Genomic DNA, 230,686 nt, shown 5'->3' with positions numbered 1-230,686 from the left:
TTCAGCTAATTCTATGCATGCCTTCATTTGGTCTAAAGTAAACTCGTTATGTAAACCGTGTAAAATAACCGATGTCTTCATCGTTCCTCCTAAAATCTAGCATGCTTATTCATCATCATCCTATTTATACTAACATATTAGATTTTGAGAAACTGTGAGAAATTACTCACGAATAAATTGACTAAATACATAGTTACCATGCTTAGCCCCTTCAGGAGTTAAATGATAACTACCATTTTCATACTCTAATAAGCCTTTAGTAACTAAATCTTCTAATATGTTACCAAATAAATTATGAACAGATACGCCAAATCTATCCTCAAATGTTTGTTCATCAAGGCCCCACTTAGTGCGAAGTGCTAAGAAACAAAAATCCTCTTGCGCTCGCTCTACAGTTATAGTCTCCGTATCGATAGTAGGCATAGTATATCGATCTACCGCTTGTATATAAGGCATCACATTTCGGTTGTTGCTACGGCGAATACCATTATAGAAGGAATGAGCACCAGCGCCAAAGCCTAAATAGTCTACATAGTGCCAATATTTTAAATTATGACGACTGTAAGAACTATCTTTAGCGAAATTAGAAATTTCATATCGTTCAAAACCTAGATTTTTCAAGCCTTCCATCATCGTATCATACATGGATTCATCAATGCTTTCACTAGGGATAGAAATCAAGTTCTTTTGAACTAAATGATATAAATATGTTCCTACCTCTACTTGTAAGCCATACGTAGAAATATGATTAATCGGTAAGTCTTTTAAGATATCTAAATTATGCTGAATATCCTCTAAGGTTTGTCGTGGTAAACCATATATCAAATCAATATTGATATCTGTAAAACCTGCCTCTTTAGCATCATAAATAGCCTGTTTAGCCTTTTCCCCATTATGACTGCGATGGAGCATGGTAAGCGCCTTATTATCAAAAGTTTGAACACCAAAACTAATGCGATTAAAACCTAGTTTAACTAACTGAGTTAGATACTGTAGATCTACTTCACCAGGATTAGACTCTATAGTCATATGACAATCGTCAGTAATAGTAAAAGTACTTTTGATTTTATCAACAATCATCTGTAACTGTTGAATTGATAATTCAGTAGGTGTACCACCACCAAAATAAATAGTGTCAATAGGCTTAGATTTGGACTCTGGGTGTTCTGACATCCACAAATCCATTTCTTGTACCAATGCATAGACATAGGTTTCGTAATAATCTTGTAAATTTTGATAGGCTGGAAAATCACAATATATACATTTCTGTTTACAAAAAGGGATATGGACATACAAGCCCATATCCCCAAAAGTAGACAGATTCAGGATATTAGAATCTGTTTTCATTATATTAGTCCTCAACCTTGAGAATAGCCATAAATGCTTCTTGTGGAATCTCTACAGAGCCCACAGACTTCATACGTTTCTTACCAGCTTTTTGCTTTTCTAGCAATTTACGTTTACGAGAAATATCACCACCGTAACATTTCGCCAAAACGTCTTTACGCCAAGCTTTTACAGTCTCACGAGCCACAATTTTTGTGCCTACCGCCGCTTGAATAGGAATTTCAAACATTTGACGAGGAATGAGTTCTTTTAATTTTTCTGCTAATGCACGACCACGCGTAGCGGCACGGTCCTTGTGTACAATAATGGACAATGCATCCACAGGATCACCATTTAGAAGAATATCCATCTTAACCATTGGTGATTGTTTATAGCCAATCAATTCATAGTCAAGAGAAGCATAACCTTTTGTAGCAGATTTTAATTTATCAAAGTAATCGTAAATAATTTCACTCAATGGTAAGTGATATACAACGGATACTCGAGTTTCATCTAAGTACTCCATGGATTGGTATTCACCACGTTTATCTTGAGATAGTTCCATGATAGTACCTACGAAATCCTTGGGTACGATTGTAGTAGCTTTTACATAAGGTTCTTCAATGTAGTCAATCTCCGTTGGAGGTGGCAATTTAGCCGGATTGTCTACTTCTAGCATTTCTCCATTTGTTTTGTATACCTTGTAGTTTACAGATGGAGCAGTTGTAATGAGCGTTAAATTGTATTCTCGCTCTAACCGTTCTTGAATTACATCCATATGTAAAAGTCCAAGGAATCCACAACGGAAGCCGAAGCCTAGGGCCAAGGATGTTTCTGCTTCATATTCTAAGGCAGCATCATTAAGCTGTAATTTTTCTAAAGCGTCACGAAGATTTTCGTAGTCTTTAGATTCTGTCGGATAAAGACCACAATATACCATAGATACAGCTTTGCGATAACCAGGCAATGGTTCTGGTGCAGGATTGTTAGCCAAGGTTACCGTATCGCCTACGTGGCAATCTTTTACATTTTTGATACTAGCTGCAATACAACCAACTGAGCCACATGGTAATTCTTGAACAGGAACAAGATTTGGTGTAAAGATACCAAGTTCAGTTACATCAAAATCTTTTTTATCATGCATCATACGAATTGTATCTTTCGCTTTAATAGTGCCTTCTTTTACCCGTACATACGCAATAGCACCTTTATACGAATCAAAGCGACTATCAAAAATCAATGCTCTCGTAGGTTCATCAGATTTATCTGGTGGCGCAGGAACCTTATTTACAATAGCTTCTAAAATATCAGGGATACCGATACCAGACTTAGCAGAACATAATACTGCTTCTGATGCATCTAAACCAATGATATCTTCAATTTCATGTTTAACTCGATCAGGATCTGCAGAAGGTAAATCAATTTTGTTAATAACAGGAATGATTTCAAGATCATGTTCTAAAGCGAGATACACATTTGCCAACGTTTGAGCTTCTACACCTTGTGCCGCATCTACTACAAGCAATGCACCTTCACAAGCTGCAAGAGAGCGAGATACTTCATAGCTGAAATCCACATGGCCCGGAGTATCGATAAGATTCAAGATATACTCTTCCCCATCTTGTGCTTTATACAAAATACGAACAGATTGCGCTTTAATAGTAATACCCCGTTCTCGTTCTAAATCCATGGAGTCCAATACTTGAGCCTCCATTTCACGCTTTTGTAATGTGCCAGTATATTCAATTAATCTATCGGCAATGGTAGATTTACCATGGTCGATATGAGCTATAATACAGAAGTTTCGTATCTTTTTCGTTGACATACTATGTAAACAAGTTCAAAGAACTTGTATTCTCCTTTCTAACATACGCGATCGATAACAGCACCTCCTAATAATTGAGTGCCATTATAAAAGGCTACGGACTGACCTGGTGTAATAGCCCGTTGTGGTTCTTCAAAGATAACCTCCATCGTATCATCATCCAAGATACGAGCAGTACAAGGAGAAGGATTTGCAGCATAGCGAATCTTACCTTCTGCCTTTAATTCTTTATGAATAGTGTCATCTAAAAAGTTATAAAACTTACAAATCATACGATTTGTAAAGAGTCGTTCATTAGGACCTACGATGACCTCATTGCGTTCCCCATTAAAACCAATAACATATAATGGGTGCTTATAAGCAATACCAAGGCCTTTACGTTGACCAATAGTGTAATTAAATAAGCCATTGTGCTTACCTAACACTTCCCCATATTCGGTAACGATATTACCAAACTCTGGCTTTCCCTTCATTTCTTCTGCCACCAGCTTTTGATAGTTTCCATGAGGCAAGAAACAAATATCTACACTATCTGGTTTCTTAGCTACTGGTAAATCATATTCAGCAGCTAATTTACGTGTTTCAGTCTTACATTGACCACCTAATGGAAACATGAGATGACTCAAAATACGTTGGTTCATATTGTACATAACATAGCTTTGATCTTTTGTAGAATCAACACCTTTATGTAACTCATATAAACCTGTTTCTACATTGAAGTTAACTTGTGCATAATGACCAGTAACCATATGTGTGGCCCCCAGTTCAAGAGCACGATTGAGCATCAAATCGAATTTGATATTCTTGTTACAAAATACACAAGGATTTGGTGTACGACCATAGGCATATTCTTTTACGAAGTAATCTACTACATTCTCGTAAAACACATCGCGAGCATCGATAACATGATGCTCAATACCAAGAAAATCACACATCTTCTTAGCATCGGTTACAGCAAGAGGAACCTCATCATAAGGCGTGCCACTCACCCACAGCCACAGGGTAATACCAAATACTTTATAGCCTTGTTTTAATAGCATTGCAGCAGTTAAAGAACTGTCTACGCCGCCACTCATAGCTACAGCGATAACTTTTTCCATACTTTCTCCTTTAAATGATCTCTTGATCATAAAACTAATCAGGGTGAAAGCCTGACGTGTAAAAACACTAGTTCGGTGTAAAAGTCCGAGTAGTATTGCTATAAAATTATAGCAACTTATATTATAGCCTAGAATTAGGTACATTGAAAAGATTTGAAATAAAAAGAATCCCTTTCTTATACCAAAAGAGATTCAAAGAATTATCTATGTTTTAAAAGCTCTTCTGCAGCTCCTAGAATACCGAGCATAGAATGCTCAAATACTAAGCCACCTTGCATGAAAATCGTATATGGAGGACGAACTGGACCATCTGCACTTAATTCAATAGATGAACCTTGTACAAAGGTACCACCAGCCATGATGATTTTATCTTCGTAGCCTGGCATATCGCCAGGAATTGGATGCACGTGAGCATCTACTGGAGAATAGGCTTGCATACCTACACAGAAGTGCTCCATTTCTTCTCCATTATTTAGATTGATAGCTTGAATTAAATCATAGCGATCAGCGTTTACCTTAGGGAATACATCATATCCTAACAGTTCACCTACGGCAGCCGTATATACAGCCCCTTTAAGAGCTTGTAATACTACGTGAGGAGCCATAAATAAGCCTTGGAAGAATAATCGGTAACCAGGTGCGTAAGAGCCCATATGATCACCAAGTCCTGGAGCAGTCAATTGGTACGCTGCATCTTCAACTAAGTCTTCACGACCTACGATATAGCCACCAGTTGGTGCTAAACCGCCCCCTGCATTCTTAATAAGAGAGCCAGCCATAATATCAGCACCAGCTTCTAAAGGCTCTTGAAGCTCTGTAAATTCGCCATAACAATTATCTACGAAACAAATGGTATTTGAATTTTTAGCTTTTACAGCATCTACAATAATCTTAATATCTGCAATAGATAATGGTTCACGTGTACTATAACCACGAGAACGTTGAATAACTACTACCCGTGTATTATCATTAACGGCATTAGCAATGGCTTCAACATCATAGGTATTATCTTTCAAAGGGACCTCAGTATAAGTAAAACCTTTTTCGACTAAGGAACCTCGTACTTCACGAGCGGCACCAATAACGGATTGCATCGTATCATAAGGAGCCCCTACTGCATAGATAAACTCTGTCCCTTTAGACCCATTCCCCATCAAAGAAATCAATGTAGTTGCTAGCGCGTGTGTTCCAGATACAAAGTGAGGGCGAACGATCGCTTTTTCACCTTTAAATACATAGGCGAATACTTCGTCTAATTTCTCACGGCCCACATCGTTATAACCATAACCAGTTGTGCCAGTAAAATGATAATCAGATACTTGGCATTCTTTAAAGGCTTCTAATACTTTTTTTGTATTGGCCAATGCAATAGGTTCAAATTTTTTAAATTCTGGTTCAGCCATCTCAAGGGCTTTACTACGTATTTCTTCTAATGTCATACTAATCCTTCTCTACGAATTAAATCCATAGCTTTATTAAATATAAAATCTTTAGATGTATTATTGTCAATATGAATCCATTCAATATATGGCATCCGCTTATACCAAGTGATTTGGCGCTTCGCGAAATGACGAGTGTTTTTTTTGATCAAATCTCTACATTCATCAAGATTGATACTGCCATTTATATAGTCTACAACCTCTTTATACCCAATCCCCTTAAAGGCTTGGCAATCAGGATTTATACCAGACTGAACAAGTTGCTCAACCTCTTCAATTAAACCTGCGTCAAACATCATATCAACCCGTAAATTAATGCGTTCGTATAACGTATCACGATCTCTCATAAGGCCAATAACAGGTCCTTTATAAGATACACCATCTTTAGTCTGATTGCGTAACGAATCTACATCACCATGATGCAATATTTCAATAGCTCGATATAAACGATGCTTATCACTATATTGAATTTCTATATTATGTTCTTTTCCTAAGGTGAAAGCATATTCTCGTAAACCATCAATACCTTTAGTATTAAATAGCTCATCTAGTTCTAATCGTAAACTCTCATCAGGCTTAACGTCATTAAAGTTATAATTCTCTAATAACGATTGAACATATAAGCCTGTACCACCAGACAGAATAGGTAGAATATTTTTATCTTTTAATCTACCAATTATCTCTTTAGCTTGGTTTTGGAAAATAGATACTGAATATGAATCATTGGGAGCTAATATATCGATAAGATGATGTTTCACTCGGTTAAGTTCATCCACCGATGGTTTAGCAGTACCAATATTGAGTTGTTTATATACTTGGTAAGCATCACCAGAAATAACCTCAGCATGTAACTGTTCTGCTAAGTCTAAGGTGAGATCTGTTTTGCCTACCGCCGTTGGTCCAACGATGGTAATTAAGGGATTCACATTAACTCCTTCATATATACACCATAGCCTATACGACTATATTTTCCGCCCACCCATTGATGAGGTGGATAGTTTTGAAAAACCGAACTAAACGGTCGTTCTTTAATAATAACACCATATGTGGCAACACGCATAGCCTGTGCCATGATTTTATCATCTATATGACTTTCTACCGTATGTCCTCGAAGCGGTTTGAATTGAGGACTTTCCTCTACGGGAACTTCAAACATGGGATCAAAATAAATAATATCAATGCTATTATCAGGTAGGTTTGGTAAATAGTGTTCAAAGGTATCATGATGTACCTTAATACGTCGCAATGCTTTCGTTACACTATCCTCATTATGAATATAATGAGCTAAACCATATGTTGTGGCAAGCCATATAGGTAAAGAACCTTCTAGCCCAGTTATTTGAGCCTGTGGGTAACCATAACTCACTACAATGCTGTCACTACCAAGGCCTATTGTACAGTCTAAAAACGTAAATCTATCTTGATTAGATAACCCTTTTGTATCTAATATGACTTGTATCGCATTAACGAGATGATCTCCTTCACCGCGTTGTAAACGCAAAATACGCAATTGAGCCATCGATAAATGAAAGGTATGTTGTTGACTTTTAGGAAAATGAATAGTTAATCCAGAACCAGCAAGAACCGCAATATATTCGCATTGATACTTAACAAATAAAGCTGGTATCGATGTTTTACCTCGTTTTATATAGGTCATATGCATAGAGGAAGCCAATGCTTTGGCTTCCTCTTGAATGGCCTCATTAGATTTTTGAGCTGTTGTTAGAATATTCATATTAAGACCGTAAGAACAATTTACCTAATTCATCAGGCGTAAATTTTATAATCGTTGGACGACCATGTGGACATACGTACGGTTTTTCAGTACTAAATAAATCCTCAATTAAGGTAGTCATTTGATACATATTTAAATTGTGACCAGCCTTAATGGCCCCTCTACAAGATGCATACGCTAACATTTCATGACGTAACTGAGCCTTAGTAGGCTGTTGATGTTCATGCAAGTAAGAGAATATATATTGGAGAATTTCAAAAGCCTTTGACTCTACTAAATCTACAGGAGCCCCTACTAACTTAATTTTTGTAGGACCACCTAACTCCACATCAAAGCCAAGATCAAGTAAGGTTTCTCGTTCCTCCTCTACCAAATTCATTTCATCATCAGTAGCCTCGCTATATTGAGGAACTAATATAGATTGCATGGGAATAGATTCAGAAGACTTACATAACTTATCATAACGCACGCGTTCATGTGCCGCATGTTGATCTATAATATAGAGATCATCACCCTTTTTAGCCAAAATATAACAAGAGGCGACTTGGCCCATAGGTAAGAAACCAGAGTTTTGTATAGTTCGTTCCTCATTATCTTGTTCACGTATATCCTGAGATAAAGATTTAAAACGTTCTATATCCTCTTTAGTATAACTAGTATATTCCTTAGGAACAGCGTCAAAACTTTCATCTATAAAGGATGATTGTTCATAAGTAGCCTTTGGTGCAGGTGGTGTATATCCCTTAGTTTTAAGGTTCTCCACAAACTGCGTAGTTTCACCACGCATAACTTCGTACCCTTTTGTACGGCGACCACCAAATACTTTATCATAATCCACTGCTGTAGCAATATGCTCAGCCGACTGCATCTCATCTTGTACAACAGAAGGTGCTCTATAGGAATCATATTTACTATTGCCATGAGACAAATTAGTATTGTCATCACCTTGGTTAATAGCCATATTATGAGTATTAGTACTATCCAATACCTCACTCAAACCAATATAAGCAGAAGACTCCCGTTCATATCGCTCATGAAGTGGATTATTTAGAGCATTTAAAATACTGTGGTAAACTGCTTTAAATATAATCTTATCATCGGAGAATTTTACTTCACTCTTACGAGGATGTACGTTAATATCAACCATCTCTGCTGGAACAGTAATATTAAGCACTACTAGTGGGTGACCATTTTTCGGCAATAGTGCGTGGTATGCATTATCAATAGCCTTCATGATAGTTTTATCAGAAATAACGCGGTTATTAACGATAATAGTTTGCCAAATTCTAGTACTTTTAAGAAGGGTCGGTTTACTTACTACCCCATCGATATAAATAGAATCACTTTCATAGGCAACAGTAAAAATATCACCCTTCGTTTTATAACCGTATAAGGCGGCAACGGTATCACCTATATCACCATTCCCAGGCGTAATAATAGCAACCCGATCATCTACGATGAGTTTAAAAGAAATATGTGGATTGCTAAGGGCAAGTTTCCCTACAATATCTTGAATTTTAGAAGCTTCTGTACGCTCAGATTTCAAGAATTTGCGACGAGCTGGCGTATTGTAGAACAAATCTCTTATTTCAATAGTTGTACCAGGTGCAGAACCATAAGGAATGCAATCTGTAAAAGTACCACCGTCAACAGTAATACGCGTCCCTAAATCAGAGTCTGCTTTTCGCGTAGTCAAAGAGAAATGAGATACAGAGGCAATACTAGCCAATGCCTCACCACGGAAGCCTAGAGAAGCAATATCAAATAAGTCCTCTACCTGTTGTATTTTAGAGGTAGCATGACGCAAAATTGCTAGGCGTGCGTCTTCTTCAGTCATGCCGATACCATTATCGGTAATCCGCATATAGGCTACACCGCCATCACCGATTTCAACCTCAATATTAGTGGCGGATGCGTCAATAGAGTTTTCGATAAGCTCTTTAATAACTGATGCGGGACGTTCCACAACTTCGCCAGCAGCTATTTTATTAATTGTGGTTTCATCCAATACATGAATGGTTGCCATTATTTCCCGCCTCCTTTACGAGCCTCCTCTTGTAGTTCATATAACTTGTTTAATGCTTCAATGGGCGTCATGCTCATTACATCTACTTCTAGCAGACTATCCACAACTGAATGAGTAAATAAGTTGCCTAGTGGAGAATCACTCACTTGTTTAGTAACAGGCTTCACTACAGTATTAGGTTGAGCTCCCATAACACGATTATTTAAATCACTAGTATCATGACTTTGGTCTTCCAAGGATTCCAAAATTACTTCTGCCCGTTTTAATACAGAATTCGGCAAACCTGCCAATCTAGCTACATGAATACCATAGCTTCGATCTGCACCACCTTTAATAATACGACGCAAGAAAGCAACATCTTTACCTTTTTCTTTAACAGCCACAGTGTAATTTTTTAGTTTACTATAGCTTTCCTCTAAACAAATCAGTTCATGGTAATGTGTAGCAAATAATGTCTTGCCATGAATGTGCTTGCAAATATGCTCTACTACAGCTTGGGCAATACTTAAACCATCAAAGGTACTCGTACCACGACCAATTTCATCTAAGATGATTAAGCTGTTATGTGTAGCATTTTCTAAAATATAGGCTACCTCTTTCATTTCTACCATGAACGTACTTTGACCAGTAGAAATATCATCACTAGCACCTACACGTGTAAAGATGCGATCTACTGGAGAAATAGATGCTTCACGAGCAGGAATAAAAGAACCAATTTGAGCCATAATCATCAAAATAGCCGCTTGACGCATATATGTTGATTTGCCGGCCATATTAGGACCTGTAATGAGCAAGAATTCCTCATCATCATGGTTTAGAACTATATCATTTGGTACAAAAACTTCACGTTTCAAGAATTTTTCAATTACAGGATGACGCCCATCGCGAATATTGATTTGACCATTCATTACGATAGTAGGGCAAATATAATTTTCTTCATAACCTACTAAAGCCAGTGAACATAATACATCAAGGTCCGCAAGAGCACGAGCCGTTTCTTGTACCTCTTTAATGACGAGTTTAATATCATTTCGTAACTGTTGATATAGCTCATGCTCTAAGGCGATAATTTTATCCTTAGCACTGAGAATTTTAATTTCAAATTCCTTTAACTCAGGTGTAATATAACGTTCTGCATTGGCTAAAGTTTGTTTCCGAATAAAGTAATCAGGTACTTGTTCAGATTTACTATGGGACACTTCAAAGTAATATCCAAATACCTTATTATAACCAGTTTTAATCTTAGTTAATCCTGTAGCCTCTTTGATATCAGCTTCCATCTTAGCCAGCCATTGCTCACTATTAGTAGCTAAAGAACGAAGTTCATCTAAATCCGGATTAAAACCATCTTTAATGACGCGGCCTTCTTTTAATGTCAACGCTGGTTGCTCCGCAATAGCACGACATAATAAATCATAAATATCTTTATGATCTTGGATGCGGTCATTAATGGATGTTAATGCTAAACTTGAGCACGTACCTAATACTTCTTTAATATCCGGTAGTACCGCCAATGATTCACGAAGAGCCGTTAAATCCCTAGGAGATACAGAACCAGTTTCTACACGACCTACGATGCGTTCAAAATCATATATACAATCTAATAAACTACGCATATGAGATCGTTCAGCACCACGTGTAATGAGTTCTGCCACGGCCGCTTGACGTCGTTGAATTTGGTTGACGTCAGTTAATGGACTTTCCAACCATTGTTTCAAAAGACGGGCGCCCATAGGTGTCAATGTACGATCTAGCACATCGAGTAATGTCCCTTTTTGACCACCATCACGTAGATTATGGGTAATTTCAAGATGACGTAATGAAGATGTATCTAAAATAAGGCGATTCCCTACACTCAATTGATGGACATAGTTGATATGGGAAATTTCAGACTTAATAATTTCTTCTAAATATAGAAGCATATAACCTAATGCTTCCCATACATCTTCTTCCATAAGGCCTAGATCACCAAAGTGATTCACAGCCTTCTCTGCTACCTCACGCTGTGTATAGTACGTAGAGAATGGTGATAATACGACATTACTAAATTGATTTTCAATAAAATCCTTAATATCTTGCGGTAAAGTTGTCCCTTCAGGTAATATGATTTCACTTGGTCTATACATGCTAAGTGCATCGTACATATCACTGCGTTTTTCACTGTTTGTAATGCGGTGCCAAATAACCTCCCCTGTAGATACATCAGAAAACACTAGTATCCAAGCATCTTTTACCATATAAAACAATGATAAAAAGTTATTAGATCTTGCATCATTACCATTTTCAGTCATTACCGTCCCTGGTGTAATGACCTTTATCACATCACGTTTAACAATGCCCTTAACAGCTTTAGGATCTTCTAACTGCTCACAAATAGCAACCTTATAGCCCTTTTTAACAAGCGTTTCAATATAACTTTCAGCAGCATGAAAAGGAACGCCACACATTGGTGTGCGTTCCTCATCTCCTGTAGGGCGACCAGTTAAGGTAATATTTAGTTCACGAGATGCAACTAGAGCATCATCATTAAATAATTCATAAAAGTCACCTAATCGAAAGAACAGTAATTCATCAGGATATCTAGATTTAATATCTAAATACTGCTCCATCATAGGTGTTTGCTTTTTTGCCATACTTACCCCTTTTGTATTGTACCGTAGCAAACCCAAGTTTGTGCTTTATCAATATAGGCTGGTACTGTTTCACCAATTGATAAAGAATCGTCTTTCGGGAATAATACCATTTTATTCCCCGAAGTACGACCAAACCACATATCTTCATCGCGAGGACTTGGCCCCTCAACAATAATATCAAACACTTGTCCTTCCATAGGTTTGTTTAATTCATAAGAGATTTCGTTTTGTACATCCATCAATGTTTGCAAACGTACACGCTTAACCTCTTCTGGAATTTGATCATCCATAGTCGCTGCTGGCGTACCAGAGCGTTTGGAATAGATGAAAGTATACGCCATATCATAACGTACGTCTTTCAATAATTGCAATGTAGCTTGGAAATCTTCCTCTGTTTCCCCTGGGAAGCCTACGATAATATCTGTAGTGACCACTACATCTTTTATTTTCTCACGACAGTAAGACAGTAATTCTTTATAATGCTCCACTGTATAGTGTCGATTCATCTTCTTAAGAATACGATCTGATCCAGATTGAATTGGTAAATGTAAATGTGTAACGATATTAGAGGATCTTCCTAGAGCATCTATCATGGACTTAGTCATATCTTGAGGATGACTCGTCATATAACGAATCCGTTCTATGCCAGGAATACCATCCAAAGCATCTATGAGCGTCCCAAAATCAGTGCCATCTTTAAAATCTAAGCCGTAAGAATTAACATTTTGTCCTAATAAGGTAATTTCTTTAAACCCTTTTGCACCTAGTTCAGTCACCTCTTTTACGATGGCTTCTACAGGACGGCTAATCTCTCTACCACGAACATGGGGAACGATACAATACGTACAAAATTTGTTACAACCATTCATAATTGGTACCCAAGCATAGAATGTACCATTTGGCTTGGCTTCTAATTCAGGAAGTACCGTGTTATCCATATCGACATTAATTTGATGCGTATGTCCCCGTTGTACCTCTTCAATCATTTCATTAATATGTTGAATATTATGAGTACCTAAGACAATATCGATATGAGGTGCGCGCTTAAACATTTCAGCTTGATTCTTTTGTGCCATACATCCCGTAACAGCAAGAATCAATTTTTTATTTTTGCGCTTAAGTCTCATTAGCTCACCTATGCGGCCATAGACTTTAGTTTCTGCATTCTCACGCACTGCACAAGTATTTAATAAAATTAAATCTGCAGTATCCACGTCCTCTGTTGGGGTATACCCAACAGATTCTAGCTGATGCGATAAGCGCTCAGAATCGGCAGTATTCATTTGACAACCATAGGTGTAAATATAATAAGACTTCATTCTAACTCCTATACTTTAACAATCTTACGTTTTGTTTCAATAATGTTTTTAACTTTAATGGACATCCGTTCAATGGACATGCCTGTAATATATTCAATTTCATTGCGTACAGATTTTTGTACTTGCTGCATTAATGTTTTTACAGGATAACCATGTTCAATAACAACAGCCATATCTACAACGAGGCCGTTTTGACCTTTATCACCTTTTTTGAAAGAAATAACACTAGAATCATCAACACCAGCTACTTTCTTAAGGCCGTTTCGGATTAATTTGATGATTACATCATCATCAAAGGTAAGACGTCCATAATAACTGAAAGCAGGACGTACTACAGAACGTTCAAAGCCTTCAGAACCAATTTGGCCTAATGTATCTTGATCTTGTTTTTTTAATGTACGACGACGCCACATCGTTTTAATCGGATCAATTAAATAACCTCTAAAATGAGGTTTCAATTCCATTGTTGGTACTGGAATAATATGTTTACCTTCTTTTAGACGAGCATGTTGGGCCTTTTCGATTTCCTTAGGCGTAGCAACATCTTCAATACGAATATATCGATCAGGATCTTGTAGTCCTAATGCTTTTGTAATTTTCTTAACCATGTTATCAGATGTACCAATAATCATGAGTTTATTAGGATTAATTTTATCAAGTTGTTCACGAACAGATTTTACTTGTACTTCATCTTGGAAAATAGCGCGACGAACTGCTTTTAATCGACTTGACTCTTTTTTAGCAGAAAAGCCAGCTACTATTTTATTATCGTGAATCAAAATACCATCATCGATGATACATTCAATTTTATTTTCGTGAGCAACTACAAGTGCACGATGACTTTTACCTGTGCCACTACTACCAACAAATGCAATGACTTCCATAGCCTACCTCATCATTTATAACAAACTAATAAATTCTGATACGTCTTCTCCAGATACTAAATAATCACCAAAATGATCTGGTTCTTTTCCTGGAATTCCATGATAATCAGAACCACCAGTAATAAAGAGTCTGTACTGTTCAGCCAACGCTTTATATCGTTCCACATCTTCATCATTATGTTTTGAATGGTACACCTCTATACCATCAAAATCAAAATTTAACATTTCTAGCACATATTCATCACTGGAAACTAATTTAGGATGTGCCATAACGGCAAAACCATTAGCTTTATGAATAATATCAATAATATGTTGAACCTCAACTTTTACCTTTGGAACATAGCAAGGGCTGTCCTTACGAAGAATCCCTCTAAAGACTTCATTCACATCCTTCGCATAGCCACCATCAATTAAAAGTTTACCAATATGTGGACGTCCATAAGCTTTAGTATGAGGAAATTGTTTGATTAAGTTTTCTTTTGTAATATGATATCCTTCGCTATTACAGCGTCTTATAATTTCATCGATACGTTCTTCACGTTTTCTTTTAAAGAACGTAATAAAATCATTTAACTCTTTATTATTTTCATCAAAACAATATCCTAAAATGTGAATCGATTTATCTTTATAATCAGCACTAAATTCACAACCATTTATAATCTTAATCGTTTTATTAGGATCTAATTCTTGTTGAGCTGTACGCAATGCTTTAATGCCATCAATCTCATCATGATCAGTTAAAGCCATCATAACCACATTGTAATCTAAGGCATGACGCAATAATTCCTTTGGTGTTTCAATACCATCGGAATAAACGGAATGCATATGAAAATCTACAAGCATATAGTACCTCCCATTACAAATATCCTATCTTTTAATTATGACTGATTTAGTCTATTAATTCAAGTTTAGAAAGAAAAATTGCGACCCTAATGAGCATTCACTAGAATCGCAATTTGATTATAAGTTTTGAAGTAATTCTGTTACTTTTGTAGCTACAGAATCAATAGCACATGGAAGTGCTTCTCCAGTCTTACGGATTTGAATTTCTACTTCATTATTTTCAAGTGTATTTTTACTTACTGTAATGCGAAGTGGATAGCCAATCAAATCAGCATCTTTAAACTTAACGCCAGCTCGATCTTTACGATCATCGAGTAAAACATCTACACCAGCATCTTGTAAATCAGTGTAAATGGATTGACTGGTAGACATTAAAGCTTCATCTTTTGCATTAATCGGTACGATAACTACTTCGAATGGAGCAATAGAACGTGGCCAAATGATACCATTTTCATCGTGATATTGTTCAATTGCAGCAGCTAATGTACGAGAAACACCAATACCATAGCATCCCATAATCATTGGATTAGGGCGACCATTTTGATCTAAGAATGTTGCTTGTAATGCTTCAGAATATTTAGTACCCAATTTAAATACTTGACCTACTTCAATACCTTTAGCATGTTCTAAAGAACCACCACATTTAGGACATACATCATCCTTTGTGATCAAGCGAATTGGCGCAACAATAATATCTTCTACATTAAAGTCACGTTTAGGATTGATGTTTACGTAGTGAGCATCTTTTTTATTAGCCCCACCACAAACATTGTATGTTTCCATAACAGATTCATCTACAACAATAGCAAATTCTTCTGTTTGTTGTAAGCCTACAGGACTAATAAAGCCTGCTGTTAAACCTACTTTTTCTAATTCTTCAGGTGTAGCCATTTCTGGCTCTAGAGAACCAAGAACAGCATGTTGTACAGCCACTTCATTTACTTCATGATCGCCACGAACGATAGCCAATACAACTTTACCATCAATGGAGAATACAACAGCTTTAATCGTTTTTTCTAGTGGTAAATTTAACATATCTGCAACAGCTTCAATGGTGCTTGCATTAGGAGTATCTACAACAGATAACTCTTGAAGAGCTTCTTCTGCCTGTTTCATGATACCAGGCTTACCGATTTCGATATTGGCAGCGTAGTCGCATTTAGTGCAATATACGATGTCAGCTTCACCGGCTTCAGCAATAGCCATAAACTCATGTGTGCCACTGCCACCGATTGCACCACTATCAGCCTCAACAGGACGGAAAGTAAGACCACAACGTGTAAAAATCCGTGTATATGCATCATACATAGATTTATAAGATTCATCTAAACCTGCTTCATCCATATCAAAGGAATACGCATCCTTCATGATAAACTCACGGCTACGCATCAAACCATAACGCGGACGACGTTCATCGCGGAATTTACTTTGAATTTGATATAAATTTACCGGCAATTGACGGTAAGAATTAATTTCGTTCTTTACGAGAGTCGTAATCATTTCTTCATGAGTAGGGCCTAGGCAGAACTCATTATCATGACGATCATTAATACGCATCATTTCTGCACCATATGCATTCCAACGGCCAGACTCTTTCCAAATTTCTGCAGGTTGTAAGATAGGCATCATAATTTCTTGAGCACTAGCACGATCCATTTCTTCACGTACGATGGCTTCAATTTTTTTAATACTTCTCCATCCTAATGGTAAAAAACTATATAAACCATTTGCAGTTTTACGCATAAAACCAGCGCGAAGCATGAGCTGTTGGCTTACTACATCAGCGTCAGATGGAACCTCACGCAATGTAGGTGCATATAATTTAGTGGCTAACATAAAGACTCCTCATCTAAACTTTCTAAATATTGATCAATTTCTCTAAATAATGTATCTACCAATTCGGCTTCTGGCACAGTCTTAATAACTTCCCCTTTACGGAATACGATGCCTTGACCATCGCCACCAGCGATGCCGAAGTCAGCTTCGCGAGCCTCCCCTGGTCCATTTACAACACAGCCCATTACAGCAACTTTAATTGGAGCTTTAATAGATGCAAGCCGTTCCTCTACAATGCCAGCCATCTCAAATAAATTGACTTGGCAGCGCCCACAAGTCGGACAAGATATCATAGTGGCACCAAAGTTTCGTAATCCTAAGCTACTTAGAATACTACGACCTACTTCGATTTCATGAATTGGATCTCCAGTTAAAGATACTCGTAGTGTATCACCGATACCATCGAGTAATAAAGACCCAATCCCCATAGCAGATTTAATAGTACCTTGTTTAATAGTACCTGCTTCAGTAACACCTAGATGCAATGGATAAGGAATTTTATCGGATAATTTACGATAAGCTTCAACCATCAAAGGTACCTCTGTAGCCTTGATAGATAATTTCATTTGATGGTAGTCTAACTTCTCTAGAATTCTCACGTGTTCTAATGCGGTTTCAACCATTCCATCTGCCGTAGGATGACCTCCATGAGCATCGAGAATATGCTTTGGTAAAGAGCCGGCATTAACACCGATACGAATTGGGATTTGTTTAGGTTTAGCCTTTTCAATAACAGCTAAAACCTTATCTTCACCGCCAATGTTACCAGGATTAATGCGCAAGCCATCTACATTATTTTCAATAGCCTCTAAAGCTAATCTATAATCAAAATGTATATCCGCAATCAGTGGAATAGAAATGCCAGATCTAACGGCTTTTAAAGCCTTTGCTGACTCCATTGTAGGAACAGCAACGCGAACTAGTTCACAACCAGCCTCCGCTAAATGGTTAATTTCAGCAATCGCCTTTTCCGTATGTACCGGATCTGTTGTAATCATAGATTGAATACTTACCGGTGCATAATCACCAATTTTAACTGTACCTACATAGATACCATTTGTTGGTTTACGTACAATCATTGTAATCTCCCATCTGTCTTATAGTAATCGGAAAATATCCTGAGTCGTTACATATAAGAACAATGCTACCATTAAGGCAACACCAACCATTTGAATATACATGAGAGCTTTAGCAGGTAGTCTACGGCCTGTTATAGCTTCAGCTAAAATAATAATCAAATGACCACCATCTAATACAGGTAATGGTAAAAGATTAATAACCCCTAAATTAATACTAAGGAATGCAGCAAAGCTTAATAATGGCGCAAAGCCAGATTGAGCAATGGTGCCAGCCATTTGAGAAATCCCAACTGGTCCTGACAATTCAGCAGCTTGTGTGCCACGAATCATATCATACAGGCCACTGACCATAGCAACTATAGTTTGTCCTGTACGGCTAACAGCAAGGCTTAATGATTCACCAATACTATAAGTTTCACGAGTAAAACTAGGATAAATACCAATTTTAGGACTATCTTGTTCTAGCTTAGGTATTACTGTAGTTTCCACAGATTGTCCATCCCGTTCTACAACAACAGTTACACCATGATTGGCTGTACCTTGTAAGCTAGGACGAATTTCATCCCAAGTAGTAATTTTTTTGCCATCAATAGTGATAATTCTATCGTTGGCTTGTAAATGAGCTTGTTCCGCAGCACTACCAGAAATGATATTGCCAATAACAGGTTCATTTGTGTAAGTAAGATTACCTACAGTCACATTAAGGCCAAAGAAAATAACAATGGCCAATAAAAAGTTAAATACAGCACCTGCAGAAATAACAATAAATTTCTTCCATGCAGGTTTATTATAGAAGGAGCGCTCATTAAGAGGCTCATCAGGACTCATGCCAGCAATACGGTTAAAGCCACCAAGAGGAATGATACGAATAGAGTATAATGTCTCCCCTTTTTGTAGCTTAAATATGGCAGGACCAAAACCTATAGCAAATTCGTCAACTTGCATACCTGACATCTTAGCTGTAATAAAATGGCCTAATTCATGAATAAACACGATTAAACCAAATACAAATATTGTGGCTAATGCCGTAGTCATATATTCTCCTATAACATCAATGATGTAGCCTTTTCACGGGCCCATCTATCGATGGATAATAAATTATCTAACGTAAAATTATCTTCTGGTCCCATAGACTCAAGAACAGAAGTTACAACTTTATAAATATCGCCAAAAGCGATTTTGTCTTCTAAAAATGCATAAACTGCAGTTTCATTAGCTGCATTAAATACAGCAGGCTTAAAACCACTGGCACGACCGACTTCATAGGCTAAACGAAGTGCAGGAAAATCATCATACCGTGGGGGTAAAAATTCCAATTGTAAGGCTTTCGTAAAATCAAGATGATTCATACTTAACACTTCACGTTTTGGATATGTCAAAGCATATTGAATAGGCTCGCGCATATCTGGATTACCCATTTGCGCTAAAATAGCACCATCCTTCATACGGATCATAGAATGAACAATACTTTGTGGATGAACTACTACATCAATATGATCAAAATCAAATCCAAACAACCAATGAGCTTCAATTACCTCTAAGCCCTTATTAAATAAAGAGGCAGAGTCAATAGTAATCTTATTGCCCATATTCCAAGTTGGATGTCGTAAGCAGTCTGCAGCTGTAGCCGTTTTAATTTTATCAGAATCCCAAGTACGTAAAGGCCCACCAGAAGCTGTGACAATCAAGGAATCAACATTATTGCGATCTTGACCTTCTAAGCATTGGAATATAGCACTATGTTCACTATCAATAGGTAAAATTTGTACATCATACTCTTTAGCTAAAGAGATAATCAAAGGACCACCAGCAACAAGGGTTTCCTTATTGGCAAGACCAATTGTTTTACCCTTTTTGATAGCCTCCACTGTTGGCTCAATACCTGCTGCACCAACAATAGCAGTGACGACCATAGTCGCTTCTTGAATCGTTGAAGCAGCTATGAGGGCCTCCTTACCGCCTACAAGTTTTGTAGGACCTGTATAGCGACCTTGTAGCTCTTTAAAAGCACTTTCATCAACTAGACCAGCTACTAAAGGCTGATATTCTTTAATTTGTTTTTCTAAGAGGTCAATATTATGATGTGCCACTAAGGCAACCACCTTGAATTGATCTGGATGTTGAGACACTACATCAAGTGTCTGCGTACCGATAGAGCCAGTACTGCCAATAATACTTAGGTATTTCATAAGTTTACCTCTATTAGATTAGTACGTGAATAGCAATATATAGACTAATGTGATAGGTGCCGCAAATAGTAAGCTATCAAGACGATCCAATACACCACCATGACCTGGTAATAAAGTACCAGAGTCTTTTACATTACATAATCGCTTAATCTTTGATTCAAATAAATCACCTAATGGTGCTAATATACCACTAATCATCCCTATATGGATACCCATCCACCAAGGAATACCAACTATATACGAAAATACTGCACCTGTAATTATACAGCCTAGAAAACCACCAATAAAACCTTCTAATGTTTTATTAGGACTAATTGATGGTACAATCTTACGTTTACCAAAGGCACAACCTGCAAAGTATGCGAAAGTATCACTAGCCCATGTAGTAAACAATAATAACCAAAGTGTAATTGTTCCCCAGTTATGTAGTTCATAAGGCATTGTTAAAGACATGTAAATTGAATCATGACGAATCATGAGCAAAGAAATCATGCCAATACCAACGTATAATAAACCAAATACACTAAAGGATACGCTAGCCATAGAGTATTTATTTTCACCAAATGTACATAACATATAATTAGTAAATAAACTTAATACTAAAATAGCTATAGCCAGAATATATTGATGACATGCAAAGGCAATCATCAATAATAATATACTGATATACCCCCATATAATGGACATGCGTACATGTTTAGCCTTGCAGAGCAAAACAAACTCACGCCAGCCTAATAGGGCTAACAGCATAACAAGAGCATCATACACTGGTCCGCCTAACGTAATGGCCACTAAGGCAATAATAAAACCTATAACAGCGGTAATAACACGTGTTTTTAACATTCTTTATTCCTCATCACGTAAGCCACCAAATCGGCGTTCTCGTTTCTGATATGCCGCAACAGCCTCTAACAAAGTTTCCTTTGTGAAATCTGGCCAATGTAAATCAGTAAACCAGAATTCAGCATAAGCCAGCTGCCATAATAAAAAGTTACTAATTCTAAAATCACTACTTGGACGAATCAATAAGTCTACATCACTAAACTCTTTAGTAAATAATTGAGAGCTTACATAGTCTTCAGTAATATCGTCCGTTGTAATAGTACCCGCTTTTACAGAGCTTGTAATATCGCGTATAGTTCTTACTATCTCATCACGTCCACCATAGTTAATAGCTAACTGTAAAGTAAGACCTGTATTATTCTGCGTTAATAGTTCTGCATCCCGAATGATTTGTTGTAACTCCTCTGAAAGAGCACCAATAAATCCAATAAAACGAATGCGAACATTATGTTCATGCATATACTTAACATTATTGTTTAAGTATTCTTTGATGAGAGCCATAAGTAAAGAAACTTCCTGTTCAGGTCGTTTCCAGTTCTCTGTGGAGAAACCATATACCGTAAGAGCTCTAATTCCAATTTCGTCAGCACCGATAACGATCTGCTTTAATACGTCTGCCCCTGCACGATGCCCCATAGATCGTGGCATTCCTCTACGTTTAGCCCAACGGCCATTACCATCCATAATTATAGCAACATGTTTAGGAATAGTATTGCCATCAATAGCAGGCGCATCCGATTGTTTACGGTTAAATAATTTCTTTAGCATAGTCTACCTCGATAGAACGTCCGAAGTCGCTGGCAATCATTGGTCTATACACTAGTATATGTAAACACTCATTAACTTTAGTAATACGTGCTACATAAAATCCTTTGTCTGCAATGTCAAAAAAGCGATTAAAGGATGCCCCAATCATTACCTTAAAAGGAATATGGGCAGCCTGCAAACGAGACTTTGCAAGCTGCCATGGCATTCCAATAAGGCTATTAGAATCTAACATTATACTTCTAATACGTCCTTTTCTTTTACTGCTTTTAACTCATCAATATGCTTAACTTTAGCATCTGTAAGTTTTTGGATTTCATCTAAACCGTCTTTAGCATCATCTTCAGTAATGGTTTTAGCTTTTTCTTCTTTTTTCAATGCATCATTTACATCACGGCGAATGTTGCGCACTGCAACTTTAGCATCTTCAGCTTTTTTATGAACTACTTTAACGATTTCTTTACGGCGTTCCTCAGTTAATTGAGGAATAGTTAAGCGAATTTGAGCACCATCATTACCAGGATTTAAACCAAGGTCGGATTGTAAAATCGCTTTTTCAATGGCACCAATCATAGTTTTATCCCAAGGAGCAATCACGATCATACGAGGCTCAGGCACAGAGATATTCGCAACTTGATTAATTGGAGAAGGACTGCCATAGTAATCAACCATTACTTTATCAAGCAATGCTACACTAGCACGACCAGTACGAATAGATGCAAATTCATGTTTTAAAGCCTCAATAGACTTATTCATGCGTTCTTCTGCTTGTTGTAACAATTCTTTAATTTCCATTTGAATTATTCTCCTCGAACAATGGTACCAATCTCTTCGCCCTTAGCGGCTTTTGTAATGTTACCAGGAATGTCCATGCTAAATACGATAATAGGAATATTATTATCTTTACATAAAGTTGTAGACGTAGCATCCATAACTTTTAATTCTTTTGTGATGATATCATTATATGTTAACTCATCAAATTTAATGGCATTAGGATTCGTCTTAGGATCGGAATCATATACGCCATCAGCAAATTTCTTCGCCATCAAAATTGCATCAGCTTCGATTTCAGCAGCGCGCAATGCAGCTGTTGTATCTGTAGAGAAGTAAGGTTTACCAAGACCAGCACCGAAGATTACGATACGTTTTTTCTCTAAGTGACGAATAGCACGACGTCGAATATAAGGTTCTGCAATTTCTTGCATTTCGATAGCTGTTTGTACGCGAGTATCTACGCCAGCTTGTTCTAATGCATCTTGCAATGCTAAGGAGTTCATCACTGTTGCTAGCATACCCATATAGTCAGCAGTAGCACGATCCATACCTTGGTTACTACCAGCCAACCCTCTCCATAGGTTACCGCCACCAACAACAATTGCGATTTCTAAATCAGTGGATTTTGCTAAAGCTGCAATCTCTTGCGCAAATTTTTCAACAACATCAGGGTTGATACCAAAACCTTGGTCACCTGCTAATGCTTCACCACTCAACTTCAAAACAATACGTTGAAAGTTTCTCTTTGCCATATTTTTACTCCTCTATTGCAAAATAAGAGAACACTGTACGGTGTTCTCTTATTGTTTCTTAATTATTTACCAACAGATGCCATTACTTCAGCTACGAAGTCATCTTGGCGTTTTTCAATGCCTTCACCTAAACCGTAGCGAACAAAACGACGTACGTTGATGTTTTCACCGATTTTTGCAATATTTTCATTAATTACATCAGTAACAGTTTTGTCACCATCTTTAATGAATACTTGTTCTAATAGGCAGTTTTCTTTATAGAATTTTTCAATACGACCAGCAACCATTTTTTCCAAAACAGCTTCAGGTTTTGGTTTACGGCCAGCTTTTACGTCTTCTTCAGCTTCTACTTTAGCTTGTTCCAACAATACTTGTTTTTCGTGTTCGATTACTTCAGCAGGAACTTCTTCACGGTTCAAGTATGTAGGGTTAACAGCAGCGATTTGCATAGCGATATCGCGTGCTAAGTTTTGGAAGTCGTCAGTTTTAGCAACAAAGTCAGTTTCGCAGTTAACTTCTACTAAAACGCCGATACGGCCACCAGCGTGGATGTAGGATTGTACTACACCTTCAGCTGCAATACGACCAGCTTTTTTAGCTGCTGCAGCCAAACCTTTTTCGCGAAGAAGGTCAACCGCTTTATCGATATTACCGTCAGTTTCAACCAATGCTTTTTTAGCGTCCATCATACCTGCGCCAGTCATGTCGCGCAATTCTTTTACCAAAGCAGCAGTAATTGCCATTATTTTGTTCCTCCTAGTACTAATTAAGGTAAGGATATAGTCCTTACCCTAATTATATATGTTATAGATTTATCTTTCAAATGCTAATACGACAACGATTAAGCCTTACCGTCTCGAACCATTTCAGCAGAATCAGCTACCATGTTATCTAATGCTTCTTCAAAGGATTCACCTTGACGACCTTCAAGAACAGCATCAGCCATTTTACCAGCCAATAATTTAACAGCGCGGATAGCGTCATCATTTGCTGGGATTGGGAAATCAACTTCGTCTGGGTCGCAGTTAGTGTCAACTGTTGCAACTACAGGAATACCCAATTTTTTAGCTTCTGCAATAGCGATTTTTTCTTTTTTAGGATCAACTACGAAAAGAGCACCTGGCATTTTAGGCATATCTTTGATACCGCCAAGGTATTTTTCCAATTTTTCCATTTCATGACGAAGACCGATAACTTCTTTTTTAGGCAAAACTTCGAAAGTACCATCTTCTGCCATAGCTTCCAATTGTTTTAAACGTTTAATACGAGTTTCAATTGTTTTGAAGTTAGTCAACATACCGCCCAACCAACGTTCGTTAACGAAGAACATGTTAGCGCGTGTAGCTTCTTCTTTAATAGCTTCTTGAGCTTGTTTTTTAGTACCTACGAACAAGATTACTTCGCCTTGGGAAGCAACTTCACGCAAGAAGGAGTAAGCTTCTTCTACTTTTTTTACTGTTTTAGACAAGTCAATGATATAAATACCATTGCGTTCAGTGAAGATGAATTTCGCCATTTTAGGGTTCCATCTTCTAGTCTGATGACCAAAGTGTACACCAGCCTCTAATAATTGTTTCATTGATACTACTGCCATTGTGGCACCTCCTGTTAATTAACCTCCGCCGCTTCATCCTTCGGGTCACCCAAAATCAGGCACAGTACCGAAGTCCACCGACGTGCATATTTTTCATACCCAATAATTTTAACAAATAATTATTGTAAAAGCAAGCAAGGAGTGAGGATTTCTTAAAGAATTCCTCACTCCCTAAAAAAACTTGTAGATTGGATCATTGCTATATTAATTCAAGCTTATAATATGTAACACCAATACTACTATAAATCTAGTTATTACGAATGGCTTCAATCATATGAGCACGATTTTCTGCGCCAAACACAGCAGAACCGGCTACCAATACAGTAGCCCCTGCTCTTTTAATTGGTACACAAGTAATATCGTTGATGCCACCATCGACTTCAATAACTGCAGTTGTATTATCTACTTCCTCTAGTAGCATTTTAGCTTGCTTAACTTTTTTAATAGCATTTGGAATAAAAGATTGACCACCAAATCCTGGATTTACAGACATAATTAAAATCATGTCAACATCTGCAGCTACATCTTCAAGGAAAGATACTGGAGTTCCCGGATTCAGAGCTACACCTGCTTTCATACCACATTGTTTAATATGTTGAATCAATCGATGCATATGCGGTACTGTTTCTTGATGAAATGTAAAATACTCTACACCAATTTTGGCAAACTCTTCTACATAATCACCAGGATTTGTAACCATTAAATGCACATCAAAGGGTAATTTTGTGTATGGACGAATCGCTTTCACAATAGGCGCACCAAAGGTTAAGTTCGGCACAAAATGTCCATCCATAATGTCGATATGTAATAAGTCAGCCCCCGCTGATTCAATAGATTGTAATTCTTCGCTTAATGTCGCAAAATTTGCGGAAAGCATTGATGGTGCAATTTTAATCATATTAAAACCTCTTTCGTTGACTTTCTATATCATTACGTATAGACATATAAGCATCGTATCGCCCTTGATGAATATGACCTGCTTCAAGAGCATCTTTAATGCCACAAATTGGCTCATGTTCATGATAACATGGGTTGAATTTACAAGTATCCACATACTCACCAAATTCTGGGAATAATGTAGGCAATCGCTCAAGAGATACATCATTGAACTCAATAGCACTAAATCCAGGTGTATCCATAATAAAAGAATCTACATCTAAACTATATAGGGAAGCATGACGAGTAGTATGTTTACCACGCTTTATTTTGTCACTTACCTCACCAGTTTGAAAGGCAAATTTAGGATCTACTGCATTTAATAGACTACTTTTACCAACACCAGATGGGCCTGCAAAGGCAGTTACCTTATGTTGTAGTACATGACGTAAGTCTTCAATGCCTGTCATAGAATAGGTGGATGTCATTAATACGTCGTAGCCAATTGATTTATAAAGCTCAACCATCGCTTCCGTATCGGAATCCATCAAATCACATTTATTGATACATAGCACGATAGGAATATCTGCATGCTCAATCATAACGAGCATTTTATTTAGTAAAAGCTCATTAATATCTGGCTCATGAGCTGCTACCACTAATACAACTTGATCAATATTAGCTACCGCAGGGCGAACCATGGCATTATGACGTTCGTGGATGGATTCAACGAACCCATCCTCCGAAATCGTAACGCGGTCACCAACAAGTAGGCTGTAGCGACCTTGCTTAAGTCTACCTCGAACTTTGCATTCATGAATGGTACTCGTATCATCTTGAACATAAAAGTAACCATTCATATTTTTGACAACAATACCTGTAATCATAGAACCTCTTATAATGCAGTCTCTTGTACTAATGCACCATTGAGATATACTTCAATACGCACATTACCTACGCCAGACACTTTACGAACAATACGATCACCAGGTTTATTGGTATCATCATAAATTACAGAGGAACCTTCATCGTCTTTTACAACGATTTTAAGTTCTTGATTTTTAGAACCAGATGGTACAGTAACGTCTACAGTACCAGTTGTTTTATTACTACTGCTTTCTTCTTTTTTCTCGGATTTCTTTTTCTCGTCTTTGAATTCAGTAGTAAGGTTTAATGTGGAGCCTTCATCAATCTCATCACCAGCTTTAATACTTTGATCAACGACTACAGATTTTTCCTCCACAGAGCCCGCTACTTGATTTACACCTAAATGAGCATTGCTCAAAGTATCTCGAGCATCTTTTAATGTCATCCCTACAAGATTAGGCACTTTTACTTTTTTTGCTTTTGCTTTATTTACAACAAGATCAATTGTAGTTCCTTTAGAAACTTTAGAGTCCCCTGAAGGACTTTGAGCAATTACTACACCATCTTTTTTACCATCTACAGATTGTTGAGTTATCTTACCTACAACTAAGCCAACATCTTTAAGTCTTTGACGCGCTTGATCTACAGTTAAGTCAGTTAAATCTGGTACTGTAATATCACCTACACCTTTAGAAACAACAAGGTGTATGGTACGTTGTTCCTTAACCTTTTCCCCAGCTCCAGGTGTTTGTGAAATGACTTGACCGGCTGGAACATCAGGGTTTGTAACCTCACTTGTAGATACACGTAAATGTTTATCTTCTAAAATATTTTTAGCCACAGATACTTGTTTACCTACAACATTAGGTACGTCCACAGTTGTATTACTCCAGAAGTTACCATAGCTTAAGAAAGCAACTAAAAATGCTACTAAGAAAATAACAGCAGCTCCTAGAACAATGTATTTTTGTGGAATCGATGCAATTTTACTTAACATACTCTTCTTTTGACCCTCGTCTTTACGTTCTTCTTGAATAGTGCTGAAATCCTCTAGGGCTTCAGGATCAACAGCAGGAATCATTTGCGTAGCAAAGTCATATGGCTCATGACGCTGTGTTTTCCCCATCGTAAAACCTTGAGATAATCGTAAATCACTAATCATATCTGAAATAGAATCAAAACGATCAGCAGGATTTTTAGATAAGGCCTTTAAAACTACAGCTTCTAAAAGCTGTGGAATAGATGGGTTATAACGTGTTGGAGGCACCACCTTCTCACGAACATGTTTTAAAGCAACCGCGATAGGTGTTTCCCCTTCAAATGGCACACGACCTGTAAGCATTTCATACAATACGACACCTAGTGAATAGATATCTGTATTACCATCTACAGGCTTTCCACTGGCTTGTTCAGGTGATAAATAGTGAGCGGATCCTAAAATTGAATTCGTATACATAACTGTATTAGTAGCATTCATAGCACGAGCGATACCAAAGTCAGTTACTTTTACACGGCCTGTGCGAGTAATAATTACATTATGTGGTTTTATATCACAATGAACAATACCCATTGCATGAGCGTGTTCTAGACCTTCAGCTATGGCAATAGTAAACTTAACAGCCTCATCTATGGATAGTCTGCCATGGCGAGTAATATATTCTTTTAACGTTTCACCATCTACATATTCCATGATGATGTAATGTAAATCTTGATCAAAACCTACATCATACATATTTACAATATTTGGATGGTTTAATTTGCCTGCCGCTTGTGCTTCTCGTTTAAAGCGAGTTACGAATTCATCATCATTAGCAAAGTTAGCATGCAATACTTTAATTGCTACTTGTCTACCTAATAAGGTATCTTCTCCTAGGTATACGTCAGCCATTCCACCAACGCCAATTTTGTCAACAATTCGGTAGCGGTTATCTAGAAGCATACCTTTTATATTCATAGTACTCATTATTTCTCCATTTCTAGATTAGATTGTTCCCACTACAATGGTCACATTATCGCCTGCTCCGACTTCATAAACAGTATCCATCAATGATTCAACAACCATCATGTTATCATCAGACGATTGCAATGCAGAAGCAATGACAGCATCTGTTACATAACCACTTAATCCATCAGTACAGAGTAAAATACGATCACCTGGAAGAATCGACTCCACACCGCTATCAACCTCTAATACTTCATCGACACCGACAGCGCGTGTCAATAAATTACGTTGAGGATGACTTAGCATTTCATCCTTTGTAATCTCTCCAGCAGTTAATAATTCTTGTACCATAGAATGATCCGTAGTAATTTGTCTTAAAAGACCATCCCTATATACATACAAACGACTATCACCGACACTCGCCCAATATAACTGATTATCTTTTATTGCAGTAACTACTGCGGTAGTTCCCATACCAGCAAGGCGTTCTTCACTAGCTACGCGATTAACAATGCGTTGATTAGCGTGAATGATAGCGTCGCATAAGTCTTGTTGACCCACCGTTTCAAGGGAGGCCAAATATTCTCTTATCTCATCTACAGCATAGGTACTAGCAATTTCACCACCGCTATAACCACCCATGCCATCAGTGACAGCGCAAACGTTACCATCAATAAAGAAACGGTCTTCATTGCGCTGCCGCACAAGTCCAATTTTACTTAAACCAACAAAATTATTCATGATTCTCCTTTTTCCGACCATGAGCAGCTTTTAATTGCCCACATGCGGCTTGGATTGCATCGCCCATTTCCTTTCGTACCGTTACAGATACTCCATAGGAAGCAACGATGTCTTTAAATGTATTCATATTCGTAATAGATGGTTTATATAATTCAATATGTTCATTGCCATTAACAGGAATTAAGTTAACATGACAATTTGGGAAGTCTTTACAGATTTGTCCCAATGCATGAGCCTCATCCATAGATGCATTTACAGAATCTATAAGGATATACTCAAAGGTAATACGACGTTGTGTTGTATCATAATAATATTTTACCGCATCTAAGACTTCCGTCAATTCATAACGAGCTCCAACGGGCATTATACTACGACGTACTTCATTATTTGTAGCATGTAGTGAAAGGGCCAAAGTTATAGGCAACCCTTCATCAGCTAATTTATAAATATTAGGAACCCAACCACATGTGGAAATAGTCATCTTACGATAACTAATATTACAAATTACCGGATCGTGTAATAATTGCAAAGCTTGTAACACATTATCATAATTTTGTAATGGCTCCCCTGCCCCCATAACGACAACCGAATGGATTTGTTCTTTAGTAAGAGCCCCAAACATAACGACTTGACCAAGAATTTCAGCCACTGTTAAATCGCGGTATAAGCCACCTTGTGTAGAGACACAGAATACACAGCCCATAGCACAGCCTACTTGTGATGAAACACATACGGAATAACCATAATGTTGCTCCATCAAAACAGCTTCTACTCGGCTTTGATCTGTCATCTCTAATAGGATTTTTCTAGTCTTTCCATCTGGAGATATAGACTCTGTAATTAATGTAGGCAAAGAGATAACACAATTATCACTTAACCATTGACGTAATTCTTTTGAGAATTGTGTCATTTCTTGAAAATCGAACACATATCTGTGATAAATATAGTCGATTAACTGTTTCGCTCGAAACTTTTGTATATTATGGGTCTTAAAGATAGATTGTAATTCTTCTAAAGACTTACCCAGTAATTCTATCATGTCACTCCATTTCTTATATTATGATATGCGTTTCATGCGAGCCATAAAGAATCCATCCATATGATCTCGCGGAGGATATGTTGAAATCATACCATCTGTAGCCGGTGGTAACCCTTCATGGGATACAGGGTCGATAATAAAGTTCTTATGAGTTGCTAAGAATTTTTCCAATACATCCTCATTTTCACCGCTATTGATAGTACATGTGGAATATACTAAATAGCCATTAACCTTAACCATTTCAGACGCTTTTTCTAATATTTCAAGCTGTAATGGAGGTAATTCATTTAGTAAGTCCTCTGTTTTACGCCAACGCATATCTAATTTCTTTTGTAATATGCCAAGACCAGAACAAGGGGCATCAACTAACACTCGATCAAATTGTTCCTTCCAATTATCAGGTAAATATCTACCATCTTGTAATTTAGTAGAAACAATAGATACGCCTAATCGTTCTGCATTCTGATTCATAAGATCCAACTTATGGTCATAAATGTCACAACTCATAATAGCGCCCGTATTGTTCATAAGGCTTGCCATATGCATAGACTTACCACCCGGTGCGGCACAGCAATCCAAGATACGTTCTCCAGGTTTAGGATCTACTACATGGGCAACGAGCATAGACGCTTTATCCATAAAGGTAATATGACCTTCTATAACTGGTTTTGCTTTTTCTAAGTGCCCTTGATGACCATCAATATACACTACTTCAGGAATATCTTTATCTTGTTCAACAGTCCATCCTAAATTTTGTAATTCTTGTAAACAATCCTCAATTGATACTTTCACCGTATTAATACGCGCCGTCAAACGAGGTTGTTCATTGAACCAAGCACATAGATCTACTGTCTTATCTTTGCCCATTTCATTCATCCACAAAGTAACAAGCCATAATGGTTGGTTGTAGATAAAAGAGATCTCTTCAGCTTCAGACTTAGCAAGTTCACCAATAGAAATACTATGGCATTCACGCAAAACCGATCGCAATACAGCGTTTACAAAACCAGATAATCCTCTTGTTAACTTCTTAGCAAGTTTAACAGATTCATTGACCGCCGCGCTTTCAGGGACCTTATCCAGGTAGATGATTTGGTAAATCCCAAGTCTAAGAATTTCCACAACCATAGAAGATAGTTTCTTTAAAGGTCTCTTTGCAAAGTGAACAATTATGGCATCCAAATAATTTTTTCTACGAATAACACCATAAACAAGTTCTGTAAAGAACCGTCGATCCAAATCGGATAAATGATATTTTTGTAAATACTCTTGCAACTTAATATTTGCATAAGCACCATTACGATTAATATCGCTCAATGCTTTTACAGCAAGCAACCGAATATTCTGTTGTTGGTTATTCTTTACTTCTGACATCACTATTCCTACCAATCAATTGTTCTACCACTGCACGAACACGTTCAGGATTTACTGTTGTATTACAACACGGACCATTAGGACGTTCATTTAATACGCCAATAACAGGTATAGGGAATACATCTGCCATACCACTTGCTAAATCTCGTTCACAGGCTATCGCTACAATAGCTTTAGGCCTTGCTTCCTTTACCTTCATTCGTGCTAAGGTACCTCCAGTGACAACTATAAATTGACATCCATAGTCTTTAGCCACTTGTAATAGGCTACCAACTTGACACCGTCCACACTGCTTACAATTGTATACATCATGTGTTACCTTATGAACACATGAACTTTCTTGCAAACAATGTGGCGTCAATAATAATATACGTTCTGGATCAACCGTATACATATCAAGCATCACAAGATGATTTATTAAATCAATCATAGACTGACGAAGTTGATCCTTAGTAACCCCTCTCACCTTACCAATCGCCAAAGTCAATGGAAATAATCCATATATAAACTGATTGGCCAATCTTAAAACAATAGGATGTAACCGTATAATACCTGTACTTGCAACAATAAGGGATAAACACAAACCCCATATAATACCTATCAGAATAGAAAAAACTATTCTACTCATGATAGGTGCAATAGGATGTAATTGTGATAGCCCAGGCTCTAATACATACATTAGAAAACCAAGCACCGCTGTGAGCAAAGCACATGTAATAGCTGATAATATCAGGTATAACGGATACGTTTCGTACTGTTTAATTTGAGTCCCCAAATACGATACCTTCCTTTATCTGATGTCCATTAATAAAATCTGTAGCAGAAATGCGCTTTTTATTTTCTGGTTGAACCTCAGTTAACAACACAACATTTTTGTCTCCACAAAGAACAACCAAGCCCCCAGTTCTACCGACAATGGTACCAGCGTCTTGATTCGTAGAAACCTCTACAGTTTTCCCCTGAACAGATACATTTAACACCGCTTCTCCTATACTGATCACATCAGGATTTTCTGCCATCCATACCTTTAACCGTTTTCCGTCGAGGTAAGTATAACATCCAGGTGCTGGATTAAGTCCTCTAATGAGATTTACAATTTCATGGGCTGGCTTAGACCAGTCAATCCGCCCCATTTCTTTTGTAATCTTAGCAGTGTGTGTTGCCATTGTATCATCTTGTGGAGTCGCCACAATGTCTCCATTAACCCAACGAGTTAGTACGGGAACGATTGTTTCCCCACCAAGCACCGCCATACGTTCAAATAGCTGCCCTGTCGTTTCACTTGGTAAAATGTCGGTCTCCACGATATCGATGATATCCCCTGTATCAAGACCGTCATCCATATGCATAATGGTAATACCTGTTTTAGTATCCCCATTTAAAATGGCATAGTGAATCGGTGCAGCCCCTCTATAGTTAGGCAAAATAGAAGCATGTACATTGATACACCCGTATTGAGGTAATTGAATAAGCCAAGGTGGTAAGATTTTACCATATGCAATAACCACTATTACATCAGGTTTTAATGCTTCTAATTCTGCTTGCACTTGCTCATCCCGTAAAGTTACAGGTTGATAAACAGGCAAGTTATGTTCTAAAGCAGCTACCTTTACCGGTGGCATTTGAACTTGTTTGCCGCGACCCTTTTGTTTATCTGGCTGACAATATACACCAACAATAGAGTGACCAGCCTTAATTAATGCTTCTAAAGTAGGAACTGAAAAGTCAGGCGTCCCCATAAATACGACGCGCAATTGTTTTTGATTAGACAATTTCTTTCTCCTCTGGATGATCAGTAATCAATCGTAAGTTAGTTGCTTTTTCAATAAACAAATGACCTTCTAGATGATCAATTTCATGTTGGAAAATACGTGCTAAGAATCCTTCAGCTTTAATTGTTACCTTTTTATTATGAGGGTCTATACCCTTAACTGTAATTTTTTCGAATCTTTCCACATCGCCAAAATACCCTGGTACACTCAAACACCCCTCTGGTCCCACTTGAGAACCCTCAGCATGTGTAATTTCGGGATTAATTAATGCAATGAGTCCACTACCGGCATGATCGTCTACTACGATAATTCGTTTAGAAACAGCTACTTGAGGTGCAGCAAGTCCAACGCCTTCAGTCTCATACATTGTATCAGCCATATCATCGATAAGGGCTCTGAGTTTTTTATTAACATGTTCTACAGGTTCCGCAATTTGTTTTAAAACTGGATGACCTGCTTTTACAACATCTAATACTGCCATTTATACTCCTATACTAAACAGGATCTACATCAATCAAAAGTCCTTCTTGTGTAAAGATCCATGAATTATATATATATTCTTTCAAATTCGTTAAATCAGTACCACGAATCATAATCGCTAAGCGATACATATCTCGTACCTTTTTTATAGTTGCTTCGTAAGGACCATTAATAAGAATATCTTGCTCTCCTTTATGAGCCTCCAAATCATCTACGATTCGATTTGCAATGGACTCTAAAGTATCCATATCTTGATGACGCACTACCATGTGAATCATTTCTCTAAATGGAGGATATCCTAAAGCTTTTCTATTTTGAATTTCTTCATGGTAAAAGCCTACATAATCATGAGCCTTACTCTTTATTATAGCATAATTTAATGGATTATATGTTTGTATTACGACACTACCTGTTTTATCCCCTCGACCAGCTCGTCCAGAAGTTTGGGTAAGCAAATCAAAAGTTCTTTCAGAAGCGGTATAGACAGGAATATTTAAAACCGAATCAGCTGTTAAAATACCAACTGCTGTTACATCTTTAAAGTCATGACCTTTAGATACCATTTGGGTTCCTAATAAAATATCGTATTTGTGAGCCCCAAAGTCATGTAAAATATCTTCTGCCAATTGTTTGTTTTTAGTTACATCTTGATCAAGGCGGGCAATGCGAGCCGATTTAAAATGACGTCGCAACTCTTCCTCTACCTTTTGTGTACCGGATCCAAAGAATTTAATGCGTTTACTATTACACTTTGGACAAACCGTAGGAATCGGTTCGTGATGTTCACAATAGTGACAGCGCAATTCTTCGCCCGCTTGGTGATACACCATTGCCACATCACAATGAGGGCACATAATAGTTTCTCCACAATCGCGACACATTACAAAGGTATTATAACCACGTCTGTTCAAAAGAATAATCATTTGATTATGTTCATTTAATGTTTTCTGAATCAAGCTACTCATAGCGTCAGAAAAGACAGAGTAATTACCATGGAGGATTTCTTCCTTCATATCAACAATAGTTACCTTTGGCATAGGTTGTTCAAAAATACGATGCGGTAACTCGAGTAAATGATACTCTCCTTGCTTAGCTTTATAGTAAGAAGTAATAGCTGGTGTAGCAGAACCTAAAATCACAGGACAACCATGTGCTTCACCACGCCATAAGGCAACATTACGGGCATGGTATCGAACCATATCCTCTTGTTTATAAGATGTATCATGTTCTTCATCCACAACAATAAGACCGATGTCCTCAGCAGGAGCAAATATAGCCGAACGGGCACCAATAATAATATGACTATCCTTACGTCGCAACCGTTCCCAATTATTATTGCGTTGTTGTACCGTCAGTTTACTATGGAATACTACAACTTCATCGCCAAAGGTTTCCACGAATCTACGCACAATTTGGTCGGTCAATATAATTTCAGGCACCAAGATAATGGCAGTCTTATCTTGACTAATACATTTTGCTGTAGCCCGTAAATATAATTGAGTTTTACCGCTACCAGTTACACCATGAAGCAAGAAGGTTTTATGTTGATGATTATTCATAGCCTCTTCTATAGGCTCATATACGGCTTGTTGCGTTTGAGTAAGTGGAATGTTCACCTCTTCAGTTAAAAGCTCTTCAAAAGTTGTTTTTGTAGCTTTAAAACGCGATTCAACAACAATCCCTTTGGCTTCACTTACTTGCTTTATAACCATGCGAGAAAAGCCCTTAGCTAATAATAGTGCCTTGGATGCGCCACCTACCTCAAGTAAGTATTTTGCTAATTCACGTTGTTTCTTTTTTCGTTCAGAAAATTGCTCTATTGAAAAATCAGGCTCAACTACAAGCCATTCTTCTTTTGGTGCTTCATAGGATTTTAATGTTTTATTTACCGTAAATAATCGTAGGGCATCACCATAAGAAAAAAGATAATACTCATTTAAACGTCGCGCCGTATCCATCATTTCTGGTGTAAACCAAGGCTCACTATCTAATACTTGCACTATATTTCGCAACGTGAACTCAGGGGGCTCAGCTAGTTCTTCATAACCAATGAGGATGCCTTCTTCACGACTATGCCCTAAAGGAATGAGTACGCGAGTACCAGGTAGAACGTTACCAAACTTTTCAGGCATTAAGTAGCTCAATGGTTTATGAAGTTGTTTAGCAGGTCTGTTAATAATAACTTGTGCTACACGCATGGACTCATATCCTTTCATTTACTATAAAAGGTCTCAGTAGAAATCCTACTAAGACCTTTTGTATTATAAGCCAGCTTCTTGTTTTAAAATTTCCGCTTTATCTGTACGTTCCCAAGGTAAATCTACATCAGTTCTACCAAAGTGACCATACGCTGCAGTTTTACGGTAATGAGGTTTTAACAAATCAAGCATTTCAATGATACCTGCTGGACGAAGGTCGAAATGTTTCTTAATGAGTTCTTGAATTTTAGATTCCTCAATACGGCCTGTACCAAATGTATCAACCAATACAGATACAGGTTTTGCAACGCCAATAGCGTAAGCAACTTGTACTTCACATTTATCAGCAAGACCTGCTGCAACAACGTTTTTAGCTACATAACGAGCTGCATATGCTGCAGAACGGTCTACTTTCGATGGATCTTTGCCAGAGAAAGCACCACCACCATGACGAGCCATACCGCCGTAAGTATCTACAATGATTTTACGACCAGTTAAACCAGCATCACCATGAGGACCACCGATTACGAAACGACCAGTTGGATTGATGAAGTATTTAGTATTTTCATCAACAAATTCTGCAGGCAATGCTGCATCGATAACATAGCGTTTCAAATCTGCTTTTATTTGTTCTTGAGTTACTTCTGGGCTATGTTGTGTGGAGATAACGATTGTATCAATACGTTTTGGTTTACCATCAACATATTCAACAGTAACTTGAGTTTTACCATCTGGACGAAGGTAGGTCAAAGTGCCATCTTTGCGAACTTCTGTAAGACGACGGGATAAACGATGAGCCAAAGAAATAGGCATAGGCATAAGTTCAGGTGTTTCATTAGTTGCATACCCAAACATCATACCTTGGTCACCAGCACCGATTTTATCAAGTGCTTCACCATTACCATCTTTTGATTCTAGTGCTTCATCAACGCCCATTGCAATATCAGCAGACTGTTCATCGATAGAAACTAGTACACCACAAGTATCGCAGTCAAAACCAAATTTAGCACGTGTATAGCCAATATCTCTAATAGTATCACGTACAATGCGAGGAATATCCACATATGTATTTGTAGAGATTTCACCCACTACATGAACTAGACCAGTAGTAACTAAAGTTTCACAAGCTACACGAGCAGTTGGATCTTTTTCAATAATTGCATCCAAAACAGCATCAGAAATTTGGTCAGCTATTTTATCTGGATGGCCTTCAGTAACAGATTCAGAAGTAAAAAACATATGTTTTTCAGCCATTTTATCCTCCTAATACGAAAAAAAGCCTCTCATGTACTCATGAGAGACCCTCCCATCTAACGACATTTGTCATAGGAATTAGCACCTTTTCCAATTGGAATGGTTGCTGTAGCTTCACAGGGCCTATCCCTCCGCTACTCTTGATGAGTTACAGAAATATTATAGTGTATTTACAGTGAGAAAGCAAGTCATTATTATACTTCTTTCCCCTCTTTCAAGGCTAAATCATGTTCAGCTTTATGAAGGGCACTTTCAAATTGTCGATACATATGATGACGTCCTAGAACATCTAAGAAGTCAGATTTATACATTTCTCTACGAATATCGTAACTCACGTCACTAAGCAAAACTTCAATGTCTCTCTTTTGAAGTTCTTCTATGATGCCTCGTAGAATACGTAATCCCGTCAAATCTACAAAGGGTACTTTTACAAAACGAATAATTAAATATTTTGGATCTTTATGTATAGAATTTAAGGCTCTATCAAAAGCGCTGATGGCACCAAAGAATAAGGGTCCTTCCACAGTATATACCATAATGTCAGGATGAAGCGTTATTTCGTGCTTAATTTGTTCAGATAATTCAGCACAACTCGCTTCATGGACATCGATGGTACTAACCATTTTACGCATAAACTGCAAGACTGCAAGGACCACACCAACATTTACAGCAACTACCAAATCAGTAAAAATCGTTAAGAAAAAGGTAAGTAATAAGATTATCTGATCTGGTCTTGGTGCTAAAATGAGCATTCGTATAAAACGCGGTGCATCACTCATATTATAAGATACAACAAACAATATGGCTGCCATAGATGCTAATGGAATGTAGATAGCATAAGGAGCTAAAAATAATAAAATAGCGCTTAATGTAATAGCGTGAACAATGCCCGCTATTGGAGAATTACCACCTTGCCGAATATTAGTAGCTGTTCGAGCAATTGCACCTGTAGATGCAATACCACCAAATAATGGTGCAAAAATATTGGCTAACCCTTGTCCAAATAACTCAGTATTAGACTCATGCTTAGTACCGCTCATACCATCTGCCACAACAGCGGATAATAAAGATTCTATAGCCCCTAACATAGCAATGGTAAAGGCAGGCCCAATTAAGGTTAAAATCTTATCAAAGCTTAAGCTTGGTATAGAGCACTCTGGTAAACCTTGCGGGATACCGTCAAACGCACTCCCTATAGTCAAAACAGTAGGAAACTGATAAATAGCTTGTATGACAGTAGCAATTATCATGGCTACAATTGGAGCAGGCACTTTATTAATATAAGGAATTTTTGGCAAAACTAATAAAAGTATTAAGCTCAGTAACGCAATGCCTAAAGTTGGTAAATCAGAATAAGGCAATGATTGAATCATGGCCCACAATTTCTCGTGGAAATGAGCCATATAAGGCAACTGAGGAAAACCAAAGAAATATGGCCATTGGCCTACCCAAATAGTAACACCAATCCCCGCAGTAAAGCCCATAATAACCGGTGTTGGTATAAATCTAATAACAGTACCTAATTTAGCTATACTCATTAAAATAAGCATAACACCGGCCATCATGGTTGCAATTTGTAAGCCATCAAAACCATAATTGACAACAATACTGCTCAATAAGACAATAAACGCCCCTGTAGGACCTGCAATTTGTACGGGGGAGCCGCCAAATAAGGAGACAAATATACCTGCAATTATTGCTGTATAAATACCTGCTTGAGGCGTAACGCCGCTGGCAATAGCAAAAGCCATTGCTAGCGGTAAAGCTACAACACCAACTACTAAACCGGCAATAATATTATTAAGCCATTTTTCTTTTCCCAATGAGCCATCTAAATATGCTTTTTGTATAGCAAACATATAAGAAACACACCCTTCATAATACTACACACACAAGAATTGATATATGTTAGTCTTATTTGTTTACTACTAACTCAATAACCTCTTTCATGATATATCGAGCAAGATCAGATTTTTTCATATTAGGCATTTCTTTAGGGTCTTTATCAGGATATAAGAAATAACCTTCGTTTGTATCTACGTTAAAGCCAGCATTAGATTTGCTTACATCATTAGCAACAAGCATATCTAAATTTTTTCTAGCCACTTTATCTTGACCATACTTGATTACATGTTCGGTTTCTGCCGCAAAACCAACAAGGATTTGATGTCTTTTATGAGAACCTAAACCTTGTAAAATATCTGGATTCTTTACAAGCTCTAGCGTCATAGATTCCATTTTCTTAATCTTTTGTTCCGCTTTATGAAGCACTCTAAAATCGGAAACGGCAGCCGCCATAATAACGACGTCTACATCATTGTAACGGGATTCAACGGCTTCCTGCATAGATAATGCAGAATCTACAGGAACAAACTCTACACCACTTGGTACAGCTAAAGAGGTTGGGGCACTCACTAAGATCACATTAGCCCCCATTCGTGCAGCTTGTTCAGCAATAGCATATCCCATTTTACCGCTAGAACGATTTCCAATATAACGAACTGGATCTATGTTCTCCTGAGTACCACCAGCTGTAACAAGCACTGTAGTACCTTCAAGTTCAGACGTTTTACACAGTTGATTTTCAAGCCATTCTACAATAGCTACAGGTTCGGGCAGGCGACCAACACCCGTAATGCCACAAGCAAGCCAACCTTCATCAGGGTCCATAATATGATAGCCCAAGGATCGTAGACCTTCTAAATTACGTTGCGTTATGGGATTGTTATACATTTCTGTATTCATGGCAGGGCAAAGATATTTAGGTGCTGTAGTTGCCATAATCGTTGTAGTTAACATATCATCTGCAATACCAGCATAGATTTTACCGATCACATTAGCCGTAGCTGGTACTACTACATAAGCATCCGCCCATGTAGCCAATGCAATATGTTCCACATCCCATTGATGCACTTGTTCAAACATGTCTAGTGCTACAGGGTGACCACTAATCTCACCAAAGGTCAATGGTGATGCAATATTCGTAGCATTACGAGTCATCACAACCTTGACCTCTGCCCCTTTTTTACGAAGACGACTAACCACTTCAATTGCCTTATACGCTGCAATCCCAGCAGAAACTGCGACAATGATATGTTTTCCGCGCATGTTCTTCTCCTTTTAAAAATTCCTTGTATCAAAGATACAAGGAATTGATTCATCTTATTTAATGCCTTCTTTAGTGCGTTTATAAGTCACTTCACCTTCAGCGATTTCGTAAAATGCTAAAGATACAGGCTTGTCAGTTGCATGTGCAGATTCAGCTAGGCATGGTTCGCCGTCTGTTAATTCACGAGCCCGTTTAGCTGCTAATGTTACTAGTGTATATTTGCTATCTACTTGGCTTTCTAATTTTTTTAATGGAGGTTTTACCATCATACTATCACTTCTCCTTAGACTCTTGATATTGTTTATAAATATATTGAATTTGTTCTTTGTTACGTGTAATCTTACAAGCTTCTGCACGTAAAATTGATGCTACTCTTTCAGATGCTTCTGCTAAATCATCATTTACAACGATATAGTCATAACGATGAGCTAATGCCAATTCTGAACAAGCTAGTGACAATCGCTTATCTATAACCTCTTTTGCATCAGTACCACGATTATGTAATCGCTCAGATAATTCAGTTAAGGATGGCGGTACAATATAAATGAATACGGCATCACTAAAACGTTCCTTAACCTGCATAGCACCTTGAATATCAATTTCTAGCAATACACTTTTACCCTCATCTAATAAATCCATTACATGTTGTTTAGGTGTACCATAGTAATTATCATATACCTTTGCATACTCCAAGAATGCATCTTCACTAAGTAAAGTCTCAAATTCCTCCTTAGAGCGGAAGAAGTAGTTAACCCCTTCCTCTTCACCAACACGCGGTGCACGTGTAGTCATAGAAACGGAATAAACTAAATTAGGCATTTCTTTACGAATATTCGCACAAATCGTACCTTTACCTGCGCCAGATGGCCCGGATATAACGATTAATAATCCTCTGTCTGACATATATACTCCTATGATTCCACTGTATCTACATCTACATCATGTTGCACAAGTCGATGTGCTACGGTTTCTGGTTGAATTGCAGATAATACAATTTGACCACTATCCATAACTAATACAGCACGAGTCTTACGACCATATGTAGCATCAATGAGCAGGCCCTTATCTCTAGCATCTTGAACCATTCTTTTAATCGGTGCAGATTCAGGGCTAATGATAGCCATAACACGGTTAGCAGATACCATATTACCAAAGCCTATATTCAGCAATTGAATACTCATTCATGGACCTCCTATCACTCTACATTCTGTACTTGTTCTCTAATCTTCTCTAACTCACATTTAAGTTGAACCACAAACTCTGTAATATTGGAATCCATAGCCTTAGATCCAATTGTATTTACTTCACGATTCATTTCTTGCAAAATAAAATCGACCTTTCGACCGATTGGATTTTCATCTGTAAGTGTGTTTTTTAATTGTACCACATGTGAGCTGAATCGGACAATCTCTTCCGTAATATCAGTCTTATCAGCTAATATAGCAATTTCCTGTAGAAAGCGCTCTTCACTAATACTTGCTTCTAAAGAAACTAAATACTCTTGAATTTTACTTCTAATATGTTCACGATACGCTTCTACAGCACCAGCTTTATTAGTATCAATATGAGAAATAATATTTTCTAGTGTGACGATACGGTCCACTAAATCTTGTTGAATATGTTCGCCTTCCACAGCTCGCATAGTAATCAAAGTATCTAATGCAGAACTTGTTGATTCTGTCACTATATTAGAAAGTACCTCTTCTGCAATAGGAGTATCTTGTTGTTGAATCCAATCATCAGAAATTGAATTTACCGCTTGTAATGGCACCTTTTTAGGGTCATCATAAAATTCTTCTTGAACAAGTAATTCTTGAATTTGTTTTCTTAATACACTATTTATAATAAAAGTTTTAGGTCTCTCACCAGCATCTTGAATAGAAACCGATACCTCTACCTTACCTCGATTTATACGCTCTTGTACCATCCCGCGAATGATACTTTCAAAAGGATTCATTTGTTTTGGACTACGTATAAACAAATCTAAGAAACGTGCATTGACAGACTTAATTTCTACCGTACAGGTAATGCCATCCTTGGTTGCTGTACCAGAACCAAAACCGGTCATACTTTTCATAAGATATCCTCCTTAGTAGTTTTTATTATTGTACCACGAATTACACAATCCGTGTTTAAATACTAAGAATTATATGTACACTATGGTATACTAAACTATACTTCTAAATAAATTTGAAAGGAGTACTATGAATTTAGACGGTCTTACCATGTCTGTACTCGCTAAAGAGCTAAATGAGCGATTACAAACTGGACAAATACAAAAACTATATCAAATAGATAAAACTACCCTATTATTTAAAATTCGAGCCCTTAATGAAGATCAAAACTTAATCATCACAGTAGGTGCTACACCAGCCATGTATCTTAGTAAACCACTGCAGGATTTACCGAAAGAGCCTAGTTCACTTTGTATGTTCTTACGTAAACATATCGAAGGTAGTCGCATTGTAAAGGTGGAACAAATCAACGGGGACCGAATTATGTGTATCCAAACGGATAAGCTTGAAATGGATGGTTCCATCACAAGTACACTCATTTATGTTGAATTAATGGGTAAATATTCTAACTGTATCTTTGTACAAGATGGAGTCATTTTGGAATCTTTAATTCATGTTTCTCCTCTGATGAACCGTGAGCGTTCCATTAGCCCTAAACTTCAATATGAGTTACCACCAAATGCTAATCGCGTTAGTCTAATGGACTTTGATTATAATGAGATTAGAAATCTACTAGTCTCCTTTGGTAATGGCAGTGTTCAACAGTCTATTCGCGCCATCTTTAACGGCTTTGGTAAACCTTTACTTGATGAGGTATTGTTTAACGCCAACTTAAATGGTGACGAAATTATAACTAATTTAGAGGCACCACAAATCGATAAGTTAGCGAATGCCTTGTACGATTTAAAAGTGATGCTTCAAAGCAGCAATGGATTACTCGCCTTAGTAAATGACAAACACAAAAAAGCATATTCTGCCTTTATCTTACACAATTATAATGTTGAGAAAACATACGAAACTATTTCTGAAGCATTAGAAGAATCAATTCACAATACAAAAGCAATCCACACAGCAGATAAAGAATTAGAAAAAATCTTAACGGCGGCAATCAAAAAAGAAGAAGGTCGCCACCAAAAGATCAAAGATGAATTAGAAGACACGAATAAAATGGACACCTATAAATTATATGGTGATCTATTAATGATTAATGCACACCTTCAAGTGCAATATGAACCTTCCATTGAATTACAAAATCTTCTTTCTGAGGAAGGAGAAATGCTAACAATACCATTAAAACCAAATCTAACGATTGTAGAAAATGCACAATGGTATTACAAACTTTACACTAAACTGAAGAATCGTATGGTTAGCGGTGAGTACCAACTCAATGCAAGTACTACAAAACTTGAATACTTAAAATCAATTTTGTATAGTATATCACTTGCTACCACTCGTGAAAGTTTAGAGGAAATTCGAAAAGAATGTATGGATGCAGGCATTATAAAAAAATCTAAAAAGCCCCTATCCTACAAGCTAGGGAAATCTAACTATATTCACTTAACAATTGACGAAGGTGAAATATTTATTGGTCGCAACAATCAGCAAAATGAATATTTAACGCATCGTTTTGCAAAACCTACAGACATTTGGTTCCATACACAAGATATTCAAGGCTCTCACCTTATCTTAAGACTTAATGTTGAACCAGATGATATGATCTTATCTAAAGTAGCACAATATGCAGCCTACTTCAGTAAGGCACGAGAAACTAGTAAGGTTCCTGTAGACTATACATACATTAAAAATATCAAAAAGCCGCCAGGATCACCTTTAGGTTTTGTTATTTTTAATACACATCAAACTATGATTGTAGAGCCTAAAAAACCTGACAATTATAACGAATAAAAAGAAAAAACGGCTAGATACATTGTATCTAGCCGTTAATTTATATTATTGGTTTTCTTCAGTACGTTGTTCAGTTTGTTTTAAACTTTCACGGTTTTGACGTAAGCTTTCCAATGTTTTCTCTAAGTTATTTTCTACATATTTAAGTACGTCGCCAGCATATTGAATGGAGCTGGATTTCAATTCTTCAGAGGATTGGTTAGCAGCATTGATAATTTGATTAGCTTGCTCTTGAGCTTGTTTAACAAGTTCACTTTCAGCTGTCAATTTAGCAATGTAATCTTTTGCTTGATCAATTAAAGTTTCAGCTTGACGTTGAGCATCAGCTAATACTTTATCTTTATCTGCTACGATACGACGAGACTCTTCAAGTTCCAATGGCAAGGACTCTTGAATAGAATCGATAATACGCATAATTTCGTCTTCCTCTATCATACGTTTTGTAGTCATAGGAATACGGCTGCTAGATTCAATAAGAACCTCTAAATCTTCTAATAATTTTTCTGTTTTCATACAATTTCACCCCTATTTATTATGGACCGTATTAAAGCGTTCTTCAAGTTTTTCCTTAACATCATCCGGAACAAGGCCATCTAGTTTACCACCAAATTTGGCAAGTTCTCGAATACCAGTGGAGCTGACAAAAGAGTATTTATTATTTGTCATAATAAATACTGTTTCGATGTCATCATCCAAATATTTTGCAAACAAAGCACGCTGAAATTCATATTCAAAGTCGCTCAATGCACGTAAGCCGCGAATAATGATAGTCGCATTCTTTGATTTAACGTATTCGTTGAGCAAACCACCCGTACAATCAATTTCAACATTAGGAATATGTTTGACTGAATTTCGAATCATCTCAACCCGTTCTTCCATAGTAAATAAGGAGTTCTTATTCGGATTTGAGCTAACAGCAATGATTAATTTATCAACTAATCGACTGCCCCGTTCAAAAATATCAACATGTCCATTAGTAACTGGGTCAAAACTACCCGGACATACACCTATACGCACAGGATTAGCTCCTTTCAGCTGTGTTTACAAAATAGGAAACCATCGTATAACCAAATTTCTGTTCTTTTATACACTCCCATGACTCAGGCAAACTAAAAGCCTCATCCTTATGATGCTCTAGTAATAAAACACCTTCAGACTTTAATAAATCATAGGTCACAACCAAATCTATGGTATCTTGTATAAATCCATTTTCATATGGCGGATCAGAAAAAATATAATCGAACTGTCGTCCCACTATATATTTTTTTAATTGTGAAAGTTTCCTCGGAATAATTTCTAACCGATCATCCACACGACAATGTTTAGCATTCTCTAAAATTAATTTTCCCGTTTTAAAGTCTACCGCTACTGCATGTGCTGCACCGCGACTTAAGGCTTCAATTGCTACTGCACCAGTGCCAGAAAATATATCTAATACGTCTGTACCAAATATACCTCTATTAGCTAATACATTGAATACACTTTCCCGAACACGATCAAGTGTAGGTCTAGTATCAACCCCTTTAGGTGCTTTTATAGCATGTCCCTTCGCAGTTCCGCCAATAATTCGCATACAACCCTCACAAGATTATACTCATTAATTATAGTATATAAATAACCAAATTAAAAGTATCTTTTATTTATGACACTTCAATTTTAATATCGCGCCCCATTAACTCAGCCAAGGCTAAAGCTGGGGACTTCTCCTCATATAAAACCTCATATAATGCTTTAGTTATAGGCATTTCAATTTGATGTTCACAAGCCATTTTATACACAATATCTGTGGCAAAGAAACCTTCTACCACCATATTTGTATGATTAATGATGTAGTCCATCGTCTTGCCATCTGCTAGCTTTTGACCAGCTGCACGGTTACGACCATGAGGACTCATACAAGTAGCAATCAAATCGCCCATTCCGGCTAAACCAGCATAAGTTTCTTTCTGAGCACCTAAGGCTACCCCAAAGCGAGTCATCTCATGTAGGCCTCTCGTTAATAACAAGGCTTTACAATTGTCGCCAAGTTTAAGGCCATCAACGATACCAGCAGCAAGGGCTATGATATTCTTTGTAGCACCTGCAAGCTCAACACCTATAACATCAGTATTTGCATAAATTCTAAAATTTTGACTACATAACGCTTTCTGAAGTGTAGTAGCTACCCCTAAATCCTCTGTACTCAATACAGAAGCAGCTGGTAAATTACGCCCAATTTCTTCTGCATGATTTGGACCAGAAAGAACCGCTAAGTGACAACCGACGGGACCAAGAACCTCTTTCATAACAGTGGTCAATAATTTACCTGTAGTTCGTTCAACGCCTTTTGAACAAAGAATATAAGATTGATTTTTATGTGCATAAGGTTTTATAGACTCTAAGCTAGTACGTACATGTACAGAAGGTGTAACCATTAAAACAACTTCTGCATTCCTAATAGACGCCTCTAAATCAGAGCTATATAGTAACTCTTTAGGTAGCTCTACCCCCGGCAAATAATCTTTATTTTCTAAGTCCTTAGCCAATTGATCAGCAAATTCCGGGCGACGACAATATAAAGTTGTAGTATTTCCAGCTAACACGGATTTAATAGCAAGGGCTGTCCCCCAGCTACCAGAGCCAATAACAACAACATTCATACATTAATCCTTTTTAATACGTTCTACTTTTAACTCATTACCTGCAAGTAGACGTTTAATATTATCCCAATGGCGAACTATAACAAATAATGCAGCTAATCCACCAAAGCCAACAAACCAGTAGGATTCACCTGTAACATACATCAATACAGGAACTAATGCAGCAGCTACGATAGAACCTAAGGATACAAGCTTGGTAAAATAGACGATAATGCCCCACACAAGGAAACAAAACAATGCTACTAAAGGAGAAAGAGCAATGAGAACACCTAATCCGGTAGCAACACCACGACCACCTTTGAATCCCAAGAATATAGACCAGTTATGGCCCATCATAGCAAGGATACCACCTAAAATCATATACATAGGTCCATAAGAGGATAATAATACTACCCCAGCAGCACCTTTTAGTGCATCACATAAAAATACCGGTAATGCAGCTTTAAGGCCGATAACACGATATGTATTGGTGGCCCCTATATTCTTTGATCCAAATTGGCGTACGTCTGTATTAAAGAAGGTTTTGCCAATGATTAAGCCACTCGGAATTGAACCAATAAAATATGCTAATACAGCATAAACGATAATCATAATATCCATTAGTCTTCATCATCCCGTTTCTTACCACGTAACACTAAGCGAATTGGAGTCCCTTCAAAGCCGAAGGATTCACGTAATCGATTTTCTAAGAAACGCATATAAGAGAAGTGAATTAACTCAGGTTCATTTACAAATAAAATAAAGGTCGGTGGCTTAACACTTGCTTGGGTCATGTAGTAAATCTTAGGAATTCTACCATTGCGAGATGGCACTGGATTTACTGTTTGCGCATCTTGTAACAATTGATTCAACGTACCTGTAGATACACGACGATATTGTTGCTCAGATACGAATTTCAACATATCTGCTAATCGATGTATACGTTGCTTAGTTAAAGCAGATGCAAAAAGAATCGGTGCAAATTGCAAGAAGCCTAATTCCTCATAAATATCTTCAGTAAAGCGCAATGTTGTTTTATCATCTTTTTCAACAAGATCCCATTTATTAACAACAATGACTACACCCTTACCGGCTTCATAAGCATAACCTGCAATCTTCTTGTCTTGTTCCGTAACACCATCCTGTGCATCTAGCACAAGAACAACAATATCAGAACGGTCTACAGATCGCAAAGAGCGCACTATACTATATCGTTCTACAGCTTCATCAATTTTAGATTTGCGACGCATACCAGCTGTATCGATTAATACAAATTTTTGATCCCCATGTGTCCAATATGTATCGATGGAATCTCGAGTAGTACCTGCTACATCAGATACGATAACACGATCTTGACCCAATAAGGCATTCGTCAAAGAAGATTTACCGACATTTGGACGACCAATAATGGCTACATGAATTGTATCTTCGTCATCAACATTAGTACCTACAGGTGGAAAATGTTTCACGGTGTCATCAAGTAAATCACCTAAGTTCATTAGATTTTTTGCAGAAATACCAATAGGATCACCTAAACCTAGATTGTAAAATTCGTAAATATTAGGCTCTTGGTTCACGCTATCAATCTTGTTAACTACAAGAACTACGGGTTTGCCACTGGCGCGCAAAATATTAGCAACCTCTTCATCAGCTGGTACAATACCTTGTTTACCATCAACGACAAATAAGATTACATCCGCTTCTTCAATAGCCAATTCAGCTTGTAATCGCATCATTTTTGGAATAACATGACTATTTTCAGTGATGAATTCGATACCACCTGTATCGATCATTGTAAATTCACGATTTAACCACTCTGCGTCGAAGTAAATACGGTCCCGCGTAACACCGGGAATATCTTCGACTATAGAGATACGTTTATTAACAATGGCATTAAAAAGTGTAGATTTACCTACATTTGGACGGCCTACAACGGCCACTAATGGTTTTGCCATAGTTTCACCTCATTATCTAATCTATTACATTACTATATTTTATCATATCCTACATATAGTACGCAAAAAGGCTAACCAAGTAAACCTTGGTTAGCCTTATATTAGACAATGAATTATTCAGCGTCTTCTGCAGTTTCTTTGGATTCCATCATTTCAGTTAAAGCCAAACCCAATTTCTTTTCATCTTTGTTAAGAGAAATGATTTTAACTTCAACTTCTTGACCGCGGTTCAAGTAATCTTCAACTTTCGCATTACGTTGTTTTGTAATTTGAGAAATGTGAAGTAAACCTTGAATATCGTCGTTAACAGCTACGAATGCACCGTAAGCTACCAAACGAACAACTTTGCCGTTGATAACATCGCCAACATGCAATGTTTCTTCAGCTACATCCCATGGGCTTTTAGACAAAGCTTTCAAGGACAAGGATAATTTGTTTTGTTCAGCGTCGAAGGATTGTAATTTAACTTCGATTTCTTGACCAACGGAAAGAACATCTTCCACTTTTTTGATTTTTTGCCAAGAAATGTCGGAAATGTGAAGTAAACCTTCAATACCGCCGATATCTACGAAAGCACCATAAGGCATGATTTTACGAACGATACCTTTATAGTTTTCGCCAACGTTGATGTTTTTCAATGCTTCAGCCAATTTAGCTTGACGTTCAACTTCCAATACTGCACGACGGGAAAGAACCAAACGGTTTTTCTTTTCGTCGATTTCAAGTACTTTAGCTTCGAATTCTGTACCAACCAAGTTGTCCAAGGATTTCACAAAGTGAACATCACCTTGGGACAATGGAATGAAACCACGAAGGGATTTAACTGTTACTACCAAACCTGCTGGGATAGCATCAATACCTTTACATACGATAGCTTCATCTTTTTCTTGTGCTTCAATAACATATTGCCAATCTTCATCTTTAGCCAAGCGAGTCATGGAAAGATAAATAGGATTATCTTCTTTGATGTGATTCATGATAACTGCTTTAATTTCATCACCATTTTTTAACACATCTTTGGCAGATTCTGGTGCTGGATAAGAAATTTCAGTTCTATTCAAAATGGCTTCAGTTTTGTAGCCAAAAGATACATAAGCGCGTTCATCTTCAACTTGAACTACTGTACCTTCTACAACGTTCCCTTTCTTAAATTCTTCTTGACCTTCGGCTGCTAATAATTCTGCAAAATCTTTCATTGTCTCAATGACCTCCTTAATAATCCAGTCGGGAGTCGATGCTCCTGCTGTTACTCCTACCGTCTGTACTCGGTTAAACCATTCCAGTTGTAATTCAGTAGAAGTTTCAATGTGATATGTTGTACATCCAACGTCACGACAAACCTCTGCCAATCGGTTTGTATTGCCGCTGTTCTTGCCACCTACCACAATCATAAGATCTACATTACGTGCTAATTCAACGGCAGAGTTCTGTCGTTCTTGCGTTGCATTGCATATCGTTTTGAAAACCTTAAGATTCTTAGATTTTTTCTCTAATATGTCTATTATACTGTTAAATTTGAATTGTGAAAAGGTTGTTTGTACAACAACACCCATTTTTTCCACAATTTGTAGTTTTTTAGCGGATTCCTCATCTTCGATGATTATACCTTCATTATTCGCCCATAAATTAATACTTTTGACCTCAGGATGATTCTTTTCGCCCAAAATCACCAAAGCCATCCCATCTTCAATGACAGACTTCGCATCTTGTTGCGCCTTTTTAACGTGAGGACATGTAGCATCTACAATGTTTAAACCCTTTTCTTCAGCCTCTTCATAAATAGCAGGACCAACACCATGAGATCGTATAATCATTGTCCCCTCTTCGATGTCGGATACTACTTGAACAGGACTAACCCCTTTATCTTCAAGACGACCTACTACTTGTGGATTGTGTATGATCGGGCCCAATGTATAGCTTTTGCCATCACTATTTGCGGCTTCATTCGCCATTTCGACGGCTCTTTTTACACCATAGCAAAAGCCATGGTTTTCAGCCAAAATTATTTCCATAAAGTCTCCTCTACACGATTTTCATGATACGAATCTATCATTCGCTGTATTTCACCTTTAACACGATCATTTACTTCTTTAATTGCTTCTGGTGTTGCTTTAGCCTTTTCAACCGGAACTGGTTTTCCTATGATACAAGCCACCTTATCTCGTTCCATATTATAAGAACCTATAATAGCGACAGGAATGATGGCAATACCAGTTCTTAAAGCTATCGAAGCTGCGCCATCATGGAATCTACCAAGTTTACCACTTTTTTGACGGTTCCCTTCAGCAAAAATGCCTAGCACCTTATTATCTTTAAGTAAACCCATGGCATGACGAATTGCAACTTTATCGATAGCTCCACGATTTAATGGGAATGCACCAAGCCAAGTACAAATAAAGCGTGAAATAGGATTTACAAACAATTCTTGTTTAGCCATGAAGTGAACATGCCTTGGTAAAGCATAGCCACAAATTGGTGGATCATTATTACTCAAATGATTTGGCACGACGATAACAGGTCCTTCCATAGGAAAATTATCCCGTCCATATACTTTCAATCCATACCCAACCTTATAGCGGAGCCAGAAAACAGTGCGCCATAACCAGGCAGAAAATTTATTCATGATTGATAGTCTCCTGTATTAATTTCAACATATATGCCACAGTTTCATCGAAATTCATGTCGCTAGAATCTACTACTACAGCATCTTCAACACATATAAGTGGTGATTCTTCTCGATTCTTATCCATTTCATCGCGACTTTCAACATTCTTTTTAATTTCATCTAATGTTTGCTCATTAGGTGTCCCTTGTACTTCGTGCCATCTACGATGAGCACGAGCATCAACAGAAGCAGTTAAATATATTTTTAACTCTGCATCAGGCAATACAACAGAGCCGATATCTCGACCGTCCAAAATAACACCACCAACAGCGGCCATTGCTTGTTGACGTTCTACCAAATATTGTCGAACCCCTTTATAAGAAGCAATGGTAGATACATTTTCATTAATTTGTTGTTGACGTATTAATGATGTTACATCTTTACCTTTAACAAAAACTTTACATGCTGTTGCAGTAGGCTCTAATGTTAGATTTAATGATGGCAATAAAGCTTCTACAGCCTCTTGGTCATTAACATCGATTTGACTATCTAGAACGGCCCATGTTACACCACGGTACATAGCACCTGTATCAATATATAAATACCCTAATTCATTAGCCACTACTTTAGAAATACTACTTTTACCAGCCCCTGCAGGACCATCGATAGCAATGGCAATTTTTTTAGTACTCATAAATAACCTCTATTCTTCATCACCGTGTACGGCATGCATAGCCGCCACATAGCCTGTGGAAAAGGCAGCTTGTAGATTATAGCCTCCTGTGAAAGCATCAATATCTAATACTTCACCAGCGCCATATAAACCACTAACCAATTTAGACTCCATTGTTTTAGGATTAAACTCTTTTAAAGAAATACCACCAGCTGTAACAATAGCTTCAGCCACAGGGCGTAATTCCTTCACGGTCAATGTCATATGTTGTAACACATGACATAGGCGCAATCGTTCCTCCTTTGTAATTTGGTTTATTGGTTTTGATGGATCTAATTCAGCCAGTTGAATAACTATAGGAATGAGATTTACAGGAAGCAAATCCTTCATACCATTAACTAATTGTTTTTTAGAATATAAATCAAAGTCTTTTTGTAAGCGTTTATCCAATATCTCAGCAGTCAAAGCAGGCTTAAGATTGATTTCAATTGTAATTTGAGGATTCTTCTTACGGAGCAACTTGCCTACTGTATGACTTAAGGACAAAATAGTAGGGCCTGTAAGACCAAAATGAGTAAACATCATTTCCCCAAATTGCTTAGCCTGTACTTTATTCTTAGAAACAACAGACACTTCAACATTACGAAGACTAAGCCCCATAATATCTTTGACCCATGCTTCGTTTGTAACGATAGGTACCAAAGATGGACGAATATCAGTAATAGTATGTCCCACTTTTTTAGCTAAAGCGTAACCATCACCAGTAGAACCGGTTAATGGATAAGATGCACCGCCTGTACAGATGATAGCAGCATCACAAGCATATGTTTCCTTATCTGTTGCAACACCAACAACACGACCCTCCTCAACAGTAATAGATGTAACAGGTTCATTTAAATGAACTTGCACATTATACTTTTTAAGGATTTTCATGAATGTATTGCGCACTTCTAAAGCGGAATCAGATTCTGGGAATACTCGGCCACCACGTTCTACTTTAGTTTTCAAGCCCCAACTATGCAATAACTCAAGCAAGTCTTCATTACTAAAGCGTTCGTAAGCGCCATATAAGAACTTACCATTACCAGGTGTATTTTTAATAAACTCGGTCATGTCTGCACTATTTGTAATATTACAGCGACCTTTGCCAGTAATGCCCATCTTCTTACCAACCATATTCATTTTTTCGAGTAAGATGACACGTGCCCCTTCACGACCAGCTATAACAGCCGCCATAAGACCTGCTGCACCACCGCCAATAACTATGATTTGTTTCATTTCTTATCTGCTCCTAATGCTTTTAGGGCTTTTACTTCACGAATTGTAAGCTGGCGAGAAGCACCGCGTTTAACACCACCTAAGGTAAGTCCAGCATAAGCAATTCGTTTTAAGTTATGAATACGGTACCCAAAGTGTTCAAACATACGACGAACTTGTCGATTACGACCTTCATGAATAGTAATCTCTACTTCATGTACACCATTATGATCATCAAAACCTAAATCTACAATTGTAGCTGGTGCAGTCATGCCGTCTTCCAGCTTCACACCATTAGCTATAACTTGTAAGTCTTCATCGCGAACGCGACCTTTGATGCGCACTTCATAAGTTTTTTCCACACCTTTAGAGGGATGCGTTAAGTTTTGTGCTAACTCACCATCATTTGTAAGTAGTAATAAGCCTTCTGTGTACAAGTCGAGACGTCCCACAGGATAAATGCGTTTAGATTCATTTTTAATATAATCTAAAACAGTTTCTCGACCTTGAGGGTCAGACACAGATGTAATGACACCTTTTGGTTTATTTAATAAATAATATACAGGCTTTTCCTGAGCCAACAATTGGCCATTAACCTTAACCTTATCTTTTTGAGGATTAATTTTAATGCCAAGCTCTGTAACCTTTCGTCCGTTTACCTGTACCTTACCCTCTATAATTAATTCTTCTGCTTTACGTCGTGATGCAACACCACAACTTGCAATATATTTTTGTAATCGTTCCATATTATCCTTCTGCTTCTGAAACCTCTTGATGTAAAGCTTCTATCGATTCTACACCAGCACTTCTTAAAAACTCATCAGTCGTACCATATAGAATAGGTCTACCTACAGTATCTTTATGGCCTAACTCAGCTATAAGAGATCTAGTAAGTAATTGTTTTATAATTTTATCACTATTAACACCACGGATTTCTTCAATTTCAGCTTTAGTGATTGGTTGCTTATAAGCAATAACTGCTAATGTTTCCATCGCTGCATTAGATAATTTATCTTCTCTTTTACGGATATGTCCCACATAATCCGCACTTTCCATAGCACTAACTAATTCGACACCAGCCCCAGATACACGTAGTCGAATACCTCGATGTTGGTCTTCTAGCTCCCGTTTTAATTCATTTATATAGTCTTGTATTTCATCACGCGAAAGATTGAACACCTCTTCTAACATTTCGATTGATATAGGTTTTGCCGCTGAAAACAAAACAGCCTCTAAATGCATTGTTGATAAGCTCATATAGCCCCCTTTCTACACGGCTCCATCCAAAGCAGCAGTGAATATAATATCATCATCTTCGTAACGCATTTCCATAACTTGCTGTTTTAACAATTCAAGAACAGCCATAAAGATTGTTACCATACCACTTTTGGTTTCTATAGCTACTAATAATTCCCTAAAGTGTAAACTTTCACCACGACGTATACGGCTCGACAAGGATAAAATCATATCCTCTAAGCTGTACGTATCTTTTTCTACTTTAACCTCTCGAATAGGATTTTCTTCAGGTAATTCTTTAGCCCGTTTTAAGGTTTGGTAAAATATTTGATATAACTGTGAAAGCTCTAGTTTATATACATTATCTAAGCCGAGAACACTCGTTTCTTCAGGACGACTAAAAACATTTGCCGATACGGCTGTTCGCTCCATCAATAGAGCTGTAAAATCCTTAATCTTTTTAAACTCAACTAATTTAGCTACTAACTCATCCCGTGGATCCTCAGAATCCTCCGGCTCAGGTTCAGCCTTAGGCAATAGCATACGCGATTTAATTTGTAATAAAGTGGAAGCCATAACAAGAAATTCACTGCTATAGTGAATATCAAAATAGTTCCAGTTATCTAGATACTCCAAGTATTGACTCGTTATCTCAACGATAGGAATATCGGTGATTTCTATTTTATGTTTTTCAATGAGATGCAACAACAAATCAAGGGGACCTTCAAAGACGTCCAACTTATAATTATAATCTCCCATAAACCCCAATCCTTAGAAAAATGTACTTAACTATATAATTATAAAGCATTTATAGTAGTACTTTCAAATAATTGTTTTTTTTACATTCATCTGCTATCTTTAATAATATAACTATTATATATTATAAAGATATATTATTATTTGTTCCTTTAAGAGAGGCTTTATCATGTCATCTAGTTTAAAGCAAATTGGGCGTAACCCCATTCTTCGCTTTGGTATTATAGGTATTGTTTTATATATCATTCTATTTTTAATTTACGACTCCATTACACTAGGATTAGATGTTAAGGATATTAAAAATCTAGCGGTGCCCACCATTGTTGGTACCTTCTTGTTTCAATACTTTATGGGCTGCACCGTTTTCCACAGACCATTTTTAGGATATGGATTGGTAGGTATCTTATGGGCTCTTACCTTCCCACTTTTATTCCACTGGTCTTATGTAAAACCATTGTACTTCTATGAATTTTCCAATGATTTCTTATTTGGCTTATACATCTTTATGGGTTTATCAGGCATTCAGTTTTTACTCAATCAAACGAATCGCTTCCATAAAACAACATCCTTAATCATGGCTATCATTTCCATGATTCTTAGCCTCATCCCACTCTTACAAATTGGCTATTACATGACTACATGGCACTGTTTAACACCAGCTAGTCTATTAGCTGTCTATATGACTAATCCAGAAGAAGCACTTGGTTTCTTAAAAAATGCAGTTGGTATTCCTGGTCTGATTGCAGTAGGGGTTGGTCTTATTTTATGGACATATTTATTATACTGGTCTAATTTAGGCATGAAATCGGTAGTTAATTTAAATACTACACGCCCTATGCGATCTGCTATGCTCATCGCTTCTATCGTAGCCTTTCTAGTATATGTACCGTTCTTCTTATTCCCTCAAACATGTATCGTTGCTAACTGGATTGCTACAGGTGATTATGTAAAACAAATGCAACAATATAATGATAATCATCATATAGTATTTGATTCCTTTAACTTAGATACTGAAGAAACAGCTGCCCATAAAACACCGGGAACTATTATTCTAGTCATCGGTGAATCTAGTTCTCGTGAATATATGAAAGTATATAATCCAGACTTCCCTTATGATGATACACCATGGCAAGGAAATATGCGTGCAAACAATAAAGATTTTATATTCTTTGACAACGCCTATTCCTCTTATGTACAAACAGTTCCAACTTTAGAGCGTGCTCTATCTGAACGAAATCAATATAACGATAAAGACTTCCTTGATTCTGCAAATATCTTAGACATAGCAAAAAAAGCTGGTTACACAACTTATTGGTTTAGTAACCAAGGGGTATTTGGTGAATATGATACAGCTATTTCATTGATGGCTAAGACTGCAGACACTACAAAATGGGCTCATGAGGCTTATGATTTCTCCGATCGCTATGACGAAGCATTGTTACCATTACTAGAAACTGTAGACCCTACCCAAAATAACTTTATCGTTATTCATATTATGGGGAGTCATATTTATTACAATGACCGTTACCCTCATGAATTTAGTAAATGGAAACAAGGTCCATATCCTGACGGCCAAGAAGCATACGCAAATAGTCAGTTATATACAGACTGGTTATTACAGCAAATTTACACTTATGGTAAAGATAAATTGAATTTACAAGCTATGGTATACTTCTCCGATCACGGCGAAATCTTAGGTAAGTCTCACAATCCAGATACATTCGACTTTGTTATGACACATATTCCATTCTGGGTATACTTATCTCCACAATATCGTACAGCCTATCCGCAAACAGCTGATGTACTGACTAAACACGAGCATCAATTCTTTACGAATGATTTGCTGTATGACACATTAGTAGGTCTTATGCAGGCACCGAACTATCGTTACGATGCTACTCGAGACTTCAGTAATGCTCAATATCGATTTAATTTACATAACTTAACTACATTACTTGGCGAACAACCACTAGTTAATGATCCTGTTAATGCTGGTAAATAACCGTAGTACATAACAATGTTAATGTGTCAAATATAATGCGCTATATCAACCTATGTATTAACCTGAACGTTAACATAATAAAAGAAAAAGAGATGAGCAAAACTCATCTCTTTTTTTGTGCCACCAAAAAATCTATATCATGTTCCGTATAGATTCTAATATTTTTCTTCAATAAAGCCTCTACAGTACATCCATGACCATCCTTTAAGGTTCTTGTAAAGGAACCATCATAAATGCGCTTATAACCACAACTAGGGCTTTTGGCCTTCAACAGAGCTTGTGCGCATTTATGTTCAAGAGCTATCTGAACTGTAAGCTGTGCACCTCTTATAAACTGAGTTGTCACATCAGTCCCATTAGCAGTGTATATACGATTTCCTTGGCGTTCAGCTGGATCTCTCGGTGTCCAAAGACCACCCAACACCTCTGGACATACAGGTACTAATTCATAATGATTTTTAAGAATCTCAACGGTATCTATATAATTGTCTTTTCCATCATAGCGACAAGGAACACCACACAAGCATTCACTGATCAATAGCTTAGGTTTATTATTCATAACAATAGTTTTAATTAATTCAGATAAGAAAAAAGACTAACCGAAGTTAGTCTTAATTGGTGCCGAGGACCGGAATCGAACCGGTACGGTTGTTTCCAACCGACGGATTTTAAGTCCGTTGCGTCTGCCTGTTCCGCCACCCCGGCATGGGTAACGATTGTGGAGGCGGCACCCAGAATCGAACTGGGGAATAAAGGTTTTGCAGACCTCTGCCTTACCGCTTGGCTATGCCGCCATATAAAGTTGGAGCGGGAAACGAGATTCGAACTCGCGACCCCCGCCTTGGCAAGGCGGTGCTCTACCGCTGAGCTATTCCCGCATGTACATGGTGCCTCAGGACAGAATCGAACTGTCGACACACGGATTTTCAGTCCGTTGCTCTACCAACTGAGCTACCGAGGCATGAATGGCGACCCCGATCAGATTTGAACTGACGATCTTCGCCGTGACAGGGCGACATGTTAACCGCTACACCACGGGGCCGTATCCAAAGTACTTGCTTAGTATATCGGTTATCAGGACTTTTGTCAACACTATCCTACAATATTTTTGATGAATTCTTCTTCATCTTTTAAGATTGTAGATTCTTTATGTCCTGGCTCAATAACTAAACTCTTTGACAACGTTAATATATGCTTCAAACTAATGATTAAATCCTCAGGATTACTATTATAGTTATCGGTATTCCCTACATTTTGTTTAAATAAAGTATCCCCAGAAAAAAGATGTCCCTCTATCTCCAGACAAACTGAACCCGCACTATGTCCAGGTGTGTGATGGACGATAATTTCAAAAGGTCCTAATTGTAATTTTCCTGTTACTAAATCTTCACAATTAGTATACATTTTCTTCTTATAAACACTAGGTCTACGACGAATTAATTGTAGCAATTCATGATCTAAAGGATGCAAGTAGGCTGGAATATTATAATAAGCACAGACCTCATCGAGGGCTGATACATGATCACAGTGACCATGAGTTAATAAAACTGCTATAGGCTCAGAATCTTGTACCATTTCAATAATATGGTTGCAATGAAAGCCTGGGTCAATGATAAGGCATTTCCCCTCTTTTTTTAGTACATAACAATTTGCTTTATATAACCCTAGAGGGCGTTTTATAATTTCCATATACATACGCCCTCCTATAAAATGCGATAACGCTTAGGAACGTCTTTTTTGATGAAATACCCTTCCCAAAATTGAGGATGTAGCATAACAAGGATTGTAAATAATTCTAAACGGCCTAATAACATGTCTGCTATGGCAACACATTTAGCACCATCAGTCATAGTAGCAAAGGTATCCGTAGGTCCAAAACCTCCAAAGCCAATCCCTACATTACTAAGAAAAGCTGTAATAATTTGCATAGCATCATAAGTGGACATGCCAAAACAAGTCATAAGGAATACAGATACAACGTAAATCATCAAATATAAAAATAAAAATTGCTGTGCCATCTGTATCCATTTAGTAGGCATAGGTTTGCCATTAATGCGAACTACTTGTACCATTTCAGGATGAATTGCTTTTCTTAAATAAATAATGCTGCTCTTGATTAGAATAATAAGGCGAATAATTTTTACACCACCCGTTGTAGACCCACTACAACCACCAAAGAATGTAGAAATAAATAACATCATCTGTGCCGCTGCAGGCCATAAATCATAGTCACTAACGGCAAAACCACTACCTGTTTGAAGGGAAACTAAGTTAAACGCAGAATCTCGAATAATTTGCAATGGATCATTCATGGTAGACTGTAAAGCTAGAGATATAGCTACTATTGCAACACCACTGAAAAGTATTAACCAGTACATACGCGTTTCAAAATCATCTATTAAAACACGAATCCCTTTTTGAAGAGCATTGTAATATACTGAGAAATTACCACCTGCAAGGACCATAAAAAAAATAAATACAAAGCAAATGTAGTTACTTTGTTCATATATAAATGCCCCTGCTGATGTAGGTGCAAAACCACCCGTTGCAATAATGGAAAAGGCATAATTTAAAGCATCAAATGGCTCGATACCACCGGCCCAAAGCATGAGAAAACAAAGAGCGGTAAAAGCAACGTATAAACGCCATAACTTTGTAGCCATCGATTGAATACGTGGCATTACAACACCTGGTTTTGGGACAGATGCTTCCGCATTGAAGAAGTGCGCTGCATCAGCCCCTAAGTTTTTCAAAAAGGATAGAATCAGAACGATAATCCCCATACCACCAATCCAATGCATTAGGCCACGCCATAAAACAAAGGTATTCGGTAAATCATCAACACTATAAATGATAGTAGCACCCGTTGCTGTAATCCCCGATGTAGCTTCAAAGAGTGCATCAAAAACATTTATTAATATACCACTACCTAAGAAAGGTAAGGCTCCCAAAATAACGGTTAATATCCATGTAGAGGATACTACGAGAAAACCATCTCTAAGACTAAAACTTTGACTTTTTCGGCCATAATAGGATAAAAGTCCACCTAGCCCTAAGGAAAGGCTCGTGGTTATAAGAAATGACCAATATGCAGTTTCAAATATGACACTATATATAAAAGGAACTAATGTAAAAGCACCAAATATATAAAGGAGTCGCCCCACTAAGGACATAACGATTTGAATTCGCATAGCCCCTCCATACTAAGTAAGATATTTAAGTAATTTACTTACCGATTCAGGTAATGTAAAGAGAACGATGTGATCCCCATCTAAAATTTCAGTATTACCACGAGGTACAATAGCTTCATCACCTCGTAAAATAACACCTACTAAAGCTTTGCCAGGCAGGCGGATATCTTTTAACTGCTTACCGGCTACGGGAGAGTCACTAGTGATCTCAACTTCAATAGACTCTGCCTTACCACCTTCAAAAGTGGAAATTGATACTACCCCTTCTCCACTTCGTACAAATCGTAAAATTTGACTAGCCGTTAATAATCGAGGAGAGAATACCACATCTATACCAACTTGCTCCATAAGCATAATATATTCAGGACGACCTACGCGAACAACAGTCTTAGGTATCCCCATATGCTTGCCTACAAGAGCTACTAGCAGATTAAGTTTATCATCGTCAGTTAACGCAATAATAACATCGCTATCAGCGATTTCTTCAGCTTCTAACAAATCAAAGTCGGTACCATCGCCATTAATAACCATCGCTTTATCTACAAGATTAGCTAACTGCTCACATCGATCAAAATCTTTTTCAATAACTTTCACAGAAAAACCAGCACGTTCTAATAAAACAGTCAGATTACGACCAAGTAGACCAGCACCAATGATAACAGCCCGTTTATAAAACGTAGTATGGTTATGGAACCAAAGCTTTTCTACTTCTTCAACAGATTCTTTTAACCCCAAGAAGAATACACTATCATCAGCTTGGAGGATGCTTTCACCATGTGGAATAATCATTTCACCATAACGTAAAATACCTACTAATAAAACACCTTCTGGGAATCTTATTTCTTTTAAAGGTTGACCTATTAATGAAGTTTCATCTGTAATCTTAAATTCCATGAGACGTACAGAACCTTGACCAAATTCTTCTACATCAATAGCTGATGGAGTCTCTAAAATTTTTAAAAGTTCTTGAGCTGTAACCATTTCAGGATTGATAAATAAATCAACTCCTAGTTTAGCACGCATCTCTGCATCCATGTGTTCCGCCACACTATTGTCACGAACACGAGCAATCGTTGTAGGAACACCTGTAATTTTAGCTACCGCACAAGATAGCATATTTACCTCATCTGAATCAGTAACAGCAATGAACATACCTACATCAGACATACCGATTTCATTGAGCAATTGTATATCACTACCATTACCCTGAACTAAGCTAGCATCTAATGTATTTTCAAGATTGTGAATTCGTTCTGGTGAACGATCGATGACATATACATCATGATCATCTTGAATAAGGCGTTGAGCTAATGAATAACCAACCTTACCAGCGCCTACAATGACAATTTTCATCGTCTTTATTCCTCATATTGGGACTCTACACTAACAGGAGGTGTCCACTGGCGACCAATGTCAGTAAGCAATGTCCAACCATCCTCTTGAACAATTTTCTTCTCTTTCATTAAATGCCCTAAAGCACGTTTGAAAGCAGCTTTACTAATGTTAAATTTATCTTTAATCAACATAGCAGAAGATTCATCACTATACGGCATCTTCCCACCACGATTCAAAAGATATTCCATAATAATATCTCCATCGGATACAAGAGCCTTTTCCTTTGTAGGGCGCATCGATACATTAACACGACCATCTTCACGCTTAAAAGTAATGCGACCTTCAACCATTTCACCTACTTTTAATTTTCTAGTCATCTCAGAACGATGTAAAAAGGCAATCCATCGTTCTGGAGTGATGAAGAATGCCCCATCACTTGTCAAATTGTAGATAGCACCTTTTACCAATTGTCCTACTTTAGCATCTGTAGCAGCCTTAGATGCGCGACGCATTTCATCATCAACATCCATGGATACAGCAAAACGACCAGATTTATCTGTATAGAGTCGAACCCAGACCTTTTCGCCTACTTGAGGACGACCACGCATCTCAGCATGAGGCATGAAGATACCACGCTCGGTACCAACCTCTACGAAACAGCCAAAGTTTGTCGTATTGATTACTTCAACATACCCAATCTGCCCTACCTTCATCGCTGGTAAACGCATAGAAGCAGTTAAACGACCTTTTGGATCGCGATATAAGAATACTTCTACTTCATCACCAATAGCAACGGGAGACGTTTGTTGATCTTTATGAAGCAAAATATCATCATTTGTATTGCCTGTTTGACCATCTAGGAAGGCACCTTGGTCACTAGTACGCAATACTTTCAATGTGGCAATTGTATTTTCCAACAATTCTGTAGCCATATTATACTCCTTCGAATGGAACTCGACCTGCATCATTCCACAACTCTTCTAAACCGTAGAATTCACGCAATTCATCGCCGCCAAAAACATGGCAAATAACATCGCCAAAATCAAGTAAAATCCATTCACCTTCACGGTAACCTTCTCTATGACGAACTGTCATGCCTAATTCAGCAGCTTTATCTTCCAGTTCATCAGCAATACTTTGAGATTGCTTAATATTATTGGCACTAGCGATTAGGAAGTAATCACCTAACATAGAAATACCTTCTAAATCGAGGATTTCAATGTCTCTGCCTTTTTTATCGAATGCAGCTTGTGCTAATGCTAATACAAATTGTTTAATATCTTCTTTATTCTTCATAGTCTCCCTCTTATTTTAACGTTTACTACCGCTTTCATCACCAGGTTCAGTCGGCTTAGTAATTGTACCGCCATTGTGTTCTGATTCAGGTGCGACTTTAGCTGTACTATTTGTAGGAGCAGATACAAATTGTGTCATTTCATTAGCCGGTAAATGACCCATTGTAATCCCCACTAAACGTTGCGCTTCTGTTGGATTTACTTTCCAGTAAGTCATATCTCCTACTAACACTTTTTCGCCAGGAAGAATATAGAAATGAATTTCTTCCTTATTAATTTTGCTCATGTTATATACGAGCTTAATCGCATCTAAGGTAGAGATATTAGTATCGTAATGATCCCAAATGCGCCAAATATGCCATGCATTTGTTAAGAAAAATGCATTATGCACTTGTTCCACCCACAATTTTAAAAATCGTTCTTGTCGTTGAACACGAGTAAACGTATCATGTTTAGGATCTGAGTATCGTAAGTATGCTAACGCATTATTACTATCTAACTTTTGATAGCCACGACGTAAATCTATATCCTTATTGCCTTCTGCATCAACATGTTCCATAGGTTGTTCTACATAAATATGTTGATCACCTAAGATATCATTTGTTTTTTTGAAAGCATTTTGATCAACCACTACATAGTATGGTATTGAAATGTGGAACATATCCTCAACAACGGCTTTAGTTAGCTCGATGCCGCCTTTTTCGTAGATACCATTCAACATAGTTGCATCAGTTTGGTCACGATTATCGATTTTACTATTACTTGGAATACCGATAACATCCATCGTTTTTTGATCAAGATTTATAGATAATAAAAATAAACTATCACCTTGGCTTGGATTATTATCATCAGTACCAACAATCAAAATATATAATGGTTTATCTAACCCTTTTTGCTCAACAGATACAGTGTTAGCGTCTTGTTTGTTTCCATTATCAGCCACTGTTTCAGTAACTTCTGTAGTTCCTACAATAGCTCTATATGCATAAGATACGCCACTATATATGCCATATCCTATCCCACCGAGCAAAGCGAGAACAACAACGATGGCTAAAATGACTCTAGGCCATTTTACCGATGACTTTTGTTGACGTCTTCTCCTACGCCGGCGAGCTCTTGCTCGTTCACGTTCTTCCATATAAAAACTCCATTACTTACAAGATTGTAATACGTCATTACGACCAAGAATGGTCAAAGGATAAATAGAAAGATGTTGCTCAATAAGATGATTGATAGTGTTATCAAATCCTAGTAATACAGCCTCATCTAGGTCATTTGTAGCCATTTTACGTAATTCATCCACACCTGGGAAATCTCTATTAGGCTCAATATAATCGGCTAAAAATATAACCTTATCTAGCTTTGACATATGAACCTTACCAGTAGTATGAACACGAATTGCTTCTAAAACTTCTGGATCAGTTATAGAAAACTCCTTTTCAGCCCGAATCATACCTGCTAAGCCATGCAACAAATTACCATTAGCTAACAATTCATCATCAGCTTCGTATTTACTCGCTTTTACCAAAGCTTGCATATCTTTGAGTGACATTTCCTTTGCACAGTCATGTAGTAATGCTGCTAAACGCGCTTTCTCTACATCAACGTTATATAGTTTAGCTAATTGAGTTGCAGATTCAACAACACCTAGAGTATGCTTAAAGCGTTTTTTACCCATCCATTGGCTCACTCTATGTTGTATTTCATCATAAGATAACATCCTTTATTCCTTCCCATAAATATGGTTTTCTTCTATATAATCTACTACACATTTAGGCAACATATAGCGAACGGTTTTACCAGAACGTAAGCGCTCCCGTAAATAAGTAGCAGATAATTTCATTTCAGGCACTTCCATAACATGAATCTTTTCATATGCCTTTGGTCCTAGTACATCTAATGTGGCATCTATAACACTCGATCCATCTGGTCTAGTAGCACCAATAAAATGAACTTCATCTAATAACTCTTCTATAAATTTCCAAGTCGGTAATGCCCGAATTGTATCCGTACCAGCAATAAAATAAAATTCTACATTTGGACCATATATAATTTTAAAATGTTGAATTGTATCTACTGTGTACGATGGACCTTCTCTTCTCATCTCTATATCAGATATTTCAAAATTTGGATTATCTGATACAGCAGCAGCTGTCATAGCATAGCGATGATGACTATCTATCACATCATGCTGCTTATGCGGTGGAATCCGGGCAGGTACAAATATAACCTTTTCTAAATTAAAGCTTTCACAAGCAACCTCTGCAATCATTAGATGACCTAGATGAATGGGGTTGAAAGTTCCACCAATGATACCTATACGACGTTTCTCTACCATAATGCGGTCACTCCCTTAATGACAATGACACAAATAATGATGAATAAGAGCAATGCCTTTCCATAGGATATCCATTCATATCGTCCTTTTGGTGTTTGAATATATCTGTAATATGCCCTTATAAAGTAATATAAATTCTTCACGTCCGCACTTGGCCTTCTCCAAATACGAAGTATTTATAAGATGTTAAAGCTTGTAAGCCCATAGGACCACGAGCGTGAAGTTTTTGTGTACTAATACCTATTTCTGCGCCAAAGCCAAACTCAAAGCCGTCTGTAAAGCGTGTGGACGCATTATGATACACTGTAGAACAGTCCACTAAATTCATAAATACTGTAGCACGCATCGGCTCATCAGTAATAATAGCTTCAGAGTGATGTGTAGTATAGCAATTTACATGCTCAATAGCTTCCTCAAGATTTTCAACGATACGTACATTTAAATCCATATCATTATATTCTGTGCTAAAGGAAGTCTCTGTTAAAGGAATTGTATTGTCCATATATTGAGCTACTGCTTCATCACCATGAATGCGAACGCCATATTCTTGTAATGCTTTATCAAGGCGAGGTAAAAATTCACCGGCCACGGCTTGGTGAACTAACAAAGTTTCCATAGCGTTACATACTGAAGGACGTTGCACTTTAGCATTAATAGCAATGTCTAATGCCATATCTAGATTAGCATATTCATCTACGAAAGTATGACATACACCACTACCCGTTTCAATAACAGGAATACTACTTTCCTCTACGACACGACGAATGAGTCCAGCCCCGCCACGGGGAATAATGACATCAATGTATTTACGTTGTTGTAATAGTACACCAACCATATCTCGATCAAGAACCTCGACCAATTGAATCGCATCCCCATTAATGCCCAAAGATTCTAGAGTATTACGCATGATAGACACGATGATTTGATTTGTATGGAATGCCTCTTTACCACCACGCAAAATTGTAGCATTACCCGTTTTTAAGCAAAGAACACCAGCATCAATCGTTACATTTGGACGAGCTTCAAAAATAATACCAATCACACCAAAAGGTACTGCTCTTTTTTCTATAGTCAGACCATTAGGGCGTGTAAACGTTTCCATAACAGTGCCTACTGGGCTTTCAAGAGCGGCAACTTGTCGAACACCTTCCGCCATTTGAGCAATTCGATTAGGTGTCAACGTTAATCGATCAATCATAGTTTGAGGTACATTATAGTCCCCAGATTTCTCTAAGTCTTGCTTATTAGCAGCCATGATTTCATCACTTTTTGCTTCCACAGCATCAGCGATTGCCAATAATGCAGCATCTACCGTACCTTGATCAAGTTGAGCTAATTCAAAAGCAGCTGTTTTAGCTCTCAAGCCCATATCTTTACAAATTTCTTCATACTGGTTCATAAAGTATCCTCAGTGTAATAAAACTAGATTATTACGATGTATAGCTTCATCATAAGTGGTATTAATACCTAAAATGTGAGCTATATCGTTAGTATTATGACCTTTAATAGCCTTCATATCATCAACGCTATAGTTGATAAGGCCTCGTCCGATTTCTTTTCCATTATGATAAATAGAAATTGTATCACCAGGTCCAAATGTACCTTCCACATCAACAATGCCAGCAGGCAATATACTAGCCCCTTTTTCTAGAACAGCACGAGCACAACCATCATCAATAGTAATGGATCCCTTCAACCGCTTACCAAAGGCTAGCCAATGATGTTTTCCTGATAAACCAGCATCACGTGCTTCGAAGAGAGTACCAATTTGTTCCCCCTTACATACGCGACGAATAGAGTCCTCTACTTCACCAGAGGTAATAACCATAGGTACACCAGAGTTTGTCGCCATGTGAGCTGCTTTAATTTTAGTATACATACCACCAGTGCCCATGTTAGAACCAGCACCACCTGCAATAGCATACGTTTCATCTGTAATCTCAGAAACTGTTTCTATTAAGGTAGCGTCAGGATGAGTTGCTGGATTAGCCGTATATAACCCTTCAATGTCAGATAAAATGATAAGTAAATCAGCATCTACAATACCTGCCACAGTAGCAGACAAAGTATCATTATCTCCTATTTTAAACTCTTCAATAGCAACCACGTCATTCTCGTTGATGATGGGAATAACATTGAGTTGCAACAAAGTATGCAATGTATTACGTAAGTTAAGATAACTATGACGTCCAGTGCTATCCTCTTTTGTTAAAAGAATTTGCCCTACAGTGCGCCCATATTCACGGAACATGCGCTCGTACATATGGATAAGAATTCCTTGACCGACGGCGGCCGCTGCTTGCTTAAGTACAAGATCTCTAGGTTTCTCTTTAAAACCTAAGGGAGCAAGTCCAGCTCCTGTAGCACCAGAAGAAACAAGGATAACCTCTTTACCTTGGTTAGCTAAATCTGATAATTGTCGTACTAATCTTTCAATACGCTCTAAATTTAAATGACCATTAGCGTAACAAAGCGTACTGCTACCAACTTTGACTACAATTCGTTTAGCATTAACGATAGCGCTGCGCATAGACTAACCTCCTAAGGTTAAAAGCTTCTTAACTCCAAAATATTAATAAAAATGATTTCAAAACTATTTAGGTAAAATAATTTTTGGTTCTTTTTTAGCTTTATACAAAACGCCATTAAAGCCAATAACTTGTACTAACTCAGCACCTAGCATGTCTGCTAGCTCTTCGAAAATAGTTTTATCTTCAGGGCTGTTATTGTGTAATTTTACTTTAATTAATTCACGAGCCATCAACGCTGCACGAGCGCTATCAATAACACTATCTTCTAAGCCATTTTTACCAATTTGTACAACTGGTGGCATAGTAGCAGCTAAAGAACGTAAATACCGTTTTTGTTTTCCTGTCATTATAACTCCTACTCTTGGAATGTAAAGCGTTGATCCCCAATTACAACTTCATCACCGTCTTTACAACCTTTTTCTTTCAACTTAGCATCGAGTTCCATAAAACGCCAAATACGTTGGAATCTACGAAGAGATTGATCGTCGCTAAGATTTGTCATAGCAACTAGTCTTTCAATACGTTTACCAGTAATGTAGAAAGCAGCATCATCACCACGAGTGATAACAAACTCTACATCTTGTTTTGCTTCATAAACAACCGTATCATCAGTTGCTTCAGGTTCTGGTTCGTAGTTTTCTACATAGTAGTAAGCTCGTTCCATAAGCTCTGGTAAACCTTCGCCGCTCAATGCATTGATAAGAAATACTTCATAGCCCTTATCTTCAAAGTATTTTTTATTATCTGGAATTGTGGTGTCATCAAAGACCATATCAATCTTATTAAGAGCAACAATTTGCTTTTTATTAGCTAATTTTTCAGAATATTTGCGTAACTCTTCGTTAATAGCATCAAAGTCAACCTTAGGGTCACGGCCTTCCATCCCAGATACATCAAGAACATGAATTAAAATATTCGTACGCTCTACGTGACGCAAGAAGTTATGACCTAAGCCAACACCTTCACTAGCCCCTTCAATAAGACCAGGAATATCGGCTAATACAAAGCTACGATCCCCAGAAATAGTTACAACACCTAGAACTGGTGTCAATGTAGTAAAGTGGTACGCTGCTACCTCAGGTTGAGCTTTAGATACTTTACGCAAAATACTAGATTTACCAACAGATGGATACCCTAATAAACCCACGTCAGCTAATACTTTCAGCTCTAATTGTAACCAGAATTCTTCACCTGGTTCACCTTTTTCTGCAAAGGTTGGCGCACGGTTAGCGCTTGTTTGGAAGCGAGCATTACCGCGACCACCACGACCGCCTTTAGCAATAACAAATGTATCGCCATCATTAACGAGGTCACAGAAAACTTTGCCTGTTTCTTCCTCTTTAATTACTGTCCCCAATGGAACAGGAATGATAAGTGGTTCAGAACCACGGCCATGCTTGTTGGAGCTTTCACCATTACCACCAGCAGGTGCTTTGAATTGACGTTTATATCTAAAATCTACAAGAGTATTAATATTCTTGTCCGCTTTAAAAATAACGTCCGCCCCTTTACCACCATCGCCGCCACTAGGACCGCCATTTGGCACGTATTTCTCACGACGAAAGCTGGACATGCCGTCCCCACCATCACCAGCCTTAACAAAGACGCGCGCTCTATCTATAAACATAATTTAACTCCTATGCATTATTGCTGTAATATCTCTAATGCCTTTTTAATTTGAATATCATCTAATGTACTAGATGGATTTACACCTTTTGGTAAATCTATTTCCACATCAGGTTTGATACCAGTTCCGTCAATAACACGGTCACTTGGTGTGTGGTATTTAGCAATGGTAACTTTAATACCCTCATTATCTAAACTTGGGAATATAGTTTGAACTGTACCTTTGCCATATGTATTAGTACCTACAATGGTACCTAATTTACGATCTTGAATGGCGCCTGCTATGATTTCAGATGCACTAGCAGATCCTTTGTTTACTAAAACGACTAAAGGAATAGTCACTTCAGGACCATCGGACTTATAAATATCCTTTTTACCAGCCCTATTTTGTACTGTTACCAATGTACCTGGAGGCATAATATAGTTGGCTATTTTTTCAGTTGTTGAAAGTAAGCCACCTGGATTATCTCGCAAGTCTAATACAAGTGCCTTCATTCCTTGAGCTTGTAGCTCCTTAAACTGAGTTGCAAAATCATCTGCCGTATTCTCAGCAAATTGACTAATGCGAATATAACCAACTGTGCTAGTTAGCATTTTACTTTTAACAGTAGGAAGAACAATAGATTCTCGAGTGATATCAAAATGCAACTTTTCACCATTGCGTTCAATCTCAAGGGCTACAACAGTACCTGCTTCACCCCGAATTTTAGAGGACGCGTCCTCTACTGTAATATCACTAGTAGATTGACCATCAATAGCAATGATATGATCTCCCGGCTTGATACCCGCTTTAAAAGCTGGTTGATCTTCCATAACGCTAACAGCATATAGGCCTTTATCATCTGTACCAAGCACCATACCAACACCAGCATAAGTTGCAGATGTTTGCATTTTCATGGACTTATATTCTTCAGCATCTAAGTATACACTATGCGGTTCTCCCAAAGAGTCAATTAAACCTTTTAGCATACCATCGTAAAGAGTGGATTTAGCTGTCGGTGTCATAAAGACTTGACTCGCAGCATAATAGGCTATAAATAATCTTGGCAATCCCCAGAATGAACCAGAAAGATACCAAAATGTAAGCCACATAATGGCGATGCCAGAGCCTATATATTTCAATAGGCTCCATAATACTGTACGTGTGTCAAATTTCATATTATAAATATCCCATAGGATCCACTGGATCCCCACTTATACGAACTTCAAAATGTACGTGTGGTCCCGTACTGTTACCAGTACTACCAGCATAGGCTATAACTTGTCCTTTACCTACATCTTGTCCTTCAGAAACAGCTAGCTCCGAGTTATGTCCATATAATGTAGACATACCATTACCATGATCGATAACTACGGCATAACCATAACCACCCATCCAGCCTGACCAAACAACAGTACCTCCATCAGCGGCATGAACAGGTGTACCTTCGTCAACACCAATATCGATACCTGAATGGTAAATTGTAGTACCCCAAATTGGATGCGTGCGATAGCCATATGGTGAAGTAATTTCACCACTAACAGGCCAGCCAAGTTGACCAGACCCTTGTACCCAAGAATAACTTGGTGCAGCTTGTTGAGCCACCGCTGCGGCGGCTGCTTCTGCAGCTGCACGTGCTGCTGCACGTTCTGCTTGTCGAGCTTTTAAGAGAGCTGTAATTTGAGCAGATGATGCATTCAGTTCTTCTACAGCTTGCATTGCTAAAGCACGATCATTTTGTGCTTTTTGTAGAACTACTTCACGCTCTTGTTTCTTCTGTTCAATTTCAGCTTGTTTAGCCACTGCCGCTTTTTCAAGCTCTACTAATTTAGCACGAGATTGTTCAAGGGCTTGCTTACGAGCAGCTATTTCAGCTCGCTCTTTTTTAATTTCATCAATTAACTTGATATCTGAATCAATGATTCGCTTTAAGATTTCTAAGCGATTTGCAAAGTCTTTAAAGTCTTTAGATCCAATAACTACATCTAAATAACTCAAACGCCCATTGATATAAATATCACGGACACGTTTATGGAAAACAGCTTCACGGCCTTCTAAACGCTTTTGTGCTTCAGCAAGTAACTTTTCATTAACAGTAATATCATTTTCTACTGCTATACGTTGTTGTTGAATTGCTTCTAATTGTTGTTGCGCTTGACGCAATTGTTCTTCAATTTGACGCAATTGCTCAGATACGCTCACAATGACAGTTTCAGCATCTGCTTTAATAGCATTTTGCTGATTTACTTGTTGTTGAATCGAATCGAGTTGATTCGTTAAATCTTCGTCTTCTGCAATGATGTATAGAGGTGTTCCCAGTACAACTATACCCGTTAAAATTGTTACTACAAGACGGGACTGTATTGTTTTATATTTCATAAACATTACACCTTCATGTATTGTTTTAAAGAAATAGTACTACCAATAGCACCTACTACTATGCCGCCACCTAAAATACAGATAGCCACATCATAGAAAAATGGGAACATTGGTACTAATGGGAAGAATGCTAACGATTCAGATACTTCCATAGTAATAAAATGATAGAATTCACCAACGCAAAGAACGGCAATGATAGCACCAATTAAGCCTAACATCATGCCTTCAATTAAAAACGGCCAACGAATAAAGCCATTTGTAGCACCTACATACTTCATGATGGCAATTTCTTTACGACGTGCAAATACAGTTAACCGAATTGTATTAGAAATAATAAATAATGTAGCGGCTGCTAAAAAAGCAATCAATACAATACCGCCAATACGAATAACTTGAGTAATGCGGAAGATCTCTTCTACAATATCTTGACCATAATGTGTACTTTCTACACCTTGGAAGGTCTTAGCTAGCTTTGCAGTTGCCTTTACATCACTAGGATTATCAAAAGTTAATACATATGAATTAGGCAATGGATTTACACCACCTAAAGCATCAACTAATTGCTGTTGATCACCAAGACGCTCTTTAAACTCTTTCATAGCTTGTTCTTTATTAACAAACTCAAGCTTTTTAAGATTTGGGATCGCCTTTATTTGCTTGCCTACAGACATAATTTGTTCTGTTGTTAAGCCATCTTTTAAGTAAATACTCAACTGTACTTGGTTTTCCAAGCTAGATGCCATATTATTCAAGTTAATAACACCACATAGGAATACACCAAGCATAAATAGAGATAAAGCCACTGTAGAAATAGATGCTAACGTCATAAGACCGTTACGCTTCATAGATTTGAGGGCTTCTTTAAAAAAGTATTTCAATGTTCTAGGCTTCATTAATTTCTGCACCTCTCATATTATCACTTTGAACGCGGCCATCTTTTAAACGAATAACGCGTTTATTTAAATACGAAACAAGATCCATATTATGGGTAACCATAATAACGGTAGTGCCAAAATTGTTGATATGCTTGAACAAATCTACAATATCCTTACTTGTATCAGGATCTAGGTTGCCTGTTGGCTCATCAGCAATGAGTACAGACGGGCGATTAACAATAGCACGAGCAATAGCAACACGCTGCTGTTCACCACCAGATAGATCCTCTGGCAAATCATTAGCCTTATCACTTAAACCAACAAGCTCTAATACATGACTTACCTTTTCTTTAATAATCTTTGGTTTTTCTTCAATTACTTCGAGAGCAAAAGCGATATTTTCAGCTACCGTTTTATTTGGTAATAAACGGAAGTCTTGGAATACTACGCCTAATTTTCTACGTAATTTTGGAATTTTGCTACGCTTCAAGCGCGTAACATCAAAGTCATCAACGATAACTGTACCAGTATCTGGTACAACTTCATGTGTTAACAACTTGAATAGAGTTGATTTCCCTGCACCACTGTGACCACAAACGAGGACGAATTCACCATCGTTAATGGTTAAACACACATCGTCTAATGCAACAGAACCATTATCATAGACTTTACTAACATTCTTAAATTCAATCATGGGATCCCCTTTGATTATTTACGAGTGATTACACGTTTTACTGCTTCTACAATGTCTTTTGCTGTTAAGCCATATTTAGCCATTAATTCTTTTGGTGTACCACTCTCCCCAAATGTATCTTGTACACCAACGAACTCCATAGGAACTGGCTTATTAGCCACAACAACTTCAGACACAGCAGAACCAAGACCACCAATGATATTATGTTCTTCTGCGGTAACAATAGCACCTGTTTCATCAGCTGCTTTAATAATTGCATCTACATCGATAGGCTTAATAGATGCCATATTGATAACGCGAGCAGATACATTAGACTGACCTAACAATTTTGCTGCTTCTACAGCAGGTCCAACCAAGGCACCACAAGCGATAATTGTAACATCAGAGCCGTCTACTAATGTTGTAGATTTGCCTGGTACAAATGTATAACCTTCTGCAGTTACATCATCTACACCGGCACGACCAAGACGCACATATACAGGACCTTCATAAGATGCAGCCCATTCAATAACAGCCTCTGTTTCACGCTCATCTGCAGGAACTACGACTGTCATATTAGGCAATGTACGCATACAAGAAATATCTTCCAAGCTTTGATGTGTAGCACCATCTTCACCTACTGTAATACCCGCATGTGTAGCACATACTTTTACATTTAATTTTGGATAACATACAGCATTGCGAATTTGCTCGAATGCACGACCTGTGGCAAACATAGCGAAGGAAGAAACAAAAGGAATTTTACCTGCTGCTGCAAGGCCTGCACCAACGGAAATCAAGTTTTGCTCTGCAATACCTACATTAAAGAAGCGCTCTGGGCATGCACCTTTAAAAGTATCAGTTTTTGTAGATTTAGATAAATCTGCATCTAAAACGATAATATTTGTATTCTCTTTACCAATGCGAGCTAGCGCATTACCATATGCTTCACGTGTTGCTTTACCCATTATTGTACCCCCATAATTTCATTAACAAAGGCTACACCTTGTTCTTCACTAGGCGCTTTACCATGCCAACCTGCTTGACCTTCCATTTCTTCAACGCCTTTACCTTTTACAGTATGCATTACGATGCATGTAGGGCCTTCTGTGAAAGCTTTAGCAGCTTCAATAGCATTATGAAGTTCATCAAGATCATGACCATTTACTTCAATAACATTCCAATTAAAAGCTTTGAACTTTTCAGGAATTGGTAATGGAGAAAGTACTTTTGTAATATCGCCGTCAATTTGAAGACCATTAAAGTCAACAAAGGCAGTTAAATTATTAAGTTTGTAATGACCAGCAAACATTGCTGCTTCCCAAACTTGACCTTCTTCAAGCTCACCATCACCAAGAATGGAATACACTCGATAATCAGCATTATCAATTTTACCAGCCAGCGCCATACCACAAGCTGCAGAAATACCTTGACCTAAGGAACCAGTAGACATATCTACGCCAGGTGTATGTTTCATATCTGGATGACCTTGCAACATATGGTCAATTTTACGTAAGTTCAAAAGCTCTTCTTTTGGGAAATACCCTTTTTCAGCTAATGTAGCGTATAGTGCAGGTGCAGCATGACCTTTAGAAAGGACAAAACGATCTCTATTAGGCGCTTTCGGATTTGCTGGATCTACATTCATTTCTACATAGTACAACAAGGCCATCACATCGGCGATAGATAGTGAACCACCTGGGTGACCGGATTTTGCAGCCGTCACAGACTGTACAATACTAACGCGAATAGCTTTTGCCTTCTCTTGAACTAATTGTTTAACATCATGTGTTAATGTAGCCATAGAGACCTCTCTTTCTGGATAGGATCCAATATATTAATAATTCTTAAGTAATGAAATAGCAATTTCTGCATTGCGTTGAGAATCTATGCGCAATGTTTCAATGCGGTCATAAGAGGATTGATATTCTTCACGAGAATTCAATAGTTTATGACACCGTTGATATAAAGCTTCTTCACGCAAATGAGTCATTGTACCAATAGGTTCTTGCCCAATCATGTGTAAAAAACTTGTAATTTTAGGATCGTAAGAAATGCCAATAACAGGTTTCCCCATTAAGGAACTAAAGACTAAGGCATGTAGTCTTATACCAATCATCAAGTCAACATTACCGGATAGGGATACTTGTTGTTCAGTAGAGAATGGGCCCTCCAATACAATAGCGCCCTTCGGCATATAACTAGCAATAATCTTAGCTTCTTTTGTATCCTCAGGATGAGACATAGGAATAAAGATAATTTCCACATTATCTTGTTCTTGCAAGCGACTCAATACATTTGCTAAGGCCTCACGGTATTCGGTATCTTCTTTCCAACTGCGGACAGCAACACCTATCTTCTTAGGTTGTTCAATTGCTTCAGAAAGCTTAGAAGTATACCTTTCAAGAATATGTTTCCCAATTGATAAATCAGCAGGTTGCATTGCCAGTACAGCATCTGCAGTAACCTCTACATCGTCAATACCTAAAGATTCTAATTCCTCTTTAGAAATAGAGTCTCTCACTGTAATTGTATCTACAAAGCGCAATACAAAACCTACAGCTCGACGCGTAGATGGTCGATTCAAAGGTCCAATCCCTTGGGAATAAAGCATAACCTTTTTCCCCATCATTTTAGCTAACGCCATAATACTTAAGTAATAATAAGTATTACGAATACTAGTAGCATCTTGTAAAAGACTACCACCGCCACTGATGACAAGATCAGAATTAGCAATAGATTTTAAGATACCAAATGCAGAAAATGTACCAACTGCATTGATATTATGTTTCTTACTAGTCTCTTTAGGATTACCAGAAATTACAGTAATATGTGCGTCTACCTCTTCTTTACGAATAGCATCGATAATAGCGCAAAGCATAGCCTCATCACCAGCATTACCAAAGCCATAATAACCAGAGATTACGATATTACTCATGGTCAACCTCCCTAGCTTGGAACCATTGTGTTACATATATCACAAAACGTACAGCAATGATAAGAAGCACGCCGAAAAGAGCACCAAGCAATAATCCATCATAACCACGCATGATAGACATGAATACAGGCGTCCTGATATGGCAGAATGTTTCTACCATAGAAGCAATACCGATAACACCAGCTAGAGTTAATAAAAAATGAATCACTGTAGGCCATTTCCGTAAGAATGCAAAGGTGGCAAGCATTAATGCAGGATGACCAATAATAAATTCTTTTTCGCGAGGTCTTGCATACATCGTATTTTCAAGGAAACGACGAAGCATAAGTTCAACAGTAGGCACTGGAACACCTGCAGTATGACCACTACGACCAACAAATACCCATGCTACTGCACCGAGGGCAGCTACTACGAAGAATACATAGAATTTAACATCCATTGTAAGGAATTCTACTACGAACTTCTTCGCTTCTTCTTTAGAGTTAATCATGCGCCCTTTCCACAATGGAAATCGTTGTAAATAAGCAATCATAACGAGAATAACTGGTAATACAAATGTTAATTTAACACCCCTAAAGATAGCAAATTCCATAAAGAATTTCGTATTACCAAGTAAGGATGCAATATACATGGCTCCAATAGCAGCAAATAAAGCTGCAATTACAAGATAGAATAAAGCAAGCACTGTAGACTTAGTAGCTCCTAAAGGACGTGCACCATCATAACGACGCCACTCTTCCATCAGGCGAATCATAGCCCCCACTGGAGCCATAACAGCACTAGATAAAGCCCAAATTTGGGTGATTAAAGTACCGCTTGTAACGATAAATACAACGATAGATGCTAAGGAAATACCAAAAAAGGCAACCAATTGTGTATGTTTAGACATTGGAATTAGCATTTGACCAACATATACAAAGAGAGCAATAGCACCGATCATAGTAAGAACTACTAACAACGGATTTGGCGTATAAGGTGGATAAATATCTGCAGGACCAAATTCAAAACCTTTAGCAGCAAGTTTTTCCGTAGCCATACCAATATAGTTTATCGTTGTTTGTAATGCAGTTTCATTGTTTACGCCCGTTTCATATATAGGGAACAAGTTAAAACGAATATTACGTTCAATATTACTAATGTAGAAACGTTGTGCAGCTTCTTCAGGAGTGATTTTTTTCAACTCATCTTTAGGAATAGTATATACACGACCTACACTGTAATTATCTTTAGCAGCCATTTCCAAGAAACCTTGTTGTGGTTCATATTGCAATTGATTTACTGCTTCAATACCAACTAGAGGAATATGATTTTTGTGTAACAACTCTAATGTTTCATCTGTCAAATTAGGTGCACCTAGAGCCTCTTTACCTGCAAAAATCATGCCTGTTACATGTGGAATACCTTCAAGGCGTTTAAAGACATATTGAAGATCTTCAGAAGTAACATTTCTGTAATTGGTAGGACGAACAATCACATTAAAGCCACGGTCTGCAATTTCTTGAGCTTGCAATTTAGAAATACCAAGATTCATCTTTGCGTAGCTATCAGCTGTAGCACCATATAATTCAAGAACAGGGCCGATACTTGTGTTAAGTTCCCTAACCTTATCCTTGCCGATGCGATGGTATAAATCTTCACGAATCTCTTTATAATAGCCTTCTTTACCAGGAATAAGCGCTACATATGTGGCACCAGGTTTGATGGATGCGCCATTAACACGAACAGAGTCCATCTCTTCAGAAGTTAAGACTTTAACCTGCCCAGCATCTTTAGCTTTTTCTAGTGTTCTGTCATAAATAGCAAATGCTGTTACTCCTACATTGCGAAGTGCATCAAACGCTTCTTGTTGACTACGTTTTTCAAAGGCATTGGCCCGTAAAACAGCATCATAATCTACAATATTTTCAATATGATTTTGAGATTTTTCAATTTGATGGCGTTCAAATACTAAGTATAAAGAAGATAAAAGACCTACAATAATACAAAGTATAAGAATCCATGAGTATTTACTTTTTTGAGTGTTCCGATGATTCACAGCAAATCCTTTCTAGTTGAATATAGGTTTAACTTTAATGCGAATTTGTCCATTATCAGTAGTTAAAGTATCTGCTTTTACAGGGATAGGGAAATTATTAAAATCATAAATCTCTGTCTCTTCTAACACACTAGATGTCAAACCAGGAATTGTAGCACCATTAATGGTGAATTTTTTAGGTGAAAACAATAGCTTATTATTATTTAACTCCAAACTGCCATCCAACTTAACATCACCTTTAAATACCATTCCCACATTCATTTGACCAGTTAAACTAATATTGTCTTTATCAATAGTTACATTAACATCTTTAATTTCACTACCAGCTTGAGTACTCAAGAATGATGCTAAATCAGAATTTGTAACAGTACCATCAATACTAGCATTACCTACACTAATAACATCAATATCTTGATTAGCTAACAAGGAAATTGGATTAACAAGAATTTGTTTTGCATCAAATTGGAAAGTAGCAAAATTAAGTTTACCAAGCTTAACATTATCTAATGAACCATACACATGGTCAGCTTCACCATACAATAGTTTGAATCCAGGTTGGGATTCAACATTAACACTTTGTGCTGATGGTTTTAAAGAATCATTTAATTGCTTTTCAATACGAGAACTAATATATGAAGGTAATAAGAATTGTGTTGCTGCAGCTAATGCTATAATCAACACTAATAGGAATAGCAAAATTTTTTTCATAAACATCTCCTAAATCGTTAAGTTCGCCTCTTTCTTCAAGAAGCCTTCGATAAATTGATCAAGGTTACCATCCATGACAGCTTGAACATTACCTGTTTCAACATTAGTACGATGATCTTTAACAAGATTATAAGGATGGAATACATAAGAACGAATTTGACTGCCCCACTCTATGGCCTGGTAGGTACCACCAATTTGTTCTTTAATTTCGGCTTGTTTTTCAAGCTCTAATTCAAATAATTTAGCACGTAATAAGCGCAATGCTTGTTCTCTATTTTGCATTTGTGATCGTTGTGTTTGACATTGTACAACAATACCTGTCGGTTTATGTGTCATACGTACAGCAGAGTCAGTTTTATTGATGTGCTGACCACCGGCACCGCTGGCACGATAAGTATCCACCTGTACATCCTTCATATCGATATTGATTTCAACAGTATCATCAATCTCGGGCATAACATCGACAGCAGCAAAAGAAGTATGTCGACGTGCAGCAGCATCAAATGGAGAAATACGAACTAAACGATGAACACCTTTTTCAGATTTTAAATAACCAAAAGCATTTTCACCTTTAATAAGGAACGTAGCAGATTTAGTACCCGCCTCATCACCTGGTTGTTCATCCATTAGTTCAATAGAAAAACCAGATTTTTCAGCCCAACGCAAGTACATTCGGATTAACATGGAGCACCAGTCTTGTGCCTCCGTACCGCCTGCACCAGCATGGAAGGTTAAAATTGCATTATTAGCATCATATTCACCGCTCAATAACAAGAGAACCTCTTGTTTTTCAACAGTTTCTTCTATGGCCTTAACATATTCCTTAATTTCACTCTCCATAGAACTATCATCTTCTTCGATAGCCATTTCAAGCATTACATTGGCATCCTCAATATCACCAACAAGTTGCTTATAGCTTTCCACAGCATTTTTAAGTTGTGTAGCTTCTTGAGAAATCTCACGAGCCTTATCTGGATTATCCCAAAATGTAGGATCACTCATCTGTACATCAAGTGTAAAAATTCGATCCTCTTTCTGAGCGATGTTAAAGTGAATCCCTCATTCCATAAATACGTTCTTCCAGATTAGAAATTATTGGTTTTAAATCTTCTAACAATTTATGCTCACCACCTTTAACTTATTAGTCTATCACATCGATAAACTATTACCTTAATAAAATAGAAAAATGGCCGTTGCCCATTGGTAGTCCCATTGAGCAACGTGCCATTCACAAATCTTAGTCTTCGTTTTGTGGCTCCAACACATCTTCATGATGGGATTGTGCACCTTCTAAGTGATCAACTGGTTCTTCGATTTCTTGAATCAATTGTGCACGAATTTTATATAACGCCATGATTGTTTCATCTTGAATTGCTGCAATCATGTTTTGGAACATATCAAAGGCTTCAAATTTGTATTCCACCAATGGATTTTTTTGACCATATGCACGAAGGCCAATACCTTCACGCAACATATCCATATTATCCAAATGTTCCATCCATTTGTTATCAACAACGCGCAACATGATAGCTTTCTCAAGTTGGCCAAACATAGCATCACCAAGCATATTAACACGATCTTGATACTCTTCATGAGCAATTTCTAACAAGCGTTCTAATAATTCTTGACGAGTATATTCTTCCATATCTTGAGGTGTCATAATCTCTTCAGTTAAGAAATACTGACTTAAGTGTTTGTAGAGACCTTCGTAGTCCCATTCCTCTGGATAAAGCTTCTCATCAGCGTAAGCATCTACAGAATCAGTAACAAGCTTATCAATCATTTCATTAATCGTTTCACGCAAAGATTCGTTGCGCAAAATACGACGACGTTGTTCATATAACACTTCACGTTGTTGATTCATAACATCATCATATTCAAGAACATATTTACGAATATTGTAGTTATGATCTTCAACTTTCTTTTGAGCTCGTTCAATAGATTTTGTAATCAAAGAATGCTCAATAGGCTCATCCTCTTCCATACCGAGTTTATCCATAATGCCTGTAATATTATCAGCACCAAAGATACGCATTAAATCGTCTTCCAAGGATAAGAAGAATTGAGAAGAACCAGGGTCACCTTGACGCCCTGAACGACCGCGCAACTGATTATCAATACGACGGCTTTCATGGCGTTCAGTACCCAAAATAGCTAAACCACCTAATTCAGGTACACCTTCACCAAGGGTAATATCTGTACCACGACCAGCCATGTTTGTAGCGATAGTTACCATACCCATTTGACCAGCATTAGCAACAATTTCAGCTTCTTTTTCATGGTGTTTAGCATTCAATACATTATGAGGAACCCCTGCACGTAACAACATGTCTGAAAGTTCTTCCGATTGTGTAATAGATGTAGTACCAATTAAAAGTGGTTGACCTACTTTATGACGTTCTACAGCATTACGAACTACTGCACGATATTTAGCAGCTTTGGTTTTGAAAATTTGATCCGGTAAATCTGTACGAATCAATGGTTTATTTGGAGGAATTGGAATTACTTCTAAACCATAGATGTTGACAAACTCTTTTTCCTCTGTTTTAGCTGTACCAGTCATACCAGCTAATTTTTCATACATACGGAAGTAGTTTTGGAATGTTACAGATGCCAAAGTTTGACTTTCACGTTCAACTTTCAAGCCTTCTTTAGCCTCGATAGCTTGATGTAAGCCATCAGAATAACGACGACCAAACATTAAACGACCTGTAAATTCATCGACAATAACAACTTCTCCGTCTTTAACTACGTAATCAGTATCGCGGTGCATCATTGCATGGGCACGTAAAGAGGCACCAAGCAAATGATTCAACTCGATATTTTCAGCATCATATAAGTTTTCAACGCCAAGCATTTGCTCTACCTTTTCTATACCAGAATCTGTAGGCGCAATGGTTTTTTGTTTCTCATCAATAGTATAGTCTTCATCTTTTACAAGGTGAGGAACAATTTTAGCAAGTTTATAGTAATTATCTGTGGAACGTTGACCAGGACCTGAAATAATTAACGGAGTTCTTGCTTCATCAATCAAGATAGAGTCAACTTCATCGACAATAGCATAATTTAATGGACGTTGTACCATTTGAAGTACATCAGTTACCATATTATCGCGCAAATAGTCAAAGCCAAACTCGTTATTTGTACCATACGTAATATCACATGCATATGCTTCTCTACGTTGGTTAAAATCGAGATTAGCTACAATAAGACCTGTGGAAAGGCCTAGGAAATTATATAATCGACCCATTTGCTCACTGTCACGAGTAGCCAAATAATCATTTACTGTAACTACGTGCACACCTTTGCCTGTCAACGCATTAAGATATACTGGTAATGTAGCAACTAATGTTTTACCTTCACCAGTACGCATTTCAGCGATATTACCATTATGCAGGCAAATACCACCCATTAACTGTACGTCAAAATGACGCATACCTAATACGCGTTTAGATGCTTCACGAACTACAGCAAATGCTTCTGGCAATAGGTCGTCTAACGTTTCCCCTTTTTGCAAACGACGTTTAAACTCATCGGTTTTTGCCACTAAGTTAGCATCACTTAATTTAACATAGTTTGGTTCAATTTCATTAATATGATCAGCAATAGCACGCATTTTTTTGATTTCTTTAGCGTTGTTATTACCTAATAGCCTTTGTAAAAAGCCTAACAAACAAATCACTCCTCTACAGGACAGCTTACATTATTTTATCTAATTTATTATAACGAAAATGCCTTGAATAGTCAAAGAATTCAAGGCATTTCACGATTATTTATAGTATTTTTTAAAAAAAGGTGGATGACTCAAAACGGTCATCCACCTTAGTATAATAATCGGCTGATTAAAAGTAGAAAGGAGTTAGGATTAAGTTCAGCCGACATTATAGGTTATTGAAGTTCTGGCTCAATTAAACCATAGAAACCATCATGTCTACGATATACAACGTTCATCACTTCAGTTTCAGCATTGAAGAACATAAAGAAGTCGTGCCCAATAAGATTCATTTGCAAGATTGCTTCTTCTACATCCATTGGGCGTACTGCAAAGTGTTTGCGTTTTACAACTTCGATAGTTTCTTCTTCCACAGGAGCTGCTAACACATCTGGATGGAAAGCTTCTTGTTTTTTGAAACGTTTCGCTAAACGAGTTTTATGTTTATGAATTTGACGAACAATTTTATCAACTACTAAGTCAATAGCTGCATACATGTCATCATTAGTTTCTACACCACGGAGAACGATTTTATCAACGAAGCATGTAAGTTCAACTGTAGATTTATCTTTTACAACGGATAAAACCGCTTGTGCATCTAACTCATCATCGAAGTAACGAGTCAATTTGCTCAATCTTTTTTCAATGTATGCTCTTAAAGCATCTGTCACTTCAATGTTTTTACCTCTGATTGCTACTTTCATAAGTCAACACCCTTTCTAAAAATCATCCACGAGATACGAGTGTGTGGTATCATTTTACCTTATCTCTCGTGTTATATTTAGTATTTCTACATCGACTAATAAAACTCCTTCTTTTTATACAAAATATTTTATATTTTTTGTAGAAATATGTATATTTTCAGAACTAAAAAACCTCGATATCATGTAATATCGAGGTTTTCTTATATGTTGTTATTATAAATATTCTCGTATGTGATTACGCTTTAACAACGTTAGCAGCTTGAGGTCCACGGTTACCATCAACGATATCAAATTCTACATTTTGACCTTCTGTCAAAGATTTGAAACCTTCATCTTGGATCGCAGAGTAGTGTACGAATACATCGCTACCGTCTTCTCGTTCAATAAAACCATAACCTTTTTCTGCGCTAAACCATTTTACTTTACCTAACATGGTAATTTCCTCCTAAAAATATATTTATTGTCTTACTGTCTTGCTCTATATCTGTATCATAACACAGCATGTATAAAATATCAAACAATAATATTAGCATTTTTAATGAATATACAAATAACATTTATTGACAATCCGTGATATTTTAATATCAACAAACCCTTTATTTATCAGCATTATAAATATTTCTGTACAACCTATAAAATTATTACATAATTTTATAATCATAAAAATATATGAATTAAAAATTATCACTACAAAAAATAACTGTATAAATTATAATTATATCACAAATATTTATAGCGCTAATCGTATTTATTAGATTAATGAATCCTTATTTAGAGCACATACATAGCCTTCTACTTTAGAATTTTGAATAAGTCATCAAATATATTAATAGATATAAAGCTATAAATATATCACAAAAATAAATATAAACAAAATTGGTAATATTTAAAAACAAAAAAATAAGAAGCAATCTCTATCTTTAAAGATTGCCTCTTATTAACTTAGAAATTAATCTAATAAAATTTTGTCCAAAAAGGATTTTGTTCTTTCATTTGTTGGTGAATCAAATACACGTTCTGGCGTATCATCTTCCAAAATCAAACCACCATCAACAAATAATACTCTATCTGCAACTTTTTTTGCAAAGCTCATCTCATGAGTAACAATAACCATCGTCATCCCATCTTCTGCCAATGATTTCATTACATCTAGTACTTCACTAACCATTTCTGGATCAAGCGCAGATGTTGGCTCATCAAACAACATCACCTTAGGTTTCATAGCCAACGCACGAGCAATTGCAACACGCTGCTTTTGCCCCCCAGACAAAGACTCTGGATAGGCATTAGCTTTATCCGCTAAACCTACACGATCAAGTAAAGCTTGACCTATTTTCTTTGCTTCATCAGAAGATATTTTACGAACCTTAGTTTGCGCTAAGGTTAAGTTTTCCATAACAGTCATATGGGGGAACAAATTAAAGTTCTGGAATACCATACCCACTTCAGCACGTACTTCATTTAATTTCTTTTTATCTGAAAGATCCATACCATCTACAATAACTTTACCAGATGTAGGCTCTTCCAAATAGTTCATCGTACGTAAAACCGTACTTTTACCAGAACCAGATGGCCCGATGATAACCACAACTTGACCTTGCTCAATATGTAAATTAATCCCTTTAAGTACTTCATTCTTACCAAAGGTTTTATGTACATTTTCTAATCTAATCATTTAATGCTATATTTCCTTTCAAGGTATCCAACTAATTGTGAAATAGTTACAGTCATAATTAGATAAATAACAGCAACTGTACCCCAGATTTCAAAGGATGCATAAGTTTTAGCAATGATTAATTGACCACGACGTGTCAATTCTTCAAACCCGATAACAGAAACCAAAGAGGAGTCTTTTAACATAGCAATAAATTCGTTCCCTAATGGAGGAATAATTGCTTTGAACGCTTGAGGCATAATGATATAACGCATGGTTTGGCTCCAAGTTAAACCTAGAGATCTACCAGCCTCCATTTGACCTTTATCTATAGATTGAATACCAGCACGGAAGATTTCTGATACATATGCACCGGAGTTAATACTACATGCTGTAACAGCTGCAATGAATGGATCAATACGTTGACCTGTAATCATTGGTAAAGCAAAATAAATCAAGAAGATTTGTACCAATAGTGGCGTACCACGAATGATGTCTACATAACATTTCGCTAATAATCTAACTAAACTAAATTTAGATAAATTCGCTAAAGATACTAACAAGCCGATAAAGAAACCACAGCCTACAGACATTGCTGTAATTTCTACAGTCACAAGTGCACCTTGTAGTAAGAGCGGTAAATTATCCGCAATTAACCCCCAATTAAAACTCATGATCTCTCCTATTATTTAAATTCTAACACTACTGGCATATCAGCAGGTGCATCTACATTAAACCATTTTTTATATAATGTATTAAACTCACCATCTGCCTTCATATCGGCAATTGCTTTATTAATTTGTTCTTGCAACGCTTTATTATCTTTGTTAATTGCTAAGCCCAAATATTCTTTTGTATTTGGATATGCCATAAATTTAATATTTTGGTCAGGGTGTTTTGTACTATAGTATTGTGCTACAGGCAAATCAATTATAGTTGCATCAACCCCACCATTTTGTAATTCTAACAGAGCTTCATTACTATGGTCAAACTCTTTTACTGTTGTACCTTCAATTTTATGAGCCAAGTCAGCACCAGTTGTTCCTAATTGAGCAGCGATTTTTTTACCTTTTAAATCATCAAGAGAATTTATAGTTGTACCATCTTTAAAAACTACTGCTAACGCATTCTCATAATAAGGAGAAGAGAATAATACTTTTTCGCTTCTTGGTTTAGTAATAGTCATACCAGATGCAGCAACATCAATATCGCGAGTATTTAACGCAGGAATCAAAGCATCAAAAGCAACATTTTTAAGTTCTATATCTTTATTAATACGTTTACCAATAGCACGAATAAGATCAATATCAAAACCAGTATAATCTTGAGACTTTTCATCTTTAAATTCAAAGGGAACAAATGTTGCATTAGTACCAACAACTAGTTTATTAGAAGCTGTTTGATTAGATGAACCGCAGCCACCAATTAAGGAGCCAGCAATAACTAACATACAACCACCAACAATTAATTTTTTCAACTTGCTATTTAACATTTTATCAACCTCTTTGTTCTAACTTACTATTACTTTATAACAGTATATATAGTTAGTATAAATATGTCAACTATTTTGTATATAAATATAACAAATATTGCAAAATATCTATATTTATATATTATATTTATACACGCGCTGTATAAATATAAACACTTTGAATAAAAATATTACCATAGATAGTGAGTTTCTATAGATTTTTTAATATACAAATGTATAAAAAGAAAAAGCACATGAGAAAAGCCTCATGTGCCCGTATACGGCTGACCTGGTCTTTGCCCCCACACTCGCCTGCTGGAGGGTTCGCTCATAAGTCTGAGACTCCCCACTACTACCTCTCTCGGTTTCCCGGCAGGACTTACACCTAAGCCGCACCATGCTCACAGTCTCTTAGACTGCTTATGTGGATCGTTTTGCCTGCGACTAGCCTCGACTTTCAACCACAGACCCGTATAGACGTATTATAAAGAATAAGAGTATTCATGTCTAGGTAAATAATAATTTTATAGGTAGTATATTATATATGCACCTACAATAGTATAATAGCAACTCTAGTAATGAAAATAGATGCTATAAACGATGATATAAATGATACTATAAATTTAAAACCAAACATACTAACGATGAGTTCTCAGACTAATGAGAATATTTTTTGCAACCCCTATTTCTTGATGTATAGAAAATTGGAATAGAAAACCTAAAAAATTCTTCATATTATTTTAATATTTCTAAAATTATTTTTTCAAAGTACTATATCTAGTGGATTCTTAAAAAGTCAATTATTTTTAGTATGCTAAATATGAATACATTATATATATAAGAACATACGTATCATACACAAAATATTATTTATGGTGTATAATTTGTATACTGTTAAATTAGAACGGCCTAAAGTTGTACGATATGAACATGAGTACGAGGGGTTGTACCAAATGTTCTGTACGTTAGTTAGAGGGGTTTATTATGTTTATGTTATCATTGATGCAACCATCTGGGTTGTATGAACTGGAAAAGGACAGTTTAGAAGCAATAAGTGCTCAGCTTTTGCAGATGATACAAATGAAAAGCTATCATCTTTATACTCATTCTATCCAAGTTTCAAACTATGCAGTTAGTATTGCTGCTAAAATGGGTTTACCATTAAATGAAATTGAACAAATTCGTCACGCAGCTTTACTGCATGATGTAGGGCTATTAATGGTGCCTAATGCACTAATTCAAAAATCTCCATATCTAAATAAACAAGAAATGTCCAAGTATAAGCAACATGCGGCAAGTGGTGCCAATATGATCGAAAACTACCCTTGCTGCCAACAAATCTTGCCTTATATTCGTTACCACCACGAAAAATGGGATGGCTCTGGTTATCCAAAGCATTTACGAGGTGCTAACATTCCATTAGGAGCTCGAATCATTGCTGTTGCCGATTATTATGATACAACAGTTAATCCATCTACCGAGTTTTGGGCAAAAACTAAAGCTAAAGCAAAAGAAGAACTCTTTAGTGCATCTGGTTCTCTTTTCGATCCAGATGTAGTAAAAGCTTTTATTGATGTTCTTGGCTAATATACTTACTAAGCGTTCACCTTATGGTGGACGCTTTTTTATTGGGATTTAAAAACTACCACTAGCTAATGTTAATGCATCAATTTTAAAAGGTTTATATGATCTCAACACCTTAGTTACAGCTTCAATGGTTGCGCCTGTCGTATAAATATCGTCTACAATTAAAATATTTTTATCAGCCAATTCAATATCCTTGTACTCAGCTTTTATGACAAAGGCATCATCAATATTTTGATGTCTTTCCTTATTAGTTAAAGCCCACATATCATTTGAAGTATCAAATTTATATATACAGTCTAACCAAATAAAATGCTTATTATCAATGTTTTGTAAGGACTGTGCCCAATGCCTGAAAAATAAATCAACTTGATTATATCCCCTTTTATCAATTTTTTTAGCACTAGACGGTACGGGCACAATATAGTCATATACGGTCTTACAATTACGACTAACTATATTATATTTATCATATTTCATGTAAAAGTTGTACGACGTTAAAAAAGGAGCAGCCCCTTTGGACTGCTCCTTTTTTTCATTAAATTTTACATCGTAAATCATAGACTTTAGACCACCACGATATTCCGCAAGCACACAGACATCATCTACATGATGTAAAAATTTATGTGGCACATGACGAATATGTAATAGATCTGTAAAACAAGTTTTACACCAATCACCTTGTGTTGCTACAGGCGCACCACAGTGAGGACAAACCGGTGGAAATAGGAAATCTAAAAGACTCATTTAAGAATCACATCTCCCTTGTAGTCGTTCTTTAAACAATGTATATCGTTCATCAGCATTAACGGTACGTACTGCACGTTCAACAGCACTAGTAGTACCAACAATAATAACTTTTCGTTTTGCTCGAGTAACAGCAGTATACAACAAGTTGCGTTGTAACATACCACCATATCTAGGAACAAACGGAATAATAACTACGCCATACTCACTACCTTGGCTTTTATGAACCGTAATAGCATAGGCTGGCATAATCATATGTGCTTCATCGATAGGTAGACGAACCTCTTTATGGATAAATCGGATACAAATATCTGTTCGTGTAATGGCGTAAATGACACCAATTTCACCATTAAAGACCTCTAACTCATAGTCATTTAGGATTTGAATAACCTTGTCGCCAACGCGATAAGTAATGCCATTTACACGTACTTCCCCTTTATAGCTATCTGGTGGATTAATAGCTTGTTGTACATATTGAGATATCAACGTACTACCCGCTTCACCACGACGCATAGGAGAAATAATTTGAATATCTAATTCATCCTCTACATATTCCTGCTCTCGTTTATATACATCGATGATAGTTTTCATCATCATGTCATAGGACTTAACGGGAATAAAGGAAAACTCTTCACTCACACCATCTAGATTCGGCATTCCCCCTCGATTGATGGCATAAGCGCTTTCAACGATAGTGTTGCCAGAACTTTGACGATAAATCTGATTGAGTCGTGTATAAGGTACACAATCACTATGAAGCAAATCTTTTAATACAAAACCGGCCCCAATGGGTGGCAACTGATCGACGTCGCCTACGATAATAACATGAGCTTCTTTAGGAATAGCGGCCATTAAAGAATAGAATAGACGAACATTGAGCATAGAAGCTTCATCGATGATAATAACATCTATATCTAATGGATCATCCTCATTCTTAGTAAAATCATAGGAATCACTACCTTGAACAGGTACTAATAATCTATGTATCGTAGTAGCTTCAAACTCCGTAGCCTCTGTAAGTCGTTTCGCAGCGCGGCCCGTAGGGGCACATAAGATAATACGACCTAATCCACCTAGTTGGAACCCTTTTACTAAAGCCTTAATAATCGTTGTTTTGCCCGTACCAGGACCACCAGTTATGAGGGAAAACTTCTCAAAGAAAGAAAGCTGAATAGCCTCTTTTTGAGCATCACCAAAGGTAATATAGTTATCATGTTCAAATCGGTCTATAAAGCTAGGAATATCTAAAGCAATTGGATCTGCTTCTAATAAAAACTCCCTAGTATAGTGAACACCTTCCACTTCAGAAACATACATTTCTGGGGGATAGATATATAAAATATCTTCGTAATATGTACTATACAAGGCACCTTGCTCTAAAAGGCTTTCAATAAAGTTAGCAATATCATCTACATCAGTTTGCAAAAGATCATCTAAGCGACCTATCAGTTGATCTACTGGCAAGCATGTATGACCTTGATTATCTAAACTGCGCAAAATCCATTCTAAACCAGCCTCTAGACGGCGAGAATCACTACCTGTAATGCCCAAATGTTCCGCTAATGTGTCAGCCGTACCAAAGAGCATATCCGGTGCAACACGCAATAAGGTATAAGGGTTATCCTCTATGACAGCTACCGACTGAACACCGTAATAAGTATATACAGTTCGACTCCATTTAGAAGAAATATGGTGACTTTCAAAAAAGTGATTCAAATCGGATAAAATACCTTCACCTAGTAAAGTGTTAAATAATTCATCCTTAACACTTTTTCGAAGACCAGGAACATCCTTAATTTCTTCAGGACGTTCCTGACGCAAAATTTCTAAAATACGAATGCCAAAATAGTCGAGAACCTTCTCTACAGACTTCTCCCCAAACCCTTTTATACCTAGGTTTAGTAAATACGTCTTAGCTGCGCCCATATTATCGGGCTTTAACTTTTCCACGCTGCTCGCATCAAATTGACGCCCGTATTTTTCATGCTCTACATAGCGACCTCGTACTTCAATATCTTCCCCTTCTTTAGGAGACTCAAATTTGCCGGTACAAGTAATGTATTCCTCATTATAATCTTTGAGGATAAACACGCAATATGTACGCTGTGTATTCTCATATATAGTTCGGTATACAAATCCTCGTATAGCGTCCATTATTTCTCCGTATTAGGCAAGGCTTCAATAATTTCTTGCACCGCATCGGTAATGCTACCTTCGTTACCAATTTTGATATGCGCCACTTCTTCGTATAATGGATATCGTTCTTCGTATACATTAAATATATACTCGATACTTTCTTTTACAAGTGGACGAATTTCAAGATCCAAATCATCGAGAATATGATTTACATCGCGATTAACGAATACAACAAGACCATTATTGCGCATTAAGTTTACAGTTTTATCATAGGTAACTGTACCACCACCGGTAGCGATAACAGATGGTTTGTTATGAATTAATTCTTTGATTGTATTATATTCATATTTACTAAATGCATCTTTACCGTCATAAATAAAGATTTTTTGGACAGATTTTCCCACTTTGTCTTGAATCGTTTGATCTAAGTCATAGAAATCTCGGCCCAATTCTTTAGCTAACATTTTACCTACTGTAGTCTTACCTGCACCAGGCATACCTATGAGAAAAATATGTTTATGCATATTTTCTTTTAAGTACTCGTTACTCATGGAAACAACAGTTTTCATAAAGTTTTCTACATAGTTCGCTAAAGACTCATCTTTGCAATTGGCACGATGCATAGCAATGATGCTTTCATCCCGTTCTTCATCGACAAGTGGCAAATGATGTTCATCTTTATATTTGCCAATTTCTTTAATTAAGGATAGTCTTTTTTCAAATTCACCGACTAAAACAGTATCAATACTGTCAATTTGTTTGCGAGCTTCTTTAATATCCATGAGAACCCCCTTATTATGCATTAGCTAAAATAGCTAACGCCTGTTCTTCATCTACTTTCATTTGATCGATAAGATCTTGTAAGTTATTAAATTTAACTTCCCCTCTAAGATAGGAAATAAATTGTACAATTACTTCTTTTCCATATATATCTTGGTCAAAGTCAAAGACGTGTACTTCACATCTATGATACTGGTTTTTAAATGTTGGATTGTCTCCAATATTACCTACCCCATCATACCAAATGCCATCGATACATACACGATTAGCATATACGCCATCTGGAGGCGTGGCCATTTCATTAGGAAGTAACAAATTTAATGTAGGAAATCCTAATGTACGTCCCCGTTGATCACCTTTTATGACAGTGCCTTTAAATTGGAATGGTCTACCAAGCCAATGAGTGGCATCTTCTAGACGGCCTTCTCGAATAGCTTTTCTAATCTCAGTGCTGGAAATAGGAGTACTAAGTCCATCACAAGGCAATAAAGGCTGAACTAAAACTTGTATTCCCCTATCCGCCAATACTTGTTTCATATATTCAGGATTACCCAGCCCGTTAGCACCGAATGTAAAATTCTCACCAACGACGATGGCTTCCACAGTAGTATCTTTACAAAGAGCATCTAAAAACTCATCAGCACTCATTCTTAATAATTCTTCAGTCATAGGCAATCGTAAGATATAATCAATATTTAACTCTTCAAGAACAGAATCCATAATCTCTTCTTGAATGACCCGTTTTGGTACTCGATCGGGATGCAAAATCGTTAACGGATGATGTTCAAAGGTTATGATGATACTAACACCATTAACTGATGCAGCCTCCTCAACAGCCTTACGTATAACTCGTTGATGACCGCGATGAATGCCATCAAAGGTACCAAGGGCATATACTTTTGTATCTTTGATTTGACGTAGTTCATCAAACGAATGTATTTGCTTCATACTTATCCTTCAATAAAAATATTTTTTTCCACCTTTAAGGAGTGGTTTGTTCGTTTCATAATACCAATGAAACCATGTGGTCCATAGGCTCTATACAAATTATTTGGTTCAGTGAAAGAAAATTCACTGTTAATAGGCAACTCCTTGCCTTGAACCATCATCTTTAATTGTACACTATTTACAGTCACTTGTGAAAGATGAGATACCGCCACATCTGTTGGTAATAAAAGGCTTTCACCATGTAACATTAACTCTTCCGCCATGTTAGCGGAATCAATAACAAAAGGTCCTACTTGAGTACGTGCCAAAGATGTCATAGTGCCTGGTATGCCCAGAGAAATGCAAATATCTCGTAATAACGAACGAATATAAGTGCCACCTGAGCAAGTTACGCGAATCGTAAAGTATGGAAATCCATAAGCTATTAATTCAATATGTTTAATATGAATTTGACGTAATGGCAACTCTACAGGAATCCCTTTTCGTGCATATTCATAAGCTCGAATGCCATTTACTTTAATAGCAGAATACTTAGATGGCCTCTGATTTTGAATTCCTACAAAGGTATTCAGGGTAGTAACCAACTCATCAAATGATGGTTTAAGCATAGACTTTGAGATTTCAGAAAACTGAAAAGATTCATCTAATACGACACCTTCACGCAATACCATGTCGGTATCAGGTAATACAGGTTGGCCTGCGCTATCTTCAGTATCTGTAAAAGTTCCAAATTTACATTCCGCAACATAGGTTTTATCAAAACCTTCAGTATACTCTATGAGGCGCGTAGCCTTACCAAGGAATATAGGTAATACACCATAAGCCATAGGATCAAGTGTACCACTATGACCAATGCGCTTTTCTTTTAAAATACGGCGACAAATGGCTACAGCATCATGACTTGTAATACCAGGCGGTTTTAAAAATGGTAAAATGCCATCCATTACTTAATTACCTCAATAAGAGCTTCTTTTGCTTCCTCTAATGGTAAATTAATCGTACAACCAGCAGCTCGAATGTGTCCGCCACCGCCAAAACGGCTAGCTATAGCATTCACATCGGTACCTTTAGAACGTAAGCTAACCCGTGTACTATCATCAGCTTCAGCTTTTAATAAAACTGCAATATCAACAGTATCGACGTTTCTAATAATATCTACAAAACCATCCGTATCATCTCCAAGAATTGTCATAGCCTCACGATTTAACTCGATCGTGGCCACTGTATTATTCTTGTGGAACTCAATAGTTTGCATAATTTGTTTTGTTAATTCTAAGCGACTAGCAGACATGGACTCAATTGTTTCAGAAATAGCATTAGGTCTAGCCCCTGAAGCTACACATTTAGCAGCCATTTCAAGGGTATTAGCTGTAGTGTTACTAAATTTAAAGAACCCACAATCTGTAGCAATCGCCATATATAATGCGGTACCCATCGACTCAGTGATAGGCCAATTCCATTTCGTGCATAAGTCCGTAATAATTTCACCTGTAGCAGCAAATTCTGGCTTCAAATATAGATGATCTGCAAACTCTGTATTAGAAATATGGTGGTCTATATTAAAAATAGGTGCACTCCAGAGTGCACCTACTTTGCCAATTCGCTCATACGTGCTAGCATCCAAAACCATGAGCATATCAATGTCAACTGGATTAGTTTCAAAGTATGCTACATCATGGATGTGGTCCGTATATCGTAAGAATGAGTACTTCTCAGGAACTACATCATCCACTACCATATATACAGTTTTACCTTGTCCTATAAGGGCTTCGTAAAAGGCCACCATGGACCCGATAGCATCGCCATCAGGTCTAACATGGACGGTTAGCATAATAGAATTAGCTTCACACAGAGCCATATGTAATTGATTAATAGTAATCTTACTCATGTTCTGTATCCTTTGTGTTAATTTGTTTCTTCGTCCTTTTTGATTTCATTCAAAAGGGATTCGATATGCATGCTATAGTCTAAAGACGTATCCTTATCAAAAGTGATAGAAGGAATATGGCGCAATTTAAGTACTTTGCCAAGCTCAGTACGAATATGGCCAGATGCATGCTTTAACGCGATAAGGGTATCTTGTTTTTCCTTATCAGAACCAAACAAGGAAACATAAATCGTAGCTTCCCGCAAATCACCTGTCACATGAACATCAGTGATTGTTGTAAAACCGATGCGAGGGTCTTTCAACCCGCGCATCAACATTTGACTTACCTCTTGTTTGATAAATTCTTGTAGTTTTCTGACACGAACGTCACTCATATAAACCTCCTAAATTTGAGGTGCAATTTCTTCCATTAAGTATGCTTCAATAACGTCGCCTTCCTTCACATCACGGTAACCTTCTAAGGAAATACCACATTCGAAGGATGTCTTAACCTCTTTCACTTCGTCTTTGAAACGGCGTAAGGAATCAACCTTACCTTCAAATACAACGATGCCATCGCGAATCAAACGTACTTCAGAGTCGTTAGTAATACGACCTTCAGTTACATAAGAACCCGCAACAATTGCTTTAGGTGTAGAGATTACTTGACGTACTTCAGCACGACCAACGATAACCTCTTTGAATTGAGGTGCCAACATACCACGCATCGCGGACTCAACGTCGTTGATAGCATCATAGATTACGCGATATGTACGAAGGTCAACTTTTTCATTTTCCGCAGCGCGGCGAACATTAGCATCTGGACGTACATTGAAGCCCATTACGATTGCATTAGATGCAGAAGCCAACATGATATCGGATTCGTTAATAGCACCTACTGCAGCATGGACGATAACAATACGAACTTCAGGGTTTTTAATACCTTCTAAAGATTGACGCAATGCTTCTACAGAGCCTTGAACGTCAGCTTTGATAATGATGTTAAGGTCTTTTAACTCACCTTGTTGAATTTGGTTGAAAATATCATCCAATGTAACTTTGTGAGTTGCTTGTAATTCTTGAACGCGTTGTTTTGCAATACGTTTTTCAGCGATTGCACGTGCTTCGTTATCATCCATACCATTGATGATTTCACCAGCTTGTGGAACTTCGGAGAAGCCCAAGATTTCTACTGGCATAGATGGACGAGCTACTTTTACTTTTTCACCGCGTTCATTTGTCATAGCACGAACTTTACCGTATGCAGTACCAGCAAGAACTGTATCACCTACGCGGAGGGAACCTTTTTGTACTAATACTGTACATACAGCACCACGGCCTTTATCAAGTTGAGCCTCGATAACTACGCCGTAAGCTTTGCGGTTAGGGTTAGCTTTTAATTCCATAACTTCTGCAACGAGCAAGATATTTTCAAGCAAGTCGTCAATACCTTGTTTTTGTTTAGCAGAAACTGGAACCATGATTACATCACCGCCCCATTCTTCTGGTAAAAGGCCATGTTCAGACAATTGTTGTTTAACATGGTCTGGGTTAGCACCTGGTTTATCCATTTTATTGATGGCTACGATAATAGGTACTTCCGCAGATTTAGCATGGTTAATAGCCTCGATAGTTTGTGGCATCACACCGTCGTCAGCAGCTACTACGAGAACTGCGATATCTGTGGACTTCGCACCGCGTAGACGCATAGCAGTAAATGCTTCATGGCCTGGTGTATCAAGGAAAGTAATTTTGTTATCGTTATAACGAACTTGATATGCACCGATATGTTGAGTGATACCGCCAGCTTCACCAGCTGTTACGTTAGTTTGACGAATTACGTCCAATAAGGATGTTTTACCATGGTCAACGTGACCCATGATAGTAACTACTGGTGGACGAGGTTTTAATGTTTCTGGTGCATCTTCAATTTCGATGATATCAGTAGGATCCTCTTCAGGCTCTACTTCAGTTACAGTTACGCCAAACTCTTCGGCTACGATGGTAGCTGTATCAACATCAACCTCTTGGTTAATGCTTGCCATTACACCTAAAAGCATCAACTTTTTGATGATTTCAGATACTTCGCGCCCCATTTTTTCAGCTAATTCTTTAACAGTTAAAGGACCGCTTAATTCAATTTCTGTTGCAATCGCTGCTTCAGCCTTACGCTCAGCTTCAGCTTTTTGTTGTAAGTACTGTTCATTACGATGTTTTACGCGATTCTTTTTCTTTTGCATAGATGTAGATAACAAGGATTGAGGGCGATTATTGCCACCTTTTTTATTTTTCTTGTTACGGCGATCGTTGTTATTAGAATTGCGATTATCATTGTTGCGGTTGTCGCTATTACGGTTATCATTATTGCGATTTTCGTTATTACGCGCATCATTAGGACGACCGTTATTATTACGGTTGTCATTATTGCGGTTATTATTGTTATTAGGGCGATTATTAGCGCGGTCACCACCATGTTGGTTACCATCGGATTTACGTGTAGGCTCAGAAATTTGTACGTGACGTACATTTCCTTTTTTGTGGTCCTTTTGTTTAGATTGATCGTCTTGTTTTTGACCACCTTGTTTATGATTATCCTTTTTATGTTCGTTAGAACGATTTGGATGTTGTTGTTTATGTGGAGCAGCTTCTTGTTTATGAGCCGCAGTTGGAGCAGATTTTTGTTCTGTTTTTTGTACTACTTTAGGTGCTTCAGAGTTTTTGCTCAATTGTTTTTTTACAATTTCATAACCGGAATCATCTACAGAATTAACTGCTTTCGTAACATTTACATTATGTTGTTGCAAAATAGATATAACCTGCTTACTTTCTACGCCAAACTCTTTGGCGATTTCATGGACGCGCTTTTTGGACATCTACATACCCCCTTATTATCGATCAATCTCTTTTAATAATGCCTTTGCAAATCCATCATCTAGTATGGCAACTACTACCCTAACTTCTTTACCAATGGCCGTTCCTAACGCCTCTTTATTGGCAATACTATGAAGTGGAATGTGATGTGTCTCTGCTAATTGAGTATATTTCTTTTCATTGTTGGCTGCACAGTCACCAGCGAGAAGTACCAATTTCGGTTCCTTTCTCTTTATAGACTTTTCTACGATGAAATCACCGGAAATAACTTTGCCTGCTCGTTGTGCTAAACCTAAGAGATTCAAAATTTTATCTTCATTCATGTATATCAGTGATTACTCATTCTCTTGTAAATCACGTTGTAACGCTTCGTATATCTCTTTCGATACACTATGCTTTAATGACCGTTCTAATCGTTTTGCTTTATAGGCTTGCTCAAAGCACGACATGGATTCACATAGATAAGCTCCACGTCCTGGTGCTTTACCAGTGCGATCAATACTGATGTTACCGTCTGGGCTCAAAGCTACGCGAATCAATTCACGTTTAGCCTTAGGCTCACCACATCCTACACAAGTTCGCATAGGTTGGGATTTCGGTTTCATGACTATTCACCATCCTCAGCATTGCCAAAACCTGTGAAAGGTTCTTCAGCAGCTTGAGTTTCGCTTTTAATATCGATTTTCCAGTTTGTTAACTTCGCAGCTAAACGAGCATTTTGACCAGCTTTACCAATCGCTAAGGATAATTGGTAGTCAGGTACTACTACGTAAGAAGATTTTTCTTCCTCGCTTACATCTACAGATACAACCTTTGCAGGGCTTAAGGAGTTAGCAATGTAAATTGCTGGATCTTCATCCCATTTAACAATGTCGATTTTTTCATCGTGTAATTCATCAACGATATGTTGTACACGTTGACCTTTAGGACCTACGCAGGCACCTACAGGATCAACATTTTCATCGCGGCTATATACAGCGATTTTAGAGCGCATACCTGGCTCACGAGCTACAGATTTAAGCTCCACAACGCCTTCAAAGATTTCTGGCACTTCTAATTCAAAGAGACGTTTTAATAGGCCTGGATGTGTACGGGAAATCATGATTTGAGGGCCTTTCGTAGTTTTCTTAACCTCTACGATATAGCATTTAATGCGGTCCCCTTCACGATATGTTTCAGTACCGATTTGCTCTGTTGGCGGCAAGATTGCTTCTGTTTTACCAAGATTGATAAATACGTTTTTACCTTCTACACGAGTAATGACACCAGTGATGATATCACCTTCACGGCTATAGTATTCTTCGTATACTACGCTACGCTCAGCCTCTTTCAAACGTTGAATGAGCATTTGTTTTGCAGTATGGGCAGCACTACGACCAAAGTTGGCAGGAGTTACATCTACTTCTACTACGTCTCCAATCTCAAAACGTTTATCTTTTTTACGAGCATCAAGTAAGCTGATTTCTGTTTCAGGTAATTCCACAGTTTCTACTACTTGTTTTTTTGCCATTACTTTATAAACGCCTGTTTCACGGTCAATCACAACGTACGCATCTGGGTTAGATGTTGGTTCTTTGCGATATGCTTGCAATAATGCAGCCTCTAAGGATTCAAAGATAACCTCAGGAGCAAAACCTTTTTGCTTTGTAAGCACCATTACCGCTTGAATTAATTCTTGACTCACTCGTATGCCTCCATGTATTAAAAATCAAGATGTAATCGAATTTGTGCAATAGCAGAACGTTCAAATGTCATGCTTTCACCATTAATAGTAAAGTCGATAGTTATATCCGTAAAACCTTGTAAAGCACCAGTAAATTGTTTACTGCCATTAACAGGTTTAAATAACTGAATATCTACGTCACGGCCATTATAGCGAATCAAATCCTTATCTTTTTTAAGAACTCGATCAAGGCCTGGAGAAGATACTTCCAATAAATAGTTTTCCGTAATTGGATCTTTTTCGTCGAGGACAGCACTTAATTTTTCGCTCACCAACTGACAATCATCCAAATCTACACCACCTGGTTTATCGAGATAGACACGCAAATACCAATCGCGTTCGCGCACATAGTCTACATCAACGAGTTCCATATCGGTGCCGGCTATTATACCTTCAACTACAGAGGATACAAATTCCTCCACTGCTTCTCTCTTCATAGCCATCGCCTCCTTCATTACTACATCTTGTATATATCTCTTGATTCATTCACCTGAAAATTAGGCTAATCATAAATGAAAGAGTGGACATAAGCCCACTCTTTTAAAAGATTTATATAAAAGTCATATATAGTATATCACATTTGTTGTGTATATACAAATTCTACGCTTTCTAATGGGCATTTAAGAAACCAATACCACATAAGTCATTTTATAAAACCCAAAAACAACTACAATAACAGCATAGTCAAATCTATCCTAATTAATCAATACGGTCATGTAAGCCTTTTAATATAGGGCCTAAATGTTCACGCAACACGTTAGATAAATCATCTAAATTTTTAGCGTCTAAATGATGATCAATTTCTGGATAGCTTTTATAACGGAGTTCTGCAAAATATTCATCGCGCAACTCATTATAATACAATAATAAACCTGTACATTCATCCATTTTACGGTATTCACCAATGATAAAAGAACCATTAATCATGCGAATTCCGTGAGCAGGATCAATATCTCGAACAAAACCTTCTAACTCTTCAGGCATAACCTCAGAAAAGTCCCACGTAGGAATTCCTCTTCGACGATAGGTAAAGGTAAAATTATTAGATGGTTCGATTAACATATTTGTTAAACCTTTAACGCAGCGTTCTTGTAACCCCATCCAAAAAGATTCTAAATCAGCTCTCACAAAAGAAATATCAACAAAGGAAAAGAGGGGCATTTCAATATGTACCGTATAGTCCTCTACCTCTTTATCATATAATGCAGACCATCGCCAATTTAAATTATTTTGATAATGAAAAATAGGTATTTGTAAAACCTCTTCTCCACCTTCAATACGTTCAGTTAACTCTGTATAGTCACTATCACTATATGTAACTAAAGTAAACCCTCCAACACTTTGAGGCAACCATGAATAGTCTAAGCCTTTACAAGCCTCAATGATTGTTACCATATAATGCCTCATATCTTTCTTGATACTGTAAAACAGACTTTACATAACTACGCGTTTCAGGAAACGGAATCGTATCTACCATGCCATTCCATTTATTCTCATTGAGCCAAGACTCAACATGACCTCGTCCTGCATTATACGCAGCTAACGCTTGTACCTCATCACCATTGAATTCCTTCAATAAGTGCCCCAAGTACCAAGTACCTAACTCAATATTGGTAGTTGGCTCTTTTAATTGTCGATCTGTATAGTTGCCATGGCCAACTTGCTGAGCTACCCAACGAGCCGTATCTGGCATGAGTTGCATTAAACCAAGGGCACCGGTTTCAGATTCAGCAGTGTTCTTGTATTTACTTTCAGCTAAAATAACACTAGCTACCAAGGACGGAGGCACTTGCTCTTTCTCAGCGGCAGCCATCACAACATCTCTATAGTTAAAGGGATACGCGATTTGACGCGCCAAAGGATCGTCTAGATGTGTAAAATAAAACCACCCAAGTACGACGCAAGACAGCGCCGTTGCCGTTGCACGTTTCATATATCCCCCTTTCTACATATAATTACTAAAACGATTTACCATACTCTAGCCATAACCAAATGCTAAGATACTATAATACTAAATTTCATGGGCTTATTATACCATTTAATACTATTTTTTATATACCAATTTTGACACATCCACTGTAATTATTGAGGTTTTTGTAAAAGCAGCGCTAAACGCTCACTCCAAATAGTATCTAATTGTGCGGTCAAAGCCTGAGGCGTACCATTATTATCAATGATTACATCTGCAAAAGATCGTTTATTGTCGAGCCGCATTTGACTCTTAATACGCGCCAAAGCATCCTCTTTCGAATATCCATTACGACTCATTAAACGTTTAATTTGCGTCGTTTCATTCACATATACGAGCCACACCTCATCCATCATGGTATACCATTCACCTTCTATGAGTAATGGAATATCATAGATTAAAATCGGTGTATTAGCCATTTCATATTGAGATGTTAGTTCTAAAATACGATTGCGAATATGCGTTTTTAGACATCCATTTAATAATTGTCGTTTTTCTTCATTATGAAAGACAATAGCACCAAGTGTTTCACGATTTAGTGTGCCGTCTTCATGTAAAACGTTAGAGCCAAAAGTATCCACAAGGGCTTCTAAACCTTCAGTACCTGGTTCCACCACCTCACGAGCGACGATATCTGCATCGATATAAGGTATTCCTTTGTCCTTAAAATAGGTAAGGACTGTACTTTTGCCCGATGCAATACCACCAGTTAATCCTATTTTAAACATATATACCTTCTATTTTTAATAAACTAATAGTTAGAAACTATTATTTAACTAACGCCCAATTTTCCGCATGATGTACATCTACAATAAGAGGCACTTGTAACTCCACAATAGATTGCATAGTAGTACGTAATAATTCTTCTATGTCTTCTAATTCAGAATTCACTACTTCTAAGACAAGTTCATCATGTACCTGTAATAAAAGACGAGATGTAAAGTTCCGTTCTTCAAGCTTTTCCTCGACTTGGTTCATAGCTAACTTGATAATATCTGCAGCAGTACCTTGAATTGGTGTATTCATCGCCGTACGTTCAGCAAAGGAGCGACGATTAAAGTTACGGCTGTTAATATCAGGCAATTCGCGTTGACGGCCGAACATAGTGCGAACCTTACCTGTTTCATGAGCCTCTTGCACCATACGATCCATATACTCTTTAACTTTAGGATAACGACTAAAATATAAATCTATATAGTTTTTAGCTTCACCCCGTGTAATCCCTAAGTCACGAGATAAACCAAAGTCAGAAATACCGTAAATAATACCAAAGTTAATTGCCTTTGCATGAGAACGTTCTTCGCTCGTTACATCTTCTTGAGATTTACCTAGCACCTCTGCCGCAGTAAAACGATGAATATCCTTACCATCAACAAAGGCTTTAATTAAAGCTTCATCACCCGAAAGATGCGCTAAAATACGCAACTCAATTTGAGAATAATCGGCGCTCACCAACGTATCGTAACCAGCACCTGGGTAGAATAAAGCACGAATTTCACGGCCCTTTTCAGTACGAACAGGAATATTTTGCAAGTTAGGATCAGAGGAGCTCAAACGACCTGTAGCCGTAACCATTTGATTGAACGTAGTGTGAATGCGTTTAGTCTTATCATTAATAAGAACGGCCAAGCCTTCACAATATGTAGATACTAACTTAGCTACCGAGCGGTACGCCAAGATTTTCTCTACAATCGGACTTTCATGACGAAGCATATCCAGTACTTCTGCATCTGTAGAATATCCAGTCTTAGTTTTCTTAATAATTGGCAAGTTCATCTTTTCAAACAAGATAACGCCCAATTGTTTAGGCGAGTTAATGTTGAAAGTTTCCCCCGCAATATCATAAATCTCTTGTTGAACCTGAGCTAGTTCCTCTTTAAAGCGAGATGTTGTTTCAGCTAATTTCTCCGTATCAATATAAATACCATTTTTTTCCATTACCACTAACGTATGAATCAATGGTAATTCAATAGTTTCATATAGAGACCAAAGCTCTTCACGGCGTGCAGATTCACAAGCTCCTTCGTTCATGGCAAGTAAAGCTTTCACCATGGATACGCATTCTACATCCACGCTGCCACTAGCAATGCTCGGCACGGAGAAACGTTCCGTCAAATATAGATAACCATAGTTAGTACGCGTAGGATCTAACAAGTATGCTAGAAGAGATATATCATGAACACGAGCAGTTTTATCATCGTTAAATAGAGAAATATCCGCTGGTGCATCTTCGCCAAAGGCTTCAATAATCTCCTTGGTTTGAGTAGTAACAACAGCCTTAGCACCTTGTAAAACAGCTAATACAGCTTTAGTATCGTCTGTTTTTACAATAGTATCACCATTCGATAAGAACGTATTTGTTACTGTTCTAAATGGAGTTTTACCGTCGAGCAAAACATGTACAGCTACCGTCTTATCCGTATAGAACTCAGGTGTTAAAACCTTATCATCTGCTAAATCATCTAGAGAAATTTCCTCTTGTGGAGCAAATAAAGAGCCAGGATCACCAAAAGCGGCTTCCTCTCCACCCATTACTTGAACGATACGAGGCGTTAATTTAGTAAAACCTAATGTTTCAAATAAAGGCTGTACTTCAGAGGTATGGAAGTTTTGTACAAAGTCTTCTACTTTATAAGATAAATCCATATCTGTTTTAATAGTCGCTAATTCACGAGACAAAAATGCTAAGTCTTTGTTTTCTACAAGGCGTTCTTTTAATTTTTTACCAGAAATATCTTCGATATGATCATATACGGACTCAAGATTACCGTATTCCGTAATCAATTTAAGGGCCGTTTTTTCACCTACACCTGGTACACCTGGAATATTATCAGAGGAGTCCCCCATAAGGGCTTTCATTTCAATAACCTTATCAGGACCATAGCCATAGAGTTCCTCCATGTTATCAAGAGTAACCTCTAGCATATCAGAAATACCTTTTTTAGTTAAGAACACGTGACTATGCTCTGTAACGAGCTGCAGATTATCGCGGTCCCCTGTAATGATTTGAACAGCCATCTCTGGTGTACCAAATTTCTTACTTAAAGAACCTAAAATATCGTCCCCTTCAAAGCCTTCTTCTTCAATGACACAAATACCTAAGGCTTTTAATACATCTTGAATAAGACTAAACTGTGGACGTAAATCCTCTGGTGCATCAGGACGATTACCTTTATATTCGCTATACATTTCTGTACGGAACGTTTGACGACCTTTATCAAAGGCTACTGCAATATAATCAGGGTTAATTTCTTCATACAATTTGATGAGCATTGTTAAAAAACCATACACTGCATTCGTTGGAGTCCCCAAGGCAGACTTTAAAGGCGGTAACGCAAAAAACGCACGGAATAACAAACTACTGCCATCTATAATCATTAATTTTTTCATAATACACCTCGCATAATTCTATCCTTTATTATAACATAAGGGATCTAACTAACCTTTAAAATCAAAATAATTAACCAGTTACAACACTAGCAAATATATTGATAATCTTCATTTCATAAAATCAACTTATATGCTATAGTTAATAAACAGTAGAAAATGTTTTATACTTCATACTAACAAGGAAAATATTGGGCTGAAAAGTCCTTGCGTATCAATATGTGGTATGATATAATCATTCAGGTATAAGAAACGATTTTTAAGGAGGTGACTCAATTGCCAAACATTAAATCCAGTATTAGAAGCGTAAAAACGGATGCTGAACGTCGTGCGAAAAACGCCGCTGTAAAATCTCAAATCCGTACAGCAAGTCGTAAAACCGTAGAAGCTGTTCAAGCAGGCGCAGTAGAAGAAGCAAAACAAGCACTTGTTCATGCTACTAGCGTAATTGATAAAGCAGCCTCCAAAGGTGTACTTCATAAAAACACTGCAGCTCGCAAAAAATCCAACCTTGCAGCTGAAGTAAACGCTTTATAATTTTAAAAGCAAGTAAGACAGTCTCTCGGATTTCCGTTGAGGCTGTTTTTTTATGTCCTTTTTCATTTTTTATATAATGATTGTTTCGTTTTTTATACAGTTATATTTTATTACTCCCTATGGGCAGATTAGAGGACTATTACTATGAGAACACTATTATTAATGCGTGGTGCTCCTGCTAGTGGTAAGTCTCATTGGATTCGTGACAACAATCTTGAGGCTTACACCTTAGAAGCCGATCATTTCCGTATGCTATTACGCAGCCCTTCCCTTGGGGAAAACGGCTGGTATATTTCACAAGAGGATAATGGTCCGGCCTGGGAACTCCTACTAGATTGCTTAGAGAAACGAATGATTAATGGCGACTTTGTCGTTTTAGATGCTACCCACACTACATCTAAAGCTGTTAATGCATATAAAGAGTTGCTTAACAAATATAAATATACTGTATATTACTATGAACCAGATACATCATTAGAAGAATGTTTAGCTCGTAATGCTACACGAACAGATTACAAACGAGTACCTGAGCAAGTTATACACCGCATGCACAAGATGATTAAAATAACTACATTACCAAAATTTTGTAGGAAAATAAATTCTATCGATGAAATCAATAATTACTTTACTGTAGATTTAACAAATCGATATGAACGAGTGCGTATCATTGGTGATATTCACGGCTGTTATACGGCATTACAACAAGCTATCACTCCTTGGGATGAAAAGACACTTTATATCTTTTGTGGTGACTATTTAGAGCGTGGTATTGAAAATAAAGAAATGATATATGAAATGATGCGCCTTAGCACATTACCTAATACAATTATGTTAGAAGGCAATCACGAACGACATATTGCAAACTTTGCATTCAATACAAAATTAGATCAATCCAAACGATTTATGAAAGAAGTAGTATCACCTATCGTAAAAGATATGACGAAAAAAGATTTAGAATCACTTCAACGAGAATTACGACTCTTTTATAAATCACTTCGTCAATGCTATCCTTTTAGCTTTCATGGCAAAAAATATTTAGTATCCCATGGTGGCCTTTCCTACGTACCTAACATGACCTTTATAGCTACCTCTACCTTTATAAATGGTTTTGGAGCTTATGAAACAGATATTGCTAAAATATATGATGCTAATTACGAAAAAGGTATGTGTCAGAACTTTATTCAAATTCATGGTCATCGAGGTGTTCCTGATGGTACATATTCCTTCTGTTTAGAAGGAGAAGTAGAATTTGGTGGAGAACTCAAATACATAGATATTACTAAAGATGCTTTTACTAAAAATGGTATTAAAAATGATGTGTACGATAAAGATTATATGCGCCATGAATACCAAAACATGACACAACATGTCATCTTCACACAAAATGAAGATATTAATATTTTAGGTAACTCTAAATTAGTAAAAGTAAAAAAATGCTCCCCTAACCTATATTCCTTAAACTTTACCTCACGTGTATTCCACAAACGATTATGGAATGAAAATACAGTACAAGCTCGAGGATTATTCGTGGATCGTATAACAGGAGATGTTAAATTACGTAGTTATAATAAATTCTTTAATCTCAACGAACGACCAGAAACAGAGTTAAACAATCTGGCTAATACAATCGCTTTCCCTGTCGAAATTCGAACTAAAGAAAATGGATACCTTTCTATCCTTGGTGTTATTAATGATGAATTAGTATTTGCATCTAAATCTACTACAGAAGGTATGCACGTAGATTTGTTTAAAAATTTATTCCAAAAATTACCTACAAGCCTACAAGAAGAAATCAAAGAATTATTAAAACGTAATAGTTGTTCTATGATGTTTGAAGTTATCAGCCAAGAAGATACACATATTATTAAATACGACCATGATCATCTTTATGTACTTGATATGATTCAAAATACGTTAGATGTAAATGGTAAACATATTGATGTAGCTTTCTCTAGGAATAGGCTAGCAGAACTAGAATCCATCCTTAAGAAATATGACACTCAGTTGATATCTATTGTAAAAACAATTCAACAAGTTAATACTATGGACGAACTGAAAAACCTCATAAATAAGGAACTTAATTCACATCATGAGTCTGAAGGCTTTGTATTAGTCGATAGCAATGGGTTTATGACAAAATTTAAAGGGCCTTATTATAATACTTGGAAACACCGACGAAATCGGATTCTAGAACCATATCAACAAAATGGTAAGATCCCTTATGAAAACTGTAAAAATGAAGATGATAGAAAATTTGCAGATTTCTTGAGTACACTAGATTATGATGTAGTTTGTAAATCCACGTTACTAAATATAAAAGAAATGATGGGAAATAAGGGTTTACTATAATAAAATAATCATATTTTTTTAGAAATATCCTGTAATAAACCAAAAAGAGGTTGTAACGAGAATGCAATTAAATCACATTCTGTTGCAACCTCTTTTTCTATTATGTTTTTCTTACACTAAATACTAAAACTCCATTACACCAGTGGTAGTAATTCTAATTTCTGGAATTACTGTTAAAGCAAGGAAGCTCAGATTGATAAATGGATCTAGTCCCTTAGGCACTCCCATACCGTAAGCAATGTCTTTCATCTTAGCTACTTTAGCATCTACTTCCTCATGTGGTCGATTTGTAATTAACCCCATTACTTCAAGGGCTAATTCTTCTACTACATTTCCTTCACTTATAATGACATAGCCGCCACCAATTTCACGAATACGTTCAATGGCTGCCATCATATCTGCATCATTATCGCCGACAACGATTAAGTTATGAGAATCATGTGCAAAGGATGTTGCAATGGAACCATTTGTAAGATTAAAGCCTTTCAGAATACCTACACCATTTCTCCCTGATGCTTTATAACGCTCAATACAAGTAATTTTATTATACTCTGAATTTGGTTTAAATAGACCATTTTCTACAGGAACTTCCTCAACCGTTTTTTGTGTAACGATTTGGCCCGGTACAATATTAATAATAGCTTGAGGACCATCTACTTGAATATCCAATTTTTCTTTTGTAAAAGTCCCTATATTTATGGTGTGTAACAATTCCTTAGGAACTTCTTTCTCTTCCCGAACAAGAACTCGATCAATAGGTTTTCCCTTATAGAACACTTCATGTATGGCTACGCTATTAGCATCATCAAGAACTACAAGATTTGCCTTATAGCTAGGAGCAATAGCACCAAATTCTTTCAAATGATAGCAAAGCGCCGTATTGGTAGAAGCCATTTTATAAGCTTTCACAGGGTCTAAGCCAAGTTCAATAGATCTGCGAATATTATAACTAATATGACCTTCAGAGCGGATATCCTCAATATGTTTATCATCTGTACAGAAACCATAGCGTTCCGTATTAGCTTTGTTATGAATGATACCTTGTACGATAGCATCTAAATTATGAGCCGCACTGCCTTCTCGAATCCATACATAGATACCATTTCTAACTTGCTCTTTAGCCTCTTCGTAGGAAATACATTCGTGGTTTGTTGTAATGCCAGCCAATCGATAGCTCGCCAATTGCTCTGGTGAAAGCCCAATAATATGACCATCCATAATCATATCTTTAAAGTAATCTAATTTTTTTACCATATATGGATCTCTATCAATAACACTAAAAGAGTCCATAACCTCCCCTAAGCCTAAAATGCGAGGATTACTTTGTAACTTATGTAACATATCGCCATCTAAAATAGCGCCATTATCCTCACCAGGTACAGCAGGCACACAGGATGGAGCCATAACATACACATCACCTTGAGCAGAAGCCGTCTCATTAATCATGTATTCAATGCCCGCAATACCGGCCACATTACCTGCTTCATGAGGATCTACCACAAAGCCTAAAGTTCCAACTTGAGATGCTTCAAACACCAATTCCTTTGGATTCACCAATGTAGACTCTAAATGTAAATGGCTGTCGATAAAACCAGGCACAATATATTTACCGCTATAGTCATATTCAGTCTCACCACTATAAGTACCTACACCAATAATCGTATCATCGTGAATGGCAATATCTGCCACATCCCACTCTTCTGTAAAGACATTTAAAACAGAGGCCCCTTTTAACACCACAGGAGCTTTCTCAAGGCCTTGAGCCTCTCTAGATACTTTTGTATTGAACGTTATCATATAGGGAACCTCCTACATAAAGATTTCTTTCAAAATAAAAATAAGTGCTAAAAAATACATAACAGCAGAAATATCACGATATTTACCAATAAGGACTTTAATTAATACGTAACTAACAAGGCCCCATTCAATACCAACACCAATAGAATAAGCAAATGGCATCATGATGATTGTCAAAAATGCTGGCAATCCTTCCGAAATATCGCTAAAGTTAATATCTTTCACTGAGGACATCATAAATAAGCCCACTACAATCAATACGGGAGCTGTAGCCGCCACGGGAATTACCATAAGCAACGGTGCCAAGAATAGAGATGCAATAAATAAACCGGCAATAGTAAGCGCTGTTAAACCTGTACGACCACCTTCTGCTATGCCTGCTGCAGACTCAACAGCCACAATATGTGGAGATGTACCTAGTGCACTGCCAACAATCGTACCAATAGCGGCGACTTTCATACAAGAACTTTGAACAGCCATTTGTTGATCTTGTGGTACCTCTGCTTGATTTGTTAAACCAATCAATACACCTACTACGTTAAATAGATTTACAAATAAAAATGTAAAAACAACGAACAACATATCCACCGATAGGATTTCACTCATATCATAGTGGAACCAAATTGGCTCTAAAGATGGTGGCATGGAAAATACTGTAGCTGGTAATTTAGTGATACCACAGAAAAAGCCTACTATAGCAGCGATAATAACGGCGAGGAAGATACCGCCTTTAACATTTCGACTTGTAAAGACAGCAATTAAAATCATTCCTAAAATAGCTACTAAGCTAGATGGTGATTGTAAATCCCCTATACTTATAAGGGTTGCAGGATTACTTACTATTAGGCCTGCACTACTTAAGCCGATAAGAGCAATAAATAAACCAATGCCCGCTGTTACGGCTAGTTTAATGGTATGCGGTATAGCATTAAATAAATATTCTTTTAGTGGTGTTACTGCAATGAGCAAAAATACTAACCCCGCTACAAGCTGCGCCGTCAAAGCAAAGGCAAAGCTATGCCCCATTTGAACTACAATGGTGTACGCAAAAAATGCGTTAATTCCCATCCCAGATAAACCAGCAAACGGCATGTTACTGTATAAGGCTAATAATAAAGTCATAATAATGGCGCTCAAAGCTGTCGCTGTAAATACAGCACCTACGTCCATTCCAGCAGCACCTAATATGGCAGGATTAACAGCTAAAACATAGGATACACATAAAAATGTGGTAGCGCCCGCAAAGAGTTCACGAGATACGGATGATCCACGTTCCGTAATTTTAAATAACTTGTCTAACGTACTACGTTGTACTTGTTCTGACATAAAAAATCCTCCTCTCATACTTATGTGAATAATCTCTCCTCATTTATATATTTCCACACAAATGTATAAATCTCCTGTTTATTTACTAAAATTGTCTTTTAGTTCCCATATAAAAAGACCAACTCATGATTAACATACGTTGGTCTTTCATTATGGTTTAACTGTCTATTTTAAAGATACTACCAGTTAAAACTATTTATTTTTAACTGGTAGTATCTCATATATAGAATATTATCTTTATTATTTTTCGTTGTTATTTTATTTATTATTTCGAAATTATATCATTATCGTACATAGGTAGGAATATAGCATTCTAAACCTAAAAATACGAAAATATATTAGAAAGTTATTTACTAAGTTTCTCTAAGAATGATGTTCCAATGCCCCATTGTTTTAAGTCAAAGTTTTCTAATATAGTTTCCCCTATATCAGCAAAGCTTTGTCTATCACCAAGATCTATAGCCCCTTTAAAACGTGGACTATAGCCAAGAATTGGAACGAGTTCACGAGTATGATCTGTGCCCTTCCAAGTTGGATCATTACCGTGGTCTGCGGTGATAAGTAATAAATCATCTTCGGTAAGCATTGGTAATAAACCGCCTAATTGGTAGTCAAAGTCTTCAATAGCTCGTTTGTAACCTTCTACATTTCTGCGATGACCATAGAGGCTATCAAACTCAACAAGATTCACCATCATCAAACCGTGATTAAAGGTTGAACCTATGAGATATGGAACCATATTCATGCCATGGGAATTAGTCTTTGTTGGATAGCTTTCATCCCATCCTACATGAGCATAAATATCTCCAATTTTACCGACTGCTACAGTTTGAATATTTGCATCTTGTAGCTCTTGTTGCACCATCTTTTTCTCTGGCATGCGACTATAATCATGACGATTAGATGTACGTACAAAACTGCCTAGTTCACCGATGAACGGACGTGCAATAATACGGCCTACATAATAATCACCGATGCATACCTTATCGCGGGTAATTTGGCAAATACGATATAGATCATCAATAGGAATGATATCCTCGTGAGCAGCAATTTGGAATACAGAATCTGCCGAGGTATATATAATAGGCTTACCTGTTTTAATATGCTCTGCTCCTAGACGCTCAATAATTTCAGTGCCGGATGCAACTTCATTACCTAAATAACCATAGCCTGTTTCTTTTGTGAAAGTATCCATCAACTCTTTTGGAAAACCTTCGTAAAAGGTTGGGAATGGAACTGTAACAGGATGCCCCATCATCTCCCAGTGACCACTTGTGGTATCTTTACCAGTACTAAGCTCAGCCATACGGCCAAAAGCACCTGTAATGCTTTCACCAGTATCTGAAATATCAGCAATGCGAGCTAAGCCAATAGATTTTAAGTTTGGACAATGAATCTGGCCTGCCGTCGATTCAATATGGCCTAATGTATTAGAACCTTCATCACCAAACTTCGCAGCATCAGCGGCATGACCAATACCAACAGAGTCCATAACTAATAGGATAATTCGTTTAAACATATATCCTCCTATTACGTACGATTATTTAAGATATGGCATAGCAAGCATAAGGGCTGCCAAAGATTTACTATCCTTAATTTGTTCAGCCTTAATGGCCTCTAATAATTCAAGTAATGTAAAATACTCAAGTTCTACATATTCATCGGGATCCCAATTAGTTTCACCCATAGTAAGATCTTTTGCTAAATATAAATGTAGCACTTCATTACAAAAACCAGGACTTGTGGCAATAGTACCTAATGGAATCCATTGGTTGGCACGATATCCTGTTTCCTCTGCTAACTCACGTTTAGCACAAGTTAGAGGCTCTTCATTCGGGTCTAGTTTACCTGCTGGAATTTCAAGTAAAGGCTGTTGTAGAGCATAACGGAACTGGCGTTCCATTACAATTTTATTATCTTCCGTAACAACTACAATTGCTGTCGCACCAGGATGATGAACCACCTCACGCCACGCTTCATTGCCATTTACATCTGCTATATCATAGGTAACTTTAATTAACTTACCGTCAAACTTCATTTCGCTAGATTTTTGTATCTCTTTGCTAATTGCCATAATAGCCTCCTTGTTGTTTATACATAATATGATACCACAGAGGAAAATAAATATATATCACTCAATATCTATAACATCATCATATTAAATTTTCACTACGACCAAAAAAGCCGCCCAACGTCAGTTAAGCGGCTTTCACCATTCTATTCAGAATCGTATGTAGTTTACATAGTTCCAGTGCTGCCTATACCACCTGTTCGTACGCCTGTTGCATCATCATCGTTAGTGATAAGGTATTTAGAGAAAATGCCTTGGGCTACGCGTTCGCCTTTTTCAAGGGAAATGGTTTCTTTACCATAATTGAGTAGAGCGATCATGATATGACCTTCGTTGTCCTCATTGTTATAGTAATCACTGTCGATGATACCTGTGCTGTTTACAAGTGCTAGATGGCGTTTAATGGCCATGCTAGAACGGATATGGATAGCAAGGTATTCATCGTATGCCATAAAAGCTTTAATGCCTGTTGGCACTAATACGACTTGGCCTGGTTCTAATGTAACAGCTTCAGCGCATTCAATATCATAGCCTGCGCTTTCTGTTGTTTTACGTGTTGGTAAATTGATATCTTGTTCTTCAAAAGCAGAAACTACTTCAAAGCCACGAATATCCATGTAACACCTCTTATTTTAAACAATCTTTACGAGATAAGTTTACACGGCCTTGTTTATCGATTTCGATAACCTTTACCATGATCTCATCACCTACATTTACAACGTCTTCTACATTTTCAACCCGTTCTTTCGCAAGTTTGGAAATATGTACAAGACCTTCTTTACCTGGTAATACCTCTACAAAAGCACCGAACGCCATTAGACGTGTTACTTTACCAAGGTATACTTCCCCTACTTCAACTTCTTTAGTAAGGTTTTCAATAATTTGTTGTGCTTTGGCAGCACCTTCTTGATCTACAGAAGAGATGAATACTGTACCATCATCTTCGATGTCGATTTTTGCACCAGTTTCATCAATGATGCCACGAATTACTTTACCGCCAGAACCAATTACGTCACGGATTTTATCTGGATCAATTTTCATGGTAATAATACGTGGCGCATATTGAGACATTTGTTGACGAGGTTCAGCAATGGTATCTAGCATGATGCCTATGATGTGCATGCGACCTTTATGAGCTTGTTCCAATGCTTCGTGAAGGATTTCACGGGACAAACCGGAAATTTTAATATCCATTTGAATAGCTGTTACACCTTTAGCTGTACCAGCAACTTTAAAGTCCATATCGCCAAGAGCATCTTCCATGCCTTGAATATCTGTTAAGATTGTGTAGTGTTCACCTTGAGTTACAAGACCCATGGCAATACCAGCTACAGGAGCCTTAATAGGTACCCCAGCGTCCATCAAGGACAATGTGGAACCACATACGGAAGCCATGGAGCTAGAACCATTGGATTCTAATACTTCAGATACTAAACGCAATGCATATGGGAAGTCTGCTTCGCTAGGAATTACAGGAACTAAAGCACGTTCAGCCAAAGCACCATGACCAATTTCACGACGACCTGGACCGCGAGAGGAACGAGTTTCGCCTACGGAGAAGGATGGGAAATTATAGTGGTGAATATAGCGTTTTTCTGTTTCTAAACCAATGCCGTCAATAGTTTGTGTTTCGGACAATGGTGCTACAGTAGCTACGTTCAATACTTGAGTTTGACCACGTGTAAATAAACCAGACCCATGTGTACGAGGCAATACACCTGTACGGCAAGAGATTGGACGAACTTCATCAAGTTTACGACCATCTGGACGAATTTTTTCAACAGTGATCATGTGACGAACGATTTCCTTCGTCATAGCATCAAATGCTTTATTTACATCCGCTAAGTTATCTGGATAGATTTCCGCGAAATGGGCCAATACATCTTCACGTACTTCAGTTTCTTGTGCATCCCGTTGTTGTTTATCTGCACAACGAACTGCTGCATCAAGTTTGTCATGACCATAAGCACGAACGGCATCAGCGATTTCAGTAGGAACGTCTTTACTTTCAAATACACGTTTTTCCTTACCTACTTTTGCAGTCATATCTTCTTGGAAGGCTACGATTTTTTTGATTTCTTCGTGAGCTGTCATGATAACTTCAAGAATGATATCTTCTGGAACTTCTTCAGCACCACCTTCAACCATGAGGATAGCGTCTTTAGTACCAGCTACTACGATGTTGAGGTCTGTTTCTTCTAATTGAGCTTTAGTTGGATTTACAACGAACTCACCATTGATACGACCCATGCGAACGCCTGCGATAGGACCATTCCAAGGTACATCAGAAATAGATAATGCTGCAGAAGCACCAATCATGCCACATACTGCTGGATCGCAGTCTTGATCCACAGACATAACTGTTGCTACTACGTGTACTTCATTACGTACACCTTTATCAAATAATGGACGAATAGGACGGTCTATCAAACGGCTATTCAAGATGGCAGACTCAGGTGGACGTGCTTCACGTTTAATAAAGCCACCTGGTAGACGACCAACAGCGTACATTTTTTCTTCATAGTCTACTGTAAGTGGGAAGAAATCGATATCCTTCGCCTCTTTAGAACCTGTAGCGGTAACGAGTACACGAGTATCGCCATAACCAACCATTACAGCACCGCCAGCTTGTTTTGCAAGTTCCCCAGTCTCAATCGTAAGCGTACGACCAGCTAGGTCCATTTGGAATTGTTCCATTCCTATTCCTCCTAAAAATCTTGTTATATGTATACCTTCTTATTATATATCATCAGTAAAAAATAAGCTATTTTTTCACTTCATAAAAGCAACGAGCACAATAAAAAAGCCGTCCAATAGGACGGCTAATTTTATTATTTACGAAGACCAAGACGTTCGATAAGGGAACGGTAACGTTCGATATCTTTACGACGAAGGTAGTCAAGCATGTTACGGCGTTGACCAACTAATTTCAACAAACCACGACGGGAATGATGGTCTTTTTTGTGCTCTTTCAAGTGTTCAGTTAAGTATGTGATGCGGCTTGTCAAAATCGCAACTTGTACTTCTGGAGAACCAGTGTCACCTTCATGAGTAGCGTATTCTTTAATGACTGCTAATTTAGCTTCTGTAGTTAACATTAATGTTACCTCCTAAAAAATAATAATCCCGATAAGCTTAAGTAACCGTTGGAGATTCGAATACTTCGCTTACGATATGTCTTACGACCTAATTTAGTATACAGTATCTACCTTATCTTGTAAAGGAAAATTACAGTACATAAACAAAAGAGGGCTTATGCCCTCTTCTATTATTTTGCACCAAGTACCATGCGGTCGCTCAATGCATTTTCCCCAGCCACTTCGAACTTTTGAAGTAAATCAGCAACTGTTAGTTTTTTCTTTTCTTCTCCTCTTACATCATAGATGATACGACCGGAGTCCATCATGATGAGGCGATTACCAAAGCGCAATGCATCGCGCATGTTGTGAGTAATCATGAGAGTTGTTAAGTTATGTTCTGCTACAAGTTTATCTGTTAATTGCAAAACATTTTCTGCAGTCTTAGGGTCAAGAGCCGCCGTATGTTCGTCCAATAATAAAAGGTCTGGACGAAGCATAGTAGCCATCAATAATGTGATGGATTGACGTTGACCACCAGATAATAGACCCATACGAGCCGATAAGCGATCTTCAAGACCTAAACCTAATAATGCAAGGCGTTCTTTGAAGAATGCTTGTTCGCTATCTTTGAAAGCCCATTTAAGACCTAAGCTTTTACCACGACGCATAGCGAGAATCAAGTTTTCCTCGATTTGCATGTTACCTGCAGTACCTACCATAGGATCTTGGAATACACGGCCAATATATTTAGCACGTTTATATTCAGGCATTTTTGTTACATCAATATCATTAATTGTAATAGAACCTTCATCTACTGGAAATACGCCAGCGATGGAGTTTAGTAATGTACTTTTACCAGCCCCATTACCACCGATTACAGTACAAAAGTCCCCTTCTTCTAAGCGAAGATCGATACCTTGTAAGGCAGTCTTTTCATTGATTGTGCCCTTAAAGAAGGTTTTTACCATATTTTTTACTTCTAACATAGCGTCCTCCTTAGCGAGCCAACCATTTTGCTTTCAATGTAGGCAAAGAAAGCGCGATGGCAACAAGAATGGCAGTGAATAATTTCAAATCGTTTGGTGGCATACCCATGTAGAGTACAGTAGCAATAACGATACGATATACGATGGAACCTAGTACTACGGCGATGAGACTGCGTACGAAGGATTTCGTACCGAACACAACTTCACCAATGATTACAGAAGCCAAACCGATAACGATGGTACCGATACCCATACCTACGTCGGCAAAGCCTTGGAATTGACCAATAAGAGCGCCAGACATACCAACAAAACCATTAGAAATCAAAAGACCTAGAACGATCATGTTGTCAGTATTTACACCTTGAGCGCGAATCATTTGAGGATTAACGCCTGTTGCACGTAATGCTGTGCCAATTTCAGTACCAAAGAACCAGAATAACAATAAGCATACTACAACAGCTACGATAACACCTACAATAGCCGCAGACCACATATTGGGTGTATGAAGTACGCTACCAAGAATTGTATAAATTGTATCCATACGAAGCAAGGATACATTAGCTTTCCCCATAATATGAAGATTAATGGAGTATAAAGCAATCATTGTTAAGATACCGGCTAACAATGCAGGAATCTTTAATTTTGTATGAATCCAACCTGTCACAGCACCTGCCGCCATACCACCAATGCCGGCAATAAAGATAGAAAGAATTGGGTTCATACCACTAGTAATTAAAATTGCAGAAATGGCTGCCCCCATTGGAAACGTACCTTCTACTGTTAAGTCAGCCACATCTAATACACGGAAGGTAATGAAAACACCAACCGCTAACAAAGACCATAAAAGGCCTGTTGTTATGGTGCCTACCACTAAATCTAACATCAAAATCTCCTCTATTGTTTCATGTCTTTACGAAGTTCTTCAGGAATTGTGATACCAAGTTTTTTTGCACGTTCCTCGTTAACAGTTAACTTAATATCTTTTTGTGTTTCAATAGGTAAATCAGAAATTTTAGCTTCACCAGAAAGAATCTTAGCAGCCATTAAACCAGTTTGATAGCCTAATTTATAGTAGTCCACAGAATATGTTGCTACACCACCAGTCATTGTCATACCTTCATCGGCAGCAAATACTGGAATTTTTGCAGCATCTGTGATTTGTGCTAAGTTAGCCATAGCAGATGCCAATACATTATCTGTTGGTGTATAGATAGCTTGTACATCTTGGTTAACAAGATTTGTAGCTGCTTGTTGGATATCATTTACGTTGGAAACAGTTGCTTCTACAACAGTGATACCTTTACTAGCTGCATAAGCTTTCATTTTCTCAACTTGTAATTGGGAGTTGATTTCAGAGGATGTATAAATAGCACCAATACGTTTTACATTTGGTACTAATGCCATAATAAGATCAACCTCTTTTTCAACTGGTGTCATATCAGACGTACCAGACACGTTACCACCTGGGCGTTCATTGGATTGAACGAGTTTAGCTGTTACGTAATCTGTAATGGCTGTACCCATGATTGGAATATCATGAGTTGCATTTGCCATAGTTTGTGCTGCTGGCGTTGCTATAGCTAATACTAAATCTTTTTTATCAGATACGAAACGTTGGGCAATACTGTTCAAGTTAGATTGGTCACCTTGAGCATTTTGTTGATCTATCTTAATATTTTGACCATCTTTAAAGCCTTTAGATGCAAGACCATCAACAAAGCCCTTATTAGCAGCATCAAGGGATGGATGTTCTACTAATTGAATAACGCCAATTTTCTTTTGGTCATTAGTTGCCGTATTAGAACCACAACCAGCTACCATTGCCATAATAGTGACGGCACTAAGTGCCACTGCAATACTTTTTTTCCAATTCATATGTAACTCCTTACCAGTTATGTGTTAAATCATAGTTGCTTTGTTCATCAAATCCTCTGGTAAGGTGATGCCCAATTTTTCTAATTTATCTTTATTCACAACTAATTTAAATTCTTTTTGCATTTCGATAGGCATATCTTCAACTTTAGCTTCGCCAGTTAAAATTTTTGCTGCCATCAAACCTGTTTGGTATCCAAGTTTGTAGTAATCTACAGACAAAGACATGAGAGCACCACCTTTTACGTGGTTGTCTTCACCGCCAAATACAGGAATTTTTGCTGGGTCGGTAATAGCTACCAGATTGCTCATAGCAGAAGCTACAACATTATCTGTCGGCACATATATAGCATCTACACGTTGAGATACAAGGTTTTGAGCCGCTTGTTGAATATCGTTTACGTTGGAAACCGTAACCTCTTCAACTTTAATGCCTTTTTTAGCTGCGTAAGCTTTCATCTTCTCTACTTGAATTTGAGAGTTTACTTCACTAGAGCTATAAATAGTACCGATTGTTTTTACATTCGGTATTACTTGTAAAATTAAGTCAACTTGTTGCTCTACTGGGTTCATATCGGATGTACCAGATACATTACCACCAGGTTTTTGATTAGATTTAACCAGTTTAGCTGCTTCGTAATCTGTAATCGCAGTACCCAAGATTGGAATATCATGAGTTGCATTCGCCATAGATTGCGCTGCTGGTGTGGCAATAGCTAAAATTAAGTTTTTACGATCAGATACGAACCGCTGCGCAATACTATTCAAGTTAGATTGATCAGCTTGTGCGTTTTGTTGGTCAAAAGCAATTTTATCAGCTAGTCCCTTTTCTTTAAGAGCATCAACAAAACCTTTGTTTGCCGCATCTAGTGCAGGATGTTCAACGAGTTGTACTACGCCAACTTTGTATTCACCATTCGATGTAGTTCCATTTGAGCCACAGCCTGTAAAAGCTAATAAAGCTGCCGCCGTGAGCGCTAGGGCAATACTTTTTTTCAAGTTCATGGGGATTTCCTTCCTATCTGCAATGACTATAATACTTCTATTATAAACAAATTTATCTACTACATCAATGTAGCAGAGTAAAGTATTTTACATTTTAATTATGTGTAAAACACAAAAAAGACAAGAAATCCAACTATTTTTCTAAAGATGCTAGCATATCCTCTGTCAAATCATTGGCTGCAAGAATATAGTCTTTAAGAGTGCCTTTATCGAGAGCTACCTTCATAACAGGTACTTCAAATGGATCCAGAAGAACACACATTAAAATTTCACCCGTCATATAATAACCTACTACAGCTTCCCCTTCATCTTTATCTAAGGTTTCTCGCTTTACTGTTACGCAGTATGGTTTCATAACTGCAGCAGCCGCCTCAGCTACCTGTTCACGATTTGCAATATATTCTTCAGCTTTTGTTTCAGGAATATCAAAGATATCGACCTTTACAGTCTTAACCTCAGTTGCCTCTCCCTTTGCAGCCTCAATAGCTGCGCCTAATTCAGTTTGATTCATATATACCTCACATAGAATGGACTTTCACCATTGGTGAAAGCCCTATTACACTAGATTGTTTCATCAGCTGCATTTAAGAATGCAACGTAACATTGTTTTGCCTCGTAAATATCGGCTTTAGAAGTGACCTCCCAAGGAGCATGCATACTAAGAACAGCTACACCACAGTCGATAACATTCATACCATAAAGTGCCATGATGTACGCAATCGTACCGCCACCACCGAGGTCTACCTTACCAAGCTCTGCCGTTTGATACGTTACATTATTGGACTCCATAATACGACGGATAAAGCCCATGTACTCAGCATTGGCATCATTAGAGCCAGCTTTACCACGCGAGCCTGTAAATTTATTAAATACTACGCCCATACCAAGGTACGAAGCATTTTTCTTTTCATACGCAGATGCATAGAGTGGATCGTAGCCAGCGCTAACATCGGAAGATAACATGCGAGATTTTTCTAATGTACGACGAACGCTAACAGAATTAGGTTTACCCATGAGTGTTAGAATTTCAGCTACTGCATTTTCAAAGAAACGTGATTGCATGCCTGTAGCACCTACAGAACCAATTTCCTCTTTATCGACCAGTAAGCAACAAGTAGTACGTTTTACATTATCTACTTCAAGCATAGCAACTAAGGATGTATACGCACATACGCGGTCATCTTGGCCATATGCTAGTACCATAGAGCGGTCAAAGCCCATATCACGAGCCTTGCCTGCTGGTACAATTTCAAGCTCTGCAGATAACAAGTCACGCTCAACAAAGCCATATTCTTTTTCAAGAAGGTAATTAATGAATTTAGAAACCCCTTCTTTTTCCTCATCTTTTACTGGACGGCTACCAATAAGTAAATCAAGAGCTTCCCCTTCGATTACTTTAGCTGCATTCTTTTGCATTTGTTCTTGGCCTAAATGAGGCAACAAGTCTGTAATACAGAATACAGGATCAGTTTCTTTATCGCCAATATTAATATTGATACGAGTTCCATCTGTTTTTACCACAACACCATGAATGGCAAGTGGCATGGCTACCCAGTGATATTTCTTAATACCACCGTAGTAATGGGTATCCCAGAATAAAAGGTTACTATCTTCGTATTGAGGATTTTGTTTTACATCAATACGAGGAGAGTCGATATGAGCACCTAAAATGTTCATACCTAATTCGATGTCATCTGTACCGATATTAAACAGAGCAATAGACTTATCCATATAGGTATAATAAATCTTATCCCCCGCCTTAATGGGCGTATTTTTTTTAATGATATCTGTTAGATTTACATAGCCTTTTGCCTCTGCAAATTCTACGGCCTGTACTACGCATTCTCGTTCTGTTTTACCATTATCTAAGAACTGACGATATGTGTCACTTAAGGCATAAACCTTGTCTATAGTAGCATCGTCATAATTATGCCATGCATATTTACGTTCCATAATCTATCCTTTCTGAAAGCTCACAATCTAGCACTTATGAAAGTCTAGATGTGAACAACAATTAATAAAATTATTTTTGGTGGTCCTTTTCAAGTTCCACCCGGCGAAATTCCAAATACTTTCGCTCTTTCTCTCGATTTATTTCAGACTTCTGAGTATATAGAGAACGAATTTCGTCCGTACAATGGGTTAGAACCTTTGTAACGTAAAATTTAGTACTACCGGACTTAATCGTATATTTTCCAACTTTAAGTTGTACTGCAAAATCGCCATGTTTCGGGCAAAAGCCAATAGCGAGATGCTTGTCCCCTTGTAATCGTTCTGGCCTAATCATTTCTAAACGAGTCTGACAATAGGGGCAGAAGGATAAACGTACACGTCTATCGTGAACGATACGCTTCTTCTCAGGGAAGTTTTCATACATAAAAAATGTCAAAATCGGTGGATATAAGAAAGGATTGTTACTTTCCTTTCGAATTTGGTCATAATGCAAGATTCCTTGTGGTATATCTAGCTTCTGACATATACGAGCCGTAAATACGGCATCATGCAAAGCGTTGTGAGCAGACAAATGCTCCGTCGATATATTTAAATCCTCCATAGCATGTGCTACAGAATACTGCTGATTTGTACCATGTCGTTGATAGGCATAAATCATTTGTGCATCTACCCATTGATCATACGATAAGGCTTTCATCTTATGGAGCATAAGATTTTCTCTTAAGATAAGAATATCATCAGACCCCCAAGACAGTAGCATATATTCATCACCACACCAGTTTTGAAAGTGCTGCATAGCCGTCTTAAAGGGCACACCGTGGTCGAGCTCTCTAGAGGTTATCCCCGTCAGCTCTCGTACATGTTTATGCATCCGTGGCAAATATTGAGGTTTAATGAACATCGTAAAATGGTCTACGATGTCCATCTTGTCATTTAGTTTTACCGCTCCGATTTGAATGATTTCACCAGTCAACGGCATTTTAGTACGCTTCATAAAGCTGATGTCATTGCTATACGGTTGATTCCACTCCAAATCAAATACTATATAATTCATAGGCTTTTATTTCGATTCTGAAAGCAACGTTTCCGCCGCTTTAATAACCTGTTCTTCAGAAATTACAGATAAACCTTTGTAATTTCCTTCTTTAATAATCTTCTTCATGCTTTTACCAACCTCATAGGAGTCCATCGTTTCAAGAACGATAGCATGAGCTTGGTACGGACCATAAAAGAATGGATTTGATGGTCCATAAAGTGCCACAATTGGCACCTTTTGACTGATTCCTACATGCATAGGACCAGAGTCATTTGTAATCAATAAATTACAGCGGCTCATAGCAGCCGCCAATGGTCCTAACTGGAATTTTCCAGTAGCAACAATCGGTTTCGTTTCCATTTGTTCCACTACAGGTTGCACCATTTCAAGATCCATAGGGCCACCAAAGAACACTGTCTTATACCCTAAACGACCGAAATGATCGGCTACATGGGCAAATCGTTCAGCAGGCCATCGTTTCTCAGGAACAGCACTACCAATGTTAAAACCGATGAGCGTATCACCATCGGTTAATCCATGACTAGCATAGAAATCTTGAGTCTCACGGCGCCAGGCTTCACAAGTTTCAATGTGTAAGCCAGAGTTAGAAGTATCGGTTACACCTAATTTCTCGAGTACATTGATGTACATATCTGCAGCGTGGCGAGTTTTACGATCTAAACGAGTATACTTTGTCATAAACGGTCTAAACAAAAAATGACTCATACCAGTCGTAATGGGCGCATGAATCTTCCATGCTAAATAGGACGTACGTTCATTGGGATGTAAATTGATAACAATATCAGGTTTACCCTTTGCATTAATCTCACGAGCTACCTCATTGAGTCCAGCAATACTATTATGACGCCCCTTTTTATCTACAACGATAAGTTCATCAATATTTGGATTATATTGCATCACTTGTTGCAGTTTTTCATCTATTACATATGTAATATGGCTATGTGGAGCAGCTTTACGTAGCACCTCTAGAAATGGAGTCGTTAAAATAACATCACCCAAGTGCATGAGAAAAGTGACCACAATGCGCTTATAATCTAGTTCCATTATAGTTCCTTTCCAAGTACTTGTTCATACACAGACCATACTGCATCTACAGGGATTTGAGCCATACAATCTGGATCATCTACCAGAGGTTGCTCAGGTGTAGCCTTCGAAGTTGGTGAAATAATGAGATGTACATGACTACCACCATATGGACCAGTCCGCTTAGGAGACGTAGTGCCAAACATGGCAATCAATGGTCGCTTCAAGGCATTAGCAATATGTAATGGTCCCGTATCAGCACTAATAAATATTTGACAGTGACGAATCAATTCAATGAGTTCTGGCATTGATGTAGATCCCACTAAATTCACGAGATTCTTGTGCTTCACATAGTTTTCTATGAAAGCCCCCTTTTCGGCATCATCAGGAGCACCAGCAATAACGACCTTTTTACCAGATTCACATAACCGAATACAAAGTTCTCCAAAATTAAGAAGCGGCCACTCCTTAACAATCCAACGAGCTCCTGGTACAACTACTACATATTCATCTTCAACACCATGAGATTGTAACTTATGTTTAACAGACTTCTCCGCCTCAACATAAGCAGGCATAGGAAACTCTACACTTTCTACATCGCCCCCTAGAGCGCGTACGGTATCGAGGTATCGTTCGATGACATGATCGTATTTATGTTCACCAACGAGTGCTTTATTGACTAAATTACTACCTTCACGAAGTTCCCAATACCCATATTTTTCTGGAGCCCCAGATAATAAGGATACAATGGCACTTTTAGCAATACATTGAAGGTCCAAGGTCATATCAAAATGACGACTATGTAAATCCTTACGCAATTGATATAAGTATGCAGGCTTTTTAAGTTGTTTCTTGTCGATGATAATCACATCATCAATCCAAGGTGTACCTGGTAAGAGGCTAGCGAATTGCTCATGAATGGCCCATGTAATACGAGCATTAGGCCAATTTTTACGCACAGCATACAAGGTAGGCAATGCATGAATTACATCGCCTAATGAGCTCATCTTTATGATGAGTATATTCTTGTAGTCTTTCATATAGCCTCCCAAATACAACACAACAGCATAACAAACTTATCATTGCTTTTAATTAGATTTAAAAATAAAGAGAATACAATCTAAATAGTAGATTATTAGATAAGTAGATTAGTATATTCGTAGATTAAATAATAATTTTGATAATAGATTAAATGATAGTTTTCATAAAATCTAAAAGATTAGTACCTGTAAATAGATAGCCCTTTACTCCTGCTGCCTCAGCTGCATCAACATCACGTTGACTATCTCCAATTAGGAAACTCTTTGTCGCATCGACATTATAATCCTTAATGGCTTGCTTGATCATACCAGGCTTAGGCTTTCTACACTCACAATCAACTGAATAAATAGGTACAGAGCCGTCTTTATGATGAGGGCAATAATAGAAGTGTAAAACAGGTGCCCCACTGCGGTCTAGTTCATGGGCCATATGGTCATGAAGAATTTGTACATCAGACTCTTTATAATAACCACGGGCCACACCGCTTTGATTAGTCACTACAATGAGGTCATACCCTTTACTATAAGCATAAGCTAAGGCCTCTTTTGCACCCTCTACCCACTCTAAATCACTAATTTTATATAAATAACTAACGTCTTTATTAATAACGCCATCGCGATCTAAAAATAACACCTTGCGCATTAACGTAAATATCCTTCGTTATTATCTAATAGTTCACAATATTCTTTAACGGCATCTTCCATTTTGTGGAACCCTTTATCATAGCCAGCAGCCAATAATTTTGTAGTGTCAGCCTCTGTAAAGCTTTGGTATTTGCCTTTTAGTACTTCTGGGAATGGGATATATTCAATTTTGCCCCTGCCGTTATAATCGATAACAGCTTGCATGAATTGGTTAAAGCTATGAGCATTACCAGTACCGCAGTTAAAAGTACCAGAAATTTCTGGATGCTCCCAAAAATAGAAGTTTACATTAACTACGTCTTTTACATAAATAAAGTCACGAGTTTGACCGCCATCTTCGTAGCCATCTGTACCTTCAAAGAGATTGATAACACCAGTTTCTTTATTTTTGTAGAACATTTGACGTACCAACGAAGCCATTTTATCTTTATGTGCTTCGTTAGGACCGTATACGTTAAAGTAACGCAAACCTACTACTTGAGCAGTATATTCACCTTCATACTTACGTACATAACGGTCGAACAACAACTTAGAGTACGCATATGGGTTAAGAGCTTCTTCAGCTTCTGGTTTTTCTACAAAACCATTTCTACCATTACCATAGGTAGATGCAGAGGACGCATAGATAAATGGAATGCGACGGTCTTGGCAATAATGGAATAGATTTTTAGAACCTTCATAGTTGTTCTTCATCATGTATTTGCCATTATATTCCATTGTGTCAGCACAAGCACCTTCATGGAATACAACTTCAATAGGGCCAACATCGAACGTACCGTCAGCGATAGCGCAATCAAAATCATCACAATCGATGTAATCTAAAAATTCTAGATTTTGAATATTGCGAATTTTACGACCATCTGTAAGATCATCTACGATAATAATATCTGTACGACCACGGTCATTTAGTGCTTTCACAATATTACTGCCGATAAAACCAGCACCACCTGTTACGATAATCATAATTTACCCTCCTTAGCCATAGTGGCTATTTTCCCTACAATATCAGATGTAGAATAGCCTTCTTTAAATGAAAGCACCTCTACATTGTCAACGGACTCTCGTCCGATAATATCTTCAATCTTATAATCGCCGCCCTTAACAAGCGTATTAGGGCGTAAGTACGCTAATAACTCAGCAGGAGTATCCTCTTCAAATAATACAACCCCATCAACACACTGCAAAGCACTCAATAAAGCTGCTCGATCCTCGTCACTAACGATAGGACGAGTTTCGCCTTTAAGACGTTTAACAGATGCATCTGAATTCAAACCAATGATGAGATGGTCTCCAAGCTGTGCAGCCTCTTGTAAGTACGTAATATGTCCACGATGAAGAATGTCAAAACAACCATTGGTGAATACTACAGTTTCACCCTTGCTTTGCCATTGTGTTACAAGCTGTTTCATCTCTTCTTTTGTATATAAAGGTTTAGATTGAACACTATGCTTATAAGAATGCCATAAATCCAATAATTCAGAACGATGGATTGGATATGTACCAACCTTAGATACAACAATACCAGCAGCACCATTAGCAATATGCAAGGCTAAGCGCATAGATAAGCCACTAGCAAGACAAGTCATCATCATAGAAACAACAGTATCCCCTGCACCACTCACATCGAAGACCTCTTGTTGAGTAGCCGGATTATGCCACGTGCGACCATTCTTTGCGATAACCGTAATCCCTTTCGCAGAACGAGTAGCCACAATATACTCTAAATCAACTTCAGCGAGTATCGACTTAGCGGCCTCAACGATGGTAGCATCATAATTTTCTAATTTACGGCCCACACATTCTCCAAGCTCTTTTACATTTGGAGTAATGCAGGTCGCACCATTATATTTAGACCAATCAGCTCCTTTTGGGTCAACGATAGTTTGTACACTATATTCCTTAGCTAAGCTAAAGATTCTCTTCAATAATGTAGGAGTACAAACACCTTTACCATAGTCAGATACGACAATACCGTCAATACCAGACTTACATAGATTTTCAAGCCAAGTAGCTAGTTGTTCCTCTTCCTCACTTGTTAAGTCTGAAATCGTTTCAAAATCAAGACGCATCATTTGCTGACGATCACCTAAGATACGCATCTTTGTAATGGTAGAACGGTCATCACTTGTAATTAAACCAGATGTATCAATTTTGTCAGCATCAAGTAAATGTTGCAATAGGCGACCATGGTCATCATTACCAGCAAGTGCACCGAGATATACCTTACAATCTAAATTAGACAAGTTAGATGCAACGTTTCCAGCCCCACCAAGAACCTCTTTCATGTTTGACACTCGGTTAACAGGAACCGGTGCTTCTGGAGAAATACGACTTACATCACCAAAAACATAACGATCTACCATCACATCGCCAACAACGGCAATCTTCAAGTTTGGCAGTTGCTTTGTTAAAAACTGATTAATGGTAGTATTTATCATAATCCACCTATTCCTTACCCCATTACATATGTGCTTGATTAAAATGAGAATTTAATTGCCACACCATGTATGTATCACGTATCACGTATCACGTATAATCAAAAGGTTAATAATCCTCTTCAATAAGTTCGCACATAATGTGCCCAGCCAAAATATGCATTTCTTGAATGCGAGCCGTTACATTACTTGGAATTGCTAATGTAATGTCACATAATTCGGCTAATTTGCCGCCGCCTTCACCGGTGAAAGCAATGGTATGCATACCAATAGAACGAGCCATTTCAGCTGCTTTCACAACATTTCTAGAATTACCAGAAGTAGAAATACCGATGAGTACATCACCAGTACGACCTAACCCCTCTACTTGGCGAGCAAAGACAGCATCAAAATCATAATCATTTGCAATCGCTGTCAATGCAGAGGTGTCAGTAGTTAAAGCTACAGCTGCAAAAGAACGACGTTCTTTTTTAAAGCGACCAATTAATTCTGCTGCTAAATGTTGAGAATCCGCTGCAGAACCACCATTACCACAGAATAAAATTTTATTACCATTATCAAGAGCAGCCTTACAGCGATAAGCAATCTCTTGGATGGTATCCATATGCTCCATCGTCTTACCGAACACTTCAAGATGCTCGGTGAAACGATCCGCAATGATTGGATTTAAATCAGTCATTATAAAATCTCCTTTAGAAGTCTATCTGCATTTTTCCAGAACAATTTTTCACACTGCGCTACAGATAAACCTGCCTCTTTAAATGCATCATAAAGGCGATACATTTCAGAAGCATCTTTAATTTCTGTATTCGGCTTAATACCATCAAAGTCGGTTCCTAATGCAACTACATCTTCTCCACCTTTATTGATAAGGTATAAGCCGTGTTTTACAATATCTTCTATGCGACTAATGGGAGATGACCCCAAGAAGGACTGAGCAAAATTAAGTCCAATGACTCCACCCTTATTGGCGATAAGTTTAATTAAGTTATCAGGTAAGTTTCTAGTATGAGCAGTAACTTCGCGCGCATTAGAATGAGATGCTACAAAAGGTACGTCTAAGATGTCACCTAATTGTTCTGTACCAGCATCGTTAAGATGAGAGCAGTCCACGATTATTCCTAAATCTTGCATAGCTTCAATAAACTCAATACCTTTAGGTGTTAATCTTTTATGTTGCTCACCACAGTGAGGTTCACCCAAACCATTTGGATAGTTCCAAGTAAGCGTTATCAGTCTAACCCCATAATGATAAGCTTGTTTAAGTTTATCTAAGTCGCCGCCTAGCACGCCACCTTCCTCGATAGACATAAGGGCACCAATCTTACCAGATTCGTACACTGACTCTATATCTTGATAAGAGAGCACATGCTGTATGTGCTCTCCATAGAGATGAATTTGTGTGGTACATAAGTTACGCATCTCTTCATAACGACCATAAGGATCATTCGTCTCACCAAGATTGATAAAGAGTGCAAAATCTTGTACCTTACTGTGAGCTTTTTGTAATTTCTCAATATCGATTTTCCAAGTGTTCCGATATAAATCACCACTATTGGGATGATCGAGTAATTGCATTATCGTATCGCAATGTAAATCTATCATAAAGCCTCACTGTGTAGTAACATCAACTAATTACGTTTTGGTTTTTTAGCATCTAGTTTTTTTAACGCTTTAAGTTCTTCCATGAAACTATCAATATTATCGAACTTACGATATACACTGGCAAATCGAACATACGCAACTTGGTCAATATCCTTCAATTGTTGTAATACGAGTTCCCCAATGCGATCCGTTGTAACCTCTTGGTTGATTTCGTTGCGAATATCGCGCTCTACATCATTAACGACTTGTTCCATTACGGACATAGGCACCGTACGTTTATCACAAGAGCGCAATAAACCATTTAATAATTTACCACGATCAAATAATTCACGGCGTCCATTCTTCTTCAATACCATAAGAGGTACTTCTTCTATAATTTCATAGGTAGTAAAGCGACGGCCACAATTGATACATTCGCGGCGACGGCGAATACTATTACCTTCATCCGTAGTTCTAGAGTCTGTCACCTTCGTGTCTGTGTGTTGGCAATAAGGACATCTCATCTGTTACTACTCCTTTTCTACTAATCACTCTGAAACAGCGCATAATACGCCCATTTTCTCTACTATATATAGTACCATGAAACCCTTTAAAATACAAAGAATCCCTAGGATTTCCTAGGGATTCTTCCATTATTCTTCAGTTTTTCATTTTATGAAACACTTTTGAAATAATATTTTTATGTTTCTAGCTTATAAAACTATCGTTTAGGAGCATCTTGAATGCGAAGCAAGCAGTCACCAGACTCGATACGGCTACCTTCACGTACAAGAATTTCTTCTACGATACCATCTATCGGAGCTGTAATTGTTGTTTCCATTTTCATCGCTTCTGTAACGATCAATGGCTCACCTTTAGCTACAGATTGACCATTCTTAACGAGAATCTTAACAACAGAGCCAGACAACGTTGCACCGATTTCACCAGGGTTAGATTCATCAGCTTTGCGACGAACAACACCAGTAGTCTTAGCATGTTTATCATGAACCTTGATACCACGAGGTTGACCATTGAACTCGAACAATACGATACGATTACCATCTTCATCTGGTTCAGAGAAGCCGTTCATTTTGATAATAAGTGTTTTACCTTTTTCAATAGTTACTTGGATTTCTTCGCCCCGTTTCATACCGAAGAAGAATGTTGGAGTATCTAATACGGATACATCACCAAAATCATTTACAAATTTATTGTAATCTTGGTAAACCTTAGGATATAAGCAGTATGCACTGATATCTTCGTCAGTTGTTTGGGCACCCATTTCACTTAATTCATGACGAATATGTTCAAAGTCTGTTGGAGGTAATACTGCACCAGGACGAACGTTGATTGGTTTAGCGCCTTTCAAGATAATTTTTTGTAACTCTTCAGGGAAACCTTGGTATGGAGTGCCAAGACGACCTTCAAAGAACTCAACTACGGATTGAGGGAAGTCTAATACATCGCCTTTTTCGTAAATATCCTTTTCAGTCAAGTTATTTTGTACCATGTACAATGTCATATCGCCTACAACTTTAGAGGATGGTGTTACTTTGATGATATCACCAAACATCATATTTACTTGGTGGTACATTTTCTTGATATCAGCCCAACGATCGCCAAGGCCTACCATCTTAGCTTGTTGTTGCAAGTTGGAATATTGACCGCCTGGCATTTCGTGTTGATATACTTCGGTATTAGGATATGCTTCTGCTTTATCTACGCCTTTGTAGTATGGACGAATGCTACCAAAGTAACGAGACATTTCTTCCATGTAGTCGATATTCATTTCAGGTTGACGTTCATGACCAGATAAAGCATAGTACATGGAATTCATGCTAGGTTGAGATGTACCATTTGCAAATGCAGAGTATGCTAAGTCGATAACGTCTACACCAGCATCTACAGCACGCCCATAGGAATAGATAGCATTACCAGAACCTTCATGAGTATGCAAGTGAATTGGTACAGTTACAGCATCTTTTAATGCAGACACAAGATTATAAGCTGCTTGAGGTTTTAAAAGACCAGCCATATCTTTAATAGCAATGATATTGGCACCCGCTTTTTCAAGCTCTTTAGCCATTTTTACATAGTAATCTAGATTGTATTTAGGACGACTACTATCTAGAATATCACCTGTATAACATAACGCCACTTCAGCGATTTTGTTTTGTGCACGTACTTCATCGATAGCTACATGCATATTATCAAGACTATTTAAACTATCAAATACACGGAATACGTCAATACCATTAGCAGCAGCTCGTTGGATAAATTGACGAACTACATTATCTGGATAAGATGTATAACCTACTGCATTGGCACCACGAAGAAGCATTTGAAGTAATGTGTTAGGCACTTCACGACGGAACATGCGTAACCGTTCCCATGGATCTTCATGTAAGAAACGATAGGATACGTCAAAGGTTGCACCGCCCCAACATTCTAAGGAGAATAAATTAGGTACACCTTTTGCAGCATGACCAGCTACTCGAGCCATATCAATTGTACGCAAACGTGTAGCAAATAAGGATTGGTGAGCATCACGCCATGTTGTATCAGTAAAGAATACTTGTTTTTGATCAGATAACCATTTACTGAAGCCTTCTGGGCCTAATTCATCAAATTTTTGTTTTGTACCCGCTACCGGAGATACATCTAAATTTGATGGCATTTGAATTGGTTCAAAATCAGGTACCTCTTGAGGACCTGCTCCAGAGTAACCATTGATTGTTATATCTGCAATGTATCGCAACAATTTAGTACCACGGTCACGATCTGGTTTCAATTCGAACAATTCAGGATGTTCTTCAATGAAGTTTACGTTATAAGAACCTCTTTGGAATTCAGGATGTTCCAATACATTAATCAAGAAGTGAATATTTGTTTTTACACCACGAATGCGGAACTCTTTCAAGCAACGAAGCATTTTACGAATTGTTTCTTCATTGTTAGGACCGAATGCAGTAGCTTTTACAAGCAAGGAATCATAGTAAGGTGTTACTACGGCACCGGTGAAAGCATTACCTGAGTCAAGACGGATGCCAAAACCACCAGAACTACGGTAAGCCAAGATTTTACCTGTATCAGGCATGAAGTTATTCTTAGGATCTTCTGATGTGATACGACATTGAATAGCAGTACCTTTACAAGGAATTTGATCTTGCTCAGGAATACCTACCTCTGGGCTATGTAAATTATAACCTTCAGCAATTCTAATTTGAGCGTGAACAATGTCGATGTCTGTAATCATTTCTGTTACAGTATGTTCTACTTGAATACGAGGGTTAACTTCGATGAAGTAGAAGTTACCGTCAGCTGTTACCAAGAACTCTACAGTACCGGCATTAACGTATTCAACATTTTTCATGATTTTAACAGCAGCATCACATACAGCTTTACGAGTTTCCAAAGGTAATGCAAATGCTGGTGCCATTTCAACTACTTTTTGATGACGACGTTGAATGGAACAGTCACGTTCATATAAATGTACTACATTGCCATGTTCGTCACCCAAAATTTGAACTTCAATATGTTTAGGCTCTACAATAAGTTTTTCTACATATACATCTTCATCGCCAAAGGCAGCTTTTGCTTCAGATTTAGCGCGATCATATGCATCACGAAGGTCTTCTTTACGATGAACTTCACGCATACCACGGCCACCGCCACCATTAACGGCTTTAATCATCAATGGAAAGCCATGTGTATTGGCGAATTCTTCTAATTGAGCATAATCTTTTAATGCTCCATCAGAACCAGGAATCATTGGGATTTGTGCTAATTTCGCTTGCTCACGAGCATTAACTTTATCGCCAAACATGTGCAAATGTTTGATTTTTGGACCGATAAAGATAATACCTTCCTCTTCGCATCGACGAGCAAAGCCTTCATTTTCAGATAAGAAACCATAACCAGGATGGATAGCATCAATGTCATGTTCTTTTGCAATTCGGATGATATCTTCAATGTCGAGATATGCTTCAACTGGTTTTTTACCTTCCCCTACGAGGTAGGCTTCGTCAGCTTGGTTGCGGTGCAAAGATAATGTATCCTCTTTGGAGTAAATGGCTACAGTTTTAATACCCATTTCATTACATGCACGGAACACGCGGATCGCGATTTCACCACGGTTGGCAACCAATACGGATTTAATTTTTCTCATGTATTGCCTCCTACTAGCTCTCACAAATGTGAACTATCAGCTTTCAAATTTATTGATATATGAATATTTCCTATACTTATAGACAAAATAATATTTTCGGATAGCTTATCAAAATTTATGATAAGTTTTATATTCATAATAACATATTACTATTATACAATATTTTCATTATATTTAAAGGATTATATCAATTATGAAAGTATAAAATATAATTTTTACTGTTCATTACAAAAAATCATATGTCTTTTATCGATACATATCGAATTAATTCTATCATTATATCAATTACTGCCTAAAAAGTAATTCATCAAGCGATTTAATTGCTCTTGATCATTGGCCCCCATTAGCTCACGTGCAGAATGCATTGCTAATAATGGTAAGCCCACATCTATGGTACGCATTGGCAACATAGCGGAAGAAATAGAACCTACCGTTGAACCGCCAGGAATATCTGAACGATTAACATAAATTTGATACTCTGCACCAGCTTCTTCACAAAGCCCCTTAGCTATAGCAATTGCTCTCGCATCGCCAGCATATGATTGGCTACATGCAATTTTAAGGGCGAGACCGTTATTTAGGGTAGGAATATTTGTAATATCGTTTTTCTCAGGATAATTTGGATGTAATCCATGCGCCACATCAGAAGAAATCATAAAGCCTTTTGAGATAAAGCTATCCATTTCTTGATTAGAATACCCTAATGCATCATAAACTCTCTTGATGAGATTTGGTAAAAGCATGCCTGCCCCACCTTGTTTTGTACGACTACCTACTTCTTCATTATCAAAGAGAATAGCACAACGTACACCATTAGCATTATGTTTACGAGCTTCAATAATACCAGACAATACGCCAAAGCAAGATGTTAAGTTATCTAATCGTGGTGCACTAATAAAATCACCTTCTATGCCAAGTACACAGCCTTTTTCAGTAGGATATAAGGTCATTTCATAGGATAAGATTTCAGATGGGTCACAATCAACCTCTTCCGCTAAGAATTGTGTCCACTCATCATATTCAACGGACGTATGGGAGAATAAACTTTCACCACACGCCCCATTTCTAACATTATTGGATTCCTTATCCTCTTTACGTTCCATCATTAGAATAGGAAGCATTTCTTTTTGACGGTTTAACTTAACACCATCGTTAACAGAGCGATTCATATGAATTGCCAAATTGGGAACGATAGCAATAGGACGTTTTGTATCTACTAGTACAGAGTCTACATCAAAAGCGTTTTCCCCTTTTAGTACAACTGTACCTGCTGCGCCTAAAGGACGATCAAGCCATGTATTTTCTATAAGACCACCGTACATTTCTACATTTAATTTTGTATACCCCTTTACAGAGGTAATAGGATTTGGTTTTACGCGGATGGCAGGAAAATCAGTATGAGCCGATGCAATACGCAATGTATACTCTGGTTTCTTGCCTATATGAAAGGCAAACAATGTAGTACCAAATACATTGACCACATACGAACCAGAATCTAGTTGCCACTCATCGTCTAAACTGAGTTCAGTAAAACCAGAATCTAACAACATTTGTAAACTTGTATCTACTGTATGATACGGTGAAGTACAAGCACCAATATATTTTAGTAATTGTTCATTATCAAACTTCATAATTCCCTCCTATGCACAAATACAATTTGTACAATATCATGAATAGTTTTAGTTTCGTTCAACTTTATAGATTATTTACGTTTATAATTTTACAATATATACATTAATAATATATTAATTACTAATATTTTATCACAAAAAAGCCGCTCCTTTTGGAGCGGCTTTCATCATATACTGTAAATACATACATCTGTAAATCAATAAAATTTACAATTATATATACTATGACCATATAAAATTATCAGTATTTCGTCTTACCACATACCGATTAATTTCATCCATACGGAACCTATGCCCATAAAGATGATTAAATTGATTACGGATGCAAAGAAACCGATTTTCCACCATGTATTTTGAGGAACATAACCAGTGTTAAAGATTACTGGGGATGGACCTGCAGCATAGTGAGTCAAGGACATACACAAGTTAGATGTGAAGGCGATCATTAACAATGTCAACATTGATGGTGCACCTGCAGAAATAGCGATTGCAGAGAATGCTACGAACATTGCAGAAATATGTGCTGTTAAAGATGCGAATACATAGTGTGAATACATATTAACAAGAACGGCCATAACAAAGGCAATCACCCAAGATCCTTCAGGGATAAAGCCACCCACTTGAACTGTGGCCCATTTAATGAAGCCTAATTTGGAAAGGAAACCGGCAAAGCCCATCAATGTACCCATCCAAACTAATGTATCCCATGCACCTTTTTCACTTTTAACATCGTCCCAAATAAGAACGCCTGTAGCAAGCAAAATAGAAATGCCCAAAAATGCAACTGTTGTAGCATCAATTTTTGTAAATTCAGATGTAGCCCACAATACTAATGCTAAGATAAATACGCCAAGCATAACCCACTCTTGGAAGCTCATTTTGCCAAGACCTTTTAATTCTTCACGAATCAATTGTTGTGCTTCGCGAGCATCTTTAATTTCAGGTGGATATATTTTGTAAATGAAGTACGGCATGATAAGCAATGCAGTGATACCAGGCACGATTGCAGCCATAGCCCAATCGCCCCAAGTAATGACAATACCAAAAGATTGAAGTGCTAAAGCAGCAACCAAGGTATTACCAGCCATGGATGTTTGGAACATAGCAGATGTAATTGTATTTACTTGGTAAATAGATTCCATCAAGAAGGAACCGATTTTACGAGGACCCTCTTGTGGCTCAGAACCAAAAGCTTTTGCCAAGCTTGTCGTAATCGGCATGATAACGCCGCCCACACGAGCTGTGTTAGATGGTGTTGCTGGAGCCAAAATCAAATCAGATAAAGCCAATGCGTATGCTAAACGTAATGAACTGCTACCAAAAGCAGAAATCAAGTTATACGCAATACGTTTCCCCAAACCAGTTTTAATAAAGCCACGAGAGAATAAGAAAGCGCCTACGATTAACCAGATAGCAGAGTTAGCAAAACCAGAGATGCCTTCGCTAATTTTCAATGTACCTGTCAATGCAGCCACAGTAATAACAACGATGGATACGCCACCAATTGGTAATGGCTGAGTAATAAAGCCTACGATAGTAGCTACAAAGATGGCGAATAAATGCCAAGACTGAGGAGTTAGCCCCTCTGGAGTCGGAATAAACCAAAGGCCTAACCCGAAGGCCGCTGGAATAATCCAGTTTAATAGTTTTTTCATACACATACCTCCTACATAGGAAAAAACCAAAATATATAACTGCTGAAATACCAAGTCATCGCAGAATGTACCGCCAACACAATAGTTCCACTATGCTACGATGTCTTCAGTATATATCAGTAGTATGTGAAGTTAGAAATATACTTATATCTTCATATCATAAATATAATATATTGCAAAATAAAAAGATATGAGAAAAAGCTGTACATCACTAGGTATGCACAGCTTTCATTATCATATAAATCCTATTCAGGTAGAGATACGTCCTCTAAGTTTGTTTTTTCGATAGACTCAATATCACCTTTATCGCAAAGGTTTGCAATAGTTGGATCAATTGGTAACCGGTTTAACAATAAGAGACCGTATTTTTGAAGGATTTCTTCAATGTGGCTTTCACCAAAGATTTGGTAATCCTTACCGTTATCTGGGCAATGGAAGTAAGAGTAGTTTTCCACTACACCAATAATAGGCACTTGCATTAAATCAGCCATTTTTACTGCTTTTTCAACAATCATGGATACCAAGTCTTGAGGAGATGTAACGATAATAATACCATCCAATTTCAAGGATTGGTAAACTGTAATCGCTACGTCACCTGTTCCTGGCGGCATATCAACGAATAAATAATCGATGTCTTTCCAAATTACATCTGTATAGAATTGTTTTACAACATTGCCTAGAATAGGACCACGCCATAAAACAGGATCTGTATCGTTTTCCAAAAGGAGGTTAACAGACATAACGTCGATACCGCCTTTAGATTTTACAGGATACATGCCAATTTCGTCTGCATATGCTTTTTCCTTGATGCCGAACATCTTAGGAATGGAAGGACCTGTAATATCCGCATCGAGGATACCAACTTTGTAACCTTTACGTGCCATTGTAATGGCCATCAAGCTTGTAACGGAAGATTTACCTACGCCACCTTTACCAGATACGACGCCGATTACATGTTTAACAGAACTAAGCTCGTGTAATGGAGCTGTAAGATCTTGAGGTTGTTGAGGAGCGCCGCCACCGCAACCAGAAGATTGAGATGGGCATCCGCCACAATCACTGCTGCTACCGCAACCCATAGTATACACCTACTTTCTTTGAGGAACTTCCTCATATCTATATGTAAAATCTTTTTTCTATATGGTAAATACAATGTATTTACTGTTACATTGTATCATGTCATATCAAACTTTATCAATATATTACTCGCCACAGAATTCTTTAGTTAAAGCACCTAGAATTTCCATGCCCTTTGTTATTTCTTCTACAGTGGGTACCGTATAGCTTAAGCGGAACGCATGACCTTCCCCTGCTCCATCTGCTGCAAAGGCACCACATTTAATAATCCCTACATTACGATCCATACAAGTTTCAAAGAACTCATCACAATCTACATTCTCAGGCATAGTCATCCATGCAAACATACCGCCTGTAGGCTGAGTTAAATGAACTTTAGAACTTGCATACTTTTCAAAAGCGTTAAGTAAGGCGTCGCATTTCATTTTATAAACTTTACGCACATTATCTAAATGTGCATCATAGTCGATAGTATCAAGAACCTTTGCTACCACCTTTTGAGTGACTAACGGCATTTGGCCTGCTGTATTATTCTTTAATGCTTGAATAGCTTCAATAACTTTAGTTGGACCAAATAAGAAACCTACACGTAATCCCGCAGACAATGTTTTGGAATAAGAACCAGCATAAAGAACGCGATCTTCTGTATCAAAAGATTTAAACGTCGGAATGTATTCTCCAGCAAATCGAATTTCACCATATGGGTCATCTTCATAGATAAACAAATCATATTTAGATGCAATAGCGTAAATCTCCTTACGTCGTTCTAACGGCATAGTAATGCCTGTTGGATTTTGAAAGTTAGGAATGAGATAAATATATTTTCCCTTGCCAGATTGAGCGGCTTTTTCTAATTCACTTGGAATCATGCCGTGCTCATCTGTTTTAATGCCTAATGCTTTACCACCCATGTTTCTTACAGAATTTATGGCACTGGTAAAAGTAAACTCATCCATGTACACTTCATCGCCTGGTTCTAATACAGTAATCGGTACAAGTCCTAATAATTGACCAGCCCCATTAGATATAATGAGGCCTTGACCTTCTGGGTTCATCTTATGTGTTTTTACTAAACGTTCCAATGTAAGTTCAGCTAATCGTGCATCGCCTTGCATGGGCCCATATTGCAAAAGACTCATAGGATTAGAGTGAACCACTTCGTCAAAAGCCTTTTCAATAACTTCTACAGGAATTGCTTCAGGTGCAGGATTACCAATACCAAAGCTAATAAAACCTTCTACCCCTACACCGCGTTCGAATACTTCACGAATAAAATTAGGACCTTTTAAGGTTACCCGTTCAGGAAGAGAAAAGCTCATACTATTGCCTCTTTCATATATAAAAAGTTCAAAATTTTAAATAAGATTAGCAATTATTACGCCTTAGGATCGTGCTCTTGTTCAGCATTTTTCTTATCCATGTAGTTCTTGTACACCTTCCATAGTATAAAGTACACTACGGCAGCAACAACTACGATAATTCCTAAACGCCCCATATTCTCTTTGAAGTAAACTATATCGGTACCTATAGCAACTTCTAAAGCTGTAGCTGGGAACTTACCGATTAAATTCGCTAAGATATAATCTTTCGGTTTAATCTTACTAATGGCGCCTAATGCAGTGATGATACCAGACGGAAAATATGGTAAAGACCTTGCAAATAACATGACCACAAAACCATTTTTACCGGAGAAATCATCCACTTTCATCAATACCGTACTCTTCGAAATCAACTTGTCTGCTGTATCCCGCAAGAAATAACGCATAATGTAAAAGCTAATCACTACGCCAATTGTCTCAGCTAACCAAGAAATAATTATGCCTGGCCACAGGCCGAAGACTAAGCCATTAGCAGTGGAGATGAAAATAGATGGCAAGAAACCAACAGCATTGACGAAAATGTTGAGGACCATACTCATAAACATAGCCATAGGACCAAAGCTTTGAATATATTCTGCTATCTCCTCCATGGATCCGCTAGTAGCTAAATGCCACATAGTCGGATAAAACGTAGGATCTACAATATGTATGATAATTAATAGGATAATAATACCTATGCCTGCTATGAACTGTACCCAGCCCTCACCAGAAGGCTTTATATTTCTTTTACTCATATATACCTCGTATTAAAAAAACTAACTTAATTATATCACGTAGTCTATAGAACCGTTATAATTACATTAGCATAAAAATAATTAAAAGATGTATAATACTATTATAACAAGAATATTCTTAACGGAAAGAAGGTAAATTATGGTATCAGCAGGTCAATCAGCTACAGCAACTGTTACAGTAACAGAATCTAATATTGCAAAAACTATGAAATCTGGTTCATTAGAGGTCTTTGCTACACCAGCAATGTGTGCTCTTATGGAAGAAGCCGCTCAAGCAGCAGTACGACCTCATTTAGAGGTAGGTGAAGGCACAGTAGGTATCTCCCTATCTATTACTCATGAGGCCCCTACACCTTTAGGTGCTACAGTAACCGCTAAAGCAACAGTTAGCGCTGTAGAAGGCCGTAAAATTACCTTTGATATCGAAGCCTCTGATGGTGTTGGCATCATTGGTCATGGCACACATGAACGCTTTGTTATTAACAACGAAAAATTTATGGCTAAAGTAGCAACCCGAGCAAATTCCAACTAAATAGAACTAGAATATTTATCAAACAAATTTAATAACTTAATAATCCCTCTAGTGGAATAAATAACGGCATCAATCAGACGATAGATGCCGTTTCTTATTACTTTCACATTTACATAATTCAAGAAAAAATTAGCAAATTTTAACGATCCAACCTTCTGGCGCTTCGATTTCACAGTGTTGAATGCCAAGTAATGTGTCATATAATTTTTTAGTAATTGGACCCATATCATCCATTCCAGCAGGAACATTAATAGTACCTTCTGGAGTATCAATTTGGCCTACTGGAGAAATAACGGCAGCAGTACCACAAAGACCAACTTCCGCAAAGTCTTTTAATTCATCTTTATGAACAGGACGATGTTCTACTTCCATGCCAAGGTAATGCTCTGCTACATACATCAAGGAACGACGTGTAATAGATGGCAAGATGCTATTGGATTTAGGTGTTACTAATTTACCATCTTTAGTGATAAAGATAAAGTTTGCACCACCTGTTTCTTCAACATGAGTTCTAGTAGCCGCATCAAGGTACATATTTTCTGCATAACCTTTGTTATGAGCATCAGTGATGGCATACAAACTCATAGCATAGTTTAAGCCCGCTTTAATATGACCAGTACCGTGTGGAGCGGCACGATCAAAATCAGTAATACGGATTTTAATTGGTTTAGCACCACCTTTGAAATAAGGACCTACTGGTGTGGTAAAGACACGGAATTGATATTCATCAGCAGGTTTTACACCAATAACGGAATTTGTACCCATCATATATGGGCGAATATAAAGGCTTGCCCCGTGACCATATGGAGGTACAAAGTCTTTGTTAGCTTTTACTACTTCTTTTACAGCCTCAATAAAACGACCTTCAGGTAATTTAGGCATCACAAGACGTTCCGCAGACTCGTTCAAACGAATTGCATTTAGATCTGGACGGAAACATACGATATGACCATCTTTAGTATAATAAGCTTTCAAACCTTCGAAAATAGTTTGAGCATATTGGAATACACCAGCACATTCGTTTAATACAACATTAGAATCAGTGATTAAACCACCTTCATCCCATTTACCATCTTTATATGTAGATAAATAACGGTAGTCAGTTTCTACATAACCAAAACCGAGATTATCCCAATCAATATTCTTACTCATAACAATGACCTCCATGCATATTAATATACTTATAATCTTAACACTATGAGCAAGTTATTTCAACATATTCTATAGAGTTTATGATTGTTAATCACATAGGAAGTCTGTATCTTTATCGATAATAAACTTAGTTCGATATAAATCATAAGGTACATTTGAACAAGTATGATATGTAACTGATTCGACGCGACCACTACGGGCCTCATTATTTGAGCCAAAAGGTACTTTTACAAGATCTCCTTCTCGAATATCATTTCTATCCGTCCGATAGTAAAATTCTTTATCAAACTTAAAAATATAAACAGAACAATAGGTATAGATTTTTTTGTCTGACTCTTTAATGGATGGTAAAAATTCTTGCAATAATCTATCGTCTATATGAATACACATAAAACCAATCAAACTTTTATACCACGATGGTATATATCGATCAGTTAAATTTCCTATATAATAAGTATCCTCTTTATGAGTCCATTTAATCCTAACTGTTACAATGCCACCACGTGCGGGACATTTATCAAACTGATTACTTTCACCAAGAGTAAAGATATCCAAATCATATAATGTATCGCCTATGTGAAAGTTAATATCTTTTTGTAACTGATGAATCATTTCCCCATCTACATACTCACGTTGACTATTACTAGAGTGTTTAAATTGGTGACTCTTACAGTCAATAGAGATGGAAGGTATTTTCCAATCAAAGATTAAACTGTTAACATCCCCATATTCTTCATATATATTTTTACGCACGTCAATATGAATTTGTTGAATCTTGTCTATTTCACGATGGCCATCAAATAAGAGCAATCTAGGAGCACCTATTATTTGACGTATCAATACAGACAGAGCAGTCATTTCATTATCAAAGGAAAACTCATAGATAAACTTTTGACTATCATTGTTCAATAGCTTGACGCTAACATTACAATCAGCTCTATCCTCTTGAAAGAATACACAATCAGAAAATCTAGAGCCTATAAGGTTTAAAATATAATTTCTATCAGATTCACTAATTGAATACTCCTCAGTAGCAAGAGTGTCTATCTTCCCCTCATTAGCTCCCGATATATTCTTCCATTTGATACTATATACAACCCTAACGGTGTCCTTAATAGAGATATGTTGTATTTCTTTAATATAATAGTCTACACGATGAAGTTTTACTTCACTGGGAACACCATCGGGCAAACTACCAGACCACCTATCAGTACTAATAATCTCACAAGTTGCTACGGAACCTATAAATTTATCTGTCACATTTCCACCGATATACATATGGACTCCTCCTTTTATTACTTTACACAAGTATAACAAAAAGGATGTGACAAAAATGCCTCTAAAAATTATCGTCCTAACAATATTCTTTACGGACTTATTTATATTATAATTATCTTAAGATATATCTAATCATATAAGGAGGTATCTCTTATGAAAGCAACTATTAAAGATGAACTAATCTCTAATCCCAAAAATATTATCTGTATAGGCCTTAATTATGCTGACCATATTGCAGAAACTAGTCTATCTACTCATGATTTTCCAGAAATCTTCATGAAAACCTCTAATGCTCTAGCAGGCAATCACGATACGATTACTATTGAAGATGAATCCTTGCATTATGATTACGAAGGCGAACTAGTAATCATCATCGGAAAATCTGGCAAACATATTCCTCGAGAAAAAGCTATGGAACATATCTTAGGATATACCGTTGGTAACGACGTATCTGCGCGCACATTACAATTTAGAGGCTCCCAATGGATTCTCGGTAAATCGTTAGATAACTTTGCTCCTATTGGCCCTACGATTATTCCTCCCCATACATTTGATTTTGAAAACGCCACTATTACGACTACTGTAAATGGCGAAGTACGTCAACAAGCCAAATTACAACAAATGATATTTAAACCGGATGCGATTATAGAATTTGTATCTCAATATATTACACTACAGGAAGGTGATATTATCTTTACTGGTACTCCTAGTGGTGTTGTACTTGGTAAAAATGAAAGCAAATACTCTTGGTTAAAACCAGGAGATACTGTTACTGTTTCCATAAGCGGTATTGGAACCTTAGAAAACAAATTTATTTAAAATGGTTACTTTTATAAAGTATTGTATTTGTTCGTATTCTAATTATTACGATATCTAGATACATTACACTTAAATATAGGGTTATAGGACAAAAAGAGATTACTTTATGTATATCTAACTATACATAAGAGTAATCTCTTTTCTTATTTTGTACTTTGTTATTATTTCTTTTGTTATTGTCTATATTTTATATTAACTATTACTTTATTTATGCTTCGCCTCTAAGTCTAGCATATATTTCTTTCGTTCAATGCCCCCTGCATAACCAGTTAGTTTACCATTGCTACCAATTACACGATGACAAGGAATGATAATAGAAATAGGATTATGACCTACGGCACCTCCCACTGCTTGAGCCGAGAATTTCTCTTTCCCCTGCTGTTGAGCAATTTGTTTACCTATTTCTCCATATGTTGTGGTGTTACCATACTGTATAGTTTGTAATATGGACCATACAGACTTACGGAATTCAGTACCTTCTAACTGAATCGGCGGTGTTATAAAAGGGTTCTTACCAGAGAAGTATTGATCTAGCCACATAATGGTTACTTCAAAAGGACCTGTTAGTTGTTCAATATATTCCGCATCATCATAACTTGGTGCATGTGCTTCATCTACAAAAAATAAGTCTGTTAAGTAGGTTAATGTACCAAGCATAATCATAGTTCCTAATGGGCTTTCATAGGTGTATTTATAATTCATAGTACATTAACTCCTTCTTAAAGTAACAAATCATTCAACACTTTTAGAATATCATCATTAAATGGTAATGTATTATGCTGAATTTCAAATGGAATCATTTGCTTTTCCACATTAATTGGCACATATAATGCATCTATATTATCGTCTGCCATCCGCATAAATGGGTATTTAATAATCATAGGCGTATTAAATCCCACACCTAATTCTAACAATACAATAGGTTTATCTTTATGCTTCTCTACAAAAGCGCTATATCTTTTCTGCGCCGCATACCAACCTTCATCTTGAACAAAAGTGCTATCAATGCGAAGATTCATGGTCATTGGTCTCCCACATTTAGGACAATGAGGAATCAAGTGTGTAGGAATTTTCATATCTCTTTGCTCATCTACCATACGCTGTACTTGTTCTTTATTATCATAGGTCTTTTGATGACATGGCTCTGAGCACTGCCACAACCCATAATCCCCCTGCATATAGTAAAACTTATTTTTATCTACACCGGCTAATTGCATTTGATGATCTACATTTGTAGTAATGACAAAATAGTTTTTACCTTCTAATAATTTCATTAACTGAAGATAAGGTTCCCCGACTTGTATGTCATATCGATTATAGTGCGTAAGACGACTGAAAAACGCCCAATATTCTTCCAGACTTTCATAATTATAAAATCCGCCTGAATACATGTCGGTTATACCATATTTTTTGTAAAAGTCGTCAAAGTATTTGTGAAAGCGTTCCCCACTATAGGTAAATCCTGCTGCAGTTGACATGCCTGCACCTACACCGACTAATAAGGCATCCGCATTGTTAATCGCTTCTTTTACACGGTGTATATTATCCCAATAATTTGTTGTAGATGTCATAATCTATATCCTTAAATACATTAAATACCACTTGGATTTTACTATTACTTTCTTTTAAATAGTTTCTTACAGTATGGACTGCAATTTGTGCCGCCTCTTCATTCGGAAATCTGAACTCACCGGTAGAGATACAACAGAATGCAATGGAGTGTAAGTTGTAAGCATTGGCTAGTTGCAAACAGGACCGATAACATGAAGCCAATTCATTTCTCTCCTTATCTGTTACCTCTTCGCAAATAATAGGTCCCACCGTGTGAAGTACATGCTTTGCCGGCAAATTATACCCATAGGTCATACGTGCTACACCCGTTTTTTCAGGCATCTCCATATACTCAATCATTCTTGCACATTCCATACGAAGCTCAATGCCAGAAAAGGTATGGATAGCATTATCGATACATTTATGATTAGGCGCAAAACATCCAAGCAACTGATTATTGGCTGCATTTACAATAGCATCTACAGATAATCGAGTAATATCACCTTGCCATAAAAAAATTTGAGGCTCTCGCTCTTCCATATCATGAATGGTTACGGTGCCCTTTTCATGGGCCAATGTATTTAAATATTCATCCTCTACCTTCATCCACTCAGCGGGCATAGCTCCTGCAGGACGAATATTACACAAAGATCTAAAGAGCGTAAACTGCTCTTCATCACTCACAGGAATGTCTAACTGTTCGTTATGTCTCTCTTTGTATTCTGCTACTAAGCCCTCAAGTAAATAGCGTAACCGTTCTTGCTGTGTCATATGTAACTCCTTTTAGTATAGACTATACTTTTATCTATTATATAACAAAAAACTGCTAGCACATAAGATGCTAGCAGTAACTTTACTGTGATTATATTATATTAAATTTTAAGGTCTTACAAAAGCTTGACCGCCATGGTTGACGAGGATATCCCCATCTAGTACCTTTGTGGTAACGTTTTGTAAGCTACCATGGATTTGGCTCATCATAAAGCGATAGCCAGGGCTGTTTACATGTTTTGTAAGGGCTGCTTGGTCGCTATAGATTTGGATAACATACCAATGATTTTTTGCATTTCTTTCACGAAGCACATAGCCAGCCTTATACCCCGCATCATCGCGTACGGCCCGTTCAATATCAAGTTGGTATTGACGTTGTACGGTGTCCATATCATTGCTATTAACAATAAACTCTGTCAAAGTCACTATTGCCTTGCCATCATTAATAATAGATAAAGCATCTTTTTTCTCAAACAATAGTACAGACTGTACATCGTACATTTTACGATTTGTTAATTTAGAGCCTACTTCATTAACAAAGGCTTGATAATGATCAGATTTGCGATGTGTTTCAATGGCAGCTAAATCTTTATAAATCTCTACCACATAAGACTCAGATGGATTGCCTTTTACATGCGCTACATTCATGGACAATGTATTAGGTTCTTTTTCCATAGATGCTGTTAAATTAGCTACACCTACAGTATTATATGTACCTTGTAACTCAGCTGGTACTTCGAATCGATACATGTTAACACTAGGTGCTGTATCTACAGATTGATCTCGTTCCATAACAAGAGCCGCAAAGGATGTGCTCACACCTAATATAGCAATCGCAGATGCTGCTAGAATACGTTTTAATAATTTTTTAGTCATAAATACTCCTTTACATATATCTTGATAGCTTTTCAGCAAACAAACCAATACGCTTATAAGTTAACAGCTTACATACTTTTGCTGTAAAGTGTCCAAATCTACGATAAAATAAATTGAATGTTAAATATGCTGGTATTGTGCCCATAGTTTTAGGCATGCGACGAAATATATTTTTTATGGAATATAGCTCTTTATAAATCCAAAGATAACCTTTTTCTAATTCTTCTTTAGACATACCTATTGGTGATACAACTACGTGAGAAGTATTGTATTTAGATAAGTCATAATCAAAAATTCTATTTTGAGCTTCCATGCTCTTATAGAATTCAGTACCTGGGTATGGTGTAACAATATGTGATGTAATCGTATCAATTTTCTGGCTAATAATCCAATCTAACGTATTTTTAAAAGTCTCTGGTGTATCTCCATCTAAGCCGAATACAAAACTAGCATTAACCATAATGCCACGCTTATGTAATTCATTAATAAGTCGTTCAAACTCTTCACGATTATTTTGCATTTTATGAACGCTAGATAAAGATTGGGGGCTGATACTTTCAAAACCAATAAATAAACTCTGGCAACCAGTTTCTTTCATTAAATCCATCAATTCAGGGTGTTGCCCTATTTTCATAGTAACTGCTGCATTCCAGTTTAACTTCAAAGGTTTAATACGTTCTAAAAACTGTTTAGTCCAAGAAATATTACCAATAAAGTTATCATCAATAAACATAATATGTTTTGTACCTAATTTTTTAATATCTGCCAACACATCTTCTATATTACGATTAATATATTGGTGTGTTCCAGAACTATTATAGCAAAAATCGCACTTATGAGGGCAACTTCGACTGGTAGAAACAACGTTATACCATAAGTAATCAGTCTTATCTATCAAGTCATATGCCGGTGATGCAATATCAGCTCCAGATTCTAAAGGCGCAGAAACATATTGAGATTGCAAGCGACCATGTTTAGTATCTTCTATAATTTGAGGCCATGTATTTTCTGCGAAACCTATACAAAGACTATCAAATGCCTCCTTTGGTACGGTATCGAATGCTGTCGTAATATGTATACCACCAGCAATCACCTTAGCCCCTTTCTTTCTATATATAGCTGCAATTTCAATTGCTCTAGGCAATACATCTACAGTCACCGCGATGCCTACTAAATCAGGTACATCATCAAAATCAATAGCTCTAATATTTTCATTTTCAATTGTGACCTCACACTCATGACGAATAATATTAGCCACAGTTAACAACCCTAAATGTGGGGACATACGTATTTTTAAATCTGTATCCATAGGACGCTTCAACATACGTGGTTGAATTAATTTAACTTTCATAAAAAACCTCTTATATAACAAATACTCTTACATTATTATAAAAGATTATTATTCTTTTTGCATATTAAAACATCCTATCTGTGGAAACAATATTAAGTAATATTATTCCCCACAAATAGGATGTTAAGCTTATATTGTTATATATTCAACAATTGTACCATGTTCTTCAATTAAGTTAACTAAGTCTTTTCCTTGTAGCCATACGGTAGCATCATTTTGATTTGGATGTATACCGATTAGATTATCTTTATAATCTGCATCAATATAATAATGTACCTTGCGCTCTTCATCGTGGAGCAAACAGAATGGAGATACATGACCTGGTTTAATCTTCAAAATATCCCATAGCTCCTCTTCGGAACCAAAGGAAATCTTTTTAAGCTTATGATCCTTACGGAACTGTTTTAAATCTACACGCTTAGAACCACGGACAGTAATCAAATAATAATGTTCACGTTTATGATCTCGAATGAATAAATTCTTCGCATCCCACTCAGGATATGGCAACTCTACATTCGGCTTGTCATCCATACTAAATAGCGGTGCGTGATCCGTAATTTCAAAATCGATATGATGGTCACGTAGGCAATCATATACGCCTTGTTTATCTAACATGTAATACCTCTAATATAATTTGGTGAAAGTAAACATCATAGTGAAAACAACTATATATGTGTTAATTATACACCAAAATTATACACCAATCTTATTCTGAGACTGTATAGGTTCCATTATTTAACTATCTACCAAGCCATACAACAAATACAGGAGTACCTTCATCATCATCGTCAACATCGTCGGCATCGTCAGCGTCGAATTCGTGATCATCATACGCTAGATTTTCAAAGAATACATGATCACCGAGCTCTTTATTAGCCAATGCGTTATGTATCTTGAAAAGAATCTCTTCAGTAGTAAAATACTGACCATTATCTGCTTTGAAGCGAGCATAGATTTCTACTTGCCACATACCGTCTTCTTTATCATATTCTTCTAATTCATCGTCTTCGTATAAGTATTCATTAGGGTGAAGCTGACTTTTACTTTCAATCCAAGCTTCATAGCTTACAAGAATTTCAGGCTCTACTAATGGCGGTAATGTATCAGAATTAACATTATGCTCTTCTAAGCATTTATAAAACTCCTTATCGAACTCTTCTCTAGTATAGGTAGTTTTATTGAAAACCCAAGGAATGCCCTTAAACTCATGATAGTAACCTTCATATATTTTATTACCATCTTTATCAGTACCAAGATATTCAATCTGCTCAGTATTCTCATCCTTGTTAAACAGGTTTTTAATCGCATTAAAAATCATAGGATAATCCTCCTTGTAATCCTTTGAACTAATAGAGATTAATAAATACTCTACTACTTCACAATATCAAACTAATCTATTTATATAAAGTAGCTCTTTTGCCATTTTTATGGCAATGTATCAGCCATCAATAGCAAAGTAATTTAAATCTTCAAACTCGTCGTCCCAAAATTCAAAGCAAAATATATGAGTATAATCAAAGGTTTGTTCACAATAGGTTACAGTACCTAGCTCTGGTTCAATCTTAGGGACACCTATACGTTCTTTCACATCATCTATAGTAATGGATTCCCCATACATTTCTTGAATGTCTTCAAGCATGAAAGCTGCAATTTTATCAATATTTTTATGATAATTTTGGGCAAGGACTTTTACAGTATCTAAATAATCACCTGATGGCTTCTCATCCCAACAGAATTCTAAGCCTTCATAAAGAAGTCTATATTCACAATATTTCTCATCATATATGAGTTCATTTTCTATCATAGGCATCCTCTCTCTCATCACAATACTTTGATTTCAAAATCACTAAAATACTCTCTCAATATTTTACATTAAGGTTATATAAAATAACGTAGCCCAAAGCACAAAACATATAATTTCTAAGAGTATAGTAAAAGCCCTTCGCATAAGCGAAGGGCTAAGCTATTATTGCTCTATTAATTAGCTACCACAGCATATATAGAATACAGGTATACCATCTTCGTTATCTATAAGCCCGTAACCTTCACATTCGTGGCCTTCGTATTCAATACCTTCAAAGAATACGTGATCACCCAGTTCTTTATTAGCCATTAGATTATGTAATTTAAAGAGCAACTCTTCTCTTGTAAAATATGTACCATTATCCGCTACGAGATAAGTCATGATTTCTACTTGCCACATACCATCTTCTTTATCGTCTTCGAGTAGTTCTTCATCAGTTACACGTTCATTATCATTTACCTTCTGCAGTATCTATACTATTTTTCTTATCAGAGAATTTCTCAACAACTTCATATATCACAGGATAATCCGCCTTGAACTCTTTTGGCTTAATTTGAGTTAATAAATATTTTACAACTTCACAACACCAACCAAGTTGTTTATCTAAGTGGGCTTCCTTCGTCATTTTTATGCCTGTCTCTATTAACTGTATTGCCTTCTGTACATGTTCAGACTCGTAGCTTTCACCACATGCTAAAGACGCATGAGCATAGCCACACCGATAATACCAAGACCAATCACGATATGATTCATCTATACGATCAAATAACTCAATAGCCTCTTCTGGTCGGCCATTATTGTTATACATACGCCCTAAGGTGCTTAGCAAGATAGGCGATAAATTATCGATGCCTATGTTAGTTAATAGCTCCATAGCACGATCAATATCTAGGTCCTCTTGTTCATTAATAAGTTTTACCTTATCCTCATCACTTAAAGATTGAAACTCTTCATCTATAATCTCTTCTATACTAATATATAAGTTCTTAACAAAGTCACCAAAGTTATCTGCTAACAGAGTAATTGAGTAATCACCTTCTTGGTCAACACGTACTACCTTAGGCTCTCCAGTAGGACCACATTCACGATAATCGAGGAAAATCATATCGTGACCGCCAGAAATCGTATCGGCTACAACAACACCTATAGGAGGGTATTTCCATTTCGAAATCCAAAACTCGTTGCCAAACTCCCCAAAGAGAGAATACTTTTTATCTCTATCAATGCCATATATGCCTGTTATATATACACAATCGCCCTCATTATTAATAAAACAGTTCTTATTTAATACACCGCCATTATGATTCTTAAGTAATTCAATATATGCTGCAGGTAATGTATAACTATAGATTATTTCAACCAAATGGTTTCTCCTCAGTAGAATATTCTTTAATTAAAGCTTTTACCTCACGCCGTATCAAAATGGTATCAACAATATAGGAAAAAATGATATAAGGAGATACATTGATAATCGCTATAGGCGCCAAAATAAGTGCTACTCGCAATAGGTCAAGGGAATATGCATACCACGTAAAATCAATGGCATTTAAAATTGGTTTCACATACTCTATTACGCTTACTTCCCATTGCATTAAGGGGTTTAATTCCTCACTAGTTCCTAATAGCCAAACAAAACTTACACCAAAGATCAAACAATATAATATGCCAACAGGAATTAATATCTTCGCTCTCTTTTTTAACAGATTACGACAAATCTCATCTTCTTCCTCTGGTGTTACATCATATACCATATTGCATTGAATCTGAATCCATCTAAATCGATAGCAAATATACTTATACAAAAGATTATTCGGTGTATATAGCATAATAAGCTCCACAGTATCCTTTATAAGCTTTCCATCTTAGGTCTTAAATCTAATACAATTTCCCAACTATCTAATGTTGGAACCTTATGATGTACAATAAAATCTTCTATTATCTGTAATACCTCTTGGGGACCTTGCTCATTCTTACCATATATAATAGCGCCTCGGTCACCATTATTGGTTACACTAATTTCTATATGTAATAAATCAGTATCTTGATCACTACAAACCTGTACAAAGTTATACTGTTTATTATCTATTGAAATTGCATTTGATGGTGATATAACTACAAAATCCTGCTCTTGATCCTGAATAGCATAGAGCTTCTGCTCAACTTCATTCAGTGTTATACCTTCATATTTATAGGTACCTACATCAATTGACCAATTCGTATATGTTTTTTCAAATGTATCTGTCATATGTATCGCCTCTCCTTTACGATATATATTAGAACAGGTTTTCTAATTGACCTGACATATCCGCCATAAATTCATCAAATTTACAAAGTTCTCGTAACTCTTGATGTTCTATATCATAACAACCAATCTTTTTATTTTTAGGATCCCATACAATTTGCCAATCGTTATACTCTCCTAGTTCTTTAGATAAACGCAATAAATTACGACGCCCTACTTTAAAGGGAATCGTATCAATAAGTGGGAAGAACTCTATAGATATAAAATCGGAGTCTGGCAATTCAAAGTAAAGTTGTTCGCCCGCTAAAAAATTCACTAATGCTTTTGGTAATTTAAATGGCTTTAACTGATCCATTTTATTTTGTATATCATGAAACTCAGCAGGCTCTAAGGATTTAAAATACTCTGCCATTTCCATATCGCCTTTTTCAATAGCAATGCTATAGGGGCGCATACCATCCTTTTCCGTGATGGTCACGTCAGCGCCATGTTCTACCAAGTATTTACACATCTTTAAATCTACATACCGTGCTGCTACGCACAATGGCGTTGGCTTAAAGGGATATACAGAATCAGGCTTATTGTAGTTAATATCTACACCATTATGAATAAAGAAATCTAGAACATCATAATTTCTATCTGTAATGGCATTTCTGAAAGCTTTACCGCCATACTTCTGTACCGTATGGCCTAAGTCATGAATAATCTGTAAGTGATTATATTTCTTGCCATATAAGGCAGCTTGAAAGGCATCTACTTTCACACGGTTTAAAGCATGAACATTAGCACCATGTTCTACGACATAATCGATAATCGCTTGATTCCCATATCTAACAGCAAGCAAAAAACTTGGATTTTCCTTATCATTTAGATCAGCACCATTCTCGACTAACCATTGAACACTTGGCAAGCAACACATAACCAAAGCTAATTCTAAAGGTGTATGCTCACTATACTCGCCAATTTCTATGTGTTGATTGATATTCCAACCATTGGCTAATGCATTTTCTAAAGCCCTAATATTTCCTGTTACAATATCTGTTACGATATGAGTCACCGATTCAAATGTACCTAAATCTTTTAACTGTATCATGTCTCTCTCCCATGAACTATATATTTAAAATGATTATCACTAATTACATTATATTACATTTATAAGTATGAGTGTATAGTAAAAGCCCTTCGCATAGCGAAGGGCTAATCTATTATTTCTCTTGTACTTGTTTACCACTCATATGTTCAATGGTAATTTCAAACATTTGAACTGCTCTACCAGCATGAGCAATCGCTTTATCTACAAGTTGCTCACTAGGATAATATTTCATAGCAAATTCTTTTAATCGATCTATAGACTCTGAACCTGCCTCTAGCAAACGACATCTTCCAAATACTACTACACTTTGTACATACGGCGCCCATGGTTCAGATTTATCAATACACTCATTACCATATACGGTAAAACATACCTTATCTGAAGTTTTCAATGCCTCTACTTTATGACCAGCTTTAGCTCCATGAAAATAAATTTTCTTCTTATGGCAATCATAAAAATAATTAATAGGAATAGCATAAGGGTACTCATTATCGCCGTTCATGGCTAAAACACCTCGACGATTAGATTGTAATAAAGCTTCTGTAGCAGCACGATCTATTTCATTTATCTTTATACGAATAGGTTTAAACATAATATATCTCCTAATTTTATTTACTTATCCTATTTACAAAATACATAAAAGTACCGCTATTAGTATCATCAACTTTAGAATATTCTTTCCAATTTATAGGATATATCCCAGTTAATTCTATAGGTGCTTCCATTCCACGCATTGTTCCTTTTCCTGTATTAGCGGCCCAACTCATACACCCAGTTTTTATAGAACCATCCTCAACAGAAAATTCGGCGTATGTACAATCATTAATATATTTTTCATCTCATACCTCACATTTACATCGAACATAATATCTGATAACATTTGTTTGTTTACATGCTTATATTAGCACACGAACGAATGTTCGGTCAAGTGTTTTAGAACAAATGTTTGCAAAAACTTTTAAAATTGCCTATTTACTTTTGTCGGAGGCTTTAGATAAGATATTTCACTAGTTATCTTAATTGTATAACCTTCAATAAACTTATTACTCTTATCCCTAAATTCCTCTATACGCATTATATCTTTTAAGTAGTTATAACAACCTTGATCCTTAGCACCTTGCTCCTTCAACACATACACTTCATCATTTATAGTTTTAATACATTTTTTTGTCGTATATTTAAGCTCAATAGGAATCCATTTACCATCTAATATAACAAGAATATCAAGATGTAAATTAGGATTAAATTCAGGTACAAACTCTAATCTAATATCACAATTTGGATATTGTTCTTTAATCATCCAGGCTAAGCTAAACTGAAAATCTGCTTCCGAATGAAATATTGGTCGCCAAATACTCAATTGGTGCATTACCTCATAAATATCTAAAATTAATCCCATAACAAATACCTCATCGAATACAATACATATATTTATTTTAATTATATTACATTTATAAGTATGAGTGTACAGTAAAAGCCCTTTGCATAAGCGAAGGGCTTTTAGTCTAGACAACAAAATATCATTATTGATTATTTTAATATTCACGATATTCATGCAATAAGTAAGATAATTTATTATTCAACTCTATAAAATTTATCAAATAATGCTCATCTATATAAAATTGTTGATTGGTAATTCTATCTTTTGTAGCTAAAATTTGCTCATTTTTAGATGAAGTGATTCTAAAACTATGAATGATACGATTGCGCCTATAAACAATATCTGAAAATAACTCAGCTATTTCTCCACCAGCATTTTTCGTAATTGTTTGAGCAATAGGCGATTTAAGTTGGCCTAATTCTTTATCAATCAAGTCATACCAAGAATAATCACTATCTGTATTAATAATGTTCTCTATAATAAAACCATTATTAGAGATAAATACTGAAATAGCCATCCCCAACAAGTAAACATATTCGTCCTTAGGTAAAGATATCCTAGCAAGTGATCGAAGCTCCATTGTCTTACTCCTTTAAAAGATACGGCTTATATTATTTATCCACCAAAAAAATAATCTCATAATAGTTTATAAAATATCAATTTAAAATAGATATTTGTCTATCACTATATATTTTTGTTTCAAAGTAACCATAGCCTAAATTTGAAGGTTTCCAGTCTCCAGCAACTATAATAATTTTATCTTTATTTTCAAATACCATATTTCTTATCTTGTTATAAAGGTTTATATCAGAAATAGATAATATAAAATGATAATTAGGATTTGCTACAGGAGCTACTAAATAAATCTCATTTTTATCACTATCGTAAAAGCGACCTTTTACACAAGACTCAATTATTTTAAAGCCGAAAACACCTTTAGGATACCAGTATGCAGTTCTATCATCTAAAATCATTCTTCCAATTTTCTCATTTCCATATGAGTAATTAGGATGGAATCGTTTACATATAGAATATATCTGCTTTATTGTACTGAGTGTGAGATTATAATGTTCACCATATGAAGATTTTTTAGAATTCCCACTTGAATTTTTCGGATTCTTCTTAACTAAAAGATTTTGCATTGCATTTTCAAAAGAAAAATTTAACTCATTAAATTTATTGTCATCAAAAGCGACTGAACTATTTGCATAAGGACAATTAGCAATATGTTTATACGCAGATTTAGTTGCTCTAAAATATGCTTTCCGAGAGCCATCACCAGCACATACAAATAATTTACTATTACATAGCGGATATGGACAATAAAAAGACTTATCCCTATTTTCTTCAAGAGCCTCACTTGCTAGTATTATATCTCGTCTTTCTTTATCTCTATATGCATGGTTAGCCAAAGAATCATCTCCATTTATAAAGTAACCAACTTACCAACTCCATTATAATCTCCCTTATAAAGTATACGCTCGGTTTACTTTATCACACGTAAAATGCTATAGCCCAATCTATGTGATGTCAACCAATCGTTGTTGATATACTACCTTCTTACCTCTGAACTAATTATCCCCATTACATACTGTACTAATATTTATAACCTTATTATATAAAAAATCAGACATTCTGAAAATTATTTACTAAATAAACCTTTGGAAATAGTCTTAATGTAAAAAAGGTGTAAAAGAATGCGGTTTTACTGCATTCTTTTACACCCTTTTATTATATTAGAAGTAAGCCATAAAAGTTTTGGATTTATAAAAATGTAAAATAACATTCTTAATAAAACATTATTTCTTATCAATAAAAACTGCATCACCTCTATAAAGTGAATATGAGTCATCCAAAATATATTTATTAGACGTATTTAATGCTGGAAACTGAATTACCGCATCTCCAACTTTAACTGCATCAGACTTAATATGAACTTCAAAAGAGCTATTAGTATCGATATTAGATAAATCAAATAATGATTGATAACCTACTGTTACCCACATACCAGGACCTTCAAATTGATCATCGCCACGTACGGTCTCTGTTGGATAATATGTATTTCCATTTTGTACTATAGATATAACGACATTATTAGTATCATTATAAATCTTACTTTCCGGCATATAAAGGAAAGATCTAACCCGTAATATATTATTAGCATTTCTTGTTGAATAAGTACTTGCTACACCTCTAGCATCCTCCAATGCCGTATTGGCATAAATTGCAAATGGAGTTTGAACATATACGATACCTTGCAATTCATTTCTTGGGAAAATTCCACCATAACGCCTTTTAATAAACTTCTTCTTAGCAGTAGATATCATTTTAATATTTTTCTTTTCTACTAAAGACTGTCCATAAGATGTTGCTGCCGCAATATCTTCATTTGTTATTTGGTGTTTCTCAATAACTTGAGGATTATAAGTACTAATATCTTCTGCAGATACTGCCATAACAGACATAGCTAAAATTGAAAATAAAATAATTTGTTTCTTAAAATTCATAGTCTCACCTACAAAACATATACTTTTAAAAATCAGCTAAAAAAATTTTTAGACATCTATAATCTGATCAATGGTTCGGAGTTTCCAATCACACTTCACTTCGTTCGAATTCTTGGACATCCCTGACCAGTGCTAATGCTCACTGCTTCGTTTCGCTTCTAGTGAGCAAAGCAACAGCTTCGACATGCGCTGTCATAGGGAACATGTCTACTGGTTGTACTTCTTTGAGTTCGTATCCATAATGTGTAAGGATTTCAATGTCTCTTGACATGGTGGCTGGGTTACAGGATACGTAAACAATGCGTTTTGGTTCCATTCCTGCTGCAGAGGTCAATACTTCTTCTTTACAGCCTGCACGGATTGGATCGAATACAATCACGTCTGGGCGTACGCCGGCTTTGTAGAGTTTTGGCATTTCTACAGCCGCATCAGCGACGATAAATTCTGTATTATCATAGCCGTTGCGACGTGCATTTTCACGAGCATTGATAATAGCTGGTTCTACGATTTCTATACCTATTACATGTTTTGCCTTATGAGCCAAAAATAATGATATAGTCCCCGTACCACAGTACGCATCGATAACGGTTTCATCACCTTTTAGGTCCGCATAGGCTAACGCTTGATCGTAAAGGACTGTAGTTTGTTCTGGATTCACTTGGAAGAAGGAATGTGGAGATAAGCTAAACCGCAAGTCCTTAATATGGTCTGTAATCGTTCCATCACCGTAGAGGATATTATTTTTAGGTCCTAAGATAACATTTGTACGCTTACCATTCACGTTATGAACGATAGTTTCTACTTGAGGCACTCGTTCAGTTAATTTTTCTACCCACTTTTCTTTGTGTGGTAAGTAATCTGTAGCAGTTACAAGGATAATCATCCATCCAGACTGTCCAATGCGACCGATTACATGGCGTAGTATACCCTTTCCAGTATGCTCATCGTAAGGTTCAATATCAAATTCTTTAGCGATTTGATAGCAAGCTTGAGCTATGATATTATTCCCTTCGTCTTGTATAGGACAGTTAGTGCCTTGCACGATATCGTGAGATCCCATCGCATAGAATCCCATTTGAATATTCCCTTTAGTACCGCCTACAGGCATTTGCATTTTATTGCGATAGGCCCACGGTTCTTTAGGTCCTAATGCAGGTTTTACAAGGTCTGGATTTTGATGACCAATGCGTTCTATAACATCCTTCACCTTTTGTGTTTTTAGTGAAAGCTGTCCTTCATAGGTAATGTGTTGTAGTTGGCATCCCCCACAGAAGCCATAAAGGTCACAACTAGCATCGATACGATTCGGGGCCATTGTAACAATCTCTAAGAGTTTACCTGTAGCATACGTCTTTTTCACCATATTAATATATACTTTTACCGTTTCCCCAGGCAAGGCAAAAGGAACAAAGACAGTAAAATCATCTACACGCCCCACCCCTTCACCGCTGCTACCAATGCCATGAATTGTGACAAGAACTTCATCTCCTACTTTAACAGGTGCATTAAGTATCGCTTGTTGTTTTTTAGATACTGTACCACTAGTTGTGTGGCCTTGATTAGAACGAGCCCCTTTTCTATTCTGTTGTTTCGATTTATGTTTACGAGATGTACGACCTGTACCGTTCATTACGCGTCTCTTTTCTTCCAAATTTTAATAATACCAGTCACAACGAGAACAAAGAATACTGTACCTACTTTCACCAGTAATTCTTCCCCTTGAATATATGGAACAAGGAATGGATCCTCTACAATCATTTCACCTGCGACCCAACCAAGTAGTGCACCACCAGCCCAAAGAATAGCTGGATATTTGTGAATAATACGAGCAAATAAGGTAGAGCAGAAGATAATAATTGGCACTGTAATCAATAGGCCTACGATAACGAGTTCTAAATGGCCTTTGGCGGCACCTACTACGCCAATAACATTATCGATACTCATCATTGCATCGGCTACGATAATAGTCCAAATAGCGCCAGCTAAGGAGTTCTTAGCTTCAATATGAGCCTCTTCATCATCGCCTTTTAAAAGCTGAATAGCAATCCACACGAGAACTAGACCGCCCCCTAAATGGATGAGTGGAATTAACGTTAACGCCTCTACTAAAATAGTGGCAAAGATAAGGCGCATTAAAATAGCCCCTACCGTCCCCCAGATAACAGCCTTCTTTTGTAATTCTGGAGCTAATTTACCAGCCGCCATACCGATAACAACAGCATTATCGCCAGCTAATAAAATGTCTATTAAAATAATTTTACTAATGGTTATCCACGTAGCGGCTTCTAAAAATTCCATTCTGTACTTACCTCAATTCAGTCTACTAATTCTATAACTATCCCTTAACTATACCATAAATATTGTATTTTCTCATCTATACATGTAGCTTAGTCTTATACTTTTACAAAAAAATATCTCTCCTCCTATTATTAGAAGAAGAGATATGTTTCATTATTTTTTTAGTTTCTTCACTAATAGAGATGCACCGATTACGGAGATCACAGCTGCTATTTTGATGAATAAAGCATAGGGTTCAACAGTGTGAGAAATCAATTTATCTTCCACGCTCATACCAGCACCTACCCAAGCAAGGATACCACCGCCTACGTATAGGATGATTGGGAAGCGTTCAATAACTTTCACGAACAAAGTACTACCATAAATGATGATAGGTACAGTAATCAGCATGCCGATAGTAACTAATGTCATGTCGCCACCAGCAGCACCCACTACGCCGAGAACATTATCGATACCCATGATACCGTCCGCAATGACGATTGTCGTTATGGCAGCACGTAAATTATCTTTAGCCTCGATTTTATGCTCGCTTTCATCATCAGCAATGAGCTTGTAGCCAATCCATAAAAGAAGGATACCCCCTACTAAACGTAGAGCAGGAATATTGTTTAACGCTTCTACGAATAAGAATGCCATAATAAGGCGTATAATAATGGCACCTGCAGTACCCCAGAATATTGCTTTTTTCTGTAAATGAGCTGGCAAATTACGAGCCGCCATACCTATAACAATGGCATTGTCACCAGCTAATAAAATATCGATAACGATGATTTGAAGCATCGCTAATAAGCCTTGTGCAGATAAGATGTCCAATGTATCCTCCTTAGAATTAAAATATAGTATATACATATTATAGTCGATATAGTTAGGTAGTGTAAAATTCAATTATTAACATATATATACATTTTTGTCATACTTCCTTCACCTTCATGAGTGGGAATTCATAACTATTTTTATTCTCAAAATCAACAATATAACCGGTATGTATAAATAGATTTAAATCCTATTATTTCTAGGTTTTATCTATTAAATTAAGCGATTTTATGATATTGTATAGTATATCAATAAAAGGGAGGTTAGTATGTATCAAACAAATACAATATTACAAAAATTATGGTTATTCATAAAACTATTTACACCTATGTGCATCACTCAATTTTCCCTCATTGGGGCGACCTTTATCGCCATCTTTTTAACGGGACAATATAGTACGACAGATTTAGCAGGCGTCGCAACGGGGTATAATTTGTGGCTTCTTTTCTATATCTTTGCACAAGGGACGTTAATGGGTATCACACCGATCATTTCTCAGCTATTGGGAGCTAAGAAAACGGACGATATTTCCACGATTTTCCATCAAGGTCTTTTCATTGGTACAGGCCTAGCATTTATAATTTTACTAATCGGTATATTGGGTCTTCGCCCATTACTGACTACGTTAAATTTAGAACCTGCTGCCGCTGAGGTATGTATTAATTATCTGAAAGCTTTTGCCCTTGGTTTATTCCCTCTACTTTGGGTAAATACCTTGCGTAATACAGTCGATTCCCATGGGTTAACACATTACTCTATGGCTATCGTTTTTACGAGCTTTGTGATTAATGTATTCTTAAACTATGCACTCATCTTTGGCCACTATGGTTTCCCTGAAATCGGTGGTGTTGGTGCTGGTTACGGTTTAGTTGGTGCTTGTTGGACTAACTTTATTCTCTTTAGTTTAGTTATTCTCTTCCACCCTAAATTAAAGGAGTATAGAATTTATAAAGACTTTAAACGCCCAAACTTCCACTACATTCGTGAACAATTACAAGTGGGTATTCCAATTGGTTTCTCTATCTTCTTTGAAGCCAGTATCTTTAGTATCGCTGGCCTCTTGATGGTTCACTTTGGCTCTGCCGTAGTAGCAGCCCATCAGTCCGTTATTTCCTTTACGAATGTATTCTACTGCTTACCACTCAGTATTGCTATGGCCTCTACTATTGCCGTTGCTTACGAGCTCGGTGCAGGGCGTAAAAAGGATGCTATTCAGTATTCTTACATCGCTCGTGTAATGGCCATTATCATTGCGTTACTCATTTGTGCCTTTACGTTCACCAATATGGACAACATTGCAGACCTATTCACAAATGATGACAAAGTATATAGTCTTATTTATCAATTCCTTGGATATGGCGTATTTTTTGCCGCTATCGATGCCATCGGTACTCCATTACAAGGTATACTAAGGGCTTACAAGGATGTAAAAGTAGTACTTTATATCTCCCTCGTATCGTATTGGGGCGTATGTTTCCCTATTGCTTATATCCTTGCTAAAAATCCTAATTATGGACCATTTGGCGTATGGATTGGTTTGTTATCTAGCGTAGTAGCTGCTGGTATATTATTTACACTTCGCACGTACTACATCCAACATTATAAACCTAAAGCTATTGCAAAATAATATAAGCACCTATTGAGATTACACTGCTTGTGTGTGCATCATCAATAGGTGCTTTATTATTTTAGAATATCTTGCTTTTCTACATTGGACATGCGGAAGAAATTATATAATGCTTCTGCGGTCTTATAGTTCATAGATTCCACCTTTGAAAGTTCATCTATAGATGCTTCTTTCATGGCTTCTAAACTATTAAAGTGAGCCCATAATGCTTTTCGGCGTTTAGGGCCAATACCTTCAATGTGATCTAGAATAGATTCTAAATTACGTTTTCCCCGAAGTTTACGATGGTACGTAATAGCAAAGCGATGGGCTTCATCGCGTATTTGTTGGAGTAATTGAAGCTCCGGTGAACGGTGGCTTAAGATAATACTTTCAGATTGCCCTTCTACAAAGACCTCCTCAATACGTTTAGCTAAAGAGATAACAGGCACATCTGTAACCCCTACACCACGAATCAGTGGCAATGCTGCATTGAGCTGACCTTTACCACCATCGATAATAATGAGATCAGGCATAGGCCAATCTGTTTCCTTACCGTAGCGTCGTTCCATGATTTCCGCCATCGACTTGAAGTCATCAGGCTTGCCTTGTGTCGTTTTCAACTTGAATCGACGATATTCCTTCTTCGCTGGTTTACCACCTTCAAAGACAACCATAGATGCTACCGTTTCAGCACCTTGGGTATGAGAGATATCGAAACACTCCATACGCTCTGGCAACCGTGGTAAGTCCAATACTTCCGCTAATTTCTTAACGGCTCCACCGGTCTTATCGATTTGGTGTTGCCATTGACGACGGCGCTCTTCTAGGAAGGTTTTCGCATTCTCATGAGCCATCTTGATCATATCCATCTTATACCCTCGTTGTGGTACAGATACGTCTACATTCTGACCTTTAAGCCGGGTAAACCATTCACGTAACAAGTCTCTATCAGTACTATCCATAGGGAGTAATAACTCCTTAGGAATAAAGTTCGTATCCCCATAGTATTGCTTGATAAAGTCCGTCATTATGGTTTCAGCACTATCGCCATCGTGTTGCACAAAGTAATTTTCACGACCTAGTAATCGACCACCACGAATAAACAGTAATTGTACACAGGCCATAGATGTATCTACTGCAAGTCCTAACACATCTAGGTCTCCTCTTTGCGTAACCATGCGCTGCTTTTCTTGTATCTTTTCAATACTAGATAACTGATTTCGATACCGTGCTGCATCTTCAAATCGTAAGTCTTCTGCAGCTAATTCCATCTTTTCCTTGATTTCTTTAAGCAATGGTATAGGCTTACCTTCAAAGAGTTCTACAATTTCATCAATATACTTCCGGTAATCTGGTACAGAAATCTTATTAAAGCACGGCGCTTCACAGTAATGCATGTGGTACTGTAAACACGGTCTCTCTACCTTCATAGATTTACAAGTACGCAACGGATAATACTGACGAATCAGTTTTAGAACTACATGAACTGATGTTACATCTGTAAAAGGTCCAAAGTACTTAGCCCCATCTCGTTCAAGACGGCGCGTCATATATACACGTGGGTAATCCTCTTGTACTGAGATTTTTACGTACGGATACGTTTTATCATCCCGAAGCCTAATATTGTATTTAGGCTCATGCTCCTTAATAAGCGTATTCTCTAAGATGAGCGCTTCCATTTCTGTCTTAGTTTGAATAATTTCTACATCGACCGCTCGCTTCATCATGGCTGCCACCTTAGGTGCCCGATTGGCATCATTGCGCACATAGGAACGCACGCGATTGCGCAAGTTAATGGCCTTACCAACATAGATGATACGATTATATTGATCACGCCATAAATACACGCCCGGTGTAGTCGGCAAATGACTGACCTTCTCTAGTAATTCTTCAGACGGCATATGTCCTCCTTTCCTCGTAGATTTTTAGATACTTTATTTCTTATTTTTACATTTTTTGTTTCTTATTTTTCGCTGCTTTCATAAATTTCTTAGTCTGTTCTAATACAGGCCCTAAGAATTTACCAGTATAGCTTTCTTTCACCTTAACAATTTCCTCAGGTGTACCCGTAGCTACAATAGTACCACCGCGATTACCGCCCTCAGGACCAAGGTCTATGATGTGGTCTGCCATCTTGATCACATCTAAATTATGTTCGATAACCACAACTGTATCGCCACCCTCTACAAGTTGTTGCAATACGTGTAATAACTTGCGAATATCCTCGGCGTGGAGACCTGTAGTCGGTTCATCTAGGATGTACAGTGTTTTACCTGTGCTGCGTCGAGCTAATTCAGTAGCTAATTTAACGCGTTGAGCCTCACCACCAGATAAAGTTGTTGCAGCCTGACCTAAACGAATATAGCCAAGACCTACCTCTTGTAAGGTAACCATTTTACGATTAATCTTCGGAATAGCACTGAAGAACTCAACTGCATCGTCTACCGTCATATCTAGTACATCAGCAATCGATTTGCCCTTGTATTTAACCTCTAAGGTTTCTCGGTTATAACGGGCACCCTTACAAACCTCACAAGGTACGTATACATCTGGTAAAAAGTGCATTTCAATTTTTATAATACCATCACCACGACAAGCTTCACAGCGGCCGCCTTTTACGTTGAAGCTAAAGCGACCTTGTTTGTAGCCGCGCATCTTTGCTTCCGGGGTTTGACTATAGAGCTCGCGTATAGCATCAAATACACCTGTATAGGTGGCTGGATTAGATCGAGGCGTACGACCGATAGGACTTTGGTCGATATTGATGATTTTATCGATATGTTCAAGGCCACGTATCTCTTTATGTGCCCCTACTTTGTGATTAGAACGATATAATTGATTAGCTAAACCTTTGTAGAGAATTTCATTGATTAAGGTAGACTTACCAGAACCGCTGACACCAGTAACAACATTGAATAAGCCTATAGGGAATTTTACATTTACATTTTGTAAATTATTTTCTTTAGCGCCGCGAATTTCAATGCAATTTTTACCTGGCTTACGACGCTCTTCAGGAAGGGAGATAAATTTACGGCCACTCAAGTACTGACCAGTAATAGAGTCTTTTACCTTCATCACTTCCTCTACCGTACCAGCAGCAATGATTTGACCCCCATGTTCACCTGCGCCAGGCCCAATATCTACAAGATAATCGGCAGCACGCATCGTATCTTCATCGTGTTCTACAACGAGCAAGGTATTACCTAAGTCCCGTAATCCTTTCAAAGTATCGATGAGTCGATCATTATCTCGTTGATGTAGACCTATGGACGGTTCATCTAGGATGTACAATACACCAACCAAACCAGAGCCGATTTGCGTAGCTAGACGAATACGTTGCGCCTCACCACCAGACAAAGTACCTGCACTACGGTTCATAGTAAGATAATCGAGGCCTACATTGTTTAGGAACCCAAGACGAGCATTGATTTCTTTTAAAATCTGAGCACCAATCACTTGTTCCCGTTCAGTAAGCTGTAACGTACCAAAGAAATCCAGTGCTTCTTTGATAGTTAGCTGCGTTACCTCATTAATATTTTTATCCCCTACGGTAATGGCTAATACCTCAGGTTTTAAACGGGCCCCATGACATGTAGTACATGGTTTAATGGACATAAATTTTTCAAATTCTTCACGCATAGAATCGGTAGATGCTTCACTATGACGACGTTTTACCATCGGCAAAATACCTTCATATTCAGTAAAGAACTCTTTCACTTCACCGCGCATATTTTCATAGGTGAAAGCCACCTTATCCGTCGTACCGTACATTACCTTTTTCTGTAATGCTTTTGGTAGTTCATCATAGGTAGAATCTAAAGAGTATCCATTAGCTTTTAACAAACCTTCTACTTGGCGCATAAACCATGCATTAGGGTTCGAGCTCAACGCTTGTACACAACCATCGGCAAAGCTAATAGATCCATCGGGAATAACGCGCTCTTCGTCTACTTCCATAGTCGAGCCAATACCCAAACAAGCTGGGCAGGCACCAAATGGACTGTTAAAGGAGAACATACGTGGTTCAATTTTCGGTAACGAAATATGACAATCTGGACATGCAAAGTGTTGGCTATACATGTGTTCAGGACCATCTACTTCTTGGATAACGACAATGCCTTCAGCCCATTTTGATGCGGTCTCCATGGAATCAGCAAGACGGGACTCAATCCCTTCTTTTACAACGAGGCGGTCTACCACAATATCTATGGTGTGTTTTTTATTTTTCTCTAATGCAATATCTTCATCTAATGTACGTACAACGCCATCTACGCGGGCACGAACAAAGCCTTCTTTTCGAAGTTGTTCAAAGACGGATTTATGCTCCCCTTTTTTTCCTTGAATCATAGGAGCTAATACTAAAATCTTAGTACCTTCTGGGAAGCTCATTACATCATCGGTCATTTGTTGTATTGTTTGCTGTGTAATAGGCTTACCACATTCTGGACAATGAGCATGACCTACGCGAGCAAATAATAGACGTAAATAGTCATAAATCTCCGTTACAGTACCAACTGTGGAACGAGGATTTCGGCTTGTGGTCTTTTGATCGATAGAAATAGCTGGAGATAAGCCTTCAATATAGTCTACGTCTGGTTTATCCATTTGTCCCAAGAATTGACGTGCATAAGCAGATAAAGATTCTACATAGCGTCGTTGCCCTTCGGCGTAAATCGTATCAAATGCTAAGGACGATTTACCAGAACCACTGAGCCCCGTCAACACGATAAACTGGTCACGCGGTAAGGATATATCTATATTTTTAAGGTTATGCTGACGCGCACCTTTTACAATCAATTGGTCTTTCATTTTGTTTCCTATATAAAGAGATGATACCAAGCGGCATCATCTCTCCGATTACTAACATGAAATAATATATGTATATTATCGCACATATAGTCTATATAATCTATGTGTTTTATTACAATCTATATAATCTATGCGTTTTATTACAATCTATTTACTCTTTAGACTAGTCCGCTTTCTACTTTTAGATGATGCCGGTTTTTTTAACTTACTTTCACCTGCGCTATGCATATCAGACCATTGTTGACGTAATACGCCCAATTGGTCACGCAGCTTAGCGGCCTTTTCAAATTCAAGCTGCTTTGCAGAGGCCTTCATTTGACGGTCTAGGTCTTCAATTTTATTGAACAACTCTTCCGGAGTTATATCTGCCACCTTAGGCGTAGATATATCTTGTGCATATAGTTCGTGTCCATGGTCCATTCCCTCTGTAGAGAATTTCTTTTTCCCCTTCTTCGGTGAAAGTCCCTTGCCATCGGTCACCATATCTTCTTCGATTTTCGTCAATTCAATAAGCTCTTTAACGTCTTTAGAGACAGACTTAGGCGTAATATTATGTTCTATATTATAAGCCTCTTGCACGGCACGACGACGATCAGTTTCATCGATAGCACGCTGCATAGAACCTGTTATGCGGTCTGCATACATGATAACGTGACCATTCACATTACGAGCAGCACGACCTATAGTTTGTATCATAGCCGTATCAGAACGCAAGAAACCTTCCTTATCTGCGTCTAATATAGCTACGAGAGAAACCTCTGGCATATCAAGGCCTTCACGAAGCAAGTTGATACCAACTAGTACATCGAATACACCAGCCCGCAAATCCCGGATAATTTCGGCCCGCTCAATGGTAACAATATCTGAATGAAGGTATCGAACACGGACGCCCATTTCCTTCAAGAACTCTGTTAAGTCCTCTGCCATTTTCTTAGTTAAGGTCGTAACAAGAACACGCTCATTCTTAGCAGTTCGCTTATGAATTTCACCGAGTAGGTCATCCATTTGTCCCTTAATAGGACGAATCTCAATAGATGGATCAAGTAGACCGGTAGGACGAATGATTTGCTCTGCAATATTCGTTTGTACTTCCATTTCATATGGACCAGGTGTTGCTGATACATAGACAATTTGATTGATACGCTCCACGAATTCATCGAATTGAAGCGGTCTATTATCTAGCGCAGAAGGCAGGCGGAAGCCATATTCGATAAGTGATTCTTTACGTGCACGGTCACCATTGTACATGGCACGCACTTGAGGTATCGTTACATGAGACTCGTCCACCATGATGAGGAAATCATCTGGGAAATAGTCTATTAATGTATAGGGAGCCTCTCCTGCCTTACGTTCAGACATATGGCGTGAATAGTTTTCGATGCCTGAGCAATAGCCCATTTCTTGCATCATTTCTATATCATAACGAGTACGCTGTTCAAGACGTTGAGCCTCCAATAGACGGTCAGCAGCTTTCAACTTAGCTAACTGTTCATCTAACTCAGCCTCAATACGTTCTACAGCAATACGCATCTTATCTTTCGTAGTTACATAGTGAGATGCTGGATATACTGCAACGTGCTTGCGTTCAGCAATCACTTCACCAGTCAAAGCATCTACCTCAACGAGGCGATCGATTTCATCGCCAAAGAGTTCCACCCGAATGGCTCTTTCACTATAAGCGGCAGGGAAAATCTCAATCGTATCCCCTTGTACACGGAATGTACCGCGAATAAAGTTCATATCATTTCTCGTATATTGAATATCTACGAGTTTAGACAGAATTTCATCACGAGATTTCGTCTGACCTAAGCGCAAAGATAATACGAGTTCAGAGTAGTCCTCAGGGTCACCTAAGCCGTAAATACAGCTAACAGAGGCAACGATAATCACATCGCGGCGCTCAAAAAGACTCATTGTAGCACTATGACGCAGTTTATCGATTTCATCATTAATAGACGCATCCTTCTCTATATACGTATCACTAGAAGGAATATACGCTTCTGGTTGGTAGAAATCGTAGTAAGATACAAAGTATTCTACCGCATTATTAGGGAAGAAGCTTTTAAACTCACTACATAGCTGCGCCGCTAAGGTTTTATTATGAGCTATAATCAAAGTTGGTTTTTGAACCGCCTCGATAACCTTAGCCATTGTAAAAGTTTTACCTGTACCAGTGGCACCGAGCAAAACTTGGGCCCATTCACCGCGTTCAATGCCTTCTGTTAAAGACTGAATCGCAGTTGGTTGGTCCCCGGTAGGCGCAAAGGGCGCCTCCACTTTAAATGGTTGGCCCCCTTCGTAATTATATGTATTATGTTTCATTACTGTTCATCCTGATGTTTACGAATAGCTTTAAGTTCTTCCTCTGATAGACGGCGACCTGCATTTTCTGCTTGGTTCAATGTATCCTCACCTTCTAATACTTCGATGAGCATAGCAATAGAAAAGCGATCTAATGTAGGCGTAGTCTTTTGGATTTCATCAGCCATCATCCAATCCGATTCAGTATAGTTATTAATACGTTCAGTAATCTCTTCCCAGTTTGAAAGTAGTAATCTTGTAATAGGACGATATAATTCAATACCGAAATACTCGATTAAGCTAACAATCTTATTCATATTTTCTAGGCTAACATTACATTCATTTTTTTTATTTTCAGATTCTACATATTCAAGTAAGAATTCCCGGTTATATTTATTTGTCACCTTGAATCATTCCTTTATTAAATAGTGCATTAGCAAATTCTTTTGCATTAAATGGACGTAAATCATCCATGCCTTCGCCAACGCCAATCCAACGTACTGGTACACCTAGTTCTTCTTTAATAGAAATAACTACGCCACCTTTTGCAGTACCATCTAATTTAGTAACTACAATACCATTAACAGGTACGGCTTGACCAAATAATTTAGCTTGACTTACTGCATTTTGACCTGTAGTGCCGTCTAACACGAGCAAGGTTTGATGCGGAGCCCCTTCTACGTGGTTATTCGCTACGCGGCCCATCTTTTTAAGTTCTTCCATAAGATTAACTTTAGTGTGTAAACGACCTGCAGTATCAACAATCACCATATCTGCATTACGAGCTTTCGCCGCTTCCATTGCATCATATACAACGGCTGCAGGATCAGCGCCTTCTTTATGTTTAACGATAGGCACACCTACGCGATCAGCCCAGATAGATAATTGATCCGCTGCAGCGGCACGGAATGTATCGCCTGCAGCGATGATAACCTTTTTACCTTCTTTAGTGTAATAGTTAGCTAACTTAGCAATAGTAGTAGTTTTACCAACGCCGTTTACACCAACAACAAGAATAACTTCTGGATGATGTAATGTAATTTCATCTTCTTGGTCAACTAGCATTTCTGTGATGCGGTCTTCCATAAACGGCATTACATCACCAGTGTTGTTGATAATACCTTCTGTAACACCACGACGGATTTCCTTCATCAAATACTCTGTCGTTTTAGGACCAAGATCGCTAGTAAGCATGACCGCTTCTAAATCATCAAGAAAATCATCATCAATTTCTGCATAACCAATGATTATTGTTTCTACATTTTTTACAAAGGACTTACGAGTTTTTTCTAAGCCCTCTTTAATTTTATTAAAGAATCCAAATGCCATTATGCTAGATCCTCCTTCACATCTTCAAATGCTACTGTTAATAATCGCGATACGCCCCGTTCAACCATGGTCACCCCTTGTAATACTTCGGCAGCTTCCATCGTCTTTTTACGGTGCGATACTACGATAAATTGTGTTTCTTTATTTACCCGATTTAAGTAAGAACTAAATCGTTCTACATTGGCTTCATCGAGGGCTGCATCAACTTCGTCAAGCACGCAGAATGGAGCTGGACGATAGTCTAGGAACGAGAACAATAAAGCAATAACTGTAAGGGCCCGTTCACCACCGGATAACAAGGTCAATTGTTGTCGCTTTTTCCCTGGTGGCTGAATGTAGAAATCGATACCACCAGTTAAGATATTATCTGGATCAGTCAATACGATTTGTGCCGTACCACCACCAAACAATTGGCTAAATACCTCTTGGAATCTGCGGCCTACTACATCTAATACATCGTATAGTTGCGTACTCATAGCCTTATCCATTTCAGCGATAACCGCTTGCAATTGATCCTTCGCCGTATCTAAATCTGCTAACTGTGTTGTTAAGAAATCATAACGCTCTTTAGCTTCTTCATATTCCTCAACAGCATTTGGGTTTACAGGACCAAGCTCGGCAATTTCTGCCATTAAACGAGCTTGCTCATCCTTCCAATCATTAACAGAACCTTCAATGCGAAGGGCTTGCGCATCTTCCAATGTAAAGCCCAGCTCTTGTAATTCTTCTACAAAGCGTTCACAATCCATGCGATGACGAGTGATTTTACCTTCCATATCCACAAGACGATTTTGAACTACTTTATAGCGTTGGTTCAACCGGTCCTGCTCGCTCAAGATGGCTTCCAATTCCTCACGACCTGTAGATGTTTTATCATAGGCTTCATCGCGAAGTGCACGCAATCGTTCAACCTCCGCTGTCGCTAAAGCTAGCTCTCGGTCTGCTAATTCTTTAGCCTTTGGTAGCTCCACTTCACAGCGCTCTGTAGTGCTGATTAGCAAATTACGTAACGGTGTTAAGCGCTCTACAATGTTAGCAATGGATTGATTACGTTGTTCTCGCTGAGTTTCGCGTTCCTTAATGGTTTGTCGCAATGTATCACAAGTGAGGCGAGCCTCTGTGAAAGCTTCATACGCCTCTTGCTGTACCTTTTGTAGTACAGTTAAACGCTCCATTAAGGCCCCTTGATTGCCGTCCACACCATGGTCCTCTTGCAAAGAAGTCAATGCTGTTTCTTGGTCTTTCAAGTTAGCCGTTATACGAGCTAAATCAATATCAATTTGTAATAAACGTTGCTCTTCTTCACGGAGAACACGTTTCTTACGATCTATTTGATGTTGAATATTTTGTACCTTTGTTTCGCTCGCCACATAGAGTAAGTTCGTATGTTGGTAGCTTTCATCAAGGGTAGCTCGTTCTTTTTCAGCTTCTTCAACCCGTTTCTCAAGGTTTTCCAAGCTAGCCGTTAAGGAACGAATTCGGTCTTCAATTTGTAGGAGCTCTTGTTCAAGGGTAGCCGCCTCTTCCTTACGGCTCAATACAGAGGCACGCTTACGCTTTGTTGCACCACCAGTTAAAGAGCCGCCCGGTTGGAATTGTTCCCCTGTAAGCGTAACGATACGCAATTGTTGATTGTATTTTTTCTGTAAACCAATGGCATCATCCATGGAGGATACTACCAAAGTGCGCCCCAATAAGTACTGGAAAATATGAGCATATCTATTATCAAAGGAAATACAATCAACAGCAGTACCAATTACACAACTTTCATGTAAAGCCGGCGTATCATAAGGTTTTCCTTTTACAGAATCCATCGGCAAGAAGGTTACGCGACCACCTTGAATAGATTTCAAATAATTGACACCCTCCGCTGCTGCGCGAGCTGTAGTGGTCACAACATGGTTAACACTACCGCCTAATGCTGTTTCAATAGCCGTAGTAAATTTATCTTCAACCGTAAAGAGATCACCTACAGCGCCTGTAATCTGGTCACGCCAAGATCCTTTACCGTTTAGGATATTCTTAGTACCTTCTAAATAGCCTTCATGTTGTTCTTCCCATTGGGCTAATAGTTCGATACGACCTTTAACACGTTGCTCTTGGGTACGTAATTTTTGTAATTCCTTCCGTTCTTCACGAGCTTGTATGGCCGCTTCTTTACCGCTATCAACGAGGGCTTGTCGTTGTGCAGAAATAGCAGTAAACTTTTGCCCTAATGTTTCAAATTCACCGCGAGCTGCCTGTAATTCACTATCTACCTGAGCTATTTCAGCCTTTAACACCTCACATTGTTTTGTAGATTCTTCCTTACGGGCTTCTAAGCTACGAATACTAGCCTTTGCAGTTTCAATGGCACTCACAATCTCTAATTGACGTTGCTCAAAGGCTTCTCGATTAGATTGTAAAGATTGGAATTTCGCTTGCTCAGCACTTACATCTTCAACAGCATTTTTATAATTAGCCTCTAACTCTTCAAGGTTAGACTCTTTTTCTATTAATTGAGCACTTTCATCTTGAATCAATTGATTTAGAATGCGCAACTGTTGTTCTTCGCCCTTTTGAGTAGCTTCCAATTCGCTAATACGCATAGATGTTTCATCTAATTCGCGACGAGCTGTCTTTAACTGCTCGTCTAACAGACATAAATGACCAGCCAAACGCTCTTCATCGCGTTGCTTTTCCGTATATTGAGCTTCCCACAACTTGAGCTGCTCTTGCTCTTTTGTAGATGAAGACTGCAAAGTATGACGGCGAGCTTCCAATTTAGATAATTCAGTTTGAAGCTCAATCTCTTCATCCTTAAATGCAATATTATCATTTTCAAAACGCGTTAATAAACGATCAGAGGTCTTATAATTGTGAAAGGCAAGTGCACCATCATAATCGCGTTTAGTACGGCTTAAAGACATATATTTTTTAGTCTTTTCAGCCTTTTCAGATAAAGGTCCAAGTTGTTCTTCAATGGTTGCCATTACATCTCGTACACGTTCCATATTTCGATCTGTACTAGCAATACGGCGCAATGCATCTTCTTTATTAATTTTAAAGCGAGAAATACCTGCTACATCTTCAAAGATAAGGCGCCGTTCTTCAGGCTTAGAATTTAAAATAGCATCAATGCGGTTCTGACCGATGATAGCCATAGAGTCTCTACCGAGACCTGTATCGGCTAGTAAAAGGTGAATATCCTTTAAACGACAAGAGCGCTTATTGATGAGAAATTCACTTTCCCCCGTGCGATAAATACGACGTGTAATAGCCACCTCTGCCATATCGACATCTAATTGTTGGTCACTATTATCAAATACGAGAGTAACCTCTGCAGCACTCATAGGCTTGCGCTTCTCCGTACCAGAGAAGATAATATCCTCTGCTTTTTGACCACGTAAGTTACGGACATTGGATTCCCCTAAAACCCATTTCATAGCATCCGTAATATTACTTTTACCACTTCCGTTAGGTCCAATAACGGCAGTCATTCCTGGTGAGAATTTAACAACCGTCTTATCTGCAAACGATTTAAAGCCCTTTAATTCCAACCGAAGTAATTGCATGACTGCCTCCTTTCTACTAACAACCCCAAATAATCATATCTTTTATTATAACACATATTGTAGGCCATCAATACAGCAACGAACAGTATTTCTCGTACTATCTTCATACCAATTAATGTTTAAATGAGGATATGTTTCTTGAAAGTATAACATATTCCTATTTTTAAGGCCTCTCACCTTAGATGTTAAACTACGGGGATAGAAAATACTTATAGTTAGAGCTGTAAAACTATTTAGATCTGTAAAAGTATTTACTTGTCCCCATACACTCCACCGTAATAGTTCCTTATCTGTAAAGTGTTCTATATGTTCGTTAATACAGCGTTCTATGCATTGTTTATACTGTTCATTTACAACGAGCTCACCCATTGCTGGCTCATAAGGACCTGCTATCAAACTATTTCCAGAGTCTAGCTCTTCCGTGCTTTGTAATCCTGTACGTATAACTTCAATATTATGCCCTTCGAACCAAGTTTTTAAGAATGCACAATATGTGATAGCTTGCTCCGTACTCAATGGCTCGTATTCACCAGCTCTATATTGATCGGCTAACTCCGTATTTTCTATAACAAGAACAGGATAGATTCGTACAAAATCTGGTTTTAGTTTAACTACAGCAATAGCTGTTTCTAGAATTGTATGCCAAGTTTCACCTTTTAATCCTGGTAAAAGCTGAACACCTACAGTCATACCATACTGTTTTAATCGTCCCACAGCCTCTACTACGTCTTGTGCGGTGTGACCGCGCTTAGCATCGACTAAGATACCATCATTCATGGACTGTACACCAAGTTCTACTGTTTTTACGCCGTAAGACTGTAACAAGGTAATTGCTTCGTCACCTACAGCATCAGGGCGCGTAGAACAACGTATACCATCAATGATGCCGCGCTTAAGCATCTCTGACGCAGGAGCTAATAATTGATGTTGTAAATCTTTATGGATAGCTGTAAAGGATCCACCATAAAAAGCGACTTCCCAAAACTTATCGTTTCGTTTACGCCCCACATAATCTATAATGGTTTTTTGAATATAATCCGATGTTAGGTGACTAATACCAGATTGACCTGTAATGCGAGACTGATTACAAAATGTACACACATGGGGACAACCTACATGAGGTATAAAAAAAGGAATCATACCAAATGGTTTCATAGACACCTCCCCTTCTTATAAAAATTTGACTCATATACTAATATATAGAGCATTACGCACATACTACTATATAACAATATGTATATACTGTTATATAGATTACTATTCATATACTGTTATATAGATTACTATTCATATACTGTTATCTAGATTATTACTCATATTCTATTATACAGAAAAAAGCGCCATTAGGCGCTTTTCTATTTATGAGCCATCAACTTTTCTAAAGTCAATTGAGCCGCATTTTGTTCTGCAATTTTTTTACTTTTACCAGAGCCTGCCTCATAAGTAATGCCATCAATTTCAACGGTCATATGGAAGGTCTTAGCATGGTCAGGACCACTTTCACTGAGCAAACGATAGACGATATGTTTATCACCATCTCGTTGCACATATTCTTGTAATAATGTCTTATAATCTTTACCCCGCTTACCTTCTAAGGCTTGCTTGATATAAATTGTTAGATGTTTTAAAACGAAGGTCATTACCGTTTGGTAATCTGTAGAAATATAAATAGCACCAATGAGGGACTCAAAGGTATCAGCTAGTATAGAGTTACGATCATTACCACCGGAGGCACGCTCACCATGACCGAGCAATAAATATTGCCCCAATTGTAAAGAACGACTCACGGATGCGAGAGAGTCCTCACATACTGTAGCTGCCTTAATCTTAGTCAAATTACCTTCAGCCATATCTGGATAGTTTTTAAATAAGTACTCACCTATAATGAGATCCAGTACAGCATCGCCTAAAAACTCTAATCGTTGATTGTGATGGATATGCTTTGATTTATGTTCATTCGCATAAGATGTATGTGTAAAAGCACAATCTATAATGGATATATCTGACACAGGTATGTCTAAACGAGCAACAAGCTCATGAAGGGATTCTTCACGAGCTTGTGTCATCTTACTCTTATGCGCTTCGATAGCAACCATTAAGCTTCATAACGGCGTACGCAAAGTGTACCGTTATGACCACCAAAACCGAAAGAGTTGGAAAGTGCACATTTAACCTCTAGGTCACGTGCGCCTTCACGAACATAGTCTAGATCCAAACCTTCATCCGGATTGTCACAGTTAATTGTAGGGTGAACTTTACCAGTTTCGATAGCCATCGCCATAACGATAGTTTCGATAGCACCAGCCGCACCTAACAAGTGACCTGTCATTGATTTTGTAGAGTTAACAGCGATATTTTTAGCATGATCGCCGAATAATTCTTTAATAGCCAATGTTTCATTTTGGTCATTAAGGCCAGTAGATGTACCATGAGCATTGATGTAGTTAACGTCTTTAGGATCGATACCTGCATCTTTAATTGCTAATTCCATACATTTACGAGCTTGAACACCACCTGGAGCTGGTGCAGTGATGTGGTAAGCATCACCATTAGTACCATACCCTACTACTTCAGCGTAGATATGAGCACCACGAGCTTTAGCATGTTCTAATTCTTCAAGAACTACAATGCCTGCACCTTCACCCATTACGAAACCATCGCGATCGCGGTCAAATGGACGGGATGCTTTTGTTGGTTCGTCATTGCGTGTAGACATAGCTTTCATAGCTGCGAAACCAGCTACAGCAGCTGGAGACACAGCAGCTTCAGTACCACCAGCGAACATTACATCAGCATCACCACGTTGAATGATACGGAATGCGTCGCCAATAGCATTTGTACCAGAAGTACAAGCTGTTACGCCTGTAATAACAGGACCTTTAAGACCAAGGCGAATGGATACGCGTGCAGATGTCATGTTTGCAATCATCATAGGTACTGCAAATGGACTTATACGGCCAGGACCTTTTTCGAATAATGTTTCATATACTTCATGGATAGAGTCAATACCGCCGATACCAGTACCAACTACAGTACCACAACGGTCTAAATCTGCTTTGTCCAAGTCAAGATCAGCATCTTCACAAGCGAGAACAGCAGCACCGATAGCAAATTCTACAGAACGGTCCATACGACGTGCTTCCTTTTTGTCTACGCCATAGTTTGTAATATCAAAATCTTTTACTTCGCCTGCAATGCGTGTTGCATACTCAGATGCGTCAAAGCGTGTAATCGGCCCAATACCAGATTGACCTGCCAATAACGCATTGTAGAAGTTCTCTTTACCGATACCTACAGGAGTCACTGCCCCTAAGCCAGTAATTACTACACGTTTTTCCAATTATTCCACCTCTTATAGCTATACAGCCCTTTTAAATTAATCTATCTCTGCTACTTGCTGTTTTAATTGAGCAAAGATATCTTTAACTGGCATAATCTTGTCGACTTTTCTCATATTATTGCCAGAGAACACCAAACCAGTTTCCACATCACCTTGTTGTGCACGAGAAAGAGCGCGGATGATACAGAATTTATGGGAACAATGTTTTAAACAGTTATCACACACCGTTGGAGGTGCTACAGTACCGTCTAATACAGATTCAGCAAATTTGTTTTTAATTGCTTGACCAGGCAAACCTACAGGACTTTGAATCAATACAATGTCCTCAGGGTTAGTAGCCCGTACATACATTTTTTTCAACTCATCAGATGCATTGCATTCGTCAGAAGCCGCAAAACGACTACCCATTTGAACACCACTAGCACCTAATTTCAACATTTCTACGATATCTCGGCCATCGAGAACACCACCAGCACCAATTACTGGAATATTTTTAACAGCTGCCACAACTTCTGGAACGATGTCTCGAGCGGAACGATCCGTGCCCAAGTGACCACCAGCTTCACAGCCTTCTACGATTACTGCAGCCGCACCTAAACCTTCAGAAATGCGAGCTAATTTTGCGGACGAAACGATTGGTACGATTGGAGTACCAGACTCTTTGCCCATAGCGAACATATCTCTTGAAAAACCAGCACCTGCTACTACAAGATCAATGCCCTCTTCGATGGCAGTTTTTACTAGACCAGCAAATTGAGTTGCTGCTACCATCGCATTTATACCAATAATACCCGTAGGTGATAATTTTCTAGCTAATTGTATTTCGTATCGTAATTCATCAAAAGGCAACCCGGATGCCGCAATAAGGCCGATACCACCTTCATTTGCAACGGCTGCTGCCAAGCGAGCTGTAGACAATCTAATCGCCATACCACCTTGAATAATAGGTACTTTGGCCACTAGATTCCCAATGCGAAGTTCAGGGAGCTTCACTATCAAATCCTCCTGTAAATAAAACCGGTGGGGAGGCCACTCGGCCTCCCGTTCGGCTGAATTGTCAGCTTTACAGCTTATTTAGCAGAATCAATATATTCTACTGTATCCTTAACGGTTTTGATTTTTTCTGCAACGTCGTCAGGGATTTCAACATTGAATTCTTCTTCGAATGCCATGATCAATTCAACGATATCTAAGGAGTCAGCGCCTAAGTCGTCGATGAATGTAGAATCAATGGTAACTTCAGCTTCATCAACGCCTAATTGTTCCACAACGATTGCTTTTACTTTATCGAAAGTGTTCATTGGTGGTTCACCTCCTTTCAAAGTGTATTTGTATATAGTCTAATTTTACAACTACATTACCATGCCGCCATCTACATTGATAACTTGGCCAGTAATATAATTCGCAAAATCGCTAGCAAGGAATGTTACTACAGTTGCCACTTCTTCAGCATCAGCCATGCGGCCCAATGGAATTTCAGTAACCATAGCTTCTTTAACTTTTTCTGGTAATACATCAGTCATATCAGTATTGATAAAACCTGGTGCAATCGCATTTACAGTAATCCCACGACTTGCTAATTCCTTAGCACAGGATTTAGTAAAACCAATTACACCTGCTTTAGACGCAGCGTAGTTGGTTTGACCAGCATTACCCATAACACCTACAACTGATGTCATGTTGATAATATGACCAGAACGTTGTTTCATCATGATTTTGGATACTGCTTTAGTTACCAAGTATACACCTTTAAGGTTGATATCGATAACAGCATCAAAATCTTCATCTTTCATACGCATTAACAAACCGTCACGCGTAATACCCGCATTATTTACGAGAATGTCAATGTGGCCAAACTCTTTATGAGCTTCTTCTACCATGGAAGCAACTTCATCAGCATTAGCTACATTGGCTTTAATTTTAATGGCTTTACGGCCTAATGCTTGTACAGCTTCAACAGTTTCTTGAGCTGCACCTTCGCTACCGCTATAGTTAACTACAACATCAGCACCAGATTGTGCTAAATTGATAGCTACAGCGCGACCAATGCCACGGGATGCGCCAGTTACAATGGCTACTTTACCCTCTAAATGCATTTTATCGAACCCCTTTCAAAAATTCAAGCGTTTTCTCTAAGGATGCAATGTCTTCAACATTGGCTAATTCCATATCTTTATTGATCTTTTTAGTAAATCCTGTAAGCACTTTGCCAGGACCAACTTCAACAAAGCTAGTTACACCAAAGTTAACCATTTCAGCTACACAGTCTTCCCACAATACAGGGTTAGCAGCTTGAGTAACTAAGGATTCTTTAATGTCATTTGCATTAGTCAAAATTTTGCCTGTCACATTTGCTACTACAGGGATTTGCGCATCGCTCACTTGAATTTTATCTAACTCTTCTTTCAAGCGAATAGCTGCTGGTTCCATCAAACGGCTGTGGAATGGAGCACTTACTGGAAGCATTACTGCTCGTTTTGCACCAACTTCTTTCATTTTTTCAGCTGCTGTTTCCACCGCTACAGTTTCACCGGCAATAACGATTTGACCTGGGCAGTTAAAGTTAACTGCTTGTACAGAGCCAACAGATGCACTTACTTCTTCACAAATTTGTACAACTTGTTCACGAGGTAATGCCAAGATAGCAGCCATAGCGCCTTTACCCAATGGCACGGCTTCTTGCATATATTGACCACGTTTATGGACCACATACACTGCATCTTTAAAATTTAATACGCCAGCTGCTACAAGAGCACTGTACTCACCAAGGCTATGACCACCTACGATATCAGGTGTAAAACCCTGCTCTTTAAGAACTTCATAACAAGCTACGGATGCAGTCAAAATAGCAGGTTGTGTGTTTGCTGTTTTAACAAGCTCTGTATCAGGGCCTTCGAAACATAACTTAGTAATAGAGTAACCAAGAGCTTCGTCCGCTTCTTCAAAACGTTGTTTCACAATAGGATACGCATTGTACAAATCTTGTAACATGCCTACTTTTTGGGAACCTTGACCAGGAAAAACAAATGCCGTTTTCATTAGGGCCTCCTTATTTATTAAGACCTTGAAGATTGTTAATTACAGTTTCAGTTTCAGTCATAATATCTTTAATGATAGTTGCACATGGTTTAATATCTGTTAACATACCAGAAATTTGACCGATCATTACAGAACCTTCTTTTACATCACCATCAATAGCAGCTAAGCGAAGTGTACCTGCACCTAATGCTTCTAGTTCTTCTTTAGATCCACCGCTAAATTCAAGGTTTTTGTATTTATGAGCTAATGAATTATCAATAATACGTACAGGGTGACCTGTTGTTAAGCCAGTCATAACGGTAGCGCGATCTTTTGCTTTCAATACAGCGGTTTTATAGTTTTCATGGGCAATACATTCTTCTGATAATACAAAGCGTGTACCCATTTGTACTGCTTTAGCACCTAATGCAAAGGCTGCCGCCATACCACGACCATCAGCAATACCACCAGCTGCAATAACTGGAACGTCAACAGCATCTACTACTTGAGGAATCAAAGCCATAGTTGTAATATCGCCTACGTGACCGCCAGACTCTGTGCCTTCAGCGATAATTGCATCAATGCCACCACGTAACAAGCGTTTTGCCAACAATACAGAGGCTACAACAGGAATTACTTTAGTACCAATTTCTTTCAAAGCGGGAATGTAAACACCAGGGTTACCTGCACCTGTAGTAATTACAGGAACGCGTTCTTCCACTACTACTTCCATGACTTCTTTCACAAATGGAGACATAAGCATGATGTTACAACCAAACGGTTTGCTTGTGCGCTCTTTTAATTTATGGATTTCATTGCGGAAAATATCAGGAGGCATATGACCAGCACCAATAATGCCAAGGCCACCAGCTTCAGATACGGCTGCCGCTAATTCTGCAGTACCGAGCCAAGCCATACCACCTTGTAAGATTGGATACTCAATCTGCAATAAATCACAAATGTCAGTCTTAATCATCTTGATGTGTCCTCCTTAATACCATTTCAAGACTAGGCTTGCCCATGTTAGGCCCGCACCAAATCCTGCAAACGCAACATTATCTCCACGTTTGAAATGTCCTTCACGATTTGCTTCATCAAGAGCAATCGCTACAGACGCGGCAGATGTATTACCATACTTATGTAAATTAACAAAAACTTTTTCCATCGGCAGATGTAATCGTTTTGCTGCCGAATCAATAATCCGAATATTTGCTTGATGAGGGATGAAGTAATCTAATTCATTAAGCTCCATACCAGCACGTTCTAAAGATTTTAAAACAGTGCGGCCCATCGTTTTAACGGCAAATTTATATACTTCAGGGCCATCCATGTGAATGAATGTTAAACCTTCTTCTACGCGTTGATCATTAGCAACTACAGCGGTACCACCTGCTGGAATACAAAGTGCTGGTCCACCAGTGCCGTCGGCGCCCATATCAATACCTTTAATACCGTAACCTTCAGGTACTTCAGATACTACTGCAGCACCTGCACCATCACCGAATAGGATACATGTGCCACGATCATTCCAGTTCACTCGACGGGAAAGAATTTCTGCCCCTACAACGAGTACCTTTTTATAAATGCCAGAACTAATATAACTAGCTGCAGTAATCAATCCATATACAAAGCCAGAACATGCCGCTTGTAAATCGTAAGCTGCTGCGTTTTTAGCTCCTAAATTAGCTTGTAAAACACAAGCTGCAGAAGGAATAATCATATCTGGTGTTAAGGTAGCAAAGATAATCATATCGATGTCTTCTGCATTGACCTTAGCCATTTGCAATGCTTTCTTAGCTGCTTCTGTTGCCATATAGGATGTGTTCATACCTTCCGGTGCAATGCGTCGTTCTTCTATACCAGTACGTTCTCTAATCCATTGGTCGTTAGTATCAACCATTTTCTCAAGATCAAAGTTTGTTACTACATTGTCAGGAAGGAAGCTCCCAGTACCAATGATCCCTACAGGTTTATTCATCATAGTCATACTTTAAGGCTCCTTCAATTTCCATCGTATCACGAATGTGTTGAATAATTTTACGCTCTACTAGATCATCAGCAATTTCGATAGCACTCTTAATCTCTTTGGCCTTAGAACTGCCATGCGAAATCATAAATAAACCATTAACACCTAAGAGTGGAGCACCACCATTTTCAGTATGATCTAAGCGTTTTGCTATTTTTTTCAAAGCTGGCTTTACTAACATAGCACCAATCTTGGCAAAAATACTACCAGCCATAATGCTATCCTTTACTAATTGTGTTAGGCCTGTTACCAAGCCTTCCCCAAATTTCAAAACCACATTACCTACAAAGCCATCACATACAACAACATCAACAGTCCCTTTGGGAATATCACGACCTTCAATATTGCCTTTAAAGTTAATAATATTCATACGTTCCAAAATTGGATACGTGGCTAGAACGACATCGTTCCCTTTTGTGGCTTCTTCGCCGATGTTTAGTAATCCTACAGTAGGATTTTCTTTACCTAATAAAAGCTTAGCATATTCTGAACCCATCAAAGCACCTTGTACAAGATGTTTAGGTTTACAATTTGAATTTGCACCTGAATCTAGCATAACAGTAATACCACTTACTGTAGGCATTGGTGTTGCAATAACAGGGCGATCTACCCCTTTAATGCGACCAAGACCAAATAAGGCAGCTGCGACAGCAGCACCTGTGCTACCAGGAGCAATAACGGCATCACAATGATTATCGCGAACTAGCGCTGTAGCCACCACGATAGATGCATCTTTTTTCTTGCGCAATGCTTGACCTGGATGTTCATCCATACCGATTACTTCACTGGCATGATGTACAGAAATACGTGGATTCTTAGCTTCATTATTAGCTTCTAATATGTTAAAAATTTGCTGCTCATCGCCGACGAGCACTACTTCAATGTGATCATTTGCTCGTACGGCTTCAATGGATCCTAGTACAGGCTCCAATGGAGCAAAGTCGCCACCCATGGCGTCTATTGCAATTTTCATAATTTACACCCTATTCTCTACGGTTTCCATAATAAATTTTGCGCGAAATACTTCTTTTATTTTATCTCTTATGATGACCCAAATAAAGAACTTATTACCTCGGCGACGTACAATTTCAGCTTTTGCCACCAAATTTGTACCAGCTCCTACTGGGTTCTTGTATTTTATATTTCCAACTTCCGCAGAACAAACAGTAGTCCCCATGACTACTTTTGCGAGGGAATTTGCTTGAGCATATAAATACTGTGGCTCTACATGTCCAAATCGATCTTCCATATCAGCCGTAGTCCGTAGCATAGATAAAGCTTGTTGCCCTTCTGTGACATCAATCAATTCCCCTACTACTTCATACGGTGCATGATCTACCGTTTCTTGTGATTGACCCGTAGCCATTACGCGAATGCGTTCACGCAACTCAGGTATCCCCAACTCTAGTCGATCTAGACGAATAGTTGGCACACTTACACTAAAGTGCGTTGCCAATTCTTCATCAGTAAGAAATGGCGTAATATTCAGTTTTTCTTGTAACTGCTGTTGGCGCTCTTGCTTCTTTAACCGACTCATGGGACCACCTTTTATGACCTAGTATTAATATTACATCCTAAGTATATACAATAATTCCCCTATTGGCAAGACTTTTCATACATATAGTAACAAATTTTAATGACATATACAAAATATAGTTATAATTTTATATTTAAGTATCTTTTAGTTTATAAAAGTATAAAAAAATGCCACTATCTTATAGATTAATCTTACTATAAAATAGTGGCACTTACTACTAATTAAGTGGCATATAAAGTTATAAGTATATAACTAAAAACTATATAAGAATATAGAATAAAAAACACAAAAAACGCCTACCGAAGTAGGCGTCCTTTCATTCGCTCACATATTAAGCATTAGCTACTACTTGCTCACCTTTATAGTGACCACATGTAGGGCAAACACGATGAGGCATCTTAGGTTCGTGGCATTGTGGGCATGCTACATAACCAGGAGCTTCTAATTTCCAATTAGCACGACGGCGATCGCGACGGCATTTAGACAATCTACGCTTAGGTACTGCCATTATCTGCACCTCCTTAGTACAATCATTAGGACAATCTATCATCTTTCTCATCAAGCAAAGCACGTAACTCTGCAAATCGAGGATCCACCACAAAGGATTCACAAGAACAAGGTGAAACATTTAAATTTGCTCCGCAATGAACGCACAATCCTTTGCAATCATCCTGACATAACACTTGAGAGGGCTCATTGATGATTAATGTATCCCTAATTAGTTCGGTTAGATCAATTTCCTCTCCATCGAAAGGAGTCACATCATCCGCAGCATCTCGACGTTCACTAAAGATTTCCTCGAAGGAATCCTTACGATTATGCTCTGTCGTATTTAAACAACGAGAACAATCGTAATCACCTTTAGACTCTATCGAACCTTGAACGATGTAATTTTGACCATCAAACCAAAACTCACCATTAATGGTTATATCATGACGGCTCCAAGGAAAAGCAGTTACGTCACCAAGCTCAGAGCATGGTATCGTATAGCTATAAGGAAATTTCTTTCCTATATGTTCTTTTGCTTGCTCTACTTGCAGTTTCATAATCTTACCTCGACTCATAATATTATAAACATGACATGGTGCTTTGTCAAATAAAAAAGACTATCTTAAGTGGACTCAAGATAGCCTTTTGGGAAAGTCAATTACATTTTTTCGAATTGGTCTTTACCAACACCGCAAATTGGGCAAACATAATCAGCTGGTTGATCTTCGAATTTTACGCCTTCAACAGCTTCGTCATAAACCCAACCACATACTACGCATACGTATTTTTCCATGTGTATTTCCTCCTTCACTTGAAAATTTTGTTTACATTTTATCTTTAATTAAATTAGATACTCTATCTGTAATGTAGTATACCAAAGACATCGAAACTTTTCAATACTCATTTTCTTATTTTCTCAATTTTTCCAATATTTAAAAATCATATATACTATGCGGATTTATCCTATCTGCAAAACTTGAAATGTATTATCAATTAGACTTTTTCAAATATAACATCCATGTTATTTGATATTCTTTGCCCATTAAGGCCATACTATTTCAATAGTAAAAGTAAAAGCTTATTTTTTAATTAACAACTGCAATCAATCTATCTAAGGTATACATAATTTGTATATTATACTATTATATAAAGAAGAGCTTATATGCCTATATAAAAATTATTATAGGATTATATAGCTTCTAATAAATACACATAGTCACATTAGTATATAAGTATATACTTATACATACTTTTACTTTATTAAAGCTTTAATTCTTATATAAGAATTAAAAAGCTTAATAAAGAAATCGCTTATTACATTGTTATCATAGGAGGATGTATGAGAACAGCTTTAACTCAACTTTTACAAATTGAATACCCTATTATCCAAGGCGCTATGGCTTGGGTATCTGAACACAAATTAGTTGTTGCCGTTGCTAACGCTGGTGCTACAGGTGTAATTGCTCTTGGGGGCCGCGATGCAGAATGGACTCGCAATGAGATTCGTGCTTGTAAAAAATTAACAGATAAACCTTTCGGTGTTAACCTTATGTTAATGGCTCCAAATAAGGATGAATTAGTAGATATTATCATTGAAGAAAAACCAGCCTTTGTCACACTTGGTGCAGGCAACCCAGTTCCGTATATCAAACCATTCCAAGATGCAGGCATCAAAGTTATTCCTGTTGTTCCATCTTTGAAACTTGCAAAACGCATCCAAGATGCTGGTGCCGATGCAATGATTATTGAAGGTATGGAGGCTGGTGGTCATATCGGCAGCCAAACCACAATGTCTTTAATGGAAAATATTTTACCTGAAATTTCTATCCCTGTTGTTGTGGCAGGTTCCATCGTAGATGGTCGTGGCCTTGCAGCTGCATTATTGATGGGTGCAGAAGGCGTGCAAATGGGTTCTCGATTCTTGTTAGCTGAAGAATGCCAAGCACATCAAAATATGAAAGAAGCTATTATCAATGCCACAGATACCGATTCTGTTGTAACAGGTCTACTCTCTGGTCACGGTGGCGTACGTAGTTTGAAAAATGAATTCACTACTCGTTATCTAGCTGCTGAAACTGATGGTGTTACTACACCGGAAGAACGCACTAAAATGTCTCAAGGTACTAACAAACGCGCCGCTATTGATGGCGATGTAGTAAATGGTGCTGTCCAAGTAGGCCAAGGGTTAAACCGTCTTACAGCTATTGAGCCAGCTCATACTATCGTTCAATCTGTAATGAATGAAGCTATTATGTCTATTCGTAAAGCTCAACGCCTTATTGAAATCGTTTAATTAATATGATGGGAGTACTCATGTTACCATTTCACGGAAAATATCCTAAATTAGATCCTAAAAGTTGTGTCATGCCTGGTGCAGAACTTGCAGGTGATGTGGAATTAAAAGAATACGCATCTATCTGGCAAAATTGTGCACTTCGGGGAGACGTAAATAAAATTGTTGTAGGTCGTTACTCTAATGTACAAGACAACTCTGTTTTGCACGTAGATGATGATAAGGCCTGTGTCCTAGGTGATTATGTTACAATTGGTCATGGCGCAATCGTACATGCTAGCACAATTGAAGATAATGTTTTAGTTGGTATGGGTGCTATCGTATTGAGTGGTTGCCATATTGGTTCTGGCTCCATCATCGCCGCTGGTGCCGTATTAAAAGAAAATACGGTAATTCCTCCTAACTCCTTAGTTGTAGGTATTCCAGCTCGTGTTGTTCGTACAGACGAAACTCAAATTGAACGCATTCATAATCAAGCGTTAAAATATAAACACTTGTGGACTGTAGAATACGGTATGCTTCCTGATTCAGGTGGCGAAGAGTACGATAAAAACGCCAAAATCGTATAATTCTAAAATTGTATACTCTAAAATACAACAAAGCGGATAGTTGTGATCAACACAACTATCCGCTTTGTTTAATTAATAAGCCTGTAATTAGCTTTTAGTATGAATGTTATTCACTACCATTAATGGCTATCAACCAGTCATTGTTATTTACAGCTCATTATTATTTACCGCTCATTAATTTTGATTGAATGATTTGTTCTACCATAAGTGCTGTCCCCATTGTTAAGGCTATGGGGAATAACATTTCTACAGAGAAACGCGTCAATTCAAGCATAAATACACAAGACGTCATTGGCATTTTTTGACCAAGGCCTAAAAACGCTACAGCCCCTACAAAGGCAGCCATCCCTAAAGAAATGGGAGCTACTGCAATGGACCATATCGTACCAAATACTATGGCTAATGTACTACCTAACATCATACAAGGTGTAATACGTCCACCATAGGCACCTGCCGCTAAAGCTAGTAGTACTGCCGCCCACTTAGAACCAAATAAACCTAATGCATAGGTCCAAGTAATTTCATTTGTAAAGGTTAACTCATTTCCAGCCTTACCATTTCCAAGAATTTCAGGAAAATACATAGCCATAGCACCAATTAATGTAAAAGCAACGATGGAAATAGGGATCATAACAGGACTACTACGGTGAATTGCGGGCAACTTACTTTGAGTAATATTAAATAATACTACCCCCACTGCAACTATAGCGCCTAAGGCTATGGAAAATTCTACATAATGACTACCCAAGCTAGGTTGTGCCATCGTATATTGAATGACATCCCCTACACCGGCTTGCCGAGTCACAAAAGTTGCTAATCCGCAGCATACTAAAGCAGCACTCATAGCCCTAACATTCCAAGTAAGTAGCAATGTTTCCAACGTAAAAATGGCTGCTGATAAAGGTGAATTATAGACGGCAGCAAGACCTGCCCCTGCGGCACAGGCAATTAAAAGCTGTCGGTCCTCTTTTTTTATATCAAAATGATCAACTAAAAACGTTGTAATCCCTGCACTGGCTTCCCGTGGTGCAACCTCTCTACCGAGAGGAGAACCAATACCTACCGTAATAATTTGTAGTGTAGCGTGTAAAACAGTGGTAATAGGATGCATATTCATTTTGCCTGAAACGGCAGCCTTAATATCTACAACACCTTTACCATAGCGATGAATGAGGAACCAACCTACACCACCTACTACACCACATATAACTAAAGGGATTAAACGCTCTAATGGTGAAACACGCGCTACAGCGGCACCAAAACTCAGGTGATCTGCAGCAGAATAGTTGTATACAAAATGTTGAATGCCATGTAACAAATGTGTATAAAAAGCACCTATTAACCCAGCTATAAAACCAACTATAATGATGAGCCCAATAACTCGTTTATCAAATGCCATACTTACTCCATTGCCAATACGATTTCGCCAGCTGCTAATGTTTTTTTCACATCTATAATGCGTTGATTAGAGGAGCCTCTAAAACGTAATGCTGGATCTTTAAGTTCGTCTACAAAACGACCATCTACGAGGATATCAATTTCCTGTAATAATGCACTTCTCAACTCATCATCTAAGATATCATCTATTTCATAACCTGAATAGGCCCAAATTTTCTTTTCCGGTGCAGCCGCTCGTACAGCTTTTACTACAGGTAATAAACCTTGTACATTTTGGAAAGGCTCTCCACCCAATAAAGTTAAACCTGCGCAAGTAGAATTCTTAACATAAGAGACAACTAGATCTGTTTCAGCTTGTGTCCATTCTTTGCCGGCATTAAAATCTTGGTATTCTTCGTTAAAGCAGTTATAACAGCAATGTGTACAGCCCGTTACGAATATAGATGTACGAATGCCTTCCCCATTTGCAATATCATATTGCCTTATTTGACCATATCTCATCATAACCTCCATAGTAGTGTATATCAACTTTGATCCACACTATATAGATATATTTCTATTTCTCACAAATACAGTAAAAGCTGTGCCTTATGCACAGCTTTTACCATGTATTTATGATAACTATAATTCTAATAATTTTAAATGTGCATTACCCGATCTTTGATTTCTTTAGTACGGCCTTCGTTCCAGAAGTTTTCTCCAAGGTAACCACATGTACGACGGATAACAGTTAGTTTATCGCGATTCGTATTGTGACAGCGAGGGCATTCCCATTCGTTATGATCATTGACCTTAATTTCACCATCAAAACCACATTCGTGACAATAGTCAGACTTAGTATTGAACTCAGCATAAGAAATGTGATCGTAAATATATTGAATCATAGTCAAAACAGCTGGAATATTATTAGTCATGTTTGGAATTTCCGCATAAGAAATACAACCGCCTGTCGATTTCTTTTGGAATTCAGATTCAAAAGCAAATTTATCAAATACATTAATCTCTTCACGAACATTTACGTGATAACTATTAGTATAATATCCTTTATCAGTAATATCTTCAATCACACCAAAGCGTGCACGATCTAAAGAAGAGAATCGATTTGTTAAGCTTTCAGCAGGTGTGCCATATAATCCAAAACCAAGGTTATGTTTTTCACGCCATAAATTAATAGCTTCATTTAATCGATCCATGATTTTCATTGCAAATACACGACCTTTTTTGCCTGTATTAGACTCACCTGTAATCAAACGAGTAGCTTCATAGATACCAATATAACCAAGAGAGATTGTTGCATAGCCACCTGTGAGGAATCGACCAATTTTTTCACCTTTTTTCAGGCGTGCAATAGCACCATGTTGCCAGTGAATTGGAGACACATCGCTCACCACATCTTTTAAAAGATTGTAGCGTAATAACAATGCTTTTTCTGCTAATTCAAGACGTTTATCTAAAATTTCAAAATATTTTTCTTCACTGCCGCGAGCCAGAATACCAATTTGTGGTAAGTTCAAGCTCACAACACCCATGTTAAAGCGTCCATCAAATTTATAGTTCCCATTTTCATCCTTCCAAGGAGATAAGAAAGAGCGGCACCCCATTGGACTAAATACATTTCCTTCATAGTTTTCCTTCATTTTTTTAGCGGAAATATAATCTGGGTACATCCGTTTAGCAGTACATTGTGCAGCCAATTCAGTTAAGTAATAGTATGGGCTATCTGGTGTTACATTATGTTCATCAAGAACATAAATTAGTTTAGGAAATGCTGGCGTAATATATACATCGGCTTCATTTTTTACACCTTTAATACGTTGACGCAATATTTCTTCTGTAATAAGAGCAGCTTCTTTAGCGTATTCGTAATCAGGTTGGAAATACATAAATAATGTAACAAATGGAGATTGACCATTTGTAGTCATCAATGTATTAATTTGGTACTGGATAGTTTGAATACCATCCTTAACCTCTTTGCGCGTACGTTTCCAAGCAATTTCACGAGCCTTTTCCATATTGGGCTCCATACCGTAAATCTCAACTTGTTCTTCAATAACATTGTTAAGGATTTTTTCATAAGACTTACGTACAAATGGCGCCAAGATACGATCGATACCATTAATACTTTGGCCACCATATTGACCAGATGCAACTTGTGCAATAATTTGCGTTGTTACTGTACATGCAACTTGGAAAGACCTAGGTGTATCAATCTTTTTACCATTAATAACTGTGCCATTATTGAGCATATCCTCTAAATTAATTAAGCAACAGTTAAACATAGGCTGAATGATATAATCCATATCATGGAAATGGATGGCACCACTATCATGGGCCTCTAAAATATCCGTAGGAATTAACTTACGTCGAGCTATATCCTTAGATACTTCACCGGCAATCAAATCTCGTTGGGTTGATACAATCGCAGCATCTTTATTTGAATTCTCATCAAGAACACTAACATTACTACGATCTAATAAACCAATTACATCTTCATCCGTCGTGTTTTGACGACGTTTGAAAGCTTGAACAGCTTTGTAACCTTCATAAGCACGCGCCGTTGCAGGATTATGATACTCAATCAACTTATAATATACTTGATCTTCAATAGCATAAATTGTCATATCTTTTTGGAGTTTATGAGCATATTCTTCAATTTCATTTGCAATACGCTCTGCTAACCCCTCTTCGTACAACCCAGTACTACTATGCTCAGCCTTTTCAATAGCTAAAGCAATTTTGCGTTTGTCGAAAGGTACCTTTGTACCATCCCGTTTGATGACCTGCAACATATTGGCAACCTCCCCATTTTGTTACCGCTGAAAAATATGTTAAGACATAGAAAAAAGTATGGTAAACCATACTTTTATACATTTATATGTAAAAATGTAAAGAATTATTAGAAAACTCTCTATTTCTACTACCTCCTCAGTATACTATATATGGTGGTTGTTTTCAACCTAAAATACAATATAAAGTAAAAATAGGTTCTTTTACCCATGCCAATATAGCATAGATAAAAGAACCTATATAAATTATAATGCGAAACCAAATAGACGTGTCAAGAAATTGGACTTTTGACCTACCCAACTAGATGGAACAGCTGGATAGAATGTGCGATTAGCCAAAAGATCACGCTCATTAAGATGGATATTTGGGAGCAAATCTTTTTTATATGTGCTATCCAATTTAGAAATTGCCTCTACATAACCTTGATGCGCTTGTACATCACTTTCTCTGCTATAACCAGTACCAAAGAAATGAATCAAACCATTACGATATAATTCAATAGCTCTTTGATAATTAGCATTATTGTGATTAAAAGATGCCATATTGCATTGAATCAAAATGCCTTTATCAACCCATTCTAATAGTTGCTCTGGTTTAGTAAACAATTGTCGGTGAGATTCTACTTCACTAATAATAGGAACAATACCCATATCAAGTAAGCTTAACAGCCATGCATTAACATGATAAACTTTGCTATTTTGAGGTAGTGCTACTAACATAAAATGGCTATTCCCTAAAAGATATTGGTTGCGATGAGCAGCAATATATTCAACCATTTCATCACAGAGCAGAACACGAGCACCACTGTGAATCGTTACCTCTACTTGTTGTTCTCGTACAGCTAGTTTCACATCATTTACTAAAGACTCCATAGTATTCCATGTCTTCTTATCCATAGATACTGTCACATCAGGAGTACTAAAAATATCTGTAATGCCTTGATCAGACAAGGACTTAATCATTTTTATTGATTCTGCCATTGTTTGTGGCCCTTGAGGACCTAACACAGCTGGCAAAATGCAACCATGTAAATCAACCACGCGATTCATAATCTTTCCCTTCTACTTACGATAATCCCTTACAGCAATCGTTCTCTTTTTACAAAGTTCATTTTTATCTCATTTAATTTTCATTTTCTATTCATGATTATAACAGGGTAAAAGTCGCTTGTATAGTGGTTTTTCTATAAAAATAGATAAATTATAATGTGTTCATTTAATAATTTGTTTATTTTTTCACCTTAACTTCATTAAAAATACCTCATAATCATTATGATTATGAGGCATTTTATACTCATATTGCATATTAGCAACAGTTCATTTTTTATATATGCATTTTTTCTGACCTATACTATAGGCTAACTTTATTAATAGTATACCAATCACAACACCTATTGTATCAATGACAACATCAGAAAACTGAGAGCTCCGACCTGGTGAAAATATTTGTATAAATTCATCTAGAATAGCTATAGCCATCCCTAGACCAATCGTTTTAAATACTGTTCCATACTCAATATAACGACGTAAGATTGCATATAAAACGCCACCGAGGATTGTATACTCTGTAAGATGTGCTAATTTCCTAATAATCCTATTTAAAGTCCATATATTTCCGTGAAAGCCTAGATGATGTGCTATAGGAGCTAGCTTCTCAGCAAAAACAAGGCTAAATCCATCGGATGTCCCTCCATTTTGCAAGGAATTATCCCAGATAAAAAACACAATTAAACCCAACACGATATATAGTATCCAACGTTTCATACTACTCTCCTAAACGTCACAATACATATAGATAAGTTAATCACGGTCAAAAATATCTCTCGTATAAACCTTATCTTTCACATCTTCTAAAGATGGATCCCAACGATTAGCTACAATAACATCGCTAACCCGTTTAAAATCTTCAAAGTTGCGAATTACCGGTGAATTGAAGAAATCTTCTGCATCAAGAGTCGGTTCATAAACGACAACAGCAATACCTTTAGCCTTGATACGCTTCATAACACCTTGAATTGCTGATGCTCTAAAGTTATCAGAGTTCATCTTCATCGTCAAGCGATAGACACCAACAATTTTAGGGTTTTTAGCGATAATAGCATCCGCCACATGGTCTTTACGTGTTCTATTCGCATCAACAATAGCGGAGATTAAATTTTGTGGCACATCATTGTAGTTAGCTAATAACTGTTTTGTATCCTTTGGCAAGCAATACCCACCATAGCCGAAGGATGGATTATTATAAAAGTCCCCAATACGAGGGTCTAAACATACACCATTAATGATTTGGCTTGTACTAAGACCGCGTACCTCCGCATAAGAGTCAAGCTCATTAAAGTACGCCACACGCAATGCCAAATAAGTATTAGCAAATAATTTAATAGCTTCTGCTTCTGTAGAGTCTGTATATAACTGTGGTACATTTTCTTTAATAGCACCATCAGCTAGCAGTTGACCAAAACGACGAGCACGCTCAGAGTCTTCACCTACAACAATACGAGATGGATACAAGTTATCGTATAATGCTTTACCTTCTCGCAAGAATTCTGGGGAGAAAATTAAATTCTCTGTTTTAAACTCTTCACGCATTTGTGCAGTATAACCTACGGGTACAGTTGATTTAATAATCATTACTGCATCAGGATTAATTTCTAAAACAGTTTTAATGACTTGCTCAACAGAAGATGTATCAAAGAAGTTCTTTTGTGGATCATAGTTGGTAGGTGTAGAAATAATTACATAATCTGCACCTTTAAATGCTTCTACAGGATCTAATGTAGCTTTAAAGTTTAATTCTTTAGTGGCTAAATATTCCTGCAATTCCGCATCTACAATAGGTGCTTCCTTGCGATTTAACATCTCCACTTTTTCAGGAACGATATCGAGGGCTACCACTTCATTATGTTGTGCTAATAATACGCCATTGGAAAGGCCTACATAGCCTGTACCAGCAATTGCAATTTTCATTTATTTGCCCTCCGTCATATAGAAATCTTTATACCATATAGCAAAACGTCTTAAACCTTCTCGCAACGTTGTATTCGGTTTAAAGCCAAAATCTTCTTCTAAAGCACTCGTATCCGCATATGTAACAGGTACATCACCTGGTTGCATAGCGACTAATTCTTTATGTTCCTCAAAATTGTAATCTTCTGGTAGTACACCAGCAGATACTAATTCTTCTGAAAGAATACGCACAAAATCGAGGAGGTTTTCAGGATTGCTATTGCCAATGTTATAAATAGCATATGGTGGTACTGGCAATCCATCCGCTCCGTTACGACGCTCTGGTGCAGCACACATAACCTTAGAAACGCCTTCTACAATATCATCGATATAGGTAAAGTCACGTTTACAGTTGCCGTAGTTAAAGATTTTAATAGTACCGCCACTGCGCAACGTATTTGTGAATCCAAAATATGCCATATCCGGACGTCCTGCCGGACCATATACCGTAAAGAATCTAAGACCAGTGCTTGGAATGTTATAGAGCTTTGCGTAAGAATAAGCTAGCAATTCATTGGATTTTTTTGTAGCTGCGTACAAGGATACTGGGTTATCTACCTTATGATCTGTAGAGTATGGGATTTGTTTATTCGCCCCATATACGGAGGAAGATGATGCATATACTAAGTGTTCTACACCACTTTCACCATTGTCATAAGAATGGCGACAAGCCTCTAAGACATTATAGAAACCAATAATATTAGATTCGATATATGCATCTGGGTTTGTAATAGAGTAGCGAACCCCTGCTTGAGCCGCTAAATTCACAACAATGCGTGGTTTATAAGCAGCAAAAATGTCATCAATAAAAGCCTTATCAGCAATATTACCTTTTTTAAAAATCCACGTATTTTTATTACCTTTGCTCATCGCGTCGATTTGTTGTAATCGATAATCCTTTAAAGCTACGTCATAGTAGTCATTAACAGAATCTATACCGATAATTTGAGTTCCTTCTACTTCAGATAAGAGGGACATAACGAGATTAGCCCCTACAAATCCAGCGGCTCCCGTTACAAGGATTACCGTATTGTTTAAGTCTACATTTTTTGAAAGCATATGTACTCCTTTCATAGTTCTGTTAATTATGAGCGTCTTACTTTACCTAAAACTTTATTAACACCAGAAATAATAAAAGTACGCTCAGATGGAATGATACTCAAAACCGCCACATACAATAGAACACATAACAGCATACAAGCTATCGTCCACCATACTGCATCATATAAATGTAAAATACTATATGCAATAGCACCAACAATAGATGCAGTAATTAGATATACACCTATATTAGTAATCACCCGAAGGGCACTCATATGTATAAATAATGCTAAAAAAATCATAGCAACTATTAACATTTGCATGCGTACTATTGAGCGAGCATACACAAAGGTAGTGAAATCATAGTGAATACAAATATAAATAACGGGTATTAAAACAACTAAATGTAAAACTTGAGTCCAGAACGATAGATTTGGCACCCCTTTAGCACGGAATATTTCAGAAATTAGATTCGCTGTAACAGTCATAATAGCTGAGCTCAATGCCCAGGAACCTAAAACGATACCCGCCAATTTCCATTGAGGCCCAAGTAAAAGCTGGACAACAAAGTCTTGGAATACAAATAAACCTACTCCTATAGGCACTAAGAATAAGGCCATATAGCGTTGGAATGTAAAGAATGTATTGGAAAAGGCCTGTTGATCATGTTGTACCCTACTTAGCGCTGCAAAAAGCACTGGCGCTAATGATGCTGTAGCCATAGCCATAACAGTTGTTACAATGGCCATCGGCATCTTGTAAATACCTAAATAGTACGCATCAAGAAATCTAGTGATAATAAAGGTATCTACCCATGCGGTAAGCCAAATAGAAAAGGCTTCAGCCAAAGACCATGCACTATAGCTAAACATGTTCATAAAAACGCGACCACTAAAGAATAAGCGAATCTGATTTCGTCTACTCTTTAATAAAGCTAATGCTGTAAATAGCTGAGCCCCTAACATGCCAGCAATTAAAGACCAGTAATCATACCCCATGAACGCCATAGGAATAGATATCACTATAGGTGTCAAAATGGTTATAAGACGAATATTTAGAAGAAACTTAAAGTTAAAATCCCGTCTATACAAAGCCATCTGAACACTGCTAAAGGCTGATAGAGGTATCATTGCCCCCATCACGGCCAATGGTATTCCTAAACCATCATTACCTACTAGTACAGCCAATTCATCACGGCCTATTATGATAGCGCCCCATAAGAGTAAAGAGAATACTAAGTTGGCAATAAAGGCCACATCTGTGGCCTCTTGCTTTTCTTGGTCACTTTCAAACTCATGCTGTACAAGAAACTTTTGGAATCCCGCATCAGCAAGCATTTCTGCAAAAGAGATAACCATCATAATTGTTGCCAATATACCAAACGCAGTCGGTGCAAGCATATGGGCCAATATTATATTTGTCAGCGGTGTAATAAGCTTTGCTAAAACCTCTGTAATTACAGACCATTTAGCAGCAGCTACGATTTTAGTATCCATTATTTTTTATTGATATTCTTAATGCCTCTTAAGAATAATTCATGATGAGCTTCACACTCTAAATAGTTTTGTATTGCTAAATAACTTGTGGGACCCAAAATAAGTTGCATTAACTTACGGCCAAATAAAGCATTAATAGCGCGTATAATAAAGGATCTGCCTAAGAACTCACGCAAATAACGTTTTACATGAGTATCAGCGAAAGCTTTATAGTTTGAGATTACAAAATGAGCATCCTTAATTTCTTCACTGCGTTTTTTATAACCTGCTAACGTTTCTGCCCCTTCAGCTTCTGTAGCTAGTCGGGTACCATTATCAGTCTTACGAATAGGTAACTCACATATAGCAAAGCTATCTTTTGTAGCCTCTACATTAATCAACATTGCATCTTTGACAAATTCTTGATGATTTACGTGGAAGTCAGAGTTAAAGATAAAGTTACCTTGACCATAAATGATAGAGCCCCCCTTATAATCTTCTCGAGAGCCTACACAGTGGCTATGCTGGCAAATAACGAGGCTAGCCCCTCTATCGACAAACTTACGGCAGTAACGTTGTAACATCGGTGATGGATAGCGATAGAATTCCTTACCCCCATGATATAGAACAATTACATAATCGCATCGTTCTTTTAAAGCAGCCACTTCATCAAAGCTGTCCAATACATCAAATGGGTTGGCACCCATAGAATGACAAGTAGCCATAGTAAACTCATTCTCTGTACATAGATAGAAGCCTATACGTACGCCATCTTTTTCAAAGAAAAATGGCTCCTTTGCTTCCTTCAAATTGGCACCAACCCCAGCATGAGCAATTCCATGTTGTTTCAACAAGTTTATTGTTGTTGTTAAGCCTTCCACACCTTGATCTAAGGAGTGATTATTAGCTAATGTTAAGAAAATAGGTCCTAACGCTTTATAGCCATAAACGGTCTTTGACGGGGCAATCAAATTATTACCAAATTTTACAATTGGTGTTTCTGCATCAGTAAGAGGCACTTCTAAATTAAAAATATTTAAGTCAGATTTCTTAAGAATTTCATACAGCTCTTTACCTACTAGTGCTTCCCCTTTGCCCTCTTCAAATAAACTTTTATTGATATCCGTAGGAACAAAATCAGCTCCGATGTACAGTTTCAAGATGTAACCACTCTCCTAATTCATAATCTTTTGACATAGGACGAAACGTTTCTAATCCAGCACCAGGGAAAAATGTTAACTCTCCAATAAATAGGCGCCCTTTTATTTCGTAAAAATCAACACGTAAGAACGGACAATCCTTACTTAGCTCAGCTGTGAGACGTTTCATTTCCTCATAAGTAGCTGGCTTCGGAAACTCCGTAGGTAATGGAGGATAATGACCAAAATGAATCCCCATAGGCTCCCAATTGATATCATAGAAGTTCATACGCGTTCCAGTCTTTGAAAAGCGATCTGAACATACCACCGTTAGCTTTGGTTCCCCATGAAAGGAATACATCTTATAGTCCAGTAAATCATCATTGCCCAATTCAGAAATATATTCTTCTGCTATAATGCGGCGTGGTACATTTTGATAAGCCCATTCTCTGGCAATTTTAGAATAATCACGTTTTAGAGATGCCCTTAACTTCGCTTTAGCTGCTTCGAAGTCAAAAGATGATTTGTCTTTACAAATTGCGATGCCTCCACTATCATGAGTTGACTTCAATACAAATTGATTTGGCAATGCATTGATATCGATATCCTCTACTGAATCCCATACAGCAAGTGTAGGGATAATATATTGATTTCCCACACGCTCTGCAATAAAGTGCTTTGCTTCATGCTTATCAACCATGACAGTTTGAATAGGATTCCGGTAATTAAGTTTTAGCCATTGTAATTTTTCACTGAAAGTTTTAGGGTTCTCTAAATCTAAGGGATACCCCATATATTTAGGAAATACCTTCTTTAAAAAATCTTCATCACATAAATTATCATAATAGCCTAATTTAATAAGAACTCGAGTACGATAGTAAGGTTTTGTTAAAAAGGACATTCCAACTTTACACAATTTGCTCAGCTTCATTTTTACGTCCTTTCCGGAGCCTTTGCACCGCTAAATAAAACAACATCATATAAAAATAAGTACTCTTACTTTCATAAGACACCATCCCCATATCCATTACAATTTGTGAAAGGAATAGAATGAGCACCATTACATATTCATTACTGTGAAAATCACGATAGCGAATTAAGTTATATGCCACATACAAATACATGGAATAATATGCTAATAAACCGATAATACCAGTACCAGCCAATAGCTCAATGTAGTTATTATGAAGGTAGTAGTTCTCTTTACCATATAGGAAATATGTATATACAGACGGATTATTGACACCAACCCCAGTAATAGGAGATTGGTAGAATAAATCCCAACCAATATCTACTAAAGCCATACGAATGATAGTAGAGGAGTCACCACCAGTACCGGCAAAAGCTTCCACCATGCTAGACATACGATCTAATACTTCAGCAAACATCGGCAATTGCAATACAGCAAAACCTACAATAGTAAGGCCTAGCAAAGAACCAATAATTTTGGCAATCGAATTGATTGAATTGGCACTTCGTAAGCTTTTAAAAACAAAAAGTAATACTGTACCTACTACAACGAATACAAGAGCCTTACGACTTCCTGTAGCAGCAAGAATACCTAATGTGGGTAACGCAATAATATGCCACCATCGAGGGCGATCATATATCATATAATACAAGGTCATTACAATAGCATTAGCACCTAAAAGACCTACGGTATTCGCATTTAATGCATCATTGGCAATTCGTGCCGATGATGACAAGACAGTAATGAAATAGTCTAAACCGTAGAAATAAACAGTGTAAAAACAAACTATATAGCCTGTCCACATACCAATCTTTAATAATGTATCCACCGATTCTTTATCTTGATAGCACATGTACAAGATGATGAGCATAAAGAATATCTTGACAATATCAAAACTTCGACTCATAGCCACAGCCGGATCTATAGCATTAATCGTACTAAGGTAACAAGCCCCTATAAAGAGCAGCATATATCCATGCATCCAATTGAGCCGTAGCTTAATAACGCCCTGCTCTCTTATAAGATAAAAAATGATGAGCCCAAATAAGCATACAAATAATACATAGGCACCATAGTTCGCGTCGCCAAGGGCAAAGGAAATGGTCAACGACAACACTAAAAAGATTAGAGTTATGAACCATATCATACGGTCAGCAAGGGCTGTTATATTTAACTTCAATGGTTCCCCTCCTTACAACTCATAAAACTTCTAACCAACGTTTTGCGATTTTCCACAATGGGAACTCATCGCGTACTTTGATGGCTTCTCGGGAAAGCTTAGCTGCTAGTTCAGGATTTTTTAAGACACTGCGCATAGCTTCATACATGGCCTGTGTATCACCTACAGGTACAAGAATACCATTCTCTCCACTGTTAATTACCATACGAGCACCGCCTACAGGGCAGTCTGTAACAACTGCAGGCAATCCCATGCCGAGGGCTTCTAACATAGAGTTTGAAATACCTTCAAAGTCGGAAGAAGACACAAACATAGAACAAGGTGCTACTTTTTCTAAAATGTTACTAGCAAAGCCCGGTAATAAAATTCGATCCTCTAAATTAAGAGATTTAATTTGAGCTCGTAATTCATCTTCTAAAACACCTTGACCATAGATGACAAGTTTATACTCTGGAAACTCGTCCGCTAACATACTAAAAGCATTAATCATCATAGGCAAGTTTTTTTGAGGATGTAATCGACAGGCAGTAACGATTGTCTTTTCTCGGTCTCCCTCAATTGGGGGTGGCAATTTACCATTAATAGGATTTGGAATAATAACACCACGCTTTTGAACAGATTCAGGGAAATAAGAGCGAGCGTCTTCTGTTTGAAATACTAGTGCATCGGCGAATCGAAAGGCAAAATTACGCAACGCTTGTTGATGCCAACCAATTGGCACCTTGCGGGGATTATTGCGTTCAGAAAAGACGATACGGTTGTTTACAAACCAAGAGCTAATAGCCAAGATGAAACTCGATGCAGACAAGAACGATAAGCATGTAGCATTCGGTCTAGTCTTTAAGATTTTGATTAATTCTTTTATTTCTTGCATAAAACGAATTACCTTATTAGAGCTAGTAGTATGAATTTGGATTTGCTCAATACCTTCCTCTAAAGCATATTCGTTACCATATCGATTAGGGCTTGTTTGGATAACCGTAATATGGTGACCATCATGCACCCATTGACGTGCTAACTCTGTTAAAATTCGTTCAGCCCCATCATTACCAAGGGAGATGGTGACAATTATTATTTCCTTTTTCATAAGCCTTCCTCTTGGATATATTCTGCTAGCCTTACATAGGCTTGTGCCATTGATACTTTAGGCTGCCAACCTAAAGACTTTAGCTTCTTGGAGCTTAAGAACATGTGGACTGTCGGAGCATAACCGAGCCCCTGCACATCTTCCGGAATATCAAAGACAACTTTGCTCTTACCATCACTTACATGTGTTGCCACTAAATGAGCAATGCTAGCAATAGAGCGAGTCTCTTCATCATGGCATACATTATAAGCCTCTCCGACTTCGCCAGCTTTCATAAGTGTCAAAATGCCAGTTAATGCATCTGTAATGTAGCAATAGTTAGACATAGAGTCGCCCTTCGTATGAAGTATGATGTCTTGATTTTTAAGCGCACTCTTAGTAAATTGCATGAATACGCGGTTATCTGACACAGGAACACCTGGTCCAAAGGTTTGTGCTAATCTCGCAATTACTGCTGGCACACCATACTCTACCGCATAAGATTTGCAATAACATTCGCAAAGTCGCTTGCTTTCAGAATAAGAACTGCGTACATTTAGATGATCAAGATAGCCTAAACGATCTTCAGTCATAACCTGTCCTGATTCATAAGGAACGCCATATTGCTCCATGCTTGATAGGTAAACAAGTTTTTTTACCTTTTTATGGCGACCTAGTTCAAGCATGGCTTCCGTACCATGAATGGAGGTTCGAATTGTTTCTACTGGATGTTCCACAAAAAACTTAGATTGCGTTGGTGCTGCACCATGTAGAATATAATCGCATGGCACATTAATAGAATCTAATGAACCATCTATAAGCGTTAACGATTCATCATCTAAATATTCACCAAAAATAGTTTGTGCTTTATCATGGCTACGTATATGACCAAGCACTTTTAAATCCAAGCCATAAGCTTCATTAGCAAGTATGAGCAGTTTAATAAACATAGAGCCAATAAGCCCTGTTGCACCCGTTACAAGAATGCGTTGATGACGGAGGAAATCAAAGTGCTCTTCTTCATGTACTAAAGCCGTTAACTCACGTTGAATAACGGAATTACTCATCTTCTAGTCCTCCTTGTTCACGGTTTTTAATAATACCCGTAAACATATAATAATCAGATGGTGTGGTAATTTTTATATTTTCAGTTTCCCCGAGTACAGGGTATAAAGTATAACCATAATGCATCATCATCGATGCAGAATCAATGAAATCATGGATTCCATCATCTTTTGCACGATTATGAACAGATAAAATATCATCTAATCTAAAACTCTGAGGCGCCTTAGCCATCAGACATTCATTACGATTTAAAATACGATTAATGGAACCATCTTGAGTAACCATAACCGTTTCAATGGCTGGTGTAACAGTAATAGCAGACCCCTTAGCTTCAACAGTTTCAATATTTCGTTCAATAGTATCACTATCAACAAGAGGACGAACACCATCATGAATCAAAACAGTCACATCTTCATCAAGGAACAACCGCTTAGCCTCAACAAGCCCATTATATTGAGATTCGAGAGCACTCTCACCACCGGGCACAATAGATAATACCTTTTGTAGCCCTGCGTTATGGATTAATTGCTTTGTATGATCAATCCATTCGGCTTTACAAGCTAGCACAATACCATCAATAGCCTCTGTTTGTTCAAAAACATCTAGGGTTTGAATTAAAATAGGTCTACCGTTCCACTCTAAAAATTGCTTCGGCGTCTTACTGTTCTTCATACGAGCACCTACGCCACCCGCAAAGATTACTGCTATTCGTTTCATAGGCCCTCCTTATGGTTGAGCTTTATGTTGGGCATAATGAATGCCTCTATATTCCTTATAAGGCGTATGCAAATCAGCAAATGCGGCGTCGTGTTTTGCTACACGTTGCTCTACAGGCGGTAATTGCATATAATCACCCCAAATAAGACGTAAATATCTCTCATACCCTTTCATAACAGGTATTTGATACCCTTCAAAGTCTTTATAAACAACAGAAGCAAAATCCTCTTGTGGATGTCTTAGCTTCATGCCCTTCAAACTACCAATTAACTCTGTACATTCCTTGCTTGTATTGAAATCATATTTAGTCATTTGCTTTTCTGCAAAACGCCAAATATGATAGCGTACAGATTGACTAGAAAAGACCTTATAAATACAGCCTGCTAAGGCACGATACATAGGTCCCTTATTATCTGGCAATCGCTGTGCATTAAAGAGTGCAAAGGTCATAGCCCACATCAACTGCAAAGCGCGGCTGATTTTGCCAGGTGCACAGCCGTCAATAGGCATAATCTCTAAAGCTAAACCATGACAAATATCTTCGTCCATACTGTGACGGTTAATAAAGGTCGTATGATTATCGCGAATAGAAGCGCCTGCATCGTGATAAATATGGTGACGATCCGTACGACAATACGTATAACGTTCTGTATCAGCATATTTAGGCCACAACTCTGCCAGTTTTTCATAGTCAGGACGAGGCATAAAAAGATCTAAATCATCATCCCAAGGAATAAAACCATTATGGCGTATAGCCCCAATGAGACCACCGCCGCAAAGATAAAAGCGCAAATTATGTTTGTCGCAGAACTCTTTAAAGTACAGTAACATAGACAGCTCTTTCTCTTGTATTTCCTTTGTCATAGATGTACTCATAGGGACCTCGCTTATCGTAATACAGCTAACACTGTATCAATCATCGTTTTTATATCTTGTAAAAAAGAAAATTCCTTAATACTCTTCAAATTCCAAGCCATCTTGCCTGGTAATACCTCATTGATGTAAACTTCATCTACATTTTGAGCATATTGTAATAGCTGATCTTCATCTTTATAGGCAATGCTAGCTACACTTGTGACACCAGCCGGCAATAACAACGTAGCTTTCATCTCATCCGTATAAGCTGCCACATAACGTGGTACCTCAGGTCTTGTGCCGACAAAGCTCATATCTCCTAAGAGAATGTTGATAAGCTGAGGCAGTTCATCAAGACGACAACTGCGAAGCATATTACCCACCTTAGTAACCCGCATATCATTTTGGGAAGTTACTTGAGCACCAAGGGATTCCGCATTCTTTACCATAGTACGGAATTTATAGATACCAAAGGTGCGACCATATTGTGTCACCCGAGTTTGGCGGAAGAAAACCTCCCCATCACTATCTCGTTTGATCATGATGGCTAACACAAGAAATACAGGACTCAATGTAATAAGCATACCGGCTGCCACAACGCGGTCAAAAATACTTTTACATAGAAGACTTGTACGTCTTTGATTTAAGACTTCAAAGTAAGGGCGCACCTCTTCACACTGTAACTCTTGGGGTAGATCGTGAAAGTTTTTTACTAACATTCGGTAATAATCCTTTTAAATGTTTCAATGACATATTGCACTTCTTCATCTGTTAATAGAGTATGAAGTGGCAATGTAATTTCATTCTTAAACTGATTATAAGCATTTGGATAATCATCAATTGTGAAGCCTAAATTCTTATAAGCCGTATGCATAGGAATTGGTTTATAATGTACATTTGTTGCAATGCCAGCTTCAGCCATAGCTTCAATCACCTTGTTGCGGTATTCTGCATCACGTCCATCTAAGCGAACCAAGTATAAGTGACCACTACTTTGATGATCATCAGTATAGTGATTTAACAATGTAACAGGTAAATCTTTTAAACCTGCATCATAAGCTTCAATAATTTCCTTACGACGCGCTAACAGTTTTGGATATCTTTCAAATTGCGCCAAACCAATGGCAGCCATAATATCCGTCATATTACATTTGTAATATGTGCCTTTAATATCGTATTCCCATGCACCAGCCTTAGTTTTAGCAAGAGCATCCTTATCTTGACCATGCAACGACAATAATTGGAATTGTTTATAAATAACTTCGTCGTCGTAGCCCTCAATATGGCGCCATGTAGCGCAGCCACCTTCGGCAGTAGTAAAGTTTTTTACTGCATGGAAGGAGAAACTACTGAAGTCAGCTACATTGCCTGTATGCACACCTTTATAGGTTGCACCAAAGGAATGCGCACAGTCCGCTACGATAGGAATATGACCTAATGCTTTTTGAATATCATTAGCTGGAGTAAAGAGAGATTTCTTGTCCTCTACAATGGAACGCAAGCGATCATAGTCACAAGGCACACCAGCTATATCAACGGGAATAATCGCCTTTGTCTTTGGAGTAATGGCACGAGCAACTGCATCGTAATCCATTTCAAAAGAGTCCTTTTGTGTATCTACAAGCACTAAGGTAGCACCTACATGGACTACAGGGCTCCCACTAGCTGTATAGGAATAAGCACTCGTAATGACTTCATCACCAGGGCCAATACCTAATACACGAAGAGACATTTCAAGCGCTGCAGTTGCAGAATTCAAGCACACAGCTTTAGGTGTACCTAACTGTTCGGCAATCTTTTTCTCTAGCTCTTTAGTACGAGGACCAGTGGTAATCCACCCACTTTTTAAGGCTTCAATGACTTCGTTGATTTCTAATTCGGTAATATCGGGAGGAGAAAAATTAATTTTCATATACATCACCTCAATGCTTTCTGTACCATATTGATACGCTTGATGAATCGATTAAATTACGAATTAAGTTACAGTATTAGGCATCAATTACAATAGAGCCTAATAGAGGAATGCCTACTTGAGTAAGGCGTTTTTTTGCTTCTATCAAATCTTTTGGGCTTGCTACTTCGTTTCTAACAACGAGCATAACACCATCTGATTTTTCAGCTAATACAATAGCATCAGTGACGGATAATACTGGTGGCGTATCGATGATAACCACATCATATTCATCGCGGACATAATCTAAAATCGTTGGCAATTTACTAGAGTCTACTACTTCAGAAGGATGTTGAACCACTTCACCTGCTGTCAATACATCTAAATGAGGTTGTACATTACGATGAATCGTCAAGTCTTCATCCATCATAACTGCATTAGTAAGCCCTTTATTTTGCACATTAAATGCTAAGTGTTGTACTGGATTCCTTAAATTACCGTCAATCAGCAATACTTTATTATTGTTTTTAGATAAAGCTAATGCCGTATTAGCCGCTACTTCAGAAGTACCTTCACCACTAGTAGCGGCTGTAATACAAATAAGCTTACATTTTTGTTGATTACATACATATTGTAAATTGCTACGCAATGTACGATATGCTTCTACGAGTGCTGTATCACCACGTTCATTAGAAATTAGTCTGATCATATTAACCTCTCACTTTGCGCAACAATGCTATGATACGATTACTAGGTTCTTCGTATTCTTTCTCTTCATGATTTGGAATCACACCTAAGTTCTCAATGCCAAGAACATCATTGATTTCTTGTACAGATTGAACTTTCCGATTATAGAAGAATTGACCCAATGTGTAGAGGCAACCAAGAATGAGACCTAAAATTGCAGATCCTAATAGAATAAGACTCTTACGCGGAGCAATTGCCTTTTCTGGCAATGTAGGAGCATCTACGATTTGAACTTCATTTGGTACCATCACCTCTGCTACCTTCGCCTCTTCTAAGCGAGTGGATAACATTTGGTAGATATCTTGTGCTACATCTACATCACGTTTTGCTTGGATATAACCACGCTCTTTTTCAGGCAAGCTTTTCATGGCTTCTTCGTTTGCTTTATCAAGTTCAGCTAATGTAGATTGTTTACCTTGAGCTACTGCAAGAGCGGCTTCATTTCTAAATTTATCAGCTAACAAACCTTGTTGTGCAGAATTGCTAGAAGGTGCTTGTTGAGATGCAATAGCGTTAATTTCAGCATTTAGACCACTCTTAGCTTCTTCAATTTGTTGATTAATTTCTTTCATCACAGGATGCTCATCAGTATATTTACCAACATAAGAAGCTTTACGAGATTCTAAATCTGCTAATTGACTTTTATATGCTTGAACCGTAGCACTGTCAGCGATGCTTTTACCAGCAGAACCTAATTGTTCATTGATACTACCTAGTGCAGCTTGTGCCGTTTCTAAATCAAGTTGATTTTGCGCTTTTTCACGGTCGATCATTGTAATCTTATCTGTTAAGCCTTTCATTTGATCAGCTGTGGAATAAACTTTGTTATCAACTTGGAATTGTTGTAATTTCTTTTCTGCTTGTTCTAATTCAGTTTTTGCAGTTACAACACGTTTTTGTAAAAATTCACGAGTAGCACGTTGTTCAACATGAGAAATTTCAGCGAGGCGCCTTAAGAAGTTATCAATTAGCAATTTATTAGCCTTTTGAGCTTGTTCAGGACTTTTACCTGTTACACTCACTTGTAACAACTCAGTTTCCTTGTATGGTTTTGTTTCAATGCGCGCTTTAATAAACTCTTCGTATGTCGGCGCATTTCCTGTACCTTCAGGATCTTCAATAGCAGCAATAACTGGTTCTACTACATTACGGCTTTTTAAGATTTCTGCATCTGTGTTCATCAATTGACGAGACATAGAGTCAGAATAGCCATTGGAACTTGATAATACAGAATTGCTCAAACCTTGAGCCTGCTTAATGCGCAATATAGATGTAGATTGATATGTAGATGGCGCTAGGAAAGCATAGGCACCACCTAGTACCATGCAGGCTACTGTAACATTGATAATTTTACGGCGCTTCTTAATGAGGACTTTGCCTACCTCTTTTAAATCAATAATTTGTTCCACCCATATACCCCTTTCTGTGAAAGTATACAAACAACAGGGTCTCTCCCTCTAAGGATTGTGAACTGTGTCTCTCTCAAGCAAAGCACAGTGTGAATAAATATAAAATAGCTATATAACGATGTAGAAATATACGTGAAGCAATAACTAATATAGTAACAATTTAGACATTATGATTTGGATGATATGTAGGAACGATGTCCTGTAACACATTAATTACATCCATATCAGTTTTACATGTTTCAAAGCGCTCGATTTCACGGCTTAACCATTCTTGGTCAACATCTTCTAAGGCAGCTTCAAAGATTTTCTTATGCGTAGTTGTATTCGTGCCTTCTTCAGCAGTTAATAACTCTTCATATAATTTTTCCCCTGGACGCAAACCTGTGAATTCAATACGAATATCCTTATTTGGTTCAAAGCCAGAAAGCCGAATCATATTTTTAGCTAAATCTACAATCTTAACTGGTTCACCCATATCTAATAGGAATACTTCGCCCCCCTTACCCATGGCACCAGCTTGTAGCACTAGTTGACTTGCTTCTGGAATAGTCATGAAATAACGAGTCATTTCTGGGTCCGTAACGGTTACAGGACCGCCTGCTTCAATTTGTTTGCGGAATAAGGGAATAACAGAACCACGGCTACCAAGTACATTACCAAAACGAACCGTAATAAACTTGGTATCATATTTATGGTTCATACCTAGCACAACCTTCTCTGCCACCCGTTTAGTGGCCCCCATAACGCTAGTAGGATTAACAGCTTTATCCGTAGAAATCATAACAAATCGTTCAACCCCATGAGCACCAGCTACATCTGCTACATTTCGGGTACCGTAAACGTTATTAAGCACCGCTGCTATAGGTTGAATTTCCATAAGCGGTACATGCTTATGGGCTGCAGCATGGAATACTACCTCAGGATTATAATCTTTAAAAATTTGCTCTAATTGATTCTTATCGCGAATATCTGCAATGATGGGTACCAAAGTACCTTCTGGTGCAATGCTGCGCAATTCTTGGTGAATAATATAAATACTGTTTTCACCATGGCCAAGTAATAATAATTTTTTAGGTTTTACACGTAGTACTTGACGACAAATTTCAGAGCCAATAGAGCCACCAGCGCCTGTAACAAGAACTATTTTATCCTTAAGATATGGCTCCACCTTAGATGTATCGAGGTGAATTTCATCACGTTCTAATAGGTCTTCAATGGAAACTGGATGTAGATGAGATACAAGAACTTCGTCATCTAGCAACTGGTATACCCCTGGTAAGGTATTAATCTTACATTTAAGCGGAGAACAGATTTCCATAATCTCCCGGATAACATCGCGCTTAACCGATGGCATTGCAATGATGATTTCTTCTATCTTATATTTGGCTACCAACATAGGAATATCTTCGCGATTACCTAAAATTCTAAAGCCATTCATAAGACGGTTATGTTTAAACATATCGTCATCCACAAAGCCAATGATTCGACGAGATCGCTTATGATATCTCTCTATTTCGCGAGCAATAGTTGCCCCTGCATCGCCAGCACCAATGATCAACGTATTCACTTGGCCACTTTCACCATCGTCCCCATTGCTATAATGAAGCGCCACATAATGTAGTAACATGCGTCCCATACCTACTGCACCAGTTGCAAGGAACCAGGTAATAAAATAGATTGATCTTGGTAAAGATTTACCGAACACAAACATAGAGGAGTAAAAGATAGCCGTACCTACCGTTGTAGCTACAAATACTGCTAATACCTCGCGCATCCCTGCATAACGCCAAATACGTGTGTACAAATGCATAATTAAGAACATCAACATATAGGAAACTAGTAGGAGCGGTAAGGCATCTACCATTTGATTAATATATTGAGGTTCTATATGTCCATCAAATCGAATAAAAAGACTGACAAAAGCAACAATAACAATAGTTGCAATATCAGCAATAAACAATATGGCTGGTAATAAATATGAACGCAAAAGAACGCCCCCTTATATGACAGATAATTCTTATCCTTAATCCTTACCTATGCGTGAAACCATATAAGCGCCAGTTAAGATTGGAGCAATATCACGAGCAAAGTTAATACGGCTATTTTTAGTTAAGTAAAGAATATCGCCCTCTCTCATAATATAATTTTCAGACATATCCCCAGTTTGTAAGATACGATTTAGATTAATTGGGATTGGTTTTTCTGGTTTATTTTGATGAATTAAATAAATTTTCTTCTTCGCTGTATCCCAGTTGAAACTACCTGCAGCACCAATCGCATCTATAACAGTGCTAGACTTCGTTAGTGTATAAGCACCTGGTTGATTAATTTCACCAAACACATATACTCGAACACCACCAAGTTTGGCAACGTTTACAGTGATATCTGGATTAATAATGTATCGAGATAAGCCTTGTTGTAATTCAGCAGTAAACTCATCAACAGTTAAACCGTCTGCTTTTACGGCACCTACCATAGGGAAAGATACATAACCATCAGGACGAACTGTATACATAATGTCATTACCATTACGCGTACCAAGATCGGCTTGTTGTACTACTTGAATCGTTAATTCATCGCCTTGGCGTAGGCGATATTCCTTGTCAGAGCTAATTACAGATGCACTAGTTTCTAAGGGTGCATGGTCTTCCAACTGTACATTTTTAGCATTATAGCCCTGTTCAGTTGTTACACTTACTGGTGCAGCCATAGCTGTTGTCGTTGCACATAAGAATGCAGCTATCATCATAAACTGTTTTTTATTCATACTTTACCTCTTTGTTCTACATACAACATTTTCAATACACCACATGATTATTAGTATTATAAATACTAATAAATCGGTTAAGCTATTTTATCATTTTTTTAAATGTACTTCTACAAACCCAGGATATTTTGAGCGAACTTCATCAAACCTTCAATAACAAATCCTTAAAAAATCGTATTTTCACGGTATTTTCATGGGTGTTTTTTTACTCATTTCATAGATAATTCACTACATTTTTTATTAAAATTTAGTAAATTAATAAAATATATGTAAAATCATTTCATTATTGCCTCACTTTTTCACTTCTTATTTATCAATTTTATTGATAAATCAAAAAATAAGGTGCATATACTAATTTATTAGTATATGCACCTTATTTGAATATTTTAATAAGTATAGTAGATATTAAGTTGGCACTATTCTACACGACCACCTAAGTAAGCTTCCATAACACGTGGATTATGGCGTACTTCATCAGCAGGACCAGACAAAACCATTTTACCTGTTTCCAATACATAAGCGTAATCAGCAATTTTTAATGCTTGACGCACATTTTGTTCTACTAAGAGAACTGTTGTACCTTCAGCACTGATTTCTTTGATAGTTTCAAAAATTTCATTAACTACCAATGGAGCAAGACCCATAGATGGTTCGTCTAATAATAACAATTTTGGACGTGCCATAAGTGCACGACCAATAGCAAGCATTTGTTGCTGTCCACCAGACAAAGTACCACCTAATTGGTAACTACGCTCGTCAAGTATGGGAAATCGTTTAAATACCTTTTTGATATCCTCTTCAATTTCCTTATCTTTACGAATATAAGCGCCCATTTCTAAGTTTTCATAAACGCTCATATCTTGAAGGATTTGACGCCCTTCAGGCACTAAGGAAATGCCAGCGTGTACAATCTGATGGGTTTGACGACCAGTAATATCCTGACCTTCAAAGAGCACTCGACCAGAATTTGGTTTTACAAGGCCCATAATTGTTTTCATAGTAGTAGTTTTACCAGCACCATTGGCACCAATAAGAGATACAATAGAACCTTGTGGTACTTCTAAACTCACGTCTTTTAAGGCTGTAATATGTCCATAACCAGCCACAATATTTTCTAGTTTTAACATATTACACCTCCTCTTTACCTAAGTATGCTTCAATTACAGCCTCGTTATTTTGGATTTCTTGAGGTGTACCTTCTGCAATTTTCTTACCAAAATTAAGAACTACCATACGATCACAAATATTCATCATTAATTCCATGGCATGTTCAATAACTACAACAGTAATACCTAAATCACGAATCTTACCTATTAGTTGGCGAAGCACTTCAGTTTCACTATCATTCATACCCGCCGCAGGTTCATCGAGCAAGATCAATTGCGGATGTGTTGCTAAAGCACGAGCAATTTCAAGGCGACGTTGCTTACCATATGGCAATGATGTAGCAACTTCTTCAGCATCTTCTTCTAGTCCTACAAGCTTTAAAAATTCGTAAGCAATGCCACGACAACGTTCTTCTTCGATGCGTTGACGTTTTGTTTTCAAAAAGCTAGCCAAGAAGCCAGACCCCGTACGACAATGCATACCGGTTAATACAGTTTCAAGAGCTGTCATATTACCAAAAAGACGAATATTTTGGAACGTACGAGCAATCCCCATTTCAACAGTTCTATGAGGCCTAATACCTACTACAGACATGCCGTCAAAAACGATTTCACCAGAGCTTGTTGGAAATACACCAGTAATCAAGTTAAAAAGTGTAGTCTTGCCAGCACCATTTGGCCCGATAACACCAAATACTTCACCTTGTTTAACACCGAAGGATACACCGGTGAGAGCTGCAACGCCACCAAAGCTTTTACTTACTTCATTTAATTCTAATAGCATTCAGTTCCCTCCTATCCTTGTTTTTCTTCTTGTTGTTTGCGTTTATACGCTTCAAAACGTTCTGTTAATACTTGTGATTCCGGAATATATGGAGCCTTTTTAAAGCCTAACTTGCGGCTAATTTTGTCTACCATAGATTCTGTTAAAATACCATCTGGACGAACAGCCATCAAGATAACAAGTAATGCACCATAAATGATATCTCGATAATCGGATAAGAAACGCAATACTTCTGGCAGTAATGTAAGAATAAAGGAACCAAGTACGGAACCCCATACTACATTAGAACCACCAAATACTGGGAATAACAAGATTTGTACTACTTTATGGTAGCTGAAATCTGTAGGATTAATAAAGTTTGTAATGTGAGCATACAAACCGCCACCGATGCCAGCAATGAAAGCACCAATAATAAAGGCCATCATTTTGTAGTATACAACGTTAATCCCCATTAGTTCTGCGGCATGATCATCAGCTTTAATAGCTGCAAAAGCACGACCAACACGACTATTATTAATGCGTACACAGAAAGCAATAATTAAAGCTAATATGGCTAATAAAATGATGATAGCCATCAAGTTGCCCCATGTAACAGCATCAAGACCCATTAAACCATCCATATCAAATTCATAGGCATAGTTTGTTAACTCTTGAGGAATGGATGGGATACCGGATAAACCTAAGGCCCCATTTGTAACATCTAAGTTCAAGAAAATAACGCGTACTACTTCACCAAAACCAAGGGTAGCAATAGCAAGATATAAACCGCGAAGACGTGTTGTAGGTAAACCAATAATAACGGCTACCAGACTAGCAACCAAACCACCAACAATGATACCTACGATGATAGGTAAGTCAGCTTTCAAAGAAAGCATAGCGCCCACATAAGCGCCAACACTCATAAAACCGGCAGCCCCAAGAGAGAGCTGACCACTGGCAAGTGTAAAGTAAATAGATATACCCATGATGGCATTAATGATGAAGAACATCACGATCTGTAGATAATACGGGTTTAATAAATCCATTACGGTCTACCCCCTTTATCTTTAGAACCAAATAAGCCTTGTGGGCGCCAGAACAATAATAGGATAATGAGACCAAAGGCTACAGCATCACGGAATGTAGATGCACCATAGGCAACAGAGAATACCTCTGCTACACCTAGAATAAAGCCACCAACCATGGCACCAGTAATATTACCAAGACCACCTAAAATAAGAACTGCAAGACCTTTAAATCCAATGATAACGCCCATAGTAGGTTCAATAGCATTGAAGGATAAGCCTACAAGTACACCTGCAGCTGCACCTAGAGCGGATGCAATCATTACTGTAACAGAAATGATCATTGTAGGATTAATGCCTAGAAGAGCTGCCGTTTCAGTACTCATTGATACGGCGCGAATAGCCTTACCAATTTTAGTTTTCTTAATAACTACATTTAAAATGAGCATTAAAGCGATAGAAACACCTAAGCCAATGATTTGTACCATGGAAATTTTAAACGCCCCAAAGTCGATAAGACCTCCAATATAATCGGTTGGGAAAGATCTTGTTTGAGGACCCCAAAGCAATAATGCCAAGCTTTCAAGAAAGATAGAAACACCGATGGTACTGATAAGTGGTGCCAAGTGAGACACCTTTTTCTTGCGTAGTGGACGAAGAGCCACAAATTCTAGAAGATAACCGAGGATAGCGCCTACTGCCATAGCTACGATAAGGGCTACAAAAATGTTAACGTTAAAAATTGTTACCATAAAAAGACCAACGAAGGCACCTATCATAAAGATGCCTCCGTGAGCCATGTTGATAATATTCAAAACACCGAACACAAGTGTTAAGCCAATAGCGAGTACAGCATATAAGCTACCGAGGGTTAACCCGTTAACTAATTGTTGTAAAAACACTATACTACCTCAACTTATTTTGTTAATGCGTCAAATTGACCGTCTTTAATTTGTAATACTTGAACTTCCATGGAAGGATCGCGTTTTTCGTTGAACTTAAATTGGCCAGTTACACCAACGAAGTCAGAAATATTTTTCAATGCTTCCCGGAATTTTTCGCGATCAGTTGTAGAGCCTGCTTTTTTCAAAGCTGCTTCATAGAGATATACTGCATCGTATGCTTGTGCTGCGAATTGGTCAGGTTCTTTGCCATATTTAGCAACATAAGCTTTACGGAAGTCTTTAACCTTTTGATCGTCTTTATTAGGGAACCAAGGTGTACCAACGATAACACCATTAGCCGCATCGCCAGCAATTTTAATAAATTGTGGGCTGTTGAAGCCGTTGGAGCCAATTACAGGTTGATTCATCCCCATTTCACGCATTTTTTTCATGATAAGGGCACCTTCTTGGTAAAGGGATGCAACAATAATTACATCTGGATTTGCTTGTTGAATCTTAGTCAATTGTGCAGAGAAGTCAGTATCTTTATCTGCAAATGTTTCAGTCTCAACGATTTGCACACCTAAAGATTCCAATGCTTTGCGAGCGGTATTGTTTACAGATACCATTTGGTCATTGTTATTAGAGTACATAATAGCTGCAGTTTTGAAGCCTAAAGTTTTATGAGCTTCTCTAATAGCTGTATCTACTGCTACGGATTCTGGTACAGCATTACGGAAGATATAATCCCCGATATCTGTAATACCTTCAGCAGTTGTAGATGTACCAAGCGCTACTACTTTACTTTTATTTGCTACAGGACCAGCTGCCATCATTTCACCAGATAACATAGGACCAATAACTGCTACAACTTTATCTTTTGCAATGACTTTGTTCATCGCATTGATAGCTTCGTTTTTATCACCTTTAGTATCTTCTACTAACAATTTAATTTTTACATCATTTGCATCAGCATTGATTTCGCTTACTGCCAATTCTGCACCAGCTTTAATGGATTCACCATATGCTGCGGCACCACCAGTTGTTGTTGTTAATAATGCAATTTTAGCTTCATTGCTATTTGCATTGCCTGCATCTTTATTGCTACCACAACCAGCAGCAACTGCCATTACACCAGCAAGTCCAAAAATGGCTGCTTTTTTCAACATGGATTTATTCATGTTACACCCTTCCTTTGAAACATAAAACTTTAAATCTATATCTATATTATTAGAGTTTTTAATCCTTTGTCAATTAAAATAACTCCATAATAATATATACTATTATAAGTTATTCAGATAATTTCTCCCATTTCTCATACAACGTATCTAACTCATTTTGTGTAGATTCAATTTGTATGGAGATTTTAGACATTTCCTCTAAATCTTGTTGTACTACAGGATTTGCTAATTGCACCTCGTACATCTTCATCGTAGCCTCAAGGCGAGCGATTTCAGATTCGACCTCTGCTAATTGTTTTTCCACCATATAGGCATTCGGTTTCTTCGGATTTTCCTCTGTCGATTCTGCTAATGAAAGTACTGGTTCATGAGCTGAACCAGATTTGCTCTCAACCTTATCTGTTCCTAAGTTCTGCTCGTTAGCTAGCGCTAATAAGTCTTCTTGCTCTTTCAGCTTTTCCTTGTAGTATGAATAATTACCGAGATACTCAGTAATTTTACCATCATCTAGAACTACTGTCTTCGTAGAAACTTGATCTAAAAAATATCTATCATGAGAAATAATGAAACAGGTACCTTCAAATTGTTGCAGTGCTTCCTCTACTATTTCTCGGGTAGGAATATCTAGATGGTTTGTCGGTTCGTCCAAGATAAGGAAATTATCACCTTGAAGGAATAATTTTAGCAATGCTAAACGCGCTCTTTCTCCACCGGATAAATCACCGACTAGTTTGAACACATCATCCCCTTTAAAGAGGAATGAACCAAGTACGTTACGAGCCTTGTCTTCACTGTAGTTAAAGTGATTCATAATCTCTTCTACTACCTGCCAAGAATCATGTAGCTCTTCGTGCTCTTGCGAGAAGTAACCTACTTGTACGCGATTACCAATATCTACATGACCAGATTCAGGGAATAGTTCTCCTACAATGGTTTTTACTAGAGTCGATTTACCTGCTCCATTAGGACCGATAAGGGCCACAGACTCACCGCGGCGAACAACGAGAGATATATCATCAATGATGCGACTTTCACCATACCCAACAGATAAGTGATCTAAGACTAGAACCTTATCAGCACTCATAGCCGCTGGCGGGAAGGAAAATTGTAAATGATGTGAAGTAACAGGTGCCTCAAGACGTTCTAATCGATTAAGTTGCGATTGACGACCACGAGCCATTTTAGACTTGATACCTGCACGGTACTTATCTATATAAGCCTCTGTTTTCTTGATGTACTCTTGTTGCTTCTCATAAGCCACCATATCAGCCTTCAGCCGTTCATCACGTTGTTGAATATAACGACTGTAGTTGCCACGATATGTTGTAGCCTTATGATTATCTAGCTCTATAACTCCCGTGACAATACGGTCTAAGAAGTAACGGTCATGGCTGACGATGAGAATACCGCCAGGATAGGCGGATAAATACCCTTCAAGCCACTCGAGCATATCCATATCTAAATGGTTTGTCGGTTCGTCCAAGAAGAGAAAATCTGGACGACGAACTAAGGCCTTTGCTAAGTTAATACGCGTCTTTTGACCTCCAGAAAACGCATTAGCCGGTTTGTCTAGGTCTTCATCAGTAAAGCCTAAACCATAAACAATACGCTTTGTCTTTTGCTCATAGTCATACCCACCAAGCCATTCCAGACGATTTTGTAAATAATCTAAGCGTTGTAAATCAGCTTCACTAGCCGCTTCAGTTTCTAAGCGTTTTGTAAGTTCTTTGAGTTGTTCTTCCAATGCATGTACATCAGCCCAAGCCTTTTCTATTTCCGTAGCAAGGCTATCATCGCCAAGATTTACATCTTGTTGTAAATAGCCAATACTTGCAACAGGAGACTTAACCACATTACCTTCATCGAGCTCCTCATAGCCTAATATGCATTTTAATAAGGTAGATTTACCAGCTCCATTGGGCCCTACCAAGGCGAGTCGATCGCCCTCTTTTATCTCAAAAGACACATTGGAAAATACTTGGCGCACCCCAAATGATTTTCCAAGGCCTATCATTCGAATGCGTTCCATTCACAACCTCCTAATCATTTACCTTTTATTATACCACAGTTGCCCGGACTAACATCAACATTTCTATAGAATCTTTTGTTTTTCTGCTATGACGAAATAATTTCCCTAACAACGGAATATCGCCTAATATGGGTACCTTTTGTATTTGGTGCTGATCTCGATTATCCATGAGCCCACCTATGACAAGTACTTCGCCTTGTTGTAAACGTACTCTAGTATGAGCCTGCCTTGTACTAATTTTATAAGCTTTCATTTCCGATACCATAATCGGTGTACTTACCTCGGCATGTATTTTTGCATCTACACCGCCATCAGCCGTAATAATAGGAGTATAGTTTAACTTAATCCCTACCTCTTCATAGCGCGTAGATCGCTTGCGCTCTCCATTTACCTCTGACTCTTCTATAACAGGGATGCGTTCACCTATTAGTATATGTGCAGTCTCACCATTAAGGGCCATAATAGATGGTTTTGCTATTAGGACAGCTTTTCCAGAGCTTTCCATAAGACTTAGCTCTGGTTTCACAAAAAACTTGTAAGCTTCTCCACTTGGTGTTTTACCAAAGGTAACGGCTCCATACGAATTAGTCTTATCATCACCATGGCCAGTCAAACTGAGCCAAGACCAGCGAAATCCTTGTTCTTTTGCATAGGATTGCTCCATAGCAATAATTGTAGCTTCTAATTGCACTTGTTTAGGCTCCTTATCGATGGCACGGACTAAGGTTTCTACCCGCCTTTTTTCTCCACTTGTTAAATGCATAATAACTTCATTTTGTTCTGAAAGTACGGCCATTTTATCATTCTTTACTACCGTGCCCATTACAGATTTCAAAGATTCAGCTGATAAGTGTTCTGGTGATAGTACATAGAGCTCTCTGTTCTCCAGTGCCAAGTCATCAGATTCAATAAGTAATGTATTATGTTGCTTTGATACAGAAAAATGATATATCCGCCCTAGTTCTTTGATAACCTCTTCTGGAGAGGCCCCTTTTACGGTTGCCGTAATATGACCCTTTAATGACTCTACACCAATAACTGATATACCATAACTTCGACAAATGCCTAATACAGTTTCTCTTAATGATCCGTTCCGTACAGATATTGTAATTGGTTCTTTATCTTTATTAATCTCAATGCTATTTATTGCACTATCAGTTGCACTATTGCTTGTACTATTGGTTTCATTATTGGCTACATTATTTCTTATATTATTTGTTGTTATTTCGTCTGTAGTATTTCCTAATACAACTAATGGTCCTACTAATAATAAATATATCAGAATAGCTATTAGTGTAACTATTTTTATAATCACTCGATTTTTAGCCATCTTGTTGAACCTCCTTCGGCGATTTCTACACTATTTTCAGTAATTGCAGATACTGATATCCCTTGCCAACTACTTCCAATCGTAACCATCTGCTCCTCTGAGCCTCTTCGTAAAATAGCAACCTTTTGATTTCCTTCAATAATTCCCACAAGTTCGAGTGGTTGTTCTGGAGTCAACGCCACAGAATTAATCACTGTGCTGGAGTGAACACTTTCATTACTAAAGTTATTGATATCATCATGGGCTATATTGCCATTCAAATCTTTACTTTTTCTATCCGTTTTTATAGTTTTATTCTTAGTACCCCTATGTCGTCGTGTAGTTCTTTTATTACTAATTTTCTTACTATTATTAAGTGATGTTTCGTCATTGGTAATAGTATCTAAATCGTTATCTGCATCTTTAGACTCATCATTTTGGCTTAATAAATCGATGCTAGAAACATCTTTAAAAACTTCTCGCCAAGGATGAGGCCGTTCTACACTGCTCACATCATATAGTAATCGTCCCTTAACAAGAGAATCAGCTTTCCCATCATGTATGGCCTTATTATCCATTCCATCTTTACTAGATGTTACGTTATCCTTACCATTTCTTTTTTTATTTGGCCCCCTTTGTGATTGCGCTTTTGTATCCCCCTCCCTTTGATGATCAATACTATTCTCTAATTGCTCTGAATTAATATTGACATGTTCCTCTTCGTGAGGATAAAAGATACCAACTCCTATCATTGCTAAAGCAAGTAAAAAGAAAATAAAAATTGCAATTCGATAGTGTTGTACAAGAAAACATTGTCTACTAACCCAGCCTTTGATCTGTTCTATATAATCTTGTAAGTTCATAATTCACCTCCTTCGAACTATTTCTAGGAACCCCTTTTAAATCCCTACAAAAAAATGACTCTACCAGTCACCTAGGTGACTAATAGAGTCATTCATTATATTGACAAATCAAAAGGATTTGTTATTATTTTGTTTTATTTAGTATTAAAGCCATCTGGATGAGATGTATGCCATTTCCAAGCATCTTTAATAACATCAGCTACATTACTGAATTTAGGATTCCAACCAAGTAAGTTTTTGATTTTTTCAGAAGAAGCAATCAAAGTACCTGGGTCACCAGCACGACGTTCACCATATTGAACAGGAATATCAATACCTGTAACCTCTTTTGCAGTTTCGATGATTTCTTTTACGGAGAAACCATTACCACTACCAAGGTTAAATACTTGGGATTCGCCACCTTTACGTAAATAGTCCATAGCTAATACATGTGCAGCTGCTAAATCATTAACATGAATATAGTCGCGCACACATGTACCATCAGCTGTATCATAGTCAGTACCAAATACAGTTATATGCTCTCTTTTGCCACGAGCTGCATCGAGCACAAGGGGAATCAAATGAGTTTCTGGGTGATGGTCTTCACCAATCGTACCAGATGGATCGGCACCTGCCGCATTGAAGTATCGCAATGCTACGTATGTAGATCCATAAATAGAACTATAATCAGATAGCATTTCTTCAATCATCAATTTAGTGCGACCATACACATTTGTTGGTTGCAATTGAGCGTCCTCTCGAATTGGTAGCACCTGAGGCTCACCATATACTGCAGCCGTACTAGAGAATACGAAATGCTTCACACCTGCAGCACGAGCAGATTCAATAAGGTGATAAGAACCAACCACATTATTTTCATAATAAATAGCTGGGTTTACCATGGATTCCCCAACTTGAGAGTGGGCTGCAAAATGCATAACACCAATGATATTATGGTCTTTCATAATATCGACTAACTTAGGATCTGCAATATCCATATTGTAGAATGTAACCCCTTCAGGAATAGATTCTACATGTCCGCGAGATAAATTATCTACAATGATTGGTGTATAACCTGCCTGTTGTAAGGCACGTACAGTATGACTCCCAATATAACCAGCACCACCTGTTACTAAAATATTCATAGTTCCCCCTTATGAATTATGTGTATCCTTTGCACTAGCCAATTTAGGCCCAATGAGACGTTTATAGACCTCAACACCTGGTTGGTCAAAGGCATCAACACCAGCAAAAATAGACTCGAAATAAACCGCCCAACAATGCATAAACATAATTTCCCCTAAATGGAATGCATTAAGCGTTGGTACAGTTATAGTCATGTTAAAGCGATTGTCACTAGATAAGGCCTCTCTATTGGCATCTAAGGCAATATTTAAAATATCACAAATCCCTACATCCGATAGAGAATGTAACCTTTCATATTGACTATATGTATCTGGCACAATGAGATTATGTTTCCAGTCTTTAACCTTAATAAATTGCACAACTTTATTAAGGCGCCCCTCTTGATGTTCCTGCACTTGAGCATGCATATCCATAGTACCTACTGCAGCTACTGGAGTACGACCATATGGCAAACAAGTATTACTCATCTTTCCAAGTGATTCAGACAAAAGCTGCACATACCAGTCGGATAAAGAGTGAAGCGCGTCACTATATGGCATAAATACTTCAATAATACGACCATACCGTTCAGATGCAATATATTTTAATAAAGCACTTAATAAAGCAGGGTTTTTGAAAATATCTTCTTCTTGACACGCTGCATCCATAGAGGCTGCACCAGCTAAGAAGCCTTCAATATCAAAACCCACAAGAGCAGCAGTTACAAAGCCCACCTCTGTAAATACAGAGAAACGGCCACCAACGCCATAGGGAATACTGTAAGTCTTCCAATTATTTTCTAACGCCATAGCCCTTAAGATTGTAGGATGTTCATCATCAGATACATCTGTTACGGCCACTACTTCATAGTTGATATTACGATCTTGTAAAGCCTGCTCCAAAATCATGAAGTTAGCCATTGGTTCGATGGTAGAACCAGACTTGGAGGTAATAACAAGCATCACCTTATAGTCAGGGCCTTTTTTCTGAGCTTGATATTCTAAGGTACGGATAAGACCTGCTAAATAGTCGCCATCTACGTTAAAGCCAGCAAAGTACATCCGTGGATAGCCATTACGTTCTTCTGTACTTAGATTATTCCAAAATGCACCACATTGAACGTCAAAAATAACCTTGCTCCCTAAGTAGGAGCCGCCAATACCTACAGACACAACTGTATCGATATTGTGACGTGCATAGTCACGCAATTCGTAAAGACGTTTCAACATATCAGGTGTATTAATACCATCTTCCGAAATATATGGCAGCTGATAAAACAATACAGGTTCAGGCAAACCATCTTTAGAAACATGGCCTTCTTCATAGCCTGTTGAACGTAAAATATTTGTATGGCGCCACACGTTTTGTATGGCTCGTTCAAAATTTTTTACATCTCGCTCTTGTATGCAACTTTCATTATATATGTTAGCGTAATCTAACTCGAACCCCGATTGTAATCGCAACATCAAATATCTCCTTCACTGACATTTTATGTACAATATTCTACTCATTATATCATAAAAGAATGAATAAAATATTAGTTTATGCAATCAGTTTACCCACAAACCATAACCGAAGCCTACTGCATAGACAGACCATAGCAACGCAATAGGAATAGCCAGTTTAAATTTAATCTTTAATGTCTTATGGCGCCATAGAACCATGCCTAATAAAGCGCCTACCCCCCCAAAGGCAAATGCTAAAAATAATAATGTAAACTCTGAAATCCGACCATACCCCTTAATAGCACATAATTTATCATATCCATACATACTAAATACGATGAGATTCCAGACACCTACAGTTACCCAAAATTGTGTATCACTCATATCCCCAAACCTTGTATCCCTTACTTATGATGAGCTTTAAAATATTCTAATGTTTTTTGTAAACCATCCTCTAATGTAGTTGTGGCAACAAAGTCAAAATCACGTTCCGCCTTGGCATTACTTAAACGGGAATGCTTGATATCCCCAACCCGCTCAGCCTCATAGTGCACCATAAAATCTGCACCACTGATGGCACGGAATCGCGTAATCAACTCATTAATAGATGTCCCCTTATTGGTAGATACATTATAAATACCTGTACATTGACTATTCCCCATAGCCTTAATATTAGCATCTACCACATCATCCACATAAATGAAGTCTCTAGTTTGCTCGCCATCACCATATACGGTTAAAGGCTGACCTTCAACGATTAAACGGTTAAAGACACTGATAACGCCACCTTCACCACCATCACCTTGACGTGGCCCATATACATTGGCATATCTAAAGCACACTGTATTTAATCCAAAGGCTTCACGATAAATACGTAAATACCCTTCTGCGGTAAGCTTTGTTAGTCCGTAAAAGGAAGATGGCATACCACTTAATTCCTCAGTTAACGGCAATACTGCTAAATCTCCATAAACAGCAGCGGACGAAGGCATTAAGAATTGTTCAACCTTCACCTGACGACATGCATCTAAAACATTAATTAGCCCCAATAGATTCACATCACAGTCATAACTAGGGTTCTCCATAGAGGATTGAACCATAGTTTGCGCTGCCTCGTGAAATACGATAGAGGGCTTAAACTCTTCAAAAATAGATACTAGTTTTGGATCTCGTACATCCATCTCAATAAATTGAGCTGCTTCATGTACAAAAGAACGCATACCAGTAGATAAATTATCTATAACAAGCACATTGTGCCCTAATTCAATTAATCGATCCACAAGATGAGAGCCAATAAATCCGGCCCCACCTGTAACACATATATTCATAGCACCCTCCCTTCTTAGATTTCTAAATACCTGCACCTTGTTTAGCTAGTGCATCGGCCATTTCATTATATGTATCGCCCGTATGAGCAGCAACCTTGTGAAAATGTACGCGCACACGGTTTTTTATGGAGTCATAAAATGCTGCGTACTGTTGAGTAAGCGCATTATTTCGTTTCCAGCCCTTCGTAGCCCACATTTCAATTCCCATATAGTCATAATAAAGTGAACATTCATGAACGCCACGATCAACAGCATATTTCATAACATACATAGCAGCTAATAATTCACCAGCTACATTCCAAAATGATGTATATCGTTCATCAGTAGATGGAAATGAAAAGGTCTCCCTATTCCCATTCAAGAATATAACACCACCTGCACCAACGGTATTTGTCCCTTTATTATAACTACCATCAATATAAGCAATCACATGGTTTAGCTTAGTAAAATCTGGTTTCACAACACTTGCTGATGCTTTACTTTGAGCCCTAGAGCTAGAGCTTATTGATTTAGAGCTGATTGATTTAGGCGTCGCGTTTTGAACTGATTTAGGTTCACTCTTACTAGCACTCATAAAGTCGCTTAAGGATAAGCCTGAGTTTTCCACAAAGGCACGAGCTTCTGCTTCTGTAGGGAAAGACTGGTAGATAGCTCCACCAAAGCCCTTGACCTGTTTCTCACAATCAGCCCAAGTCATATAAACACCTGGCACACGACCATTGCGAACTGCATAAAACTTTTTAGCCATACACACCTCTTAATGATCCATCGTAAGTTCAATAAATTCAGCATTTACAACAGTTGCTAAATCTTTTGGATTTACCTTCATTTGCATGCCACGTAGGCCTGCACTAACATATACAAACTCTAGTGGCTCCATAGTAGCATCAAAGTAGGTAGGAAATGCTTTTTTCATTCCCACAGGAGAACAGCCACCACGCAAATAACCTGTAATTCCTAGCAAGTCCTTAACAGGAATCAGCTCTACAGACTTATTATGACTAACTCGAGCAGCTTGTTTCATATCTAGTTCAGCGGCTACAGGAATACAGAATACAACGTAACCTGTTTTATCACCTTTCCCCACTAGCGTTTTAAAAACTTCCTTTTCCTCGAGGCCTAACGCCTCTACTACATGGAGTCCTGCTGCATGATCCTCAGACCATTCATATTCACTAATGCTATAAGGTACCTTATGGGTATCTAAGATACGCAATGCGTTAGTCTTTTTATGTTTTTCTTTACTCACTATATCCCACCTTATATATTAGCGTAACAAATAAATCTAATCAATATATAATATTTCTCTATATATTATATATCACCATAAATTCATATCTAACTCGATATTCTTATTTATTCATAATTTTATTGATATTCTTTAATTCAATGCGTAACGTTCCATCATCATTAGTTTTAATTTCAATAAACTCTCGATTTTTCATATATTCCACAGGGAAAGAGATTTCAATGCCCGTATCGGTTTTAATCTTATGATGTTCTCCAACCTTTATAGCAAACTCACGGTTCACCGGTAATGGCCGCATCATATCTGCATCAACTAATTCTTTCTTAGCCGCCTCTTGTTGAATCGGATTCGCTTTGAATACCTCTTCTACTATACGAACAGGATCGACTGTATCGGATACTTCAGCATTTTTGGCAATCATAGACTTTGCAGTGGTCAATTCAACAACGCCATCAGACTCATGCGCTTGAGCTACCTTATCTACAATAGCTTTTACCTTTTTCACTGTATCTCTGGAGGATTGATTGGTACCTAATTGTAATACCTTATCTGCTAAGATATAGGATACTTCACCGTCAAACTCACCTTTCGGTTCAAAAATACGTACACTAAAATCATATAGATTAATAGAGGCAAAAGCACGTAATTTTTGAGATGGCATAGGCAGTACTGCCTTATGATAAACGAGTTCTGTAGATAATGTACCATCATCTTCACTAAATAGTTGATGGGTAAAAGCATCATGAGCTTGGCACAAAAGAATACAAATATAAGTCGTATCAGTAACAGCTTCACAAATAATCGTATCGATAACTACGGAGTCCGTTGCTTGTTTCATATAGGTAAACAAGCTTTCACCTAAATTCTTAGATAAATCTATAAACTTGAGGTCTCCATTTTTATACTCCACCAGCTGTTTACCAAATGGACTTGCATCATGTAAGGTACCTGTTCTAGCACCTGGGTCTTTGAAAGCCTTAGCTACATGATTAGCAATATAATCTTGTATAGCTTGATCGCCAACCTTTAGTTCATGTTCAGAATATACGGCTAAAGAGGACGTAAAGTCAAAAATCTCTAGCGCTGCCTTATTAATCTGCATGATGCCTCCTTTTAAAAGAAAAAAAGATTACCCTTTATTATACCACTCTTTTAACTTTCGTTTATCAACTTTTGAGCATTCCGTAAGGGGTAACATAGGAATCGCTACTATTAATTTTGGCCACTCTACAGAAGGTCTTTCATGATGAATGAGTTCTATAATTTTACTTAATTCAGCGTTATCCTCTAATACCACATAAGCAACAAAGTCTTCCCCTCGTATATCATCATGAATCGTAATAACAGCCACTTCAGAAACCCCCTGTAAGGATTGTAAATACAATTCCATTTCAGGAATAGAAATTTTATAGCCCCCTTTATTGATGACATCACCTTGCCGCCCATTAAACATGAGATACCCATCGCTATCAATATAGCCCAGATCATTTACAGTATATGTATCGGGAATGCCTTCAATATGATACTTTGTAGTCACATAAATAACGCCGTTCTCCTCTGCAATTTTGACAGATGGAAACGGTCTTCCCACAGTACCTTCTCTATGTAACCACTCTTTACCTGTACAATATGTTATATAGTTAAGCTCAGATGCACCATAATAGAGAATAAACTCCATGTTCGGACATATTCGTTCTAACTGTTCCATCAACTGTCGATCCAGTACTTGAGATCCTCCGATGATATAGTTAATAGAGTCTAGTTTACTTTTGCAATGACGTACTAATAATCTTAATTTTGTTGGTAATGCATATATATGGTCCACATGATATTTCTCAATAAGCTGTATCCATCGATTGGGACGCAATGAACTCGTTGTAATAACTGTTCCACCAGACCATAGTACACCGATAACCATATTACTAACACCAGTGAAGCTAAAGCTACCATGTAAGAAGATTTTTGTATCTTTGTTTATGTGAAAGATATTGTTTTGGGTATCAAAGAACTCTCGCCACGAGTTCTCACTACGCCACAAAGGTTTGGGACGCCCCGTAGTTCCAGAGGTAAGGACACCAAAGTCTGCAGATGTAGGAACACCTTCGACACGTATAATCCGAGCTAGCTCATCGATATAAGCCGCATCCATTTCATTATGGCACACCATGGAGATATGCCCTTTATATAATCCCCATAACCACTGCACCAATTGCTCTACGAAAGAGGGCCGCTGAATTAAGAGTACCTTATTCCTCGAGCCATCATTAAACTGACATAAATTAATTATTCTACTTTTATCATTAAACTCCGTAGAGAGAATGGCATCATAAAGTTGACCATATGTATACTGTTCTTCATCGACTATGAGAGCAATTTTATTTGGTTCTAAGTTCTTATATTGTTGTAAGCGTTCAATTATTGTCATATTACATACGCTCCATAATCAAAGCTGTACCTGTGCCGCCTGCACCTGCAATGGCACATAAGCCATATCTACCATTACACGATTCTAAAGCTGCCATACAATGAAGTACTAAAATAGCACCTGAACATCCATAAGGATGTCCATACGCTAACGCTCCGCCTAACTTATTATATTTTTCCATATGATTAGGATATGCCTTATTAAAAAGCACATCAATGATGGCAAAGGCTTCGTTCCATTCCACTACATCTATATCATCCATAGTTAAGCCAGTCCGTTTTAAAATAGCTTTAGTATTTTCTAATGCGCCTTCTGGACTAAACTGAGGATTTCCAGCCCAAGGCATGACACTATGTATTCTAAAGGGCCCTTCTGTATTAGATACATATACAAATGCCACTCCATCATGGGTTAAACAAGCATTACCTGCATTTGTAATGGAATTAGGGCCTAATAAAGGCTTCATCCTAGATAAGAGTTTTTCGTTCATCTTAGGTCGAATACATTCATCTACACAAACTTTGCCTTCCATCGTAATGGGCATAATATAAGATTGTAAATGTAGATTATCTAACGCTTCAAAAGCACGCTGATGACTATTAATAATGTAGGGATATAAGTCTTCCTTTGTTATATTATGCTTGAGTATCGTTCGCTCAGCGCCTTCAAGCATAGCTAAAGAAGACCGATCTTCAGGGGTGAATTGAGCTACCTTATATAAACCTTCTCGATCATCTCCAGTTGCATAGATTCGATCCGGTTGTAAGGAGGAACTTTCAATACCACCAGCAATAGCAGAATCCATAACACCTGATGCAATGTGCGTATAAGCCATTTCAATACTCATTAAAGCCGATGCACATTGCATATCTACGGTAATAGCAGGAACAGAATTCGGTAAATTACACATAAGCCCCATAAGGCGACCAATATTACCACCAGTCCCAACTGCGTTTCCACAAAAAATTCCATCTACTTGTGAAATAGCATGCCCTTTTACTAATTCGTCAATAAGTTGAGCCCCTAACATTTCAGGTCTCATATGTTTATATTGTCCATTTAAAACGCCAATAGGGCTGCGAAGACCGCCGTGAATATATACTGACATATAAACTCCTTATATTAAAAGAAAAAGAGGCATCCCTAAGAATGCCCCTTTTATTAGGTTCTAAATTTTAATTTTAGTTGCTAACCAAGAAGCAACGAGACATTTTACTATGTCCCCCGGAACAAATGGGAACATTACCACAGGCAACGCTGCCCAAAGTTCTGTTTTTGTAACAATCATAAAGCCTGCCACACCAAATAGGTATACTACAGGAATTGTAATCACAATAGAACGCCATGCATAAGAGAAAAAGCTCTTTTTAGAACCTTTAAATATGCTTAATAATGTATAAGCTATTGGCCAAGAGAAGATAAAGCCCCCTGTTGGTCCTAATAATTTACCAAGACCGGCTGTACCACCAACGAATACGGGTAAACCTACAGCACCAAGTAAAACATAAATGATAAATACAATAAATGTATCCTTTGGTTCTAACAACAAACCAGTTAATGTAGCTACCAAAGTCAATGCCGTTACCATGGCTGGACTAAATGGTAAGGGAAAAGAAATATATGCTGAAATACATAATAAGGCTGTTAATAAAGCCATTTTTGTTAAACGTCTTGTTTCCATAATTACCTCTAACTAATAGTTCTTTGTTTCAAAGATGTGGAATCTTCATTTTCACCAAAAAAAGTAGCAGAAAATGCCAATGTATCGCCTACATAACCTTCTACATGAGCATCCTCAGGGATTTCCACTAATTTCACCATATCCTCTGCAATGACAGGGGCATGAAAGTAAATTGCCATTTGCAACGCAGATTTACTAATATTCCAATAATTCCACAATGTTTCAAGAATCATGCACCCAGGTACGACATAAGGGCTCTCTCGATGAATTGGATTCGTATCATTAATATCATTTACGAATTGTAATACATCTTTCTTAGAGAATGATATAGCACCACTGATTTTCTCTTGATGTATTGTAGTGCGAATACTAAATTGTTTCGGAACTGGTCGTAAATCAATCATCAAGAACCCTGATTTGTCCATAATACCGATAGTAGTAGTTTTAGCAACTTGAGATACAATCTTACATATAGTTTCATCACTACCGGAGGAATCATAATGCATATGCTTAATAACGCTATGACCTGGTAGTTCTAAGTCATTATTACATAATGCTTTAAATAATGTTCTCATATAATCACATTCCTTTATTTATTCAATAAGTTGATTATAATCAACATTATTTCATTCGTCAACAAAAGTCATTATCCATTTGTTAACAAATATAAAATAATATATCTATATTAGCTAAATGTACTACACAACAAAAAGAACCCATGATTGAACTGCATCTCCCAAAATTATGTCCCATTTTTAGGGTGCAGTTCATGATATATCATAGGTTCTTTTATCATGTTAAATCTTATAGATTTACTATTTAAGATCTAGCTCTTTTAAGTATGCCTTGAAGTTTTCGCCTAACTCTTCATTGCGCAAAGCATACTCAACAGTTGCTTTCAAATAACCTAGTTTATCACCAGTATCATAGCGAATACCTTCAT

At 37.6% G+C, this 230,686-nt stretch carries 218 protein-coding genes, 5 tRNA genes, 1 pseudogene and 1 riboswitch (2 of these 225 only partly in view); of the genes and pseudogenes, 10 read left to right on the top strand and 214 right to left on the bottom strand.

The annotated features are described in order from the left end of the window. The 40 genes from RWZ05_RS01365 to RWZ05_RS01170 form a co-directional block, all read right to left on the bottom strand. A protein-coding gene (locus RWZ05_RS01365; RefSeq protein ID WP_314641327.1) for a nitrite/sulfite reductase crosses the window boundary here: on the bottom strand, nt 1-81 show its beginning. The gene continues 522 nt to the left of window position 1, outside the view; the window shows 81 of its 603 coding nt (coding positions 1-81); it begins with the start codon at nt 79-81; its stop codon lies beyond the left edge, outside the window. A gap of 81 nt (nt 82-162) precedes the next feature. Beyond that, nucleotides 163-1,347, bottom strand: a complete 1,185-nt coding sequence (gene hemW, locus RWZ05_RS01360; protein ID WP_314641324.1) for a radical SAM family heme chaperone HemW — start codon at nt 1,345-1,347, stop codon at nt 163-165. A 4-nt stretch (nt 1,348-1,351) separates the two neighbouring features. Next, nucleotides 1,352-3,151 (bottom strand): translation elongation factor 4, encoded by a 1,800-nt coding sequence (gene lepA, locus RWZ05_RS01355; RefSeq protein WP_314641322.1) that lies wholly within the window; start codon nt 3,149-3,151, stop codon nt 1,352-1,354. 38 nt (nt 3,152-3,189) lie between these two features. Further along, nucleotides 3,190-4,251 (bottom strand): tRNA 2-thiouridine(34) synthase MnmA, encoded by a 1,062-nt coding sequence (mnmA, locus tag RWZ05_RS01350; RefSeq protein WP_314641321.1) that lies wholly within the window; start codon nt 4,249-4,251, stop codon nt 3,190-3,192. A gap of 200 nt (nt 4,252-4,451) precedes the next feature. After that, the gene (locus RWZ05_RS01345; protein ID WP_314641319.1) at nt 4,452-5,690 is read right to left on the bottom strand and encodes a methionine gamma-lyase family protein; all 1,239 of its coding nucleotides are present in this window, start codon (nt 5,688-5,690) and stop codon (nt 4,452-4,454) included. Further along, on the bottom strand, nt 5,687-6,616 hold the full coding sequence (miaA, locus tag RWZ05_RS01340) for a tRNA (adenosine(37)-N6)-dimethylallyltransferase MiaA (protein ID WP_314641317.1): 930 nt from the start codon (nt 6,614-6,616) through the stop codon (nt 5,687-5,689). Before miaA ends, RWZ05_RS01345 begins: the two co-directional genes overlap by 4 nt. Then, a complete protein-coding gene (locus RWZ05_RS01335; protein ID WP_314641314.1) occupies nt 6,613-7,425 on the bottom strand; it encodes a class I SAM-dependent methyltransferase in 813 nt (270 codons plus the stop codon). Before RWZ05_RS01335 ends, miaA begins: the two co-directional genes overlap by 4 nt. 1 nt (nt 7,426) lies before the next feature. After that, nucleotides 7,427-9,451: a DNA mismatch repair endonuclease MutL gene (mutL, locus tag RWZ05_RS01330; protein ID WP_314641312.1), complete on the bottom strand. Its 2,025-nt coding sequence runs from the start codon at nt 9,449-9,451 to the stop codon at nt 7,427-7,429. Continuing rightward, on the bottom strand, nt 9,451-12,084 hold the full coding sequence (gene mutS, locus RWZ05_RS01325; protein WP_314641309.1) for a DNA mismatch repair protein MutS: 2,634 nt from the start codon (nt 12,082-12,084) through the stop codon (nt 9,451-9,453). The genes mutL and mutS overlap by 1 nt, the downstream gene beginning before the upstream one ends. A gap of 2 nt (nt 12,085-12,086) precedes the next feature. Beyond that, nucleotides 12,087-13,403: a tRNA (N6-isopentenyl adenosine(37)-C2)-methylthiotransferase MiaB gene (miaB, locus tag RWZ05_RS01320; RefSeq protein ID WP_314641305.1), complete on the bottom strand. Its 1,317-nt coding sequence runs from the start codon at nt 13,401-13,403 to the stop codon at nt 12,087-12,089. 8 nt (nt 13,404-13,411) lie between these two features. Beyond that, nucleotides 13,412-14,287 (bottom strand): Asp23/Gls24 family envelope stress response protein, encoded by an 876-nt coding sequence (locus RWZ05_RS01315; RefSeq protein ID WP_314641302.1) that lies wholly within the window; start codon nt 14,285-14,287, stop codon nt 13,412-13,414. A gap of 15 nt (nt 14,288-14,302) precedes the next feature. Then, nucleotides 14,303-15,130 (bottom strand): PHP domain-containing protein, encoded by an 828-nt coding sequence (locus RWZ05_RS01310; RefSeq protein WP_314641299.1) that lies wholly within the window; start codon nt 15,128-15,130, stop codon nt 14,303-14,305. A gap of 117 nt (nt 15,131-15,247) precedes the next feature. After that, nucleotides 15,248-16,966, bottom strand: a complete 1,719-nt coding sequence (locus tag RWZ05_RS01305) for a proline--tRNA ligase (RefSeq protein ID WP_314641296.1) — start codon at nt 16,964-16,966, stop codon at nt 15,248-15,250. Then, nucleotides 16,960-18,045: a flavodoxin-dependent (E)-4-hydroxy-3-methylbut-2-enyl-diphosphate synthase gene (ispG, locus tag RWZ05_RS01300; protein ID WP_314641294.1), complete on the bottom strand. Its 1,086-nt coding sequence runs from the start codon at nt 18,043-18,045 to the stop codon at nt 16,960-16,962. The genes RWZ05_RS01305 and ispG overlap by 7 nt, the downstream gene beginning before the upstream one ends. 18 nt (nt 18,046-18,063) lie before the next feature. Then, entirely contained in the window at nt 18,064-19,080 is a 1,017-nt protein-coding gene (gene rseP, locus RWZ05_RS01295; protein ID WP_314641292.1) for an RIP metalloprotease RseP, read from the bottom strand. An 8-nt stretch (nt 19,081-19,088) separates the two neighbouring features. After that, complete coding sequence (locus tag RWZ05_RS01290) at nt 19,089-20,234, bottom strand: 1-deoxy-D-xylulose-5-phosphate reductoisomerase (protein WP_314641289.1); 1,146 nt, start codon at nt 20,232-20,234, stop codon at nt 19,089-19,091. A gap of 18 nt (nt 20,235-20,252) precedes the next feature. Further along, nucleotides 20,253-21,077, bottom strand: coding sequence for a phosphatidate cytidylyltransferase (locus RWZ05_RS01285; protein WP_314641287.1), 825 nt, complete (start codon nt 21,075-21,077; stop codon nt 20,253-20,255). Nucleotides 21,078-21,080: 3 nt separating this feature from the next. Continuing rightward, entirely contained in the window at nt 21,081-21,845 is a 765-nt protein-coding gene (locus RWZ05_RS01280) for an isoprenyl transferase (protein ID WP_314641285.1), read from the bottom strand. Beyond that, the gene (locus tag RWZ05_RS01275; RefSeq protein ID WP_314641283.1) at nt 21,826-22,077 is read right to left on the bottom strand and encodes a hypothetical protein; all 252 of its coding nucleotides are present in this window, start codon (nt 22,075-22,077) and stop codon (nt 21,826-21,828) included. Before RWZ05_RS01275 ends, RWZ05_RS01280 begins: the two co-directional genes overlap by 20 nt. Further along, nucleotides 22,077-22,637 (bottom strand): ribosome recycling factor, encoded by a 561-nt coding sequence (gene frr, locus RWZ05_RS01270; protein ID WP_009351464.1) that lies wholly within the window; start codon nt 22,635-22,637, stop codon nt 22,077-22,079. The genes RWZ05_RS01275 and frr overlap by 1 nt, the downstream gene beginning before the upstream one ends. A 5-nt stretch (nt 22,638-22,642) precedes the next feature. Beyond that, nucleotides 22,643-23,368 carry a UMP kinase gene (gene pyrH, locus RWZ05_RS01265; protein ID WP_314641282.1) on the bottom strand — a complete coding sequence of 242 codons (726 nt, stop codon included), beginning with the start codon at nt 23,366-23,368 and terminating at the stop codon, nt 22,643-22,645. Between the two features lie 62 nt (nt 23,369-23,430). Next, on the bottom strand, nt 23,431-24,111 hold the full coding sequence (tsf, locus tag RWZ05_RS01260) for a translation elongation factor Ts (RefSeq protein WP_296004314.1): 681 nt from the start codon (nt 24,109-24,111) through the stop codon (nt 23,431-23,433). Between the two features lie 98 nt (nt 24,112-24,209). Further along, nucleotides 24,210-24,962: a 30S ribosomal protein S2 gene (rpsB, locus tag RWZ05_RS01255; RefSeq protein ID WP_314641279.1), complete on the bottom strand. Its 753-nt coding sequence runs from the start codon at nt 24,960-24,962 to the stop codon at nt 24,210-24,212. Between the two features lie 247 nt (nt 24,963-25,209). Continuing rightward, nucleotides 25,210-25,860, bottom strand: a complete 651-nt coding sequence (gene rpe / locus RWZ05_RS01250) for a ribulose-phosphate 3-epimerase (protein ID WP_314641276.1) — start codon at nt 25,858-25,860, stop codon at nt 25,210-25,212. Nucleotide 25,861: 1 nt separating this feature from the next. Then, nucleotides 25,862-26,725, bottom strand: coding sequence for a ribosome small subunit-dependent GTPase A (rsgA, locus tag RWZ05_RS01245; RefSeq protein WP_314641274.1), 864 nt, complete (start codon nt 26,723-26,725; stop codon nt 25,862-25,864). A gap of 8 nt (nt 26,726-26,733) precedes the next feature. Then, nucleotides 26,734-28,659 carry a Stk1 family PASTA domain-containing Ser/Thr kinase gene (pknB, locus tag RWZ05_RS01240; RefSeq protein WP_314641457.1) on the bottom strand — a complete coding sequence of 642 codons (1,926 nt, stop codon included), beginning with the start codon at nt 28,657-28,659 and terminating at the stop codon, nt 26,734-26,736. Between the two features lie 27 nt (nt 28,660-28,686). Next, complete coding sequence (locus tag RWZ05_RS01235; protein ID WP_314641271.1) at nt 28,687-29,388, bottom strand: Stp1/IreP family PP2C-type Ser/Thr phosphatase; 702 nt, start codon at nt 29,386-29,388, stop codon at nt 28,687-28,689. Then, on the bottom strand, nt 29,381-30,427 hold the full coding sequence (gene rlmN / locus RWZ05_RS01230; RefSeq protein ID WP_314641269.1) for a 23S rRNA (adenine(2503)-C(2))-methyltransferase RlmN: 1,047 nt from the start codon (nt 30,425-30,427) through the stop codon (nt 29,381-29,383). The genes RWZ05_RS01235 and rlmN overlap by 8 nt, the downstream gene beginning before the upstream one ends. An 18-nt stretch (nt 30,428-30,445) precedes the next feature. Then, complete coding sequence (rsmB, locus tag RWZ05_RS01225; protein ID WP_314641267.1) at nt 30,446-31,801, bottom strand: 16S rRNA (cytosine(967)-C(5))-methyltransferase RsmB; 1,356 nt, start codon at nt 31,799-31,801, stop codon at nt 30,446-30,448. Further along, nucleotides 31,782-32,576: a DUF116 domain-containing protein gene (locus tag RWZ05_RS01220; protein WP_314641266.1), complete on the bottom strand. Its 795-nt coding sequence runs from the start codon at nt 32,574-32,576 to the stop codon at nt 31,782-31,784. The genes rsmB and RWZ05_RS01220 overlap by 20 nt, the downstream gene beginning before the upstream one ends. Further along, nucleotides 32,560-33,573: a methionyl-tRNA formyltransferase gene (fmt, locus tag RWZ05_RS01215; protein WP_314641264.1), complete on the bottom strand. Its 1,014-nt coding sequence runs from the start codon at nt 33,571-33,573 to the stop codon at nt 32,560-32,562. The genes RWZ05_RS01220 and fmt overlap by 17 nt, the downstream gene beginning before the upstream one ends. Then, nucleotides 33,566-34,054, bottom strand: coding sequence for a peptide deformylase (def, locus tag RWZ05_RS01210; RefSeq protein WP_314641261.1), 489 nt, complete (start codon nt 34,052-34,054; stop codon nt 33,566-33,568). Before def ends, fmt begins: the two co-directional genes overlap by 8 nt. Before the next feature lie 13 nt (nt 34,055-34,067). Beyond that, on the bottom strand, nt 34,068-36,251 hold the full coding sequence (gene priA / locus RWZ05_RS01205; RefSeq protein ID WP_314641258.1) for a primosomal protein N': 2,184 nt from the start codon (nt 36,249-36,251) through the stop codon (nt 34,068-34,070). Between the two features lie 63 nt (nt 36,252-36,314). Further along, on the bottom strand, nt 36,315-37,505 hold the full coding sequence (gene metK, locus RWZ05_RS01200; RefSeq protein ID WP_314641256.1) for a methionine adenosyltransferase: 1,191 nt from the start codon (nt 37,503-37,505) through the stop codon (nt 36,315-36,317). A 49-nt stretch (nt 37,506-37,554) separates the two neighbouring features. After that, nucleotides 37,555-37,655, bottom strand: a riboswitch (SAM riboswitch). A gap of 44 nt (nt 37,656-37,699) precedes the next feature. Further along, on the bottom strand, nt 37,700-39,364 hold the full coding sequence (locus RWZ05_RS01195) for a SulP family inorganic anion transporter (protein WP_314641255.1): 1,665 nt from the start codon (nt 39,362-39,364) through the stop codon (nt 37,700-37,702). Nucleotides 39,365-39,419: 55 nt separating this feature from the next. Beyond that, complete coding sequence (coaBC, locus tag RWZ05_RS01190) at nt 39,420-40,613, bottom strand: bifunctional phosphopantothenoylcysteine decarboxylase/phosphopantothenate--cysteine ligase CoaBC (protein WP_314641252.1); 1,194 nt, start codon at nt 40,611-40,613, stop codon at nt 39,420-39,422. Nucleotides 40,614-40,667: 54 nt separating this feature from the next. Continuing rightward, nucleotides 40,668-40,883: a DNA-directed RNA polymerase subunit omega gene (rpoZ, locus tag RWZ05_RS01185; RefSeq protein ID WP_314641250.1), complete on the bottom strand. Its 216-nt coding sequence runs from the start codon at nt 40,881-40,883 to the stop codon at nt 40,668-40,670. A 4-nt stretch (nt 40,884-40,887) separates the two neighbouring features. Then, complete coding sequence (gmk, locus tag RWZ05_RS01180; protein ID WP_314641249.1) at nt 40,888-41,517, bottom strand: guanylate kinase; 630 nt, start codon at nt 41,515-41,517, stop codon at nt 40,888-40,890. Between the two features lie 8 nt (nt 41,518-41,525). Continuing rightward, nucleotides 41,526-41,795 carry an extracellular matrix/biofilm regulator RemA gene (remA, locus tag RWZ05_RS01175; RefSeq protein WP_004695657.1) on the bottom strand — a complete coding sequence of 90 codons (270 nt, stop codon included), beginning with the start codon at nt 41,793-41,795 and terminating at the stop codon, nt 41,526-41,528. A gap of 14 nt (nt 41,796-41,809) precedes the next feature. Then, a complete protein-coding gene (locus RWZ05_RS01170) occupies nt 41,810-42,691 on the bottom strand; it encodes a YicC/YloC family endoribonuclease (protein ID WP_314641247.1) in 882 nt (293 codons plus the stop codon). A gap of 127 nt (nt 42,692-42,818) precedes the next feature. Between RWZ05_RS01170 and RWZ05_RS01165 the strand changes: the two genes are divergently transcribed. Further along, entirely contained in the window at nt 42,819-44,534 is a 1,716-nt protein-coding gene (locus RWZ05_RS01165; RefSeq protein WP_314641245.1) for an NFACT RNA binding domain-containing protein, read from the top strand. A 45-nt stretch (nt 44,535-44,579) separates the two neighbouring features. Here RWZ05_RS01165 and RWZ05_RS01160 read toward each other — a convergent pair whose 3' ends face one another. From RWZ05_RS01160 to RWZ05_RS01100, 13 genes are all read right to left on the bottom strand, one after another. Next, nucleotides 44,580-45,047 (bottom strand): ATPase, encoded by a 468-nt coding sequence (locus tag RWZ05_RS01160; RefSeq protein ID WP_314641243.1) that lies wholly within the window; start codon nt 45,045-45,047, stop codon nt 44,580-44,582. A gap of 12 nt (nt 45,048-45,059) precedes the next feature. Beyond that, entirely contained in the window at nt 45,060-45,551 is a 492-nt protein-coding gene (coaD, locus tag RWZ05_RS01155; RefSeq protein WP_005386757.1) for a pantetheine-phosphate adenylyltransferase, read from the bottom strand. A gap of 4 nt (nt 45,552-45,555) precedes the next feature. After that, a complete protein-coding gene (gene rsmD / locus RWZ05_RS01150; RefSeq protein ID WP_314641240.1) occupies nt 45,556-46,107 on the bottom strand; it encodes a 16S rRNA (guanine(966)-N(2))-methyltransferase RsmD in 552 nt (183 codons plus the stop codon). A gap of 67 nt (nt 46,108-46,174) precedes the next feature. Then, nucleotides 46,175-47,173 (bottom strand): NAD(P)H-dependent glycerol-3-phosphate dehydrogenase, encoded by a 999-nt coding sequence (locus RWZ05_RS01145; RefSeq protein ID WP_314641238.1) that lies wholly within the window; start codon nt 47,171-47,173, stop codon nt 46,175-46,177. Nucleotides 47,174-47,176: 3 nt separating this feature from the next. Further along, nucleotides 47,177-47,773 carry a glycerol-3-phosphate 1-O-acyltransferase PlsY gene (gene plsY, locus RWZ05_RS01140; protein WP_314641236.1) on the bottom strand — a complete coding sequence of 199 codons (597 nt, stop codon included), beginning with the start codon at nt 47,771-47,773 and terminating at the stop codon, nt 47,177-47,179. Then, nucleotides 47,773-49,107 (bottom strand): ribosome biogenesis GTPase Der, encoded by a 1,335-nt coding sequence (der, locus tag RWZ05_RS01135; RefSeq protein WP_105097945.1) that lies wholly within the window; start codon nt 49,105-49,107, stop codon nt 47,773-47,775. The genes plsY and der overlap by 1 nt, the downstream gene beginning before the upstream one ends. 113 nt (nt 49,108-49,220) lie before the next feature. Further along, the gene (locus tag RWZ05_RS01130; RefSeq protein WP_314641234.1) at nt 49,221-51,119 is read right to left on the bottom strand and encodes a bifunctional 4-hydroxy-3-methylbut-2-enyl diphosphate reductase/30S ribosomal protein S1; all 1,899 of its coding nucleotides are present in this window, start codon (nt 51,117-51,119) and stop codon (nt 49,221-49,223) included. Next, complete coding sequence (locus RWZ05_RS01125; RefSeq protein ID WP_314641232.1) at nt 51,110-51,730, bottom strand: lysophospholipid acyltransferase family protein; 621 nt, start codon at nt 51,728-51,730, stop codon at nt 51,110-51,112. Before RWZ05_RS01125 ends, RWZ05_RS01130 begins: the two co-directional genes overlap by 10 nt. Beyond that, the gene (cmk, locus tag RWZ05_RS01120) at nt 51,723-52,406 is read right to left on the bottom strand and encodes a (d)CMP kinase (protein ID WP_314641230.1); all 684 of its coding nucleotides are present in this window, start codon (nt 52,404-52,406) and stop codon (nt 51,723-51,725) included. Before cmk ends, RWZ05_RS01125 begins: the two co-directional genes overlap by 8 nt. A 9-nt stretch (nt 52,407-52,415) precedes the next feature. Then, entirely contained in the window at nt 52,416-53,663 is a 1,248-nt protein-coding gene (locus RWZ05_RS01115; RefSeq protein ID WP_314641228.1) for an NAD(P)/FAD-dependent oxidoreductase, read from the bottom strand. Next, nucleotides 53,660-54,388, bottom strand: a complete 729-nt coding sequence (locus tag RWZ05_RS01110; protein ID WP_314641226.1) for a pseudouridine synthase — start codon at nt 54,386-54,388, stop codon at nt 53,660-53,662. Before RWZ05_RS01110 ends, RWZ05_RS01115 begins: the two co-directional genes overlap by 4 nt. A 1-nt stretch (nt 54,389) precedes the next feature. Next, on the bottom strand, nt 54,390-54,899 hold the full coding sequence (gene scpB, locus RWZ05_RS01105; protein WP_314641224.1) for an SMC-Scp complex subunit ScpB: 510 nt from the start codon (nt 54,897-54,899) through the stop codon (nt 54,390-54,392). A gap of 12 nt (nt 54,900-54,911) precedes the next feature. Next, on the bottom strand, nt 54,912-55,637 hold the full coding sequence (locus RWZ05_RS01100; RefSeq protein WP_314641221.1) for a segregation/condensation protein A: 726 nt from the start codon (nt 55,635-55,637) through the stop codon (nt 54,912-54,914). A 166-nt stretch (nt 55,638-55,803) separates the two neighbouring features. Here RWZ05_RS01100 and RWZ05_RS01095 point away from each other — a divergent pair, with 166 nt between their 5' ends. Further along, the gene (locus RWZ05_RS01095) at nt 55,804-57,636 is read left to right on the top strand and encodes a phosphoethanolamine transferase (protein WP_314641220.1); all 1,833 of its coding nucleotides are present in this window, start codon (nt 55,804-55,806) and stop codon (nt 57,634-57,636) included. 103 nt (nt 57,637-57,739) lie between these two features. On the opposite strand, the gene RWZ05_RS01090 is transcribed toward RWZ05_RS01095, so the two are convergent. The 34 genes from RWZ05_RS01090 to RWZ05_RS00925 all read right to left on the bottom strand — a co-directional run bounded on the left by RWZ05_RS01090 (nt 57,740) and on the right by RWZ05_RS00925 (nt 87,102). Next, nucleotides 57,740-58,195: a DUF523 domain-containing protein gene (locus RWZ05_RS01090; protein WP_314641218.1), complete on the bottom strand. Its 456-nt coding sequence runs from the start codon at nt 58,193-58,195 to the stop codon at nt 57,740-57,742. A gap of 57 nt (nt 58,196-58,252) precedes the next feature. Further along, nucleotides 58,253-58,341 (bottom strand) — tRNA-Leu (locus RWZ05_RS01085). Between the two features lie 14 nt (nt 58,342-58,355). Further along, a tRNA-Cys gene (locus RWZ05_RS01080) sits at nt 58,356-58,430 on the bottom strand. Between the two features lie 9 nt (nt 58,431-58,439). Beyond that, nucleotides 58,440-58,514 (bottom strand) — tRNA-Gly (locus RWZ05_RS01075). Between the two features lie 7 nt (nt 58,515-58,521). Continuing rightward, nucleotides 58,522-58,597 (bottom strand) — tRNA-Phe (locus tag RWZ05_RS01070). 5 nt (nt 58,598-58,602) lie between these two features. Then, nucleotides 58,603-58,678, bottom strand: a tRNA-Asp gene (locus RWZ05_RS01065). Nucleotides 58,679-58,728: 50 nt separating this feature from the next. Then, nucleotides 58,729-59,325, bottom strand: a complete 597-nt coding sequence (locus RWZ05_RS01060) for an MBL fold metallo-hydrolase (RefSeq protein WP_314641456.1) — start codon at nt 59,323-59,325, stop codon at nt 58,729-58,731. A 14-nt stretch (nt 59,326-59,339) separates the two neighbouring features. Beyond that, nucleotides 59,340-60,827: a TrkH family potassium uptake protein gene (locus RWZ05_RS01055; protein ID WP_314641217.1), complete on the bottom strand. Its 1,488-nt coding sequence runs from the start codon at nt 60,825-60,827 to the stop codon at nt 59,340-59,342. A gap of 12 nt (nt 60,828-60,839) precedes the next feature. After that, on the bottom strand, nt 60,840-62,180 hold the full coding sequence (trkA, locus tag RWZ05_RS01050) for a Trk system potassium transporter TrkA (RefSeq protein WP_314641216.1): 1,341 nt from the start codon (nt 62,178-62,180) through the stop codon (nt 60,840-60,842). 5 nt (nt 62,181-62,185) lie between these two features. Next, a complete protein-coding gene (locus tag RWZ05_RS01045; protein ID WP_314641214.1) occupies nt 62,186-63,094 on the bottom strand; it encodes a S1-like domain-containing RNA-binding protein in 909 nt (302 codons plus the stop codon). Between the two features lies 1 nt (nt 63,095). Then, nucleotides 63,096-63,458 carry a ribosome silencing factor gene (rsfS, locus tag RWZ05_RS01040; protein WP_314641213.1) on the bottom strand — a complete coding sequence of 121 codons (363 nt, stop codon included), beginning with the start codon at nt 63,456-63,458 and terminating at the stop codon, nt 63,096-63,098. A gap of 15 nt (nt 63,459-63,473) precedes the next feature. Then, the gene (locus tag RWZ05_RS01035; protein WP_314641212.1) at nt 63,474-64,595 is read right to left on the bottom strand and encodes an LCP family protein; all 1,122 of its coding nucleotides are present in this window, start codon (nt 64,593-64,595) and stop codon (nt 63,474-63,476) included. 12 nt (nt 64,596-64,607) lie between these two features. Next, nucleotides 64,608-65,177: a bis(5'-nucleosyl)-tetraphosphatase (symmetrical) YqeK gene (gene yqeK / locus RWZ05_RS01030; RefSeq protein WP_314641211.1), complete on the bottom strand. Its 570-nt coding sequence runs from the start codon at nt 65,175-65,177 to the stop codon at nt 64,608-64,610. Between the two features lie 3 nt (nt 65,178-65,180). Further along, the gene (gene nadD / locus RWZ05_RS01025; RefSeq protein WP_314641209.1) at nt 65,181-65,795 is read right to left on the bottom strand and encodes a nicotinate-nucleotide adenylyltransferase; all 615 of its coding nucleotides are present in this window, start codon (nt 65,793-65,795) and stop codon (nt 65,181-65,183) included. Nucleotides 65,796-65,934: 139 nt separating this feature from the next. Further along, a complete protein-coding gene (locus RWZ05_RS01020) occupies nt 65,935-67,194 on the bottom strand; it encodes a glutamate-5-semialdehyde dehydrogenase (protein ID WP_314641206.1) in 1,260 nt (419 codons plus the stop codon). Between the two features lie 9 nt (nt 67,195-67,203). Beyond that, nucleotides 67,204-68,325: a glutamate 5-kinase gene (gene proB, locus RWZ05_RS01015; protein WP_314641203.1), complete on the bottom strand. Its 1,122-nt coding sequence runs from the start codon at nt 68,323-68,325 to the stop codon at nt 67,204-67,206. 63 nt (nt 68,326-68,388) lie between these two features. Beyond that, nucleotides 68,389-68,673, bottom strand: coding sequence for a ribosome assembly RNA-binding protein YhbY (yhbY, locus tag RWZ05_RS01010; RefSeq protein WP_054747195.1), 285 nt, complete (start codon nt 68,671-68,673; stop codon nt 68,389-68,391). Nucleotides 68,674-68,681: 8 nt separating this feature from the next. Beyond that, the gene (obgE, locus tag RWZ05_RS01005) at nt 68,682-69,953 is read right to left on the bottom strand and encodes a GTPase ObgE (RefSeq protein WP_105081105.1); all 1,272 of its coding nucleotides are present in this window, start codon (nt 69,951-69,953) and stop codon (nt 68,682-68,684) included. Between the two features lie 17 nt (nt 69,954-69,970). Further along, entirely contained in the window at nt 69,971-71,110 is a 1,140-nt protein-coding gene (locus tag RWZ05_RS01000; protein WP_314641202.1) for a S41 family peptidase, read from the bottom strand. Between the two features lies 1 nt (nt 71,111). After that, nucleotides 71,112-72,317, bottom strand: coding sequence for a murein hydrolase activator EnvC family protein (locus RWZ05_RS00995; RefSeq protein ID WP_399554161.1), 1,206 nt, complete (start codon nt 72,315-72,317; stop codon nt 71,112-71,114). Next, a complete protein-coding gene (gene ftsX, locus RWZ05_RS00990; RefSeq protein ID WP_314641196.1) occupies nt 72,317-73,204 on the bottom strand; it encodes a permease-like cell division protein FtsX in 888 nt (295 codons plus the stop codon). Before ftsX ends, RWZ05_RS00995 begins: the two co-directional genes overlap by 1 nt. Beyond that, nucleotides 73,194-73,880 (bottom strand): cell division ATP-binding protein FtsE, encoded by a 687-nt coding sequence (gene ftsE / locus RWZ05_RS00985; protein WP_314641194.1) that lies wholly within the window; start codon nt 73,878-73,880, stop codon nt 73,194-73,196. Before ftsE ends, ftsX begins: the two co-directional genes overlap by 11 nt. Nucleotides 73,881-73,894: 14 nt before the next feature. Continuing rightward, on the bottom strand, nt 73,895-74,827 hold the full coding sequence (locus RWZ05_RS00980) for a transketolase family protein (RefSeq protein ID WP_314641192.1): 933 nt from the start codon (nt 74,825-74,827) through the stop codon (nt 73,895-73,897). Beyond that, nucleotides 74,827-75,663, bottom strand: a complete 837-nt coding sequence (locus RWZ05_RS00975) for a transketolase (protein ID WP_314641189.1) — start codon at nt 75,661-75,663, stop codon at nt 74,827-74,829. The genes RWZ05_RS00980 and RWZ05_RS00975 overlap by 1 nt, the downstream gene beginning before the upstream one ends. 33 nt (nt 75,664-75,696) lie before the next feature. Further along, nucleotides 75,697-76,797 carry a polysaccharide pyruvyl transferase CsaB gene (gene csaB, locus RWZ05_RS00970; protein ID WP_314641187.1) on the bottom strand — a complete coding sequence of 367 codons (1,101 nt, stop codon included), beginning with the start codon at nt 76,795-76,797 and terminating at the stop codon, nt 75,697-75,699. Further along, the gene (locus RWZ05_RS00965; RefSeq protein WP_314641185.1) at nt 76,790-78,832 is read right to left on the bottom strand and encodes a DUF5693 family protein; all 2,043 of its coding nucleotides are present in this window, start codon (nt 78,830-78,832) and stop codon (nt 76,790-76,792) included. Before RWZ05_RS00965 ends, csaB begins: the two co-directional genes overlap by 8 nt. A gap of 12 nt (nt 78,833-78,844) precedes the next feature. Next, on the bottom strand, nt 78,845-79,540 hold the full coding sequence (locus RWZ05_RS00960; protein ID WP_314641183.1) for a DUF2993 domain-containing protein: 696 nt from the start codon (nt 79,538-79,540) through the stop codon (nt 78,845-78,847). A 9-nt stretch (nt 79,541-79,549) separates the two neighbouring features. Beyond that, a protein-coding gene (gene prfB, locus RWZ05_RS00955) for a peptide chain release factor 2 (RefSeq protein ID WP_314641180.1) occupies nt 79,550-80,657 on the bottom strand; the annotation gives its coding sequence in 2 pieces (ribosomal slippage) (nt 79,550-80,599 and nt 80,601-80,657; 1,107 coding nt in all). Nucleotides 80,658-80,777: 120 nt separating this feature from the next. Next, nucleotides 80,778-83,213 (bottom strand): preprotein translocase subunit SecA, encoded by a 2,436-nt coding sequence (secA, locus tag RWZ05_RS00950; protein ID WP_314641178.1) that lies wholly within the window; start codon nt 83,211-83,213, stop codon nt 80,778-80,780. A 215-nt stretch (nt 83,214-83,428) separates the two neighbouring features. Next, a complete protein-coding gene (hpf, locus tag RWZ05_RS00945) occupies nt 83,429-83,956 on the bottom strand; it encodes a ribosome hibernation-promoting factor, HPF/YfiA family (RefSeq protein ID WP_314641177.1) in 528 nt (175 codons plus the stop codon). A gap of 235 nt (nt 83,957-84,191) precedes the next feature. Further along, nucleotides 84,192-84,389, bottom strand: coding sequence for a cold shock domain-containing protein (locus RWZ05_RS00940; protein ID WP_005386847.1), 198 nt, complete (start codon nt 84,387-84,389; stop codon nt 84,192-84,194). A gap of 516 nt (nt 84,390-84,905) precedes the next feature. After that, nucleotides 84,906-85,631 (bottom strand): amino acid ABC transporter ATP-binding protein, encoded by a 726-nt coding sequence (locus tag RWZ05_RS00935; RefSeq protein WP_314641175.1) that lies wholly within the window; start codon nt 85,629-85,631, stop codon nt 84,906-84,908. After that, the gene (locus RWZ05_RS00930) at nt 85,628-86,284 is read right to left on the bottom strand and encodes an amino acid ABC transporter permease (RefSeq protein ID WP_314641173.1); all 657 of its coding nucleotides are present in this window, start codon (nt 86,282-86,284) and stop codon (nt 85,628-85,630) included. The genes RWZ05_RS00935 and RWZ05_RS00930 overlap by 4 nt, the downstream gene beginning before the upstream one ends. Nucleotides 86,285-86,295: 11 nt before the next feature. Next, the gene (locus tag RWZ05_RS00925) at nt 86,296-87,102 is read right to left on the bottom strand and encodes a basic amino acid ABC transporter substrate-binding protein (protein ID WP_314641172.1); all 807 of its coding nucleotides are present in this window, start codon (nt 87,100-87,102) and stop codon (nt 86,296-86,298) included. Between the two features lie 963 nt (nt 87,103-88,065). Here RWZ05_RS00925 and RWZ05_RS00920 point away from each other — a divergent pair. Continuing rightward, on the top strand, nt 88,066-88,668 hold the full coding sequence (locus RWZ05_RS00920; protein WP_004693025.1) for an HD-GYP domain-containing protein: 603 nt from the start codon (nt 88,066-88,068) through the stop codon (nt 88,666-88,668). Nucleotides 88,669-88,716: 48 nt separating this feature from the next. Here RWZ05_RS00920 and RWZ05_RS00915 read toward each other — a convergent pair whose 3' ends face one another. The 16 genes from RWZ05_RS00915 to polA form a co-directional block, all read right to left on the bottom strand. Continuing rightward, nucleotides 88,717-89,412, bottom strand: coding sequence for a double zinc ribbon domain-containing protein (locus RWZ05_RS00915; RefSeq protein ID WP_314641170.1), 696 nt, complete (start codon nt 89,410-89,412; stop codon nt 88,717-88,719). Then, nucleotides 89,413-91,566: an ATP-dependent RecD-like DNA helicase gene (locus RWZ05_RS00910; RefSeq protein ID WP_314641169.1), complete on the bottom strand. Its 2,154-nt coding sequence runs from the start codon at nt 91,564-91,566 to the stop codon at nt 89,413-89,415. It lies immediately after the preceding gene. Next, nucleotides 91,566-92,330: a shikimate kinase gene (locus RWZ05_RS00905; protein ID WP_314641167.1), complete on the bottom strand. Its 765-nt coding sequence runs from the start codon at nt 92,328-92,330 to the stop codon at nt 91,566-91,568. The genes RWZ05_RS00910 and RWZ05_RS00905 overlap by 1 nt, the downstream gene beginning before the upstream one ends. Nucleotides 92,331-92,343: 13 nt before the next feature. Further along, the gene (locus RWZ05_RS00900; RefSeq protein ID WP_314641165.1) at nt 92,344-93,276 is read right to left on the bottom strand and encodes a bifunctional riboflavin kinase/FAD synthetase; all 933 of its coding nucleotides are present in this window, start codon (nt 93,274-93,276) and stop codon (nt 92,344-92,346) included. 2 nt (nt 93,277-93,278) lie between these two features. Continuing rightward, a complete protein-coding gene (locus RWZ05_RS00895) occupies nt 93,279-94,220 on the bottom strand; it encodes a tRNA pseudouridine(55) synthase TruB (protein ID WP_314641162.1) in 942 nt (313 codons plus the stop codon). Continuing rightward, on the bottom strand, nt 94,220-95,164 hold the full coding sequence (locus RWZ05_RS00890; RefSeq protein WP_314641160.1) for a bifunctional oligoribonuclease/PAP phosphatase NrnA: 945 nt from the start codon (nt 95,162-95,164) through the stop codon (nt 94,220-94,222). Before RWZ05_RS00890 ends, RWZ05_RS00895 begins: the two co-directional genes overlap by 1 nt. Before the next feature lie 17 nt (nt 95,165-95,181). Beyond that, complete coding sequence (gene rbfA / locus RWZ05_RS00885) at nt 95,182-95,538, bottom strand: 30S ribosome-binding factor RbfA (RefSeq protein WP_314641158.1); 357 nt, start codon at nt 95,536-95,538, stop codon at nt 95,182-95,184. A gap of 9 nt (nt 95,539-95,547) precedes the next feature. Further along, on the bottom strand, nt 95,548-98,016 hold the full coding sequence (gene infB / locus RWZ05_RS00880) for a translation initiation factor IF-2 (RefSeq protein ID WP_314641154.1): 2,469 nt from the start codon (nt 98,014-98,016) through the stop codon (nt 95,548-95,550). Nucleotides 98,017-98,031: 15 nt separating this feature from the next. Further along, a complete protein-coding gene (locus tag RWZ05_RS00875; protein WP_314641152.1) occupies nt 98,032-98,337 on the bottom strand; it encodes a ribosomal L7Ae/L30e/S12e/Gadd45 family protein in 306 nt (101 codons plus the stop codon). A 12-nt stretch (nt 98,338-98,349) separates the two neighbouring features. Continuing rightward, nucleotides 98,350-98,619 carry an RNase P modulator RnpM gene (gene rnpM / locus RWZ05_RS00870; protein ID WP_005386859.1) on the bottom strand — a complete coding sequence of 90 codons (270 nt, stop codon included), beginning with the start codon at nt 98,617-98,619 and terminating at the stop codon, nt 98,350-98,352. Nucleotides 98,620-98,621: 2 nt separating this feature from the next. Continuing rightward, complete coding sequence (gene nusA / locus RWZ05_RS00865) at nt 98,622-99,698, bottom strand: transcription termination factor NusA (protein WP_314641150.1); 1,077 nt, start codon at nt 99,696-99,698, stop codon at nt 98,622-98,624. 17 nt (nt 99,699-99,715) lie between these two features. Beyond that, entirely contained in the window at nt 99,716-100,174 is a 459-nt protein-coding gene (gene rimP / locus RWZ05_RS00860; RefSeq protein ID WP_314641147.1) for a ribosome maturation factor RimP, read from the bottom strand. A 262-nt stretch (nt 100,175-100,436) separates the two neighbouring features. Then, nucleotides 100,437-101,132, bottom strand: a complete 696-nt coding sequence (locus RWZ05_RS00855; protein ID WP_314641145.1) for a hypothetical protein — start codon at nt 101,130-101,132, stop codon at nt 100,437-100,439. Then, nucleotides 101,116-101,670: a lytic transglycosylase domain-containing protein gene (locus RWZ05_RS00850; protein ID WP_314641143.1), complete on the bottom strand. Its 555-nt coding sequence runs from the start codon at nt 101,668-101,670 to the stop codon at nt 101,116-101,118. The genes RWZ05_RS00855 and RWZ05_RS00850 overlap by 17 nt, the downstream gene beginning before the upstream one ends. Nucleotides 101,671-101,819: 149 nt before the next feature. After that, a complete protein-coding gene (coaE, locus tag RWZ05_RS00845) occupies nt 101,820-102,434 on the bottom strand; it encodes a dephospho-CoA kinase (RefSeq protein WP_314641141.1) in 615 nt (204 codons plus the stop codon). A 40-nt stretch (nt 102,435-102,474) separates the two neighbouring features. Continuing rightward, nucleotides 102,475-105,096 (bottom strand): DNA polymerase I, encoded by a 2,622-nt coding sequence (gene polA, locus RWZ05_RS00840; RefSeq protein ID WP_314641139.1) that lies wholly within the window; start codon nt 105,094-105,096, stop codon nt 102,475-102,477. Nucleotides 105,097-105,369: 273 nt separating this feature from the next. Between polA and rpsT the strand changes: the two genes are divergently transcribed. Both rpsT and RWZ05_RS00830 read left to right on the top strand, forming a co-directional pair. Beyond that, the gene (gene rpsT / locus RWZ05_RS00835; RefSeq protein ID WP_314641138.1) at nt 105,370-105,630 is read left to right on the top strand and encodes a 30S ribosomal protein S20; all 261 of its coding nucleotides are present in this window, start codon (nt 105,370-105,372) and stop codon (nt 105,628-105,630) included. Nucleotides 105,631-105,774: 144 nt separating this feature from the next. Then, entirely contained in the window at nt 105,775-107,979 is a 2,205-nt protein-coding gene (locus tag RWZ05_RS00830) for an RNA ligase (RefSeq protein ID WP_314641135.1), read from the top strand. 123 nt (nt 107,980-108,102) lie between these two features. Here the strand turns inward: RWZ05_RS00830 and ade are convergent, their stop codons facing one another. The 28 genes from ade to RWZ05_RS00690 all read right to left on the bottom strand — a co-directional run bounded on the left by ade (nt 108,103) and on the right by RWZ05_RS00690 (nt 140,497). Further along, entirely contained in the window at nt 108,103-109,776 is a 1,674-nt protein-coding gene (gene ade / locus RWZ05_RS00825) for an adenine deaminase (protein WP_314641133.1), read from the bottom strand. A 12-nt stretch (nt 109,777-109,788) separates the two neighbouring features. Then, the gene (locus tag RWZ05_RS00820) at nt 109,789-111,102 is read right to left on the bottom strand and encodes an NCS2 family permease (protein ID WP_314641129.1); all 1,314 of its coding nucleotides are present in this window, start codon (nt 111,100-111,102) and stop codon (nt 109,789-109,791) included. Nucleotides 111,103-111,448: 346 nt separating this feature from the next. Next, on the bottom strand, nt 111,449-112,621 hold the full coding sequence (locus RWZ05_RS00815; RefSeq protein ID WP_314641127.1) for a phosphopentomutase: 1,173 nt from the start codon (nt 112,619-112,621) through the stop codon (nt 111,449-111,451). Nucleotides 112,622-112,642: 21 nt separating this feature from the next. After that, the gene (locus RWZ05_RS00810; RefSeq protein WP_314641126.1) at nt 112,643-113,176 is read right to left on the bottom strand and encodes an NUDIX hydrolase; all 534 of its coding nucleotides are present in this window, start codon (nt 113,174-113,176) and stop codon (nt 112,643-112,645) included. A gap of 164 nt (nt 113,177-113,340) precedes the next feature. Continuing rightward, nucleotides 113,341-113,790 (bottom strand): dUTP diphosphatase, encoded by a 450-nt coding sequence (gene dut / locus RWZ05_RS00805; protein WP_314641124.1) that lies wholly within the window; start codon nt 113,788-113,790, stop codon nt 113,341-113,343. A 10-nt stretch (nt 113,791-113,800) separates the two neighbouring features. Continuing rightward, the gene (locus tag RWZ05_RS00800; protein ID WP_314641123.1) at nt 113,801-115,870 is read right to left on the bottom strand and encodes a polyribonucleotide nucleotidyltransferase; all 2,070 of its coding nucleotides are present in this window, start codon (nt 115,868-115,870) and stop codon (nt 113,801-113,803) included. 134 nt (nt 115,871-116,004) lie between these two features. Next, on the bottom strand, nt 116,005-116,271 hold the full coding sequence (gene rpsO / locus RWZ05_RS00795; RefSeq protein WP_005379030.1) for a 30S ribosomal protein S15: 267 nt from the start codon (nt 116,269-116,271) through the stop codon (nt 116,005-116,007). Between the two features lie 170 nt (nt 116,272-116,441). Further along, nucleotides 116,442-117,239, bottom strand: a complete 798-nt coding sequence (locus tag RWZ05_RS00790; RefSeq protein WP_314641121.1) for an ABC transporter ATP-binding protein — start codon at nt 117,237-117,239, stop codon at nt 116,442-116,444. 10 nt (nt 117,240-117,249) lie between these two features. Then, entirely contained in the window at nt 117,250-118,122 is an 873-nt protein-coding gene (locus RWZ05_RS00785; protein WP_314641118.1) for an ABC transporter permease subunit, read from the bottom strand. A gap of 11 nt (nt 118,123-118,133) precedes the next feature. Continuing rightward, nucleotides 118,134-119,114 (bottom strand): ABC transporter substrate-binding protein, encoded by a 981-nt coding sequence (locus RWZ05_RS00780; protein ID WP_314641117.1) that lies wholly within the window; start codon nt 119,112-119,114, stop codon nt 118,134-118,136. Nucleotides 119,115-119,138: 24 nt separating this feature from the next. Then, nucleotides 119,139-120,116: an ABC transporter substrate-binding protein gene (locus tag RWZ05_RS00775; RefSeq protein ID WP_314641116.1), complete on the bottom strand. Its 978-nt coding sequence runs from the start codon at nt 120,114-120,116 to the stop codon at nt 119,139-119,141. Between the two features lie 133 nt (nt 120,117-120,249). Further along, nucleotides 120,250-120,627, bottom strand: a complete 378-nt coding sequence (locus RWZ05_RS00770; RefSeq protein ID WP_314641114.1) for a hypothetical protein — start codon at nt 120,625-120,627, stop codon at nt 120,250-120,252. A gap of 50 nt (nt 120,628-120,677) precedes the next feature. Continuing rightward, the gene (locus tag RWZ05_RS00765) at nt 120,678-122,069 is read right to left on the bottom strand and encodes an aminopeptidase (RefSeq protein WP_314641112.1); all 1,392 of its coding nucleotides are present in this window, start codon (nt 122,067-122,069) and stop codon (nt 120,678-120,680) included. A gap of 70 nt (nt 122,070-122,139) precedes the next feature. After that, nucleotides 122,140-123,123 carry a 3'-5' exonuclease gene (locus RWZ05_RS00760; RefSeq protein ID WP_314641109.1) on the bottom strand — a complete coding sequence of 328 codons (984 nt, stop codon included), beginning with the start codon at nt 123,121-123,123 and terminating at the stop codon, nt 122,140-122,142. 6 nt (nt 123,124-123,129) lie between these two features. Next, nucleotides 123,130-124,170, bottom strand: coding sequence for a glycosyltransferase family 9 protein (locus RWZ05_RS00755; RefSeq protein WP_314641107.1), 1,041 nt, complete (start codon nt 124,168-124,170; stop codon nt 123,130-123,132). After that, a complete protein-coding gene (locus tag RWZ05_RS00750; protein ID WP_314641106.1) occupies nt 124,170-125,189 on the bottom strand; it encodes a glycosyltransferase family 9 protein in 1,020 nt (339 codons plus the stop codon). Before RWZ05_RS00750 ends, RWZ05_RS00755 begins: the two co-directional genes overlap by 1 nt. A gap of 148 nt (nt 125,190-125,337) precedes the next feature. Continuing rightward, on the bottom strand, nt 125,338-125,832 hold the full coding sequence (locus RWZ05_RS00745) for an HAD family hydrolase (protein ID WP_314641104.1): 495 nt from the start codon (nt 125,830-125,832) through the stop codon (nt 125,338-125,340). After that, a complete protein-coding gene (gene rfaD, locus RWZ05_RS00740) occupies nt 125,832-126,797 on the bottom strand; it encodes an ADP-glyceromanno-heptose 6-epimerase (protein ID WP_314641102.1) in 966 nt (321 codons plus the stop codon). Before rfaD ends, RWZ05_RS00745 begins: the two co-directional genes overlap by 1 nt. Continuing rightward, the gene (gene rfaE1 / locus RWZ05_RS00735) at nt 126,794-128,272 is read right to left on the bottom strand and encodes a D-glycero-beta-D-manno-heptose-7-phosphate kinase (protein ID WP_314641100.1); all 1,479 of its coding nucleotides are present in this window, start codon (nt 128,270-128,272) and stop codon (nt 126,794-126,796) included. The genes rfaD and rfaE1 overlap by 4 nt, the downstream gene beginning before the upstream one ends. Nucleotides 128,273-128,378: 106 nt before the next feature. Beyond that, complete coding sequence (gmhA, locus tag RWZ05_RS00730; protein ID WP_314641098.1) at nt 128,379-128,948, bottom strand: D-sedoheptulose 7-phosphate isomerase; 570 nt, start codon at nt 128,946-128,948, stop codon at nt 128,379-128,381. Further along, complete coding sequence (locus RWZ05_RS00725; RefSeq protein ID WP_314641095.1) at nt 128,948-129,874, bottom strand: membrane dipeptidase; 927 nt, start codon at nt 129,872-129,874, stop codon at nt 128,948-128,950. Before RWZ05_RS00725 ends, gmhA begins: the two co-directional genes overlap by 1 nt. Nucleotides 129,875-129,900: 26 nt before the next feature. After that, on the bottom strand, nt 129,901-130,377 hold the full coding sequence (gene nrdR / locus RWZ05_RS00720; RefSeq protein ID WP_024065834.1) for a transcriptional regulator NrdR: 477 nt from the start codon (nt 130,375-130,377) through the stop codon (nt 129,901-129,903). 197 nt (nt 130,378-130,574) lie between these two features. Continuing rightward, complete coding sequence (locus RWZ05_RS00715) at nt 130,575-134,021, bottom strand: pyruvate carboxylase (protein ID WP_314641093.1); 3,447 nt, start codon at nt 134,019-134,021, stop codon at nt 130,575-130,577. Nucleotides 134,022-134,302: 281 nt separating this feature from the next. After that, the gene (locus RWZ05_RS00710; protein ID WP_314641091.1) at nt 134,303-135,652 is read right to left on the bottom strand and encodes a M18 family aminopeptidase; all 1,350 of its coding nucleotides are present in this window, start codon (nt 135,650-135,652) and stop codon (nt 134,303-134,305) included. A gap of 254 nt (nt 135,653-135,906) precedes the next feature. Further along, a complete protein-coding gene (locus RWZ05_RS00705) occupies nt 135,907-137,307 on the bottom strand; it encodes an anion permease (protein ID WP_314641090.1) in 1,401 nt (466 codons plus the stop codon). 245 nt (nt 137,308-137,552) lie between these two features. Continuing rightward, nucleotides 137,553-138,386, bottom strand: coding sequence for an Mrp/NBP35 family ATP-binding protein (locus RWZ05_RS00700; protein ID WP_314641088.1), 834 nt, complete (start codon nt 138,384-138,386; stop codon nt 137,553-137,555). 123 nt (nt 138,387-138,509) lie between these two features. Beyond that, nucleotides 138,510-139,703 (bottom strand): PLP-dependent aminotransferase family protein, encoded by a 1,194-nt coding sequence (locus RWZ05_RS00695; protein ID WP_314641086.1) that lies wholly within the window; start codon nt 139,701-139,703, stop codon nt 138,510-138,512. 56 nt (nt 139,704-139,759) lie between these two features. Beyond that, nucleotides 139,760-140,497 carry a TVP38/TMEM64 family protein gene (locus tag RWZ05_RS00690; RefSeq protein ID WP_314641083.1) on the bottom strand — a complete coding sequence of 246 codons (738 nt, stop codon included), beginning with the start codon at nt 140,495-140,497 and terminating at the stop codon, nt 139,760-139,762. A gap of 139 nt (nt 140,498-140,636) precedes the next feature. On the opposite strand from RWZ05_RS00690, the gene RWZ05_RS00685 reads away from it, so the two are divergent. Beyond that, nucleotides 140,637-141,029, top strand: a complete 393-nt coding sequence (locus RWZ05_RS00685; protein ID WP_314641081.1) for a thioesterase family protein — start codon at nt 140,637-140,639, stop codon at nt 141,027-141,029. Nucleotides 141,030-141,158: 129 nt separating this feature from the next. On the opposite strand, the gene RWZ05_RS00680 is transcribed toward RWZ05_RS00685, so the two are convergent. Both RWZ05_RS00680 and RWZ05_RS00675 read right to left on the bottom strand, forming a co-directional pair. Beyond that, the gene (locus RWZ05_RS00680) at nt 141,159-142,181 is read right to left on the bottom strand and encodes a branched-chain amino acid aminotransferase (protein WP_314641079.1); all 1,023 of its coding nucleotides are present in this window, start codon (nt 142,179-142,181) and stop codon (nt 141,159-141,161) included. Between the two features lie 87 nt (nt 142,182-142,268). Next, the gene (locus RWZ05_RS00675; protein ID WP_314641077.1) at nt 142,269-143,459 is read right to left on the bottom strand and encodes a hypothetical protein; all 1,191 of its coding nucleotides are present in this window, start codon (nt 143,457-143,459) and stop codon (nt 142,269-142,271) included. Nucleotides 143,460-143,612: 153 nt separating this feature from the next. Here RWZ05_RS00675 and RWZ05_RS00670 point away from each other — a divergent pair, with 153 nt between their 5' ends. Continuing rightward, nucleotides 143,613-144,278 (top strand): fumarylacetoacetate hydrolase family protein, encoded by a 666-nt coding sequence (locus RWZ05_RS00670; protein ID WP_314641074.1) that lies wholly within the window; start codon nt 143,613-143,615, stop codon nt 144,276-144,278. 204 nt (nt 144,279-144,482) lie between these two features. Here the strand turns inward: RWZ05_RS00670 and RWZ05_RS00665 are convergent, their stop codons facing one another. The 20 genes and pseudogenes from RWZ05_RS00665 to RWZ05_RS00570 all read right to left on the bottom strand — a co-directional run bounded on the left by RWZ05_RS00665 (nt 144,483) and on the right by RWZ05_RS00570 (nt 160,965). Continuing rightward, nucleotides 144,483-144,980 carry a methylated-DNA--[protein]-cysteine S-methyltransferase gene (locus tag RWZ05_RS00665; RefSeq protein WP_314641071.1) on the bottom strand — a complete coding sequence of 166 codons (498 nt, stop codon included), beginning with the start codon at nt 144,978-144,980 and terminating at the stop codon, nt 144,483-144,485. A 17-nt stretch (nt 144,981-144,997) separates the two neighbouring features. Continuing rightward, complete coding sequence (locus RWZ05_RS00660; RefSeq protein ID WP_314641069.1) at nt 144,998-145,849, bottom strand: Sir2 family NAD-dependent protein deacetylase; 852 nt, start codon at nt 145,847-145,849, stop codon at nt 144,998-145,000. Further along, complete coding sequence (locus RWZ05_RS00655) at nt 145,821-146,600, bottom strand: protein-ADP-ribose hydrolase (protein WP_314641066.1); 780 nt, start codon at nt 146,598-146,600, stop codon at nt 145,821-145,823. Before RWZ05_RS00655 ends, RWZ05_RS00660 begins: the two co-directional genes overlap by 29 nt. Nucleotides 146,601-146,708: 108 nt before the next feature. Beyond that, on the bottom strand, nt 146,709-147,476 hold the full coding sequence (locus tag RWZ05_RS00650) for an antibiotic biosynthesis monooxygenase (protein WP_314641063.1): 768 nt from the start codon (nt 147,474-147,476) through the stop codon (nt 146,709-146,711). A gap of 10 nt (nt 147,477-147,486) precedes the next feature. Further along, nucleotides 147,487-148,827 carry a radical SAM protein gene (locus tag RWZ05_RS00645; RefSeq protein WP_314641061.1) on the bottom strand — a complete coding sequence of 447 codons (1,341 nt, stop codon included), beginning with the start codon at nt 148,825-148,827 and terminating at the stop codon, nt 147,487-147,489. 129 nt (nt 148,828-148,956) lie between these two features. Continuing rightward, a complete protein-coding gene (locus RWZ05_RS00640; protein ID WP_314641059.1) occupies nt 148,957-149,442 on the bottom strand; it encodes a YbaK/EbsC family protein in 486 nt (161 codons plus the stop codon). Between the two features lie 124 nt (nt 149,443-149,566). Beyond that, complete coding sequence (locus RWZ05_RS00635) at nt 149,567-150,145, bottom strand: hypothetical protein (RefSeq protein WP_314641057.1); 579 nt, start codon at nt 150,143-150,145, stop codon at nt 149,567-149,569. 120 nt (nt 150,146-150,265) lie between these two features. Continuing rightward, nucleotides 150,266-150,631 (bottom strand): hypothetical protein, encoded by a 366-nt coding sequence (locus RWZ05_RS00630; RefSeq protein ID WP_399554132.1) that lies wholly within the window; start codon nt 150,629-150,631, stop codon nt 150,266-150,268. A 177-nt stretch (nt 150,632-150,808) separates the two neighbouring features. Next, a pseudogene (locus tag RWZ05_RS00625) lies at nt 150,809-151,973 on the bottom strand (SMI1/KNR4 family protein); the annotation flags it as partial. Between the two features lie 13 nt (nt 151,974-151,986). Continuing rightward, nucleotides 151,987-152,457, bottom strand: a complete 471-nt coding sequence (locus tag RWZ05_RS00620; protein ID WP_314641055.1) for a glycosyl transferase family 4 — start codon at nt 152,455-152,457, stop codon at nt 151,987-151,989. Nucleotides 152,458-152,477: 20 nt separating this feature from the next. Next, on the bottom strand, nt 152,478-152,876 hold the full coding sequence (locus RWZ05_RS00615) for a bacteriocin (RefSeq protein WP_314641053.1): 399 nt from the start codon (nt 152,874-152,876) through the stop codon (nt 152,478-152,480). A gap of 28 nt (nt 152,877-152,904) precedes the next feature. After that, nucleotides 152,905-153,966, bottom strand: coding sequence for an ankyrin repeat domain-containing protein (locus RWZ05_RS00610; protein ID WP_314641052.1), 1,062 nt, complete (start codon nt 153,964-153,966; stop codon nt 152,905-152,907). A gap of 112 nt (nt 153,967-154,078) precedes the next feature. Beyond that, nucleotides 154,079-154,558 carry a pyridoxamine 5'-phosphate oxidase family protein gene (locus tag RWZ05_RS00605; RefSeq protein ID WP_119209299.1) on the bottom strand — a complete coding sequence of 160 codons (480 nt, stop codon included), beginning with the start codon at nt 154,556-154,558 and terminating at the stop codon, nt 154,079-154,081. Nucleotides 154,559-154,924: 366 nt separating this feature from the next. Further along, complete coding sequence (locus tag RWZ05_RS00600) at nt 154,925-155,365, bottom strand: hypothetical protein (protein WP_227720717.1); 441 nt, start codon at nt 155,363-155,365, stop codon at nt 154,925-154,927. 136 nt (nt 155,366-155,501) lie between these two features. Then, nucleotides 155,502-155,927 carry a hypothetical protein gene (locus RWZ05_RS00595; protein WP_005386944.1) on the bottom strand — a complete coding sequence of 142 codons (426 nt, stop codon included), beginning with the start codon at nt 155,925-155,927 and terminating at the stop codon, nt 155,502-155,504. Between the two features lie 76 nt (nt 155,928-156,003). After that, the gene (locus RWZ05_RS00590; protein WP_005386945.1) at nt 156,004-156,759 is read right to left on the bottom strand and encodes a hypothetical protein; all 756 of its coding nucleotides are present in this window, start codon (nt 156,757-156,759) and stop codon (nt 156,004-156,006) included. Nucleotides 156,760-157,146: 387 nt separating this feature from the next. Beyond that, entirely contained in the window at nt 157,147-157,854 is a 708-nt protein-coding gene (locus RWZ05_RS00585; protein WP_314641049.1) for a hypothetical protein, read from the bottom strand. 139 nt (nt 157,855-157,993) lie between these two features. After that, nucleotides 157,994-159,484, bottom strand: coding sequence for a 23S rRNA (uracil(1939)-C(5))-methyltransferase RlmD (gene rlmD / locus RWZ05_RS00580; RefSeq protein WP_314641047.1), 1,491 nt, complete (start codon nt 159,482-159,484; stop codon nt 157,994-157,996). After that, the gene (locus tag RWZ05_RS00575; protein WP_314641046.1) at nt 159,484-160,152 is read right to left on the bottom strand and encodes a TerC family protein; all 669 of its coding nucleotides are present in this window, start codon (nt 160,150-160,152) and stop codon (nt 159,484-159,486) included. The genes rlmD and RWZ05_RS00575 overlap by 1 nt, the downstream gene beginning before the upstream one ends. Nucleotides 160,153-160,305: 153 nt before the next feature. After that, entirely contained in the window at nt 160,306-160,965 is a 660-nt protein-coding gene (locus RWZ05_RS00570; RefSeq protein WP_314641044.1) for a TerC family protein, read from the bottom strand. A gap of 268 nt (nt 160,966-161,233) precedes the next feature. Between RWZ05_RS00570 and RWZ05_RS00565 the strand changes: the two genes are divergently transcribed. Continuing rightward, complete coding sequence (locus RWZ05_RS00565; protein ID WP_314641042.1) at nt 161,234-162,592, top strand: MATE family efflux transporter; 1,359 nt, start codon at nt 161,234-161,236, stop codon at nt 162,590-162,592. A gap of 56 nt (nt 162,593-162,648) precedes the next feature. On the opposite strand, the gene uvrC is transcribed toward RWZ05_RS00565, so the two are convergent. From uvrC to RWZ05_RS00465, 20 genes are all read right to left on the bottom strand, one after another. Then, on the bottom strand, nt 162,649-164,475 hold the full coding sequence (uvrC, locus tag RWZ05_RS00560; RefSeq protein ID WP_314641040.1) for an excinuclease ABC subunit UvrC: 1,827 nt from the start codon (nt 164,473-164,475) through the stop codon (nt 162,649-162,651). A gap of 46 nt (nt 164,476-164,521) precedes the next feature. Next, nucleotides 164,522-167,383 carry an excinuclease ABC subunit UvrA gene (gene uvrA, locus RWZ05_RS00555; protein WP_314641037.1) on the bottom strand — a complete coding sequence of 954 codons (2,862 nt, stop codon included), beginning with the start codon at nt 167,381-167,383 and terminating at the stop codon, nt 164,522-164,524. A gap of 147 nt (nt 167,384-167,530) precedes the next feature. Next, a complete protein-coding gene (gene uvrB, locus RWZ05_RS00550; RefSeq protein ID WP_314641035.1) occupies nt 167,531-169,705 on the bottom strand; it encodes an excinuclease ABC subunit UvrB in 2,175 nt (724 codons plus the stop codon). After that, nucleotides 169,705-170,088, bottom strand: a complete 384-nt coding sequence (locus tag RWZ05_RS00545; protein WP_302743650.1) for a hypothetical protein — start codon at nt 170,086-170,088, stop codon at nt 169,705-169,707. Before RWZ05_RS00545 ends, uvrB begins: the two co-directional genes overlap by 1 nt. Next, nucleotides 170,078-171,013, bottom strand: a complete 936-nt coding sequence (gene ftsY / locus RWZ05_RS00540; RefSeq protein WP_314641033.1) for a signal recognition particle-docking protein FtsY — start codon at nt 171,011-171,013, stop codon at nt 170,078-170,080. The genes RWZ05_RS00545 and ftsY overlap by 11 nt, the downstream gene beginning before the upstream one ends. Next, entirely contained in the window at nt 171,013-174,567 is a 3,555-nt protein-coding gene (gene smc / locus RWZ05_RS00535; RefSeq protein ID WP_314641030.1) for a chromosome segregation protein SMC, read from the bottom strand. The genes ftsY and smc overlap by 1 nt, the downstream gene beginning before the upstream one ends. A gap of 45 nt (nt 174,568-174,612) precedes the next feature. Next, nucleotides 174,613-175,722 (bottom strand): radical SAM protein, encoded by a 1,110-nt coding sequence (locus tag RWZ05_RS00530; RefSeq protein WP_314641028.1) that lies wholly within the window; start codon nt 175,720-175,722, stop codon nt 174,613-174,615. Between the two features lie 200 nt (nt 175,723-175,922). After that, nucleotides 175,923-176,663: a ribonuclease III gene (gene rnc / locus RWZ05_RS00525; protein ID WP_314641027.1), complete on the bottom strand. Its 741-nt coding sequence runs from the start codon at nt 176,661-176,663 to the stop codon at nt 175,923-175,925. Then, nucleotides 176,663-177,907, bottom strand: coding sequence for a beta-ketoacyl-ACP synthase II (gene fabF, locus RWZ05_RS00520; RefSeq protein ID WP_314641024.1), 1,245 nt, complete (start codon nt 177,905-177,907; stop codon nt 176,663-176,665). The genes rnc and fabF overlap by 1 nt, the downstream gene beginning before the upstream one ends. A 36-nt stretch (nt 177,908-177,943) precedes the next feature. Beyond that, nucleotides 177,944-178,900, bottom strand: a complete 957-nt coding sequence (locus RWZ05_RS00515; protein WP_009372047.1) for a nitronate monooxygenase family protein — start codon at nt 178,898-178,900, stop codon at nt 177,944-177,946. A gap of 77 nt (nt 178,901-178,977) precedes the next feature. After that, the gene (locus tag RWZ05_RS00510) at nt 178,978-179,208 is read right to left on the bottom strand and encodes an acyl carrier protein (protein WP_004693441.1); all 231 of its coding nucleotides are present in this window, start codon (nt 179,206-179,208) and stop codon (nt 178,978-178,980) included. A gap of 51 nt (nt 179,209-179,259) precedes the next feature. Continuing rightward, nucleotides 179,260-180,003 carry a 3-oxoacyl-[acyl-carrier-protein] reductase gene (gene fabG / locus RWZ05_RS00505; RefSeq protein WP_119562852.1) on the bottom strand — a complete coding sequence of 248 codons (744 nt, stop codon included), beginning with the start codon at nt 180,001-180,003 and terminating at the stop codon, nt 179,260-179,262. Nucleotide 180,004: 1 nt separating this feature from the next. Then, nucleotides 180,005-180,946, bottom strand: coding sequence for an ACP S-malonyltransferase (fabD, locus tag RWZ05_RS00500; protein WP_314641023.1), 942 nt, complete (start codon nt 180,944-180,946; stop codon nt 180,005-180,007). A gap of 10 nt (nt 180,947-180,956) precedes the next feature. Beyond that, nucleotides 180,957-181,901 carry an enoyl-[acyl-carrier-protein] reductase FabK gene (fabK, locus tag RWZ05_RS00495; protein ID WP_314641021.1) on the bottom strand — a complete coding sequence of 315 codons (945 nt, stop codon included), beginning with the start codon at nt 181,899-181,901 and terminating at the stop codon, nt 180,957-180,959. A gap of 15 nt (nt 181,902-181,916) precedes the next feature. Next, a complete protein-coding gene (locus RWZ05_RS00490) occupies nt 181,917-182,912 on the bottom strand; it encodes a beta-ketoacyl-ACP synthase III (protein WP_314641020.1) in 996 nt (331 codons plus the stop codon). Further along, nucleotides 182,896-183,924, bottom strand: coding sequence for a phosphate acyltransferase PlsX (plsX, locus tag RWZ05_RS00485; protein ID WP_314641018.1), 1,029 nt, complete (start codon nt 183,922-183,924; stop codon nt 182,896-182,898). Before plsX ends, RWZ05_RS00490 begins: the two co-directional genes overlap by 17 nt. Nucleotides 183,925-183,927: 3 nt before the next feature. After that, nucleotides 183,928-184,488, bottom strand: coding sequence for a transcription factor FapR (gene fapR / locus RWZ05_RS00480; RefSeq protein WP_314641016.1), 561 nt, complete (start codon nt 184,486-184,488; stop codon nt 183,928-183,930). 331 nt (nt 184,489-184,819) lie between these two features. Beyond that, complete coding sequence (gene rpmF / locus RWZ05_RS00475) at nt 184,820-184,996, bottom strand: 50S ribosomal protein L32 (RefSeq protein ID WP_004693428.1); 177 nt, start codon at nt 184,994-184,996, stop codon at nt 184,820-184,822. 25 nt (nt 184,997-185,021) lie between these two features. Next, nucleotides 185,022-185,534 carry a DUF177 domain-containing protein gene (locus RWZ05_RS00470; RefSeq protein ID WP_314641014.1) on the bottom strand — a complete coding sequence of 171 codons (513 nt, stop codon included), beginning with the start codon at nt 185,532-185,534 and terminating at the stop codon, nt 185,022-185,024. Between the two features lie 101 nt (nt 185,535-185,635). Next, the gene (locus RWZ05_RS00465; protein WP_004693422.1) at nt 185,636-185,770 is read right to left on the bottom strand and encodes a rubredoxin; all 135 of its coding nucleotides are present in this window, start codon (nt 185,768-185,770) and stop codon (nt 185,636-185,638) included. 546 nt (nt 185,771-186,316) lie between these two features. Between RWZ05_RS00465 and RWZ05_RS00460 the strand changes: the two genes are divergently transcribed. Both RWZ05_RS00460 and RWZ05_RS00455 read left to right on the top strand, forming a co-directional pair. After that, nucleotides 186,317-187,270, top strand: coding sequence for a nitronate monooxygenase (locus tag RWZ05_RS00460; protein WP_314641012.1), 954 nt, complete (start codon nt 186,317-186,319; stop codon nt 187,268-187,270). 20 nt (nt 187,271-187,290) lie between these two features. Continuing rightward, on the top strand, nt 187,291-187,839 hold the full coding sequence (locus RWZ05_RS00455; protein WP_314641010.1) for a gamma carbonic anhydrase family protein: 549 nt from the start codon (nt 187,291-187,293) through the stop codon (nt 187,837-187,839). A 160-nt stretch (nt 187,840-187,999) separates the two neighbouring features. Here RWZ05_RS00455 and RWZ05_RS00450 read toward each other — a convergent pair whose 3' ends face one another. From RWZ05_RS00450 to galU, 41 genes are all read right to left on the bottom strand, one after another. Further along, the gene (locus RWZ05_RS00450) at nt 188,000-189,238 is read right to left on the bottom strand and encodes a chloride channel protein (protein ID WP_314641008.1); all 1,239 of its coding nucleotides are present in this window, start codon (nt 189,236-189,238) and stop codon (nt 188,000-188,002) included. A 2-nt stretch (nt 189,239-189,240) separates the two neighbouring features. Beyond that, the gene (gene nrdG, locus RWZ05_RS00445; protein WP_314641452.1) at nt 189,241-189,738 is read right to left on the bottom strand and encodes an anaerobic ribonucleoside-triphosphate reductase activating protein; all 498 of its coding nucleotides are present in this window, start codon (nt 189,736-189,738) and stop codon (nt 189,241-189,243) included. Nucleotides 189,739-189,875: 137 nt separating this feature from the next. Beyond that, nucleotides 189,876-192,026 (bottom strand): anaerobic ribonucleoside-triphosphate reductase, encoded by a 2,151-nt coding sequence (nrdD, locus tag RWZ05_RS00440; protein ID WP_314641006.1) that lies wholly within the window; start codon nt 192,024-192,026, stop codon nt 189,876-189,878. A gap of 243 nt (nt 192,027-192,269) precedes the next feature. Continuing rightward, nucleotides 192,270-193,073, bottom strand: coding sequence for a CpsB/CapC family capsule biosynthesis tyrosine phosphatase (locus RWZ05_RS00435; protein ID WP_314641004.1), 804 nt, complete (start codon nt 193,071-193,073; stop codon nt 192,270-192,272). Between the two features lie 267 nt (nt 193,074-193,340). Then, nucleotides 193,341-193,787 (bottom strand): VanZ family protein, encoded by a 447-nt coding sequence (locus tag RWZ05_RS00430; RefSeq protein ID WP_314641002.1) that lies wholly within the window; start codon nt 193,785-193,787, stop codon nt 193,341-193,343. Nucleotides 193,788-193,823: 36 nt separating this feature from the next. Further along, the gene (locus RWZ05_RS00425) at nt 193,824-194,990 is read right to left on the bottom strand and encodes a nucleotide sugar dehydrogenase (protein ID WP_314640999.1); all 1,167 of its coding nucleotides are present in this window, start codon (nt 194,988-194,990) and stop codon (nt 193,824-193,826) included. Next, nucleotides 194,991-196,088: an NAD-dependent epimerase/dehydratase family protein gene (locus RWZ05_RS00420; protein ID WP_314640996.1), complete on the bottom strand. Its 1,098-nt coding sequence runs from the start codon at nt 196,086-196,088 to the stop codon at nt 194,991-194,993. A 26-nt stretch (nt 196,089-196,114) separates the two neighbouring features. Beyond that, nucleotides 196,115-197,566 (bottom strand): lipopolysaccharide biosynthesis protein, encoded by a 1,452-nt coding sequence (locus tag RWZ05_RS00415; protein WP_314640994.1) that lies wholly within the window; start codon nt 197,564-197,566, stop codon nt 196,115-196,117. Then, nucleotides 197,566-198,705 (bottom strand): CapA family protein, encoded by a 1,140-nt coding sequence (locus RWZ05_RS00410; RefSeq protein WP_314640991.1) that lies wholly within the window; start codon nt 198,703-198,705, stop codon nt 197,566-197,568. Before RWZ05_RS00410 ends, RWZ05_RS00415 begins: the two co-directional genes overlap by 1 nt. Then, nucleotides 198,683-199,615: an ATP-grasp fold amidoligase family protein gene (locus RWZ05_RS00405; protein WP_314640989.1), complete on the bottom strand. Its 933-nt coding sequence runs from the start codon at nt 199,613-199,615 to the stop codon at nt 198,683-198,685. Before RWZ05_RS00405 ends, RWZ05_RS00410 begins: the two co-directional genes overlap by 23 nt. After that, complete coding sequence (locus tag RWZ05_RS00400) at nt 199,593-200,834, bottom strand: O-antigen ligase family protein (RefSeq protein WP_314640986.1); 1,242 nt, start codon at nt 200,832-200,834, stop codon at nt 199,593-199,595. The genes RWZ05_RS00405 and RWZ05_RS00400 overlap by 23 nt, the downstream gene beginning before the upstream one ends. A 19-nt stretch (nt 200,835-200,853) precedes the next feature. Beyond that, the gene (locus tag RWZ05_RS00395; RefSeq protein ID WP_314640984.1) at nt 200,854-201,921 is read right to left on the bottom strand and encodes a glycosyltransferase; all 1,068 of its coding nucleotides are present in this window, start codon (nt 201,919-201,921) and stop codon (nt 200,854-200,856) included. Further along, a complete protein-coding gene (locus tag RWZ05_RS00390; protein ID WP_314640982.1) occupies nt 201,918-202,967 on the bottom strand; it encodes an NAD-dependent epimerase/dehydratase family protein in 1,050 nt (349 codons plus the stop codon). Before RWZ05_RS00390 ends, RWZ05_RS00395 begins: the two co-directional genes overlap by 4 nt. Next, nucleotides 202,960-203,682, bottom strand: a complete 723-nt coding sequence (locus tag RWZ05_RS00385; protein WP_314640980.1) for an IspD/TarI family cytidylyltransferase — start codon at nt 203,680-203,682, stop codon at nt 202,960-202,962. Before RWZ05_RS00385 ends, RWZ05_RS00390 begins: the two co-directional genes overlap by 8 nt. 9 nt (nt 203,683-203,691) lie before the next feature. Beyond that, nucleotides 203,692-204,558, bottom strand: a complete 867-nt coding sequence (locus tag RWZ05_RS00380) for a LicD family protein (RefSeq protein WP_314640978.1) — start codon at nt 204,556-204,558, stop codon at nt 203,692-203,694. 11 nt (nt 204,559-204,569) lie between these two features. Further along, complete coding sequence (locus RWZ05_RS00375) at nt 204,570-205,256, bottom strand: sugar transferase (RefSeq protein WP_314640976.1); 687 nt, start codon at nt 205,254-205,256, stop codon at nt 204,570-204,572. Beyond that, nucleotides 205,250-206,449, bottom strand: coding sequence for a DegT/DnrJ/EryC1/StrS family aminotransferase (locus tag RWZ05_RS00370; RefSeq protein ID WP_314640974.1), 1,200 nt, complete (start codon nt 206,447-206,449; stop codon nt 205,250-205,252). The genes RWZ05_RS00375 and RWZ05_RS00370 overlap by 7 nt, the downstream gene beginning before the upstream one ends. A gap of 76 nt (nt 206,450-206,525) precedes the next feature. Next, nucleotides 206,526-207,137, bottom strand: a complete 612-nt coding sequence (locus RWZ05_RS00365) for a CpsD/CapB family tyrosine-protein kinase (protein WP_105097833.1) — start codon at nt 207,135-207,137, stop codon at nt 206,526-206,528. 1 nt (nt 207,138) lies between these two features. Continuing rightward, nucleotides 207,139-208,584, bottom strand: coding sequence for a GNVR domain-containing protein (locus RWZ05_RS00360; RefSeq protein ID WP_314640971.1), 1,446 nt, complete (start codon nt 208,582-208,584; stop codon nt 207,139-207,141). 160 nt (nt 208,585-208,744) lie between these two features. Next, nucleotides 208,745-210,571 carry a nucleoside-diphosphate sugar epimerase/dehydratase gene (locus RWZ05_RS00355; RefSeq protein ID WP_314640970.1) on the bottom strand — a complete coding sequence of 609 codons (1,827 nt, stop codon included), beginning with the start codon at nt 210,569-210,571 and terminating at the stop codon, nt 208,745-208,747. A 36-nt stretch (nt 210,572-210,607) separates the two neighbouring features. Continuing rightward, nucleotides 210,608-211,351 (bottom strand): polysaccharide biosynthesis/export family protein, encoded by a 744-nt coding sequence (locus tag RWZ05_RS00350; RefSeq protein ID WP_314640968.1) that lies wholly within the window; start codon nt 211,349-211,351, stop codon nt 210,608-210,610. A 416-nt stretch (nt 211,352-211,767) separates the two neighbouring features. Continuing rightward, nucleotides 211,768-212,478 (bottom strand): ABC transporter ATP-binding protein, encoded by a 711-nt coding sequence (locus RWZ05_RS00345; protein WP_314640966.1) that lies wholly within the window; start codon nt 212,476-212,478, stop codon nt 211,768-211,770. Nucleotide 212,479: 1 nt separating this feature from the next. Continuing rightward, nucleotides 212,480-213,241, bottom strand: a complete 762-nt coding sequence (locus tag RWZ05_RS00340; RefSeq protein ID WP_314640964.1) for an ABC transporter ATP-binding protein — start codon at nt 213,239-213,241, stop codon at nt 212,480-212,482. Nucleotides 213,242-213,252: 11 nt separating this feature from the next. After that, nucleotides 213,253-214,266 (bottom strand): branched-chain amino acid ABC transporter permease, encoded by a 1,014-nt coding sequence (locus tag RWZ05_RS00335; protein WP_314640963.1) that lies wholly within the window; start codon nt 214,264-214,266, stop codon nt 213,253-213,255. Beyond that, nucleotides 214,266-215,147, bottom strand: coding sequence for a branched-chain amino acid ABC transporter permease (locus tag RWZ05_RS00330; protein WP_314640961.1), 882 nt, complete (start codon nt 215,145-215,147; stop codon nt 214,266-214,268). The genes RWZ05_RS00335 and RWZ05_RS00330 overlap by 1 nt, the downstream gene beginning before the upstream one ends. Nucleotides 215,148-215,161: 14 nt before the next feature. Next, nucleotides 215,162-216,310 carry an ABC transporter substrate-binding protein gene (locus tag RWZ05_RS00325; RefSeq protein WP_314640958.1) on the bottom strand — a complete coding sequence of 383 codons (1,149 nt, stop codon included), beginning with the start codon at nt 216,308-216,310 and terminating at the stop codon, nt 215,162-215,164. 109 nt (nt 216,311-216,419) lie between these two features. Continuing rightward, complete coding sequence (locus tag RWZ05_RS00320; protein WP_314640955.1) at nt 216,420-218,339, bottom strand: ABC-F family ATP-binding cassette domain-containing protein; 1,920 nt, start codon at nt 218,337-218,339, stop codon at nt 216,420-216,422. Between the two features lie 28 nt (nt 218,340-218,367). Next, nucleotides 218,368-219,669, bottom strand: a complete 1,302-nt coding sequence (locus tag RWZ05_RS00315; RefSeq protein ID WP_314640953.1) for a secretion protein — start codon at nt 219,667-219,669, stop codon at nt 218,368-218,370. Next, entirely contained in the window at nt 219,651-220,511 is an 861-nt protein-coding gene (locus RWZ05_RS00310; RefSeq protein ID WP_314640951.1) for a hypothetical protein, read from the bottom strand. The genes RWZ05_RS00315 and RWZ05_RS00310 overlap by 19 nt, the downstream gene beginning before the upstream one ends. 134 nt (nt 220,512-220,645) lie before the next feature. After that, a complete protein-coding gene (galE, locus tag RWZ05_RS00305; protein ID WP_314640949.1) occupies nt 220,646-221,635 on the bottom strand; it encodes a UDP-glucose 4-epimerase GalE in 990 nt (329 codons plus the stop codon). A 9-nt stretch (nt 221,636-221,644) separates the two neighbouring features. Further along, complete coding sequence (locus RWZ05_RS00300; protein ID WP_314640946.1) at nt 221,645-223,081, bottom strand: glucose-6-phosphate isomerase; 1,437 nt, start codon at nt 223,079-223,081, stop codon at nt 221,645-221,647. Nucleotides 223,082-223,165: 84 nt separating this feature from the next. Next, complete coding sequence (locus tag RWZ05_RS00295) at nt 223,166-223,444, bottom strand: DUF1294 domain-containing protein (protein ID WP_296004474.1); 279 nt, start codon at nt 223,442-223,444, stop codon at nt 223,166-223,168. Between the two features lie 20 nt (nt 223,445-223,464). Further along, nucleotides 223,465-224,388, bottom strand: coding sequence for an NAD-dependent epimerase/dehydratase family protein (locus RWZ05_RS00290; protein ID WP_314640942.1), 924 nt, complete (start codon nt 224,386-224,388; stop codon nt 223,465-223,467). Between the two features lie 22 nt (nt 224,389-224,410). Next, on the bottom strand, nt 224,411-225,136 hold the full coding sequence (locus RWZ05_RS00285) for a ribonuclease H family protein (RefSeq protein WP_314640940.1): 726 nt from the start codon (nt 225,134-225,136) through the stop codon (nt 224,411-224,413). A 9-nt stretch (nt 225,137-225,145) separates the two neighbouring features. Beyond that, nucleotides 225,146-225,637 (bottom strand): Cys-tRNA(Pro) deacylase, encoded by a 492-nt coding sequence (ybaK, locus tag RWZ05_RS00280; protein WP_314640937.1) that lies wholly within the window; start codon nt 225,635-225,637, stop codon nt 225,146-225,148. A gap of 103 nt (nt 225,638-225,740) precedes the next feature. Further along, a complete protein-coding gene (locus tag RWZ05_RS00275) occupies nt 225,741-226,739 on the bottom strand; it encodes a nucleoid-associated protein (RefSeq protein ID WP_314640935.1) in 999 nt (332 codons plus the stop codon). Nucleotides 226,740-226,766: 27 nt separating this feature from the next. After that, entirely contained in the window at nt 226,767-228,062 is a 1,296-nt protein-coding gene (locus RWZ05_RS00270; protein WP_314640933.1) for an AMP-binding protein, read from the bottom strand. A gap of 1 nt (nt 228,063) precedes the next feature. Then, a complete protein-coding gene (locus RWZ05_RS00265) occupies nt 228,064-229,170 on the bottom strand; it encodes a thiolase family protein (RefSeq protein WP_314640931.1) in 1,107 nt (368 codons plus the stop codon). Between the two features lie 60 nt (nt 229,171-229,230). After that, a complete protein-coding gene (locus tag RWZ05_RS00260; RefSeq protein WP_314640928.1) occupies nt 229,231-229,743 on the bottom strand; it encodes a biotin transporter BioY in 513 nt (170 codons plus the stop codon). 8 nt (nt 229,744-229,751) lie between these two features. Next, a complete protein-coding gene (locus RWZ05_RS00255; protein ID WP_314640927.1) occupies nt 229,752-230,318 on the bottom strand; it encodes a hypothetical protein in 567 nt (188 codons plus the stop codon). 240 nt (nt 230,319-230,558) lie between these two features. Continuing rightward, on the bottom strand, nt 230,559-230,686 hold the end of the coding sequence (galU, locus tag RWZ05_RS00250) for a UTP--glucose-1-phosphate uridylyltransferase GalU (protein ID WP_273299132.1). The gene runs 736 nt beyond the window's last position; 128 of the gene's 864 nt are visible here — the last part of the coding sequence; the start codon falls outside the window, past its right edge; its stop codon occupies nt 230,559-230,561.

The sequence above is a fragment of the uncultured Veillonella sp. genome (genome assembly GCF_963543145.1).
Lineage (GTDB): Bacteria > Bacillota > Negativicutes > Veillonellales > Veillonellaceae > Veillonella.
This window is presented reverse-complemented; position numbering and strand designations above follow the sequence as displayed.

Bases quoted from the DNA above. Each gene is read 5' to 3' on its own strand.
- hemW (WP_314641324.1), bottom strand. From the start codon at position 1,347: ATGAAAACAGATTCTAATATCCTGAATCTGTCTACTTTTGGGGATATG.
- lepA (WP_314641322.1), bottom strand. From the start codon at position 3,151: ATGTCAACGAAAAAGATACGAAACTTCTGTATTATAGCTCATATCGAC.
- mnmA (WP_314641321.1), bottom strand. From the start codon at position 4,251: ATGGAAAAAGTTATCGCTGTAGCTATGAGTGGCGGCGTAGACAGTTCT.
- RWZ05_RS01345 (WP_314641319.1), bottom strand. From the start codon at position 5,690: ATGACATTAGAAGAAATACGTAGTAAAGCCCTTGAGATGGCTGAACCA.
- RWZ05_RS01335 (WP_314641314.1), bottom strand. From the start codon at position 7,425: ATGAATATTCTAACAACAGCTCAAAAATCTAATGAGGCCATTCAAGAG.
- mutL (WP_314641312.1), bottom strand. From the start codon at position 9,451: ATGGCAACCATTCATGTATTGGATGAAACCACAATTAATAAAATAGCT.
- mutS (WP_314641309.1), bottom strand. From the start codon at position 12,084: ATGGCAAAAAAGCAAACACCTATGATGGAGCAGTATTTAGATATTAAA.
- miaB (WP_314641305.1), bottom strand. From the start codon at position 13,403: ATGAAGTCTTATTATATTTACACCTATGGTTGTCAAATGAATACTGCC.
- RWZ05_RS01315 (WP_314641302.1), bottom strand. From the start codon at position 14,287: ATGGAAGTCATTGCATTTGTTGGTAGTAGTGGCACAGGTAAAAGTCAT.
- RWZ05_RS01310 (WP_314641299.1), bottom strand. From the start codon at position 15,130: ATGCTTGTAGATTTTCATATGCATTCCGTTTATTCCGATGGTATTGAA.
- RWZ05_RS01305 (WP_314641296.1), bottom strand. From the start codon at position 16,966: ATGTTAGCCACTAAATTATATGCACCTACATTGCGTGAGGTTCCATCT.
- ispG (WP_314641294.1), bottom strand. From the start codon at position 18,045: ATGATTGTACGTAAACCAACAAATGGTATCTATGTAGGTACAGTTAAA.
- rseP (WP_314641292.1), bottom strand. From the start codon at position 19,080: ATGACTACGGCATTAGCCACAATATTTGTATTTGGTTTAATCGTGTTT.
- RWZ05_RS01290 (WP_314641289.1), bottom strand. From the start codon at position 20,234: ATGAAATACCTAAGTATTATTGGCAGTACTGGCTCTATCGGTACGCAG.
- RWZ05_RS01285 (WP_314641287.1), bottom strand. From the start codon at position 21,077: ATGTTAAAAACACGTGTTATTACCGCTGTTATAGGTTTTATTATTGCC.
- RWZ05_RS01280 (WP_314641285.1), bottom strand. From the start codon at position 21,845: ATGCTAAAGAAATTATTTAACCGTAAACAATCGGATGCGCCTGCTATT.
- RWZ05_RS01275 (WP_314641283.1), bottom strand. From the start codon at position 22,077: ATGTTAGATTCTAATAGCCTTATTGGAATGCCATGGCAGCTTGCAAAG.
- frr (WP_009351464.1), bottom strand. From the start codon at position 22,637: ATGGAAATTAAAGAATTGTTACAACAAGCAGAAGAACGCATGAATAAG.
- pyrH (WP_314641282.1), bottom strand. From the start codon at position 23,368: ATGGCAAAGAGAAACTTTCAACGTATTGTTTTGAAGTTGAGTGGTGAA.
- tsf (WP_296004314.1), bottom strand. From the start codon at position 24,111: ATGGCAATTACTGCTGCTTTGGTAAAAGAATTGCGCGACATGACTGGC.
- rpsB (WP_314641279.1), bottom strand. From the start codon at position 24,962: ATGGCAGTAGTATCAATGAAACAATTATTAGAGGCTGGTGTACACTTT.
- rpe (WP_314641276.1), bottom strand. From the start codon at position 25,860: ATGATTAAAATTGCACCATCAATGCTTTCCGCAAATTTTGCGACATTA.
- rsgA (WP_314641274.1), bottom strand. From the start codon at position 26,725: ATGATTACAGGTATTGTTGTCAAAAATATGAATGGTTACTTTTATGTT.
- pknB (WP_314641457.1), bottom strand. From the start codon at position 28,659: ATGAATATAAAAGGTATGCTTCTAGATAACCGCTACCGAATTGTTGAC.
- RWZ05_RS01235 (WP_314641271.1), bottom strand. From the start codon at position 29,388: ATGAATAATTTTGTTGGTTTAAGTAAAATTGGACTTGTGCGGCAGCGC.
- rlmN (WP_314641269.1), bottom strand. From the start codon at position 30,427: ATGATAGAATTACTGGGTAAGTCTTTAGAAGAATTACAATCTATCTTT.
- rsmB (WP_314641267.1), bottom strand. From the start codon at position 31,801: ATGTCAGAAGTAAAGAATAACCAACAACAGAATATTCGGTTGCTTGCT.
- def (WP_314641261.1), bottom strand. From the start codon at position 34,054: ATGGCAGTATTAGATGTTGTAAAAGCAGGTCATCCAGTTTTAAAACAA.
- priA (WP_314641258.1), bottom strand. From the start codon at position 36,251: ATGCGTGTAGCACAAGTTATTATTAACAGACCTGCTAAACAACTTCAT.
- metK (WP_314641256.1), bottom strand. From the start codon at position 37,505: ATGGCTGAAAAACATATGTTTTTTACTTCTGAATCTGTTACTGAAGGC.
- RWZ05_RS01195 (WP_314641255.1), bottom strand. From the start codon at position 39,364: ATGTTTGCTATACAAAAAGCATATTTAGATGGCTCATTGGGAAAAGAA.
- coaBC (WP_314641252.1), bottom strand. From the start codon at position 40,613: ATGCGCGGAAAACATATCATTGTCGCAGTTTCTGCTGGGATTGCAGCG.
- rpoZ (WP_314641250.1), bottom strand. From the start codon at position 40,883: ATGATGGTAAAACCTCCATTAAAAAAATTAGAAAGCCAAGTAGATAGC.
- gmk (WP_314641249.1), bottom strand. From the start codon at position 41,517: ATGTCAGACAGAGGATTATTAATCGTTATATCCGGGCCATCTGGCGCA.
- remA (WP_004695657.1), bottom strand. From the start codon at position 41,795: ATGAGTATTCAATTGCTGAATATAGGCTTTGGTAATATGGTATCTGCT.
- RWZ05_RS01170 (WP_314641247.1), bottom strand. From the start codon at position 42,691: ATGAAAAGTATGACCGGTTTTGGTTCTGGTACAGCAACCAAGGATGGC.
- RWZ05_RS01165 (WP_314641245.1), top strand. From the start codon at position 42,819: ATGAATTTAGACGGTCTTACCATGTCTGTACTCGCTAAAGAGCTAAAT.
- RWZ05_RS01160 (WP_314641243.1), bottom strand. From the start codon at position 45,047: ATGAAAACAGAAAAATTATTAGAAGATTTAGAGGTTCTTATTGAATCT.
- rsmD (WP_314641240.1), bottom strand. From the start codon at position 46,107: ATGCGAATTATTGGCGGAACTGCGAAGGGACATGCTATAAAAGCACCT.
- RWZ05_RS01145 (WP_314641238.1), bottom strand. From the start codon at position 47,173: ATGAATGTTGTTGTTATTGGCTCTGGTAGCTGGGGGACAGCCCTTGCT.
- plsY (WP_314641236.1), bottom strand. From the start codon at position 47,773: ATGGATATTATGATTATCGTTTATGCTGTATTAGCATATTTTATTGGT.
- der (WP_105097945.1), bottom strand. From the start codon at position 49,107: ATGGCAAAACCATTAGTGGCCGTTGTAGGCCGTCCAAATGTAGGTAAA.
- RWZ05_RS01130 (WP_314641234.1), bottom strand. From the start codon at position 51,119: ATGGAAATAATTTTGGCTGAAAACCATGGCTTTTGCTATGGTGTAAAA.
- RWZ05_RS01125 (WP_314641232.1), bottom strand. From the start codon at position 51,730: ATGAATAAATTTTCTGCCTGGTTATGGCGCACTGTTTTCTGGCTCCGC.
- cmk (WP_314641230.1), bottom strand. From the start codon at position 52,406: ATGAGTACTAAAAAAATTGCCATTGCTATCGATGGTCCTGCAGGGGCT.
- RWZ05_RS01115 (WP_314641228.1), bottom strand. From the start codon at position 53,663: ATGAAACAAATCATAGTTATTGGCGGTGGTGCAGCAGGTCTTATGGCG.
- RWZ05_RS01110 (WP_314641226.1), bottom strand. From the start codon at position 54,388: ATGGAACGATTACAAAAATATATTGCAAGTTGTGGTGTTGCATCACGA.
- scpB (WP_314641224.1), bottom strand. From the start codon at position 54,899: ATGAGCTTATCAACAATGCATTTAGAGGCTGTTTTGTTTTCAGCGGCA.
- RWZ05_RS01100 (WP_314641221.1), bottom strand. From the start codon at position 55,637: ATGGGAGATTATAATTATAAGTTGGACGTCTTTGAAGGTCCCCTTGAT.
- RWZ05_RS01095 (WP_314641220.1), top strand. From the start codon at position 55,804: ATGTCATCTAGTTTAAAGCAAATTGGGCGTAACCCCATTCTTCGCTTT.
- RWZ05_RS01090 (WP_314641218.1), bottom strand. From the start codon at position 58,195: ATGAATAATAAACCTAAGCTATTGATCAGTGAATGCTTGTGTGGTGTT.
- RWZ05_RS01060 (WP_314641456.1), bottom strand. From the start codon at position 59,325: ATGGAAATTATAAAACGCCCTCTAGGGTTATATAAAGCAAATTGTTAT.
- RWZ05_RS01055 (WP_314641217.1), bottom strand. From the start codon at position 60,827: ATGCGAATTCAAATCGTTATGTCCTTAGTGGGGCGACTCCTTTATATA.
- trkA (WP_314641216.1), bottom strand. From the start codon at position 62,180: ATGAAAATTGTCATTGTAGGCGCTGGTAAGGTTGGTTATTCATTAGCT.
- RWZ05_RS01045 (WP_314641214.1), bottom strand. From the start codon at position 63,094: ATGGCTACAGAATTGTTGGAAAATACAATTGCCACATTGAAAGTATTG.
- rsfS (WP_314641213.1), bottom strand. From the start codon at position 63,458: ATGAAGAATAAAGAAGATATTAAACAATTTGTATTAGCATTAGCACAA.
- RWZ05_RS01035 (WP_314641212.1), bottom strand. From the start codon at position 64,595: ATGGAAGAACGTGAACGAGCAAGAGCTCGCCGGCGTAGGAGAAGACGT.
- yqeK (WP_314641211.1), bottom strand. From the start codon at position 65,177: ATGTTATCTTATGATGAAATACAACATAGAGTGAGCCAATGGATGGGT.
- nadD (WP_314641209.1), bottom strand. From the start codon at position 65,795: ATGGTAGAGAAACGTCGTATAGGTATCATTGGTGGAACTTTCAACCCC.
- RWZ05_RS01020 (WP_314641206.1), bottom strand. From the start codon at position 67,194: ATGAACCAGTATGAAGAAATTTGTAAAGATATGGGCTTGAGAGCTAAA.
- proB (WP_314641203.1), bottom strand. From the start codon at position 68,325: ATGCGCAGCGCTATCGTTAATGCTAAACGAATTGTAGTCAAAGTTGGT.
- yhbY (WP_054747195.1), bottom strand. From the start codon at position 68,673: ATGACAGGAAAACAAAAACGGTATTTACGTTCTTTAGCTGCTACTATG.
- obgE (WP_105081105.1), bottom strand. From the start codon at position 69,953: ATGTTTATAGATAGAGCGCGCGTCTTTGTTAAGGCTGGTGATGGTGGG.
- RWZ05_RS01000 (WP_314641202.1), bottom strand. From the start codon at position 71,110: ATGAAATTTGACACACGTACAGTATTATGGAGCCTATTGAAATATATA.
- RWZ05_RS00995 (WP_399554161.1), bottom strand. From the start codon at position 72,317: ATGTTTATGAAATATAAAACAATACAGTCCCGTCTTGTAGTAACAATT.
- ftsX (WP_314641196.1), bottom strand. From the start codon at position 73,204: ATGAAGCCTAGAACATTGAAATACTTTTTTAAAGAAGCCCTCAAATCT.
- ftsE (WP_314641194.1), bottom strand. From the start codon at position 73,880: ATGATTGAATTTAAGAATGTTAGTAAAGTCTATGATAATGGTTCTGTT.
- RWZ05_RS00980 (WP_314641192.1), bottom strand. From the start codon at position 74,827: ATGGGTAAAGCAACACGTGAAGCATATGGTAATGCGCTAGCTCGCATT.
- RWZ05_RS00975 (WP_314641189.1), bottom strand. From the start codon at position 75,663: ATGGCTACATTAACACATGATGTTAAACAATTAGTTCAAGAGAAGGCA.
- csaB (WP_314641187.1), bottom strand. From the start codon at position 76,797: ATGAGTAATATCGTAATCTCTGGTTATTATGGCTTTGGTAATGCTGGT.
- RWZ05_RS00960 (WP_314641183.1), bottom strand. From the start codon at position 79,540: ATGAAAAAAATTTTGCTATTCCTATTAGTGTTGATTATAGCATTAGCT.
- hpf (WP_314641177.1), bottom strand. From the start codon at position 83,956: ATGAAAGTAGCAATCAGAGGTAAAAACATTGAAGTGACAGATGCTTTA.
- RWZ05_RS00940 (WP_005386847.1), bottom strand. From the start codon at position 84,389: ATGTTAGGTAAAGTAAAATGGTTTAGCGCAGAAAAAGGTTATGGTTTT.
- RWZ05_RS00935 (WP_314641175.1), bottom strand. From the start codon at position 85,631: ATGATTAGATTAGAAAATGTACATAAAACCTTTGGTAAGAATGAAGTA.
- RWZ05_RS00930 (WP_314641173.1), bottom strand. From the start codon at position 86,284: ATGAGTTTTAATTGGGGGTTAATTGCGGATAATTTACCGCTCTTACTA.
- RWZ05_RS00925 (WP_314641172.1), bottom strand. From the start codon at position 87,102: ATGTTAAATAGCAAGTTGAAAAAATTAATTGTTGGTGGTTGTATGTTA.
- RWZ05_RS00920 (WP_004693025.1), top strand. From the start codon at position 88,066: ATGTTTATGTTATCATTGATGCAACCATCTGGGTTGTATGAACTGGAA.
- RWZ05_RS00915 (WP_314641170.1), bottom strand. From the start codon at position 89,412: ATGAGTCTTTTAGATTTCCTATTTCCACCGGTTTGTCCTCACTGTGGT.
- RWZ05_RS00910 (WP_314641169.1), bottom strand. From the start codon at position 91,566: ATGGACGCTATACGAGGATTTGTATACCGAACTATATATGAGAATACA.
- RWZ05_RS00905 (WP_314641167.1), bottom strand. From the start codon at position 92,330: ATGGATATTAAAGAAGCTCGCAAACAAATTGACAGTATTGATACTGTT.
- RWZ05_RS00900 (WP_314641165.1), bottom strand. From the start codon at position 93,276: ATGAAGCAAATACATTCGTTTGATGAACTACGTCAAATCAAAGATACA.
- RWZ05_RS00895 (WP_314641162.1), bottom strand. From the start codon at position 94,220: ATGGATGGCATTTTACCATTTTTAAAACCGCCTGGTATTACAAGTCAT.
- RWZ05_RS00890 (WP_314641160.1), bottom strand. From the start codon at position 95,164: ATGAGTAAGATTACTATTAATCAATTACATATGGCTCTGTGTGAAGCT.
- rbfA (WP_314641158.1), bottom strand. From the start codon at position 95,538: ATGAGTGACGTTCGTGTCAGAAAACTACAAGAATTTATCAAACAAGAG.
- infB (WP_314641154.1), bottom strand. From the start codon at position 98,016: ATGTCCAAAAAGCGCGTCCATGAAATCGCCAAAGAGTTTGGCGTAGAA.
- RWZ05_RS00875 (WP_314641152.1), bottom strand. From the start codon at position 98,337: ATGAATGAAGATAAAATTTTGAATCTCTTAGGTTTAGCACAACGAGCA.
- rnpM (WP_005386859.1), bottom strand. From the start codon at position 98,619: ATGAAACCGAAATCCCAACCTATGCGAACTTGTGTAGGATGTGGTGAG.
- rimP (WP_314641147.1), bottom strand. From the start codon at position 100,174: ATGAAGAGAGAAGCAGTGGAGGAATTTGTATCCTCTGTAGTTGAAGGT.
- RWZ05_RS00855 (WP_314641145.1), bottom strand. From the start codon at position 101,132: ATGGTAACAATCATTGAGGCTTGTAAAGGCTTAGACTATTCATGGTTG.
- RWZ05_RS00850 (WP_314641143.1), bottom strand. From the start codon at position 101,670: ATGAAACGTGCAACGGCAACGGCGCTGTCTTGCGTCGTACTTGGGTGG.
- coaE (WP_314641141.1), bottom strand. From the start codon at position 102,434: ATGTTTAAAATAGGATTAACTGGTGGTATTGCATCGGGCAAAAGTACA.
- polA (WP_314641139.1), bottom strand. From the start codon at position 105,096: ATGAAAAAATTAATGATTATAGATGGCAGTAGTTTGTTATTCCGTGCG.
- RWZ05_RS00830 (WP_314641135.1), top strand. From the start codon at position 105,775: ATGAGAACACTATTATTAATGCGTGGTGCTCCTGCTAGTGGTAAGTCT.
- ade (WP_314641133.1), bottom strand. From the start codon at position 109,776: ATGATAACGTTCAATACAAAAGTATCTAGAGAGGCTCAAGGCCTTGAG.
- RWZ05_RS00820 (WP_314641129.1), bottom strand. From the start codon at position 111,102: ATGTCAGAACAAGTACAACGTAGTACGTTAGACAAGTTATTTAAAATT.
- RWZ05_RS00815 (WP_314641127.1), bottom strand. From the start codon at position 112,621: ATGTTTAAACGAATTATCCTATTAGTTATGGACTCTGTTGGTATTGGT.
- RWZ05_RS00810 (WP_314641126.1), bottom strand. From the start codon at position 113,176: ATGGCAATTAGCAAAGAGATACAAAAATCTAGCGAAATGAAGTTTGAC.
- dut (WP_314641124.1), bottom strand. From the start codon at position 113,790: ATGGATATTCGTGGCTTTGAAGTAGTTTCTGCTTTTGAAGAACAAGAT.
- RWZ05_RS00800 (WP_314641123.1), bottom strand. From the start codon at position 115,870: ATGGAACAATTCCAAATGGACCTAGCTGGTCGTACGCTTACGATTGAG.
- rpsO (WP_005379030.1), bottom strand. From the start codon at position 116,271: ATGTTAACTACAGAAGCTAAATTAGCAGTCATTAAAGAATACGCTACT.
- RWZ05_RS00790 (WP_314641121.1), bottom strand. From the start codon at position 117,239: ATGTTAGAAGTAAAAAATATGGTAAAAACCTTCTTTAAGGGCACAATC.
- RWZ05_RS00785 (WP_314641118.1), bottom strand. From the start codon at position 118,122: ATGTTAGATTTAGTGGTAGGCACCATAACAACAGGCCTTTTATGGTCT.
- RWZ05_RS00780 (WP_314641117.1), bottom strand. From the start codon at position 119,114: ATGAATTGGAAAAAAAGTATTGCAGTGGCACTTAGTGCCGTCACTATT.
- RWZ05_RS00775 (WP_314641116.1), bottom strand. From the start codon at position 120,116: ATGAACTTGAAAAAAAGTATTGCCCTAGCGCTCACGGCGGCAGCTTTA.
- RWZ05_RS00770 (WP_314641114.1), bottom strand. From the start codon at position 120,627: ATGAATCAAACTGAATTAGGCGCAGCTATTGAGGCTGCAAAGGGAGAG.
- RWZ05_RS00765 (WP_314641112.1), bottom strand. From the start codon at position 122,069: ATGGAACGTAAATATGCATGGCATAATTATGACGATGCTACTATAGAC.
- RWZ05_RS00760 (WP_314641109.1), bottom strand. From the start codon at position 123,123: ATGAATTATATAGTATTTGATTTGGAGTGGAATCAACCGTATAGCAAT.
- RWZ05_RS00755 (WP_314641107.1), bottom strand. From the start codon at position 124,170: ATGGAACTAGATTATAAGCGCATTGTGGTCACTTTTCTCATGCACTTG.
- RWZ05_RS00750 (WP_314641106.1), bottom strand. From the start codon at position 125,189: ATGAAAGACTACAAGAATATACTCATCATAAAGATGAGCTCATTAGGC.
- RWZ05_RS00745 (WP_314641104.1), bottom strand. From the start codon at position 125,832: ATGCGCAAGGTGTTATTTTTAGATCGCGATGGCGTTATTAATAAAGAC.
- rfaD (WP_314641102.1), bottom strand. From the start codon at position 126,797: ATGATTATCGTAACAGGTGGTGCTGGTTTTATCGGCAGTAATATTGTG.
- rfaE1 (WP_314641100.1), bottom strand. From the start codon at position 128,272: ATGATAAATACTACCATTAATCAGTTTTTAACAAAGCAACTGCCAAAC.
- gmhA (WP_314641098.1), bottom strand. From the start codon at position 128,948: ATGACTGATTTAAATCCAATCATTGCGGATCGTTTCACCGAGCATCTT.
- RWZ05_RS00725 (WP_314641095.1), bottom strand. From the start codon at position 129,874: ATGATAGATTTACATTGCGATACGATAATGCAATTACTCGATCATCCC.
- nrdR (WP_024065834.1), bottom strand. From the start codon at position 130,377: ATGAGATGTCCTTATTGCCAACACACAGACACGAAGGTGACAGACTCT.
- RWZ05_RS00715 (WP_314641093.1), bottom strand. From the start codon at position 134,021: ATGAGAAAAATTAAATCCGTATTGGTTGCCAACCGTGGTGAAATCGCG.
- RWZ05_RS00710 (WP_314641091.1), bottom strand. From the start codon at position 135,652: ATGAAGTTTGATAATGAACAATTACTAAAATATATTGGTGCTTGTACT.
- RWZ05_RS00705 (WP_314641090.1), bottom strand. From the start codon at position 137,307: ATGAAAAAACTATTAAACTGGATTATTCCAGCGGCCTTCGGGTTAGGC.
- RWZ05_RS00700 (WP_314641088.1), bottom strand. From the start codon at position 138,386: ATGGGTTGCGGTAGCAGCAGTGATTGTGGCGGATGCCCATCTCAATCT.
- RWZ05_RS00695 (WP_314641086.1), bottom strand. From the start codon at position 139,703: ATGAGCTTTTCTCTTCCTGAACGGGTAACCTTAAAAGGTCCTAATTTT.
- RWZ05_RS00690 (WP_314641083.1), bottom strand. From the start codon at position 140,497: ATGAGTAAAAGAAATATAAAGCCTTCTGGTGAGGGCTGGGTACAGTTC.
- RWZ05_RS00685 (WP_314641081.1), top strand. From the start codon at position 140,637: ATGGTATCAGCAGGTCAATCAGCTACAGCAACTGTTACAGTAACAGAA.
- RWZ05_RS00680 (WP_314641079.1), bottom strand. From the start codon at position 142,181: ATGAGTAAGAATATTGATTGGGATAATCTCGGTTTTGGTTATGTAGAA.
- RWZ05_RS00675 (WP_314641077.1), bottom strand. From the start codon at position 143,459: ATGTATATCGGTGGAAATGTGACAGATAAATTTATAGGTTCCGTAGCA.
- RWZ05_RS00670 (WP_314641074.1), top strand. From the start codon at position 143,613: ATGAAAGCAACTATTAAAGATGAACTAATCTCTAATCCCAAAAATATT.
- RWZ05_RS00665 (WP_314641071.1), bottom strand. From the start codon at position 144,980: ATGAATTATAAATACACCTATGAAAGCCCATTAGGAACTATGATTATG.
- RWZ05_RS00660 (WP_314641069.1), bottom strand. From the start codon at position 145,849: ATGACATCTACAACAAATTATTGGGATAATATACACCGTGTAAAAGAA.
- RWZ05_RS00655 (WP_314641066.1), bottom strand. From the start codon at position 146,600: ATGACACAGCAAGAACGGTTACGCTATTTACTTGAGGGCTTAGTAGCA.
- RWZ05_RS00650 (WP_314641063.1), bottom strand. From the start codon at position 147,476: ATGACTAAAAAATTATTAAAACGTATTCTAGCAGCATCTGCGATTGCT.
- RWZ05_RS00645 (WP_314641061.1), bottom strand. From the start codon at position 148,827: ATGAAAGTTAAATTAATTCAACCACGTATGTTGAAGCGTCCTATGGAT.
- RWZ05_RS00640 (WP_314641059.1), bottom strand. From the start codon at position 149,442: ATGTTAGATAAACAAGGCGTATATGATTGCCTACGTGACCATCATATC.
- RWZ05_RS00635 (WP_314641057.1), bottom strand. From the start codon at position 150,145: ATGATTTTTAATGCGATTAAAAACCTGTTTAACAAGGATGAGAATACT.
- RWZ05_RS00630 (WP_399554132.1), bottom strand. From the start codon at position 150,631: ATGATAGAAAATGAACTCATATATGATGAGAAATATTGTGAATATAGA.
- RWZ05_RS00620 (WP_314641055.1), bottom strand. From the start codon at position 152,457: ATGCTATATACACCGAATAATCTTTTGTATAAGTATATTTGCTATCGA.
- RWZ05_RS00615 (WP_314641053.1), bottom strand. From the start codon at position 152,876: ATGACAGATACATTTGAAAAAACATATACGAATTGGTCAATTGATGTA.
- RWZ05_RS00610 (WP_314641052.1), bottom strand. From the start codon at position 153,966: ATGATACAGTTAAAAGATTTAGGTACATTTGAATCGGTGACTCATATC.
- RWZ05_RS00605 (WP_119209299.1), bottom strand. From the start codon at position 154,558: ATGTTTAAACCTATTCGTATAAAGATAAATGAAATAGATCGTGCTGCT.
- RWZ05_RS00600 (WP_227720717.1), bottom strand. From the start codon at position 155,365: ATGGGATTAATTTTAGATATTTATGAGGTAATGCACCAATTGAGTATT.
- RWZ05_RS00595 (WP_005386944.1), bottom strand. From the start codon at position 155,927: ATGGAGCTTCGATCACTTGCTAGGATATCTTTACCTAAGGACGAATAT.
- RWZ05_RS00585 (WP_314641049.1), bottom strand. From the start codon at position 157,854: ATGAATTTTAAGAAACAAATTATTTTATTTTCAATTTTAGCTATGTCT.
- rlmD (WP_314641047.1), bottom strand. From the start codon at position 159,484: ATGAACGGTACAGGTCGTACATCTCGTAAACATAAATCGAAACAACAG.
- RWZ05_RS00575 (WP_314641046.1), bottom strand. From the start codon at position 160,152: ATGGAATTTTTAGAAGCCGCTACGTGGATAACCATTAGTAAAATTATT.
- RWZ05_RS00565 (WP_314641042.1), top strand. From the start codon at position 161,234: ATGTATCAAACAAATACAATATTACAAAAATTATGGTTATTCATAAAA.
- uvrC (WP_314641040.1), bottom strand. From the start codon at position 164,475: ATGCCGTCTGAAGAATTACTAGAGAAGGTCAGTCATTTGCCGACTACA.
- uvrA (WP_314641037.1), bottom strand. From the start codon at position 167,383: ATGAAAGACCAATTGATTGTAAAAGGTGCGCGTCAGCATAACCTTAAA.
- uvrB (WP_314641035.1), bottom strand. From the start codon at position 169,705: ATGAAACATAATACATATAATTACGAAGGGGGCCAACCATTTAAAGTG.
- ftsY (WP_314641033.1), bottom strand. From the start codon at position 171,013: ATGGCATTTGGATTCTTTAATAAAATTAAAGAGGGCTTAGAAAAAACT.
- smc (WP_314641030.1), bottom strand. From the start codon at position 174,567: ATGCAATTACTTCGGTTGGAATTAAAGGGCTTTAAATCGTTTGCAGAT.
- RWZ05_RS00530 (WP_314641028.1), bottom strand. From the start codon at position 175,722: ATGAAACCATTTGGTATGATTCCTTTTTTTATACCTCATGTAGGTTGT.
- rnc (WP_314641027.1), bottom strand. From the start codon at position 176,663: ATGGTTGCTATCGAAGCGCATAAGAGTAAGATGACACAAGCTCGTGAA.
- RWZ05_RS00510 (WP_004693441.1), bottom strand. From the start codon at position 179,208: ATGAACACTTTCGATAAAGTAAAAGCAATCGTTGTGGAACAATTAGGC.
- fabG (WP_119562852.1), bottom strand. From the start codon at position 180,003: ATGCATTTAGAGGGTAAAGTAGCCATTGTAACTGGCGCATCCCGTGGC.
- fabD (WP_314641023.1), bottom strand. From the start codon at position 180,946: ATGAAAACGGCATTTGTTTTTCCTGGTCAAGGTTCCCAAAAAGTAGGC.
- fabK (WP_314641021.1), bottom strand. From the start codon at position 181,901: ATGATTAAGACTGACATTTGTGATTTATTGCAGATTGAGTATCCAATC.
- RWZ05_RS00490 (WP_314641020.1), bottom strand. From the start codon at position 182,912: ATGACTATGATGAATAAACCTGTAGGGATCATTGGTACTGGGAGCTTC.
- plsX (WP_314641018.1), bottom strand. From the start codon at position 183,924: ATGAAAATTGCAATAGACGCCATGGGTGGCGACTTTGCTCCATTGGAG.
- fapR (WP_314641016.1), bottom strand. From the start codon at position 184,488: ATGAGTCGGTTAAAGAAGCAAGAGCGCCAACAGCAGTTACAAGAAAAA.
- rpmF (WP_004693428.1), bottom strand. From the start codon at position 184,996: ATGGCAGTACCTAAGCGTAGATTGTCTAAATGCCGTCGCGATCGCCGT.
- RWZ05_RS00470 (WP_314641014.1), bottom strand. From the start codon at position 185,534: ATGAAACTGCAAGTAGAGCAAGCAAAAGAACATATAGGAAAGAAATTT.
- RWZ05_RS00465 (WP_004693422.1), bottom strand. From the start codon at position 185,770: ATGGAAAAATACGTATGCGTAGTATGTGGTTGGGTTTATGACGAAGCT.
- RWZ05_RS00460 (WP_314641012.1), top strand. From the start codon at position 186,317: ATGAGAACAGCTTTAACTCAACTTTTACAAATTGAATACCCTATTATC.
- RWZ05_RS00455 (WP_314641010.1), top strand. From the start codon at position 187,291: ATGTTACCATTTCACGGAAAATATCCTAAATTAGATCCTAAAAGTTGT.
- RWZ05_RS00450 (WP_314641008.1), bottom strand. From the start codon at position 189,238: ATGGCATTTGATAAACGAGTTATTGGGCTCATCATTATAGTTGGTTTT.
- nrdG (WP_314641452.1), bottom strand. From the start codon at position 189,738: ATGAGATATGGTCAAATAAGGCAATATGATATTGCAAATGGGGAAGGC.
- nrdD (WP_314641006.1), bottom strand. From the start codon at position 192,026: ATGTTGCAGGTCATCAAACGGGATGGTACAAAGGTACCTTTCGACAAA.
- RWZ05_RS00435 (WP_314641004.1), bottom strand. From the start codon at position 193,073: ATGAATCGCGTGGTTGATTTACATGGTTGCATTTTGCCAGCTGTGTTA.
- RWZ05_RS00430 (WP_314641002.1), bottom strand. From the start codon at position 193,787: ATGAAACGTTGGATACTATATATCGTGTTGGGTTTAATTGTGTTTTTT.
- RWZ05_RS00425 (WP_314640999.1), bottom strand. From the start codon at position 194,990: ATGAAAATTGCAATTGCTGGTACAGGCTATGTAGGCCTTTCCAATGGC.
- RWZ05_RS00420 (WP_314640996.1), bottom strand. From the start codon at position 196,088: ATGCTTTCAAAAAATGTAGACTTAAACAATACGGTAATCCTTGTAACG.
- RWZ05_RS00415 (WP_314640994.1), bottom strand. From the start codon at position 197,566: ATGGATACTAAAATCGTAGCTGCTGCTAAATGGTCTGTAATTACAGAG.
- RWZ05_RS00405 (WP_314640989.1), bottom strand. From the start codon at position 199,615: ATGAAGCTGAGCAAATTGTGTAAAGTTGGAATGTCCTTTTTAACAAAA.
- RWZ05_RS00395 (WP_314640984.1), bottom strand. From the start codon at position 201,921: ATGAAAAAGGAAATAATAATTGTCACCATCTCCCTTGGTAATGATGGG.
- RWZ05_RS00390 (WP_314640982.1), bottom strand. From the start codon at position 202,967: ATGAGTAATTCCGTTATTCAACGTGAGTTAACGGCTTTAGTACATGAA.
- RWZ05_RS00385 (WP_314640980.1), bottom strand. From the start codon at position 203,682: ATGAAACGAATAGCAGTAATCTTTGCGGGTGGCGTAGGTGCTCGTATG.
- RWZ05_RS00380 (WP_314640978.1), bottom strand. From the start codon at position 204,558: ATGAGTACATCTATGACAAAGGAAATACAAGAGAAAGAGCTGTCTATG.
- RWZ05_RS00375 (WP_314640976.1), bottom strand. From the start codon at position 205,256: ATGTTAGTAAAAAACTTTCACGATCTACCCCAAGAGTTACAGTGTGAA.
- RWZ05_RS00370 (WP_314640974.1), bottom strand. From the start codon at position 206,449: ATGAAAATTAATTTTTCTCCTCCCGATATTACCGAATTAGAAATCAAC.
- RWZ05_RS00365 (WP_105097833.1), bottom strand. From the start codon at position 207,137: ATGATCAGACTAATTTCTAATGAACGTGGTGATACAGCACTCGTAGAA.
- RWZ05_RS00350 (WP_314640968.1), bottom strand. From the start codon at position 211,351: ATGAATAAAAAACAGTTTATGATGATAGCTGCATTCTTATGTGCAACG.
- RWZ05_RS00345 (WP_314640966.1), bottom strand. From the start codon at position 212,478: ATGTTAAAACTAGAAAATATTGTGGCTGGTTATGGACATATTACAGCC.
- RWZ05_RS00340 (WP_314640964.1), bottom strand. From the start codon at position 213,241: ATGCTATTAGAATTAAATGAAGTAAGTAAAAGCTTTGGTGGCGTTGCA.
- RWZ05_RS00335 (WP_314640963.1), bottom strand. From the start codon at position 214,266: ATGGATTTATTAAACCCGTATTATCTACAGATCGTGATGTTCTTCATC.
- RWZ05_RS00325 (WP_314640958.1), bottom strand. From the start codon at position 216,310: ATGAATAAATCCATGTTGAAAAAAGCAGCCATTTTTGGACTTGCTGGT.
- RWZ05_RS00320 (WP_314640955.1), bottom strand. From the start codon at position 218,339: ATGGAACGCATTCGAATGATAGGCCTTGGAAAATCATTTGGGGTGCGC.
- RWZ05_RS00315 (WP_314640953.1), bottom strand. From the start codon at position 219,669: ATGGCTAAAAATCGAGTGATTATAAAAATAGTTACACTAATAGCTATT.
- RWZ05_RS00310 (WP_314640951.1), bottom strand. From the start codon at position 220,511: ATGAACTTACAAGATTATATAGAACAGATCAAAGGCTGGGTTAGTAGA.
- galE (WP_314640949.1), bottom strand. From the start codon at position 221,635: ATGAATATTTTAGTAACAGGTGGTGCTGGTTATATTGGGAGTCATACT.
- RWZ05_RS00300 (WP_314640946.1), bottom strand. From the start codon at position 223,081: ATGTTGCGATTACAATCGGGGTTCGAGTTAGATTACGCTAACATATAT.
- RWZ05_RS00295 (WP_296004474.1), bottom strand. From the start codon at position 223,444: ATGAGTGATACACAATTTTGGGTAACTGTAGGTGTCTGGAATCTCATC.
- RWZ05_RS00290 (WP_314640942.1), bottom strand. From the start codon at position 224,388: ATGAATATATGTGTTACAGGTGGGGCCGGATTTATTGGCTCTCATCTT.
- RWZ05_RS00285 (WP_314640940.1), bottom strand. From the start codon at position 225,136: ATGGCTAAAAAGTTTTATGCAGTTCGCAATGGTCGTGTGCCAGGTGTT.
- RWZ05_RS00275 (WP_314640935.1), bottom strand. From the start codon at position 226,739: ATGCAGATTAATAAGGCAGCGCTAGAGATTTTTGACTTTACGTCCTCT.
- RWZ05_RS00270 (WP_314640933.1), bottom strand. From the start codon at position 228,062: ATGACAATAATTGAACGCTTACAACAATATAAGAACTTAGAACCAAAT.
- RWZ05_RS00265 (WP_314640931.1), bottom strand. From the start codon at position 229,170: ATGTCAGTATATATTCACGGCGGTCTTCGCAGCCCTATTGGCGTTTTA.
- RWZ05_RS00260 (WP_314640928.1), bottom strand. From the start codon at position 229,743: ATGGAAACAAGACGTTTAACAAAAATGGCTTTATTAACAGCCTTATTA.
- RWZ05_RS00255 (WP_314640927.1), bottom strand. From the start codon at position 230,318: ATGAGAACATTATTTAAAGCATTATGTAATAATGACTTAGAACTACCA.